Source organism: Propionibacterium sp. oral taxon 192 str. F0372 (assembly GCF_000413315.1).
Taxonomy (GTDB): Bacteria; Actinomycetota; Actinomycetes; order Propionibacteriales; family Propionibacteriaceae; genus Brooklawnia.
This window is the reverse complement of the sequence record NZ_KE340297.1, coordinates 1,314,599-1,543,173: the sequence shown is the minus strand read 5'-3', so window position 1 is coordinate 1,543,173 and position 228,575 is coordinate 1,314,599. Positions and strand designations below refer to the sequence as shown.

Annotated in this window: 220 protein-coding genes, 4 tRNA genes and 2 pseudogenes (1 of these 226 cut by a window edge); 91 read left to right on the top strand and 135 right to left on the bottom strand. The window is 62.5% G+C overall.

All coding sequences use genetic code 11. The annotated features are described in order from the left end of the window. Positions 1-628, bottom strand: partial view of a sialidase family protein gene (locus HMPREF1531_RS07245; RefSeq protein ID WP_016669282.1) — the 5' portion only. Its footprint begins 545 nt before the window's first position; only the first 628 of its 1,173 coding nucleotides appear in the window; it begins with the start codon at positions 626-628; its stop codon lies off the left edge, out of view. A gap of 156 nt (positions 629-784) precedes the next feature. Further along, a complete protein-coding gene (locus HMPREF1531_RS07240) occupies positions 785-1,585 on the bottom strand; it encodes a hypothetical protein (RefSeq protein ID WP_016669281.1) in 801 nt (266 codons plus the stop codon). 182 nt (positions 1,586-1,767) lie between these two features. Between HMPREF1531_RS07240 and HMPREF1531_RS07235 the strand changes: the two genes are divergently transcribed. The 4 genes from HMPREF1531_RS07235 to HMPREF1531_RS07220 are packed head-to-tail and all read left to right on the top strand — an operon-like array spanning position 1,768 to position 3,291. Next, complete coding sequence (locus HMPREF1531_RS07235; RefSeq protein ID WP_016669280.1) at positions 1,768-2,103, top strand: ArsR/SmtB family transcription factor; 336 nt, start codon at positions 1,768-1,770, stop codon at positions 2,101-2,103. After that, positions 2,096-2,530, top strand: coding sequence for an SRPBCC family protein (locus tag HMPREF1531_RS07230; RefSeq protein WP_016669279.1), 435 nt, complete (start codon positions 2,096-2,098; stop codon positions 2,528-2,530). The genes HMPREF1531_RS07235 and HMPREF1531_RS07230 overlap by 8 nt, the downstream gene beginning before the upstream one ends. Before the next feature lie 46 nt (positions 2,531-2,576). Then, the gene (locus tag HMPREF1531_RS07225) at positions 2,577-2,936 is read left to right on the top strand and encodes a nuclear transport factor 2 family protein (protein ID WP_016669278.1); all 360 of its coding nucleotides are present in this window, start codon (positions 2,577-2,579) and stop codon (positions 2,934-2,936) included. Positions 2,937-2,940: 4 nt separating this feature from the next. Continuing rightward, the gene (locus HMPREF1531_RS07220) at positions 2,941-3,291 is read left to right on the top strand and encodes a TfoX/Sxy family protein (protein WP_016669277.1); all 351 of its coding nucleotides are present in this window, start codon (positions 2,941-2,943) and stop codon (positions 3,289-3,291) included. A 10-nt stretch (positions 3,292-3,301) separates the two neighbouring features. Here HMPREF1531_RS07220 and HMPREF1531_RS07215 read toward each other — a convergent pair whose 3' ends face one another. Both HMPREF1531_RS07215 and HMPREF1531_RS07210 read right to left on the bottom strand, forming a co-directional pair. Continuing rightward, a complete protein-coding gene (locus HMPREF1531_RS07215; protein WP_036897469.1) occupies positions 3,302-3,679 on the bottom strand; it encodes a VOC family protein in 378 nt (125 codons plus the stop codon). 173 nt (positions 3,680-3,852) lie between these two features. Then, entirely contained in the window at positions 3,853-4,863 is a 1,011-nt protein-coding gene (locus HMPREF1531_RS07210) for a helix-turn-helix transcriptional regulator (RefSeq protein ID WP_232210233.1), read from the bottom strand. Positions 4,864-4,932: 69 nt separating this feature from the next. On the opposite strand from HMPREF1531_RS07210, the gene HMPREF1531_RS07205 reads away from it, so the two are divergent. The 4 genes from HMPREF1531_RS07205 (at position 4,933) to HMPREF1531_RS07190 (ending at position 8,018) form a co-directional block, all read left to right on the top strand. Then, positions 4,933-5,319, top strand: a complete 387-nt coding sequence (locus tag HMPREF1531_RS07205; RefSeq protein ID WP_016669274.1) for a VOC family protein — start codon at positions 4,933-4,935, stop codon at positions 5,317-5,319. 340 nt (positions 5,320-5,659) lie between these two features. Continuing rightward, on the top strand, positions 5,660-6,838 hold the full coding sequence (locus HMPREF1531_RS07200; RefSeq protein WP_016669273.1) for an alpha/beta fold hydrolase: 1,179 nt from the start codon (positions 5,660-5,662) through the stop codon (positions 6,836-6,838). A gap of 498 nt (positions 6,839-7,336) precedes the next feature. Further along, a complete protein-coding gene (locus HMPREF1531_RS07195; RefSeq protein WP_036897464.1) occupies positions 7,337-7,780 on the top strand; it encodes a MarR family winged helix-turn-helix transcriptional regulator in 444 nt (147 codons plus the stop codon). Continuing rightward, positions 7,773-8,018, top strand: coding sequence for a TfoX/Sxy family DNA transformation protein (locus tag HMPREF1531_RS07190; protein WP_016669271.1), 246 nt, complete (start codon positions 7,773-7,775; stop codon positions 8,016-8,018). Before HMPREF1531_RS07195 ends, HMPREF1531_RS07190 begins: the two co-directional genes overlap by 8 nt. A gap of 90 nt (positions 8,019-8,108) precedes the next feature. Here HMPREF1531_RS07190 and HMPREF1531_RS14415 read toward each other — a convergent pair whose 3' ends face one another. After that, positions 8,109-8,360: a hypothetical protein gene (locus HMPREF1531_RS14415; RefSeq protein ID WP_198011100.1), complete on the bottom strand. Its 252-nt coding sequence runs from the start codon at positions 8,358-8,360 to the stop codon at positions 8,109-8,111. 238 nt (positions 8,361-8,598) lie between these two features. Between HMPREF1531_RS14415 and HMPREF1531_RS07185 the strand changes: the two genes are divergently transcribed. Beyond that, positions 8,599-8,943: a hypothetical protein gene (locus tag HMPREF1531_RS07185; protein WP_051123342.1), complete on the top strand. Its 345-nt coding sequence runs from the start codon at positions 8,599-8,601 to the stop codon at positions 8,941-8,943. Positions 8,944-9,544: 601 nt separating this feature from the next. Here the strand turns inward: HMPREF1531_RS07185 and HMPREF1531_RS07175 are convergent. From HMPREF1531_RS07175 to HMPREF1531_RS07160, 4 genes are all read right to left on the bottom strand, one after another. Continuing rightward, on the bottom strand, positions 9,545-10,018 hold the full coding sequence (locus HMPREF1531_RS07175; protein WP_016669268.1) for a pyridoxamine 5'-phosphate oxidase family protein: 474 nt from the start codon (positions 10,016-10,018) through the stop codon (positions 9,545-9,547). A gap of 69 nt (positions 10,019-10,087) precedes the next feature. Next, a complete protein-coding gene (locus HMPREF1531_RS07170) occupies positions 10,088-11,002 on the bottom strand; it encodes an SDR family NAD(P)-dependent oxidoreductase (RefSeq protein WP_016669267.1) in 915 nt (304 codons plus the stop codon). A 115-nt stretch (positions 11,003-11,117) separates the two neighbouring features. Next, positions 11,118-12,329: an FAD-dependent oxidoreductase gene (locus HMPREF1531_RS07165; RefSeq protein ID WP_016669266.1), complete on the bottom strand. Its 1,212-nt coding sequence runs from the start codon at positions 12,327-12,329 to the stop codon at positions 11,118-11,120. A 272-nt stretch (positions 12,330-12,601) separates the two neighbouring features. Next, the gene (locus HMPREF1531_RS07160) at positions 12,602-13,510 is read right to left on the bottom strand and encodes an NAD(P)H-binding protein (RefSeq protein ID WP_198011006.1); all 909 of its coding nucleotides are present in this window, start codon (positions 13,508-13,510) and stop codon (positions 12,602-12,604) included. Between the two features lie 14 nt (positions 13,511-13,524). Here HMPREF1531_RS07160 and HMPREF1531_RS07155 point away from each other — a divergent pair, with 14 nt between their 5' ends. The 3 genes from HMPREF1531_RS07155 to HMPREF1531_RS12905 are packed head-to-tail and all read left to right on the top strand — an operon-like array spanning position 13,525 to position 16,178. Beyond that, positions 13,525-14,298: a CPBP family glutamic-type intramembrane protease gene (locus tag HMPREF1531_RS07155; RefSeq protein WP_156860212.1), complete on the top strand. Its 774-nt coding sequence runs from the start codon at positions 13,525-13,527 to the stop codon at positions 14,296-14,298. Positions 14,299-14,317: 19 nt separating this feature from the next. Continuing rightward, a complete protein-coding gene (locus HMPREF1531_RS07150; RefSeq protein WP_016669263.1) occupies positions 14,318-15,745 on the top strand; it encodes a cryptochrome/photolyase family protein in 1,428 nt (475 codons plus the stop codon). A 16-nt stretch (positions 15,746-15,761) separates the two neighbouring features. Continuing rightward, positions 15,762-16,178 (top strand): hypothetical protein, encoded by a 417-nt coding sequence (locus HMPREF1531_RS12905; RefSeq protein WP_051123341.1) that lies wholly within the window; start codon positions 15,762-15,764, stop codon positions 16,176-16,178. A 41-nt stretch (positions 16,179-16,219) separates the two neighbouring features. Here the strand turns inward: HMPREF1531_RS12905 and HMPREF1531_RS07140 are convergent. After that, positions 16,220-16,292 (bottom strand) — tRNA-Ala (locus HMPREF1531_RS07140). Between the two features lie 137 nt (positions 16,293-16,429). On the opposite strand from HMPREF1531_RS07140, the gene HMPREF1531_RS07135 reads away from it, so the two are divergent. Continuing rightward, positions 16,430-17,668: an alpha/beta hydrolase gene (locus HMPREF1531_RS07135; protein ID WP_016669261.1), complete on the top strand. Its 1,239-nt coding sequence runs from the start codon at positions 16,430-16,432 to the stop codon at positions 17,666-17,668. 27 nt (positions 17,669-17,695) lie between these two features. On the opposite strand, the gene HMPREF1531_RS07130 is transcribed toward HMPREF1531_RS07135, so the two are convergent. From HMPREF1531_RS07130 to HMPREF1531_RS07120, 3 genes are all read right to left on the bottom strand, one after another. Continuing rightward, positions 17,696-18,490 (bottom strand): hypothetical protein, encoded by a 795-nt coding sequence (locus HMPREF1531_RS07130; RefSeq protein ID WP_016669260.1) that lies wholly within the window; start codon positions 18,488-18,490, stop codon positions 17,696-17,698. 80 nt (positions 18,491-18,570) lie between these two features. Continuing rightward, positions 18,571-19,263, bottom strand: a complete 693-nt coding sequence (locus HMPREF1531_RS07125) for a GNAT family N-acetyltransferase (protein ID WP_442852403.1) — start codon at positions 19,261-19,263, stop codon at positions 18,571-18,573. Continuing rightward, the gene (locus tag HMPREF1531_RS07120) at positions 19,256-20,521 is read right to left on the bottom strand and encodes a molybdopterin molybdotransferase MoeA (RefSeq protein ID WP_016669258.1); all 1,266 of its coding nucleotides are present in this window, start codon (positions 20,519-20,521) and stop codon (positions 19,256-19,258) included. Before HMPREF1531_RS07120 ends, HMPREF1531_RS07125 begins: the two co-directional genes overlap by 8 nt. A 17-nt stretch (positions 20,522-20,538) precedes the next feature. Here HMPREF1531_RS07120 and HMPREF1531_RS12900 point away from each other — a divergent pair, with 17 nt between their 5' ends. The 4 genes from HMPREF1531_RS12900 (at position 20,539) to HMPREF1531_RS07100 (ending at position 22,741) form a co-directional block, all read left to right on the top strand. Further along, positions 20,539-21,153 (top strand): 5-formyltetrahydrofolate cyclo-ligase, encoded by a 615-nt coding sequence (locus HMPREF1531_RS12900; protein ID WP_016669257.1) that lies wholly within the window; start codon positions 20,539-20,541, stop codon positions 21,151-21,153. A gap of 114 nt (positions 21,154-21,267) precedes the next feature. Continuing rightward, the gene (locus tag HMPREF1531_RS13265; RefSeq protein WP_016669256.1) at positions 21,268-21,555 is read left to right on the top strand and encodes an FmdB family zinc ribbon protein; all 288 of its coding nucleotides are present in this window, start codon (positions 21,268-21,270) and stop codon (positions 21,553-21,555) included. A 61-nt stretch (positions 21,556-21,616) separates the two neighbouring features. Then, on the top strand, positions 21,617-22,222 hold the full coding sequence (locus HMPREF1531_RS07105) for an SAF domain-containing protein (RefSeq protein WP_016669255.1): 606 nt from the start codon (positions 21,617-21,619) through the stop codon (positions 22,220-22,222). A 153-nt stretch (positions 22,223-22,375) separates the two neighbouring features. Further along, on the top strand, positions 22,376-22,741 hold the full coding sequence (locus tag HMPREF1531_RS07100; protein ID WP_016669254.1) for a large conductance mechanosensitive channel protein MscL: 366 nt from the start codon (positions 22,376-22,378) through the stop codon (positions 22,739-22,741). Positions 22,742-22,801: 60 nt separating this feature from the next. On the opposite strand, the gene HMPREF1531_RS07095 is transcribed toward HMPREF1531_RS07100, so the two are convergent. The 3 genes from HMPREF1531_RS07095 to HMPREF1531_RS07085 form a co-directional block, all read right to left on the bottom strand. Further along, a complete protein-coding gene (locus tag HMPREF1531_RS07095) occupies positions 22,802-23,710 on the bottom strand; it encodes a hypothetical protein (RefSeq protein ID WP_016669253.1) in 909 nt (302 codons plus the stop codon). 3 nt (positions 23,711-23,713) lie between these two features. Further along, positions 23,714-24,064: a hypothetical protein gene (locus HMPREF1531_RS07090; RefSeq protein ID WP_016669252.1), complete on the bottom strand. Its 351-nt coding sequence runs from the start codon at positions 24,062-24,064 to the stop codon at positions 23,714-23,716. A 144-nt stretch (positions 24,065-24,208) separates the two neighbouring features. Then, positions 24,209-24,281: transfer RNA gene (locus HMPREF1531_RS07085), tRNA-Arg, on the bottom strand. 160 nt (positions 24,282-24,441) lie between these two features. On the opposite strand from HMPREF1531_RS07085, the gene HMPREF1531_RS07080 reads away from it, so the two are divergent. Continuing rightward, positions 24,442-26,151, top strand: a complete 1,710-nt coding sequence (locus tag HMPREF1531_RS07080; RefSeq protein WP_016669251.1) for a cation:proton antiporter — start codon at positions 24,442-24,444, stop codon at positions 26,149-26,151. 511 nt (positions 26,152-26,662) lie between these two features. Here HMPREF1531_RS07080 and HMPREF1531_RS07075 read toward each other — a convergent pair. The 3 genes from HMPREF1531_RS07075 to HMPREF1531_RS07065 all read right to left on the bottom strand — a co-directional run bounded on the left by HMPREF1531_RS07075 (position 26,663) and on the right by HMPREF1531_RS07065 (position 30,097). Next, positions 26,663-27,337 carry a metal-dependent transcriptional regulator gene (locus tag HMPREF1531_RS07075; protein WP_016669249.1) on the bottom strand — a complete coding sequence of 225 codons (675 nt, stop codon included), beginning with the start codon at positions 27,335-27,337 and terminating at the stop codon, positions 26,663-26,665. Positions 27,338-27,443: 106 nt separating this feature from the next. Next, on the bottom strand, positions 27,444-28,448 hold the full coding sequence (locus HMPREF1531_RS07070) for a hypothetical protein (RefSeq protein ID WP_016669248.1): 1,005 nt from the start codon (positions 28,446-28,448) through the stop codon (positions 27,444-27,446). Positions 28,449-28,555: 107 nt separating this feature from the next. Beyond that, the gene (locus tag HMPREF1531_RS07065; protein ID WP_016669247.1) at positions 28,556-30,097 is read right to left on the bottom strand and encodes an NCS2 family permease; all 1,542 of its coding nucleotides are present in this window, start codon (positions 30,095-30,097) and stop codon (positions 28,556-28,558) included. 44 nt (positions 30,098-30,141) lie between these two features. On the opposite strand from HMPREF1531_RS07065, the gene HMPREF1531_RS07060 reads away from it, so the two are divergent. Next, positions 30,142-30,432 carry a hypothetical protein gene (locus tag HMPREF1531_RS07060; RefSeq protein WP_036897454.1) on the top strand — a complete coding sequence of 97 codons (291 nt, stop codon included), beginning with the start codon at positions 30,142-30,144 and terminating at the stop codon, positions 30,430-30,432. Positions 30,433-30,504: 72 nt separating this feature from the next. Here HMPREF1531_RS07060 and HMPREF1531_RS07055 read toward each other — a convergent pair whose 3' ends face one another. Together HMPREF1531_RS07055 and HMPREF1531_RS07050 are read right to left on the bottom strand one after the other, a co-directional pair. Beyond that, on the bottom strand, positions 30,505-31,275 hold the full coding sequence (locus HMPREF1531_RS07055; RefSeq protein ID WP_016669245.1) for a DUF3027 domain-containing protein: 771 nt from the start codon (positions 31,273-31,275) through the stop codon (positions 30,505-30,507). After that, entirely contained in the window at positions 31,272-31,655 is a 384-nt protein-coding gene (locus HMPREF1531_RS07050; RefSeq protein ID WP_016669244.1) for a cold-shock protein, read from the bottom strand. Before HMPREF1531_RS07050 ends, HMPREF1531_RS07055 begins: the two co-directional genes overlap by 4 nt. Before the next feature lie 151 nt (positions 31,656-31,806). Between HMPREF1531_RS07050 and HMPREF1531_RS12895 the strand changes: the two genes are divergently transcribed. Both HMPREF1531_RS12895 and HMPREF1531_RS07030 read left to right on the top strand, forming a co-directional pair. Beyond that, complete coding sequence (locus HMPREF1531_RS12895) at positions 31,807-32,631, top strand: hypothetical protein (RefSeq protein WP_016669243.1); 825 nt, start codon at positions 31,807-31,809, stop codon at positions 32,629-32,631. Beyond that, a complete protein-coding gene (locus HMPREF1531_RS07030; RefSeq protein WP_016669242.1) occupies positions 32,628-33,575 on the top strand; it encodes a hypothetical protein in 948 nt (315 codons plus the stop codon). The genes HMPREF1531_RS12895 and HMPREF1531_RS07030 overlap by 4 nt, the downstream gene beginning before the upstream one ends. A 54-nt stretch (positions 33,576-33,629) precedes the next feature. Here HMPREF1531_RS07030 and HMPREF1531_RS07025 read toward each other — a convergent pair whose 3' ends face one another. From HMPREF1531_RS07025 to HMPREF1531_RS07005, 4 genes and pseudogenes are all read right to left on the bottom strand, one after another. Continuing rightward, positions 33,630-34,190: an NUDIX hydrolase gene (locus HMPREF1531_RS07025; RefSeq protein ID WP_016669241.1), complete on the bottom strand. Its 561-nt coding sequence runs from the start codon at positions 34,188-34,190 to the stop codon at positions 33,630-33,632. A gap of 149 nt (positions 34,191-34,339) precedes the next feature. Next, on the bottom strand, positions 34,340-36,592 hold the full coding sequence (purL, locus tag HMPREF1531_RS07020; protein ID WP_036897442.1) for a phosphoribosylformylglycinamidine synthase subunit PurL: 2,253 nt from the start codon (positions 36,590-36,592) through the stop codon (positions 34,340-34,342). Between the two features lie 74 nt (positions 36,593-36,666). Then, a complete protein-coding gene (gene purQ / locus HMPREF1531_RS07015; RefSeq protein ID WP_016669239.1) occupies positions 36,667-37,341 on the bottom strand; it encodes a phosphoribosylformylglycinamidine synthase subunit PurQ in 675 nt (224 codons plus the stop codon). Beyond that, a pseudogene (locus HMPREF1531_RS07005) lies at positions 37,338-38,461 on the bottom strand (phosphoribosylaminoimidazolesuccinocarboxamide synthase). The gene purQ and the pseudogene HMPREF1531_RS07005 overlap by 4 nt, the downstream one beginning before the upstream one ends. 136 nt (positions 38,462-38,597) lie before the next feature. On the opposite strand from HMPREF1531_RS07005, the gene HMPREF1531_RS07000 reads away from it, so the two are divergent. Beyond that, the gene (locus tag HMPREF1531_RS07000; RefSeq protein ID WP_016669236.1) at positions 38,598-39,626 is read left to right on the top strand and encodes a DUF2207 family protein; all 1,029 of its coding nucleotides are present in this window, start codon (positions 38,598-38,600) and stop codon (positions 39,624-39,626) included. A 157-nt stretch (positions 39,627-39,783) separates the two neighbouring features. Here HMPREF1531_RS07000 and purB read toward each other — a convergent pair whose 3' ends face one another. Both purB and purD read right to left on the bottom strand, forming a co-directional pair. Further along, on the bottom strand, positions 39,784-41,217 hold the full coding sequence (gene purB / locus HMPREF1531_RS06995) for an adenylosuccinate lyase (protein WP_016669235.1): 1,434 nt from the start codon (positions 41,215-41,217) through the stop codon (positions 39,784-39,786). Positions 41,218-41,265: 48 nt separating this feature from the next. After that, complete coding sequence (gene purD / locus HMPREF1531_RS06990) at positions 41,266-42,510, bottom strand: phosphoribosylamine--glycine ligase (protein ID WP_036897438.1); 1,245 nt, start codon at positions 42,508-42,510, stop codon at positions 41,266-41,268. 248 nt (positions 42,511-42,758) lie between these two features. Between purD and HMPREF1531_RS06985 the strand changes: the two genes are divergently transcribed. From HMPREF1531_RS06985 to HMPREF1531_RS06970, 4 genes are all read left to right on the top strand, one after another. Next, positions 42,759-44,972 carry an MMPL family transporter gene (locus HMPREF1531_RS06985; protein WP_016669233.1) on the top strand — a complete coding sequence of 738 codons (2,214 nt, stop codon included), beginning with the start codon at positions 42,759-42,761 and terminating at the stop codon, positions 44,970-44,972. A 102-nt stretch (positions 44,973-45,074) separates the two neighbouring features. Beyond that, entirely contained in the window at positions 45,075-45,464 is a 390-nt protein-coding gene (locus HMPREF1531_RS06980; RefSeq protein WP_016669232.1) for a GntR family transcriptional regulator, read from the top strand. Beyond that, the gene (locus tag HMPREF1531_RS06975; protein ID WP_016669231.1) at positions 45,461-46,288 is read left to right on the top strand and encodes an ABC transporter ATP-binding protein; all 828 of its coding nucleotides are present in this window, start codon (positions 45,461-45,463) and stop codon (positions 46,286-46,288) included. Before HMPREF1531_RS06980 ends, HMPREF1531_RS06975 begins: the two co-directional genes overlap by 4 nt. Beyond that, a complete protein-coding gene (locus HMPREF1531_RS06970) occupies positions 46,281-46,940 on the top strand; it encodes an ABC-2 transporter permease (RefSeq protein WP_016669230.1) in 660 nt (219 codons plus the stop codon). The genes HMPREF1531_RS06975 and HMPREF1531_RS06970 overlap by 8 nt, the downstream gene beginning before the upstream one ends. A gap of 114 nt (positions 46,941-47,054) precedes the next feature. On the opposite strand, the gene HMPREF1531_RS06965 is transcribed toward HMPREF1531_RS06970, so the two are convergent. Beyond that, positions 47,055-48,338, bottom strand: coding sequence for an adenylosuccinate synthase (locus tag HMPREF1531_RS06965; protein ID WP_016669229.1), 1,284 nt, complete (start codon positions 48,336-48,338; stop codon positions 47,055-47,057). A 306-nt stretch (positions 48,339-48,644) separates the two neighbouring features. Here HMPREF1531_RS06965 and HMPREF1531_RS06960 point away from each other — a divergent pair, with 306 nt between their 5' ends. The 4 genes from HMPREF1531_RS06960 (at position 48,645) to HMPREF1531_RS06945 (ending at position 52,509) form a co-directional block, all read left to right on the top strand. After that, the gene (locus HMPREF1531_RS06960) at positions 48,645-49,250 is read left to right on the top strand and encodes a rhomboid family intramembrane serine protease (protein ID WP_016669228.1); all 606 of its coding nucleotides are present in this window, start codon (positions 48,645-48,647) and stop codon (positions 49,248-49,250) included. Positions 49,251-49,595: 345 nt separating this feature from the next. Further along, positions 49,596-50,153, top strand: a complete 558-nt coding sequence (locus tag HMPREF1531_RS06955) for a hypothetical protein (protein ID WP_016669227.1) — start codon at positions 49,596-49,598, stop codon at positions 50,151-50,153. 7 nt (positions 50,154-50,160) lie between these two features. Beyond that, positions 50,161-51,444 (top strand): hypothetical protein, encoded by a 1,284-nt coding sequence (locus HMPREF1531_RS06950; RefSeq protein WP_016669226.1) that lies wholly within the window; start codon positions 50,161-50,163, stop codon positions 51,442-51,444. Positions 51,445-52,329: 885 nt separating this feature from the next. Further along, on the top strand, positions 52,330-52,509 hold the full coding sequence (locus tag HMPREF1531_RS06945) for a hypothetical protein (protein ID WP_156860211.1): 180 nt from the start codon (positions 52,330-52,332) through the stop codon (positions 52,507-52,509). A gap of 267 nt (positions 52,510-52,776) precedes the next feature. Here the strand turns inward: HMPREF1531_RS06945 and HMPREF1531_RS06940 are convergent, their stop codons facing one another. The 9 genes from HMPREF1531_RS06940 to HMPREF1531_RS06905 form a co-directional block, all read right to left on the bottom strand. Then, on the bottom strand, positions 52,777-53,673 hold the full coding sequence (locus tag HMPREF1531_RS06940) for a hypothetical protein (RefSeq protein ID WP_156860210.1): 897 nt from the start codon (positions 53,671-53,673) through the stop codon (positions 52,777-52,779). A 154-nt stretch (positions 53,674-53,827) separates the two neighbouring features. Next, positions 53,828-54,802 (bottom strand): hypothetical protein, encoded by a 975-nt coding sequence (locus HMPREF1531_RS06935; protein ID WP_016669223.1) that lies wholly within the window; start codon positions 54,800-54,802, stop codon positions 53,828-53,830. Next, a complete protein-coding gene (locus HMPREF1531_RS13655) occupies positions 54,802-55,962 on the bottom strand; it encodes a hypothetical protein (RefSeq protein ID WP_016669222.1) in 1,161 nt (386 codons plus the stop codon). The genes HMPREF1531_RS06935 and HMPREF1531_RS13655 overlap by 1 nt, the downstream gene beginning before the upstream one ends. Positions 55,963-56,209: 247 nt before the next feature. Continuing rightward, entirely contained in the window at positions 56,210-56,995 is a 786-nt protein-coding gene (locus HMPREF1531_RS06930; RefSeq protein WP_036897426.1) for a hypothetical protein, read from the bottom strand. A 124-nt stretch (positions 56,996-57,119) separates the two neighbouring features. After that, complete coding sequence (gene nadE / locus HMPREF1531_RS06925) at positions 57,120-57,944, bottom strand: ammonia-dependent NAD(+) synthetase (RefSeq protein WP_016669220.1); 825 nt, start codon at positions 57,942-57,944, stop codon at positions 57,120-57,122. 48 nt (positions 57,945-57,992) lie between these two features. Then, positions 57,993-58,919, bottom strand: coding sequence for a sensor histidine kinase (locus tag HMPREF1531_RS06920; protein WP_016669219.1), 927 nt, complete (start codon positions 58,917-58,919; stop codon positions 57,993-57,995). A 4-nt stretch (positions 58,920-58,923) separates the two neighbouring features. Next, positions 58,924-59,757, bottom strand: a complete 834-nt coding sequence (locus HMPREF1531_RS06915; RefSeq protein ID WP_016669218.1) for an ABC transporter permease — start codon at positions 59,755-59,757, stop codon at positions 58,924-58,926. A 1-nt stretch (position 59,758) separates the two neighbouring features. Next, positions 59,759-60,682 carry an ABC transporter ATP-binding protein gene (locus tag HMPREF1531_RS06910; protein ID WP_016669217.1) on the bottom strand — a complete coding sequence of 308 codons (924 nt, stop codon included), beginning with the start codon at positions 60,680-60,682 and terminating at the stop codon, positions 59,759-59,761. A gap of 162 nt (positions 60,683-60,844) precedes the next feature. Beyond that, the gene (locus HMPREF1531_RS06905) at positions 60,845-61,531 is read right to left on the bottom strand and encodes a response regulator transcription factor (protein WP_036897423.1); all 687 of its coding nucleotides are present in this window, start codon (positions 61,529-61,531) and stop codon (positions 60,845-60,847) included. Between the two features lie 237 nt (positions 61,532-61,768). Here HMPREF1531_RS06905 and HMPREF1531_RS06900 point away from each other — a divergent pair, with 237 nt between their 5' ends. After that, on the top strand, positions 61,769-62,527 hold the full coding sequence (locus HMPREF1531_RS06900) for a DsbA family oxidoreductase (protein ID WP_016669215.1): 759 nt from the start codon (positions 61,769-61,771) through the stop codon (positions 62,525-62,527). Between the two features lie 38 nt (positions 62,528-62,565). On the opposite strand, the gene HMPREF1531_RS06895 is transcribed toward HMPREF1531_RS06900, so the two are convergent. The 13 genes from HMPREF1531_RS06895 to HMPREF1531_RS06835 form a co-directional block, all read right to left on the bottom strand. Beyond that, positions 62,566-63,195, bottom strand: coding sequence for a queuosine precursor transporter (locus tag HMPREF1531_RS06895; protein WP_016669214.1), 630 nt, complete (start codon positions 63,193-63,195; stop codon positions 62,566-62,568). 128 nt (positions 63,196-63,323) lie between these two features. Beyond that, complete coding sequence (locus HMPREF1531_RS13260; RefSeq protein WP_198011005.1) at positions 63,324-64,154, bottom strand: FHA domain-containing protein; 831 nt, start codon at positions 64,152-64,154, stop codon at positions 63,324-63,326. After that, positions 64,151-65,461 carry a vWA domain-containing protein gene (locus HMPREF1531_RS06885; RefSeq protein ID WP_016669211.1) on the bottom strand — a complete coding sequence of 437 codons (1,311 nt, stop codon included), beginning with the start codon at positions 65,459-65,461 and terminating at the stop codon, positions 64,151-64,153. Before HMPREF1531_RS06885 ends, HMPREF1531_RS13260 begins: the two co-directional genes overlap by 4 nt. Before the next feature lie 17 nt (positions 65,462-65,478). Next, entirely contained in the window at positions 65,479-66,573 is a 1,095-nt protein-coding gene (locus tag HMPREF1531_RS06880) for a PP2C family protein-serine/threonine phosphatase (RefSeq protein ID WP_016669210.1), read from the bottom strand. Then, positions 66,570-69,032: a serine/threonine-protein kinase gene (locus tag HMPREF1531_RS06875; protein ID WP_016669209.1), complete on the bottom strand. Its 2,463-nt coding sequence runs from the start codon at positions 69,030-69,032 to the stop codon at positions 66,570-66,572. Before HMPREF1531_RS06875 ends, HMPREF1531_RS06880 begins: the two co-directional genes overlap by 4 nt. Next, positions 69,032-70,354 carry a hypothetical protein gene (locus HMPREF1531_RS06870; protein ID WP_016669208.1) on the bottom strand — a complete coding sequence of 441 codons (1,323 nt, stop codon included), beginning with the start codon at positions 70,352-70,354 and terminating at the stop codon, positions 69,032-69,034. The genes HMPREF1531_RS06875 and HMPREF1531_RS06870 overlap by 1 nt, the downstream gene beginning before the upstream one ends. Beyond that, entirely contained in the window at positions 70,351-71,613 is a 1,263-nt protein-coding gene (locus tag HMPREF1531_RS06865; protein WP_016669207.1) for a hypothetical protein, read from the bottom strand. The genes HMPREF1531_RS06870 and HMPREF1531_RS06865 overlap by 4 nt, the downstream gene beginning before the upstream one ends. Further along, positions 71,610-73,301 (bottom strand): AAA family ATPase, encoded by a 1,692-nt coding sequence (locus HMPREF1531_RS06860; RefSeq protein ID WP_016669206.1) that lies wholly within the window; start codon positions 73,299-73,301, stop codon positions 71,610-71,612. The genes HMPREF1531_RS06865 and HMPREF1531_RS06860 overlap by 4 nt, the downstream gene beginning before the upstream one ends. 127 nt (positions 73,302-73,428) lie before the next feature. Further along, positions 73,429-74,937, bottom strand: a complete 1,509-nt coding sequence (locus tag HMPREF1531_RS12890) for an ABC transporter permease (RefSeq protein ID WP_016669205.1) — start codon at positions 74,935-74,937, stop codon at positions 73,429-73,431. A 6-nt stretch (positions 74,938-74,943) separates the two neighbouring features. Then, the gene (locus tag HMPREF1531_RS06850; RefSeq protein ID WP_156860209.1) at positions 74,944-76,500 is read right to left on the bottom strand and encodes a COG1361 S-layer family protein; all 1,557 of its coding nucleotides are present in this window, start codon (positions 76,498-76,500) and stop codon (positions 74,944-74,946) included. Continuing rightward, positions 76,497-77,255, bottom strand: a complete 759-nt coding sequence (locus tag HMPREF1531_RS06845; protein ID WP_036898631.1) for an ABC transporter ATP-binding protein — start codon at positions 77,253-77,255, stop codon at positions 76,497-76,499. The genes HMPREF1531_RS06850 and HMPREF1531_RS06845 overlap by 4 nt, the downstream gene beginning before the upstream one ends. Positions 77,256-77,583: 328 nt before the next feature. Further along, positions 77,584-78,138, bottom strand: coding sequence for a hypothetical protein (locus HMPREF1531_RS06840; protein ID WP_198011004.1), 555 nt, complete (start codon positions 78,136-78,138; stop codon positions 77,584-77,586). Next, complete coding sequence (locus HMPREF1531_RS06835) at positions 78,122-79,537, bottom strand: toxic anion resistance protein (RefSeq protein WP_016669201.1); 1,416 nt, start codon at positions 79,535-79,537, stop codon at positions 78,122-78,124. Before HMPREF1531_RS06835 ends, HMPREF1531_RS06840 begins: the two co-directional genes overlap by 17 nt. A gap of 246 nt (positions 79,538-79,783) precedes the next feature. Between HMPREF1531_RS06835 and HMPREF1531_RS06830 the strand changes: the two genes are divergently transcribed. Continuing rightward, positions 79,784-80,035, top strand: a complete 252-nt coding sequence (locus tag HMPREF1531_RS06830) for a metal-sensitive transcriptional regulator (RefSeq protein ID WP_016669200.1) — start codon at positions 79,784-79,786, stop codon at positions 80,033-80,035. Positions 80,036-80,053: 18 nt separating this feature from the next. Here HMPREF1531_RS06830 and HMPREF1531_RS06825 read toward each other — a convergent pair whose 3' ends face one another. The 11 genes from HMPREF1531_RS06825 to HMPREF1531_RS06780 all read right to left on the bottom strand — a co-directional run bounded on the left by HMPREF1531_RS06825 (position 80,054) and on the right by HMPREF1531_RS06780 (position 89,765). Continuing rightward, positions 80,054-80,881, bottom strand: a complete 828-nt coding sequence (locus HMPREF1531_RS06825) for an LLM class flavin-dependent oxidoreductase (protein ID WP_016669199.1) — start codon at positions 80,879-80,881, stop codon at positions 80,054-80,056. Between the two features lie 28 nt (positions 80,882-80,909). Further along, complete coding sequence (locus HMPREF1531_RS06820) at positions 80,910-82,814, bottom strand: heavy metal translocating P-type ATPase (protein WP_003780583.1); 1,905 nt, start codon at positions 82,812-82,814, stop codon at positions 80,910-80,912. Then, positions 82,811-83,179 carry a Cd(II)/Pb(II)-sensing metalloregulatory transcriptional regulator CmtR gene (gene cmtR, locus HMPREF1531_RS06815; protein WP_003780589.1) on the bottom strand — a complete coding sequence of 123 codons (369 nt, stop codon included), beginning with the start codon at positions 83,177-83,179 and terminating at the stop codon, positions 82,811-82,813. The genes HMPREF1531_RS06820 and cmtR overlap by 4 nt, the downstream gene beginning before the upstream one ends. Before the next feature lie 88 nt (positions 83,180-83,267). Next, a complete protein-coding gene (locus HMPREF1531_RS13255; RefSeq protein WP_017195603.1) occupies positions 83,268-83,723 on the bottom strand; it encodes a hypothetical protein in 456 nt (151 codons plus the stop codon). Positions 83,724-83,760: 37 nt separating this feature from the next. Further along, complete coding sequence (locus HMPREF1531_RS13250) at positions 83,761-85,047, bottom strand: relaxase/mobilization nuclease domain-containing protein (RefSeq protein ID WP_009397940.1); 1,287 nt, start codon at positions 85,045-85,047, stop codon at positions 83,761-83,763. After that, positions 85,044-85,634, bottom strand: a complete 591-nt coding sequence (locus HMPREF1531_RS06805; RefSeq protein ID WP_016669197.1) for a hypothetical protein — start codon at positions 85,632-85,634, stop codon at positions 85,044-85,046. The genes HMPREF1531_RS13250 and HMPREF1531_RS06805 overlap by 4 nt, the downstream gene beginning before the upstream one ends. Then, positions 85,631-87,043, bottom strand: coding sequence for a Rep family protein (locus HMPREF1531_RS06800; RefSeq protein ID WP_016669196.1), 1,413 nt, complete (start codon positions 87,041-87,043; stop codon positions 85,631-85,633). The genes HMPREF1531_RS06805 and HMPREF1531_RS06800 overlap by 4 nt, the downstream gene beginning before the upstream one ends. Before the next feature lie 351 nt (positions 87,044-87,394). Continuing rightward, complete coding sequence (locus tag HMPREF1531_RS06795) at positions 87,395-87,643, bottom strand: hypothetical protein (RefSeq protein WP_003780556.1); 249 nt, start codon at positions 87,641-87,643, stop codon at positions 87,395-87,397. Next, positions 87,643-87,855: a hypothetical protein gene (locus HMPREF1531_RS13240; RefSeq protein WP_003780572.1), complete on the bottom strand. Its 213-nt coding sequence runs from the start codon at positions 87,853-87,855 to the stop codon at positions 87,643-87,645. The genes HMPREF1531_RS06795 and HMPREF1531_RS13240 overlap by 1 nt, the downstream gene beginning before the upstream one ends. Positions 87,856-88,036: 181 nt before the next feature. Then, positions 88,037-89,473, bottom strand: coding sequence for a recombinase family protein (locus HMPREF1531_RS06785; RefSeq protein ID WP_016669194.1), 1,437 nt, complete (start codon positions 89,471-89,473; stop codon positions 88,037-88,039). Positions 89,474-89,516: 43 nt separating this feature from the next. After that, complete coding sequence (locus HMPREF1531_RS06780) at positions 89,517-89,765, bottom strand: LLM class flavin-dependent oxidoreductase (RefSeq protein WP_036898624.1); 249 nt, start codon at positions 89,763-89,765, stop codon at positions 89,517-89,519. Positions 89,766-90,131: 366 nt separating this feature from the next. Here HMPREF1531_RS06780 and typA point away from each other — a divergent pair, with 366 nt between their 5' ends. Both typA and HMPREF1531_RS13650 read left to right on the top strand, forming a co-directional pair. Next, positions 90,132-92,000 (top strand): translational GTPase TypA, encoded by a 1,869-nt coding sequence (typA, locus tag HMPREF1531_RS06775; RefSeq protein ID WP_016669191.1) that lies wholly within the window; start codon positions 90,132-90,134, stop codon positions 91,998-92,000. 54 nt (positions 92,001-92,054) lie between these two features. Next, complete coding sequence (locus tag HMPREF1531_RS13650; protein ID WP_156860208.1) at positions 92,055-92,249, top strand: hypothetical protein; 195 nt, start codon at positions 92,055-92,057, stop codon at positions 92,247-92,249. Positions 92,250-92,364: 115 nt separating this feature from the next. Here the strand turns inward: HMPREF1531_RS13650 and ygfZ are convergent, their stop codons facing one another. From ygfZ to HMPREF1531_RS06755, 4 genes are all read right to left on the bottom strand, one after another. Continuing rightward, entirely contained in the window at positions 92,365-93,297 is a 933-nt protein-coding gene (gene ygfZ / locus HMPREF1531_RS06770) for a CAF17-like 4Fe-4S cluster assembly/insertion protein YgfZ (RefSeq protein ID WP_016669190.1), read from the bottom strand. Between the two features lie 4 nt (positions 93,298-93,301). Next, on the bottom strand, positions 93,302-93,796 hold the full coding sequence (locus tag HMPREF1531_RS06765; protein ID WP_016669189.1) for an FABP family protein: 495 nt from the start codon (positions 93,794-93,796) through the stop codon (positions 93,302-93,304). Between the two features lie 340 nt (positions 93,797-94,136). Then, on the bottom strand, positions 94,137-95,693 hold the full coding sequence (locus HMPREF1531_RS06760; RefSeq protein ID WP_016669188.1) for a hypothetical protein: 1,557 nt from the start codon (positions 95,691-95,693) through the stop codon (positions 94,137-94,139). 261 nt (positions 95,694-95,954) lie between these two features. Continuing rightward, the gene (locus HMPREF1531_RS06755) at positions 95,955-97,199 is read right to left on the bottom strand and encodes an ATP-binding protein (RefSeq protein ID WP_016669187.1); all 1,245 of its coding nucleotides are present in this window, start codon (positions 97,197-97,199) and stop codon (positions 95,955-95,957) included. Positions 97,200-97,387: 188 nt separating this feature from the next. Between HMPREF1531_RS06755 and HMPREF1531_RS12885 the strand changes: the two genes are divergently transcribed. From HMPREF1531_RS12885 to pstB, 9 genes are all read left to right on the top strand, one after another. Continuing rightward, on the top strand, positions 97,388-98,941 hold the full coding sequence (locus tag HMPREF1531_RS12885) for a L,D-transpeptidase family protein (RefSeq protein WP_016669186.1): 1,554 nt from the start codon (positions 97,388-97,390) through the stop codon (positions 98,939-98,941). Between the two features lie 12 nt (positions 98,942-98,953). Then, positions 98,954-99,400, top strand: a complete 447-nt coding sequence (dtd, locus tag HMPREF1531_RS06745) for a D-aminoacyl-tRNA deacylase (protein WP_016669185.1) — start codon at positions 98,954-98,956, stop codon at positions 99,398-99,400. A 235-nt stretch (positions 99,401-99,635) separates the two neighbouring features. Further along, on the top strand, positions 99,636-100,529 hold the full coding sequence (mshD, locus tag HMPREF1531_RS12880; protein WP_016669184.1) for a mycothiol synthase: 894 nt from the start codon (positions 99,636-99,638) through the stop codon (positions 100,527-100,529). Further along, positions 100,529-102,625: an RNA degradosome polyphosphate kinase gene (locus tag HMPREF1531_RS06735; protein ID WP_016669183.1), complete on the top strand. Its 2,097-nt coding sequence runs from the start codon at positions 100,529-100,531 to the stop codon at positions 102,623-102,625. Before mshD ends, HMPREF1531_RS06735 begins: the two co-directional genes overlap by 1 nt. A 12-nt stretch (positions 102,626-102,637) precedes the next feature. After that, a complete protein-coding gene (locus tag HMPREF1531_RS06730; RefSeq protein ID WP_016669182.1) occupies positions 102,638-103,525 on the top strand; it encodes an NUDIX hydrolase in 888 nt (295 codons plus the stop codon). Positions 103,526-103,821: 296 nt separating this feature from the next. Beyond that, positions 103,822-104,886 carry a phosphate ABC transporter substrate-binding protein PstS gene (locus HMPREF1531_RS06725; RefSeq protein ID WP_016669181.1) on the top strand — a complete coding sequence of 355 codons (1,065 nt, stop codon included), beginning with the start codon at positions 103,822-103,824 and terminating at the stop codon, positions 104,884-104,886. Positions 104,887-104,966: 80 nt separating this feature from the next. Then, positions 104,967-105,911, top strand: coding sequence for a phosphate ABC transporter permease subunit PstC (gene pstC / locus HMPREF1531_RS06720; protein ID WP_016669180.1), 945 nt, complete (start codon positions 104,967-104,969; stop codon positions 105,909-105,911). Continuing rightward, positions 105,908-107,011, top strand: a complete 1,104-nt coding sequence (gene pstA, locus HMPREF1531_RS06715; protein ID WP_016669179.1) for a phosphate ABC transporter permease PstA — start codon at positions 105,908-105,910, stop codon at positions 107,009-107,011. The genes pstC and pstA overlap by 4 nt, the downstream gene beginning before the upstream one ends. Before the next feature lie 27 nt (positions 107,012-107,038). Beyond that, positions 107,039-107,818 carry a phosphate ABC transporter ATP-binding protein PstB gene (pstB, locus tag HMPREF1531_RS06710; RefSeq protein WP_016669178.1) on the top strand — a complete coding sequence of 260 codons (780 nt, stop codon included), beginning with the start codon at positions 107,039-107,041 and terminating at the stop codon, positions 107,816-107,818. 129 nt (positions 107,819-107,947) lie between these two features. Here the strand turns inward: pstB and HMPREF1531_RS06705 are convergent, their stop codons facing one another. Genes HMPREF1531_RS06705 through HMPREF1531_RS06695 form a run of 3 tightly spaced genes read right to left on the bottom strand, consistent with a single transcriptional unit; the run spans position 107,948 to position 109,288 of the window. Next, positions 107,948-108,142 carry a helix-turn-helix transcriptional regulator gene (locus HMPREF1531_RS06705; RefSeq protein WP_016669177.1) on the bottom strand — a complete coding sequence of 65 codons (195 nt, stop codon included), beginning with the start codon at positions 108,140-108,142 and terminating at the stop codon, positions 107,948-107,950. Positions 108,143-108,145: 3 nt separating this feature from the next. Next, positions 108,146-108,526 carry a hypothetical protein gene (locus tag HMPREF1531_RS06700; RefSeq protein ID WP_016669176.1) on the bottom strand — a complete coding sequence of 127 codons (381 nt, stop codon included), beginning with the start codon at positions 108,524-108,526 and terminating at the stop codon, positions 108,146-108,148. Positions 108,527-108,541: 15 nt separating this feature from the next. Then, entirely contained in the window at positions 108,542-109,288 is a 747-nt protein-coding gene (locus HMPREF1531_RS06695; protein ID WP_051123338.1) for a CPBP family intramembrane glutamic endopeptidase, read from the bottom strand. 79 nt (positions 109,289-109,367) lie between these two features. Here HMPREF1531_RS06695 and HMPREF1531_RS06690 point away from each other — a divergent pair, with 79 nt between their 5' ends. The 4 genes from HMPREF1531_RS06690 to HMPREF1531_RS06675 all read left to right on the top strand — a co-directional run bounded on the left by HMPREF1531_RS06690 (position 109,368) and on the right by HMPREF1531_RS06675 (position 112,403). After that, positions 109,368-110,273: an EamA family transporter gene (locus HMPREF1531_RS06690; protein ID WP_232210231.1), complete on the top strand. Its 906-nt coding sequence runs from the start codon at positions 109,368-109,370 to the stop codon at positions 110,271-110,273. Between the two features lie 65 nt (positions 110,274-110,338). Then, positions 110,339-110,905, top strand: a complete 567-nt coding sequence (locus tag HMPREF1531_RS06685; protein ID WP_016669173.1) for a TetR/AcrR family transcriptional regulator — start codon at positions 110,339-110,341, stop codon at positions 110,903-110,905. After that, complete coding sequence (locus HMPREF1531_RS06680; protein ID WP_016669172.1) at positions 110,902-111,636, top strand: ABC transporter ATP-binding protein; 735 nt, start codon at positions 110,902-110,904, stop codon at positions 111,634-111,636. The genes HMPREF1531_RS06685 and HMPREF1531_RS06680 overlap by 4 nt, the downstream gene beginning before the upstream one ends. After that, complete coding sequence (locus tag HMPREF1531_RS06675; protein WP_016669171.1) at positions 111,633-112,403, top strand: ABC transporter permease; 771 nt, start codon at positions 111,633-111,635, stop codon at positions 112,401-112,403. Before HMPREF1531_RS06680 ends, HMPREF1531_RS06675 begins: the two co-directional genes overlap by 4 nt. Before the next feature lie 20 nt (positions 112,404-112,423). Here HMPREF1531_RS06675 and HMPREF1531_RS06670 read toward each other — a convergent pair whose 3' ends face one another. The 5 genes from HMPREF1531_RS06670 to HMPREF1531_RS13235 form a co-directional block, all read right to left on the bottom strand. Continuing rightward, positions 112,424-113,620, bottom strand: coding sequence for a glycoside hydrolase family 3 N-terminal domain-containing protein (locus HMPREF1531_RS06670; protein ID WP_156860207.1), 1,197 nt, complete (start codon positions 113,618-113,620; stop codon positions 112,424-112,426). A 120-nt stretch (positions 113,621-113,740) separates the two neighbouring features. After that, positions 113,741-115,180, bottom strand: a complete 1,440-nt coding sequence (locus HMPREF1531_RS06665) for an FAD-dependent oxidoreductase (RefSeq protein ID WP_016669169.1) — start codon at positions 115,178-115,180, stop codon at positions 113,741-113,743. 77 nt (positions 115,181-115,257) lie between these two features. Next, the gene (locus tag HMPREF1531_RS06660; RefSeq protein ID WP_016669168.1) at positions 115,258-115,911 is read right to left on the bottom strand and encodes a histidine phosphatase family protein; all 654 of its coding nucleotides are present in this window, start codon (positions 115,909-115,911) and stop codon (positions 115,258-115,260) included. A gap of 45 nt (positions 115,912-115,956) precedes the next feature. Further along, a complete protein-coding gene (locus HMPREF1531_RS06655) occupies positions 115,957-117,576 on the bottom strand; it encodes a uroporphyrinogen-III synthase (protein ID WP_016669167.1) in 1,620 nt (539 codons plus the stop codon). Between the two features lie 81 nt (positions 117,577-117,657). Beyond that, complete coding sequence (locus tag HMPREF1531_RS13235; RefSeq protein WP_084669282.1) at positions 117,658-117,759, bottom strand: 30S ribosomal protein bS22; 102 nt, start codon at positions 117,757-117,759, stop codon at positions 117,658-117,660. 302 nt (positions 117,760-118,061) lie between these two features. Here HMPREF1531_RS13235 and HMPREF1531_RS06650 point away from each other — a divergent pair, with 302 nt between their 5' ends. Genes HMPREF1531_RS06650 through HMPREF1531_RS06640 form a run of 3 tightly spaced genes read left to right on the top strand, consistent with a single transcriptional unit; the run spans position 118,062 to position 119,992 of the window. After that, entirely contained in the window at positions 118,062-119,273 is a 1,212-nt protein-coding gene (locus HMPREF1531_RS06650) for an amidase domain-containing protein (RefSeq protein ID WP_016669166.1), read from the top strand. A gap of 15 nt (positions 119,274-119,288) precedes the next feature. Beyond that, the gene (locus tag HMPREF1531_RS06645) at positions 119,289-119,594 is read left to right on the top strand and encodes a hypothetical protein (RefSeq protein WP_016669165.1); all 306 of its coding nucleotides are present in this window, start codon (positions 119,289-119,291) and stop codon (positions 119,592-119,594) included. Next, positions 119,591-119,992 carry a hypothetical protein gene (locus tag HMPREF1531_RS06640; RefSeq protein WP_016669164.1) on the top strand — a complete coding sequence of 134 codons (402 nt, stop codon included), beginning with the start codon at positions 119,591-119,593 and terminating at the stop codon, positions 119,990-119,992. Before HMPREF1531_RS06645 ends, HMPREF1531_RS06640 begins: the two co-directional genes overlap by 4 nt. Before the next feature lie 116 nt (positions 119,993-120,108). Here HMPREF1531_RS06640 and proC read toward each other — a convergent pair whose 3' ends face one another. Genes proC through HMPREF1531_RS06615 form a run of 5 tightly spaced genes read right to left on the bottom strand, consistent with a single transcriptional unit; the run spans position 120,109 to position 124,530 of the window. After that, positions 120,109-120,912, bottom strand: coding sequence for a pyrroline-5-carboxylate reductase (gene proC / locus HMPREF1531_RS06635; protein ID WP_016669163.1), 804 nt, complete (start codon positions 120,910-120,912; stop codon positions 120,109-120,111). 4 nt (positions 120,913-120,916) lie between these two features. Continuing rightward, a complete protein-coding gene (locus HMPREF1531_RS06630; protein ID WP_016669162.1) occupies positions 120,917-121,951 on the bottom strand; it encodes an aspartate-semialdehyde dehydrogenase in 1,035 nt (344 codons plus the stop codon). A gap of 52 nt (positions 121,952-122,003) precedes the next feature. Beyond that, on the bottom strand, positions 122,004-122,777 hold the full coding sequence (locus HMPREF1531_RS06625; protein WP_016669161.1) for a CPBP family intramembrane glutamic endopeptidase: 774 nt from the start codon (positions 122,775-122,777) through the stop codon (positions 122,004-122,006). Next, positions 122,774-123,694, bottom strand: coding sequence for a proline dehydrogenase family protein (locus HMPREF1531_RS06620; RefSeq protein ID WP_016669160.1), 921 nt, complete (start codon positions 123,692-123,694; stop codon positions 122,774-122,776). Before HMPREF1531_RS06620 ends, HMPREF1531_RS06625 begins: the two co-directional genes overlap by 4 nt. After that, complete coding sequence (locus tag HMPREF1531_RS06615; protein WP_232210230.1) at positions 123,694-124,530, bottom strand: sugar phosphate isomerase/epimerase family protein; 837 nt, start codon at positions 124,528-124,530, stop codon at positions 123,694-123,696. The genes HMPREF1531_RS06620 and HMPREF1531_RS06615 overlap by 1 nt, the downstream gene beginning before the upstream one ends. 119 nt (positions 124,531-124,649) lie before the next feature. On the opposite strand from HMPREF1531_RS06615, the gene HMPREF1531_RS06610 reads away from it, so the two are divergent. Further along, complete coding sequence (locus HMPREF1531_RS06610) at positions 124,650-125,288, top strand: VOC family protein (protein ID WP_016669158.1); 639 nt, start codon at positions 124,650-124,652, stop codon at positions 125,286-125,288. Positions 125,289-125,365: 77 nt separating this feature from the next. On the opposite strand, the gene HMPREF1531_RS06605 is transcribed toward HMPREF1531_RS06610, so the two are convergent. The 3 genes from HMPREF1531_RS06605 to HMPREF1531_RS06595 form a co-directional block, all read right to left on the bottom strand. Then, on the bottom strand, positions 125,366-125,938 hold the full coding sequence (locus HMPREF1531_RS06605; protein ID WP_016669157.1) for a suppressor of fused domain protein: 573 nt from the start codon (positions 125,936-125,938) through the stop codon (positions 125,366-125,368). A gap of 164 nt (positions 125,939-126,102) precedes the next feature. After that, entirely contained in the window at positions 126,103-126,342 is a 240-nt protein-coding gene (locus tag HMPREF1531_RS06600) for a hypothetical protein (protein WP_016669156.1), read from the bottom strand. A gap of 363 nt (positions 126,343-126,705) precedes the next feature. After that, positions 126,706-127,026 carry a hypothetical protein gene (locus HMPREF1531_RS06595; RefSeq protein ID WP_156860206.1) on the bottom strand — a complete coding sequence of 107 codons (321 nt, stop codon included), beginning with the start codon at positions 127,024-127,026 and terminating at the stop codon, positions 126,706-126,708. 105 nt (positions 127,027-127,131) lie between these two features. Here HMPREF1531_RS06595 and radA point away from each other — a divergent pair, with 105 nt between their 5' ends. Continuing rightward, a complete protein-coding gene (gene radA, locus HMPREF1531_RS06590; protein WP_016669154.1) occupies positions 127,132-128,532 on the top strand; it encodes a DNA repair protein RadA in 1,401 nt (466 codons plus the stop codon). A 220-nt stretch (positions 128,533-128,752) separates the two neighbouring features. After that, positions 128,753-129,808 carry a DNA integrity scanning diadenylate cyclase DisA gene (disA, locus tag HMPREF1531_RS06585; protein ID WP_036897396.1) on the top strand — a complete coding sequence of 352 codons (1,056 nt, stop codon included), beginning with the start codon at positions 128,753-128,755 and terminating at the stop codon, positions 129,806-129,808. A gap of 53 nt (positions 129,809-129,861) precedes the next feature. Here the strand turns inward: disA and HMPREF1531_RS06580 are convergent, their stop codons facing one another. The 6 genes from HMPREF1531_RS06580 to cls all read right to left on the bottom strand — a co-directional run bounded on the left by HMPREF1531_RS06580 (position 129,862) and on the right by cls (position 137,210). Next, the gene (locus tag HMPREF1531_RS06580) at positions 129,862-130,587 is read right to left on the bottom strand and encodes a hypothetical protein (RefSeq protein WP_016669151.1); all 726 of its coding nucleotides are present in this window, start codon (positions 130,585-130,587) and stop codon (positions 129,862-129,864) included. A gap of 121 nt (positions 130,588-130,708) precedes the next feature. Beyond that, positions 130,709-131,245, bottom strand: coding sequence for a hypothetical protein (locus HMPREF1531_RS06575; RefSeq protein WP_016669150.1), 537 nt, complete (start codon positions 131,243-131,245; stop codon positions 130,709-130,711). Next, positions 131,242-132,339: a helix-turn-helix domain-containing protein gene (locus tag HMPREF1531_RS06570; RefSeq protein WP_016669149.1), complete on the bottom strand. Its 1,098-nt coding sequence runs from the start codon at positions 132,337-132,339 to the stop codon at positions 131,242-131,244. The genes HMPREF1531_RS06575 and HMPREF1531_RS06570 overlap by 4 nt, the downstream gene beginning before the upstream one ends. A gap of 58 nt (positions 132,340-132,397) precedes the next feature. Beyond that, positions 132,398-134,818 (bottom strand): glycoside hydrolase family 65 protein, encoded by a 2,421-nt coding sequence (locus HMPREF1531_RS06565; RefSeq protein WP_016669148.1) that lies wholly within the window; start codon positions 134,816-134,818, stop codon positions 132,398-132,400. Continuing rightward, on the bottom strand, positions 134,815-135,525 hold the full coding sequence (locus tag HMPREF1531_RS06560) for an HAD family hydrolase (RefSeq protein ID WP_016669147.1): 711 nt from the start codon (positions 135,523-135,525) through the stop codon (positions 134,815-134,817). The genes HMPREF1531_RS06565 and HMPREF1531_RS06560 overlap by 4 nt, the downstream gene beginning before the upstream one ends. A 50-nt stretch (positions 135,526-135,575) precedes the next feature. Further along, the gene (gene cls, locus HMPREF1531_RS06555) at positions 135,576-137,210 is read right to left on the bottom strand and encodes a cardiolipin synthase (protein ID WP_156860205.1); all 1,635 of its coding nucleotides are present in this window, start codon (positions 137,208-137,210) and stop codon (positions 135,576-135,578) included. A gap of 212 nt (positions 137,211-137,422) precedes the next feature. On the opposite strand from cls, the gene HMPREF1531_RS06550 reads away from it, so the two are divergent. From HMPREF1531_RS06550 to aroD, 5 genes are read left to right on the top strand one after another with little or no spacing between them, the layout of a single operon-like run. Then, positions 137,423-138,019, top strand: a complete 597-nt coding sequence (locus HMPREF1531_RS06550; protein ID WP_016669145.1) for an ECF transporter S component — start codon at positions 137,423-137,425, stop codon at positions 138,017-138,019. Next, positions 138,020-139,507, top strand: coding sequence for an ABC transporter ATP-binding protein (locus tag HMPREF1531_RS06545; RefSeq protein ID WP_016669144.1), 1,488 nt, complete (start codon positions 138,020-138,022; stop codon positions 139,505-139,507). Then, positions 139,504-140,277: an energy-coupling factor transporter transmembrane component T family protein gene (locus HMPREF1531_RS06540; RefSeq protein ID WP_016669143.1), complete on the top strand. Its 774-nt coding sequence runs from the start codon at positions 139,504-139,506 to the stop codon at positions 140,275-140,277. The genes HMPREF1531_RS06545 and HMPREF1531_RS06540 overlap by 4 nt, the downstream gene beginning before the upstream one ends. After that, positions 140,274-140,831: a hypothetical protein gene (locus HMPREF1531_RS06535; RefSeq protein ID WP_016669142.1), complete on the top strand. Its 558-nt coding sequence runs from the start codon at positions 140,274-140,276 to the stop codon at positions 140,829-140,831. Before HMPREF1531_RS06540 ends, HMPREF1531_RS06535 begins: the two co-directional genes overlap by 4 nt. 42 nt (positions 140,832-140,873) lie before the next feature. After that, positions 140,874-141,641: a type I 3-dehydroquinate dehydratase gene (gene aroD / locus HMPREF1531_RS06530; RefSeq protein ID WP_016669141.1), complete on the top strand. Its 768-nt coding sequence runs from the start codon at positions 140,874-140,876 to the stop codon at positions 141,639-141,641. Between the two features lie 79 nt (positions 141,642-141,720). Here the strand turns inward: aroD and HMPREF1531_RS06525 are convergent, their stop codons facing one another. The 11 genes from HMPREF1531_RS06525 to dacB all read right to left on the bottom strand — a co-directional run bounded on the left by HMPREF1531_RS06525 (position 141,721) and on the right by dacB (position 155,085). Then, positions 141,721-144,468 (bottom strand): CshA/CshB family fibrillar adhesin-related protein, encoded by a 2,748-nt coding sequence (locus tag HMPREF1531_RS06525; protein ID WP_016669140.1) that lies wholly within the window; start codon positions 144,466-144,468, stop codon positions 141,721-141,723. 369 nt (positions 144,469-144,837) lie between these two features. Next, entirely contained in the window at positions 144,838-147,366 is a 2,529-nt protein-coding gene (locus HMPREF1531_RS06520) for an ATP-dependent Clp protease ATP-binding subunit (protein ID WP_016669139.1), read from the bottom strand. Between the two features lie 178 nt (positions 147,367-147,544). Next, positions 147,545-147,871: a histone-like nucleoid-structuring protein Lsr2 gene (locus tag HMPREF1531_RS06515; RefSeq protein ID WP_016669138.1), complete on the bottom strand. Its 327-nt coding sequence runs from the start codon at positions 147,869-147,871 to the stop codon at positions 147,545-147,547. A 50-nt stretch (positions 147,872-147,921) separates the two neighbouring features. Next, complete coding sequence (gene folK, locus HMPREF1531_RS06510) at positions 147,922-148,491, bottom strand: 2-amino-4-hydroxy-6-hydroxymethyldihydropteridine diphosphokinase (RefSeq protein WP_016669137.1); 570 nt, start codon at positions 148,489-148,491, stop codon at positions 147,922-147,924. Then, positions 148,484-148,849 carry a dihydroneopterin aldolase gene (gene folB / locus HMPREF1531_RS06505; protein ID WP_016669136.1) on the bottom strand — a complete coding sequence of 122 codons (366 nt, stop codon included), beginning with the start codon at positions 148,847-148,849 and terminating at the stop codon, positions 148,484-148,486. The genes folK and folB overlap by 8 nt, the downstream gene beginning before the upstream one ends. A 332-nt stretch (positions 148,850-149,181) precedes the next feature. After that, entirely contained in the window at positions 149,182-149,991 is an 810-nt protein-coding gene (folP, locus tag HMPREF1531_RS06500) for a dihydropteroate synthase (RefSeq protein WP_016669135.1), read from the bottom strand. Continuing rightward, a complete protein-coding gene (gene folE, locus HMPREF1531_RS06495; protein ID WP_016669134.1) occupies positions 149,991-150,626 on the bottom strand; it encodes a GTP cyclohydrolase I FolE in 636 nt (211 codons plus the stop codon). The genes folP and folE overlap by 1 nt, the downstream gene beginning before the upstream one ends. Before the next feature lie 45 nt (positions 150,627-150,671). Then, complete coding sequence (locus HMPREF1531_RS06490) at positions 150,672-151,271, bottom strand: hypothetical protein (RefSeq protein ID WP_016669133.1); 600 nt, start codon at positions 151,269-151,271, stop codon at positions 150,672-150,674. Continuing rightward, on the bottom strand, positions 151,271-151,822 hold the full coding sequence (gene hpt / locus HMPREF1531_RS06485) for a hypoxanthine phosphoribosyltransferase (RefSeq protein WP_016669132.1): 552 nt from the start codon (positions 151,820-151,822) through the stop codon (positions 151,271-151,273). Before hpt ends, HMPREF1531_RS06490 begins: the two co-directional genes overlap by 1 nt. Positions 151,823-152,638: 816 nt before the next feature. After that, positions 152,639-153,625 carry a tRNA lysidine(34) synthetase TilS gene (tilS, locus tag HMPREF1531_RS06475; RefSeq protein ID WP_016669130.1) on the bottom strand — a complete coding sequence of 329 codons (987 nt, stop codon included), beginning with the start codon at positions 153,623-153,625 and terminating at the stop codon, positions 152,639-152,641. Next, complete coding sequence (gene dacB, locus HMPREF1531_RS06470) at positions 153,625-155,085, bottom strand: D-alanyl-D-alanine carboxypeptidase/D-alanyl-D-alanine endopeptidase (protein ID WP_016669129.1); 1,461 nt, start codon at positions 155,083-155,085, stop codon at positions 153,625-153,627. Before dacB ends, tilS begins: the two co-directional genes overlap by 1 nt. A gap of 114 nt (positions 155,086-155,199) precedes the next feature. Here dacB and HMPREF1531_RS06465 point away from each other — a divergent pair, with 114 nt between their 5' ends. Next, positions 155,200-155,700, top strand: a complete 501-nt coding sequence (locus HMPREF1531_RS06465; RefSeq protein ID WP_051123408.1) for an inorganic diphosphatase — start codon at positions 155,200-155,202, stop codon at positions 155,698-155,700. A 255-nt stretch (positions 155,701-155,955) separates the two neighbouring features. On the opposite strand, the gene HMPREF1531_RS06460 is transcribed toward HMPREF1531_RS06465, so the two are convergent. The 3 genes from HMPREF1531_RS06460 to HMPREF1531_RS06450 are packed head-to-tail and all read right to left on the bottom strand — an operon-like array spanning position 155,956 to position 158,766. After that, on the bottom strand, positions 155,956-156,516 hold the full coding sequence (locus HMPREF1531_RS06460) for a NifU family protein (RefSeq protein WP_016669127.1): 561 nt from the start codon (positions 156,514-156,516) through the stop codon (positions 155,956-155,958). A gap of 1 nt (position 156,517) precedes the next feature. Beyond that, complete coding sequence (feoB, locus tag HMPREF1531_RS06455; protein ID WP_198011070.1) at positions 156,518-158,392, bottom strand: ferrous iron transporter B; 1,875 nt, start codon at positions 158,390-158,392, stop codon at positions 156,518-156,520. Positions 158,393-158,451: 59 nt separating this feature from the next. Continuing rightward, positions 158,452-158,766 carry a FeoA family protein gene (locus tag HMPREF1531_RS06450; RefSeq protein ID WP_016669125.1) on the bottom strand — a complete coding sequence of 105 codons (315 nt, stop codon included), beginning with the start codon at positions 158,764-158,766 and terminating at the stop codon, positions 158,452-158,454. Between the two features lie 261 nt (positions 158,767-159,027). Here HMPREF1531_RS06450 and HMPREF1531_RS06445 point away from each other — a divergent pair, with 261 nt between their 5' ends. From HMPREF1531_RS06445 to HMPREF1531_RS06400, 10 genes are all read left to right on the top strand, one after another. Then, on the top strand, positions 159,028-160,629 hold the full coding sequence (locus tag HMPREF1531_RS06445) for an FTR1 family iron permease (RefSeq protein WP_156860204.1): 1,602 nt from the start codon (positions 159,028-159,030) through the stop codon (positions 160,627-160,629). Between the two features lie 32 nt (positions 160,630-160,661). Continuing rightward, the gene (locus HMPREF1531_RS06440) at positions 160,662-161,294 is read left to right on the top strand and encodes an iron transporter (protein WP_016669123.1); all 633 of its coding nucleotides are present in this window, start codon (positions 160,662-160,664) and stop codon (positions 161,292-161,294) included. A 119-nt stretch (positions 161,295-161,413) separates the two neighbouring features. Next, on the top strand, positions 161,414-162,736 hold the full coding sequence (locus tag HMPREF1531_RS06435; RefSeq protein ID WP_016669122.1) for a Fe-S-containing protein: 1,323 nt from the start codon (positions 161,414-161,416) through the stop codon (positions 162,734-162,736). 10 nt (positions 162,737-162,746) lie between these two features. After that, positions 162,747-164,033 carry an ABC transporter permease gene (locus HMPREF1531_RS06430; RefSeq protein WP_016669121.1) on the top strand — a complete coding sequence of 429 codons (1,287 nt, stop codon included), beginning with the start codon at positions 162,747-162,749 and terminating at the stop codon, positions 164,031-164,033. 5 nt (positions 164,034-164,038) lie between these two features. Beyond that, on the top strand, positions 164,039-165,436 hold the full coding sequence (locus tag HMPREF1531_RS06425; protein WP_016669120.1) for an ABC transporter permease: 1,398 nt from the start codon (positions 164,039-164,041) through the stop codon (positions 165,434-165,436). Between the two features lie 18 nt (positions 165,437-165,454). Beyond that, on the top strand, positions 165,455-166,162 hold the full coding sequence (locus tag HMPREF1531_RS06420; protein WP_016669119.1) for an ABC transporter ATP-binding protein: 708 nt from the start codon (positions 165,455-165,457) through the stop codon (positions 166,160-166,162). Next, complete coding sequence (locus HMPREF1531_RS06415; RefSeq protein ID WP_016669118.1) at positions 166,159-166,671, top strand: FMN-binding protein; 513 nt, start codon at positions 166,159-166,161, stop codon at positions 166,669-166,671. The genes HMPREF1531_RS06420 and HMPREF1531_RS06415 overlap by 4 nt, the downstream gene beginning before the upstream one ends. Before the next feature lie 49 nt (positions 166,672-166,720). Then, entirely contained in the window at positions 166,721-167,626 is a 906-nt protein-coding gene (locus HMPREF1531_RS06410; RefSeq protein WP_016669117.1) for an FAD:protein FMN transferase, read from the top strand. Positions 167,627-167,698: 72 nt separating this feature from the next. After that, positions 167,699-168,742 (top strand): TRM11 family SAM-dependent methyltransferase, encoded by a 1,044-nt coding sequence (locus tag HMPREF1531_RS06405; protein WP_036897385.1) that lies wholly within the window; start codon positions 167,699-167,701, stop codon positions 168,740-168,742. Beyond that, positions 168,742-169,254 (top strand): SixA phosphatase family protein, encoded by a 513-nt coding sequence (locus HMPREF1531_RS06400; RefSeq protein ID WP_016669115.1) that lies wholly within the window; start codon positions 168,742-168,744, stop codon positions 169,252-169,254. Before HMPREF1531_RS06405 ends, HMPREF1531_RS06400 begins: the two co-directional genes overlap by 1 nt. A 175-nt stretch (positions 169,255-169,429) precedes the next feature. On the opposite strand, the gene HMPREF1531_RS06395 is transcribed toward HMPREF1531_RS06400, so the two are convergent. Next, positions 169,430-171,502: a hypothetical protein gene (locus tag HMPREF1531_RS06395; RefSeq protein ID WP_156860203.1), complete on the bottom strand. Its 2,073-nt coding sequence runs from the start codon at positions 171,500-171,502 to the stop codon at positions 169,430-169,432. A 128-nt stretch (positions 171,503-171,630) separates the two neighbouring features. Between HMPREF1531_RS06395 and HMPREF1531_RS06390 the strand changes: the two genes are divergently transcribed. Then, positions 171,631-172,641, top strand: coding sequence for a hypothetical protein (locus HMPREF1531_RS06390; protein ID WP_016669113.1), 1,011 nt, complete (start codon positions 171,631-171,633; stop codon positions 172,639-172,641). A 69-nt stretch (positions 172,642-172,710) separates the two neighbouring features. Here the strand turns inward: HMPREF1531_RS06390 and HMPREF1531_RS06385 are convergent, their stop codons facing one another. The 15 genes from HMPREF1531_RS06385 to HMPREF1531_RS06310 form a co-directional block, all read right to left on the bottom strand. Next, positions 172,711-174,057 carry a flavin monoamine oxidase family protein gene (locus HMPREF1531_RS06385; protein WP_051123336.1) on the bottom strand — a complete coding sequence of 449 codons (1,347 nt, stop codon included), beginning with the start codon at positions 174,055-174,057 and terminating at the stop codon, positions 172,711-172,713. A 236-nt stretch (positions 174,058-174,293) separates the two neighbouring features. Continuing rightward, positions 174,294-174,785, bottom strand: coding sequence for a Dps family protein (locus HMPREF1531_RS06380; RefSeq protein WP_016669111.1), 492 nt, complete (start codon positions 174,783-174,785; stop codon positions 174,294-174,296). Between the two features lie 1,109 nt (positions 174,786-175,894). Next, on the bottom strand, positions 175,895-176,143 hold the full coding sequence (locus tag HMPREF1531_RS06370) for a hypothetical protein (RefSeq protein WP_016669108.1): 249 nt from the start codon (positions 176,141-176,143) through the stop codon (positions 175,895-175,897). Positions 176,144-176,558: 415 nt separating this feature from the next. Further along, a tRNA-Thr gene (locus HMPREF1531_RS06365) sits at positions 176,559-176,631 on the bottom strand. Positions 176,632-176,770: 139 nt separating this feature from the next. Next, positions 176,771-178,384, bottom strand: a complete 1,614-nt coding sequence (locus HMPREF1531_RS06360) for an alpha/beta hydrolase (RefSeq protein WP_016669107.1) — start codon at positions 178,382-178,384, stop codon at positions 176,771-176,773. Beyond that, positions 178,381-179,265: a DoxX family protein gene (locus HMPREF1531_RS06355; protein WP_016669106.1), complete on the bottom strand. Its 885-nt coding sequence runs from the start codon at positions 179,263-179,265 to the stop codon at positions 178,381-178,383. The genes HMPREF1531_RS06360 and HMPREF1531_RS06355 overlap by 4 nt, the downstream gene beginning before the upstream one ends. 114 nt (positions 179,266-179,379) lie before the next feature. Next, positions 179,380-180,591, bottom strand: a complete 1,212-nt coding sequence (locus HMPREF1531_RS06350) for a DNA polymerase III subunit delta' (protein WP_016669105.1) — start codon at positions 180,589-180,591, stop codon at positions 179,380-179,382. Beyond that, positions 180,591-181,247 (bottom strand): dTMP kinase, encoded by a 657-nt coding sequence (gene tmk / locus HMPREF1531_RS06345; protein ID WP_016669104.1) that lies wholly within the window; start codon positions 181,245-181,247, stop codon positions 180,591-180,593. Before tmk ends, HMPREF1531_RS06350 begins: the two co-directional genes overlap by 1 nt. Then, complete coding sequence (locus HMPREF1531_RS06340) at positions 181,240-182,610, bottom strand: hypothetical protein (protein WP_016669103.1); 1,371 nt, start codon at positions 182,608-182,610, stop codon at positions 181,240-181,242. Before HMPREF1531_RS06340 ends, tmk begins: the two co-directional genes overlap by 8 nt. Positions 182,611-182,623: 13 nt before the next feature. Next, entirely contained in the window at positions 182,624-185,359 is a 2,736-nt protein-coding gene (gene topA, locus HMPREF1531_RS06335; protein ID WP_016669102.1) for a type I DNA topoisomerase, read from the bottom strand. A 191-nt stretch (positions 185,360-185,550) separates the two neighbouring features. Then, positions 185,551-187,686, bottom strand: coding sequence for an FtsX-like permease family protein (locus tag HMPREF1531_RS06330; protein WP_016669101.1), 2,136 nt, complete (start codon positions 187,684-187,686; stop codon positions 185,551-185,553). Next, positions 187,683-188,468, bottom strand: a complete 786-nt coding sequence (locus HMPREF1531_RS06325) for an ABC transporter ATP-binding protein (protein WP_016669100.1) — start codon at positions 188,466-188,468, stop codon at positions 187,683-187,685. The genes HMPREF1531_RS06330 and HMPREF1531_RS06325 overlap by 4 nt, the downstream gene beginning before the upstream one ends. Next, a complete protein-coding gene (locus HMPREF1531_RS06320; protein WP_036897375.1) occupies positions 188,465-188,989 on the bottom strand; it encodes a PadR family transcriptional regulator in 525 nt (174 codons plus the stop codon). The genes HMPREF1531_RS06325 and HMPREF1531_RS06320 overlap by 4 nt, the downstream gene beginning before the upstream one ends. A 167-nt stretch (positions 188,990-189,156) precedes the next feature. Beyond that, a complete protein-coding gene (locus HMPREF1531_RS06315) occupies positions 189,157-189,939 on the bottom strand; it encodes a hypothetical protein (protein WP_016669098.1) in 783 nt (260 codons plus the stop codon). Between the two features lie 94 nt (positions 189,940-190,033). Further along, entirely contained in the window at positions 190,034-191,551 is a 1,518-nt protein-coding gene (locus HMPREF1531_RS06310) for a DUF7059 domain-containing protein (protein WP_016669097.1), read from the bottom strand. 39 nt (positions 191,552-191,590) lie between these two features. Between HMPREF1531_RS06310 and HMPREF1531_RS06305 the strand changes: the two genes are divergently transcribed. Next, complete coding sequence (locus HMPREF1531_RS06305) at positions 191,591-193,870, top strand: DEAD/DEAH box helicase (RefSeq protein ID WP_016669096.1); 2,280 nt, start codon at positions 191,591-191,593, stop codon at positions 193,868-193,870. 151 nt (positions 193,871-194,021) lie between these two features. On the opposite strand, the gene HMPREF1531_RS06300 is transcribed toward HMPREF1531_RS06305, so the two are convergent. The 7 genes from HMPREF1531_RS06300 to ssd form a co-directional block, all read right to left on the bottom strand. Further along, positions 194,022-194,393: an Rv3654c family TadE-like protein gene (locus tag HMPREF1531_RS06300; protein WP_016669095.1), complete on the bottom strand. Its 372-nt coding sequence runs from the start codon at positions 194,391-194,393 to the stop codon at positions 194,022-194,024. Beyond that, positions 194,390-194,716: a TadE family type IV pilus minor pilin gene (locus tag HMPREF1531_RS06295; protein ID WP_016669094.1), complete on the bottom strand. Its 327-nt coding sequence runs from the start codon at positions 194,714-194,716 to the stop codon at positions 194,390-194,392. The genes HMPREF1531_RS06300 and HMPREF1531_RS06295 overlap by 4 nt, the downstream gene beginning before the upstream one ends. A gap of 62 nt (positions 194,717-194,778) precedes the next feature. Further along, the gene (locus tag HMPREF1531_RS14165) at positions 194,779-195,048 is read right to left on the bottom strand and encodes a DUF4244 domain-containing protein (RefSeq protein ID WP_016669093.1); all 270 of its coding nucleotides are present in this window, start codon (positions 195,046-195,048) and stop codon (positions 194,779-194,781) included. 268 nt (positions 195,049-195,316) lie between these two features. Further along, positions 195,317-196,030: a type II secretion system F family protein gene (locus HMPREF1531_RS06285; protein WP_016669091.1), complete on the bottom strand. Its 714-nt coding sequence runs from the start codon at positions 196,028-196,030 to the stop codon at positions 195,317-195,319. Beyond that, the gene (locus HMPREF1531_RS06280) at positions 196,027-196,812 is read right to left on the bottom strand and encodes a type II secretion system F family protein (RefSeq protein WP_016669090.1); all 786 of its coding nucleotides are present in this window, start codon (positions 196,810-196,812) and stop codon (positions 196,027-196,029) included. The genes HMPREF1531_RS06285 and HMPREF1531_RS06280 overlap by 4 nt, the downstream gene beginning before the upstream one ends. Then, on the bottom strand, positions 196,809-197,972 hold the full coding sequence (locus tag HMPREF1531_RS06275; RefSeq protein WP_016669089.1) for a TadA family conjugal transfer-associated ATPase: 1,164 nt from the start codon (positions 197,970-197,972) through the stop codon (positions 196,809-196,811). Before HMPREF1531_RS06275 ends, HMPREF1531_RS06280 begins: the two co-directional genes overlap by 4 nt. Beyond that, on the bottom strand, positions 197,959-198,972 hold the full coding sequence (ssd, locus tag HMPREF1531_RS06270) for a septum site-determining protein Ssd (protein WP_016669088.1): 1,014 nt from the start codon (positions 198,970-198,972) through the stop codon (positions 197,959-197,961). The genes HMPREF1531_RS06275 and ssd overlap by 14 nt, the downstream gene beginning before the upstream one ends. Before the next feature lie 100 nt (positions 198,973-199,072). Here ssd and HMPREF1531_RS06265 point away from each other — a divergent pair, with 100 nt between their 5' ends. The 3 genes from HMPREF1531_RS06265 (at position 199,073) to HMPREF1531_RS06255 (ending at position 201,235) form a co-directional block, all read left to right on the top strand. Further along, positions 199,073-199,882 carry a Cof-type HAD-IIB family hydrolase gene (locus HMPREF1531_RS06265; protein WP_016669087.1) on the top strand — a complete coding sequence of 270 codons (810 nt, stop codon included), beginning with the start codon at positions 199,073-199,075 and terminating at the stop codon, positions 199,880-199,882. An 18-nt stretch (positions 199,883-199,900) separates the two neighbouring features. Further along, positions 199,901-200,647, top strand: a complete 747-nt coding sequence (locus HMPREF1531_RS14160; protein ID WP_016669086.1) for a hypothetical protein — start codon at positions 199,901-199,903, stop codon at positions 200,645-200,647. 75 nt (positions 200,648-200,722) lie between these two features. Continuing rightward, positions 200,723-201,235 (top strand): phage holin family protein, encoded by a 513-nt coding sequence (locus HMPREF1531_RS06255; protein ID WP_016669085.1) that lies wholly within the window; start codon positions 200,723-200,725, stop codon positions 201,233-201,235. A gap of 117 nt (positions 201,236-201,352) precedes the next feature. Here the strand turns inward: HMPREF1531_RS06255 and HMPREF1531_RS06250 are convergent, their stop codons facing one another. The 4 genes from HMPREF1531_RS06250 to HMPREF1531_RS06235 form a co-directional block, all read right to left on the bottom strand. Beyond that, complete coding sequence (locus HMPREF1531_RS06250; protein ID WP_016669084.1) at positions 201,353-202,009, bottom strand: NUDIX hydrolase; 657 nt, start codon at positions 202,007-202,009, stop codon at positions 201,353-201,355. Then, a complete protein-coding gene (locus tag HMPREF1531_RS06245; RefSeq protein WP_016669083.1) occupies positions 202,009-202,464 on the bottom strand; it encodes a RidA family protein in 456 nt (151 codons plus the stop codon). Before HMPREF1531_RS06245 ends, HMPREF1531_RS06250 begins: the two co-directional genes overlap by 1 nt. Further along, complete coding sequence (locus HMPREF1531_RS06240; RefSeq protein ID WP_016669082.1) at positions 202,464-202,643, bottom strand: hypothetical protein; 180 nt, start codon at positions 202,641-202,643, stop codon at positions 202,464-202,466. The genes HMPREF1531_RS06245 and HMPREF1531_RS06240 overlap by 1 nt, the downstream gene beginning before the upstream one ends. A 251-nt stretch (positions 202,644-202,894) precedes the next feature. Continuing rightward, entirely contained in the window at positions 202,895-203,200 is a 306-nt protein-coding gene (locus tag HMPREF1531_RS06235) for a WhiB family transcriptional regulator (protein ID WP_016669081.1), read from the bottom strand. 188 nt (positions 203,201-203,388) lie between these two features. Here HMPREF1531_RS06235 and HMPREF1531_RS06230 point away from each other — a divergent pair, with 188 nt between their 5' ends. From HMPREF1531_RS06230 to HMPREF1531_RS06210, 5 genes are all read left to right on the top strand, one after another. After that, positions 203,389-205,533, top strand: a complete 2,145-nt coding sequence (locus HMPREF1531_RS06230) for a transglycosylase domain-containing protein (protein ID WP_156860200.1) — start codon at positions 203,389-203,391, stop codon at positions 205,531-205,533. 1 nt (position 205,534) lies between these two features. Beyond that, complete coding sequence (locus HMPREF1531_RS06225; protein WP_016669079.1) at positions 205,535-206,431, top strand: metallophosphoesterase; 897 nt, start codon at positions 205,535-205,537, stop codon at positions 206,429-206,431. 53 nt (positions 206,432-206,484) lie between these two features. Next, positions 206,485-206,558 (top strand) — tRNA-Pro (locus tag HMPREF1531_RS06220). A 139-nt stretch (positions 206,559-206,697) separates the two neighbouring features. Next, the gene (locus tag HMPREF1531_RS06215; RefSeq protein ID WP_156860199.1) at positions 206,698-207,144 is read left to right on the top strand and encodes a hypothetical protein; all 447 of its coding nucleotides are present in this window, start codon (positions 206,698-206,700) and stop codon (positions 207,142-207,144) included. Positions 207,145-207,650: 506 nt separating this feature from the next. Further along, positions 207,651-208,889 carry a hypothetical protein gene (locus HMPREF1531_RS06210; RefSeq protein WP_016669077.1) on the top strand — a complete coding sequence of 413 codons (1,239 nt, stop codon included), beginning with the start codon at positions 207,651-207,653 and terminating at the stop codon, positions 208,887-208,889. A 283-nt stretch (positions 208,890-209,172) separates the two neighbouring features. On the opposite strand, the gene HMPREF1531_RS06205 is transcribed toward HMPREF1531_RS06210, so the two are convergent. Next, positions 209,173-209,340 (bottom strand): hypothetical protein, encoded by a 168-nt coding sequence (locus tag HMPREF1531_RS06205; protein WP_016669076.1) that lies wholly within the window; start codon positions 209,338-209,340, stop codon positions 209,173-209,175. A gap of 29 nt (positions 209,341-209,369) precedes the next feature. On the opposite strand from HMPREF1531_RS06205, the gene HMPREF1531_RS14155 reads away from it, so the two are divergent. Together HMPREF1531_RS14155 and HMPREF1531_RS06195 are read left to right on the top strand one after the other, a co-directional pair. Further along, on the top strand, positions 209,370-209,690 hold the full coding sequence (locus tag HMPREF1531_RS14155; RefSeq protein ID WP_016669075.1) for a hypothetical protein: 321 nt from the start codon (positions 209,370-209,372) through the stop codon (positions 209,688-209,690). Between the two features lie 344 nt (positions 209,691-210,034). Next, the gene (locus tag HMPREF1531_RS06195) at positions 210,035-211,252 is read left to right on the top strand and encodes a hypothetical protein (protein WP_198011001.1); all 1,218 of its coding nucleotides are present in this window, start codon (positions 210,035-210,037) and stop codon (positions 211,250-211,252) included. A gap of 136 nt (positions 211,253-211,388) precedes the next feature. Here HMPREF1531_RS06195 and HMPREF1531_RS06190 read toward each other — a convergent pair whose 3' ends face one another. Further along, positions 211,389-211,844, bottom strand: coding sequence for a YbhB/YbcL family Raf kinase inhibitor-like protein (locus HMPREF1531_RS06190; RefSeq protein WP_016669073.1), 456 nt, complete (start codon positions 211,842-211,844; stop codon positions 211,389-211,391). A 73-nt stretch (positions 211,845-211,917) separates the two neighbouring features. Here HMPREF1531_RS06190 and HMPREF1531_RS06185 point away from each other — a divergent pair, with 73 nt between their 5' ends. Next, a complete protein-coding gene (locus tag HMPREF1531_RS06185; RefSeq protein WP_016669072.1) occupies positions 211,918-212,622 on the top strand; it encodes a DUF2625 family protein in 705 nt (234 codons plus the stop codon). 126 nt (positions 212,623-212,748) lie between these two features. Here the strand turns inward: HMPREF1531_RS06185 and HMPREF1531_RS06180 are convergent, their stop codons facing one another. Continuing rightward, entirely contained in the window at positions 212,749-213,663 is a 915-nt protein-coding gene (locus HMPREF1531_RS06180) for a PfkB family carbohydrate kinase (RefSeq protein WP_016669071.1), read from the bottom strand. Positions 213,664-213,814: 151 nt separating this feature from the next. On the opposite strand from HMPREF1531_RS06180, the gene HMPREF1531_RS06175 reads away from it, so the two are divergent. Then, a complete protein-coding gene (locus HMPREF1531_RS06175; protein WP_016669070.1) occupies positions 213,815-214,582 on the top strand; it encodes a DsbA family protein in 768 nt (255 codons plus the stop codon). Then, positions 214,583-215,395 carry a cytochrome c biogenesis CcdA family protein gene (locus HMPREF1531_RS06170; RefSeq protein ID WP_016669069.1) on the top strand — a complete coding sequence of 271 codons (813 nt, stop codon included), beginning with the start codon at positions 214,583-214,585 and terminating at the stop codon, positions 215,393-215,395. 333 nt (positions 215,396-215,728) lie between these two features. On the opposite strand, the gene HMPREF1531_RS06165 is transcribed toward HMPREF1531_RS06170, so the two are convergent. Beyond that, a complete protein-coding gene (locus HMPREF1531_RS06165; protein WP_016669068.1) occupies positions 215,729-215,989 on the bottom strand; it encodes a hypothetical protein in 261 nt (86 codons plus the stop codon). 110 nt (positions 215,990-216,099) lie between these two features. Between HMPREF1531_RS06165 and HMPREF1531_RS06160 the strand changes: the two genes are divergently transcribed. Both HMPREF1531_RS06160 and HMPREF1531_RS06155 read left to right on the top strand, forming a co-directional pair. Further along, entirely contained in the window at positions 216,100-217,227 is a 1,128-nt protein-coding gene (locus tag HMPREF1531_RS06160; RefSeq protein WP_016669067.1) for a winged helix DNA-binding domain-containing protein, read from the top strand. Between the two features lie 604 nt (positions 217,228-217,831). Continuing rightward, positions 217,832-218,860, top strand: coding sequence for a DUF4272 domain-containing protein (locus HMPREF1531_RS06155; protein WP_016669066.1), 1,029 nt, complete (start codon positions 217,832-217,834; stop codon positions 218,858-218,860). A gap of 50 nt (positions 218,861-218,910) precedes the next feature. On the opposite strand, the gene murJ is transcribed toward HMPREF1531_RS06155, so the two are convergent. Together murJ and HMPREF1531_RS06145 are read right to left on the bottom strand one after the other, a co-directional pair. Then, positions 218,911-220,878 (bottom strand): murein biosynthesis integral membrane protein MurJ, encoded by a 1,968-nt coding sequence (gene murJ / locus HMPREF1531_RS06150; RefSeq protein ID WP_016669065.1) that lies wholly within the window; start codon positions 220,876-220,878, stop codon positions 218,911-218,913. Positions 220,879-220,997: 119 nt separating this feature from the next. Beyond that, positions 220,998-222,290: an aspartate kinase gene (locus HMPREF1531_RS06145; protein ID WP_016669064.1), complete on the bottom strand. Its 1,293-nt coding sequence runs from the start codon at positions 222,288-222,290 to the stop codon at positions 220,998-221,000. A gap of 167 nt (positions 222,291-222,457) precedes the next feature. On the opposite strand from HMPREF1531_RS06145, the gene HMPREF1531_RS06140 reads away from it, so the two are divergent. From HMPREF1531_RS06140 to HMPREF1531_RS06130, 3 genes are read left to right on the top strand one after another with little or no spacing between them, the layout of a single operon-like run. Further along, on the top strand, positions 222,458-223,441 hold the full coding sequence (locus tag HMPREF1531_RS06140) for an ABC transporter substrate-binding protein (RefSeq protein ID WP_016669063.1): 984 nt from the start codon (positions 222,458-222,460) through the stop codon (positions 223,439-223,441). 1 nt (position 223,442) lies between these two features. Then, the gene (locus HMPREF1531_RS06135) at positions 223,443-224,423 is read left to right on the top strand and encodes an ABC transporter permease (RefSeq protein ID WP_016669062.1); all 981 of its coding nucleotides are present in this window, start codon (positions 223,443-223,445) and stop codon (positions 224,421-224,423) included. Further along, on the top strand, positions 224,416-225,210 hold the full coding sequence (locus tag HMPREF1531_RS06130; protein ID WP_016669061.1) for an ABC transporter ATP-binding protein: 795 nt from the start codon (positions 224,416-224,418) through the stop codon (positions 225,208-225,210). The genes HMPREF1531_RS06135 and HMPREF1531_RS06130 overlap by 8 nt, the downstream gene beginning before the upstream one ends. 9 nt (positions 225,211-225,219) lie before the next feature. Here the strand turns inward: HMPREF1531_RS06130 and HMPREF1531_RS06125 are convergent, their stop codons facing one another. Then, the gene (locus HMPREF1531_RS06125; RefSeq protein ID WP_016669060.1) at positions 225,220-226,500 is read right to left on the bottom strand and encodes a diaminopropionate ammonia-lyase; all 1,281 of its coding nucleotides are present in this window, start codon (positions 226,498-226,500) and stop codon (positions 225,220-225,222) included. A gap of 196 nt (positions 226,501-226,696) precedes the next feature. Here HMPREF1531_RS06125 and HMPREF1531_RS06120 point away from each other — a divergent pair, with 196 nt between their 5' ends. Both HMPREF1531_RS06120 and HMPREF1531_RS13890 read left to right on the top strand, forming a co-directional pair. Continuing rightward, positions 226,697-227,707: a CobW family GTP-binding protein gene (locus tag HMPREF1531_RS06120; RefSeq protein ID WP_016669059.1), complete on the top strand. Its 1,011-nt coding sequence runs from the start codon at positions 226,697-226,699 to the stop codon at positions 227,705-227,707. Positions 227,708-228,192: 485 nt separating this feature from the next. Beyond that, positions 228,193-228,575: pseudogene (locus HMPREF1531_RS13890) on the top strand (hypothetical protein); the annotation flags it as partial.

Below are 228,575 nucleotides of genomic sequence, written 5' to 3'. Positions count from 1 at the left end.
GAACGGCCAGCCCGAGTACCTTGTTCTCATCGCAGCCAGGCCCCACCGGATGGCCCACCACCCAGGTATCGCCGTGATCCGCCGAGACCGCGCACACCGCCCAGTCCTCCTCCCCGATCCGAACGACGAAGGGCTGCACTAAACGACCGTCGGCAAGCACAGTGCCGTTGCCAGAGGAGGTGAACATTCCACCGACACCGCCGGGGCGCAGGTGGCTGAGATCGCGATGGGTCCAGGTGTCACCGTTATCGTCGGAGGTGGACAGCCACAGTTCCAAGCCCGGACGATCGGCAGCGGCGCTGAAATAGGACTCACCGGTCGAACCCACATACCAGCAGCAGATACGTCCAGTGACCGGATCGGTGATGAAGGATGCGTCACCGAAGCCGTGGCCCGGGGTGTGCTGCCGCAGCGGACGAGCCTCGCTCCATGTGCGCCCCTGGTCGTCGGAGGTCCGCAGGGCGATGTCGAAATCCGCTGGGAGATCCCGCCAGTCCTGACGGACGTCGAAAGCAGCCAGGATACGCCCGGTAGTGGTGAGACCCAATGCAGGAATCCGGTACAGGGGCTTGTCGAAGGCCGATCCCGGGAATGACTGGCCTTGGTGCGCGACAGCAACAGTATACATGGCACACATGGTGCCATGTCTTGATCAGCCCCACGATGACCACACGGCATCCTCGTCGCAGGACCGTTCAATGCATATTCGCACTGCATTTCGTACCGCTGGACATCAGGCGGCTCTGGACCCGGTGGGTGGGGTTCTCGGCGCGGCAGAAGTGCCTTAGCGGCGTTTCCACACGGCAGGTGTTGTGGTGGTGATGGGTGTCAGGCCAGCACGTTCGAGAATGGGACGCGAGAACTCGGTGCAATCCGATTGCAGGTAGCAATACCCCTTAGCCTGAGCCGACTGGGCGCGTTTCGCGGTGATGCACCGGTAAAGACCTCTGCCTCGATGCCGGGTATCACACACACCGCCCCAGAGCCCCGCAAAATCCGTGGTGGCAACAAAATCGACCCGCCCGGAGCAGACGACCTCCCCTGTGGGGTCCCGGACGAGCCACACCTCGAATGTACCGGGATCACGTTCGAACCGGGTCACGAATTCGTCGGCACGGCGGGCAGAACTGGCGGGGGATTTCCCGAATACCCGGCCTGCCAGAGCTTCCGCTTCGCGGATTGCAGCCGAAGTGGTGGCCTGCTCCACCGTATATCCGGTCGGGATATCACTGGCTGCTGTCATCACGGCCTCAACAGAACCAACCATGACAGTCTCGTAATCCTCGAAGACAAACCCGTACCTGCGCAACACATCATCCAGGTGAGGCAGGTCGTCGTGGCCTCGGGTCTTCCACTCGAAGTGGTTCACACGTACGTCGGCCGTGTAGTGATTTACGGCAGCAGATACAAGGGCATCGAGATCGGCGCTTGCAGGGATGTGCCGATAAGTGATGAATCCTCGTCCGCGCCCCGGGAATGTGGCCGCAAGCAAGGGCCCGATGATGGTCAGTTCGTCAGCATCGGCCACTTCGGCTTCTGCGCGCAACTGCTGATCGTAGAGCGCAAGGAACTGATCGTTCGTCATATCCACGATCCTGCCCCACCACCGGGACAGACACCACCGCCTCCGCATCTGCGCCACTGGACACACCAGCCTCCCAGGCACCTGCGCGCGATTGAGAGCAAGAAACCCGTCGACTTATCCAATACTCCTGAGTACAAACGAATATTTGTGCTACCGTGAGGTATCCGACCAGGAGGTGGCTCATGGCAGCGGCAGAAGCAATCGACGTGGATGCTGTACTGCGCGCGTTAGCCGATGCGAATCGTCGCGCGATTCTGCGGGTAATCCGCACGGAGCCGCAGCCAGTTGGTGAAGTGGCACAGGAGGTGGGACTGTCGCAGCAGACGACTTCACACCACCTCAGGACACTTGAGCGGGCAGGTCTGGCAACGGTCACAGCCGATCGAACCCGGCATTTGTACGCGCTCAACACCAACGGGCTAGCAGCGGTGCGGTCCTATCTGGACGAGTTCTGGCCCGGCAAGCTGACAGCCCTCAAGGCTGTTGTCGAACAGCGAGAAGCAGGCCAGCATGGCTGAGTTTCGGGACTCCATCGAGATCGCAGCCCCTCCCGAGACCGTGTTCGAATACCTGACCTCAAATGAAGGTATGACAGCGTGGATGGGCCAGTACGCTGACCTTGACCCAACCCCGGGCGGCCAGTTCGCGGTAGACGTCGCGGGCTACCCCATCCGAGGCGAATACCTCATCGTCGAGCCTCCCCGTCGAGTGGTGTTCTCATGGGGCTTCCCCGGCAACGAAGAGTTACCCACAGGAGCCTCCACGGTCGAGTTTGTCCTGACCGCCACCAATACTGGAACGCATGTTGATCTGTGCCACTCCGATCTCCCGGACACCGCGGTTCGTGGCCACGCCGATGGCTGGTCACACTTCATGCCACGCCTTCGACTCGTGGGCGCAGGGCTTGATGCCGGTGCAGACTGCTGGCACCCCTCAACCGGCTGATCCACGCCAGATCGCAAGCAACAGTCCCACGAAAGGAAACCCAGACATGACATCGATGAGCCCCTACGAGACCGTGATGAGCTATCACCACGCGTGGACGACGGGCGACATCAAGACGGCTATGTCCTATGTCGCGGATGACATCACCTGCCGCGCGCCCGGGGTCGATCTGGACAGTAAACAGGCCTACCAAGCTTTCATCGCCGGGTTTGCCCCGACCTTGACCGGCATCGGAGATATCGCCAATTTCACCAACGGCGACCGGGTCGCGTTGTTCTACTACCCGCAAACCGCCGCCACCAGCATTGCCCCAGCAGCCGAGTGCTTCACCGTGCGCAATGGAAAGATCATCGACAGCATTCTGATCTTCGACCGGCTCTCCTACGGCCCACCCACCCAAGGCTGAGCCCATGGCGACGATGACACCCACACAACACACCCTCGTTCAACGCGTGCGTGCACTCGTCGTTGACGAGCCTGGCGTCCGAGAAGTGTCTATGTTTGGTGGACGCGCGGTCATGGTCAACGACAAGATGATCGTCAGTGTCGGTAAGGACGGCAGCCTGCTCGTCCGCGTCGACGCCCACGACCACGAATCCCTCTTGACCCAGCCGGGTGCGAAACAAGCCAAGATGGGTGCAGAGCGGAGTATGGGCTCCGGCTGGATCACCGTCACCCCCGACGCTCTTGCCGGAGATGACAAGCTCACTTTCTGGGTGGAAACCGCCATGACATATAACCGCAGCATCACCGGTACATGATCCAGGCAGGCTATTCGGGCACGGTGACAAGACAGAAGGGATGCCCCTCGGGATCTGCGTAGATGCGCCAGGCCTTCGGGCCAGGATCCTGCACATCGGTGAGTGGTCGGCCTCCAGCGGCTTCGACCGTGGCACATGCCTCGGGGAGGTCATCCACCAGAAGATCAAGATGAACCTGTTGCTCGCCGCATCTGCCTGGCCATCGTGGCGGCTCATAATCGGGAACGCGGTGGAAGGAGAGCCGTCCTACTGGGGGCCAAACCAACGTGAGCCACTCATCGTCACCATTGGCTGATGGTAGATCCAGAATCTCCTGCCAGAAGGCTGCTGCCCGTTGTGAGTCGCCGCACTCAAAGACGAGCTGGGTAAGGAGTCCAATTGCTGACATCTTTCTACCCTAGAAGCATGCAACGACCGATGATGGCCAGGCCATCAAGGATACAGAATGCTTGCCGCGTAGCGGGTCATAAACCGAACCCTCCCTCCTCAATCTGCAGGCACGTGTAGCTCAAGCTCAGGACGGATGGATCTAACCATCACAAGACTACTCATCGCAGCACGTCAGGATCGGTACAGCGCGGCAATCTGGTCGGCGTGATCAAGGAGCTTAGCCTTGACCTCCACCGGGGCTTCGACGCGGACATCGGAACCCAGCCGAAGCAGGATAGTGACCGCGTGGAGGTCGTCCATGAACTCCAGACGTACCGGCAACCACCCGTCACCGGGAGGATCGCCGAAAGCCTCTACTTCATTGAAGCGCATGGTCCACTCGCAGGCTTCTTCCCACCGCTTGGACCGGATCCATACATCAACAACCACGGGGGTGAATTGGTCAAGAAACCTGGCGCGGTGCTCCTGCCAGACCTCCTCCACATTTATCTCTGGCCCGGAACACGGCTCAGCCAGCAAAACCACACTTTCGATACGGACGATTTTGAAGAACCGGACCCGCTCATCCTCGCTCGCGCACAAATACCAGTCACTGCCTGCGGAGACTAGACCGTGCGGCTCTACCACCACTTCTTGCACGGAGGCGGTTCGGCGTGAATGGTACGTGAGTTGCAACCGCTGCCGGGCGAACACTGCTGCTTGCACCGTGGCGAAGCCATCACCAAGTTGCGACGCCTTAGGTCGCGGCAACCACCCATGTGGATCAATCACGATCCGCGACGCAACCTCAATACTCAAGTCACGATACGCGTCTGGGACTGCCGCGAGTAGTTTGCGTACCCCTGATGCGAACGCATCCCCTAGCCCGATCGAATCCGGACCCCACGACGAGATCGCGGCAAACAGCGCACGGCTCTCATCTTCCGACAAGCCTGTCACATCGGTTCGGTAGTCCGGCAGCAGGCGGACACCACCATGTGCGCCACGCTCGCAGTACACCGGCACCCCGGCGGTCGAAAGTGCCTCCACATCCCGCAGGACGGTACGGCGAGACACCTCCAGCCGCTGCGCCAATTCCGCCGTCGACAGCCCGCCATGGGTACGCAGCAACCAGATCATCGACAACAACCGGTCCGCCCGCATGGTCCCACCATGGCACACATATATGACAGAAGACGTCATCTTTGATCCCTAGCGTCATGGGAACCAACGAACTCAGCCCACACAGGGGCACGACGAAAGGAAACTCCCATGACTACTTTCGCTCCCACCAGCGTGATTCTCTATGTCACCGACGTCGAGGCCAGCACCACTTTCTACCGTCAGGTTCTCAACAAGGAACCGATCGAGACTTTCGACGGATTCGCTGTCTTCGCCCTCACCGACGAGGTCACCATCGGTTTGCAGGCCCGAGACCAGATCGATCCCACCGCAGCTGGCACACCAGGCAGCGTAGAGTTGTCCATGAGCTACGCCATCCACGACGACGTCGACCAGCTCTACCGCGACTGGACAGCACTCGGTTTCCCCATCGCACTCGAACCCACCACCCTTGAATTCGGCTACACCTTCGTCGCCGCCGACCCCGACGGACACCGCTTACGCGTCTGCGCCACCGACACCAGCGGGCTCGTCTGAAGACAGAGCGCCTCTCACGTCAGTATCCAAATATCCCTGAACACAGATATCTGTTCGCTTTATGTTGATCCACGAGCCACGGAGGTGCCACGTGGGCACAGCAGAGGCAATCGACGTTGATGTGGCATTGCGCGCGTTGGCGGACACAAACCGTCGCGCAACCTTGCGGGTGATCCGCTCAGGGCCGCAGCCGGTGGGCGAGGTAGCCTAATCACGAGCTACCACCGAGCCGGGACAACAGGCGACATTGAGACCGCCATGACCTACAACCGCACGATCACGAGTTCCCGGTCATGAGCGGGCTTGACTTGAACCATGGTTCAGGCCCGAAGGTTGCACCATGGATCTGAAACAGCAAGGACTGACGATCTCAGAGGTCGCAGACCTACTCGGTATACCGGCTGACACGCTCCGGTTCTTTGAACGCCGTGGCGTCCTGCCCGCGATGAAGAGAGACCCCGCAGGGCAGCGTCGTTACTCATCCGCAGATATCGAGCTGCTCAAGATTCTTGTGCACCTGCGAGATGCGGGAATGCCCTTGGCTGAGATCGCTGCTTTTACGGGCGCCTCAGAACCCGAACCTGATGTGCCGACGTCGAGGATAAAGCTGCTGGAAGCTCACCGACTGCGTCTTGAGGCACGACGCCAGGAAGTTGATCACGCACTAGAAACGATCCAGCGCAAGATTGGTGACTATATGGACTACGAGGCCTGCTCCCAACTACTGGCCCGGCCAGACTGCAACATTGTTTACGCCGTCCAAGGCAAGGGGCCATTGTTATTCCTGGTGGGTGCACCAGCTGGGCGTGGTGCCTTCACAGAGCTCGCTCACAAGCTCCAGGACCGCTTCACGGTGGTAACCCATGATCCGCGTGGAGTCGGGGCAAGCATCGGATCCCCCGACATGGCGCCACCAACACCGCAGATTCTTGCACAGGATCTCGCGGCACTCGTTGAGCACATCTCGGTCTCGACTGAGCCAGCTCTCTTCGTGGGGACCAGCGGCGGGGCCGTAACTTTGCTTGAGTACGGTTGCCGATTCCCGACTCGCGTCGCACGGATGGTGCTGCACGAACCGCCATTGTTGACGCTCCTGAACTCGCCCGAGGTGGAAAAACGGGCCAGGTCCGCGCTCAAGCTGGCCAAGCACGACCCCCAACAAGCTGTTCAAGAGTTCTTTGACCTCACGGGCGCGGCGCATCACACCCGAGCAGGCGAATTGCCACCTGCTCGCGTGATCCTTCCTCCATTGCCACCCGAAGAGTTGGATAAGAACCAGTACTTCCTTGGGCAGATGGCTGGCCCAACAGTCTTCTATCAACCCAGATTCGAAGCTCTCCGGACACTGCCGCTGGAGATCTGTGCTGGTGCTATGAGCCACAATCAGCTGGCCCGACTCGCCAGTCAACGCCTGGCAACCATCCTCGGCCTGGACCTGCGCGATCTGCCGGGAAACCATACGGCGGCCAGTACGCTTGCCCCGGAATTCGCCAAGGCAGTGGAACCTCTACTGTGCTGAATCAGACTGTGTGACGTTGCAAGGCATGAACGAAAAGCAGCAGCGAGCGATTTCTAGGGAACAGAATGCTAATTTGGTTGCTGGCTCGTGTCTGCAATGCCGCAAAATCCGGAATACGGTGGCCATGATGCTGGGATCGGGCGCGCAGTTGGTCTCTCCGAGAGCTTGCAGATGTTATTCGCATGTCGACATCAAGTTTTTCGCGATGGTTCTGTCTTGTGTTTGGCCAAACACCAATCACATGGCTGGCACGATAGCGAGTGTGGACGATTCGGTTGGCGAGATCGGGACCACGCGTCAGAGCAGTTCAAGCGATTCACTGGGGTCACCCCCACCCAGTATCGCTTCGAGCAACACAAGATGTCTGGGCAGAACACCTCTCGCCGGCCGCCGCCTTCGACCGCCACCGGCAGCCGAAGGCGGTGACCAGATCTAGTTGTGCTGGCTACTGGGTGATGGTTCCTCGACTTTGTGTGTTCGCTCACCTAGTATTGTTATGTGACACATAATGATTCGGTGGAGGTGATCCGAGCTTGGTGGCGACTAGAGCGCGCACGCGCCCGGTTCGACGCCCACCTCAAGCAAGAAACTGGCGTAACCGGTTCACAACTTGCCTTGCTGCGCATCATTGACGAACACGCCCCAGTATCGATCCGCCAACTCCGCGACGATCTGGACTGGCACCCCGCCTCCCTCGGGCAGGCGATCCAGCGCCTTGAAAACCGCGGGTTAGTCACGGTCACCAACGACCCTACAGACCGCCGTCGCCGGATCTGTCATCTCACTCAGGCAGGAGGCGAGTTGCTGACACGAACACCACTGGTCGGTCCAGTGCGGCTACGCACCCAACCGATCGACCCGGACGACCTGGCCACGATGCAGCGCGGATTCGACCTCGCCTTGACCGCCTTCGGGTTCGACGAATGGAGCCACGATGAGTGACCTCACCGACCTACCCAATATCGGACCAGCCTTAGCACGAGCGCTGAAAAACGTCGGTATCGATACCCCCACGAAGCTCATCGAGGCAGGCAGCCTCGAAGCCTGGTGGCGCATCCATCCCACCTTCGACTGCCTCCACTCGCTGCTCGCCCTCGAAGCAGCCATCCAAAACATCCCCAAAACCCACCTCGACCAGCAAACCCGTCAGCGCTTGAAGAACAAGGCACGCCATGGTTGAGCCGTTACACCTCGACGACGTCGGCGACGAAGGCTCCGCCATGCGCTCCCCGGCCAACTCATTGCTGGCGAGTGCGGAGAAGCGGATCATCTACCGCCAAGAGTCCGATAGCTCGGCCCCACTGCCACCGCCCCCGAACTGTTGTGGGAGCTGTCCGCGCTGCACCTGCATTAGCTGCACCCCTACGACCCCGAACAAAGCGGCTCCGCACCCCTGGGATGGCACCGCGACTTGGCCGATGCCCGCCACCGCCTCCGCGACTGGGTCACCACCTCCGGTACCCGCCTGGACCGGCGAAGAACCCCAACCCACCCACGACGAGACCACAGCCAGCGTCCTCACCCACACCAACATCGACGCCCCGGCCCAAATCACCGCAAAAACAAGCTTGCCCCGCAATCAGGCGGGGCAAGCTTCGATTTTCTCATCTTACGTGGACCTACGTAGAGAGTTTGGCAACCCTGGCTCGGCCGCGCGAACCGTGTGTTCTCGCTGGTCGCGAGGGATTTACCGGATATCGAAGCGGTCGCCGGAACCCTGTGTTGTGGACTCTCGGGGCCAGTCCGTCCACTCACTTGGGATGGCTCAAACTTTTCTGACCGACGCCGAAATCGACGAGCTGGTCGCTGTCTACGAGGCCGGCGCGACCCTGCGTGGGCTGGCGAAGCAGTTTCATATCCATCGCCTGACCGCGGCTGCCCATCTTGCCCATCGCAGCGTGCCCGTTCGCCGCGCGGGTCTGGACTCTGTGCAGGCCAAGGAAGCCGCCCGGCTGTACCAAGCTGGTTGGACGCTCGTGCAGCTAGGCCGTCGGTTCGAGGTGGACGCGCAGACCGTGCGTCGAACCATCGCACGTCAGGGAGTGTCGATCCGACCAGGTGGACGACCACGCCGGCGTGACACGAAGTGCAGTTCAGCAGCGTGAGTTGGTGGAGACCCGCACCCGGTCCTTCGGACACACCGCCTAGGCCATCATCTGCTCACGCATGACCGCTCGCACGAGACGGAACAGGCTGACGGGACCGTTGAGAACGAACTTGAAAGCGTTCCAGAGGCCCCACAGCACGACCAAGTGCAGCCACTCGGGCGGCCCCACGGTCGGATCAGGATCGTGCACACGTTGGCGGTGCGAGGTAGGGGACGCTGACGAGCATCGCCGGGATGCCCCACTGCAGCCCTCGCCGGGGTCCGTCTGGTCGCGGCCCACCGGTTGCTCTCCAGATCGGTTTGTGTGGCTCGGTGCGTTGGTTTTTGTTAGGGCTGACGTGGGTGCTCGGGTTCCTGCCGGGTCGGTCATACGACAACAAAGCCAATCTGGTGTGTCGGTCTGGCACCAAGCGGAGGGGTCGGGCTGTGGAACGCCATAATTCAGCGGCCCTGGCTCCACATCCCAACCACAGCATCCGGAGATGCCGGGACAAGGGAATCCCGGCTATGAGCGCTCTTACGGAGAGACGAGCCGACTGTGGCTCTCCGAAATCGGAAATGGCGATCTCGTCTTGCCTTAGGACTGGCCGGAGTAGCTGTCACAGCTTCGTAGTGCCACTTTCGCTGGCCGGCTTCTCATCGGTGAGCAGGCCCTTGAGCAGGCCAACGGCCAGAGCCGGTTTGGAGGGCGCATTCCAGTACCGGGCCGTCTCACCATGAACGACGAGCACGACTTTGGAGGTGTTCTGGGGGGTCTCGTCCTTGTCGGACCAGGCTTGGGTCCCGATGCCCCACAGTTGTTCGAGTTTTTCCCTATCGTGGAGGATTTCACCTGTGCCTGCCACGGAGGCAAAGGCCATGTCGTGGCTCAAGCCGAGGTTCACCTCGGCACGGTCGGCCTCGCGGGCCGCGTCCCCGTCGCCGGGGACGATGAAGTAGATGTCCCCCTCCTCTGTGACCTCTTGGACGGTCAGCGGACGCGAGATCATGGTGCCCTCCGCGGTGCGGGTGGTGAGCATGGCAAAGCGGGACCTTTTGACAAGGTCGATGACTGTCTGTCGATGGTCGGTCATGGCCGTCCTCTCGTCGAGTGTGGTGGCTGGTGTTTGTGATGTCATCGGGGTGGTCGGCCTGAGTTTCGGTCACACCTCGTTGTTGCGAGCGGCCGCGCGCCGGCCCCAGTGGGTGAGTCTCTGCACGACAGGTGGCACGCTAAGCTGCGATCCCTTGACTGGCACCGCATTTCCCGTCGCCCTGGGCAGAAACCTGTTGGCGATCCCCATCGCCCGGGTCGTGGTGCCCGGCATCAGGCCGCGCACCCGATACGCCATCCACGCCAGCGGAGTGACAGTCACCAAAGGCTTCCCCGCCAAGACACCATCGACCATGCGCCGAGCAGCCCGCGTGGAGTCAGCCGAGATCAGAGGCGCTGAGGCTGCCACGCTAAACCAATTGTGTTCGGCAGCGGCGTCACCAGTAAAGGCGGCCTGGTCGTGGGAACCGGTACGCATGAGTCCGGGAACGATGCTCGTCGCCGTCACGCCAGTGCCCACCAACTCAGCGGCCAGCCCGTCAGTGAAGCCCAGGGCTGCGAACTTGGCTGTGGAGTATGGCAGCAGATGGGGCGGGCTCACGACGCCACCCACGGAGGCGACCACGCCGATGCGTCCACGACGACGCTCCCGCATCGACGGAAGAACGCTCCACGCCATGTTGATGGGCCCCTTGGCCATGATGCCGAGCGCTTGATCGAAGTGCTCCAATGCTACGTCTGCGGCAGGCCCCACCTGAATGATGCCGGCCACGTGAATCGCCACCTCGATGGGGCCGTAGCCATTCGAAATCTCGTCGACCACGCGCTGCACGCCCTCGCGGTCAGTGACATCCATGACATGGATGGATACACGTTCCTTGAACTCGGACGCTGCACGCTGCAGAGCAGCCTCATCGCGAGCGCACAAAGCTACGTGATGGCCACGCCGATGAAGCTGGCGAGCAATCTCCAGTCCGAGGCCACGCGAACCGCCAGCAACAAGAGCAACGGGCACGACGGTCATCAGGGGTTCCCTCGCTGTTCTGCCATGACTTTCAGGACGGTCCTCATGTTGCCGTCATCAAGACCTAACTTGATCCATCGTCCCACACCTGTGTCCCGGGCGCGCACCTTCTGGCTCAACCTCGCCGCACGATTGCTGCGGCGGCCTTGAGGCCGGAGGCCGCTGCGCCGTCCAACGACGCATTACCGAACTGGTCCCCGCACACCAGCGCGCGCCCACGGCGCTCGATGCCGGCGGGCGACCTGTGCCGCCCGGGAGCCACGGCTGGGACGGTCTCGGCCAGATCATGGCGGGCGACCAGGCGCCAAGTGGCCGTGTCGGTCTGGTAGATGTGGGCGAGCTGCGAGCGCACGGCTCCCTCGTCGACCTCGCGAGGGTCGCTGCCGGGAGCGTCTGCCAGAGTCAGCGCGGCCACCAGATGCTGACCGGCGGGGGCATACTCGGGTGCCAGGTTGCTGACCACCGTAGTGGTGGCCACCTGGGCCTCACCTGAGCCATCCAGGTGGATGGCCGCGGTGTCACTTGGAGATTTAGTCGTAGCGAACCAGAAGGTGCACGTGGCATTCACCTCAGGGACGGGGCCTCCGGCGAGCTGAGCTGTCGCTGCGGGGCCCGCCGCCACGACCACGTGACGCCCGGCAAACTCACCTGCGCTGGTGGCGAGGGTTCCTGTCTCTAGATCGACGTGCTCGACAGTCGTACCCAATCTCACGTCAAGACCCTCGGCCATCAGCCGCGGCAGGGTGCGCATCCCACCGCTGGGGAGGCCCGGGGTCCCGACTGCGAACATCGCGAGCAGCCAGGACACGAATCGCGCCGAGGTGGACTGATCACGCTCGCACAGGACGCCTGCCAGGAAGGGGTCAATCACCTGCCGCCGCAGGGGCCCGGTGAAACCACTGGAGTCAAAGTTCTCGCCGCGTGGCCTGTCCCGGACCACCGACCGCGCCACGGCTGCCAGCAGGGCGAAGTCTCCCGGACGGACCAGCCCTGACGCCAGAGCGGCAGGCAGACGGCCGGGGCGGCGGCTTGGGTCGTTCAGTTCCACCAACCTGTCGCCGGTGCGCACCCGCACCTGTCGCGGGAAGGAACGCAGACCGAGCCGGCCCATCGGGACCACCTTGCGCAGATTGGGGTAGGCAGGGTTCAGGACCTGGAATCCACGGTCCACAACGAAGCCGTCTACGTCGTCGCTGGTGACTCGACCTCCTACCCGTTCGGCTGCCTCCAACAGCACGACATCCAGCCCGAGGCGGGCCAACTCACGGGCGCAGGACAAGCCAGCGACGCCGGCACCCACCACCACATCATGTGCGCTCTCGGGCATCAGTCCTCATCCTGTCCTGTCGCTCGTTTTCTTCGGGATAGTGGCCCTCGATGTGATCCGGCTGGGTCACTGGTTCATCGTCGGGGGTTCCTGCGCAGAAGCTCAGCGGTGAGCGCGGCCGCGAACCCGGTTCAGGCCGCATAGGGTGCCAGCACGGCTTGCGCAGGCTACGATACCACAACGAGTTGGGACGGGTAGCGATGCCACCGGCCACGGCAGTGGCGGTGACTACCGCGCCCACCACCGCGATGGTGCGAGCAAATTTCCACGAGTCAAGATCGCGGGACGCCTCGCGTACTGAGTCGTCGAAACCGGTGTGCCGCCCTTCGGGGGCTCACCAGCAGGTCCAGATCGTTCTCCTTGACCACGGTGTCGTGCAGCATCGACCCCACCAGCGGTGCGGCGAGCTTCGCCTCAATTGGCGTGATCAGACCGATCCAATGACCAGCCAGCCGCGGGGTCATGACCGGAGCTGTGGCCACCGGGCGCGGCCCAAGGCCCCTCACCCGGGCATAGCGCTGCATCATCTCGGCATAGCTGAGCCGGTCGGGGCCGCCCGCGTCGAAGGTGCGGTTCACCTCCGCCGGGAGGTCCGCAGCAGCCACGAGGTAGTGCACGACATCGGCGGCGTCGATGGGCTGGATCTGGTTGCGCAACCAGGCCGGGCCGCCAGCAGCGGGGAGCCGCTCGGTGAGCGTGCGCAGCATGTCGAAGGATGCGGAGCCGGCGCCCATCACCACGCCGGCGTGGATGGCGGCGGTCGGGACGCCGCTGCCCATCAGAACCTCGCCGACCGCCAACCGGCTAGCCAGGTGTTCGCTGAGATCCTCCTCGCCGGGGTGCAGGCCACCCAGATAAACGATCCGCTCCACACCGCTGCCCGCAGCAGCTTTGGCAAAAGCCTCCGCAATGGAACGCTCGGTTTTGGCGAAGTCCCCGTCGCCGCCCATTGAGTGCATCAGAAACCAGGCCACCTTGGCCCCCGCCATGGCGCGAGCGAGGTCCTCGTCCGACTCGGCGTCGCCCTCAACCACCTCAACGAGCTGCCGTACAGAGGCCTCCAGCTTCGACGCGTCGCGGACCAGCAACCGCATCGACCAGCCTTCGTCCAGCAGGCGCTCCAGCACCAGACCTCCGACGTATCCTGTGGCACCAGTCAGCATTCCCGTACGATTGCCCATGATGACAAGAATGCATGAACACAACACTCTGCGCCCGGGTTCGGGTGAACCGCTTACTCGATCGAGAGCAGCCGATGACCTCCCCACCCTTCGCCAACAAGATCGCCAGCGCTGGCCCCGTCGCTTCCAATGCGTTGCAGGATGCCAGCCCGCGGCGCCGGGTAGTCAGTGCCGCCACCCTCGTTGTGGGTGCGGGCGTGCTGGCCTGGTCGCTGCGGCTTCCCCCGGGCGACGCGCTGTTCTACCCTGGGACGCTGCTGCTGGCCCTCACTTGGATAGGCGGGGCGAGGCTCTCGGGGCCGTTGCCCCCGCGCCACCGCCGCACTGGCGAAAGTCGGCTACGGGTCCTGGCAGAAGCTCTGGCCGCGGGGCTGATCCTGGTGACCATCTTTCTGGTGGGCGCCGTGGTCGTCTCGCTGGTCCCGGCCCTGGCCACGCCGGTCCAGGAGTTCCTTGATCACGCCCGCAAGGGGAACCTGCTGCTGGTGGCAGCGATCACCGCGGCCAACGGGCTGGCCGAGGAACTCTTCTTCCGCGGCGCTCTGTTCGCAGCCCTCCCGCGCCGCTGGCAGCTGGCGGAGACCACGGTGGCATACACCGTCGTGACGGCTCTATCCGGAGTGCCGCTGCTCGCACTCGCAGCACTGCTGCTCGGCGTGGTAGTGGCCCTGCAGCGCCGGGCCACCAGCGGACTCCTCGCATCCGTCGCCACGCACCTGGTGTGGTCGCTCGGAATGTTGCTCCTGCTGGGACCGACCCTCAGCACCGCCAGCCGACTCATGCACTGAACCCTCTCCAGGACCATCCATGACCACACTGATCTGGCTTCGCGACGACCTCCGTCTGGCTGACCACCCGGCCCTGACGGCCGCCTGCGCGGCAGCACACGGACCCGTGGTGGCACTGTGGATCCACGAAACCCGCAGGACCGATGAAGAAAACAATCGGCACGGCCCGCGCCCGCTCGGTGCGGCCGCCCGGTGGTGGTACCACCGCAGCCTGCAACAGCTGGCGCCACGGCTTGCCAACCTGGGCATTCCACTCGTTCTCGCCCGGGGTGATGCCGCGAACGTCATGCGCCGAGTCGTGGACACCGTACAACCCACGTGCGTGCACTGGACACGACGCTACGCCCCGGCAGCCTGCCGATTGGACGCCGCCATCAAGCAAGAGTTGAATTCCTGCACCGAAGTGCACAGCCACCCCGGCAGTCTGCTCGTCGAACCCTGGCTGATGCAGACGGCCAACGGCTCCCACTACCAAGTTTTCACACCTTTCAGCCGGGCCGTAGCCGACCTGCCCCTCGGTGCCCTCCTGCCCGAGCCCTCACCGGTCGACGCACCGGACGGTGCGGCCACAGCCCTCTCCACGTTGCGGGAGGACGGTGTCCTGCAGAACTTGGAGGACCTTGGCTTGCTCGACGACGGCCCCGCCTGGTGGGACGACACCCTCGAACAGCACTGGGAGCCCGGTGAGTTGGCAGCCCGGCAGCAACTGGACGCCATCGACGGCTGGTTGCCCGGCTATGCCAAACGCCGTGACCTGCCCGGGGAGGAAAGATCCACCAGCAGAATCTCGCCGAGGCTGCGGTGCGGGGAATTATCGCCGCGCCAAGCCTTGACCGCAGCCCGTAGCAGCACGGCCGCGGGCGAGGACATCGCCGCTTGGACCAGGCAACTCTACTGGCGCGAGTTCTGCTGGCACCTGCTCCACTACCGCGGAGATCTGGAGGACACCCCCATGCGTTCAGCTTTCGCGGAATTCCCCTATCGTCCCGACGACCACCTGGCGCGGGCCTGGCGACAGGGCCGCACCGGCATCGACCTCGTCGACGGCGGAATGTGGCAACTATGGCAGGCTGGCTGGATGCACAACCGGGTGCGCATGGTCGCTGCATCGCTGTTCACCAAGAACATGCTCCAGCCATGGCAAGACGGCGAGCAGTGGTTCTGGGACACTCTCGTGGACGCAGACGAGGCCATCAATCCTGTCTCTTGGCAGTGGGTGGCCGGCAGCGGCGCGGACGCTGCGCCCTACTTCCGCGTCTTCAACCCTGAACTCCAGCGCTCCCGGTTCGACCCGCGCAGCTGCTATGTCGAGCGCTGGATCCCGGCGGGACTCGATCGGCCTATCGTGCCTGTCGTCAACCTGGCCGAGTCGCGACGCGAGGCGCTGGCCGCTTACCAGCAAGTAAGTGCGGCATCCGCAGCCGATGCCAGGCCTGAACGTGGTTGAGGTGGGTGTCCACGGAATGACACGGTTCGTGGTGGAGTTTGAATCGGCCCTGCCACCCGAAGAGCTATGGAGAAAACTGTGGGAACTGTCGCGGCACAGCACGGCAGTGCCTTTCACCAAGGTGAGCAGCGACGATGGCTCCGCCTTGCGTGCAGGAAGCCATTTCGTGGCGCGTACCGCTCTGGGCCCGCTGCGGTTCGACGATCACATGCTCGTGAACAGGTGGCAGCCACCGAACTACGTGGTCATCATCAAGACCGGACCGGTACTCACCGGCACCATCCACGCGAGCATCGAGGCAGTGGGCACCGGAAGCCGTCTTCACTGGGAACAAGACTTCAGCGTCCGCGGTGTGCCGGACGTCCTGGCAACGCTCGTGAGAATGCCGGTGGCAGTAGGCTACTCCCGGGTGCTGCGTCGTATCACGGGCTGAGTTCTGACGGCACTAAGGCCACTGGGAGCCTTGTGTGTGGGTGGAGCATAGGGGATTCGAACCCCTGACCTTCTCATTGCGAACGAGACGCGCTACCAACTGCGCCAATGCCCCAAGTGCAGGAGTCATCGTACACCACCTGTCCTTCGGCCACCAAGGCGCGAGTGGACCCGGCCCACAGCTGAGACACAGCCACCCCACATACACTGGGGCTCACACCGCAGATCCGCTGCGCGCAGCCAGGAGACGTCATGGGCCTTGACACGATCCGTCACATCGCCGGTTCCACCGCCCGCAGCCTCGTCGGCACCGCATCCCGGTGGCTTGTCGATGTCAGCTCGATCCGTCGACCTGCCACCAACGATTCCCCCGCATTCGATCTCTCTTACATCCGCACCGGCCCCCGCGGGCGCATCCCGGTGCTGGTTGTTCCCGGCGGCCCTGGCCTGGGATCAATCCTCCCCTATTTTTCCTTCCGTCACCGTGCAGCAGCCCGCGGCCTAGACGTCATCATGGTCGAGCACCGCGGTGTCGGCTCGTCCCGGACCGATCTCAACGGAGCCGATCTGCCTTTTTCGGCGATGCGCATCATTCCCACCGTCGATGACCTGGCTGCCGTCTTGGAAGCCGAGCAGATAGACCGCGCCGTCATTCTCGGCTCCTCCTACGGCAGCTACCTGGCCGCTGGGCTCGGCGTGCGCCACCCACACCTTGTCACATCCATGCTCCTCGATTCCCCGCTGCTATCCAGCAAAGATGACCTCATCTTGCGTCAGCTGATCCGTGACACCCTGTGGCACGGAAAAGTCCCCGGTATGACCCAGATCGCCACCGAGATCAGGCACCTGCACACCGAAGGCATGCCCGAGACAGCCCTGCTCATCATTGCTCGAACCGTCTACGAACTCGGCGGACCGGGCTTGCTCCGGCGACTCATTGATGCACGTCACACGCTGAGAGGCAGCGCCGTGTGGAAGGCCGCCACCGCGATCGCCGGGAGCATCACACAGTTGCCCTCGGTCCACGGTTTCCACGAATTCGATCTGGCAGGGGTTATCGCCATCCGGGAGCTCGGCTTCGCACCGCCCCCCGATGACGAGCCTTTCGACGTCGCACTGCTCCTCGCAGAGACAGCTAGACAATTCCCACCCTTCGAAGCCGAGCCCTTCAACCTCGTCGAGGAATTCCCTCTGTTCACCTGGCCCACCGTGGTACTCACCGGAACCCGGGACCTGAGCACCCCACCATCGGTGGCCCACAAGATCGCAGGGCTCATCCCTGGAGCCACCCTGGTCGAGCTCGACAACGGGCACGGTGCCCTCGATTCACATGAACTCGCGACCCTGGAGGTCATTGAGCAACTGGCCGACGCCAAAGCCTTGGATGCCGCCACAACAGCCCGGCTGAGTACTATGCGGCCCCGAGGCGCATCGGTGTCGCTGACCGGGATTCTGGAGCATCTTCTGCCCGCGCAACCGACCGGGCAGTGAACCCGTCTGGTGAGGGGAAACGATGGGTCACTGCCCGGCAGCAGGCGGAAGTTCCTGGGTATCGTCATCGGCAATTGACAAAGGAGATTGCCCGTCGAAATTGGCCGATGGCTGCTGCGCACCCACCGGAAACTGCAACTCATCAGATGCCACTGGCGCGGCCAAATCGATGGTGCGTACCGACCGTGGCAGCAGCGGCTTCGACACATAAGTCGTCGGTGCTACCGGTATCGGCTCCCACAGCGACCCGAGAGTCTCCTGCACCGGTCCGGTGATCTCGACGGACCGCTCACCGATCTCCTCGGCGATTTCCGCCGGAGTCTCACAAGTCAGCATCTCGGAGATGTTGACCGTGCTCTCCTCGGCGCCGAAACGCGCCTCGGCGCGCAGCGGTTCCAAAGCACGGTCCAAGGTGACGACTGACCACCGGGACAGCCCGACCCAGCCCACCAGCCCAAGCACCGGTACCAGCGACCACAGATGCGAGACCGGCACCAGGAAGGGCACGATGATGCCGGCTACGAGACCCAGTAGCGCAAGATTCAATCCCAGGCGGCGACGCCTGACGGCCAACCTCTGGGCCACTGCTATCCGATACCTGGCTGCGCGACGGGTCGCGGGAGTCGACACGCTGGCGCCAGAATCCTGCAAAAACTCACTTTCCCGGCTTCCACTACGGCGAACAACCTGCATATTGTCAGCGAAGGAATCAGCCACGGTCTCCTCGAAACCATGGTGGGTGTCGCGCTTGGACAGGTAGCCCGGCATGAGGTACGCGATCCATCCAATCGCGATCACACCGAAGATCAGTCCCGTCAGCACGTGCCCAAAAATACGGAATCGATCAAGTAGCCCGCTACAGGCGCGCCGAAGCAGGTCACAACTGAATCACACCGCTGTAATTAGTGAACAAGATCCACTAGTGTATTGCGTTCTAAGAAGCGGGTGAGCAGCCCTCGTGGGAACTCCTCGCAACACACCGCAAAGCACTCATGATCACGCCATTCGCCGTTGATGTGCAGGTAACGCTCCCGCAACCCCTCGGCCCTAATCCCCAGCTTGTCCACCACCCGCAAGCTTGGAGCATTCTCCGGACGGATGCAGATTTCGACCCGGTGCAACCCGACAACTTGGAACAAATAATCGATCGTCAGGGCGACGGCCGCCGGTGCGATGCCACGCCCAGCCCAGCGCTGCCCCACCCAATACCCGATTGAGGCCGACCTCGCCGAACCCATCATGATCGACGACACTGACAGCTGTCCGATGATCTGGCAGCGGGCCATCTCATGGTCATCGACACCCGGATCGTCGACCCAGCCGATCGCGAAAGACAATGCCTCCAAGTCCTTAGCCTGCCGACGGACCTGCTTAATCCACTGTGTGTAGCTGAAATGTTCCCTGGCTCCCGCGCCCGGGGGCAAGGTCGCATCCCACTGGCAGGTCCACGGCAGGTTTATCGCGCGCACCTGCTCGTAGCTGCGGGCGTCGCGTTTGTCCATGGAACGCAACACCATGTGGCCGTGGCTCATCACCATCGGCCACCGATGTTCCGCGGGCATCCTGGTTCCCGCAGGTAACGAGAACTCAGTCATTCAACCGCAGGCACCTCACCCGCTCACCGAGAGACACCGGAGCCGAACCCGGGGCACGCACGATGACGGCATCGGCGCCCACCATATCCAGCAGCCGCAAGTGACGGCCCTGGCCAAGCGGCACGACCACCTGCTCACCTTCTTGGGCACGCATCGTCGCGAAGGATACCGTGGTGACTTCGCCAGTAGCTGGCATGTCCGAACCGATCAGCGCCTTGATCTCCTCGGTGGTCACCACAGGGGCACCCATCAGCTTGCGCACCAAGGGCCGCACGAAGAACTGGTGGTCAACGTAGGATGCGACCGGATCGTCGGGGAGCATGACGAGCGGAATTTCGTCCTCACCAATCAGCCCGAAACCGATCTGCTCTCCCGGTTCGATGGCGACCAGCGCGGTGTCGGTGAGTCCCATCCCGGCAACCACCCGTGGCAGCAGAGCATCGGCGTCCAGTGAACCGGTGGCCACCACCAGGTCAGCGCGGATCAGTTGGTCGGCGATTGCGTCGCGCAGTTCCCGCTCCGATTCGACAGTGAGCGCGACCCGCCACACTTGGGCCCCGTCGGCCTTCAATGCCGCCGCAAGCAGGTGAGATTCGGCATCGGCATCGTCGGAATGAGCCAACAGCGACAATACAACGACACGCGGGCGCGGCCGAGCCATCACCCGGTCGACCCCGGCGAGAGCCAACAGCGCCGAACGACGTGCGTCGAGAGTCTGCCCAGATTGCATGATCGGCACCCCAGGGCGCACCTCGGTACCCGCCCGACGCACGTTGTCACCGGCCAGCACCACATGGTCGACGAGCAACGAATCGCCGTCGGCCAAGCCTTGGGATGCAGGAAGCACTGCGTCGGCGCCCTCGGGCATCTCTGCACCAGCACTCACCCGGGCAGCCGCACCCATCTTGGTGACCTGGCCGTCGCCGCGCAGCTTCAGGGTGGTGGTCATGCCCTCCTGCAGACCGGCAAGATCTACTGCGCGCACCGCATAGCCGGAAACCGCAGCCAGATCACTCGCGGGCACCAGCACATCGGAGACGATGTCCTCACATACCGCAGTGCCCCAAGCATCAAGCAGGTACATTCCGAATGCGGGCAGCGGTTCGACCAGCGACAGCAGGTAGTCACGCTGATCCTCCACCGAGCGGCGCCCCCGCGCATCGACGGGTGGGGGAGCCGGAAGCGTGCGCGGAACCTCCGGCGTCTCCTGGGCGGTCTCGTCTTCCGTACGAGCCGCACGCCGCTTGAACAAAGCCATGGACCTACCATAGGTGCATGGCGCAGGACTCCCACGCCCACGACACCCGAAGGGCCGAACTGCGTTCCCGGGTCAATCGACGCCGCGCCGAACGCTGCACCGCACAGCGCACCGACGACGACCGCACCCGCACCACATTGGCGCTCGATCTCATCGCATCCTTGTGCGAGCCCGGGGGCACCATCGCCTGCTATCTGTCGACGGGATGCGAGCCGAGCACCATGGGACTGATCGTGAGTCTGCTCGGTACCCATGAGCTACTCGTCCCCTACCTGCGCCGCCCACCAGGGGTTCAAGGTGTTCCCTTCCCCGACTGGGCGCGTCTTCACGATCTCGCCGAACTCACCGAGGGTCCCTTCGCCATCCCCGCACCCCCACCGCCGGGTCTGGGTGCCTCGTCGCTGAGCCGTGCCTCGGTGGTGATCGCAGCTGCACTGATGGCCGGGGCCGACGGCTCCCGGCTGGGTACCGGAGGCGGGTGGTATGACCGCGCATTAAGATTCGCCACCCCGGGAACCCCAGTGGTCGTGCTTCTCAATGACGACGAGGTGGCCTGCTGCCCGATGGCCGACCACGACATTCCCATCGAATGGATTGTTACCCCGACCAGCGTGATTCGCACCACTTCGTGAGGTTGCCATCGCCAGTTGGTGCAGGGAATGCACAACGGGCCGCCGAGGTTTACCATTGTCGACCGGGGTGCATGAGCACCCCTGCGGACAAGCACCACGTGTGGAAGAGAAACGATGCCCACCTATCAGTACCGTTGCCAGGACTGTTCGCGCGACCTGGAGGCGTTCCAGAAGTTCTCCGACGACCCGCTGACCACCTGCCCATCCTGTGGCGGTGCGCTGCGCAAAGTGTTCAACTCGGTCGGTATTGTGTTCAAAGGCTCGGGCTTCTACGCCACCGATTCCCGGTCGGTCTCTTCCACCGCATCGCAGTCGTCGCACACCAGCAGTTCCGATTCCTCGGCGTCGGGTTCATCGTCGACGACCTCGGACTCCTCCCCAGCCTCCAGTTCGGCAGCCTGAACTTTTCCACAGCCCCGCACCGATCTGAACAATTGGGGCAGCGCTCGGCCATCATCCGTGCATGAGCGATCTTCTTGCGAGACTGGCCCGGTTCGCACGCTGGCATCGCCGTACCATCGGTGCCTGCGCCGCGGTCATATGTTTCCTGGCCACCGTGTGGGTATTGTCCCCCACCTCCGAAGGCATCGGGGTAATCATAACCACCCGCGATCTTCCCCTCGGGGCTACCTTGTCCGCCGACGATTTGGCAGTCGTTAAGGTTCCCACGACGGTGGTGCCGCAAGGCGCACTCAGCGATGCCCAGTCCATCATCGGGCGCACACTCACCGGCCCGGTCACCCGAGGAACTATGCTCACCGAGGTCTCCACCACATCCCTGCGGGAGATTTCGGATAACGGGCGTGCCCTCGTCCCGTTCCGGGTGAAAGATGTCTCCTTGGTCGCATTGCTCGAAGTCGGCAGACACATCAAGGTGGTTGGCTCGGCCACCGACGGATCAGTCATCAACGTGGCCGATGATGTGGAGATAGTGAACCTTCCCCCTCAACAAGATACTGGAATTGGCTCGTCAAATGGAGCACTGATCGTAGTCGCAGCCGACAATGAGACCGCAGCACGACTTGCTGCAGCCGCGGGACAGATGGACCTCGGCGTCATCATGTCGTAACGTGGCAACTGGTAATCTGCACATTTTGTGCAAAGTTGCCAATTTGCCAGTACAGGATTCAAGAGTTACACCCTCTGTACTAATAACTTGAATCCTGTTCCAAACGTCCTGACCGGCTGGCCAGGGCAACTCACACAAGGAGACACAACACATATGCAGGGGTTCAAAGACTTCATCATGCGCGGCAACCTCATCGAGCTCGCCGTTGCCTTCATTATGGGCGCTGCATTCAAAGACGTCGTCGACGCTTTCACCAACATCGTGCTCTCGCTGCTCTCCGCCATCCTTGGCGGCACCCCGAACTTCAATTACTTCGCGCCCGGCGGCATCCCGGTAGGTGCCTTCCTCACCCAGGTGGTGTCCTTCCTGCTGATCGCCTCTGTCGTGTACTTCGGCATGGTGCTGCCTTACAACAAGCTGCGTGCTCGTTTCGACCCCCCAAAGGAAGAAGAGACTGGTCCTTCCGAGGCCGAGCTACTCACCCAGATCCGCGACGCCTTGGTCAACAAGCAGAACTGATCCCACGCGTAAAGAACGGGGTCGGTGCATTATGTGCGCCGACCCCGTTTGCATGCCCGCTCAGAGGATCAGGAACGAATCTCGGAACCGTTCTTCTCTGTCGGAGAACACGATCACCTCGATCTCCTGGCTTCCTGGTTCCTCGCAGTACAAGCCGACATATGCCACCCGCTCCCGGGGAAAACCGCTGGAATCAAGGATTCTAGACAGCTCGGAATGGAGTTTTTCTGCATCGATACCGGTGAGCGTGAACTCTCGGGCCTTGCCCACCACAGGGTCCTTATCTAGGCAGGTCACCACACGCGGATTGTGCGGCGAAGTCGCCCCGTTGAGGCCAAGACCCACATGACAATCCGTTCCGTCGGGCTGTGTCCAGGTCTTGCCGTGCATGACGACAGAAGCACCTCTAGCCGAGGCCGGCCCAGGAAGCGACACCATGAACGCCTCGGTCCCCGGGGCCAAGGCACGCAGTTCTCGCAGGAACAGGTCGAGGCCCCCGGCCGACAGGAAGTCGATCTGATCGGAGGAATTAATTCCTGGTTCTCCATCGAGGGTTGATTCCAGAACCACCGATTCATCCCCACTGCCGCACCAGGAACTCACGACGACCGTCCCCGTCATCGCCACATAGCCTCGAAGCACTGGCGAATCCTGGCAGCTGGCCATCAGTCTGTCGTATTGGGCATCAATCGCCTCAGTGTCCAGTACACCCAATGTGGTGGCCCCCGAAGGGAGAGCCTCGCTGTTCAAGAGATCACTACCACGCACCGATAATTGTCCGCGATCGCGCACCACGACGGAAACATCCCCGGGGCTCACCGCAAACCTAGTGATCATGTCCTTGCCAGAGACCACGTCATCAAGTCGCGAGGCAACAGTACCTGCATCGTTGATAGAAGAGGGAACGCAGCCCGTTAGGAGCAGCACGCCGCAGCCCAGGACAATCGCCGTGGTTAATCCGGGTCTCATGATTCATCCCACCGTTCCGTGATGTGGCGGTCGATCTGCCATCAACGCACGGTCACGCGCATCCGGTTTACCGGATCTGCGCACCCGTGCGTGGGGGCCCACACCAAGATTCTGCAACACCGCCCGGGTGGCCGCATCCAACTGAGCCGCACCGATGCCCGGACGATCGTTCGCAGGCACGAACCGAGGCCATACCTGCCCCCGGGCTAAGGCCTGATCCCGGGCATCTTGGAGCCGTTGAGTATCCCAGCCGAGATCAAGAATCCGCTGGGCGACGCCAACCGGATCGAAGCCACCGCTGACGGCAATCCGCTCACCGGTCAGCGACCACACGACGAGTTCTGCGAGAGTCATCCCACCTCCCTGTACAGGTCCGATCACCAGTGCACCGATGACACCCACAGGCCTTCTCGCGACGTACGGAAGATGCCTCGTATGTCGATCCGGTTGTCGCCATGGACACCTCCCAGCGACGCAGAAGACGCTTTTGACAAGCGGCGACCCCGGCAGGAATCGAACCTGCGACACGAGGTTTAGGAAACCTCTGCTCTATCCCCTGAGCTACGGGGCCATGACACCGATCAACCGGCGACCGCCCCAGCCTACCCTTCCCCGGACCACCCAGCCACTTGGCAATGGTCTATGGCGCTCGTGAACCCACAGTGATCGTGTATCAGTCACAATGGATGTACCCCACTGCACCGGCCCGTTGGCAACGAGGAAAGGCGACAATGCACGAAACCGAAATGTTGATCATCGCAGGCGTGCTCGTCATCGTCGCCATCTCGTGGTTCGCATCCCGGCTGGGAGTCGCCGCCCCCATCCTGCTCACCGTGGTGGGCGCAGGCATCTCTTTCGTCCCCGGCACTCCTTCGGTTGTCCTGGACCCAGACCTCATCCTCACCGTGGTGTTGCCCCCACTGCTGTTCGCGGCGGCGATCAACATGCCGGTCCGTGATTTCCGGCGCGACTTGAGTTCCATCACAATCCTGTCGGTTGTCCTGGTCATCATCTCGGCCTTCGCCGTCGGCACATTCATCTACTGGTTATTCCCCGCACTCAACTTCGCAGCCTCGGTGGCAATCGGCGCCGTCGTCGCACCGCCCGATGCCGTAGCAGCCACTGCCATCGGCAAGAGACTCGGCCTGCCCCGTCGCCTGGTCACCATCCTGGAAGGCGAGGGACTGGTCAACGACGCGACGGCCCTGGTACTGCTGCGCACCGCGGTCGCGGCCATTGCCGGGGCATTCTCCTTCACCGAGGCGGTCGGCGAGTTCGTCTTCGCGGTCATCATCGCTCTGGTCATCGGCCTGGGCGTGGGGCTGCTCGCCGTTGCGGTCCGCTCCCATCTCGATCAACCGGTGCTCAACACTTTGATCAGCTTCGTCGTACCCTTCATTGCCTTCATCCCCGCCGAGCACGTCCATGCCTCGGGCGTGCTGTCGGTGGTGATCGCTGGGCTGGTCACCGGGGCCATGGCACCAAGACGGTTCACCGCCTCCGCCCGGGTCACCGAACGCACCAACTGGCGCACCATCCAACTGCTGCTGGAAAATGGCGTTTTCCTCGTCATGGGCTACCAGGTTGAAGACCTGCTGGAGGACGTCCATTTCTCCCAAGATTCGGTGGCCACCACCATCTGGCTGGGCCTAGGAACCGTCGCGGTACTCCTCGTCGTACGCGTCCTAGTGATGATCCCCCTGATACACCACCTGTTCATTTTGCAGAAACACTCGGCGCAGAAGGCCGAGATACTCTCCGATGTGCTCGATGGTTTCCAGCTTGATGATGGCCCACTCACCGAGAATACCGCCCGGGTCACCCGGCGTCTGCAACGCAGACACGCCGACGCCACCTTCCACGCCACCCAAGGTCTGGGATGGCGCGGCGGCGCGGTGCTCGCTTGGTCGGGCATGCGCGGAGTGGTCACCCTGGCCGCAGCCCAGTCCCTGCCATGGACGATGCCACACCGCTCCCAGCTGATGCTCATCGCTCTCATCGTCGCCATCGTCACCCTCGTCATCCAAGGCGGAACCCTGCCTTTCCTCATCTCCGCGCTGGGCATCCGCGGAACCGATGAAGAGAAGGACCGACGAGAGATGCAACTGCTACGTCTCGACCTGGCCGAGGCCGCAGGGGCTCTGTTGGATTCCCCTGAGCTCAGACAGTCGAACGGACATCCCTTTGACCCGGAAGTTCTACGCCGGGCCCGTGCCGCCCGGTTAGTGCTGGCAAACAAGGTGGATCGCGAAGACCTGGAGGCACTGGCGACCCCACTCATGCAGTACCGGGAGTTGGAGCGCCGGATGCTCGAAGCCGAGCAGGCCGCACTGCTCGATATCCGCGCCTCCCGTACCTACTCCTCACGTGCCTTGGAGGCGGCCCAGCATCAGATCGACAATGCGGGAGTCCGCCTGGAAGCAGGACGCCCGGTGCATTGATCATTTGTTGCCCGTTGTTGCAGTCGATACATTCCCAAATCTTGCATTCAACAGCGGCCTGAGTAGTATCTACATCAAGAAAACGGCTGCCGCGATCGTATGTCTCCTGGGGGTGGGTAGACGGCCTTTGGCCCGATCAGCTGGCAGCCGTTTTCCCTGTCAGGACACTGAACGTGAGCCTCGCGAGGATTTGGCGATGCTCGTGTCCGCGATGGTGCTCGCCGGGTCGGCGGCCCTGACCACAGGCCAGCATCTGTCATCTTGTGTGCGACTGTGCGGCTCCACACTCACGAGCTTCATACTCCGGCTTCCTGCAGTGAGATGAATCGCATCCCTGAACCCGGCCCGGCATGCGTCTCACGCGTCATGCTCCTGGCAGCCTGGTGGATATCCCGCAGCATGATAGGCATCTGTATCCCCACTGCCTGAATGCATCCGGGGATGACAAAGGAGGGCCCCAGCGAAGCCCTCCTCCTTGTTGCCGATGTCCGCTTGGACTTTCAGATATGGCCTACTTGGCCACCCAGATACCGGTGGCCACCTGCGGATCGATCGTCACCCTGCCCTCGGGACCACGTAGCTCTGCGCCACCGCCACTGACCAAGGCCTCGATCTCGACGCCGGGACGCAGACCGATCTCCACTAGTGCAGCCAAGGTTTCGGCGTCGGCCTGAACGAACTCGGAGAGCCGTTTGATGGTGAACTTCCGGGGAGCGTCGCCCAGCCGGGAGTCCAGTGAGACAACGTCGACACGGAAATCCTCGGGTCGCAGCTCCCCATCCAAGGATGGAATCGGGCAGCCATAAGGCGACCACTCGGTCTCATTGAGAAGTACAGTGAGCCGCTTCTCCAAGGCATCACCCATCACGTGTTCCAGTTTGCAAGCCTCCTCGTGGAGGATCACGTAATCCATGCCGATAATGTCGGCCAACATCCGCTCGGCCAGCCGGTGCTTGCGCATCACCGCGCGGGCCCGGGCCCACCCCGTCTCGCTGAGCTCAATCTGGCGGTCGTTTCGTACCTTCAACAAACCATCGCGTTCGAGACGTGCGACCGTCTGGGAAACCGTCGGGCCGGACTGGTGCAGCCGCTCGACGATACGGGCCCGCAGGGGCTCGATCCCCTCCTCCTTGAGCTCAAGAATGGTGCGCAGGTACATCTCAGTCGTATCGATCAGTTCACTCATGTGATGATGTCCTTCCGCATCCCATGGTAACGCTCACCTTACCTGAACCAGATATTAGCGGTCCACGGGCCCGAAAATCCTGGGAACGCCATTTCACGGCCCACGATCACTGCCTGCGATAGGCGACCCACCCCGACACCCCAGCGACAGCAACAGCAAGCACCACTGCGACGATCGTCTTGCGCATTCCCAGCCCGGAGCCGGAATCCGTGTCCTCTCCGGGCTGCGAGGTCTGCTGCGACGCCTGCTCCTCCGGAGCGGGCTCGGATGCACCCGGCTCGGTGCTGGGCGTCGCTGATGCGCCGCCTCCCGGAGGAGCTGACGGCGCCGGAGGCAGAGCCTCCACAACAGTGGGGAGTTCGGCCTCCACCAGCTTCGTATCGCCGACCGAGCCGAGCAGTACGCCATCGCCTGCCAAAGTCATCGTCGCACTCTCGCCACGATCCTGCTGCGGTGCAGCCTGGGAGCCATTGGTGGCATAACTCAGCATGTCGAAGGACAACACCGAGTTGTAGGTGCGCAGCACTGCGGAGTTCGCGTTGACGAAGTTGCCATCAGTCACCCAGGCAGGGGCATCGGCCTCCCGCGCCAAAGGTTGGGGGCCCGGTGCAGTGGGTGCGGCTGCGTAGTAAAGCCCGCCGGGATCCCCGTTGGTGATGATCCAGATGTTGCCCTTCGAGGAAACCATCATTGCCTGGGCCCGATGGGGACCGTCGGGATAGGTAAAGGTCCATTTGCTGGTCGGCAGTGCCGACCCGTAACTGGAAGATTCGACGCGATACACCGTGACAGACGGGGATGGGGACCCGGAATCCAGGTCACCGGCATACAGTTGCCCGTTGTACACCGCAAGTGCCTCGATATCTGTGACCTCGGCATCCCAGCCCACCTGACCGACGACCTTTCCGGTCTGATCGATGGCGACGGCCTTGGGACCTCCGGGAGCCAACCAGTAGACGCCGCGTGTTTGGTCGGCAGCCAGCGCGGAGGAAGTTGCGAGGTCGGTGGGAATGGTGATGGTGTCACCGGGCGCGGCCAAGGCAGGCAGACCAGCGAGCGTGCTGCCGACCACCACCGCGGTGACCGCTGTTGCAATCACGCATCGACGCATCGTGACCTCCTGGTTGGACTTCCTGAAGTCTAGCGATCCACTCCCAGTCATCCGGACACGACAGCGCCGGGCAGCTCCGTCGAACCACCCGGCACCATACGGTTCCCTCAGCCGAGTAGAAGCTCCGCCAGCAACCCCTGGACGAAGTACAAAATGAACAGCACCGCGACCACCCACATGATCGGATGAACCTGTTTCAACTTGCCAGCGAACAATTTCATCACGACGAAGGTGATGAAACCAGCACCGATACCGACGGTAATCGAGTAGGCAAAAGGCTGGAAGATCATCGTCATGAACACCGGGAAGGCGATCTCCAGATCCCGCCAGTCGATGTCGGCGATCTGCTGCAGCATCATGAAACCGACCAGCACGAGCACCGGGGAGACGGCCTCCGAGGGGATCACGTTGATGATCGGGGTGATGAATATGGAGAGCAAGAACAACCCACCGGTCACCACCGATGCCAAACCGGTGCGGGCCCCCGAAGCGACACCCGCGGTCGATTCGATGAAGGAGGTGTTCGAGGAACTGGAACCCAGACCACCGAACATCGCGCCCAGGGAGTCGACGAGCAGAATTTCACGTAGATGTTCCGGCTCGCCGGTGTCATCAAGCAGGTGTCCCTCGCTACCGACGGCGACCATAGTACCGATGGTGTCGAAGAAGTCGGCCAGCAGCAGCGAAAAGACCAGCATGACTCCGGTCAGCACCGAGCCCACGGTGGCGTGCCCGTCGGGGGCGAAGCCACCCAGGATGTCCACCCGGCCCAGCAGTGAGAAGTCGGGCAGCGAGAAGGCATCGCTTCCCGGCAGCACCGGGATATTGAGCGCCCACCCGGTCGGGTTCTCCTTGCCAACCCCACCCAAAACGACGAAGTGCTCCAGTACGACGGCCAGCAGCGTGCCGAACAGAATCGACCACAGCATGGCCCCACGCACTTTGCGGGCGTGCAGGAAAGCGAGCAGGGCGAAGGTGGCGACGAAGACAAAAATCGGCCAGCCCATGAGGGAACCGTTGACACCCAGCTGAGTCAGCGGGGAGCCCGAGCGAATCACTCCGGCGTTGGCCAGCCCGACCAGGGCGATGAACAGGCCCAATCCCACCGAGATGGCGGTGCGCAGGGATGCGGGCACTGCGCGGAACACAGCTTCACGGAAACCGGTGAGCACCAGCAAAGTGACGACGATGCCCTCGACGACGATCAAACCCATCGCATCCGCCCAGGTCATCATCGGGGCAATGACATAGGCAAGCTGAGCATTGAGCCCCAGACCTGCGGCGATACCGATCGGGAAACGCCCGACGATACCCATCAGCAATGTCATCACGCCGGCGGCCAGGGCGGTGACCGCCGCGACCATGCCGATTGATGCACTCACTGCCGCGCCATCCACGACGGTCATGGCGGCATCAGTGAATTTCGATGCGCCCGAGATCAGATTACCGTCCCGGTCGGCGGCGGTACCAATAATGATCGGGTTGAGAGCGATGATGTAGGCCATCGCAAAGAAAGTGACCAAGCCGCCACGGACCTCGCGGGAGATGGAGGAACGGCGTTGGGAAATCTTGAACCAGCGTTCGATGAAAGAGTTCTGGGAACTCAATGCACCGGCAGCATCCGTCCCAGTAACAGAGGAGTTGGGCATGGAATCATGCTAGGCGAATTGACCATGCCCGGTAGAATTCGTCCATGACCGCTGGCCAACCACAGCATTCACCCTCGAAGACCGAGCAACGGATTGAGCGGATGAAGCTTGCCGCACCTATCGACCCGGTCGATGACGATGGGGTGCGTGTATTCGGTCTGGGCACCCTGGTCTTCGCTACCGCCACCTTGATCGTCGCGATCTTCGGCCAGGAATGGCTGCCGGGATCGCCCCTGTTCGAGATCTGCGCGGCGGGAACCCTCATCGGGCTCGCCGGGTTCTGGTGGTGCCGTCACCGCCGACAACGCGCCACCCCCAGGAGCCCACAGAACTGAACAAACGGAAGCCAAGCCTCCACAACCGGTCTGATCTTGCCGGGCTCGGGCCGAAGATTACGTCCGAATGAATCAGTCGAACAGGGATGCGTCCACCCAAGTGGTGTCAAAGACCGGATCAGGCAACCTGATACCACGTTCCTCGGCCACCACGTCGGAATGCCCGCCGCATCCGTGGTTCACCGATACAACGCGCGCATCGTAGGGCGAATATTCGTTGGTGCAGGCACCGAAAATCCTGCCCAGTCCCCCGCCGAGACGAACGAAATAGCCACAGGTCACGCAATTTGCCGGTGCCTGCTTGGCCGCCGGGGAATCCGGACCGGCATCGGATGCCAGCCAGCGTTCCGCGGCCAGTTCACGCCCGGTCACCGACAGCACTCGCTCACGGCCCAAGCCGAGTTCCGATACCACCGAGCGGGTCTGCGCCCATTCAGCTGGATCCTCCTCGGCGGCTAATTCCCCACCGGTGTAGCCAGGCTCCAACCGGGGATCGTTGTCCGGGGTGGGCAGCAGCGAGCCGGGAGTCACATCACCGGGCTGAAGCCGGTCTGCCCACGGCACCCAGCCGGGGGCCAGCAGCGCCTGGTCGCCCGGCAGCAGCACCACCTCGGAGATGGTCGGGTTCTTGGCCCGCGATGCGCGGACCATGGTCACCGCCCACTGCCACCCGAGATAACCGGGATGGGGGCAGACAAAATAGTGGGTGGCCTGGCGCACACCCTCGGCGATGACCCCCAGATAGTCACCGACGCCGAAATCCTCAGCTGCTTCCTCGGCCGCTGCCCGTGCCATGCCGACCGCGTCAACGACCGCCTTGTCCAGTTTGTCCAGTGCGTTCATAGCTCCAGCTCATCTGCCACCGCGCGGAGCATGGCCGCGACCTTCGCGGCCTGCTGGGAGTTGGGGTGACGCCCATGGCGGTAGCCGTTGCCGATTCCATCGAGGATCTTGATGAGGTCCTCGAACATGACCGCGAGTTGCTCGGGGCGCTTGCGCGAGGCCTTGGACAACGACGGGGGCGGTTCGACGAGTTGCACCGACAGAGCCTGCTCACCCCGCCTGCCCTCGACGACCCCGAACTCGACCCGCTGCCCATTCTTCAACAACGCTACTCCTGCGGGCAGAGCATCGGAGCGCACGTAGACGTCCCCGCCTCCATCCTTGCTGATGAAGCCGAATCCCTTCTCCGCGTCGTAGAAACGCACCTTCCCGCTGGGCACTGCCACCTCACTGAGTCCGGTACCGACAATGTCCACTCATGGTAGTCGACCCAGTGGATTCCGGGCCAGCGCGCGGAATCTGGCAGTACCGATGAGCTTCCCACGCAACGCACCGCCGAGTGCTGCACGATGAACCACATAGAATCGAGGCATGAGTGAGCAGGCCAAGGACGTGTTGATCGGATTCGCATCCCCCGCCACTGCACCGCTGTCCACCCTTCCCCCGCCCAGTAGCGACACCCCCGGGGCCGTGCCGATGCCCATGTTCACCGCACCGGAGCAGGCCATCCCCTTGGAACTACTGGCTCCCCAGCCCCCGCCCGCCCATGATCCGAATCAGCCCTTGGTCACTGTTGATCCGCAGATGTCCACGACCACAACCTGGACCCCGGACCAGCCCCTCGGCGACTGGATCGACCCCATCGTCGATCCTGGTCAATTGCCTCCCCCGACCGGTGCCCCGATCACCGCTCCGATGCCCGCTCTCCCGCAGGCACCCGCCGCCCATCAACAGACACGTCTTCCCCAACAGATGCCCGCCCAGCAGTGGGCTCCCCCGGGATTCCCGCCTCGCACCCAGCCGCCCCCTGCTGCGATGACCGATCCCCGGCAGGGCTGGGCACCGAATGCTCCCGGCGGCTGGGTTCCCCCGCAGCAGACACCGCGTCAGCCGAGTTCCCCACTGGGTCTGGTCATCACCGCCGGAGTGACGCTGGGAATCGGATTGGTCCTGCCCTGGATCGGAGTGATCGCCTTGGCAGGAATCGCCGTAGGAGCATTGGCGATCAAGGCCTCCGGTCGTTATGTCGCCTTGTTCTGTGCCTTCATCGCCTGTTACCTGTCCTGGCGTTTCTCTCTCGGCTACGTTGCCCCGAGCGTGTGGGAGAACTCCGTCAGGTGGTTATGCATCGTGGTGATCATTTTCATGACGCTGCTGCACCTGCAGGTGCGTCTTCAAACGAGACGCAGCCCGTGAGCGAACCGATCGCGGTGCTGCATGACCAACTCCGGGCCTCAGAGCAATCCGTGGTCCATCTACTGGCCGCGCGTCCCGATCTGACCCAGCCATTGCCCGCAGATCTGCTGGATCTGGCAGCCCGTTCGCTCTCCCCGGCCTCTACCCTGGTCGCCATCGCCACGCTGGACGACGAGTTGCTCCTGGTTGCGTCGGCCATGGCCGCCGACGCGTGTGACCTGCTCCCGCAACACCTGAGCGGACCAGAACCGGTCGACGAACTCCGTTCGCTGGGTCTGATCATCGGTGAGAAGTTGTCGCCACAGGTGCTCCGGGCCTTGGGATCTCATCCTCTAGGGCTCGCACCGCGCCGTCCCGGTGATCTGGACGAGGAAACCACCCGAGCACGGCTGGAACACCTGGATGACGATTCCCGTGAGCTGTTGGAACGCTTATCAGCCGGTAATCCAATGGGCAGCTTCCGGCACGGTATCCCAGCTTCAGGTTTTCTGCGTGACCTGGTACGCACCGGTTTGTTGGTGGTCATCGACGACAACCATCTGTTGGCTCCCCGGCCAACGGTGCTCATGGTGCGCGGCGGGTTGCTGGGGCCGCTACTACCCACTCCACCCCGCCCCGCCGTCACTACCCCACCCCAGGCGCTCGACAAACATGCCTTGGCTTCGCTTGCCGCCTGGTTGGTGGATGGCGGGGTCCATGCGAAGTACCCACCCAGGATCTCGGCACTGCTCGCGGATGCAGTCAACGCCGACCGATGGGTGCGGATGGTGCACGCCCGCGAGGATGGCAGCGTGCAGATCGACGTAGTGCGGGTGTTGCTCGTTGCCCAAGGTTCGGCACATACTGTGCGACGCGCGGGACGACGGCTCACCGTCCCGCTACCCAGGATCGTGTCACTCGAACTGCTGGAACCAGTGCTGATCAATGGTCTGGCCGTGGACTGAGCCCAGACGGCTGGTGTTCTGATTTCCCGATTCTGGGATCGAACCGAGCCTGCCTCAGCTGTGGGGTTCGAGCGGCACGGTAGATTCCTCCGGGTGCCCGAGATCGATATCGCTGCTGCCGTCGGCGACCATGAGGTCGGCGATCTCGGCTGGCCACACCACCATCCGGGTGGTCTGCCCTACGTCGGCCCAAACAAACTCGCCGAGGGTGATCTTCTCGTCGGGGGTGAACCCGGAGGTGTCGGGGATGAAGGGCGTATCCAAGTCGAGAGCGTAGAAGTCCTCGTACTGCACCAGCACCTGATCGGAGTAGCCGTGGGTCACCACACGGTGGGCGATCGGGCCCAGCAGTTCCCCTGGCGCGACGTGCAGCCCAGTCTCCTCCGCCAGTTCACGCACTGCCGCCTGGCGGCTCGTCTCCCCCGGATCCCAGCCGCCACCGGGCGTGACATACCAACGGCTCCCGGGTTTACCCGGATCACTGTCGGCAACCAGTAGCACCCGGCCACCACTTCGGACGATGATGCGTGAAGCGTTACGGCGCCGTACTGGGCGCCGGGTGGGATCGACTGGGACCATCGAGCGCTTGGCAGCTCCGCCGGGAACAAGGGCCATGCCATCAATTGTGGCTCATGACAATCCGCTGGTCCGTGACAGCACACTCGGCGGGGCGCGGAAGCACCGACGACCTTCGCGATGCCCGGCCCCGGAACTGCCCGGACGTGACAGCCCCCAAGCCCATCTGGAACACCGTTCGGTGAATGTCAAGACATAGCTGCCGGGATCGTCGCCTGCCACACGGAGCGGATCTGTTCGACCGGCAACTTGAACTGGCCTTCGACGACCAGCTCCGGTTCCTGGTTCACCTCACCCAGCCGATGACAGGGCACGTCATGTTCCGCGCACAGGGCCTCGAATTGTTCTGCCCTCTCGAAACGCACGCTGGCCACCACACGGGCTGGGGTCTCGGAGAACAGCGCCACCGTCGGGTCGCCCTCAGGTAACCGGACAGTGACCCCAAGGCCGTGACGCAGGCAGGATTCGGTGAGGGCGATCGCCAGGCCGCCCTCGGACAGGTCGTGGGCACTGCTCACCAGTTCCTGCCTGGCCGCCTGCTGCATGACAGCGGCCAGTTTTTTCTCCGCATCCAGGTTCGGCACCGGCGGGATGCCACCGAGGTGGGAGTGGATGGTTTCGGCCCAGGCGGAGCCGCCGAGCTCCTGTTTCGTCTCGCCTATCAGGTACACGACATCACCTGGGGTGCGGAATCCGGTCCGCACCCGCAACCGCACGTCGTCAATCACCCCGAGCACCCCGATCTGCGGTGTGGGCATGATGTTCATCCCGCCGGTCTGGTTGTAGAAAGAAACATTGCCGCCGGTGACCGGAATACCCAGGAAAGCACAGGCATCGACCAAACCCTTGATCACCTCGGTGAACTGCCACATCACCTCTGGATCCTCGGGGGAACCGAGATTTAGGCAGTCAGTCACCGCAACTGGCTCGGCGCCGCCCACTGCCACGTTGCGGTACGCCTCGCACAGGGCGAGCTGGGCGCCGTAATAGGGGTTAAGCAGGCAGTAGCGGCCGTTGGCGTCGGTGGACAGGGAGATGCCCAGGTTGGAAATCTCATCAATGCGCAGCATCCCGGAATCTTCGGGCTGGGCCAACACCGAATTGCCCCGCACAAAACGATCGTACTGATCAGTCACCCAGGAGCGATCGCACAGATTCGGCGAACCTACGATGGCGAGCACCTGGTCGGCCAGCTCGCCCCCCGCCCCTGCCCGCGGCAGGTTGTTGTCGTGGTCGGCGTTCAGGGCATCGATCCAGTCGGGGCGGTAGGCCGGACGGTCGTAGGTGGGCCCGTCGTGGGCCACCGAGCGCGGGTCGACGTCAACGATCCGCTGTCCCTTCCAATCGATGAGTAACCGGTCGCCCTTGATGACCTCGCCAATGACGGTTGCCTGCACCTCCCACTTGTTGCAGATCTCCATGAAACGATCGAGGTCCTCGGGGGTGCAGATCGCCATCATGCGTTCCTGTGACTCCGACATGAGGATCTCCTCGGCAGTCATCGTATTGTCGCGCAGCGGAACCAGGTCAAGGGTGACATGCATGCCACCATCGCCCGCCGACGCCAGCTCGGAAGTCGCGCAGGAGATTCCGGCCGCTCCGAGATCCTGCAAGGCGATGACCACTCCGGCGGCAAACAACTCCAAAGTGCATTCGATGAGCAGCTTCTCCATGAATGGGTCGCCGACCTGCACCGCAGGACGCTTCGATTCCTTGGTGTCGTCGAAGGTCTCGGAGGCCAGCACGGAGGCGCCACCAATACCGTCGGCACCGGTGGATGCCCCGTAGAGGACGACCTTGTTGCCCGCCCCTATCGCCTTAGCGAATTTCAGGTCCTCGTGCCGCATCACGCCTACAGACAGCGCATTGACCAGTGGATTCCCCGCGTAGCACTGATCGAAGTAGAGCTCACCACCGATATTGGGCAGCCCGAGACAATTCCCATAGAAGCCCACTCCGGAAACCACGCCGGGCAGCACCCGTGCGGTATCCGGGGCGTCGAGGGGACCGAATCTCAATCCATCCATGACCGCGATCGGGCGGGCACCCATCGCGAGGATGTCGCGCACGATCCCACCCACCCCCGTCGCCGCGCCTTGGTGGGGTTCAACGAAAGAAGGATGGTTGTGCGACTCCGATTTGAAGGTGATTGCATATCCGTGGCCGATGTCCACCGCCCCAGCGTTGTCACCGATCCCAGCAAGCAGCGGCCCGCGCGGGGTGACCTGATCCAGGGCAGCGAACCGCTTGAGGTGGATCTTGGAGGATTTATAAGAACAGTGTTCTGACCACATCACCGAGTACATGGCGAGTTCCCCGCCAGTCGGGCGACGACCCAGGAGTTGGCGAATCCGGAGGTACTCGTCTTCTTTCAGCCCTAAGGCAGCCCACGGCTGGTCCTGATCGGGAGTACGACGGGCATCTTGAACAGTGTCAACCACCCAACAAATCTAACCCACCGGTGATGATTCAAGCCGCATTGGCCGCGACTTGGCGCCTGTGCCCCCAGAGCGGTTCAGGCGGTAGCGACGAGGAAGTGCTGAACCGAGGTGAAGAAAACCAATCCATCGCGACTCTCTCCAGTCAACATCTCCACCGAGTGCTCCGGGTGGGGCATGAGCCCCACGACATTACCGCGCTCATTGGTGATTCCGGCGATGTCATTGAGCGAACCATTGGGATTGCCCACGTAGCGGAAGACCACTTGATTGTTCTCCTCCAGCTTGTGCAAGGTGTCGGGATCGGCCCGGAAATTACCCTCACCGTTTTTGAGGACGATGATGATCTCCTGACCCTCCGCGAAATCACAGGTCCATGTGGTGTCATTCGACTCGACCCGCAGCCTTTGGTGGCGGCAGATGAATTTGCGTCCCTCGTTGCGGATCATCGCCCCTTCGAGTAGATGGGATTCGCACAACACTTGGAATCCGTTACATATGCCCAGCACCGGCATCCCAGCACCCGCAGCCGTGATGACCTCGCCCATGATCGGAGCAAAACGCGCAATCGCACCGCACCGCAGGTAATCACCGTAGGAGAATCCGCCGGGAAGGATGATCGCATCAACCCCGTTGAGGGAATCCGATGCATGCCATAGGGGTACAGGATCAGCCCCGGCGAGCTTCACTGCGCGCAGCGCGTCGTGATCATCCAAGGTGCCGGGGAAGGTGACGACTCCGATGCGGCTCACTGCTTTTCCACCCGCACGTCGAAAGTCTCGATGACGGTGTTGCACAGCAACTTCTCGGCGGCCTCACGAATCTCGGCCATCCGTTCGTCGGTGAGGTCACCGTTGACGGTTATTTCGAACCGGCGGCCCTGGCGTACTTCAAGGCCTTGGTATCCCAGACGGTGCAATGAACTGGTCACGGCCTTGCCCTGAGGATCGAGGATCTCGGGTTTGGGCATCACATCAACGACGACAAGGGTCATGACCCGATCTTACCTTCCAGATCTGTTCCTGTGAGAGTCCGAAATGCCTCGGCATAACGGGCCCGGGTGACCTCGACGATCTCCGCGGGTAGGGGCGGAGGCGGGGCATCGCTACTGCGGTCCCAGCCGGAATCATTGACCAGCCAGTCGCGAAGGTACTGCTTGTCATAGGAATGCAGCCTGCCTTGTTCCCAGTCGGCTATATCCCAGAACCGTGAGGAATCCGGGGTCAAAACCTCGTCGCCCAGTATGACGGTACCGTCGGTGGGGCGTACACCGAACTCGAATTTGGTATCGGCGAGGATGATGCCACGTTCCCGGGCGATCTGTTCGGCCCTATGGTAGAGGGCTAGAGATAGGTCGCGGATGGATTCGGCGAGCCGGTCTCCGACCATCTCAACCATTTCACGGTACGTGATGTTCTCATCGTGTGCCCCAGCGACCGCCTTGCGTGCTGGGGTGAAGACCGGCTCGGGCAGTCGCGATCCGTCGTGCAGACCTTCGGGGAGAGTGATCCCGGTCACGCTTCTGGTTTGCTGGTACTCGGCCCAGCCCGAACCTGTGAGATATCCGCGAACGACGGCCTCAATGGGCACCATGTCAAGGCGCTCAACCTCCAGGGCCCTCCCGGCAACCAGGGCGGGCACTTGGGTGGATAACATGTGATTGCCGACGATGCCGCTCAACTGCTCGAACCACCATATCGATAGTTGGGTGAGCACTATGCCCTTGCCCAGGATGCGTGGTGACAAGACGACGTCGTAAGCCGAGATGTTGTCGGTGGCGACCATCAAGGCGCGGCGCTCGTCGAGTTCGTACAGTTCACGCACCTTGCCGGCATGGAGCAGGGGAAGGCCAAGTTCTGCGTACTGGGGCACGCTGGAATTCTAAGTCGTCGCACACCCCAAGGCAGTTCCGGACACGAGAACATCTCCCCGGGATCGGCAACCCGTCGGCGAACAGCCCGGAAATGTTACGTGCACCCCCTAAAATCCTTCCAATGAGGAGGTTGCCATGCGCATCGAGACAGTGACGCTGCTCGTCGGTCTCGTCGCACTCGTCACGACGTTGGTCACCGCATTCATGTCCCGGCGCACTCCACCGCCGGTACCGGAGCTCTCCCGATGGCGGGCCGGTGACGGCACACTGCCTCCCCCACCCGACCAGACCCCGGCCTCGGTGCATGCCCTCACAGTGGGCGAAGTAACAAGCCATGACATCAGGCTTTCGCTGCTTGATCTGGCGAGTCGCGGATATCTGCACATCGACATGACATCGGGGCCGAAATCCGACGGTTGGTCGCTGCGGCGCACCGATAAGCAGCTGTCCAGCGCCCTCCACGATCATGAGTGGTTCTTGCTGTCGGGTCCTTTTTCTGATGCTCTGGGAAATCCGCGCACCTGCACCTGGGCAGAGCTCCGTGATGATTCGGGGCGCCCGATTCACCAGGCCCAACGGCTGCTCACCGAGGAAATGCGACGTCGTCGTTGGATACCCGACGAGAAAGATGCCCGCCACTCTGTGTGGGCATGGACCGGTTCGGTGGTGCTGCTGTTGGGCATCGTCACCACTGGCTATATGCTCGTCGACTGGCTAGCTACAAGCCACTTCAACGGTGTTCTCGGAGGTGCAGCGCTGACCACAGCAGGGGTGGTGCTGGTTTCCCGCGGCCGCCGTCACGCCCCACTGGATGCCGACGGGTTGGCCGCCCAACAAGCCTGCCTCATCTGGCGCGACCAATTGCGCACCGAGAACCTGAACGACACCCCCATCAATAAACTCGCCGACGTCTTCGGCAGGAAACTCGTGTGGCAGCTCGCCTACGACGATCATGCCGGCCTGGTGGCCGGAGTAGACGCGGAACTGGTGCGGGCCGAGCGGTGGTCCCAGCGAGTTTCGGTGGTACCCCGCTGGCTCACCGCCACCGAGGGCACGACTCCATCCGAGCTCGTCGACCAGTTGGTGGATTTCCTGGCGGGCTCGCGACACCAGCCGCTGGGTGAGCGCAAGCGGTTCCCGCGTCCGCGCCGCAAAGGTAAGTGAACAGTAATTTTGCTGCCTAAACCGTTCCTGACATGGGAACTGGATACGCCCGGCACCATCATCCCCCGCCCGCTGCCCCGGTATTCCTAGGTGAATGCCCTGTTTGGAGAGCCCCCACGCGGTATCCGGGACGCCGCGCATTCAAAACACCATGGCCTCAGAGCACCGCGCCGGGATGGTATGCGGCCGCCTGCGGATCGGCGTCGGTGAGCACCCTGATTCGCTCGCACACCCGTTCCACCTGGCGCGCTGCAGCTCCGGTGAGCTCCAGGGGCGCGGAGATCAGCTGGTCCAGTTCCGCGCGGGATAGCCCGAGGCGGGTATCGGCGGCCAGCCGGGTGAACAGGTCATTGGTCGTGGCTCCGCAGTCCCGCATTTCCAGGGCAACCGCGACGGCATTTTCCTTGATGGCCTCGTGAGCGTCCTCTCGCCCGACGCCCTTGCGGACGGCGGCCATCAACACCTTGGTTGTGGTGAGGAAGGGCAAGTAACGGTCGAGCTCGGCAGCGATCACCTGGGGGAAGGCCCCGAAATCCTGCAGCACGGTGAGGAAGGTCTCGAAGAGTCCGTCGAGGGCAAAGAAGGCGCCGGGCAACGCCACCCGGCGCACCACCGAGCAGGAGACATCGCCCTCATTCCACTGGTCGCCGGCGAGCTCACCGACCATCGACAGATAGCCGCGGATGATGACGGCCAGCCCGTTGACCCGTTCGCAGGAGCGGGTGTTCATCTTGTGCGGCATTGCCGAAGACCCCACTTGGCCTTCTTTGAATCCCTCGGTGACCAGCTCGTTCCCGGCCATCAGCCGGATCGAAGTAGCAAGATTTGACGGAGCGGCCGCAGTCTGAGCGAGGGCCGAGAGCACATCGAAATCGAGGGAACGCGGGTAGACCTGACCGGTGGAGTCGAGCACTTTGGCGAAGCCGAGACCACTGGCGATGCGCTGCTCCAAGAGATCGAGCTTGTCGAGATCACCGCCCAGCAGGTCGAGCATGTCCTGAGAGGTGCCCATCGGGCCCTTGACTCCCCGGGCCGGGTAGCGGGCGATGAGTTCGTCGAGCCGTGAATGGGCGACGAGCAGTTCGTCGGCGACGGTGGCGAATCGCTTGCCGAGAGTGGTCACCTGGGCCGCGACATTATGTGAACGCCCGGCGATCGGCTGACCGGCGTAACGAACAGCAAGTTCCCCGAGACGGGCGAGCACGGTAACCACCCGGGAACGCACCAGGCGCATGGATTGCAGCATCTGCATGCCCTCGACGTTCTCGGTGAGGTCACGAGATGTCATGCCCTTGTGGATGTGTTCGTGGCCGGCCAAGGCGTTGAACTCCTCGATGCGTGCCTTCACGTCGTGGCGGGTGATGCGTTCCCGGTCGGCGATGGAGGCCAGATCAATGCGGTCGATGACCTTCTCGTAGTCGGCGATCACCGCATCCGGGGTGTCACCACCGAAATCGACCCCAAGATCACGCTGGGCGGCCAACACGGCCAACCACAGGCGTCGCTCGGCGGCAATCTTGTTCTCGGGCGACCAGATGCCGCGCATGGCAGGCGATGCGTAGCGGGTGGCGAGTACGTCGGGAACGGGCATGGTTCTCCTGAGCTGGGCCGTGTCGCCGAGTGGCGGCGTGTGACGTTGTCAAATCTGTTTCTGGATCGCCTTGCGGGCGATATCGGGGCGGCAGAAGCCGTCCGGGAAGTCAATCGTCTTGATGTGCGCGTAGGCGGCATCGCGGGCGGCGGTGAGATCGTCACCGGTGGCGACGACCACCAGGACCCGTCCCCCAGCGGCCACCAAATGGCCTTCAGTATCAAGGGCGGTTCCTGCGTGGATGACGTGGACCGTCTCGGTATCGGCAGGCAGGGTGATCATCCCACCCTTGCGAGGGGTGCCTGGGTAACCATCTGCGGCCAGCACCACGCAGACCCCGGATCGGTCATCGAAGTCCAGGGCCTCGAAGCGGTCGAGGACCCCAGTCGCCGCTGCGTACAGCACCTGGGCGAGCGGAGTGGTGAGCAGCGGCAGCACTGCCTCGGTTTCGGGGTCACCAAAACGCGCGTTGAATTCCACGACACGAGGGCCTTTGGAGGTGATCGCGAGCCCGACATAGAGCAGGCCAGCGAAAGGAGTGCCGAGTTCCCGCATTCGCGCCAAGGTGGGGTGGACGACCGAGGTCATGACCTCGGCGACGGTGTTCTCGGGGAGCCAGCCAAGCGGCGAATAAGCACCCATGCCGCCGGTGTTGGGGCCCTCGTCGTTCTCCCCCACCCGCTTGAAGTCCTGGGCGGGCTGCAGCGGCAGGGCGTGGATGCCATCGGTGATGACGAACAGGGAGGCCTCGGGGCCGTCGAGGAACTCCTCGACGACGACCCGGTCGCAGCCCAGACCATGAGTCATCGCTGCCTCGCGATCGTCGGTGACGACAACGCCCTTGCCAGCGGCCAGCCCGTCGTGCTTGACGACGTAGGGGGCACCGAAGCTGTCGAAGGCTGCGTCGAGGGATGCTCGGTCGGTACACACGAGTGCCCGGGCGGTGGGCACCCCGGCGTCGGTCATGACCTGCTTGGCAAAGGCCTTGGAACCTTCTAGCTGGGCGGCGGCTGCGGAGGGCCCGAAGCAGGCGATGCCGGCCTCACTCAGGGCGTCGGCGACGCCGGCGACCAGCGGGGCCTCAGGACCGACGACGACCAGGTCGGCGCTCAGATCGCGGGCCAAGGTGGTGACCGCGACTGGGTCGGCGGCATCTACCGGATGGTTGGTGGCGAAGGCCGCGGTTCCGGGGTTGCCGGGCGCGACGTGCACCGCAGCGACGACGGGGTCTGCGGCGATGGCCCGGGCCAAAGCGTGCTCGCGCCCACCAGAACCGAGAACCAGAACGGTCATTGACGAGGGAATCGTGGTGTTCATCGTCAATGAGTCTAAATGCTCACACCCCTTCGGTGCGCCTTCGAGCACTCCTTCGGTTCTCCCCAAACCGCGCCAATACACCTCAATTCAGATGAGTGCATCGCAGCAAGGTACTCATTGGCATCGGTGCCGGGCGGCGGATGTGGCGAGATCGGTTCGCCCGCTTCATTCCTGCCACGTTCATCCCGGCCCGCACCTGGTCTCTGACCTAGAATTGATCAATCATGAGCACCCCGAATTCCACAACAGAACCGGCGTCGTTGCAGCACCACCCCAGCACAGGTACACGATGGCTGCGCGTCGCTCTGCCCGCCCTGATCATCATCATCTGGCTTGTCGGAACGGGAATTGGTGGTCCTTACTTCGGCAGAGTCGAGGAAGTTTCCTCGAATAATCAAGCCGCTTACCTGCCCGAATCAGCCGACGCCACCCGCGTGCAGGAACAGCTGGGGCAATTCCGCGATTCCACATCAATACCGGCTGTGGTCGTCATCGTCGGCGAAGAGCGGCTCACGCGCGATGAGATCGAGAAAACACGTGCCGCGGCATCGACCCTGTCCGAGATCGATGGCGTCGGTGATGGTATGTCGCCGCTCATCGCATCCGAAGATGGCCGGGCACTTGAAATGTTCATCCCCATCGATGCGGATGCAGAAATCGAGGAAGTGGTTGTGAAGATCGGCGACCATCTCCGCAACGATGCCCCACAAACACTCACCATCCACGTGACCGGTCCGGCAGGGCTCAGTGCCGATCTCATCAAGGCATTCTCGGGAGTTGACGGTTTACTGCTTGCCGTGGCGCTCATCGCCGTCTTCGCCATCCTCATCATCGTCCATCGTTCTGTGTTGCTGCCCGTTGTGGTGCTCGCAACGGGTATTTTTGCGCTCACCGTCACCCTGCTGACCGTGTGGTGGCTTGCTAAGGCTGGAGTGCTGCTGCTCAGCGGGCAGACTCGGGGGATTCTGTTCATCCTCGTCATCGGCGCCGCAACTGACTACTCCTTGCTCTACGTCGCCCGCTACCGTGAAGCGCTGCGCATCAAGCCGGACACATGGCACGCCAGCAGAATTGCACTCCGCGCAGCAGTTGAACCCATCCTCGCCTCCGGCGGAACGGTCATCGCCGGGTTACTGTGCCTGCTGCTCAGTGATCTGAAGTCGAACAGCGGACTCGGCCCGGTCGCTTCCATCGGAATCATGTTTGCCATGCTTTCTGCGCTGACCCTCCTCCCCGCGGTTCTTCTTCTCTTTGGCCGAGCAGCGTTCTGGCCCAGATTCCCCCACCACGAACCAGACGTCGCAGCCGCGGAGCACGAGCTGCCCACCCCAGGGGTCTGGGGAAAAGTGAGTTCCCTCATCCGTCGGCGCCCACGCCAGGTGTGGATCACCACTGCGATCCTGCTCGGCATCGGTGCGCTTGGGGTCGCCCAGCTCCAAGCCGACGGGGTTGCCCAATCCGATCTGGTACTCACCGCATCTCAGGCACGCGATGGGCAAAAAGCCCTCAAGGAACATTTCCCCGGTGGATCGGGCAGCCCGCTTTATGTGCTCACCGAGGAGAACACCCTTCAACAAACAGCGAATACCGTGCTGAGCAACCCGGGCATTGATAGCGTCTCGGTCCTCAGCCGAGACAGCGTCTCCGGATCGCTTCCGGTGACCACAGAAGGTATTGGTACCGCAGGGCCTCCCGGAACCTCGGCACCAGCCCCCACCGTTGTTGACGGCAAGGTCATGCTCCAGGCCACACTGTCTGACGTCGCAGACTCGAAAGCAGCAGAAGAAACCGTGCGTGATCTACGAGCCACTTTCGAGCAGAGCGAGACCGGGGCCCTGATCGGTGGTGTCACTGCCACCGCGATCGACACCAAGGACGCGTCCATCCATGACCGCACTTTGATCATTCCCATCGTGCTCGGGGTGATCTTGCTGATCCTGGCTATGCTGCTGCGATCGCTTTTGGCACCGGTTCTGCTCATCGGCACCACCGTGCTGTCATTTGGAACAGCCTTGGGCGTTTCTGCTTTCGTGTTCAATAACATTCTCGATCTGCCCGGCGCAGACCCTGCCGTGCCCCTCTACGGATTCGTTTTCCTCGTTGCACTGGGTATCGACTACAACATCTTCCTCGCCACCCGGGTGCGTGAAGAGTCCTTCCTGCACGGCACGCGGGAAGGAGTACTCCGGGGGCTTGCCGTCACCGGCGGGGTCATCACATCTGCTGGACTCGTGCTCACCGCCACCTTTTCGGCGCTGGCAGTTATCCCGATCCTCTTCCTCCTCCAGCTTGCCTTCATCGTGGCTTTCGGCGTCCTGCTCGACACCTTTCTCGTCCGTGCCCTGCTCGTACCCGCACTTCTCCATGACATCGGTCCCATGATCTGGTGGCCATCACGGCTCAGGCACGACCCACGCAACGGCGCTACAGCATCATGAGGAACCCGCCGCACGGCTGAATGGCATTCCGCAACTTCGTGCACACCTGTTGCCTACACCGCACCTACTGTATATAGTGTCCATATACAGAAAGGAGGCATCGTGGTGTCCGGGATCGTCATCACCAACACCGCAGGAATCCCGATCTACGAGCAGATCAAGCAGCAGATCAAAGACGCCATCTTGTCGGGTGAGCTCGTCAATGATGAGGCCCTCCCCTCGATCCGGGCACTGGCCAAAGACCTGCGGGTGAGCGTCATCACCACCACACGCGCCTATGCAGATCTCGTCGCGGAGGGTTTCGTGGCAAACGTGCCGGGCAAGGGATATTTCGTCCTTCCCCGAGACAGCAGCTTGGTCCGCGAGCAGGTGCTGCGGGAGATAGAAGATCATCTCACCACCGCAGCCCTTCGCGCCGAGATCCTCCACCTCACCCCCGGTGAACTGCACCAGATGCTCGACATCTGCTTGGACACGCAGGAGAAATCATGAATCCCATCACCATTGATCATCTTACGAAGCGCTACGCGGGATTCACCCTTGACGACGTCAGTCTGACCATCCCCACCGGCTATATCACTGGTTTCGTCGGCGCAAATGGCGCGGGCAAGACGACCACCATCAAAGCTGCCCTGGGGATGGTCCGCCCCGATTCCGGAAGCGTCACTACATGGGACAAGGCACGGATCGGCGTCGTCTTAGACACCCCGCCGTTCAACCCGCAGTGGCGCATCGGCGACATGATCAAGGCCTTGGCCGCCTTCTACCCGGTGTGGTCTGGTGACGTGCTCGCCGAGCAATTGGACCGTGGCGGCATCCGCGCAGACCACATGGTGAAAGACCTCAGCCGTGGCATGGGCATGCGCCTGCAGATGGGCTTGGCTCTGGCCCACGCCCCAGATCTGCTCATCCTCGACGAACCAACCAGCGGCCTAGATCCGCTGGGACGCAGCGAATTGCGTGATGACCTGGCGGAGTTCATCACCGATGAGCGGCACGCAGTGTGGTTCTCGACACATATCACCAGCGATCTCGAACGGCTCGCCGACAATTTGGTGATTATCTCCCGTGGCCAGATCATCGCCGATGGCCCGCTAGACGAGGTGAGAGCGGGATTTGTCAAGGCCCAGGGCACTCCCGATCAACTGACCAGTCACCTGCGTCGCATCGCTCACGGTCTGGTGGAAACCGCAGTCGGTTGGGAGGCGCTGGTTGCCGGCAGCGATGCGACACAGCTGTCAGCTTCCATCGTTTGTTCCGAGCCAACGATCGAGGAGATCGTCGTGGCCGTCGCAAAGGAGGCACATCATGACTAACCGCAGGCCGTCACTGATCAGGGCCCAGATGGGCCTGGATCTGCTGATCTACCGGCGTAGCCTGGCCTCAACCATGATCATCGGAGTGATCGTGCCCTTGCTCCTAGCGATGGCAACGCACGAGCTGGCCGTTGCGATACCGATGGTCATCGGGGTTGGTTCCGTGTTCGCCATCACCGCATTCGGTCAAGACGAAGTCTCGAACCTCAACCGGCTGTATGAATCACTTCCGATCACTCGGCGTCAATTCATCACCGCCCGGTACGCCCTGCTGAGCTGCTGGTTGGCGGTAAGCTGTCTCTTCCTGTTGCTGCTGACCGCCCTCACCAGGCCAAGCTCACCTCAGATGTGGGCGATACCACTGCTCAGCACGGCCATCCTGACGCTGGTCAATGCCACACTGGTACCGCTCATCGTGAGATTTGGCGCCCGTCGCTCGACATGGGTGCTGTTCGGTCTTGCCGGGGTCACGGGTGCGCTCGTCTTCAGCGTGGGGAATTTTCTCATTGGCCAAGACGATCTTGCCAATCTGTTCACCAGCACGTGGCAGATGATCTGGCTGCCGACTGCTCTCCTCGCTGTCACCGCGATGATCGCTCTGGGAGTTTCTTGGCACATTACCCAACGCCTCCATGCTGCGAAGGATTTCTAATCCGCCGGTTTCACCCTGCTGGGCCCGTCAGCTCACATCTACGACGGGCCCAGCGGCATGCATGACCGGGAGACGGCACAATTTCCTTTGCCGGGCTCACCGGATTCGCCTGCGTCACACCAAGTCGTTGATCAGCACTACTTGGTCGCGTGCCGGGCCCACCCCGATACCCGAGATACGGCAGCCGATGAGCTCTTCCAAGCGTTTTACGTAGTCCCGGCAGTTGACGGGCAGATCAGCGAAACTGCGGGCCGCGGAGATATCTTCACTCCACCCGGGCAGGTATTCGTAGACCGGTGTGGCGATGGCCAGCTGTGATTGGGTCATCGGGAATACCTCGGAGCGTTCCCCGTTGATGTCGTAGCCCACGCACACCGGGATCTTCTCCCAGCCGGACAAGATGTCAAGCTTGGTGAGGAAGATGTCGGTGCAGCCGTTGACCGTGGCGGCTACCTCGACGACGGGAGCGTCGAACCATCCGCAGCGGCGTGGACGGCCGGTGGTGGCGCCGTATTCGCCCCCCTCGGTGCGCAACCGCTCCCCATCGGCGTCGAACAGCTCGGTCGGGAAGGGGCCCTCCCCCACGCGGGTGGTGTATGCCTTGGCGATGCCGATGACCCGGTCGATGCGGGTGGGCCCAACACCGGTTCCGGTGCAGGCACCACCGGCGGTCGGGTTCGAGGATGTGACATAGGGGTAGGTGCCGTGGTCGATGTCGAGATGATGGGCCTGGGCGCCCTCGAAGAGCACCACCTTGCCCTCGTCTAGGGCGTCGTTGAGCACCCGGGCCGCATCGACGACATGAGGACGAATGCGTTCGGCGTAGCCGAGCAGCTGTTCCACGATCTGCTCGGCCTCAATCTCGCGGCGGTTGTAGAGCTTCACGAGCAGTTGGTTTTTCTGTTCCAAAGATGCGGCGACCTTCTCACGCAGCAGATCGGCATCTAGCAGGTCGGCCACGCGCAAACCGATGCGGTTGATCTTGTCGGAATAGGTGGGACCGATGCCACGACCGGTGGTGCCGATGCGTTTTTTCCCTGCGAATCGCTCGGTGACCTTGTCGAGGGTTTGGTGGTAAGGGGCAATGATGTGCGCATTGGCAGAGATCAGCGGATGATCGACGACGGTGCCACGGGTGGCCAACCCGTCGAGCTCGTGGTAGAGCACCTCCAAGTCGATGACCACACCGTTGCCGATGACCGTGGTGGCGGTCTTGCTCAAGACACCGGCGGGCAGCAGATGCATGATGAACTTCTGATCGTTGACCACCACGGTGTGCCCGGCGTTGTTACCGCCGGAATAGCGGACGACGTAATCGACGGATTCACCAAGAGCATCGACGGCCTTGCCCTTGCCCTCGTCACCCCACTGAGTACCGACCACGATGATGCCTGGCATGTCTGCCCCTTCGTCACTGCCGGACCGTTTTGGCCCGGACAACGAGAAAGCCCCCGCACAGTGCAAGGGCTTCTTGCGCCCCAAGTCTATCCCGCAACGGCGCACTGTCCGTATCGTTTCGCGGGCTGACGGGCACCAGCACCATGACCAGCGCCCACCCGGGCCCACAGACGGCCCGGCAGGCCCCAGAATCCGGCCCAAGCTCTGCGGAGTGCTTTGCGAGCCGCGCACCGCTCCACCCCGAGTTGACCCGGGATACCACCGGCGAGGTTTCCGGGTGACACCCGGGCAGGCAATGCTTGGGGTATGTCTAGCACCGTTGAACAGTTCGCCAGGCCCCGGACCGCAGCCATCGTGACTGGGGTCCAGGTGGCCACCATGTGGATCCTTGAATTGATCGACATGCCGCTCCACCAGTCGCTGAACTGGTTCGGTGTGCACTCCTGGCGCTTCGAGATGCTGTGGACGCTATTCACCATGCCATTCGCCCATACGGGGTTTGACCACCTGATCGCGAATTCACTGCCACTGATCGTGCTGGGGTTCTTGGTGGCGCTGGAAGGCATGAAACGCTGGATCACGGTGACTCTCGCGGTAACTATCGGTTCTGGGCTGCTGGCCTTCTTCCTGAATGCCCCCGGAACGCTCACCATCGGTGCTTCGGGGGTCGTCTTCGGTTATTTGGGCTATCTGCTAGCCAGGGGGCTGTTCGCCAGATCGGTCAAGCATATACTGATCATGGCAGGAGTGGGCATCTTCTACGGAGGAATGCTCATGGGTATTCTGCCGACCAACACGGCTGTCTCCTGGCAAGGCCATCTAGGCGGCCTGCTGGCCGGTGGGCTGATTGCCTGGTGGTTGCACTCCGCATCTGTGGACCGGCGAGGCACGACAGGGTTCTCTGTTAAGTAAGGCCTGGTTTTCGGCGCGGCAAGCCCTTGGGCGAGCGGTTCAGCACCTACAGACACCATCCTCACCCGGCTACGATCGCAGTCATCTGATTCTTCTCCTCATCCGGCCTTCGGTGAACCCGTCGTTGACTAGAATTGACCCATGCGCAAAGGAGCGGCAATGAGGCCAACAGCAGTCCTACCGGACAGTTGCTGGTCGGCCTCGCATATTGACCGCTTTGATCGCTGCTTTTCCGGCATGGCCTTTGGTCAGGGGGGCACCCCTCTGGGAACCACGAGAAGGAATCACTGAGAGGTGACGCCTTCTTCTTGTCAGCAGATCAACGAGTGAGGCAAAGGGGTCGAGGTGACGGAGTTCGTTGACGACGAGGAACTCGTCTATGTCGGAGTGGAGGACGCGCGGGTGGTTTCGGTGGTGGTGCGCCCGAATTGGAAGAAGCACTACGATCCGATTGAGCTTGCACGTGTGTTGAATGCCCTATTGGCCAAGGCGACCCCACCCAGTCCACGATACGAACCAGTGTCCGTGCTTCCGGACGGGGAGCGGGTTCCCATGACCCACGAACGGTCGATCCGGTTCTGGGAAGAGTTTCGTACCTGCCAGGAGTTGATGGCCAAACGCCGAGAACGGCTCCTGGCCGGGGATACACAGCTTGGTGCAGTCGCTGAGGTGGAGGAGACCGATCCGCAGCATCATGTGGGGGCTGCATGGGTCAATGGACGATTCGAGTCGATGGGCTTCGATCCCGACTGGGTTGCTCGGGCTACCGCCCGGTCGATCAGCGAGACGACCGCCCACGTGCTATCACGCCATCCGCTGGTGGCCGAGCTGGTTGATGACCCCGAGTGGGATCAGCTCCAAGCTCACCGCGCTGCAATGAAAGCCCTCCGAGCAGGAAAGTGACCACATCATGGAACCCGATGCGATCGTTGAGATGATCAAAGGGGCGTGCGCCGACATGAGAAAAGAAATCGAGGTGCTGGCGACGCAGGCAGAACCGGCCATCAATCACTTGAACTCAGTCATAGGATCTCTCACCGAGTATAGGATAGAGGGCTCTAGACCGGGAGGTTACAATTCTGCGGACGAGCCATATGTCATCTACAGCGAGGCTCCACCACGGTGGTGGGAGAGACTTTTTGGCAGGATCACCTCGGTTACTGAAGTAGAGCATCATCGCAAGGCTGAGGCTTTGGAGATGGCCGAGAAGATGTTCAAGAATGCACAACTTACTGACGAGAATTTCACATTAGACATCCAGTCTATCGTGGACACTCCCGAGAAGGTTGGGAGCATGATCACGGACTGGCTCAAGATAGCTGACGAGTTTAGCAGGAATATTGTAAAAAGAATTCCTTCGGATACCACGTACATTCCCACCAAGGGCGATATGGAGGGCTGGCTGGGTTCCAGCGCGGCCGAAGCTTACCAGGCGACCGTCAGATCACAGGAAGAGGCAGCCAGTACAGCTTCAAAACTAATGCGAGATCTCATGAAGAATTGCGCACGTTTCCTGGAATCGCTGACCGACACACTGGCAAATTTTGCAGAATTAGCCAATGCGCAGAACATTTATTGGGCAGAACGAATACTCGGATTCGTTCCCACAGAGGTCTCTTTCGGACAGATCAAGGACTTCATCGAGGAGTCAGTGAAGTTGGTATATGAGGCAGCAGAATTGATGACGGCAGAGAAAAAGAATTTTGTCATCAGTCTAAACGAGACCATCTCCGCTCTGCTGGATATCGAGGAACTCAACTCTCGGATCATTGAAATGGGTGAGACCGCATCCGATGATGGTTGGCCCGGGGCGGCCACCATGACAGTCATTGAGAACGATGCGACGCCCACGGAAAGGGACCTACGCTACAACGCCCAATACTTCCATGACCACGCGGCCTTCTGGCGAGAGATTTCCGCCGATCTGGCGACACTGAAGAGTAGATCGGAAGCGGTAACTCCCATCGATCGGATGTTCCTGAGGATTCCAACATTCTCGGCTGATCAGTCGGAAGCGCTGAATAACCTCTCCTCCGACATCACCACGAAGGTTCTTGCGAAGGGGGCTACCACGACCGCAGACATCGCCACCAGGCTCGACGATACCATCGTCGCCTACCTGAACACCGAGGCCGAGAACACCGCCATCGCGCATCAGATCTACAAGGAGATCTACGGAACCGAGATGCCCTGACCATAGATATCCCCCATACACCTGGCCCGCTTCGCTTTCGCAAGAAATGGCCGAGGGCTTCACAGGTGCCTGTTCCCTGCTGGTGTGCGCCTGTTGTTGACTAGAATTGGTTCACGCGAAGAAGAATGATGACGAGGCCGGTGGCAGTCGTGGCGGTGGCTTGTCTTATGGCTGTGGCTGGTGGATGTTCCTCCCCCGAGGGATCTTCCTCCACAACGCACAGTTCCACTCCGGACGTGACTGACAAGATGACCGCGCTGCTGGGCCCAATCATCGAACACGAGGGAGGCCGATTCTCAGGCGTGGAGATCTCGCGCTCGACGGGGACCCTTTGGATGACGAATTCCGCTGGCAAGGAAACGACTCAGATCACATTCGGGCCGGATACTCAACTGGAAAATGTCTCCTCACAGCCCAGGCATTATCGTGACCGGCCATCCGTCGACCCCAAAGATTTTGATCTTGACGATTACCTGGCGAAGGTTTCCGAAACCTCGAAGAGCTGCGGCGAGGGACAATACTGGTCGGTAAGTGCAGAAGTAATCAGCTCTACTGCTTCTATAGTTACCCAAAGGTGCGGTATGACTGACCAGGGAAGTAGCTTTCTCAATAGGCAGCCCATTGCTCCGATCACCAATGTATGGTCCTTGGAAGGTCTCACCACAATATGGAATGAGATGCTCACGTTTGCACCAAAAGGATATGTGAGGGATATCGGGATCAAGAACAGCAACGTAACCATACTGTTCGCTACCGAGTATCCCCCCCACCCCCTGCGCAGTTGGCTATTACCGGAGCTGGGGAGACCAAAAGCTACCGGCAGCTCACGTCTTCGACGCCCACTGTACATACAATGCCTCGGCTGTCTCGACGAACAAGGTGAATTTGAATGCATACACCGCAGAAGAAATCTGGGCACGAGCGCAGGAACTCGCTCAGGAGAAGAACATTCACTTCGATGAAGAGACAACACTGTCTCTCTCAACAGACACTAGTGAGCATACTGTTCTTACTCTGATCGAGGCAGACAAAGGGGGCTTCATCTATCTCGACAATCCACAGTGATGTGGTTGGCTGATACCAAAGTTCTCGTACCCGCCTGTGCAGAAGATGATCGGGCAATTACGGTAGGCACGCGCTACATCACGAAGATCGTTACCGCACGAGGGCTGGAGTCGTGAACGCACGTGCGTCTCGACTCCAACCGAGCTGACCAAGCTGCTGCATGGTCAGTCGGCTTTCGCCAAGCCAAAAAGGACTATTCTGGAAAAATCGCATGTACCCGCACAATCAGGACTCTCCCCACACCAGCCATTACGCCCGGGTTCACCATTACTTGATTGGTTCCAGCACGCCATACATATGCTCACGATAATCGAGTTGATCGCCGATGTTCATCGTGCTCACCTTCCAACTCAACTTCCCATCCGGCGTACCAGTAAAAATCAACTCATCAATCGCCGACACCTGAACACCCAACGACCCCAACGACCCCAACGACCCCAACGACCCCAAAATATCAGACACCAAAGAAGGACTAAACCTACTCAAATCAAAAGGAATCGTCGGCTCATCATTCAAAAGCGGAGCATCACACGCACCAACACCCGGCATAGCATTATGTCTGCCTGAGGAGAAAATTCCCATACGGCAATCCGGGTCATCCGGAAACGGGATCGCCGTCACATAGGTAGCCTCCCTCTTCTTCACCCCAGCATTCCACTGCACCAAAGTCCCCGCACCGAAAATATCATTATAGGATTCCATCATCGAAGCAACCTGAGCAGGATCGGTGGGATCAACCTGATCATTGACCGGCTTTCCATCCACCACAAGACTTCCCTCATGATAGTCGAAACTGCTGGAGCAAGTCGTCCACGATGCCGTCTTGCCAGTGGGCATGACCCTCAACCACGCATACCTGGAATCATCACACCCAGGCCGCGGATCATCCTTGGCCGGAACACGAGCAACCAACCCATCAAAATCAATCTGATCAGGAGAAAGATTCGCTTTCGCATGCCACCTCATATCCGCATTACGCTCATCATCGTCATCCACCCGCTCCGAGATCTCCCCATCATAACCAATACTGTATTCAACCTCACGAGCAGACGAATCAACCGTATACACAGACAAAGAATAGCTACTCGACGAATACAAAAAATGATGTACCGAGAAATGCGACACCTCCACCTCTGCAACAGTCGTGATATTCTTCTCGGCCACCAAACGATCCCACATCTCATGCGGATCACTCGACCTCGGGCTACACCCACTCACCAATAACGACAGTCCAAGCCCGAGAAGAACACCACACACCACACCACGCATCACACACTCACGCCCTTCTTCCCGAACCAGACCCGTGGCACATCCACTCTCAAAACAGCGAATCCTTCATATGCTGATCATCCGCACTCACACCAGCATGCCTTTCTTGATCATCCACACCATTATCCTTATCAATCAACCCCAACCCATCAGCATAACCAGCATTCGCATGACGCTGCTCCATCGCCACAACAGCCTCCTTCAACACATCACGCACCCGACGAGCCGAACTCTGCCAATCCAAATCCTCATTCAACAACGCCAACCACACATCCGGCAAACCAACAACCGCATCCCACACAGCCACAGTCCGCATGTAGAAATCACAACCAATAGCACCCGCATCACCCGATCGAGCAACCGCCTCATCAATCTTTTTAGTTCTCACAGCAAGATCACACTTCTTTTCCCACTTAAGCTTTTCCTTCACTGCCTCGAGAGCGGCCTTGATCTTCTCCGCGATCATCGTCTGAAGAAAAGAGGTCGCCTCAATCGCCCACTGATTATGCCGAGCAAGATCCTCCATAAAAAACGCATCATTCGCCCGCTCCACAGCCTTACGCCGATACGACTCAGCAGCCTCACCCTGCCACGAATCAATCGTGATACCCTGAGCACGCACCCCAATATCATGCAACCGATCAGCATGAGCACCCCACTGCTTATGCGGACCATTCATATTCGGCCCCACAAAATACACCGTCTTCAACAACCCATCAAGCCGACTAGTACCACCAAACGGATACGGAAGATTCGTCGTATACTCCTTACCCAGCGCATCCCCCATCGCAGCACACGCACCCCGCTCCAACTCAGCAAACCTCGACTGAGTTCCCTCAGCATCATAACCATCCCAGAAAAACAAAAACCCCTTCATCTTCGACTTCGCATACTCAACCTCAGCCCGATCAAGCTCAATCGCCTGACTCAACGCCCCAGACAACCAAGACAACAACGGATCAAAATCCTCACGCGTATACGCAATCACATCACCATTACGCACCGTCGAAAACGTAACACTCATCACCGGCCCCTTTCTGCAACAGCCGCATTCACAGCCTCAACCTCTTCATAACCAGACGCCGAACCCGACAAATTCGACGACGTACCCGCATACCGCCCCGTCGTATCTGACGCCTCTTTTGTAGCCTTCGCCGACGAAGACCAAAACGCAGTCCGTGGATGATTCACCACACCAAAACCAGGAGTTTTCGTGGAATTCATCGCCGACTTCACCGCCTCCATCTCAGCCGACAAACCATCCCAATGAGCTGACGCCGTTCGCAAATCACCCGACGAACTCTGCCAGGCACCCATCCCACTCGACCGAGTCGTGCCCAGCCCCGAAGAAGAACCCGCCGACGGCACTCCACCCGCCCCAGACACCGACACACCCGACACCCCACCAGAGCCAACACCAGCCCCGGCACTGCCAGCACCAGGCGAAACCGCACCCCCACCACTCACCACAGGAGACATACCAGCACCAGCCACACCGGCCCTGGCACCAGCACCGGTGGGTCCACCACCAAACGACGACCCACCCACATGACTCCACCGACCAGTCCTAGGGTCGTACGCCATCCCGGTGGCGGGATTCACCCACAGCCCGGTCTTCGGGTCATAGCTACCGAACCGCTCACTAAACCCCGGATCCGACGGCGACCACGCCCTGCCCGTCACAGGGTTGATGCCAAACCCCGCATCCGCACCGCTGGAGCCGGCAGCAACCGTCCCCGAACCAACCCCAAAACCCGGATGACCCACACCAGCAGACCCGCCACCAACAGACGGAACCGAACCAGCAGACCCCGAGCCAAGACCCCCAGTCACTCCAGACACACCAGACCCAGCTGATGCACTAGCCCCAGGCCCACCACCAGCACCCACCACCGGCAGCCCACCCGGCGCTGTACTGGCATTCACCCCAACCCCGCCACGGGCCCCAAGCCCACCAGATACCCCAGGGCTAGCAGATGTCCCAGGCCCACCAACCATCGGCGGCATCATCCCACCACGACCACCACCATCACGCTGCTTAGCCTGCTGAGCAGGATTAATGTCCTCCTCCACCAGCTCCAAACGACCCAACTCATCATCGGTATCAGCCGAATACCCTTCAACACCAGACACCGCAGCGCGCATCACAGGCTCCACACCATCAACAGCATCCGAATAAGTCATGATCAATTCCTTAACTCGGGGGCACAACAACAACGAACAACAGCATTCGATACAAACCTGTATCGAATGTGGGGCATCACCCCACGTCACCAGGTGATTTTACACACCCCACCGGGCATCTGGAACCAAAACACCACCACTCATCGGACGAGCGTCCGCGATTCGCCATGAATGGCTAATCAACAAGGTATTTCAGGCACCATGAGGTTCCCTGCTATGCCCACACCGGCCATCCCCACAACAGCGTTCACATCTCGAAACCATTCTTCAAGCTGGCCATCATCGAATCCGTGATCCGGGCATGCTCGCGAAGCAGCAGTTCGCGTTCCCCGTACTCCACATGCGGTGGCTGATACTTGGTACGGGCACGACGATAGGCATGCAACACTGCCCGGGAGATCGCCTTCGGATACACCGAACCAGCAAGCCACTGCGGATCGAACCTCACGCTCACCGGCTGCCCGAAGATCCCCAGCCGCACCACCACCGCCCTGCTCAACGCGGTCCCCTCAGCACACGTCCCGACCCATCGACTCGGCGGCACATCACCCAGGGCCTCCAGCTTGGCATCAAGATCAGCCAACTCCCGGCGTGCCCGGCGAATCGTGTGCCAGCCCGCAGCGCCCTCATATGGGATCACAGGCAACGGCTCCGGGGCAGGGATACGATGCTCCCCGGTGTGCAACATCGCATTCATCGACATGAACGCAGCGTTAAAAGCCGTATCCAACGGCTCATCGGCCAACTTGTGCCGCCAATTCGCCGAGATCCGGACGTCTTTGAGTATCCCCTGCTCATCAGCCCATACCCGCACGATCCGCCGCCCATCCCGGAACCCCTGGGCAGGAGACCAACCCTCATCTTCTATTCCGGGGCCATCCAACGGCTCATCAACCACCTCATCTTCAGTGACCACATCGGCAGGAGAAGCAAGAACATCATCGACCTCGTCCTCGTTGGCCAGATCCTCTTCCTCACCTCCATAATTCGGAGGCGCCAGGAACTCGTCGTCTTCAACCCACGGCTCACTCATGCACTGACCATAAAGGACCAAGAACCCGCCTAGAATGCCCAGCCCCCACGATAGTCCTCACCCAACGATGAATCAGCTGGTCAGGGGCATGAGTCAGTGCCTCCAAAGCCACCTCAAAGGCTGGTCACCGCCACCAGGTATCGCGAATCTCCACCGGTAGGGCACGCTTGTGGCGGCTGCGCAGGTATTTGGTCTCGATCTTCCCGGCCACCTCGCCGGACACCTCCTGGCCCTCCAGGTAGGCATCGATCTGGTCGTAGCTGATGCCCAGCTCGTCCTCGTCGGTGCGCAGCGGTTTGCCGTCCAGCAGGTCGGCGGTCGGCACTTTTGCCCACAGCGGCTCAGGGGCCCCCAGGAATTGCAGCAGCTGTCGGCTCTGCCTCTTGTCAAGCCCGTACAGGGGAAGGATGTCGGCGCCCCCGTCGCCGAATTTGGTGAAGAAACCGGTCACCGACTCGGCTGCGTGATCGGTACCGATGACCAACAGATTGCGCTGCCCAGCGATCGCATACTGGGCGATCATCCTCATCCGCGCCTTCACATTGCCCTTGTTGAAATCGGTGATCTGTTCCCCGCCCAGGGCCCCCTCGAAGGCAGCCTCCATGCCATCGGTGGCGGCCTTGATGTTGAGAGTCATCTCCGTCTTGGCCGCAACGAAATCCATTGCTGCCTGGGCATCTGCTTCGTCGGCCTGTACCCCGTAGGGCAGCCGGACGGCAATGAAATCGGCTTCCTCGCCCCGGGTGGCGAGTTGCTCGACGGCGAGTTGAGCGAGTCTCCCAGCCAAGGTGGAATCGATGCCTCCGGAAATACCCAGCACGAAACCCGAGGTATGGGATGCGTGCAAGTAGTCGATGAGGAACTGCACTCGCCGATCCACCTCGTGGGCCGGGTCGATGGCCGGGGAGACCCCGAGCGACGCGATGATCTGGGCTTGGAGTTCACGCATGCTCCGATCCTATTCACTGCCGGGGCGCGGCAGCAGACCGATCAGGGCTCACGAATGCTGCCAGACCTCCAGCCGCACCTCGATCACGAGTTGCCCCGAATCGGCCCGGGCCTGCACCACACCACCCATCTGCGCCACCAACTCGGCGACGATGGACAACCCCAGCCCGGCATGTGGGCCAGTGCGAGCCTGATCTGCACGGTAGAAACGCTCGAAGAGCTGATCGGCCACCCCTGGTGACAGATCGGCCGGATTAGAGACTGCGAGAATCATTTGCCCACTCTCGGCGCTCAGTTCCACCACAACCTCCCCGGTGGTGTAGGCCAGCGCATTGGCGACTAGGTTGCGCACCACACGTCCCAGCGCCGTCGGCTCGGCACGCACCGCGACCGTCCGCTCCGGCAACCTCACCCGGGGAGTCACTCCCGCCTGTTGGAATGCGGCATAGAAACCGGTCAGCACCTCACCAACCACCGTCGTGGCATCAACCCTGGTCAACTCCAATGAGCGTTCCCCGGAATCCAGGACGCTCAACTCGAAGAAATCATCGACAAGCCTGCCCAGGTCATCCACCCGCCGGGCGACGACCTCCAACCGGTCACCGGCATTGGGTGCGCCGAGACCGTCGCGACGCACCAGTTGCAGAAAACCCCGCACCGCGATGAGCGGGGTCTTTAGGTCGTGGGACAGATTCGCGATCTCCCGGCGTAGTCTGGCTTCGGCAGCCCGGCTGACGGCGACAGCATTGCGTTCGGCATTGATGCAGGTATCGATCTCGGCTGCGAGGGCTTCAAGCTCGTCATCACGCACCACCACCTCCAGCGGCTGGGTGGAGCCCAAGGATCGGTGAGCGGTCAGCTGAGCCCGCACGGAGGCAATCTCCCGACGCAGTGCCGCCCAGCGCCACCCTGCCCAGGCAGCCACTACCCCGGACAGGGCTGCGATGATCCAACCCACCAATCCCACGACTCCCATGGTGTCAGGAAAGTTCCCGACTCCGCAGGTGGATGATGCTCGCAGCCATCAGCACCGGGATCGCCACGCCGCAAAACAGCAGGGCCTGACCGGTGATCTGAGTCTCGGCCCAGGCCCGCCCAATACGGTAGAGATGCCAGACCGGATCGATCGCCAGCAGCGTATTGATCACCTGGGAATCAAGCTCCCGGTTGACGGCCGTGACGATGATCGTGCCGAATGTCAGCACCACCAGCACCGCGAAACCGACCACCCGGGAACGGGTCAGCAGAACGAGCCAGCTAGCCAGCAGCATCAACACCAGCTGCACCAGATAGCTCAATCCGATGAACTTCACCCAGGCAGACCATTGCTCGCCGGTGAGCGAGAAATCCATCTGAGACAAGGTGATGAGCAAGGTCACCAGATTGTGCAGTACCCATAACACTCCGGTGACCAGCACGGCCAAGATCACCTTCGAGACGAACATCAGCGTCTGCGAATTACCTCGGGCGACGGCAAGTTTTGTGGTGCCATTCAGATCATCGGTCGAGGTGATGATCATGCCGGTGATCGAAATCGCGAACAAAGTAATGACGGTGAAACAAGTCGCTGAATACATGATCTCCCAAAAATGTGGGTGAGCTGCATCGACATAGGCGAAACCGACGAATCCGTCGATCAACGGCACCCCATCCTTGGTGTTCCCGGTCGGCCCACCGAAGGAAAACCGGCTATTGCCAGACGTGCAGAACAGGGCAAAAAGACCGATGACGACGGCAAAGACGATGACTGTGATCTGCAGGAAGCGCGACCTCACCAAGCGGTACCAGTCGCAGCGAATGATGTTGGCGAACATATCAGGCCCCTTTCACCAGGTCGGCGAAAAACTCTTCGAGACTTGCCCCGCGGGTTTCAATACCACGAACCTCCACGCCGCGGCCCACCAGGGCGGAGTTGATCCGGGATGCTTGGTCCAGATGGTCGGCCAAGATCACCTGGCCGCCCGTTGCACCGGCATCATCGGCGATGCGGAAGGTGCGGATATCCAGCTCCTCCTCCAAAACGGTCGCCGCAGCAGCGGGATCGGCAACATCGATGCGCAGGGTGTGCTGGCAGCGAGAATGCAGCTCAGCTGCGCTCATCTGCGCAAGCAGCCTTCCCCGGTGAATGAACCCATAGTGGGTAGCGAATAGATCGAGCTCGGCCAACAAATGGGAGGAGATCATGACGGTCGTCCCATCCTGCCTGGCCCGTCGCACCAATTCGGTGCGGACCGTGGCCATCCACATCGGATCCAACCCGTTGACCGGTTCATCGAGAATCAGCAGTTCCGGATCGCCCAATAACGCGATGCCCAGCCCCAGCCGTTGCCGCATGCCCAAGGAAAACTGCCGTACCTTCTTGCGCCCGGTGTCTTGGAGGCCAACCACTTCAAGGGCCTCCCTGGTGCGATGCCGGCCAGCGATGCCGCGTTGGATGCGGATCGCTTCGATGTTCTGCTCCGCGGTCAGGTCCAGGGTCAGCGCGGGGGATTCGATGAGTGCCCCAATGCGACGACGCTGCAGGTTCAGCCCCGCCCCGCTGTCTTCGAACAGGGACAGGGAACCGCCACTGGGACGGGCTAGTCCGGTCAACAACCTGATGAGGGTGGTCTTCCCTGCACCGTTTTGCCCAATCAGCCCATAGATCTGCCCGGCCTCGACGGTGATATCCACCTCGTCCAGGGCCGCTGTCCGGCCGTACCGCTTGGTCAGACCCGTGGTCTGCACCACAGTGCTCATCACACGACCTCCTTGTTCCGACGACCACTTGAACACGAGAACATCAGGAGATGGTCAAGAAACCGTCAAGAACGATGTCAAGACTTCACTAAATTCCCCCGAACTGGCGATGACAAGCCAAGATTTTCTCCGGCTGCGACGAGGAGCTGTTCTCCGGCAGTCTCACTCCTGCGGCAGCAGGGTGTAGCCAATGCCCCACACCGTGCGCACCGGATCATGTCCACCGGCCTCCCGCAGCTTGCGGCGCAGATTCGACATGTGCACATTGATGGTGCGTTCCTCGTAGCCGTATTCCTCTTCCCAGACTTCGGAGTAGAGCCGGGATTTGGAATGCACCATGCGCGGGTTGCGGGCCAACACGGCCAGCAACCCGAACTCTGTGCTGGTCAGCTGCACTGCGCACCCGGCAATCTCCACCCGGTGGGCATCCTCATCGACGAGCAATTCCCTCACCCGATGCACCGTTCGCTCCGGATTCGGGTTGCCGACTCTGCGCAGCGTTGCCTCGCACCTGGCGACCACCTCGTCAATATCGAAGGGTTTGGTGATGTAGTCGTCGGCTCCCAGGTTGAGCAGATCGATCTTCGTCCGGGTGGTCTCCCGGGCGCTCACCACAATTACCGGCACCTGGGATCGTTCCCGGATCACCCGCAACACCTCGTCACCGCTCTTCCAGGGCAGCATCAAATCGAGCAGCACGAGATCAGGGTGTTCGCTGTGGGCCAACCGCAGTCCGTCAGGACCGGTGAAAGCCTGGACCACCTTCATGCCACGCTCGGTGAGAATCTCGGCGAGCAGCTGATTCGCCTCCCGGTCGTCCTCGACGACGAGCACCGTCACCTGGTCCATGGGCAAGAGACTACGCGACTCGGTGAAGCTCTCCGCACAGCAGCAACCCATCATGATGGGAAGATCGATAAGTCCCGTACCATCGCAAATCCCCATGACACGCGGGCTATCCGAGGGCCTAGGGCTTCCCGCCACAAGACAAGAAACTGTAGGGGACCTCGTGAATGGAGGTTGTCTCCGGGTGGAGGCATTCCCCGCAATGAGACACGAGCTTGCCCGACCTGCGAGGATGGGCTCATGCGAGTCGAAGTCTGGACGGATGTCGTCTGCCCCTATTCCTGGATCGGTGTCACCGAGTTGCTGAAGGCGATCGACGCTTTCGATCATTCCGACGAGGTGGAACTCGTCCACCGTTCCTTCGAGATCGATCCCGACGCGCCGGAGACTCCGGTGTCCCTGGTCGAGGACCAAACCGCCCGCTACGAGTTGTCGCAGGCCGAGGCAACGGCCAACAACGAGACCCTGGCCGAACTGGCCGCATCCATCGGGTTGAACTTCAACTGGCGGGCCGCCCAGATGACCAATTCAATGGATGCCCACCGGGTGCTGCAACTGGCCAGAGCCGAGGGCAAGGGCGACGCGGCCCAAGCACGTTTCGCGCATGGCTTTTTCACCGACGGCGAGGACCTCTCAGACCACGAGACGATCGTGCGGCTGGCTACCGAAATCGGTCTCGATGAGACCAGGGTGCGTGAGGTTCTCGGCTCAGTCGAGTTCGCCGAGCAGGTGCACGTCGACGAGCAGGAAGCCATCGCCCGCGGTATCACTGGTGTGCCGTTTATTCTCTTCGAAGGCCAGTGGGCGGTGTCTGGAGCACAGACAGAGGAGACCTTCCTCGAAGCCCTGGAGACCGTCAAGGAGAACATGGACAACCCCTATGCCACGATGGGCGGGGGCTGCGGCTGCGGCGGAGGAGGTTGCGGCTGTGGTGGCGGCGGAGCCGGTCACGGTCATTCCGGTGGCTCTGGTGGTGGCTGCGGCTGCGGCGGTCACTGACAACGAGTTGAGGGCGGCCCGGATCGGCGTCGCAGCCCTTAGCCCTCGACGGTTCCATAGCTGGGTTCGTGGGCCTTCACCCAGCCGATGACCCGCCCGGTCACCGGCATCAGGGCAAACTGCACCAATACCTTCCACAGGAATCCAAAGAAGGTGTAGGAGGCCCACTGCCCCACTGTGGAGATCCCGATCGCAGAGGCCGCGATGGTACAGAAGATGATGGAATCGACGGCCTCCCCCACCCCGGTGGCCGAACTCAGCCGCTGATAGAGCCGTGATTCCTGATGACGCTTCTTGCCGCGCCACATGATGAACGAATTGGAGCTCTGCCCTGCGAGGTAACCACAGACCGAGGCCAGCACGACGACCCACACTGGCCCGAGCGCTACTTCCAGGGCCTGCTGCTTGGCAAGACCGTAGTCATCGCCAAAACCAGGAAGGACGATGATCACCGAATAGATGATCACCGAGAAGATCGATCCGGCGAAGCCTGCGATAATCGCTCGCCGGGCTGCCTGCGGCCCATAGATCTCGGTGATCATATCGCCCAGGATGTAGCACAGCGGGAACATGAAGAAGGCCGCGTCGGTCACCACCGGTCCAAAGACCACCCCCTTGGATGCACCGATCGCAGAAAGCACGACGATGAGCACCAGCGCAGCGAGCATCGAAGCATAATGTCCGGATCCAGCAGAGGCATAGCGCGGTGTGTTCGTCACGGCCGACAATTTTAGGGGCGCGATTCTGCTAGAGGTGATCGGTGATGACAACACCGCTCGGAGGGCATCGGCATGGCTCAGAGATTGGATTCCTGCAGCAAGGCGGGGCGCACCACGATGCGGGTCCAGGACCCCACGAGGATACGATCATGATGGCTCACCTCAACCCGTCCGGAGATCGGGGTGTCGGGGATCGAAGCATCCACCCGGGAAACATAGGTGCCGTTGGCCGAACCAAGATCCTCGACGAACCAGCGACGCCCGTCGGTGACCAGGCTCGACTGCCGACGCGACACCCCGGAATCGGTGACCAGATCAATATCCGGCTTGCCAGAGGAGGAGGAACGCCCGATCACCACCGTGTCTTTGCGAAGGCCGACGATCACAGGTTGGCCAGGCGACGGCAATTGGTCGGGTCCGCCCTGAGCGGCATGCCAATCCGGATCGATCCAGATCTCCGCCACCCATTTGGTGGCATCCGCCTTCCGCACTGGCCGCTCCGGGGAAGCCGCAGGTCTTGACTGCTGCCGGGGGTCGGGACTCCGCACCGGGCCGGGCGGAACACGCGGTGGAACTGCCGCTGGCCACATCGCAGAAGCCGCAGGCTGGCGCATAGGAGCATTGACGGGAGGCTGCGGCACCGTGGGTCTGGCAACTGGTCGCTGCGGGGCCGGTCGCTGAGTCGCCGGAGCGGCGGCTGGTGCCGGAGGAGCACCCGCAGGCCGGACCCCCGTCAGGTAGTCATAGCCGCAGGATTCGCAGAACATGGCGTCGCGGCTCGCCGGGGTCCGGCACACCGGGCAGGTCTGCAGGGTGGTGGGCCTCTGCGAAACCGTGGGCATCACCGCACCGCAGACCGAGCAGTAGTCGTCACTCGACGAGACATGACCGTTCGGGCAGTTCATCATTGCTCCAACGAGACGCCGGCGACCCCACCCTCACCGCGGGTGCGCACCGTCTTTGTCGAGGCGGTATCCAAGGCCATCTCATCGGCCTTGTCCACCTGCTTCTTCAGGCGCACCGTTCCGGTGGCCACATCGACGACGTCGACAACCTTGCGCAGCCTGGAGGTGGCCTCCGAGTTGCCGGTCTCCGCCGCCAGCTGGACGGCACGCCCGAGCCTGGAGGTGGCCGTCGACAGATCTCCGGACTGCTTGGCCGCCAGGCCCTCCTGGATAGCCCGGGCCAGCTCCGCCTGCCCGGTGTAGTGGGCGACCTCGCCATTGATCGGCGCGGTCAGCGAGTCATCCTCTGACCACACTGCCTTCACCAATCCTTGGGTACGGGGCTGTTCGTTGACGACCAGTTGCACGCGGGCCGCCAGTTGCTCTTGGCCCAGTGCCCGGGCGGGCAGGCGAACCGCAACGTGGTAGTCACGCTCCTCGTCGCCCCAAGCACCGGTGGGGATATCGACGGTCAGCGGGTTGACCGGGGTAGCAGTACGGGTGAGATCTTCGACATCGGGAGAAACCTGACGCACGAACATCAGCTGGGCGCCCTGCGGAATCCAAACCCGCAGATTGGCGCTGGAGACACCCCGCGACATCGAGGTCTGCATGATACGAGCGAACTCGTCGGCCATCTTCTCCGGGGTGGGGATAATATCCAAGGAACCCATCAGTGCCCGGGAGATCTTGCGTACCTCGGAAACCACCCAATAGGTGCCAACACCGCGGCAGTCACACTGGAACAATCCCACGCAGGAACGAATCGCGCTGTCGAGCTGATGAGGGGTCTCGTGCTCGTCGGCTCCATCGGTCAGCAGAAGGGCGTGGCATTGGCTGAGTGCCCCACCCATCGAGTTAAACAGAGCCTTGGCTAGCGAAAGCCACCGCCCAATCGCGGTGCCGCCGTTGGAAACCAGCCGGGATATGGCGTTCTTCGCAGCGCGGCGGTTCTGGTCATTCATCACCACCATACCGGGCCCAGACTGCACCAAGGGGAAGGCGAGATAGGCCTCATGGGTGCCCGAGATGACGGCGAAATAGGTGCCATTGTTGATGTTGTCCAAAGCGACCATCGCTGCCTGGCGGGCAGCCGCCATCGAACGCTGCCCCATCGAACCAGAGCAGTCGATGATGATAATTTCCCCGGCTGCGCCGTCGGTCCCCGCCTGGCCCGCCCCGGAAACCTGGATCCGAACGATGGCGTTGACGTCTGTTCCGCCATCGGGCAGGAATTCGTTCTGGTAGACGGTCGAGGTGAACTGTGCCACGTGATCTTCCTTCCGACTCAGCCGCGCAGCCGCACGGTCGCCGAGTCCAATTCGTTCTCCGCTGCCTCTTGTGTCTCGCTGCCGGGCTCGACGGTAACCCTGGCCACGGCGACGGTGACATTGTCCGCCCCACCTTGGGTATTCGCCCAGCCGACAAGACGCGATGCAAGTTCCAGCGGGGTGGGTTCGCCGAGTTCACGAACAATCGCCGCCACCAACTCGGACATCTCAGAGGGATCCGATGCGTAGTTCCACAGCCCATCGGAACAAACCAAGAACCATCCGTCACCTTCCGCGGTGGCCACTGAAACCCGGGGCCGCACATCGGGAGCGTCCCGGCCCAGCCACCGGGTGATGACGTGCCCGTACTCGCCGGTCTCGGCGGTGAGCCGGTCCATGCCCGCATCCATCTGTTGCTGGGCCATCGAATCGTCAATGGACAACTGCATCGCGGCACCCGAATCTGGCAGCCAATAGACCCTGGAATCCCCCACTGTCGCCGACAGCATGGAACGCCCGTTGAGCAGGCCGATGGCCAGCGTGCAGGAAGCCGGATTCTGCACCTGGAGATCGGAATTGTCCAAAACGGCCTGGTTCGCGGCGAGGGCCACCCCACCAAGCACCTCTCCGGTCGCGGCCTGAACCGCCTGCGGGGAAAGATCCCAGTCGAACTCAGCGGCATTCACCGCGGCGACCGCCGCATGGGCGGCCGACAACGAAGCCTCAGCGGAATCGGCTGCCATGGATACCCCGTCGCAGACGACAAGTACCGCCCTACCTTGCTCGAAAGCCGAAGCGTCAAGGGCAAGCGCATCTTCATTGCCCGGGTGGCGCACACCACGGTCGCAGACCCCGGCCACCCAGTCGCAAGAGGTCATCTCGTAGTGCATCCGCGGGTCGGCAGCCTTCTCACCACAGATAAGACAGTATCCGTCGAAATCAATTTCCCCCGAGCACTTCGCGCAGGTGATCGGCTGCGGCAAAAAGGTGCGCACCGGCTGGCTCACGCCCCCCGGAACCCCGGGCGCTTCATCGGGAACATGTGAAGCACTCAGGCGGAGCTTAGGCTTGGTATTCGCCGACGGCGGCTGACTCCAGTTGATCTCGTTCACAGCAGGCTCCACTTTCGTACGGCGTCGGCCTCGGCCAGGTATTCGCGTCGATCATCATCGCTCGGCGCCCATTTGGCAAGGTTACGGTAAGCCTGCTCCTGCAGGGTACGCAGGTTGCGGACCGTCGCGGGTTTACCACCGAATTTCTGGGTCACCGAGAACCGGGATTTCTTTGCCGCTCCAATGGCGCGATCCAGCACTTGAACCTCCAAGGTGGCGGTGGTTTGCGGGTCGAACTGGGCATCATGGATCGAATCCCAGGCAGCCGACAGATCGGCCAGATCTGTCCCCCTACCCATCAGCAGCTTGGCCCGCTCGGCCCGGGCATCCTGGTAACCGCGAGAGGTGGGCGGCACCAGGGTATAGGCGGCCAGGGCGCCCTCTTCGTCCCCGCGGGCCCGTCTGATCCTGGCCAGGGCGAAGGCCGAGGGAGTCAGATAGTTCGGGTCGGTGGCCGCACACAACGCATACAACTCCTCGGCCAGCTCGGGACGGTCGGAGTACTCACAGGCCGAGGCCAGGACGAATTTCGGTGCCAACTCGCCAGGTACCTGCGCATAGACCGTGTTGAAGGGCGCCACCGCGTCGTGCCAGCGGTTTTGTTGGACGGCCAGCACGCCCTGCATCCACACGGCCCGCCAATCCCAGGGGTCGGTGCGCAGCATGTCCTGGATGACGCTCGAAGCCAATCGGGTTTGTCCCGTCGCCAAGGCCAGTTCGATCTTCGCGAGCTGCACCTGGGCGGTGGTCCGCGGCGCCTTCCCAAGAGCCGCCATGCGTGCCTTGGCATCATCCACCCGCAACTCGGCTAGCCAGTCGGCCATTGGATCCGAAGGATCAGGTAGCAGCCGCGGTAACTGGGTCCAGTCGAAGCCCTTAGCGACGGTTATCGGTGGGGCGAACAGGGTGGATACCGGTCCGGTGGTCGCCCCGCCGGAGCGGCGACGGGCCACCGTCTCGTGCAGCACGCCCAATGCCTGAATGCGCATGTCCTCGGCCGATTGGAAACGATCGGTGGGCTCCGGGGCACAGGCCCGCTTAACCAACCGGTAGAAGGAATCGTTCGCGGCAAAGACCGGCATCTTCGACAGCGGTGGCAAGGAGGTCTGGTATTCGGTCTGGTAGCCCTTGAACTCGGTGGCCATCACCGCCAGGGCACGACCGATCGAGTAGATGTCGGATGCGATCGAAACCCCCTTCTCGACCACCTCGGGGGCTTGGTAGCCCAAGGTGCCGAAGATCGCTGAGGTCTGGTCCCCCGCCGACTGCACCGCCCCCAAGTCGATAAGTTTCACTGCATCCCCTACCTGCATCAGGTTGTCGGGCTTGAAGTCGCAGAAGATGAGTCCGGATTCGTGCAGGTACTTGAAGGCTGGCAAGATCTCAATGATGTAGGCCAGTGCCCAGTCCACCGGCAAGGGATCATGCTGGCCGGAATTGGCCGCCATCCGATCCTTCAACAACTGAGTGATCGAACGACCGGGCACGTATTCCATGATGATGTAGCGGGCATCGCGGTGCTCCACAAAGTTGTAGATCTCAACGATCAGCGGGTGCTCCACCGCTGCCAAGAACTCCTGCTCGGCCTCGGCGACCTTTACCGCTTCGGCGTCGGCTGAGTTGAGCAGGCCCTTGAGCACCACCCACCGGTTCGAGACGTTGCGGTCCCGGGCTAGATAGATCCACCCCATGCCGCCATAGGCGATCGGCCCAGCCACCTCGTACTGGTTGGCGACCAATTCTCCTGCCGAGATGGAGGGCTGGAAGTCGAAAGACGTCCCACACTTGGCGCAGACCCCGGAGACTTCACCGGGTTGGCTGCCGGTGCCCCGGCCCACCGGCGCCTCACAGTTGGCGCAGGTGCGACGGTTCTCGGGCACCACTGGATCGGCGATGACCGCCGAAGCCGGGTCGATGGCCGGGGCCGGTGGGACCGTGGTGATGCCTGCACCGATCCGTGACCTGGCGGTATAGGCATCCGATCGGCTCGGGGTGCGCCCCGAATCCTTTCCTGCCAAGGCCGAGCCCAATAGCACCGTCGCCAATTCCGCCGAGGTGGCGGTGCTGGACAAGGTCGTGCCAAGCAGTTTCGGGGAGGGCGGCTGCCCGCAATGATCGCAGTAGCCGTCAACGATCGTTCCCCCGCACCCAGGCTGGGGGCAGACGCCGCCCTGAGAACCGAGGGGGCGCTGCTGGGCTCTACTCGGCGCAGGGGCGGCAGGACCAGGGCCACGTACCGGGCCGCTGGGCTGGGCAGGCTGCTGGGTCGGCGCCAAACGGCGAGCCGGGCCCTGCTGAGCAGGCATAGAACGGCGAACCGGGGCCGATTGAGCCGGGGCCTGGGCACGCCGTGAGATGCCGGTCGGTGTTTCCTGCTGTCCGGTGGCGGCAGGCAGACCACAAACATCGCAGTAGCCATAGGAGATGGAGCCGGAGCATCCGGGTTGCTGGCATTTCATCAGGAATCCTTCCGGGTCGCAGACCAGCGGCGTACTCCGGCACGAGCCGCGACAAGCAGTGCCGACAGATCGGCATCGAGATCACCCAACAGGTCATCCACCGCCTTGATGAGCTGGTCAGCATGACCGACGGCGTCATCTGCCCCGGGAGTGGTTGGCTCATTGGCTTCGGTAGGGCCCGTTTGCTTTGTTCCGTGCTCTTCCGCGGTGCCGGATGTATCGGTTGTGCCGGATTCGGTGGCCTGCACCGAGGCTTCTGGTTCGGGCCCTGCGGAAGCATCCGGCTCGTTGCTGGGGGGTGTTACAGCGGCCGGAAGCGGCTCCGGCGCTGGGACCGGCGGGGTCTGCATTGCCGAGGAATCACCGGGGGAAATGTGACCGGTGATCTGTGACTCACGCAGTGCCTTGGCCCAGGCGCTGTCGATGTGATCCATCGCCACCGCCACCCTTTGAAGGCGCTTTTCGTACTCCGCACGGGTCTGAACATCAGTCGGCAATGGGCCGAGGGCGGTGACGTCAGGAATGGCGTAAACAGGAGGAGAAGCCACCATCGGGGCGATCTGGGCGATCATCTGCTCTAGTTGTTTGCCGCGCGCGATGAGATCGGCGCGCAGCTGGCCGAGCGGGTCTTCGGAGGCCCCGCCCGCACCGGAAGTGCGACGCATCACCCCACCGACGATCAGGTCACGCTCAAAACGTGCAGATTCGGATTCAAGCGGGCCAAGCAGCCCACCGATGTCGCCGCCACGGTTCGCTTTCTCGTTGATTTCAACGAGCCGGGCCTCCAACTCGGCCAACTTTGCTGCGGATGTGGATGCCCGGTCCGGGGGTTCGAGCGCCACTTGGTCACGTAGGCGTTCCATGGTGGCGCGCACGTCACGGAGTCGCCCGACGGCCTCGGTGCCCAGCGGGTCGAGCTGCAGCCGGGAACGTAACTGGGCGGTCAGCGCATCCGACATCCGGCAGGCCTCAGGCAGGGTCATCCCACCTGCGCCGGTTGCCCCGGCAGAACCCGGCTCGTCGAGCCGCCCCCAGATGAGGGACGACAGCTGCTCCAGCTGGGGCGCCAGCACCCGTCCCCCGTCCCACGTGGCGAGCAGCCGGTGGAAGCGGTTCTGGATTGCCTGCCACAACTGCAGGCCGAGCATCACGTCTCCGATAAGGGGCTGGGCGTTGTTCGCGCGAACTGCCTCGTCGAGGGCGTCCAGCTCGGAGCGTCGGGCGACGAGCCAGCTATCTAGGGCGCCGAGATAGCCACGCATCACATTCGCATCGACGGCTTGCCCGAGCTTTCCGGGGGCTTGGGGAGCGGTGGCGGTCATCGGTACCTCCTGACGATCCTGGAAAGCCCGACAACCGATGCAATCGCAGCCGCGGCCATGAGAATGGCCACCATGTTCGACTTCTGCTCTACCGAGGAGGCCCGCCCGCCAACCGTCGAGGCCAGATCGCCGTGGGAATTCTTGATCTGGGTGGCCGACCAATCACGCACTTCCGTGAAATCGCTGGCGGCGGGGAGACCGCCATTGAGCGTGCCATCAGCCATGTCCTTTTGCAGCGTCTCGAAGGAAGTCCCAAAAGCGTCGATATGCTCAAGGACGGTCTGGTTTGCCGGGTCGAGGGCCGCGACGGCGTCACGCACGGTGGGGAGACTCGCGGTGAACTCATTGGAGATGCCGTCCCGCGTCGCAGCGCTGCTCACCACGTAGCGCAGCTGGGCATCACGGGCAGCACCCAAGGCCGAATAGGCCGAACCCGCAGTGGCAGCACTATCAATCGACCGCGCCGAGGTCCCGTCGGACAAGGACCCAACAAGCTGCGACGACTGCCACACTCCAACTCCTGAGAAGGCCAACGCGGCGACCAGCCCGAGGTTCAGCACCCGCCGGGTGCGCTTGGCACAGTGGATGCTGGCCAGCACGATGAGCAGGCTGATACCGCCCATCCAGACGATCACCGCCCAACTGGCCGAGTTACGGGCATCCTCAATGTCCTGCTTCTCGGCCGCGATGAGGGAATCGAGGGTGGGCAGCACCGATTCGCGCAGTTGGTTGCTGGCGGTGTTCACCGCATTCGCATCGGTGCCTGCGGCCGATACAGCCGCCACGTAGGTAACCACCCCGGAGGAGACCTCTGCCAACTGAGTGAGTCGATCATCGTTCGTTCCCGCATCGCTGGCGACATCGGCAGCCGAGGTGAGCGCCTCCATGGCAGCCCCTGTCTCAGCCACCACCTTGCCATTGCCAGGAGCCAAGGCGTTCGACAAAGCCACGGAATTGGCGACCAACAAATCACCCTTCGCCTGGTTGAGGTGCAGCATCATCTGTGCTGACTGCTTAGCCTCGATCAGCGAGGAACTGGTTGAACGCAGCACTCCGGGCGCGAAAACGGCTGCCGCGACGCAGGAGACCACGAGCACGGCACGCCACCAACCAAGCACCGTCGCGGTGGGAAGCCCGGTGCGGGAATGCTGAACTGTTCCCGTTCCTGCCCGCCTGGCGGTAGCAACCGCCGTACCAGCTGGAGGGGCGCCCCACTGGGGTACGGGGCCTGTCCTGGTGACCGGTCGGGGGCCGCTCATTGCTGCTCCTCGTCGGCGGCTGGGGTGGGTGATGCGCTCCTGGAATCTGGATTGCCGTCCTCGTCGTCATCGCCCCCGCCGGTAGACGACTGGACATCACCGCGGATGAGTTCGTCCCCCGGGGATGCAACCTCGTCGCCGTAGAGATCTTCAGGCAGCAAGGTGCGCAGCAGTTCGACCGTCGGGGCCGTCTCATCGCGCAATCGCCACGCTTGGTGACCGATCGCTGCTTCCAGCACATTGCGGCAGTAGCGGCCATTGCCAAAGGTCTCGTCACGAAGCTGACGGCTCAGCATGTCGGCAAAGGCATCAAGGCAACCATCGGCCAAGTCGTAGTCGGAATTGGCCACCATCGTGGTGAAGATCTGGGTGAGTTGCTCGTCGGTATAGTTAGCGAACTGCATCGTGGTACGGAACCGTGAGGCCAGTCCGGGATTCTCGGCGATGAAGGTTTTCATCGGACCGGGGTAACCGGCGACGATGACCACCAGGTCATCGCGGTTGTCCTCCATCTCCTTGACCAACGTGTTGATCGACTCCTCGCCGTACTGGTCACCAGATAGCGAATAGGCCTCATCAATGAACAGCACCCCACCAATCGCGGAGGCCGCCACCTCCGATGTCTTCGTCGCGGTCTGGCCCAAATAACCGGCTACCAGTTCAGAGCGGTCCACCTCGACGAGCTGCCCCTTGGAGAGCAGACCCAAGGCCTTGTAGATGCCGGACACCAACCGGGCGACGGTCGTCTTGCCGGTGCCCGGATTACCGACGAAGACCAAGTGGCGGGTGATGGTAGGCACCTTCAGCCCAGCATCGGCCCGCTTGGCCTGCACCTTGAGAATCGCGGCCTGACGACGGATCTCCGACTTCACTTCGTCGAGTCCGGTGAGCTCGTCAAGTTCGGCGAGTAGCTCCTCCACCGAACGCGGCTCCTCCTCCGGTTCGGGTTGCTCGGCACCGGGTTGTTCTGGGGACTGGATGGCCTGGACGGGAGCCTGCTCCTGAACCGGGGCTGCTCCAGGGTTAGGGGCATCGCCGGTGGGCAGGGCGGGTGAGGTGGGAAAGGATGGGATGAAGGACTGGGTGCGCATCGCTTCCAGACGGGCCTGATTCTCCTGCATCTGAGCAAGTACCCCAGAGAACATCTGGTTGCCCACCTTGGAGAACTCCTCCATCGCCTTGAGCCGGTCGGCGGAGGCCTGCACCTGGGGGGGAAGCTCGAAGGGGTTGGTCCCGGGCATTGAGGTGGACCCGGGCGGGGATTGCGCAGGGACTGCCGACTGAGTGGGGGCACCCCCCGGCGTCGGGGCCGTTCCTGCCTGGGCCATCAATGCGGCGGATGCGTTCTCCGCAACCTGGGCATTGGGGGTGCCCAGCAGACAGGAGGCTTGGATCACCTTGGCAAGGGCATTGCGGTAGGAATCGGCATTGGCGCCACTGAGCGAAGCCAACGTTGGCGTGGGCACGACGCGATATCTCCTGCCCTTGGCTGCCGCCGCGAAGAAGGCGGTCGCGTCGGCGGGAATTTCTTGGGCACTGGCCCAGTCTTGGAAGGCCCCGGGGGCTGGCTCCGCGAGGGCCGCAGCCAAGTGGAGTCCCTCATTTCGCGCGGTGTCGGCATCGATATCCAGGTCCTCGGCCACCTCGGCCAACTCTGCCAGTGCTGAACGCAGCGAATCGCTCGTCATTGCCGTCCTCCGGTCCTCATCGCACTACCGGCCACGGGGGTCGTGGCCGACAGCCCATTCAACCTAGCATCCGAGGTGGACATTTCAGGATCGAGATCACCCCGAGACTGGCCTGATTCGCCCTGATTTACTCAGATCGGATCGCAGCCAGCGGGGAAAGCTTCATCGCCCGCTGGGCTGGCATAACTCCAGCGAGGGTTCCGATGAGCGTCGCGAAGATGACCGATGCCAGAGCTAACCAGACCGGGATGATCGAGATCGGTTTCGGGTCTGAACCAGCCACCGAGGTAAGCCCGGCCAGCGCTGCATTCATCACCAAGGAGATCAACCACGACAAGATCAGACCCGTGAACCCACCAAAGAATCCGATGAAGGCCGATTCGACAAGGAACATCCGCCTGATGTCACGTAACGAGGCACCCAGAACCTTCATCACGCCGATCTGCTTGGTGCGCTCGTAGACCGACATCATCATCGTGTTAGCGATACCGATGGCCGCGACCAGCAAGGAGATGAAACCGATCGCTCCAAACACGGCTTGGACGATGCCTGCGGTCTGTTGCATCTGCTTGATCAACTCAATATTGGATGTAGTGCTGTAACCCTCCTGGCGCAGCTCACTAGTCAGTTCTTCGGCCCGCTGCGGGCTCTCAGCATTCAGATACACCTGGGAGTAGACGAAATCGGTTCCGCGTGGCCTTCCGTCGGCGGTGGCGGGCTGACCCGGCAGCGCCTGAGAAGGATTAGCCTTGCGCATCGCATCAATGAGCCGGTCCAAGTCGACAAAGGTACTGAAGTCGTCGGAGGAGTAGGTATTGGGATTACCGGCCAGCACCCCGCTCACCGGTGCGACGACCTTCCTGGGCGCCGATGATGCGAACCCACCGGTGGTGCCGCCACCCGTCGTGGAACCACCGCCCCCGCTGGTGCCACCCATCGCCCCGCCGCCAGATCCGCCGGTCGTCCCACCACTAGAGCCACCTGTCGTCCCATCCGTCGTGGAACCACCGTCCCCGGTGGTGGTACCGCTGCCGCCAGCCGCCCCACCGCCGCCGGTGGGGGAATCAGAGGAGCCCTGGATGCCGAGGTCGACAAAGACCTGCTCATGCATCCAATCCATATGTCCCTGTTCTCCCTGCTGCTTCTGGGCCGCGGAGACACCGAACTCCCAGTCCACCTTGGAGCCCATCACCAGTGCAAACCCATCGCCACGCGTTGGAATCTGGCCCTGGGCGAGCTTGAACCCCTGGGATTCCATGGCATCGGCCGGGATGCCGACCACCGTCAAGGAACCCGACTTCCCGCCGGCGGTCGCCTTGAGACTCACCTGATAGACGGGAACCACGGCATTCACCCCGGCTATGCGCGACAGATTCTGAATGGTCGATTTGTTCATCACCTTGGTGACCTTGCGACCATCCTCGGAGGTGTTCTCGCCGCCGGTCACCGTTACCCTGGTAAGGCTCGCATCGTCGGCGGAATCATCGACCAGGGATTGCGACATGCCCACACCCAGCGAGACCATGACGACCACCGACATCGTTCCGATGATCACACCCAACACCGTCATCGCGGTGCGAAAGAACCGTTGACGCAGCGCGCTGAGACTCGATTGGAGCAGATCAGACCACTTCATCGCCACTCACTGGAAGTCGGGCGGGAAGATCGGGGTGGAATCCAGCTGGGCCATCGACTCTGCCAGTTCTTCGGCGCGGCGTTTCTTGCGACGCTGGTTCAACACGAACCCAGCGACGGCACCGGCCACCAAGAGCAGGAGAAGCAGGGGGAGCAACAACCCCATACCCTGGCCCGATGCCTGGTCGCTGCCCGGGTTCTTGGGTGCGGCAACCGCCTGCGTGATATCCAGATCTAGGGTCCGCTCGAAGGAAGAGGGCTTGCCGGAGGAATCCTCATAGGAGATCTCGAGAACCGCCTTGGTCTTGCCTTCCTTCTCGGCAGAAAGCATCACATCGGCAGCACCGGCCGTCCCGGGGGCGATGTTTCCGATGAAAGTACCTTCGGATTTCAGTGTTTTGTTGTCCTTGAGCTTCACCCGGGTGTTGTAGAGCACGGATTTGCCGAGATTCTGCACGGTGAAAGAGACATTGGCTTCCTCCCCAACCGACAGCGAATCCGGGGTCACCTTCAGGGTGGAGGTGTCGGCCCGCGACGGCTGCTTGACGACAACAGCGATCGTCTCCTCGGCGGTCACCGGGGAACGATCGGCACCATTTTCGTATTCCAGGCGCACGGTCAGCTGATAGGGGCGCTCCTCCAGGGTCGGCAGGGCCCGGTACTCCAAGGTGACCCCGGCCGCAGCACCCGCACCGATGGCGGCCACGTAGGCCGAGGATGCGCCGTTGACCGGCAGCAGCGAGGACTCAGCCGAGCCGACGGTAAGTTTCAGGTTCCCGATTGAGGTATCCGACGACATATTCGTCAAAGTGAGCGCCAGTTTGAAGTTGGAGCCTGCCAGCACCTCGGGCGGATCGGTGGTGAAGGAGGTGATCAGCACACGAGGTACCGAGGACCCACCGGTGGAACCGGCAGGCGCCGCACCTGTACCACCCGGGGTGTCGACCTGCGGGGCTCCTCCCCCACCACCGTAGTTGGGTACACCGCCACCTTGATTGAGACTGACCTCAAGGGATTGCGGCGGAGCTGTAGTGATGGGAGCCGGAACATTCGGAGCAGGATTGCCGGGCGCAGAAGGGTTGTCTGATGGCGGAGTTGCAACACCCTCAACACCAATGTAGACCGCCGTGTCAACGATCTCTGTCTTCCCGTCCTGCGGCTGCTTGTACAGAACCTTGAGCGGCAGCGCATAGTAGCCGCTGGCCAGGTCATCCCGCAGGGTGAAGTTGCCCAGATCGACATCCACCGTGCTGCCGGGAGCGATGGGCTGGTCAACCCGCTTCGCGTAGTACTGCTGAGTGATCTTGAAGGGGAAGGATGCCGACTTGGTCGAGATCTGCGGAACAATGACGACATCCCGCGCTTCGCCATCCCCCACGTTCGTCAGCGGGATGGTGACGTTCATCTCTCCACCGGCCCTGCCCTGAGGCACGGCACCCTGCCCGACCCGGACATTGGCTGTTTTCGGCGGCTCCACCGGGTCGTCGGCATGCGCCGTCGCCAAGGGCGTCAGCACCATGGCCGCCAGCGCGGCAATCACTGCTAGAACACGGCGAATCATCATCGGCTCCTATCGGGGCTCGTTCCCATTGGGGCGGCAGCGGGGACGGCTGCGCCATCATGATTGGGGCGCTCCACCGAGACAATACGGCCATCGCTGATCCTGATGACCATGTCTGCGAAGGATGCCAGGTGGTTGTCGTGGGTGACCATCACCCAGGTCTGGTGGTATCTGGTGCACAGCTGCCGGAACAGGTTCAAGGTGGTCTCGGCGGTGCGTGAATCGAGGTTGCCGGTGGGTTCGTCGGCGAAGACGATGCTGGGATTGACCACCAGCGCCCGTGCGATGCCGACACGCTGCTGCTGGCCACCGGACATCTGGTTCGGGCGGTGGTCGAGATGAGATTCCAAGCCCATCCGCATCAGGGCTGCCCTAGCCCTAACTAAGCGTTCTTGCTTGCCAACACCCTGGAAGGCGAGCGGCCAGGCGACATTCTCCATGGCAGTCATGGATGCGATGAGGTTGAAGGACTGGAAGACGAAACCGACATTCTCGCGCCGGAACTTCACCAGCTCATCCTCGCCGAAGCTGTGCAGCGGCTGCCCGGCCACCCACACCTCACCGGCAGTCGGCTTCTCCAGCCCGCCGAGCATATTCAGCAGGGTTGACTTCCCGGAACCGGAGGTGCCTACCACCGCGGCGAAGGTGCCACGCGGAATCTCCAGGCTGACCCGGTTCAGGGCGACGACGGGAGCACTGCCCACCTGGTACACCTTCGCGAGATCACGAGCGACGACGACCGGCGCATCGGTGTCCACCACGAAGCCCCTTCCAGATAGCTGCCTGTATTTCTGGGCCCAGCACACGCCCAATACTGAAACCGGGCACTGCCACAGCGGCCCAAGCCCGCACACACCAAATCACATCGCTCAGAGGGCAGACAACCCGGGTGGGACCGTTCAGGGAGAAGACAGGGACCGCATCTCCACACGGTTTCGTTGACCCGGCCGTAAGCCCCAATGACACGACCGCCACCGGGCATCCTCTTGCCTGTCGGCCATCGCGGAACACGACATTCCCACACGCGCCCGTCCAGGTCGCCTCAGCCTCAACCGGTGAGCGGACGAACTGGAGCATCGCCACACGTCAGTCCAGATCCAGGGGGTTGTTTTTTGCTGGAGCGCTCTCCTCCATGCGCACGACGGTGCGCACCCCACCAAGTTTCTCGTTGAGGAAGACGCCCTGAGCAGCCAGGGATGCGGCATCCTGACGGTTCGCAGCGTCGTACATGCGATCGATCGTCACCCCCAGCAGGTCGAGTTGGTCGATGAGCAGCAGCAACGACGACTTCCCATTGGCCACTTCGCGGGTGTCGGCCCAGTCGCGAGGAAGGGCTAGATAGGAGGCGAGTGATTCAGGAAGATAGTCGGTGGAGGTCGCGACGACGGTGTAGGCCTCTTGGGATTGCAGGCCGAGATTCCCCAACCGCGGGACGATCTGGCGCACCACGGTGATGATGCGCAGGGTGCGGGCCAACACGGCGGTGGGCACTTGGGCCTCCAGCACCATCTGCTCGGCCCGCTTCAATGCGGCCTCAATGTCGTCGGAGGTGGGGGGTGCGGCGACCGGGAGGTCAGCAGCTTGCTCCCGGTCGTCGCCATGTATCCAGTCGAAGAGCCCCATCTCAGGCTCGGCCGTCACCCGGCAGGGTGAAATTCCCGGCGGCGATCTGGGAATTCGCATCGGCCTGCCTGGCCCGGTCAAGGTAGGCACGCGACTTGGCCACCTCGTTCTCCAGCACCCCCACGGTCTGCGACATGGTGTTGAGCGCTTGGATCTTGAAGTTGTCGATCGAATCCATGGTCTCGTAGATATTCGCGAAAGCCTTCTGCAAAGCCTCAATCGAGACCATCGACGATGCGGCCTGCTCCTGGATCGCCACCGAATTGTTCTTCAGCAGTTCGGAGGTGGATGCGATCAGATTGGAGGTCGTCGTGTTCAACGCAGCGATCTGATCGAGCACCAGCTTCTGGTTACCCAAGGCCTGAGCGGTGATGACCGCGGTGCGCAGCGCCGAGACGGTCGTCGTCGATGCACGATCAACCCCCTTGATCAACTCGACGTTGTTCTTGATGATGATGTCCATCGCCAGGTAGCCCTGGATGGAGACCGCGAGCTGGGTCAACAGGTCCTGGTGTTTCTGACGCACGTAGAACAGAACGTCCTTGCTGAGAGCATCTGCCTTGGCCGGGTCGGTCACCTGCAATTCGGCGATGGCTGCCGACAGCTGGGTGTCGAGCTGCTCGGCTAGATAGATGTACTGGTTCAGCCGTGACATGGTGTCCCACAGAACCTGCTTTTCCATGTTGAGGGAAACGTTGTCCCTGGTCAGCTCGTCCTGCCCCTGACGCAGGGCATGCAGGATGGCGTTCAGATGCTCCTGAGAGGACTGGTACTTGCGGAAGTAGTCCTGCATCTTGGTGCCGAAGGGAATGAACCCAAGGAATTTCTTGGAGGCGCTGGCCTGGGAAGGATCGAGGGTTTCAACCGTGCGACGCAACTCGACCAAGGTGTTGGACACCTTGGACACGTCGGTCAGCCCGCCGGTTTTCATTTCCCGCAAAGGGGTGTCCAGCAGCCGGTTCGACGTCTCTGCTGCACGACGAATGTCGGCATCGCCCATCGACGTCACGGCATTGGCCTGGGCTGCAAATTCCGGGGAACCGGCCTGCTCGGACAGTAGAGCCCCCATGAAGGAGGAGACCTTGGCATCGAGGGCGGGGCGTTGCTCCTCGGTGACCGGCGGGGCCATCTCAGGCGCCTGGGTGGCCTGGACCACCGGCGGGGCAGCTGGGGCCTCCAAGGTCAGCACGGAGGACGTAGCGGGCGGAGCCAAGGGCCCCGGAGCCGCTGCGGCTGCACCTGCCTGCGCTACGGCTGCCTGCGCTGGGGCTGGTGCTGGTGCACCCATCGGCGCAGGATTCCCCACTGGTGCACCCATCGGCGCAGGGTTCCCCGCTGGTGCGGCGGGCTGGACGGGTTGGGGCGGAACAACCGGCGGCTGGAAGTTGCCAGGGGCTCCGGGATTCTGTGCGCTCATCTCATCTCCATGTCGACGGCAGTGCGGCACCCATGAGACTACCCGTCATGGGGGCACCACCTCACCGTCCAGACAACTTTGCAACCCCGAGTCGCCCTCTTTCCACCGAATCTCACCCGTCCTCATCCAGCACAAGAAGGATAAGGAAACCGAGTCGCCCTCCTGCCTCACCCAACTTGCCCGCCAAACATGGTTGAATGCCCGCGGGGAACATCGATAAGCGGGGAACATCGAGGAGGAACCATCATGGAACTGCGGCCAGAGAAGACCGAGGCCATCATCAATCGTTTGAAGCGTGCACAGGGCCAGCTCGGCGGAATCATCCGGATGATCGAGGAGGGCAGGGATTGCAAAGATGTTGCCACCCAGCTCTCTGCGGTTTCTAAGGCGGTGGGCCGGGCCGGATTCGCCGTTATCGCGACCGGACTGGAACAACGTCTCCAGGACGGCTCAACCGACATCAAGGATCTAGAGAAATTGTTCTTGTCCCTGGCCTGACCCTCAGGCCGACACATCTCAGTCGAGAGTGTAACCACTCACCGGGCCCTCGGTGCTGGGCACCCACCCCAGCGCCGGGGCGACATGCTCGGCGAAATTTTGCAGGATCGACAGATTCACCTCAACTCCCAAGACGTTGGGAATGGTGAGCATCAATGTGTCGGCCAAGGCGATGGCTGGGTCCGCCTTCAACTGCTCGATGAGTACATCAGGTTCGGCGGCATAGGAACGCCCGAATGTGGTGCGGGTGGCGCCCTCGATCGAGCCGATTTGATCGCGTGATTCGCCATGCAATCCGAATAGCTGGTGATCACGCTCAGTAACCAACGGGAAGATCGACCGCGACACCGACACCCGCGGGTTCCAGTCGTGACCCGCCTGCTTCCAGGCTTCGCGGAAGAACTGGATCTGTCGTGCCTGAATCTCACCCAGAGACGACCCATCCGCTTCGGAGACCAGGGTGGAACTCATCAGGTTCACCCCATCGCGGGCGGCCTGTTCCGCGGAGGCATTGGTACCCGAACCCCACCAGATCCGTCTGCGCAGCCCTTCGGAATGCGGGAAGACCGGCAGCGGGGTGCCCGGGTGGTAAAGGTTCGGGTACTGCTGACCGGCCGGTGCGGCCGTCGCCATCTGATGACCGTCGATCGCATGCAGGAAGCGATCCCACTTGGCGCGAGCCATGTCGGCGCCATTCGGCTCATCAGCGGTGTACCCGAAGGATTCCCAGCCCTTGTCGGCAGGCTCGGGGGAACCCCGCGAGATGCCCAGGGCAATGCGGTTGTCGGCCAGCAAATCGAGCCCCGCAGCCTCCTCTGCCAGATGCAGAGGGTTCTCGTAGCGCATGTCTGAGTTATGGCGTTGGACGGAACACCTATTGCTTGCGGGCACGCGCAGCCCGCAGTCCGTTGGCGATGACGACGACTTCGGCGACCTCGTGCACGAGGACGACCGCTGCCAGGCCGAGCACGCCGGTGATCGCCAGCGGCAGCAGCACAGTGATGATCGCCAAGGACAGCACGATGTTCTGGTTGATGATCCTGCCGCCGCGGCGGGCGTGGCGCAGAGCCTGCGGGATGAGGCCGAGGTCGTGGCCGGTGAAGGCGACGTCGGCGGACTCGATCGCGGCGTCGGAGCCGGTCGCGCCCATCGCGATGCCCACGGTCGCCCCGGCCAGGGCGGGCGCGTCGTTGATGCCGTCGCCGATCATCGCGGTCGGCGACGTCTCCGAGAACCCGGCGACGATGCGAGCCTTGTCCTCGGGACGCAGCTCGGCGTGCACGTCGCCGATCCCGGCCAGCTTCGCCAGCGCAGCAGCGGTGCGGGAGTTGTCGCCGGTGAGCATGCTCACCTCGACGCCCTGGTCGCGCAGGGTCCGCACGACCTCGGGGACCTCGGGGCGCAGCTCGTCGCGGACGCCGATCGCCCCGGCCAGGAAGCCGTCGACGGTGACGAGCACGCAGGTCTGCCCCTCGGCCTCCAGGTCCTCGACCCGGGCCTTGAGCGGACCGGCGTCGATCCAGCGCGGACTGCCCACCGCCACCCTGCGGCCGTCGACCAGGCCACCGATGCCGTGCCCGGCCTCCTCGGCCACGTCCTGCGCGGCGGGGGTTCCCCGGCCCGCGGCGGCGATGGCGGCGGCGAGTGGGTGCGTCGAGTGCTGCTCCACGGCGGCAGCCCAAGCAAGCACCTGCGCATCGTCGAACCCATGGGCGGCGACGATGGCGGTTACCTCGGGCCGGTTGCGGGTCAGAGTGCCGGTCTTGTCCACGGCCAGGTGCCGGATGCCGCCGAGGCGCTCGAAGGCGGCCCCGCTCTTGATGACGACGCCGAACTTGGTCGCCGCGCCGATCGCGGAGACCACGGTGACGGGCACCGCGATCGCCAGCGCGCAGGGGCTGGCCGCGACGAGGACGACCAGGGCGCGGGTGATCCAGGTCTCCGGGTCGCCGAGCAGGGACCCGAGCACGCCGACGAGGACGGCGAGGACCATCACGCCGGGCACCAGCGGGCGGGCGATCCGGTCAGCGATCCGGGCTCGGTCGCCCTTCTCGGCCTGGGCCTGCTCTACCAGCTCCACGATCGTGGTCAGCGAGTTGTCGGTGCCCGCGGCGGTCGCCTCGACCTCCAGCACGCCGGCGCTGTTGATCGCGCCCGCCGACACCGCTTCTCCGGGCGCGACCTCGACCGGGATCGATTCACCGGTGATCGCCGAAGTGTCCAGGCTCGACCGGCCCGAGCGGACCAGCCCATCGGTCGCGACCCGCTCGCCAGGGCGGACCAGCAGCACGTCGCCGACGGCGATCTCCCTGGCCGGGACCGAGGCGGAGGTCCCGTCGCGCAGCACGGTCGCGGTCTCCGGCACGAGCTTCAGCAGCGCGCGCAGCCCGCCGCGGGCGCGGTCCATCGCCTTGTCCTCCAGGGCCTCGGCGATCGAGTAGAGGAACGCCAGCGCGGCCGCCTCCTCGACGTAGCCGAGGATCACCGCGCCCACGGCGCTGATCGTCATCAGCAGCGCGATCCCGAGCTTGCGCTTCACAACGAGATTCCGGATCGCACCGGGCACGAACGTGTACGCGCCCAGCAGCAGGCCCGCCCAGAACGCGACCAGCGCCGCGATGTGCAGCCCCGACCACTCCAGCGCCAGGCCGGTGCCGAACGCGACGCCGGAGAGGATCGGCACGACCAGGCCGGGATCACGCCACCACGGGCGCTCTGCCTCCTCTGCCTCGTCCGCGGGGCTGGTCGTCGGCTCGTCGCAGCCGCAGGCGGCGCTCACGAGGCGTCCCCCGAACTGCTCGCGGCGCAGCAGCCCGGCACCGAGCAGGCCGGGTCGATGCACGGCGCGCTCTCGTCCACGGCGAGGGTCACATCGACCAGTGCCGTCAGCGCCGCGGCCAGGTGCGGGTCGGCGATCTCGTAGCGAGTCTGGCGGCCCTCGGGCTCGGCGACCACGATCCCGCAGTCGCGCAGGCAGGTCAGGTGGTTGGACACGTTCGAGCGGGTCAGCCCCAGCTCGCGCGAGAGCACCGCGGGGTGGCTCGGGCTGTCGAGCAGGGACATCAGGATGCGGGAGCGCGTCGGGTCGGCCATGGCCCGGCCGAGCCGGTTCATGACGTCAAGACGCGAAGCAATGGTCAGCATGCACTGAACTATACAGCAGCCGCTGACCTAATGTCCAGTTGTCGCGGCTGCCGCACGCGCTGCGCGCGCTTGCCCTCGTGAGGCGTGATCACCTCTTGCGCCAGCGGGGCCACTTCGGCATCCCGCGGCCCTTCCAGGTCTCCACGAGACCCGCAACCCAGCGGACGGACGCGAAGAGCCCGTAGCCGGCCCCGGCGAGGCCAGCGCCGACCACGAGCCACCGGCCGATGCCGAGCCACACGCTCCCGTCCACGTCCAGCGCCCACTGAACACCCGTGATGAGCCCGGCGATGCCCATCCAGAGACCGGCGACGACCACGGCCACCGGCAGGAGAACGAGGCACATCGCGGCGGCGGCGGACCAGAGCTGTCGCGCCTCCAGCTTCGCCGTCGCGGCGATGATCCGCTCCGCCCGCGCGTTCGAGGCGTCGAGGCTCGCGGTCATCGTGGCCGAAGCCTCCCCGGCGACCTGCTCGACAGCCTTCTCGACCCGTTCCTCGGTGCGCTTCTCGATCCGCTGGACCGCGCCGCCGACCTGGCTCACGAGCTTCTGGTTCGCTGTGACCTGCGCCTTCAGACCCTCAATCGCCGAGGCCGTAGCCGCGCGATTCTTCTGCGCCTCCGCGACCAAGCTCCGCGACGCGGCGTTCAAGCTCTCGCCGTTGAGACTCTGCGCGAACTCGCCGAGCGTGCTCGCGATCTCGTTCTGCCTGCTCTCGATACTCGCGATCCTCGCGGACACGTCGCTGGAGGGCGAGGAGGTCGACGCCGGGGCCGTGATCCGCTCCAGCCGCCTCGTCGTCTCCTCGTCCATGACCTTCACGAACCCCGCGAGCTTCTTCTGCTGTTCGGTCAGCGTGGCGATCCTCGTGTTCTGCGCCTCGACGGCGGCGAGGATCGAGGTCAACAGCTCCATCGTCTCCGGACTGCCGAGCTGCTGCTGCGACTGCTCGGGCTCGTTCTGCTGCTTCAGCCTGTCGAGCGCTGCGCTCATGTTCCTTCTCCTTCTGCTGCTGGTGGTAGTCGAAGAACGCCTGCGCGCCCTCCGGGGTGAAGTCCGCCGAGAGGGCGCTCGCGCGCTTGCGGCGCTCGGCGCGGCCGGACTCGCCGCGGCGATCCTCGATGTAGAGCGTCCAGGTCTCTTGCCCGGCGCGCTTGCCCTTCTTGCTGACGGGGCTGTGCAACCGCATCCGCGGCACCCGCTCCCCGTCATCGCCGAGCCGCTGGTTCTGCTCCTCGATCACCGAGACCAGACCGGCCTTGTCCACCGCCCGGGGATCGGCCAGCGCCGCGCTCATCCGGTCGCCCATCTCGCGGTCGAGCGATCCCTCGGCGAAGTCCTCGCGGCGCAGCTCCCAGTCCTTCGGTGCGTGCTCCAGCCGCTTCACGACCGAGAGCCCGTGTTCTCGCATCAGCTGGTCGTTCGCCGACTGGACGCCCCGCTGATTCCCGGCCTTGCGGTCGTGGAACGTGCGATAGTCCGAGAGCGCCTTCCCCGTCCGGTTGTTGTGGTTGATGACCAAGATGTGGTTGTGCGGCTTCTTGCCCCGCCCATCCACATGACTGACTACGAGGCAGTCGGAATCCGGGTGCATCTTCTTCGCGAGCTGATAACCGAGATCGTTCACCCGCTGCACGTCCTCCGGACTCTTCGGGTCGAACTCCTCGTCGCTGAACGACTGGCGGTAATGCACCGCCTCGACCTCGCGCGTCGTGTTCTGCGTGAGCGACCGAGCGCGCGCCGAGAACGCGCCGGGGCCTCCCGGCACATCGCACGTGATCGCGATGCCCCGCTCGTCCTCCTTGCCACGGATATAGCGCTCCGTGTCGGCGGCGCTGGCGCTCGGGCTGTAGTGCGTGGTGCTCATGAGGCCGCCCGATCCCCGAGCAGGGCGCGGACCTCGCGCAGCAACTCGATCAGCTCGGGCACCTCCGCCGACAGCGCCACTGACTCACCAGCCCGCGCCCGGCGGTCGAGGTCGTTGACGTTGATCGCCAGCGGGCGAATCTGCGCGGCCAGCTCGCGAGCATCCGCCGACGCCTGCACCCGCGCCTCGACCCCGAGCAGGTGCGCGGCCACGGCGGCGTCCAACTCCTCGCTCCGAGAGGCGTGGAGGGCATCCCGGACGACGGTCCGCACCCACGTGCTCGGAGCCAGCCCGAGCCGCTTCGCACGAGTGCGAAGCGCCGCGAGCGTCTCCTCTCCGAAGTCGGTATCGAGCTTCGCGCGGCCCCCACGACGACGCTTCGCGCCGCCGTGACTCTGACGCACAGCCTCCGCATCAGCCCGACCGGTGTTCACCTGGGAGTCGGTCTGCTGCTCCACCTGTACGCCAGAGTGGCAAGCAGTAGCCGTGTCGGACATTTCGCTGGCGCTCATGTCCTCCCCGGCTGCTTGCGAGGGGCCTCCGGCCCCCTCGACCCCCTGGAGGAGCGCATCGCGTTCGGTGCTCATGCGGCACCTCCGATCAGCGCCAGCGGCACGTCAGGGCTCCGCACCGCGAGCCCGCCCAGCAGCTCAGCAACCGCGCCCTCAGCGTCATGTTCCGCCGAGGTCTCCGGACCGTAGGTCAGCTCCCGCGACCCGACGTTCTGGTGATACGCGTTGCCGTACATGCCGGGCGTGTGTGCGGCGGTCGGGATGCTGCACTGGTGCCACTCGTAGGGCTCGATCTTCCCAATGTGCTGCACGAGGTAACGATTGATGTCGTCGGCACGATAGACCTTCACGACCGAGGCCAAGCGGCGGATGAACTGGTCCAACGCCTCGTCCACGTTGCCCTTCTGGCGGGCGTAGTAGAAGAACTCGACAGGCTCGATCGTCGCCGTGATGACGATAAGGCGCGGGGCCACCTCGCCCTTGTTCTTGTACCGAGCCTTCGCAGGCGAGGCGTTGTACGGATCAAGCAGCAGCAGCCAGTCGTTCGCATCCATCGCCGAGGCCCGCAGATCGTCCAGCAGCAGCACCTCCTCGCCTCGCCAGTCATCAAGCGGGTTCCCCGTCGCGGCCCGGTAGACCTGCCACCGCTCGCCGTGCGCGTTCGCCGCGTTGATCGCCTCGGTGATGAAGTCCGTGGCGAACCGGGTCTTGCCGATCCCGGCATCCCCATGGACGAACACCACGTGCGTCGAGAACTCACCGGCGCGGAGCTTCGCCGCCGCCCGGTATGCGCGGCGCTGGCCGTAGGCCGACAGCGCGTCGTCGATCTCCCGCTGATGCCGCGAGTAGATGTCGAACAGCTCGTCCGTGAGCATGATCTGATCCCGCGTGAACTCGCCCTGGAGCACGCGCTCGCGCATGTCCTCGAAGTTCTCGGCGACGACCTTCTTCTTCACGTGCGCGCGCCCCTTGAGCCAGGTCTCCCGACGCTGGGCGTCGATCCCGAGGTAGTCAGGCCCACGCACCGTAGCGACCTCCGAAGGCGCGTATTGGTGCTTGTCCGCGTACTTCACGTGCGTCAGATACGACAGCATGTTGTCGTAGGCGTACCGCCCGCGGCCCGGCTTCTCGACGTACTGGGGCTCGACGCCGATGCCGAACGCGAGCCGATCCAGCGGTGCGCTCTTCGCACGGCTGGCGAACTTGATGACCGCGTGCAGGTGATCGGGCTTCGGCTTGATCACCAGAGCCTTCTCCGTGTCGCTCCAGACCTCGCGCTCGTCCTTGTCATGCACGATGCCGTAGGCCTCGACGACCTCGCAGCCGGTGGCCTCGAGCCGCTGCACCACGTAGGCGAGGATCGCCTCGGCTCCCTGCTGGAGCAGCGCGGCCCCGTTCGGGTCCTCGGCAGCCCAGGTCCAGTACGACGGATCGAGGTACTGCGTGAGCCCGATGCTCGTCGGGTTGTTCTCCTGCTTAGCCACGGCGACCACCCCCGCCGCGGACAGCGCGGAGGGCCTCAGAGAGAGTGCGGCGCCTAAATGACCCCCTATTGACCCCCAAATGAGACCCAAAATGATCCCACGAGGCCACGCGACGGAGCGCGGGCGGAACCGACCGCTGACCAGGCACGTTGTTGCAGGACGCGGCAATCGACAAGCCCTTGCCGCGCCCGTAGGAACGAATGAGGCTCCCGAAACTCTTAGAGTGCGAAGCACGGCTGCGGACCGTCATCACGACGACGGGCAGCCCGCCTTCGGCGGGTGCCAGGCCAGGCCCTCCGGGCGGGGTCAGGTCGGCGGGAGCGGTGCTGAGGTTGCGTGCGTCGGCGCGCATCAGCGACCACCGCCCCGGCCGTAGCGCTTGATGACAGCCTGGTGCGTGACGCCGAGGGCGTCGCCGATCTTCGCCCAGGTCACCCCATCGGCGCGGGCGTCGGCGACGGCGATCTCGACGGACTCCTCCAGCACGGAGCGGAGCACGCCGAGGTCGTAGAGACGTGCCTCGGACTCGGCGAGGGAGGGGTCGCCCTGTCGCCAGCGGAAGCCGTTCACGTGGTCGAAGGCGGCGGAGTTGGCGCTCATCAGTGACCACCGCCCATCACGGCGGCGACCGCGGCGCGCTGTCGCGGGGTCAGGGGCGTGCGAGCCAGGCGTTCACCGGCCAGACGACCAGCAGCACGAGCGGCGGCGATGACGGGATCGAGGCCGTCTGCCTGCGGAGAAGGAGTGGAGCCCTGATCGAGGCCAGGGCGGTCGAGCGCGGATGCGCGGGGAACGTCGATAACGACAGACATCGGAAGTCCTCAGACATGAGTATCTTCCGGTTCCCCGCCACGGTAATTGGGCTGTTTGACCGGCTACTCATCCGGGAGCAGAACCCCGCGCTTCTAAGTCGCGGCCCCGGTGGGATCTTCTTGTCTGCAACCAGTCTCCCACGAGTCGACTCACCATTGCAATGACGAGTCGACTCATGACTCAGTCGCGACGCGGCTCTATCCGAATCAGGTCGGGGTCGAATTTCACGTGACCGGGCGTGATGGGCTCGATGGTCACCGTCACCAGCTCGTCCACGAGCATCCGGCGGCGGTCCACGTCCAACACCTTCCACTTCGCCTCGACCACCTCGCGGCGCTCCGCGGTGCCGACCGGCTCCTCGACGTCCGCGAGCAGCTTCGCCGCCGCCGACACCGAACGGTCGAGCAGCTCCGCGTCGATCTCGTCGATGCGGGCCTTCACGTCGTTGATCGCTGCCGTTATCTCCAGGACCGGCTGATGGATGTCGCGCAGCAGCGGGCTCAGCTCCTTCACCCGATCGACCAGGGCGTTCCGCTCCGTCAGCAGCTCCTCGCGATCCGGCCCATCGTCCTCCTGTGGCATCACGAGGTCGTGCACGTCCACCGAGGACAGACGCGTGAGCACCGCCTCGGTGACCATCGCATCGACGGGCTCGCGCTGGCGGGTGAGATGGAACTGCTCGCCGCAGCGGTACGTCGGCTGCTTGCGGTTGTTCGTCCCCGAGACGAGCGTCGCGCCGCACTTCCCGCACAGCCCGATCGTGGACAGGAGATACTTCGGCTGGTTCCCCTGCCTCGCCGACCTCCGCACGTTGTCCTCCAGCTTCGCCACCGCGGCCCGCCACGTCTGCTCGCCGACGATGGGCGGGAACGCCTCGCCCTGAACCGGGTACAGCTCGCCCGACGCGTAGTGCTTGATGTAGCCACAGTAAAGCGGGTTCGCGAGCAGGTAGCGCACAGCATCGACGGAGAACTCCGACCCACGCGCGGTGAAGTGACCGGCGCTGTTCAGGTCCTCGCGGATTCGCCGGATCGACAGGGACGGCTCGCCGAGGAACGCATCGAAGGCCCGCCGTACGGCGGCGGCCTCCTCCTCGATCAACTCGCCGTCCCTCGTCCAGCCGAACGCCTTCCAGGCGGACGTGGGGATGCCCTCGGCGCGTCGGCGCTCGTTCGACCTGATTTGTCGCTCGGCCTTGCGTCGTGCCTCGAACCGGGCGAGAGCGGCGAGCATCGTCGCCCGGAACTCCCCGTCCGCCGTCGAGAGGTCGATCTCGCCGTCAACGGTGACGACACGCAGGCCGAGATCGATCAGTGTGTTCAGGTCCTTCGTGCTACGCAGGAGCCGGTCCATGTCCACGGCGACCACCATCGAGAACTTGCCCGCACGGGCGTCCTCCAGCATCTCGGCCCACCGAGTGCCAGCACGGCGCTTCTTCGTCGCGGACACCGCGTTGTCGTCGTAGACCTCGACGACCTTCCAGTCCTTGGCCTCGGCCAGCGCCCTGATCTTTCTCAGCTGGGTCTCGACGGTCCATCGGTCGCCCTTGCGGTCCATCGAGGCGCGGACGTACGCCGCAACCTCGTTCGTCTTCCTCAGCGATACCAGTTCGACCATGCAACCAAGCTTACGTGAACGGGTGTTGCAACCGCTACATGCGCTAACGCATGTCGATCACCCCGGTGCCGACTTCGATGTACTTGGTCGACGCGGCGATCGCAGCGAGCAAAGGCATCGCAGCCGCACCCTGCGGGGCGAAGTGATGCACCCGGAAGTAGGCGCCGTTGACGCCAAGCTCGTCCGCAGCCTGGGCCAGTTCAAGTTCAATGCGCAACATTTCACCCGCGTCGGGCCCGAGCTGACCCGCGACCGCGTGATGACCAAAACTGAGGAATCCGAAAGCTTTCACGGCACCATGCTGCACGGAATAAGTTGATATTTCAACCAGTTGTTGCCGAGGCTCGCTTCAGGCAGAATGGATGACATCGAGAGTTGGGAGTGCCATGTGCAAGCCAGTCACGTGTGAGGTGTGCGGCAAGACGACCTGGGACGGATGCGGTCGACATATCGAGGAAGTCAAGGCCACGGTGCCCGTCGACCAGTGGTGCGACGGTAACCACGACGCCGAACCCGCTCCCCTCCCACCGGCCGCTTGATTTCCCGGGCGCAATCCGGCGGCAACACCGCGACTGCGGCAAGCAGGTCTGTGGCCGAAGCGGCCTAGAATCGGCGAAGTTCATCACTATCTTCTGCAACCAACCCTCGACGGAGTCCCATGTCTGAACGTTCCGGCCTGCGCAACGTAGCGATCATCGCCCACGTCGATCATGGGAAGACCACCCTCGTGGATGCGATGCTGTGGCAGTCCGGTGCCTTCCGCGAGGGAGCCGACGTCGACAGCCGGGTGATGGATTCGATGGACTTGGAGCGAGAGAAGGGCATCACCATCCTCGCCAAGAACACCGCGGTGCACCACACCATGGCCGATGGCCAGGATTTGCTCATCAATATCATTGATACACCTGGTCACGCCGATTTCGGTGGCGAGGTGGAGCGCGGCTTGGAGATGGTTGACGGGGTGGTGTTGCTGGTCGATGCATCGGAGGGACCGCTACCTCAGACCCGTTTCGTGCTGCGCAAGGCCCTGACCAAGAAGTTGCCAATCATCCTGGTGATCAACAAGGTGGATCGCGCAGATGCTCGCATCGGGGAGGTCGTCGACGAGAGCTACGAACTGTTCTTGGACCTCATCGACGACGAAGACGCTGACGCCTTGGAATTCCCGGTGATCTACGCGTCGGCCAAGGCCGGGCGCGCATCGGTGAACCAGCCCGAGGACGGCAAATTGCCCGATCATGACGACCTTGAGCCGCTGTTCGAGACCATCCGCGACTATATCCCGGCCCCCACCTATACGCAGGGTGCACCGCTGCAAGCCCACGTCACAAACCTCGACTCCTCCCCCTATCTGGGACGCCTGGCGCTGTGCCGGATCGTCGAGGGCAACATCAAGCGTGGTCAGCAGGTGGCTTGGTGCCGTCGTGACGGATCGGTGACCACTGTGAAGCTCTCCGAGCTGCTGATGACCCGCGCTCTGGAGCGCGAGCAGGTGGAGACCGCCGGGCCCGGTGACATCATCGCCGTCGCCGGCATTCCGGAGATCACCATCGGCGAGACCCTCTGCGATCCGGCGGATCCGAAGCCGCTACCACTCATCCACGTCGACGAGCCGTCGATCTCAATGACCATCGGCATCAACACCTCCCCGCTGGCCGGGCGCAGCGGCAAGAATCTCACCGCACGCCTGGTGAAGAACCGGTTGGACCAGGAACTGATCGGCAACGTGTCGATCAAGGTGCTGCCCACCGACCGCCCGGACACCTGGGAGGTACAAGGCCGTGGCGAACTGCAACTGGCGGTTCTGGTGGAGATGATGCGTCGGGAATCCTTCGAGTTGACCATCGGCAAGCCCGAGGTGGTCACCAGGCAAATCGATGGAAAGACCTGCGAACCCACCGAATACCTCACCATCGACGTGCCCGAGGAACACCTGGGTACCGTCACCGAACTGATGGGTGCCCGCAAGGGCATGATGCAGCAGATGAGCAACCACGGCACCGGCTGGGTGCGGATGGAGTATGTGATCCCCTCACGTGGGCTGATCGGCTTCCGCACCGAGTTCCTCACCGCTACCAGAGGAACCGGCATCATGAACCACGTCTTCGAGGGATACACCCCGTGGGTCGGCGAGATGCGCAACCGCACCACCGGCTCGATGGTCGCCGACCGCCAAGGAACCGTCTCCTCCTACGCCCTGTTCAACTTGCAGGAGCGCGGAGTGTTATTCGTCTCCCCCGGCGACGACACCTACGAGGGCATGGTCGTCGGCGAGAACTCCCGGCCCGACGACATGGACGTCAACCCCACCAAGGAAAAGCACCTCACCAATGTGCGATCCTCCACCGCCGATGAACTGGAGCGGCTCATTCCACCACGTCGCATGAGCCTGGAGCAATCCTTGGAATACTGCGCGGCCGACGAGTGCCTGGAAATCACCCCGGACGTGGTGCGGGTGCGCAAGGTGGCCCTGGCCGCAACCGACCGGGCGAAGGCCCGCAACCGCGCGAAGACCGCGAAAAAGTAGCCGCCGCAGTGCGGGCACTTCTTAAGAGAAGCCATAGACTGCAAAGCTAGGTGCATGACTAATTTCCTGGTACGCAACCCATGTCAAGGAAAGTGCGACTGGCGGGCCACCGAGCAGTGGCGAGACCAGAACCGGCTGTTTCGCTGCGAGGGCTGCGGCTCCGAGTGGCTGCGGACCCAACCATGGACACCGGCGAATGCCGACGGACAGATCGCCGAAGCTGTCCTGGTAGAGAAAGCCAGACCCTGATTCCCCGGGGCCAGAGGCCTTTCTCTGCTTACCGTGGCCTAATCGCCATAGTCAACGTGACACCCCACCACACGCAGTCGGGCACCCGTCGGTCACATTGCCAGCGGATCAGGATTCACAGCTGGGGACGGAAATGTTCACCAATTCCGGGGTCAACGATCGCTTCCTGGGCGGCTGCAATGCCCGAAACCACCAAGGTGGCGTCCACCGGGACCGAGCGCTTGACCAGGCTGAGCCCCACCGGCCCGAGTTCATAGTGCTGCACCGGGGAAGTGAGCACCCCCACCTGTTTGTCACCATGCATGATGGCGGCACCCGCTGCGGGCAGGTCGCCGTCGAACAGCAGGCGCACCAGCCGACGTGGGGGGCGGCCGAGATTGTGCACTCGGGCAACCGTCTCCTGACCGCGATAACATCCCTTGTCAAGAGCTGTTCCATGGAGTCCGATCTCGTTGGGGAGAGTGCGGGCGTCGGTGTCGGCCCCGATTCTCGGTACCCCAGCCACCACCCGCAGCGCCTCATGGGCCCATTGCCCCACGAGGCGACCGCTCACCGGCACGTCACCCGGCAGCACCATGAGCCGACCGTCACCGATCGGGGTCTGCGCGATGGCGACTGCCTCGGGGGCCTGCTCCCGGTTCCCGATCCACCACACCGTCAGATCGTCTCGGGGCTCGCAGCGGACATCGGTCCAGAACTTCATCGACTCCAGGAAACCGAGAAGGCCCTCTCGCGCTCCGGGCTCGGTCCAGCACCAGCAGCGCTCCCCGTCGTCGACCACGACGAACCCGTGCTCCACATGGCCGTTGGGCGACAGCACCAGCGCGTCCACGCCCATCCCGGGCCGCAGCCCGGCAAGATCCTGGGAACTCAGGGAGTGCAGCCAGGTCAGCCGGTCGGGACCGGTAACGGTGAACACCTCGCGGGATCCCAGATGCAGCACCCCATTGCCGGTGCTCATGGCCCGCTGCTCGCCGAAAGGGTCCCCAGTATGCAGGATCATCCCTGCATCCGGGCCCTCCGACACCCGGACAACGTCGGCGGACATCGGCTCAGACACGCTTGAGCCGCCCCCACAGATAAGGTTGCATCTCGACGTCGGCACTCGCCCTGTCGAAGGCCCACATCAGGTCGGATTCAACATTGCCGTAGAGCCGGTGACCGCCGGTGTACTCCAGCTCTGCGGTGGTGGTGCGCGCGACGACATCGGTGGTCAGCTCAATCTTTCCGCCAGATGCCTCACCGGCCCAGATCTCGGCCCAGCCCCCGGGATTTGCGATAACCAGCTCGACGCCACTACCGGTGCCACGCCAATAGCCGGTCTCGGTGAACAACGGAGCCTGCGGATTGCCCTCGTCATCCAAGGTGAAGGTCTGCAGGATGTAGTGCAGATAGGGGCCGGTGTTGTTGTGGAAGTCCATCTGCTGGCCGAATTCGAAATCATCAGCCCCGGGCCACGATCCGTGCCCGCGGCCCTCCCAGTGGCCAATGAGCCAAGCGAGGGGCATGAGCGAGGGATCGAGGTTCGCGGGGATCTCGAATGCCATGGATACTCCTATGTGGAATCAGCGGATGTTCAAGGTCAGCGGTCGGAGCGAAGGATGCGCACCAGTTCCCATGCCGCGAATCCTCCGATGGCAATGGATCCTACGACTAAGGCGATGACGATGAACTGGGCCACGCACCGATTCTAGATGGTGGCGGCCCACCTCACCGACAGGCCGGGCGTCGTCTCGTTCATCTCGTGAACCGAGCAGGTCTTCTCCAAGAAGATGACGAGACGGTTCAACGCCACTGTGGCGACCCTCCCGGGCAGGAGGACCGCCACAGCGAAACAAAATTCACGACAACCGTCGGGTGTCACCGAAGCGACCGGCGTCGCAAGGATCAGCGCGAACTGGAGGAGGTCGCCGACGGCGTCTTGGCCGACGACGAAGCAGACGACGAGCTCTCGGCACCAGGGCTCATTGACGAACTCGCCGAGCTGCTCGGCGTAGGCGAAGCAGACGACGGTTTCGGGCTGGCCGAAGAGGATGAGCCGCCAGCCTTCTTGCCCGACCTGGGTCTGTCCCACTTCGTCGCTACCCGCAGCTTGGACCTCTCGATGATGCCGAAATGCCGCACATCGAACTGACCCAAGTCCGACGCTGGCTGAGCGGTGATATCCTCGCCGGTTGCCGCGTCGATCAACATGAGGTTGTCATCCAGGAAATCCGCATAGAGGACACCTCCGAAAACATCGGCGCCGTACAGCTTCTTCTTGCCCGCACCCTTATCCCACTGCAGGACAGGCGTCACAGGATCGTTCTTCTCGAATACGAGGAAATATCCGTTCGCAGTGAACATCGCGTAGTTTCCGGAGACTTTAGTGATCTCTCCTTCAAAACCCCCAGCACTTTCAATGGAGATATCCAGCGGAGTTGAGGTGCCGGTCTTCAGATCAACAAGGTTCATCGCTTTTGCACTGGATGCCCCCGAAGAACCATTTTTCTCGAGCTCAGCAACGTACACCTGGTCTCCGAAACCGCAAATGGGCTCTTGCTTGGAGGACTCGAAAACCTTCTTGGTACCACCCACGAGAGAGAGCAACTGATTCTCTACCTTGGGAAAATTTCCGTCGCGCATGTCAATCTCGACGCTCTGAAATACCCAATCACCGACATATTTCTCGCCGGTCGAGACGAACTCGGAAACTTTTTCAAAATCCTTGGTGAACGCGGTGTACCGATAGAATTTTCCGGGGTCACTCGATCTGGAGAAGTATGGCCAATCATCCGGCTTGGAAGTCGACGATTTTGCGATGATATGCTCACCGTCGAACGGGATGATTAATTCGCTGGGGACGTCCGGCGTCTTCTGACTGCTCGAGTCATAGGTGAACAGCATCTTGCGGGCAGCAATGCTCCCATCGGAGAGTTTGATCTTAACCGCTTCGACCCGCAGTTCCCCCCGAGAGGAGCCTTGGTTTCCAGTAGCGTAATGGAACACGGCATAGCCGTATTCATCATCGACGACCATCGACGTGGCCGAGCAGCCCTCCCCCTTCGCGACATTGAGGACGGGGACATCAAATTCCGCTCCCGCGGTGGTACGTAATCCCTGATCCAACAGATGGGTACTAAATTCGCCGGAAGCAAGATCAAGAGTGAGCACCCGCGCCTCATTGGCCAGCACACTGCAATATGCTGGAATCATTGGTGTATCGTCTGTAAAATCGAAGTAACCTGCAACCATCGTGTCATTAAAATTACTGACACTCATAGAGGTGAAGTACTCCCCGAATTCCACCGGGATCATTGTCACATCGTCGAAGCCCTCGGCATTGGCAGGCTTCTCACCCGGGTCGCCACGTCCCTGCGAGCCCGATGGGCCACAAGCACTCAGAACAGGGGTAGCAGCTGCTGCAGCACCCAGGGTGGCCAGCAAGAATGAACGACGTCTCATGGGGATCCTTTCGGTTCTGGCTGGGGTCTCCAGCGAAACGTTGATCTGCCCACGAGGCTAGGCCATAGAAGGGTCACTACCACCGCAGTCGCACGCCCACGCCCACGCCCTGCCCAGGCTCGTCGGATACCCGCTCATCACCCTTGAGGAGTCGAGTCCGTGTGCGCCGCGTTGGTCTGTATCTCTTGAACCAAGGTTCGGGCCATTCTTGGAGGTACAGCTTCGCATCCCCAACGCTGTTGGCACCTTCCGTCTGTAGGACTACGACCAGGGCCAGGAGGAAGTGAGGTAGGCCTCAATGGCGCGGTGGTGGAAACGGTAGGGCTTGCCCCGGTGGATGAGACCACGGGTGAGCTGCAGGCGCTGCGCCGTCGGTCCTGCATCTGTTGCCTGGTCGTAGCCCATGCGCCGGGCGATCATCGTCAGCGTGCGCTCCCCGGGCGCCAGCTCGGCCATCGTCTCCAAGAACTGGTGCTCCCGGGGTGGGAGCCGGTCGAGAATCCGCTGGACATGTGCCTCCGCCTCCGGGGCGGCCTCCCGCCACCCGGCCTGCACCTGCTCGGCAGTGATGAGCTGTCCCCCTCCCGCATACCAGGCCCGCTCCCCGGCCAGCTGAAAGAGGAAAGGCTCACCACAGGCGCGTTCAACAATTGCCTGCTGCGCTGCGGGCTCCATGAATACCCTCCCCACCTCGGCTGGGCCCGCACCGGTCGCACCGAGCACCGGCCAGCCCTCGGTGACGAAGGGCTGAAGCGCGGCCCGCAGGGAGTCATCGTCAAGGGGTCCGAGGGTCGTCGTCTGAAAGCGGCGTGCGAAGGTGGCACCGGTGCGAGCCCCGGCCATGACGGCGAATTCCGGCAGCCCCGTGAGGTAGACGGCGATCGGTAGAGCCCGCTCCACCCTCAGCCCACCCGGTGCCTCGACACCCTCCTCATGAACCAGCGCATCCCCCAGCGCAATGAGCAGCTGCGACCGTGCGTCTTCGTCCCCAATGTTCTGCACCTCGTCGAGGTGAATGATCACAACGATGTCGCCCCGCCGGATCGCCGCACGACCGATCTCCGTCAATAGCTCGGTAAGAGCGGTGTAGGGCTCGGGCCCGCTCCCAGGGCGCAGCGACAGGGAGACCCCGGATGCGGCCACACTTTCCACCCGACGCAGCAACTCACCGATGCGCCGCTCCCGGGCCGTAGCCAGACCCGCCTGCTGCGCCACCTCCAGTAGAGCAGCAGCAACCCGCTTGACGGGGTCAGTACCAGAAGGGATCCGCAACTGCGGTGTCACCCAGTCACCGGCCTGCGAAGCCTCCCGGGTGATCCGCCGCACCAGTGAGGACTTGCCTGAACCAGCCTCCCCGAGAACAATGCGACCGCGCTCATAGAGCCCGGCTGAGCGCCGCGGACGCAGGACATCCCGCCAGTCGCTCAGTTGGGAGGTGCGCCCGGCCCATACTTGGGGCACGGTATCCGAACCCGGACTGAAGGGCGAGTCCAACGGCGACCTCATGATGATAAGTTTATCAACAGCACAAAGACTTGATAAGTTTATCTCAGCCCTCCGCTCAACACCCGCCGACCTCGTTCACCACTGCTCGATCGAGCCCCACGGCCCTTCAGACCCGAGCCATCGCTCGCCTATAGTTCAGACCGTTCACCGCAAGCCACCTCGGTGGCCGCATCGTCAGGGGAAGAACGATGAAACGCACACCTGCCGTCCTGCTGTTGTCGACGCTGATCACCGGATCACTTCTCGGCACCGGTCTTGCCGCATCGGCCGATGAACCCACCCCGTCGGCCCCGTCCATCACCTCGAACCCGACGGCACCGCAGCCGTCGGCGTCTGCCGACCATCACGATCCGGACCAAAGTGATCCATCTGGCACCCGTGACACCCAGCCGGATTCGACAACTGACAACACCCCCGAGCAAAAAGCAACCCCGATCGACGAATACGTGGTCGCTCACCCGGAGGTCGGTGCGCCCAGCGGCCCGGAAACCGTCGACGCCAACGGAGTACGCACCAGAACCTTCACTAACGGGATTGTCGTGTGGAGTTCGCAGACCGGTGCCCACTTCGTCCACGGGGCCATCGGCCATGCCTGGATCGTTTCCGGGGCCCAGAACGGCGAACTGGGGCTGCCGACCAACGACGAATGGACCCCATCCGGGGGTGGGGCGGCTCAGGAATTCCAGAACGCAGTCATTTACTGGACCGCCGATACTGGTGCCCAGATCGTCAAGGGAGCCATCCGCAGTGAATGGGAGCGCATGGGCGGTAGCGGATCAAGCTATGGCTTCCCCACTACCTCGGAGATCGGCAGCGCCAACGGCGGTGTATACCAGATCTTCCAGGGCGGGGTCATGTACTGGTCACCGGCCACCGGACTGGCACCGATCGGCGGCGGCATCGGCTGGACCTGGATGCAGTTCGGGGCAGCCAACGGCAAACTCGGCGCCCCCACCAGCGGGGAGTTCGGCATCCCCGGCGGGGCCCAGCGGAATTTCGAGAACGGGGCGATCCTGTGGTCCCCTGGCTCCGGCTCCCACGCCCTCACTGGGGCCATCTTGAGCAAATGGAACGAGAAGGGCGCGGTCGGCGGGCTCGGATACCCCATGACCGAAGAGACCCCCATCCGCGATGGCGGGGTCTACCAGATCTTCCAAAACGGCACCGTTTACTGGACTTGGGGCACCGGCGCCCACGCGACCGGCGGAGCAATCCGCGACTACTACGCGGGCAACAACTGGGAGAACGGGCGTTTCGGCTACCCGGTCAGCGACGAAATCTGCAACAACGCTGGGTGCTACCAAAATTACGAGCACGGGGCGATCACTTGGGGCCCGACGACCGGCGCCCACGACCTGCACAAGCTGGATTCCCGCTGCACCTGGGGCCGGGCGGCCTGCGCGGACAAAACCACCAACAAGATCTACTGGGTGGTCAACGGGCAGATCCAAGCCACCTTCGACGCACGTTTCGGTGCGCCCGGCTATGAAACCGACGATGGCGAAATGCGAATCAACCGCAAGGTGGCCAACGACTGGTCGATCCCATTCAACGCGCCCATGCCCTACTCGCAGTACTTCACCTACGACGGCAAGGCCATCCACTACTCCTCAGATTTCGAGCGCCGTGGATTCCCGAGTTGGGGATCCCACGGCTGCATCAATCTGAACGCCATGTGGCAGGCCGAATGGTTGTTCAACCAGACGGCCATCGGCGATCGGGTCGTCGTCTACCGCTCTTGAGAAAGACCCGGCATGAGAGTCCTGCTGCAACGCGCCGCCCACGCTAAGGTCACCGTCGCTGGTGAGGTGACCGGGGAGATCACCCGCCCCGGTCTGGTGGTGTTCGTCGGTATCACCCACGACGACGAGACGGAGATCGCCGAGAAGATGGCCCGCAAGACCTGGGAACTGCGGATCATGGACTGCGAGAAATCGGCCAGCGACCTGGCGGCCCCCATCCTGGCGATCTCCCAGTTCACCCTCCACGCCAGCACCCGCAAGGGAAGACGCCCGTCGTGGAATGCTGCCGCCCCAGGTCCGGTCTCCGAACCGCTGTTCGACGCCTACGTCGCTGCGCTGCGAAAACTAGGCGCCGAGGTGGCGACCGGGGTATTCGGTGAGCACATGATCGTCGAACTCGCCAACGACGGACCCATGACGATCCTCATGGATTCGGCCGAATGGGGCGCAGCATCCTGACGGCTAGAAACAACCGATCGCGAGAGGTAAGCCCGATGGCCGGGATCACCTTCATCACCCCGGCGGGTACCGTCACCCCGGTTCCCCGACCCGAAAAACTCGTTCTACTCCCCACAGTGTGCGACAGGTCGTCGCACACTGTGGGGAGTCGGTGGTGTGGGCTACCGGTTCGCTAACACCTACTGAGACCACACCACGCCTGTTGCCTGTGACCACGACCCCGTAGGCTCTGCGTGTGAGTCTTGTGCTTTCTGAACTGAGCCCCGAGCAGATCCGCGACGTCGAATGGCTGGTACAGCGTTGCGCCGATGCTGACGATGTGAGCCCGCTGAACGAATCGGCGAAGCTCGGCCTCGAGGCAGCGGGCAGCCACCGGATCACCCACTACCTGCTTCCCGAATCAACCAATCTGGTGGGTTATGCGAGCTACGACCACAACGATGGCAGTCTCCAGTTGTGCATCGACCCTGAGCACCGCAATTTCGGGCTGGGAACGGGACTCATCTCCACCGTCGCCGAGCAGCAGCAGATGCGCAGTTGCTGGGCTTTCGGCAGCCTTCCGGCAGCCCGGGCGGTAGCCGCCCGCATGGGCATGGTGGCCTCGCGTCAGTTGCTGAAAATGACCTGTCCCCTACCCGAGGCCATCGAACCCAGCCTGGCTCCCGGAACCATCGCAGGCTCCTTCTTCGAGAACGAGCTCGATGACCTGCTGGAGGTCAACGCCCGCGCCTTCGCCGATCATCCGGAACAGGGCTCAATGACCCGCGAGGATTTCGAAGCCCGCCTCGGACCCAAGCAGAACCTGTATCACATCATCTCCGCCCGGGCATGGCCTCCCGGCGCGGAATGGGGCGACTGGACATTCATTGGCTTTCACTGGATGAAGGTAGAAGACACCTTGGGTGAGGTCTACGTGCTGGCCGTCGACCCGAGCTGGGAAGGCAAGGGCGTCGGCCGCTCCCTGCTGCAACTCGGGTTGGAACAGATGCGGACCCACGGGGTCAGATGGGTGCTGCTCTACGTTGAGGCAGCGAACCAGAAGGCGGTCAATCTATACACCAGCATGGGTTTCGAGATAGCCCGCACCGACACCTCCTACACCTTCCTCAGTCCCGGGCAGGAGGCCTGATGCCGGATACCTTCGAACACATCGAGAATCTCCCCCTGCCCGAGGACCGCTACTCGGACCGGGAACTGAGTTGGCTGTCCTTCAACAACCGGGTGCTCGACCAGGCGAAGGATGCCACGCGGGTGCCGCTGTTGGAGCGCGCCAAATTCCTGGCGATCTTCTCCTCCAACCTCGACGAATTCTTCATGGTGCGGGTGGCCGGCCTGAAACGCCGCATTGATGCTGGGGTGGCGGTCTCTTCGAACGGCGGCATGCTGCCCGGCGACCTATACGAGGCGATCCTGGAACGCACCCATGAGCTCGTCGCAGAGCAGGCCCGGGTCTTCGTCGAGGAGGTCCGCCCGGCTCTGACCACCCACGGGGTGCACCTACTCGGTTGGAATGAACTCACCGAAGAGGAACAGACTCAGATGCACGAGCTGTTCACCGAACGAATTTTCCCGATTCTCACCCCGCTCGCGGTCGACCCATCACACCCCTTCCCCTATATCTCGGGGCTGTCGCTGAACCTTGGAGTGCTGCTCACCAACCCGGCAACCGGGAACCAGCAGTTCGCCAGGGTGAAGGTCCCCAGCATTTTGTCACGTTTCGTGAAGGTGACCCGCAACCGCTACCTGCCGCTGGAGGAGATCATCGTCCAACACATGGATGAGGTCTTCTCCGGCATGGAGGTGATGTCCCATGTCACCTTCCGCGTCACCCGCAACGAGGATGTGGAGGTCGAGGAGGACGACGCCGAGAACATCCTTTTCGCCATCGAGAAGGAACTGCTCTCCCGCAAGGTGGGACGTCCCCCGGTGCGGTTGGAGGTCGAGGATTCGATCGACGACGAACTGTTGTCGATGCTCACTCGGGAACTGGACATCTCGGAGGACGAGGTCTTCCGGTTGCCTGCCCCACTCGATCTGACCGGCCTGTTCGCCCTCGACGGGGCCGGTTCGGAAGAGCTGCGGTATAAGAACTTCCTGCCCAAGACCCATCCCGATCTGGCCCAGGGCCTAGACACCTCGCGCCCGGCCGATATCTTCACTGCCCTGCGCAAGAAAGACGTGCTGGTCCATCATCCCTACGATTCCTTCGCCACCTCGGTGCAACGGCTCATTGAACAGGCCGCATCCGATCCGAAGGTGCTGGCCATCAAGCAGACCCTGTACCGCACTTCCGGCGACTCCCCGATCGTCGATGCCCTCATCGACGCGGCTCGGGCCGGAAAGCAGGTGCTTGCCCTGGTCGAGCTGAAGGCCCGCTTCGACGAGCAGGCAAACATTCGGTGGGCCCGGAAGCTAGAACGCAACGGGGTGCACGTCGTCTACGGCATGGTCGGGTTGAAAACCCACTGCAAGCTGATGCTGGTGGTGCGCGACGAACCCGACGGGCTGCGCCGTTACGCCCACATCGGTACCGGCAACTACAACCCGAAAACCGCCCGCCAATACGAGGATATGGGTTTGCTCACCTGCAACCCGATCATCACCGACGATGTCGCCCGGCTGTTCAACCACCTGTCAGGCATGACTCAAGACGTGAACTACCGGCGGCTGATGGTGGCCCCCGACGGCATCCGCAGTGGCCTGCTCGCCCATATCGAGAACGAGATCATCAACCACCGCGAGGGCAAACCCGCCCGTATCCGGATGAAGGTGAACTCAATCGTCGATGAGGCGATCATCGACGCCCTATACCGGGCCTCCATGGCCGGGGTCCCGGTCGATCTGTGGGTGCGCGGCATCTGCGGGCTGCGCCCCGGGGTGCCAGGGATGTCGGAAAATCTTCGGGTGCGCTCCATCCTGGGGCGCTTCCTGGAGCATTCCCGCATCTACTGGTTCGAGAACAGCGGGCAGCCGATGGTGGGCATTGGTTCAGCAGACATGATGCACCGCAACCTGGACCGCCGGGTGGAGGCGATCGTCTCGATCTCGAATCGGGCACACATAGCCCAGATCGGAGAGATCCTCGACTTGGCCTTCGATGATTCGACGGTGTCTTGGCATCTCGACGACCGAACCTGGACGCCGGTCACCACCGATGCCGAGGGCAATCCCCTCAACGACATCCAGTCTTTCCTCATCAACCGGGTCTCCTCCGGGCGACACTGAGCCGGATCCATCATGTCCCGAGAACTGATCACCGCCGCCGGTGCCGTTGTGTTGCGCGAACACAAGCACGGTTCCCGGGTGCTGGTGGTTCACCGTCCCCGTTACGACGACTGGTCGCTGCCCAAGGGCAAGGTCAAACCGGACGAGTACCTGGCGGTGACCGCTGTGCGTGAAATCGCCGAGGAAAGCGGTTACCAAATCAGGGTCACCCAACCTCTGATCACGACCGGCTACCGAGTCAACGGCCACCCCAAGCAGGTGCACTGGTGGTACGGCCAGTTGATCGATCCGACCGCAGAGCCTGCAGCATTCCACGGCGACGAGGTGGATACCGCCGAATGGTGGCCCGCCGAGCGTGCATTACGCGACTTGACCTGCGTCGATGACGTACTGGTGCTGCGCTCGGCCCTGCGCACTACCCCCGCAATCCCCGTGGTGGTGGTGCGTCACGCGAAAGCCATGGCCCGCAAACAATGGCACGGCCCGGATCGGGACCGGCGGCTCACCGAACGGGGGCGCCGACAGGCGAAAGCGCTTTCCGGATTATTGTCTGCCCTAGGAGTGAGCAAGCTGGCGAGTTCATCGTCGACCCGCTGTATGGATACCCTGCTGCCCTATTCGAAGCGATCCGGGATCGATATCGCATCAATGGCCGCCCTCAGTGAGGAATCGGCGCAGGCCGAGCCGAAAGGGGTGGGCAAGGCGATGAGCAAAATACTGGATCCCGCGAAAACCGTCCGCCCGGTGGCGGTCTGTGGACACCGGCCGGTGCTACCCGCGATGTTTGACCACCTCGGAGTGTGCCCCAGCCACGTACTGAAACCAGGAGAGGCGACACTGGTCTACCCCGACGGCACCTTAGACGACGGCCGACTGGTACACATCGCCCCGCGGCTGTGAAATGACAGCCCAAGCCGATGGCCGGGCAACGAATCATCGCCGGGCGCTCGCGACGACCACACCAACCGGGGTGATCGCCCCAGCGGTTGATCGATTCCACCCCACGTGATGGACCCCATTACAGAACACGTCCGGCCCGCGATGGCTGCCAGCCATTGAATAGAGCCGGATTCTGCATTCACCAGCAGCGATGGCCACCATGATTCGTTCACCTTTTGTTAACCCGGATTCCCTGATCTCGTCACCGACGTCTCTTAACGTGGCATCGTCGCCACGACCACCGGGAGGCCATAGCCGTGAAATATCCACGCACCAGTGCCGCGCTGGGCTGTCTCATCGCCCTGATGGTCACAGCGTGCGGTAATAAAACACCCACCGATGGACTGTCTGGGGTCGTTCAAGGCACCGGAGCATCTTCAATGAAATCCGCTCAGGAGGTGTGGGTGGCCCAGTTCCAGACCGCACACCCCGGGGTCACCGTGAACTATTCCCCCGACGGCTCGGGGGCCGGGCGGACCGCTTTCGCTGACGGCGCAGCCGCCTTCGCCGGATCGGACCGGGCGTTGGAGGACGCGGAGATGGCAGCCCCCAGCCGCCAGTGCGCCGCGGACACCACACCGATCAACCTGCCCGTGCAGATCTCCACCATCCACATTATCTTCAACATCGGCGGTGTCGGCGAACTCACCCTCTCCGCCGAAGTGCTTGCCAAGATCTTCACCGGCCAGATCACCAACTGGGCCGATCCGCAGATCGCCGATGTTAACCCCGGCATCGCACTGCCCGATCTGCCCATCACTCCGGTGCACCGCTCGGATGACTCGGGAACCACCGAGAGTTTCACCGGAGCCCTCGCCCAGATCGCCCCCGCCACGTGGACCGAAGGCCCGGTCAACAGATGGCCCACACGATATGGCGGAGAAGCCGCCCAGGGCACCTCCGGAGTGGTTGCAGCGGTGCAGCAAGGAAACGGAACCATCGGTTATGCCGACGCATCCGGGGTCACCGATGCCATGGCTTCAGCACGCTATTCCCCCGATGGAATCGCCACCCCGGTGGGCCCCACCGCCGAGGCTGCGTCGGCCGTCGTCGCGGCATCGCCGAGGTTGGAAGGGCGAGGGATCAACGACTGGACCCTGGAATTGGACCGGACCGCTTCCGGATACCCATTCATCTTGGTCTCCTATGCCATCGCCTGTTCCCGGTATGCGGATTCCCACACCGGAGAGATCGTCGGGGCCTATCTCAGCCAGGTGATCTCTGAGGAAGGACAAAACGGCGCGGTACCGCAGGCTGGCAACGTGCCGTTGAGCGGGGAACTCGCGGCATCCATCCGGGAAGCAGCAGCGACAATACGATGAACCGCTCATCCGCCTACTCGAACACATCTGCCCTGCACCACGGCTACCGCACCGCACCCGCCCATACATCGGAGGCATGAATGTCTGACGATATCCGCAGCATCGAAACCGTTGACGAGTCGCTGATGGCCGATCACGGCAACGTCGGCGACGCCGCCTTCCGGGGAATCTCCACCGGATCGGGAGGAATCATCATGGTGATCCTCGCGGCGGTTGCCGTCTTCCTGATCGCGCAGGCCGCACCGGCAATCACCACCGGCGATCCCAGGTACGGGAATCTCTGGGGCTACGTGGCCCCCTACCTGTTCGGCACCATATGGATCTCTTTCCTGGCCCTGCTCATCGCGGTTCCGGTCTCAGTGGGAATCGCGCTGTACATCTCCCACTACGCACCCAAGAAGCTGGCCACCCCGGTCGCCTTCGTCGTCGACCTGCTCGCCGCCGTTCCCTCAATCGTCTTCGGGTTGTGGGGCATCACCACCTTGGCCCCCATGCTCGTCCCCGCGCACCAATGGCTAACCGAGTATCTCGGCTTCATCCCGCTATTCTCAGGCACTGCCTCAGGCACGGGCCGCACCATGCTCACCGCATCGCTAGTACTGGCAATCATGGTGCTGCCGATCATCACCTCGCTGACCAGAGAGGTCTTCCTGCGCACCCCGAAACTCCAGGAGGAAGCCTCGCTGGCTCTGGGCGCGACGAAATGGGAGATGATCCGCCAGGTAGTGCTGCCCTTCGGACGTTCGGGCATCGTCGCCGCATCAATGCTGGGGTTGGGACGAGCCCTGGGCGAGACGATGGCCGTCGCTATGGTGCTGTCGGGAGGCCGGATGATCAGCCCCAGGCTGTTGACCTCGGAGAACCCCAACACGATTGCCGCGAATATCGCCCTAGGCTTCGCCGAAGCCGATTCCGGCGGTGTCCACCGACTCATCGCCACCGGTCTGGTGTTATTCGCCATCACCATCGTGGTGAACATGGCCGGACGGTTGATCACCGGCGGACCCCGCAAGGAGTCCCGGTGAGCACCCCGGCCAACGATCCGCGGGCCGCCGCCCAGCACGAGGCGGAGATCCATCTCACCGCCGGGCAATTGCCCGGGTATATCGGCCCCGCCGTCTTCGTCGTCGCCCTGGTGGTGTCAGCCACGGTGCTGGGGTTGCTCGGCGCCTTCGGCTGGATCGCCACGGTGTTGTTGGCGGTCATCGGTTTCTTGGTGGCAATGTTCGCCCTGTCCACCGCCGTCGAGGGACGACGCCGGGCCGTCGACCGGATCGCTCGGTATCTCATCCTCGGCACCTTCTTGTTGGCCCTGGCACCGCTGCTCTCTTTGCTGTTCAAGGTGGCCAGTGAGGGAATCATCCGCTTTGATGTGACCTATTTCACCTCCACGAAACGCAATGTCATCGGTGCGGGTGGGGGTGCGGCCCATGCAATCATCGGCACTCTGATCACCACCGGGATGGCTACGGTTTTCTCGGTGCCGGTGGGGCTGCTCACCGCCATCTATCTCGTCGAATACGGCAAGGGATGGATGAAGCGGGTCATCACCTTCCTGGTTGACGTGATGACCGGCATCCCCTCCATCGTCGCCGGGTTGTTCGCCTATTCGCTGATCTCACTCATGGTGGGGCATGGCTCGAAATCGGGGCTGGCCGGCGCGCTAGCACTGTCGGTGTTGATGATTCCCTATGTGGTGCGCAATTCGGAGGAGATCATCCGGTTGGTGCCCGACAAATTGAGGGAAGCCTCCTACGGGCTGGGGGTGAGCAAATGGCGCACCATCGTGAAAGTGGTGCTGCCCACTTCGGTTTCCGGCATCGTCTCGGGGGTGGTGCTGGCTATCGCACGCATCATCGGCGAGACGGCCCCGCTCCTGATCACCATGGGGTTCACTGCCTCGATGACCACCAATCCGCTGCCGACGGGTGGCTCCAACATGGTGAACCCGATGACCTCACTTCCGGTCTTCGTCTTCTACGAGTACACCCGCCCCGGGCGTCCCCAGGAGGCCTTCTTGGACAGGGCCTGGACCGGCGCGCTGGTGCTGGTGCTCATCGTCATGGTCCTCAATCTCATCGGCCGCTGGGTGGCGAGGAAGTACGCCCCCAAGATCAATCGGTGACCCCGTCGTCGCACCCAGGAGGAGCACATGGCCAAACGAATGGAATTGAAAAACCTGAACATTTTTTACGGGGACTTCAAAGCCGTCGAAAATGTCAGCATGGTGATTGAGCCCCGCTCGGTGACCGCCTTCATCGGTCCATCGGGGTGCGGCAAATCAACAGTGCTGCGTTCGCTAGACCGGATGCTTGAGCTAACCTCGGGGGCTCGCGTCGAGGGCCAGGTGCTGCTCGACGAGCAGGATATCTACGCACCCAGGGTGGATCCGGTGCGGGTACGCCAGCAGATCGGCATGGTCTTCCAACAACCGAACCCGTTCCCGACGATGTCAATCCGCGACAACGTGCTGGCAGGCATCCAACTAAACTCCCGCAGGATGCCGAAAGCCCGCAAGGATGAAATCGTGGAGCGCTCCTTGAAGGGAGCGAATCTGTGGAACGAGGTGAAGGACCGGCTGAATGCCCCGGGCAATGGCCTGTCGGGTGGCCAGCAGCAGCGGCTGTGCATCGCCCGGGCAATTGCCATCCAGCCAGAGGTGCTGCTGATGGACGAGCCCTGCTCAGCCCTGGACCCAGTCTCCACCCTGGCCGTCGAGGACCTGATCCACGAACTGAAGGAAAACTACACGGTGGTCATCGTGACCCATAACATGCAGCAGGCATCACGAGTCTCCGACAAGACCGGATTCTTCAACATCAAGGGCACCGGCACACCCGGTCGACTCATCGAATTCGACGCCACCGAAAAGATCTTTACCAACCCCTCCGAACAAGACACCGAACGCTACATCACCGGCCAATTCGGGTGAGGCCAAGGTGCCGGTGGAGACACGACCTGCCTGGCGCCCGTCCCCGACAGGGGTCGGGGAACCTGCTGCCAAGACCGGATCGTCCGAACAACACCGAGCAGGTATCCGGTGCTCACCAGCGGTCGGATCTCATTCGTCGGGGGTGAAGATCTCCTCAATGGTCAGGCCGAACACTGCGGCAATCCGGAAGGCCAGCGGCAGGCTCGGGGCGTAGCGCCCCTTTTCTATCGAGATGACGGTCTGGCGGCTCACATCGAGTAATCGAGCAAGGTCTGCCTGGGTCATGCTGCGTTTCTCCCGCAGGGCAGCCACCTGGTTGCGCATGTCTCAGTACCGCCGGCTCACCACGATGGTCGCCAGCCCCCAGCAGGCCATGTACACCGGCATCGCCCAGATAATAGGCAGTGACGGCGCTCCGACGGTTTCTAGCAGCCCCCAGCTGAAGGTCAGAACCGACCCCCCGGCGAAGGCGATGGCCAAGGATTCGACGAGCTTGCGTGACTGCAGTTCGTCGGCCTCGACGACGAGCAGCCGCACCGCGCGAATGACCAGCACCACCGATGGGGCAACCAGCAGGTAGGCAACGAATCGCCATGGATTGTTAGAGCCTGCCAGCGTGCCCAGCCAGATGGCCAAGGGCAGGCCCACCAAGTACAGTCCCATGGCCACACCGAAGCGGATCAGGTAACGCTTGGCGGATGGCGTCATGACAGTTGGCCTCACTCAACTCAGGGCGGTCACCAGGGTGGGGATTCCCAACCCGAGGAGGTCGAGCACCGCGTGGCCGACCACCAGGGGCATCAGGCGCTTGCGCCACCAGTACAGTACACCGAACAGCACGCCGACTAGCGTGGTGGCGATCACCTTGGATACCATGGCGGCAGGTGAGCCCAGGGCGAAGCCGATGTGTTGCACACCGAAGGCCAGGGCCACCAGCAGCATGCCGGGCCAGTGCCCCAGACGTGCCTCGAAATGGGGTTGCAACCAACCGCGGTAGAGCAGTTCCTCAGCGACCGCGATGGTCAGCGGAGCGATCATCGCCACCAATCCGACAACCAGCGGAACCCGGATGATTTCCTCAGGGATCGGAGGTGGGCCCCGGTAGACGATCAGATTGCCGATAAAGGTGCATACGAAAAAGCCAGCAAGCAGGATCAGCGCAACGAGCAGCCCCCATCCGATGTCGGCGGGCCGGAAGTTGAGGAGATCACCGATGCGCCGGGACTGGCGAGCCAGGAGCATGGCAATGACACCGATGGTGATCACGTCGACCAGGATCACCGTGGCGTTCTCGTATGTGGCGGCCTCCTGCCAACTGGCGTTGGGGTTCGCGAGCCGCACCACCAGTGGAGTGAGGATTCCGAGGGCCAGGATCAGCAGGGGGCGCATCACCAGTGAACCGATGAGCACCAGCGGAGTGGGGCGGATGGTCGAGGTCTGCGTCGGGTAAGGGTTCAGGATTTCAGGCATAGTCCTCAAGGTAAAGCTTCCTTCACTTTTGGTCAAGGAAACTTGACACCACAATTTCGGGCACACGTACCGCGCGGCGGTGGACAATGACTGGGTGCGCATCTCGGCCGATAGCAGTTTCGTCACCACCACCGCATTTGCATTGGCGCTAGGGGCGATCATCTCGGTTCAGTTCGGCGGAGCGCTGGCTGCGACACTCATTCCACTCATCGGGGCACCCGCTACGGTGACCTTCCGGTTGCTACTGAGCTCGGTGCTCATGATGGTGCTGGTGCGGCCTTCGATCAAAGGACATGATCCAACAGCGTGGCGGATGGTGCTCGGCTTGGGCCTCACCCTAGGCGCCATGAACTTCTGCTTCTACCAAGCCCTCGCCCGGTTGCCGATCGGCGTCGCGGTCACCATCGAGTTCCTGGGGCCACTGCTGTTGGGAGCAGCCATGTCGCGCCGGGTGCGCGACGGGATCGCCGTCGCCGCTGCATTGTGCGGAGTGGTACTCATCTCACAAGCTCTGCGTGCGGGCTGGAACGAATTGGACCATCTGGGCATCGCGTGCGCAGCCACAGCCGGGGCCTGCTGGGCTGCCTATATTCTCTTCCAGCGTGAGGTCGGCAAGCATTTCAAGGGCATCGACGGGATCACTTGGGCTCTGTTGCTTGCCGCTATTGTGGTGACCCCGCTGGGAATCATTTATGCCCACGGCCCATTGACCTCACCCAAGGTGGTGGGCGCTGGGGCAGGAGTGGCCCTGCTCAGTTCGGCACTGCCCTATTCCATGGAGATGATGGCGCTGCGCACCATCCCGCCCAGGGTCTTCTCGGTGCTGCTAGCTCTGGAACCCGCAGTGGCAGCCCTTGCCGGGATGCTGGTGCTGCACCAATTCCTCACCGCTTGGCAGATGCTCGGTGCGGGACTAGTCGTCACGGCGTCGATCATCATCACCTGGCGTGGCGGACGCCCCGGAGCCCATGACACCACCGGCTGACGCCCGTGTGCAGGAAACCTGCAAGATAACCCCCAAGCCCTGATGTTAGTTGCTAACATTAGCTCATGAAGAACACCACCACGCGAGAACGTCTCCGGTCAACGGCGCTGCGTCTTTTTACGGAACACGGTTTCGAGCAGGTGACCGTGAACCAGATCGCCCAGACCGTCGGCGTCTCACACATGACGTACTTCCGCTATTTCCCGACGAAGGAATCCGTTATCGTCGAGGATTTCTTCGATCCCGTCATCGCCCGTGCCGTGGCAGCACAGGACCCAGGGCTCCCACCGCTGCACCGCGCCGTGCGTGGGCTCCTGGCAGCACTGACCGATGAGACAGCGCAAGAAGAACTCTCTTCCGAGGAGTTCGCCCTCAGGATCAAGCTCGTGGCCATCACCCCCAGCCTGCGCGGGGCCGCCATGACATCTTCACGAGCCACGCAGGAGGCTATCGCTGAATCCTTGGAAACCCCTGGCGTTGATCGATTTCTCGCCAGGAGCGCAGCCGCTGCGGTCATCGCAGCAGCGACGCAGACGCTCCTCGACTGGGCAGGAGAACATCACCCCACTCCCCCCTGCTCAGCGGCACAAGCCCTGGTGAAGGGGTTGTCCATCCTGATGGACCAGCCATGAACGAATCAGCGCTTCGCCTGGATGGCATCCGCGCCGAAGCATCCGGCAAACGGATTCTCGACGGCCTAGATCTGGCCATCGGAGCAGGCCAGGTGCGGGCACTCATCGGGCTCAACGGTGCGGGCAAGACGACGGTCCTCCGGGTCGCCCTCGGCATGATCCGCCCGGCAAGCGGAACGGTCCATGTTCTGGGTCATGACCTCAGCCATGCTGATCGCAGCGTGTGGCACCGAGTGGGCCACATGGTGGAATCCGCGTTCTGCTACCCGGAGCTGACTCCACGCCAGAACATCGAGAATTCGGCACGGCTACACGAAGCAGCCCTGGCCCCGGCCCGTCACGAGGCTCTACGACTCGCTGAGATCCTCGGTCTCATGCCATGGTTCGATACCCCGGCCCGACGGCTATCCCTGGGCTCCCGACAGAAGGTGGGCTTGATCGCAGCCATGGTCCACACTCCCGACCTGCTCCTACTGGACGAACCGACCAACGGGCTGGATCCACTGGCTGTGCTCGGTTTCCGCACTGAGATCGATGCCATCGCTCGTCGAGGAGGATCGGTACTGGTGACGAGCCACCACTTCGACGAATTGGCTCGTATCTCCCACACCGTCGACGTCCTCCACACCGGGCGGATCATCGCAGAGATCGATCCCCGGTCGGCCGATCTCGAGCGCACCTTCTTCACCATTATCCTCACCCATGACCAGACCGAGGGAGCCTCGGCATGACACACCTGCAAGAGCTCCGGACAGCCAGTCGCTGCGAGTACGGCAAGCTAGTGCGCTCACCAGTCAGCCGGGTAGCCACGGCCACAGTGGTGTTCCTGAGCACCGTGGTGGCAGTGGGGGGAAGCGCTGCGGCTCTCTATCTCGGGGACACCCCCACCGGTCGCAAAGTTACGTCCATGATGACTGGCCCGGGATGGTCAGGCTTCACCTCCATAGCTGCGATGGCGATAAGCATAACGATGATGCTCACCACCGGCATCGTCATGGCGTGGTCAGCCGGTCGCGAGTTCACCGAAGGAACGATCCATGGATTCTTCGCCATCCCGCCCCGCATCACGACAATCATTGCTGCAAAAGTGCTGGTGATCTGGGCTTGGGCAGCCACGGTCTGCTTCACCACCACCGTCATCGTGGTCACCGGGGGAATCCTGCTGGGCTTTCCCGTCGGCGAAGCACCAGCTCATGGGCTGGCCCTCTTCGTGGTCGGTACGCTGACGGCGACAGGCACGACCCCCAGCATGTGGGCGGCTTCACGATGGCGCAGCCCGCTAGCCGGCATCGCGATAACCCTAGCGCTGATGGTGGTGAGCAACATCTGCGCTGGTTTTGGGTTGGGCACCATGATTCCTTGGGCGATCCCGGTGCTCTGGGCGACTCCCGGCTCCGGGGTCGGAAGAACATCACTCGTCTTGCCAGCACTGGTCTCCGTCGTGTCGGTGTTCACCGTGCACCACCGGTGGAACCGGCTGGAGCTGGGTACCGCTTGAATGCCACCGCTTCGAACGGCTCACCCGCAGCTGAGCATCCCTCGCGACTGCTTGAGCTCCAGTACCCGCGCCACCTTGGGGGCCAGGGAATCAGCGAAGGTCTTGTCCGCCCGGGCCTTGGCGAGAGTGCCGTCGATCATCTGCTGGGTGGCTGCCGGATCGGCGACGATCACCAGATCACCACCTGCCTCCAGGAACAGATTCCCGCGCTGGTCGATCGGGTATTCGGCGACCGCTGCCGCCACCCCGAGGTCGTCGGAGACCACCAGGCCCTCGAAGCCCATGCGTTCCCGCAGGATTCCGGTGACGACCGTCTGGGAGAAGACCGCGGGATTCGCCGCATCGACATTGTCGTAGATCGCCGAGGAGACCATCACCGAGGAGGCGCCAGCGTCGACCGCAGCCTGGAAGGGCGCCAGTTCCTCGGGCGACAGGGTGCTCACCGCATCATGGGCGACGGCCAGGTCGGTGTTCTGCCTCACCTGGCCCAGTCCCGGGAAGTGCTTCACCGAGGATGCAACCTTGGCGTCGGCGAGCCCGTTGACCACAGCCGACACCTGGGAGCTGACATGGTCAGGATCGGACCCGTAACCACGACCAAGTTGAGCCACCGGTTCGTTGGCGGATTCGTTTGCAGCCGGGACAACATCGGCCACCGGGGCAAGATCCCAGTCGACCCCAGCTTGGGTCAGCTGGGCACCCCAACCAGCCCAAGCAGTGCGTAGCGCTGCGGCATCCATCGTCGTTTGAGCACTGGCCGCCGGGATCTTCTCGAATCCGGTGCCTTGCAGACGCTGCACTAGCCCGCCCTCCTGATCGACGCCGATGAGCAGCGGTTGATCCGAACCGGCGCGCAGTTGCTCGGTGTATGCGTTGACCTCGGCAATCGGCAGGGTCCAATTGCCCAGCAAGATCACCGCTCCGGGGCGGGATTCCTTCACCGATGCGACGGCTGTGTCGACGGGGGTACCGGTCTGCACGGCCATCATGTACAGCTGGCCGACCTGGTCGTCGAGACTCATCGCAGAGGCCTTCACCAGGCACGCCCCACCCGAGTCGGCGGACGTGGGTTCCATAGCCGCTGTAGGGGTCGGTGTCGGGGACAGCGCCGGGGTGGGGCTCGGCGAGCTTGATGATGGGGTATCCCCGCTGGTGGGGCTCGCCGAGCAGCCGACCGCGAACAGCGCTGCCGTCGCTGCAATCCGTGCCTTGTTCACCCGGTCATTCTCACCCGAGTGGCTCCGGGGAGCCAACACCGGCAGCCAGCCACACCAGATACCGGAAGAACAACGGGCGCGAATGACCGCACCCACACACGGACCCAGCAGGTATCGCGTTCAGCCCCGGGCGGCCCGGCGCACCCCGATCAGGGCATTCTCCACAACCTCGGTGAGCGCCGGATGGATCCAGTATTGACCCGAGATCATCGTGGAAATCGCCATCTGCTGGGTCATCGCGAATTGCAGTACTTGAATGAGGGTGGTGGCCTGCGGGCCGACGATGTGTGCACCCAGCAGTTTCTCACCAGTCTCGTCGGCGATGAGTTTCACGAAATGACCGGTATCGTTGAGCGCCCATCCGTAGGCCGTCCACCCGTACTCGTGGATGTATTCGACGTGTGGAATCCCGGCTCGGTCGAGATCGGCGCTGGTGGCTCCCACCGAGGCGATCTCGGGGTGACCGAAGACGCCCAGGGGCACGTATTCCTCCCGGGTGGCGACCAGCGGCTGACCGTCGCGTTCGGCGAGCAGATTGTGCTTTACCACGCGCGCCTGCTGGTTGGCGAGGTGTTTCAGCATCTTCGGGGCACACACGTCGCCCAGGGCCCAGATGTGCGGAACCGGGGTCCGCATATGCTCGTCGACGGGGACGAAACCACCGTTGGTCAGGGTGATTCCGGCGTTCTCCACCATCAGTTGGTCGCCGTTGGGTATCCTCCCCATCGCCAGGAGTACAACATCGGACTCGTAGGAATACTCAATACCGGTGGCATCCACCGTGGACACGACGACTCCACCGTCGACCTCGGGTTCCAGCCCGGTGACCTGCTGGTTGAGGCGCACTGCGACACGCCCGGCAAGGGCCTCAGTTGCTGCCTCAGCAATCAAGGAATCCAACTTGCGCAGCAGGGGGGCGGAGCGGGAGATCACTGTGACATGCACTCCCAGGGCGGCGTAGATGTGCCCAAATTCAACAGCTTCGACACCGCCACCCAGGATCACCATGCGACGGGGCAGTTCGGCAAGCCGCATGATCGTTTCGGAAGTGTAGATGAAGGCCTGCAGATAGGGATCGTCGAAGCCGGGCAGATCAAGGCCACGCGGCCGAGAACCGGCCGCGACGACGATCCGGTCGGCGCTCACGATGCGTTGGCCCACCTTGATGGTATGGGCATCGACAAAGGTTGCCGCGCCGAAGATCACCTCGACGTTGGGGCGGGCAGTTAGCCCGGACAGCCCGGCGGAGGAAATACCATCGGTGCGTCCGAAGATGCGCATCTTCAGAGCCGGATAGTCGATCCCGGAGAAGCTGACCTCGGTGTCAACCGCGGCTGCCTCCGCGGGAGCCATGGCGTAGTGGGCGGGAACTGCGAACATCTTGGTGGGTATGCATCCGGCATTGAGACAGGTGCCTCCGAAGCGTTCCAGCACCCCAAGGCCGTCGTCGATGACGACGATCTTCCAGTCGCCGAGATCGTCATTGACCAGACTCAGCCCGGATCCAGAACCGATGATGCACAGGTCGACATGATCATTGGACACCTGTTGTTCAGCCATGGCCCCATTGTGTCATCTGGATCCACACCGCGGTCTGCGCGGCGCCCCGGAACTACCTGGCGCGGTGGGCTGAGGGCTTAATGCCCCGAGGAGAAGGCCCGATTGCCGTTCTCTCGTAGCAGGTCACGCGCGGGTTCGGCGTAGGTGAGCCCGCAGAAGGTGTCATCGCGGTAACGCAGAGTGGTCACCGATGCGAGAATGCATTGACGTCGCCGCGGATCGTGAACGAAGGAGTGCTCCTCCAAAGCCAACCGGGTGGTCCAGATCGGCAGCTGGTGGGAGACCAGCACCGCCTGCCCCCCGGTAGGAAGCCCAGCCACCACCTCATCAATGGCCGACAGCATCCGGGCTGCCAGCTGTGGGTAGGGCTCACCCCACGAAGGAGTGAACGGATCGCGTAACAACCACCAGTTGCGTGGGTCGAGCAGTGGCTTGTTGTACTTGCCGAAAACCTTTCCGGCGAAGGCATTGTCCGCCTCAATGAGCCGGGCATCGGTTACGACGCAGATCTCACGGCCCTCAGCGATCGGCGCCATCGTCTCCTGAGCACGTTCCAGCGGGGAACAGCGCAGGTGATCAACCGGGGTGTTAGCAAACCATTCCCCCAGCCGTTCGGCCATCGCTTGCCCGGTGGCGGACAGGTGGTAGCCGGGCAGGCGTCCGTAGAGCACGCCGGTGGGATTGTTGACCTCACCGTGGCGCACCAGGTGCACCTGTTTCACTTCACTCACGCATTTCTCCTGTGTCGGGCTGCGGGGTAGTTGTTGTTTTGTGAATCAGGATCCCTTGGCTGTGCTGCGGCGACGCCTGGCCCTGCGCTGTGAGGGGCGCTTGTAGGGTTTGCCCTCGGCGATCATCGCCTGGCGCCGACGGACGGCGAAATCAGCCAAGGCATCGGCGAGTTCCACCGCCCCCGGGATCTCGGGGGTGACGTCGACCCGCATACCGTGTTCAGCGCAGGAAGCGACAGTGGCCGGGCCGATGGCCGCGATGATCGTGTCGGCATGCGGTTTCCCGGCGATGCCGACCATATTGCGGGCCGTCGAAGCCGAGGTGAACACCGCGGCGTCGTAACGGCCAGTCTTGATGGATTCGCGAACCTCTGCGGGAGGCGGTGCGGCTCGCACCGTGCGGAAGGCGACCACATCCTCGACTTCCCAGCCAAGTTCACCCAAACCGTTGACCAGCGAATCGACGGCAACCTCGGCACGCGGCACCAGGACCCGTTTGATCGGGTCGAGCAGGTCGTCGTACATCGGGAAAACCTCGGCGAGGGCCTCGGATACCTGGTCGCCGTCGGGCACCAACTCAGGGGTGATTCCCCCGGCCTGAAGTTCGGCGACGGTGTCGGCGCCCACGGCAGCGATGCGCAGCCCGGAATAGGCACGAGCGTCGAGACCCAGGGCACCCAGACGCTGCGCGATGGCCCGCACCGCATTGGGTGAGTTGAAGACGATCCACTGGAAGCGTCCATCGACCAGGCCCTGCACCGCCCTTTCTAGAGGTTGCAGGTTGCGCGGAGGTTCGACGGACAAGGTGAGCACCTTGACCGGGATAGCCCCATGATGTTCGAGGCGTCGTTCCAGGGCACCGGTGCGTCCCTTGGTGTGCGGAACGAGGATCCGCCAGCCGAACAGGGGTTTCGATTCGAACCAGTTGAGCCTGGGGTCGCGTTCGCTGCGTTTACCGGCGAACACCGCAGCGGGCAAGCCAGGCTCCAGCGATGCTGTGGCCTTAGCCAGTTTGGCGACGGTTGTACCCACCGAGGTCTGCGCCCGGGTGCCGTGGTCCACCGAGACCAGCACCGGGGTGGTGGATTCAGCCCCCGCTTTGAGCAGTTGTTCGGAAAAGGTATCCAATTTGTCGGTAGTGGTCATCACCATGAGCGAGCGTTCGCCAACCGGGGTCGCCGATGACCAGATCCATGCCCCGCGGGGTGCGTGGATGCCTGCGGTGGTATGAGCCAAAGATTTTTCCGACAGCCCTGGGACAACGTCGAACAGAACACCTGCCTCAATAAGTCCGGCACAGATGCCCCCAATGTCGCCGTCCAGCAGCGGGTCGCCGGGCACTAGCCACACGACGTGAGCGCCTGCCCGGGACAAGGCGATGATCTTGTCCAGCGGTGGCGATGCACCTGCCTCGACCACCAGCAGGTCAGGGTGGCGGTCGATCTCGGGCTCCTCCAGGAGCTCCGGGGCCACGCTCGGGGCGAGAACCGCGACCTGGGCCTCAGCAATCGCCTTGACTGCAGACAAGGTCAACTGCATGACCTCGCCCGACCCGGTTCCCACGAACACGACATAGCCGGGATTCACATCACTGAAGCCCTTGTGTGTTAGCCACTCCTGTGGATCTAACTCCTCAAGGCCGATCACGGCCGACGGATCGCTCACCAAACGCCCCCTAGACTCCGTGTCCCGCCCCAGAGCAGGACACGCGAAGCATCCGGCCACCAAGCCGATGCCCCGATGCGCTCAGCGACCGGCGCGACGACGCTGAATACGCGTCTTCTTGAGAAGCTTGCGGTGCTTCTTCTTCGCCATACGCTTACGACGCTTCTTGATGACGGATCCCACTGTCAGCCTTTCGGTAGGGACCTGCCCGCGGCCTGCGGACAGGCTGCCGCATGCAGCGGCAACACAACTCGATTAGACTACTCGGAACCACCCCGCATCGCGAAAAACTACGGCCTGTTCCAAGGAGCGGACCGATGCCCGGCTGAGCGGAACCGCAAACCCCGATGCCGTGGATTCCGCACGAAGTCCACACCCGAAAGGTAGTGTCGAAGGGGGTAGGGGGTGGTGCCGTGCTGACGATCTCCCAGGTGAACGATGTGCGTCCATGAGTGTTCGGTGAACTCGAGGAATCCTGGGCGCACATGGCGACGGACATGGACGAAGCCGCTGCTGGTCTCTTCGACAGCGGGGGCAAGGCGCTTCCGGAGGCTTGGAGGGACACCACCGGGGCGCTGGCCGCCGGTGAGATCGGCCGGTTGGTCTACAGCTACTCGATCGTGGGTGTGCGGTCCCGGGCGGTGTGCTCGGTGCTGTCGGGGCTAGATCTCGCGTTCACCGGGGCAAAGTCGAGGATCGCGGCCTGGCTGGCGGAGTGCGCCACCCGTGGCTTCCGGGTGTCCGACACCGGGACGGTGATGCTCGGTGCCGATGCGAAGACATCCGGATCGCTCGCCGACCAGCTGAACCGTGCCTCGATGATCACCACGGAGCTGACCGCCGCACTGGAGGACGCCACTGTCGCGGACCAGAGGGCCGCACAGGCGTTGACCGGCATCGGGCTCACCGAACTGAACATCAATGGCGAGGGTGACATCAATGCCGATGATCTCGAGTTGCACAGGGATAGGATCCTACCGGAAGGCGTTGATACCGGGTTGGAGATCATCAGGAAGACGATGCCCCTGGATGATTCACCCACCGTCCAGTCGACCTGGTGGGATGGGCTCTCCGGCACGCAGCGGGACATGTACCTGAAGACCGTGCCGCTGGAGATCGCTGGGATGGCGGGCATCTCCGTCGCGGTGAGACGTCATCTGTCTGAGCCCGAACGCGGCTATGACCGGTTAAAACTGCTGGAGTTCGCCCGGGACCACTGGGACGACACCTCCATCGACTGGACGCACACAGACAGCAACTGCACGAATTTCGTGTCGCAGGCCTTCGAGCACGCAGGCCTGGAGCAAAAGGGAAAGCCGGGTTTCCTATGGCGATGGGATGAGGACGAGTGGGGGCACGCAAGGAAGAAGTTCCTGTTTTTCGATTTTGGTGATGACTATTCCAATTCATGGGGCGGGGCGCAACAGCAGCACGATTTCTTCGTCTCCCAACGAGCCCAGATAATTGACCCAGTGAATGCCCGGCCCGGTGATATCTTGTATGTCACTAACGAGGGAACCACCGGCGAGATACACCACACCGCGCTGGTCACCGGGGTACTGCCCAACGGGGACATCCTCTACACCCAGCATTCTGATTCGGCTCAGAACCTTTCCTGGAACGGCAGGCTCCCTTACACGCACGTACAAGGCGGTACCCAAGGTGTCCAGATCGTCCGGGTCACCGAGACATGGTGAGGATGGAGGAAAAAGATGAGCATTGACATGAACTGGGCCGAGGTCAGCTCGGTTGCATCCAACATCAGAGAACAGACCCAGGCCGTAATCTCCAGACTCAATGCCGGGCTTGAGGATGTGGGCTCAACCGCTGCCGAGACCACCGGCCTACACACCTCAGCCGCATTGATGAGCTGCCAGGACGCCTGGGCGCGGGAGCTGGGCGATCTAGTTCGGCGCACCATGATTGCCGCCGACAAGCTCGACGATTCGGCAATGAGCACCGAGCAGGCCGAGACCGAGAACACACTTGCCGCCCAGGCCCTGCAGGGGCTGCTGTGAAGCGCCTGCTCACTTCACTGCTGGTGGCCAGCGTGACCTTGACCGGCTGCGCCCCTCACGTGGACATACCACCCGACGACGCCACACCAGATGCCGTGGCCACCGCCTTCCTCGAATCCGTCAGGGTCGGCGACCAACAAGCCGCACAACATCTCTCCGGCGACTGCTGGAACACCACACAAGCCTGGTTCAACACAAACAAGAAAAAAATCACCACATTCACCGTCGAGAGCGTTGGTAAATGGGAAATTACTCCCACAACAGTCAACTTACTGATAGGATTTAAATATGAACTGAAGTCGGGAGAAAATACCAGCATTGGCTGGAACTTGGATGTGACACGTTCAGCAGACGGCCAACCATGGCGGGTATGCAACATCCGAAAGACATCACCATGAAAACCAGCCTCCTTGTAGAACAGCAATACGAGAGCCGAACAGCGCGACTCCTTTCCGCAACGCTTCTTCTAGTCAACGAACAGCGGAGAATGCGCTCACCCCTTCGGCAGCACCTGCTAAGCCGGGCTCACCCCCGATGAGCCCGCGCTGATGTCGCGGGCAGCATGCATGGCGGCAGCCACGCCTGCCCGCACCGCGTGGGCATCAAGTTCGGCGAGGGCTGCTGCGGTGGTTCCCCCTGGTGAGGTGACCCTCTCACGCAGGATCGATGGGTGCTCACCTCGCGCCAGCAGATGAGCCGAGCCCAACAGGGTCTGCCTGGTCAGGGTATCGGCGACATCACGCGGCAACCCCAGCTGTACCCCGGCCTCGATCATGGCTTCGGCAACATAGAACAGATAGGCGGGTCCGGAGCCGGAGACCGCAGTCACCGCATCCTGCAGATTCTCCGGCACGACGACGCTGGCCCCCACCGCATCGGTGATTGAGCAAGCCAGGGCAAGCTGGGCGTCGTCGACATGTTCATTGGGCGACAGTGCCGCCATCCCATAGCCGATGCGAGCCGGGGTATTCGGCATGATGCGCACCACGCTCGCAGCCTCGGGAAGATGAGTGGCCAAGCTCGCCAGCTTCACCCCGGCAGCCATCGACAATACGACGGCACCATCCGGCAGCAGCGGGGCCAGCTGCTCACAGGCTGCGACGACATCCTTGGGTTTCACCAGCAGAACGACCACCCGCGCACCGGGGATCGTCGCAGCAAGATGGCCGGTGACGTGAAGGGCCTCGATGGTCGCGAGTTCGTCACGCCGCGCCGGGTTGGCTTCGACCACGTGGATATCGTCCCAGCCCGCGCACACCAGTCCGGTGGCGATGGCCTCCCCCATCGCCCCGCCTCCGATGATGACAACCTTCGTCATGGGTTCAACTCCTGTGGGCGGCCAAGATCTCGGCTATCTGGATGGCATTGAGGGCGGCCCCCTTGCGCAGGTTGTCGCTCGCGATGAACATCACCAGACCACGTCCACCAGGCACCGACTGGTCGGTGCGTATCCGTCCAACCAGCGAAGGATCGATACCAGCCGCCTTGCGCGGGGTGGGCACCTCATCGAGTCGTACCCCAGGGGCAGTGGTCAGGAGTGCGGTCGCCTGCTTTGGGGAGATCGGCTCGGCGAACTCGGCGTGTACCACCAGGGCATGACCGGTGAACACCGGGATGCGCACGCATGACCCGGCAACGGCCAGGTCGGGAATGTGCAGGATCTTGCGCGACTCATTGCGCAGCTTTTGTTCCTCGTCGGTCTCCAGGCTTCCGTCGCCGACCAAGCTCCCAGCGAGCGGTACCGCGTTGAAGGCGATGGGTTCGACATAGGGGCCCAGCTCGGCGGGCGCCAGCACCCCGCCGTCGAAAGTTAGCTGGTCAAAAGGCTGGGTGGCAGCGGCGACCACTTGATCGTGCAGGGTACGCACCCCGGCGAGCCCGGAGCCAGAAGTCGCCTGATAGGTAGCGACCACCAAACGCTGCAGCCGAGCCGCGTCGTGCAGCGGCTTGAGTACCGGCATAGCCGCCATGGTGGTGCAATTCGGGTTGGCGATGATGCCCTTGGGGGTATTTAGAGCATCGCCGGGGTTCACCTCGGAAACCACCAACGGCACCTCGGGATCGAGACGCCAGGCAGAGGAATTGTCGACGACAATCGCCCCGGTGGCAGCGACCTTTGGTGCGTACTGCTTGGATGTGCCGCCACCTGCGGAGAAGATCGCGATGTCGAGCCCGGAGAAATCGGCATTCGCCATGTCCTCGACGGTGACCGGGGTGCCCCTCCAGTCGAGCTGCTTGCCAGCGGAACGTTCCGAGGCGAAGAAACGAATCGTATCGACGGGATAGTCCCGCTCGTCGAGCAGTCGGCGCATGACATTGCCGACCTGACCGGTTGCACCAAAGACTCCAACACGCATGCTCGAAGAATAGCGTTCGGCTGTTGCCGGATGCCCTGTGTCCGCTCCCGGTTCAGAGCCAGTCGACCAGCGGGGACACCAGCGAATAGCCGACGAAGGCGATAACGTCGATCATCGCGTGACCAATCACCAGCACCCACAGCCTGCGTTGACGCAGATAGAGCCACCCCAGCAACAGGCCGAAGACGAGATTCGAGGCAAACCCGCCGAAGCCCTGGTAGAGGTGGTAGCTGCCACGCACCAACGCCGAGGTGACCACAATCACCCACCGGTCCCATCCGGCACGGCTCCACCTGGAGAACAGGTAGCCGATCATGAGCACCTCCTCCAGGAAACCATTCATGAAAGCAGCCAGCACATACATGGGGATGGCCCACCACACATCGGCCAGCGCCCCCATCACCAAATGGGTAGACCACCCAAGACGCCTAGCCAGCAGGTACCAGCCCAAGGCAGGGCCGACCACGCAAACGGCCACCGCAAGGCCTTGCAGCAGATCACGACCCACCCGGGTGGCGTCGAGGCCGATAGAACGAAAGGGCGCGCCGGGATCGGGACGCACCCGCCACAGCAGATATAGGGCCACGGCGGGCCAGAAGAAAGGAAACAGGTTGTCGGAGAGTTCGTAGATGAAGTCCAGCCACGGGCGGTCCGGGGTGGTGGAAGCGTTCATCGTCGTGGTCTGCTCGGACAACGGCGGGCCTGCGGTGAGCCGGTTGACGATGTTGAGCAGCGAGTACCAGCCGGATTTTCCCAAGGTGCACCCCAAAACGATGACGGTCTCCCAGACCAGCACCGATGTGGCTCTCGGGTAGGCGGTATTCACTTCTTGCGGACCACCGAGCGAGCAAACAGAGCCGCGTTCGCGGGCCGTTCGGCGAGTCGGCGCAGGTAGTACTCGTACCAACCGGGGCCGTAGGGCACGTAGCAGCGGGCCAGGTAACCGATGTCGGCTAGGCGCCGCAATTCTAGAGGACGAACGCCCTGCAGCATCTGGAACTCAAGTTTCTGTTTGGCACGCCCGTTCCGGGAGACCAAGGCCTCGGTGATCTCGATCATCCGCGGGTCGTGAGTGGCGACGATCAAGGTGGCCTCGGATTGCATCAGCACTCGTAGCGAGCGCACGAAAGCCAGGTCGATCTCGTGCTGGCTACGGAAGGCCACCTGCCGCGATTCGAGGTGGGAGCCCTTGCACAGCCGCACACGTGCCCCGGGCAAGGCAACCTGCTCAATGTCGCGCCGGGTGCGATGCAGGTTTGCCTGCATAGTGATGCCGAACTCCGGAAAGTCCTGTCTGATCCCGGACCACACCGCGAGAGTATGGGGCACTTCGCAGGCCCCGGACATGTCGAGAATCGGAAACAGGCCGGCATTCACCGCAGCGCGCACGATACGCAGGGTGGATTCCGCCACCGCGTCAACGTTGGATTTTCCCGGATCCAGCCCCAGCCCATTCAGTCTGATCGACAGTTCCGCGCCAACATGACCACTGGCGGCCAGACGGTCGACCAGTTCCAGATAGTGCGCCAGGGTGCGGACCGCGTCGGCGGGCCCACCCCGGGCACCCAGGTATTCGACGCTCACGGCCAGTCCTTTGGCCTCCAGATCCGACAGCACCGGGGAGAGATCGCCCCAGCGCTCCCCCGCAACGTAGTCAGAAACCAGTTCACGGGCGGCCGGGATGGTGAGTGCGGCCTGTTTCACCTCGTCACGGGATGCCCAGGCGAGAATCGGGTTACGCATCACATGCCCTCCCTGCGAGCAGCACCGATGGCTAGGTGTTCGCGAGTGACAGCGAGGCAATCGGCCAGCCGCTGCTCGCGTTCCGTATGGGTGGCGCATGCCCGGGTGGAGATCTCGTGGATGATGTGGCCCGCGAAGCCGCGCTCGGCCAGGGATTCCACCAGACCCCAGGCGTCCTGATCACCCTCCCCCGGGAAGAGATGGTCGTCCTTGAAGGAGCCTTTGCCGTCGGTAAGGTGCACGTGTCGCAGCCGCTCACCCCAGGCGTCGGCCAAGTCAATGGCCTTCAACTGGGCGGTGGAGGCATGGGAGAGATCCAGCACCAGATGATCGTAGTCATATCCGGTGGGATTCCAGTGCGGCAGGTAGCCCTGCACCGTGGAGTGCCAGGCCCGCCACGGATACATGTTCTCCACTGCGACAACGACTCCGGTCTCGTCGATCATCCGGCGCACCCCGTTGATGAAATCTCGCGCGTACTCACGCTGCCAGGTGAATGGCGGGTGGACGACAACCACATCGGCCCCCAACCGGGTGGCTGTCCGGCATGAAGTGCGCAGCTTCTCCCATGGGTCACGACCCCACACATGCGGGGTGATCACCAGGCACGGGGAATGGATCGACATCACCCGCACTTGGTGATAGTCCTGCAAGGAGGCTACGAAGTCGATGTCGGTGGAAGCAGAATCAACCCCCACCATCAACTCGACCCCATCGTAGCCGAGGCGTTTGGCGGTTTCGAAGGCAGCCGCCGTGGTCTCCGGATGGACGGTCGAGGTGCCGAGCCCGATCAGATTCGGGGCGCGGCCTACAGGGGCACTCATGGGTGAGGACACGTCACCAAAGGTACCGTTCCAGACGGCAGCAGCCCATGCCAGATGCCACCGGTTGGCCCCTGGTTCACTGCCACCCACCCGGTTTTCACGATCGGATGCGTGCCTGAGACAATGACGTCATGCATGTAGACCATCTGACTTTCGTCGCCGGGCCCCAGGGGCTCGACGCCACCGTCGCCGAACTCAGCGAAGCGTTCGGTCCGCGGTTCAAGGATGGCGGCTTCCATCCCCGTTTTGGCACCCGCAACAACATTCTTCCCCTCCTCGAAGGTCGCTACATAGAGGTCGTGGATGTCCTCGACCATCCCGCAGCCGACAAGGCTGTCTACGGGCAGGCAGTGCGTGCCCGCCAGGAACTGGGCGGAGGCTGGCTCGGCTGGGTCGTGTCCGTCCCCTCCATCGCCGGCTACGAGAAACGCCTGGCCCGGGAAGCGGTTTCCGGGTCCCGGCAGTTTCCCGACGGCCGCCGCCTGGAGTGGAAGCAGATCGGCATCAAAGGCTTGGTGACTGATCCGCAGGTGCCCTATTTCATCGAGTGGGCGTCCCCGGCCGACGTCCTGCCCTCCGCGCTCCCGGCCGATGTCAAACTCGTCGCCATCGAGATCGCCGGTTCACGTGATCGCGTCGAGGACTGGATCGGTGAGCGGTTCACCGAGACCTTCGACGGCGTGGAACTGCACTTCACCTCCCCGCACGGGGCACCCGGAGTGCTGGCAGTCACCTTCGACGTGCCAGGCAAGGGACTCGTACGCATCTGAACCACGCCGTCATCACGACAGCGTGATGGACCGGTACCCGAAAAAGGTGCCAGCCCTCACAGTTTGCGGTGGAACCATCAAACGAGCGAGGAACGGTTAAGGTTCCAGTACTCCATGTCCTTCTCGATGAAGAGACCATTCAGTTCCTCGAAGCCGTTCTCGTAGAGGAACTCGGTCTCCGCGATGGAGATGGGCAACGCCTGCAGCGCATGGACGTTACCCTCCGGAGTCTCGATACGGGCCAGCCCCTGATGATCCATCGGGGGCACGAAGAACATGTTCGGCAGATTCGGCGCCAGCCCCGGGTACATCCGCAGCACATCTTCGTGCACCACTCCCGGGGCGATCAGCCAGTGATCCTTGATCATGTTGAAGGCGCACGTGCTGAGCGCATTGGCCATGTCCGTGTTCTCGCCCGCGATCACCACGAAGATCTCGACCGGGATTTCCCTGCCGTCCATCACATTGCGCGATTCATTGAGGTTGACCGTTGCGTAGGTCATCAACCCCTCAGATGGAACATCAACAGCGCGGGCGATATCGACCCTGGCCGTCTCTGTCTCGTTGTAGTGCCGATGCACCGGCGGCTTGCTCCCGAATGCCTCAATCTCAGCACGGAAAACAGCCCTAGTCCGAATACTCAGTGCCATGTTTCATGTCCTTCCATTATTCGGTAAGTTGCAATCCAGCATGGCATGCTCCTTCCTTGTGCTTCACATGGAGCAGGATTCCCCACAGATTTTTCAAGTGAGGCACATCCGGCCATGCAAGTTTGTTCAGACTCCGCAGTCGTGCGCTGCGCTCGCCTACTGGCTCACATCTGCCCTTCCCGCAGCGGGCGTCCCTCAAGAACCGCGGCCACGCTGGCGAGCCAGTCATCCCACACCGCAGGATCAGTCGGCCGCCCATCGCTATCGACGAAGGTGTCCCCGACCAAAGTGTAGAAATCATCGCAATGCTTGGCATACTGCCACAAGAACTCGGACATTGCTCGAAAAGCAAGTTCCTCATTCAAAAGACCTTGCGGCATGCGATCTCGGACATCATCATTCATAATCCATCCTCTCAAGAGATTCCTCACAATAAAACTTTTGACATCCTTTCCGACCTTTTTGGCGGCTTATCAGCCTCCCGAAAATTAGTTAATCGCTTAATTAATTCCAATATTGATCAACGCTTCAACGCCCTGCTTCGTGCGAAAAAATACCCAGCCGATAAATTACCTGAGATGATCGCTGCTGCAAGCGATACCTCATCCAGGATACTTTGTCCGATCACATAGGAGCGTAATCCCGTGACCAGTATAGAAGCTGCCCGATAATCCTTCGGACCCAGCTTCACAGAATATCCTCAGCAAGGGAGGTTCTGTTCGGCATGTCACCCATCACAGCTCCCTTGCCTCGGCCAGACACGTCACTCAGGCGTCTTGAAGTTGCTCACGCGTCTGGGAAATGGCGAGGGAGAGCTCCTTCATATCAGGATTGATTGATTGCACAGCTTCAAGTTGCGCCTGACTCCACTCCAACAACGCCTCATTGATGGTTGCAGTTATCAGATCGGCAGCCTCGTCAGACGTCGCTACTTCGAACCAATAATCTTGAAGCATCAAAGAACGAACCTTGGCATCTGCCACAGTCACCTGGACCTCACCCCGATTCGAAAGCGCGGTCACGACCAGAGGTTCTACCGGCCGCTCCTGATGCTGCGGAAACGAAGCAGCCTTGCCAATAGTTGTCACGATGACCCCGAACGCATCCCGTAATGCCGATTCACTGGTTCATGGCACAACGATCACGTGTCCATGGACTCCAGAACTGTCGGCCCACGCTCATAGGCTTGCCACATGGCGACGAAACAGGACTCCTACCAGTGCACCGAGTGCGGCTGGACGACCGCACGCTGGGTTGGCCGCTGCGGCGAATGCCAGGCGTGGGGGTCGGTCGCCGAACGCGGGGCACCCAAGGTCAAGCAGATCGATGCCGTCGCCCCGACGACCGCCGCAGTACCGATCGGCCAGGTTGATCTCGCCACCGCCGATCGCCAGCTGACCGGCATCGGGGAACTCGACCGGGTGCTCGGTGGAGGTCTAGTGCCCGGGGCCGTGGTACTGCTAGCCGGTGAGCCCGGCGTCGGCAAGTCCACCCTGCTGCTCGACGTCGCCGCCAAGTGGGCCCGCAACCCTTCGGGAAAGAACTCCTCATCCACAACGCTGTATGTCTCCGGGGAGGAATCCGCGGCCCAGGTGAGACTGCGCGCCGAACGCACCGGCTGCGTCGCCGACGATCTACTGCTGGCTGCCGAGACCGACCTGGAGACCATCCTCGGCCACATCGAGGCGGCGAATCCCTCGCTGCTGGTGGTCGATTCCGTGCAGACCATCGGCACCGCCACCGCCGATGGTTCCCTGGGTGGGGTCTCTCAGGTGCGGGAGGTCACCGGGGCCCTGGTGCGGGTGGCTAAGCGACGCGGGATGGCGGTGGTCATCGTCGGGCATGTCACCAAGGAGGGCTCCATCGCCGGGCCCCGGCTGCTGGAACACCTGGTCGATGTGGTGCTCAGCTTCGAGGGTGATCGTCACTCCGGGTTCCGCATGGTGCGGGCCACCAAGAATCGTTTCGGCCCAGCCGATGAGGTGGGCTGTTTCGAGATGGCCGAATCCGGCATCGTAGAAGTACCCGATCCATCAGGCATCTTCACCTCCCAGCACGCAGAACCCGTACCAGGAACCTGCGTCACGGTCACCATGGAGGGTTCGCGGCCAATGGTTTCCGAGATGCAGGCCCTGGTCGTCCCCGTCGATCCGGAATCCCCGACCCGCAGAGTTACCCACGGAGTCGAGTCGGGGCGGGTGGCGATGGTGCAGGCCGTGCTCCAACGCCGGGCAAGATTTCCCTTGTCGCACCGCGATCTCTATGTATCGACGGTGGGCGGTGCCCGGGTATCAGATCCGGCTGCCGATCTCGCCTTGGCTATAGCCATCGCCTCGGCCGCGGTCGATCAGAACTTCCCGCGCAAGGTAGTCGCCCTGGGAGAGGTCGGCCTGGCGGGCGATCTGCGCCGGGTGCCGGGGCTGGAACGCCGCGTGGGCGAGGCGGCCAGGCTGGGTTTTGATCTCGCCGTGGTGCCTTCCGGCAACCGTGACCAGCACACGAAGCTGCCCCGGATGCATGGACTGAAGGTTGTGGAGGCCGCCACCGTCGCAGAAGCCCTCAACGCGCTGGGGCTCAGCCGCACACGACAATGATTAACGGGTGGCTCCCCGGCCTTTTTGGTGTGGGAAACCGAAGAGAGCTCACCCTCACCTTGTTGGCGAACCCTTGGGGTGAGGTGCTGACTGCCGAAGGCAGCACCACATTGACTACTAAGAATCTGCTGCACGAATGCGCACTGTATTCCTCGCAGGATCATCACCTTTTGACCAGAACCCCAGTGCTCTTGCGCACGCTACCTCGTAGACTGAGCGGATGAGCAAGATGCTTGGCCACGACGAGGCAAGATACCGCCGCTACCGGGCGCTGCTGGCGCCAGGGACCCCCTTGCGTGATGGACTCGAACGAATCCGGGCTGGACGAACCGGGGCGCTAGTTGTGCTGGGCAACAATGCCATCATCGAGCAGATCTCCTCCGGAGGATTCACCGTCGACCACGAGTTCACTCCCACCGCGCTGCGGGAACTGGCGAAGATGGATGGCGGGCTAGTTGTCTCCGAAGATCTTTCACGCATCCTGCATGCCGGGGTGCACTTCACCCCATCCCATGATCTGCCCACCATTGAGACCGGGACCAGGCACCGCACCGCCGATCGCATCGCTTTGCAAACCGATCTGCCGGTGGTGACGGTCTCCGCTTCGATGTCGACCATCACCTTGTTTATGGCCGGACTGCGCTACCCGATCGAAAGTTCCGAACAGATCCTGGTGCGCGCCGAACAAACCTTGGCCACCGTCTCCCGTTACCGGGAACGCCTCACCTCCAGCACCCGCGAATTGTCCTCCCTGGAGATGGACGACCTGGTCACAGTCAACGATCTGGTGCGGGTAGTGCAGCCGCTGGCCATGGTCCGCAGGCTGACCCAAGAACTTGAGGGCCATGTCGAAGCCCTCGGCATTGACGGACGGCTCCTGCAACTACAGCTCTACGAGGTAACCCACGGGGTGGATCAGCTCGCCAATCTGCTCGAACTCGACTATCACCATCCCGACGATGAGCGGTTCACTCTTGCCCGGCTATCCGATCTGCCCACCGGCGACGTCCTAGACCCGATGATGGTGGCCATCGCCATCGGCTTTGCCTCCGGTGATCTTGACGAGCACCTGCACACCCGTGGTTTCCGAGTAGTTACCCAGACCGCCCGGCTCACCCCTCCGCTGGCCGAACGCCTGCTTGAGGAGATCGGTTCGCTGCAGGCCGTGTTCGGCGCCACCCCGCAGCAACTCGCCAATATCCCAGGGATCGGGAAACAACGAGCCCGGGTAATCCGCGACGGACTCACCTTACTCGCGGAGAACTCAACCCACTGAGCAACGAAACTTGTGAATCGGAACAGTCCGAACACCCACCCGGCCGGTGGAGTTCAGTTGGTCAGACGCATGACGAATTTCCCGGAATCTCCGACAGTGGCGGTCGCCACGTAGGTTCCGGGAAGCAGCGTCGATTCGTCCAATTCGCAGTCGTGACCACGACGGGTGGGCCAGGCGACGTCGAAAGTGACCGGCTGTCCTGCGGTCAGATCCCAGGAACCCTGGGGAGCCCAGGCAGAACAGCTGGCGGTTGACCAGATGGCATCTTGACCCGAGGTGACGTCAACCTTCGCCCCGATCGTAGCCAGATCGAGATGACAGGTTTCCTTGTCCGTAACGACGGTGATGGTGAAGGTCTGCGGATCGGTGATCCTCAGATCGGTGCTGCCCTTGATGGTGGTGGTCAGGTTTGCGGAGATGCAAGCCAGTGGAGCGGGAGGTGCCGTGGCGGTATCCACCGGGATGGTCCCGGATCCGGATGCCGTGGGTTCTGCCGACTCCACCGAAGCGGAGGCTTGCCCGGAGGTTGCCTGCTCGGAGGTTTGGGCCTGCGGGGTGCTCGATTCACTGGGGCTCTGCTCAGCGGAGGCATCAGTCGTGCCCGGGGTAACCCGCGATGGAGTGCTGGAGGCGACACCGATAGTCTCCCCGCTGCCCCCCGAGCTGACCAGCCGTCCGATCAGGACGATGACGAGCAGCAGCGCGCCGATCACCACGCCCCGGCGGATCCAGTACACGCGAGGGCCGAGAGGTCCCTGCGGTTCGAGCCAACCCTGCATGGCCCAATGCTAAGTTCCTGTTCCAGCTGCGCCGGGATGCCACGCGCCGAGATGTGTATCGGTTGGGACAAGGAGATAACGGTGACGCCATTTCCCAACAGGCCATATACCACGGCAGAGTTCACAGAAGATCTGTTGGAGAATCCGGTATGACTAACCAGCGGTCCTGCGAAGCCATCTCCTGCATGAGAGCGAATGCACTCTGAGCCTCGAGGCCACCTTCGGCTACGATGTGACGTACGACGTCAATCGTGCGGTAAGCTCCAACACCCAAGTGAACAGCATGTTCATAAGCTTCCCTATCATCGGTGATCCACCACGCCCCGGAGAACTCGGCCACTTCCGACATCAAATAGCAGGTCTGCGCTTCACCAAGGTGCTTGCGCGGTTCGGTCGGCAAGCCGCCGAATACGATCCGCCGTTTTCGTTCCACCGCTTCGATGGCACTCGGCTCAGTAATCTTGATCGGTTCCCCCAGCCACCCCTCCTTTTCGATCGAATGAAGCGACGGTAGACGTGTGGCCGAGCGCCGCGCCTCCGACGACACCGCATCTGTCCACCGCCCGCGACCGCGCAGCCAGTCACGCAGCAGACCCAACCGGTCAACAGCCGCGAAGTTGCACAACACCGTGTTGTCGGGGAAGACGAATTGGCTCACCGCATCAGCGCCACTTCATTGTCGGCCAGTTCTTCCCGAAGCAACCGCGGATCGGCATCGAGCAACTGGGCATATGGACGAAGAGTGATGAGCCCTTCCTCGAAAGCCGCAAAGGTATCGCGCAACAGGGACTGCGGAGCCTTCGGGACCATCGCACTCTCCATCCGCCGTGCGAACAGATCAGAGCATTCGACCTTGCGAGCAGCCTCTCTACTGCTGAGCTGACGGAGCTGATCCTTGGCCTGCGCATCGATGAGCTCAAGATTCCACAGTCGATACGCCAAGGCCGACGGAGAAACGATGAGGTCCGTCGCCAAGCGGCACAGCGCGTCCATCTCCGAACCATGTTCGAACAACCACTCCTGCAACTCGAACTCGGGCATCAAGAAGGCGGCTGCGAAGGCATTGGCACGCACTTCGCTCTCACTGTATCGGTTCTCATCGGCATGGATGTCTCTGTCCTGATGAATCTCCTGATCATCATGGGCAAGCAGATGGCCCAGTTCGTGCGCCATCGTGAAACGCTGCCGTGACGCATTCGTGGAGGTGGCCACCAGGATCAACCGAACCGTGGAAGTTGACACAGCCAGGCCGTCGAAGTTCTCCCCCAGATCCTGCACGGCCACATCGACGCCGAACACATCCTCGATCACCGACGCCAGATTGCGCGATACCGACCGGCCACCGGCCCTGACCACCTTCAGCGCCTGATCTGCCAGGTCAGCGCCCTGGTCGACCCACCTCCCACGCAACGTGTCGACATCAGGCAGGCGCCACTGCTGCTCGTAGCCGAGTCCCACGAGATCGGAACGCATCGTCGCATACTGGAGAGCCTTATTGACGGCCTTCTCCGCTGAGCTCCCGACCGATGCCCGAGCAGCCATCGCGGTCTCGGTGTCGATCCCCAACAGCCAATCGACAGTGACTCCACCAGCCTCGGCAAGCATCGCAAGATCAAGGGAGGAGAACTTGCGCGTCCCCTTGAGCGACTTGGACAACTTGCTCTTCTCGATTCCCACCAACTCGGCAAATGCCGTCTGCGTCATGCCAGTCGAAGAGATGAGCTGCCTGACCCGCTCAACCGTCGTGTCCATGCACCAAGGGTCGCACGCAATTGCGAAAATCGCAACACGCGGAGACGTGGTTCCACCCTCACACCATGGGTTCACCATGCACAAAGGGTCGGCTGCCGACCAGCAGGGGAAGCAGGGGTCCCTGGCCGTCGAGCGGCACCTCGACTGGGGTGTCACCGATCTTCACCTCAACTCCCCGCACATCGACCGTGATCGGGTCGCCCACCTCCAGGGTGAAGCGGATAGCCTCAGCGCTCAGGTGCACTCGTACTCGCGAACCCCGGTATGACAAGGGGAATTCTAGATGAGTCCACTCCGTCGGTAGTCGCGGGTCGAAGCTGAGCTCGCCGTCATCCCGCAACCCTGCGAAACCGCTCACCAAGCACCTCCAGATACCTGCCGTCGATGCAATATGTGCCCCATCGCCGGCATTCATGTGGGTGTCGGCGAGGTCGGTGTAAAGCCCGGAACGGAAGTAGCCGAGGGCCATATCCTGATGCCCCACCTCGGCAGCCATGATCGCCTGCATCACCGCAGACAACGAGGAATCACCGGTGGTGATCGGATCATAATACTCAAAATCGGCACGTTTCGTGGCGGGATCGAATTCCCCCGGCCTCAGGAACTCGGCAAGCACGACATCGGCCTGCTTGAGCACCTGGAAACGGTAGATGACCAGCGGATGGTAGTTGAGCAGCAGAGGAAAACGATCACCAGGGGTGGCGTCGAGATCCCACAATTCCTTATTGAGGAAGTCGTCATCCTGCGGATGGATGCCCAACTCGGCGTCGAAAGGAATCTCCATCCCCTCGGCACACTGCTCCCATTCGTCCACCTCCCCCATATCCAGCCCGACCCGCCGGACCAGCAACCCCAGGTCCTCGGGATACTCAGCAGCCATGCGACGTAACCACATAGCGGCCAGCCGCAGATTCCATCGGGCCATCACATTGGTGTAGGTGTTGTTGTTTACCACGGTGGTGTACTCGTCTGGGCCGGTCACCCCGTGGATCTCGAAGACCTTTTCCCCGTTGAACCGCCAGAATCCGAGATCGGCCCACATACGGGCGGTCTCCACCAGCATCTCGGCTCCCTCATGAACCATGAACTCCACGTCCCTGGTCATCGCTCCGTAGTGACCGATGGCATAGGCAATGTCCGCGTCGATGTGGTACTGGGCGGTACCTGCCGCATAGTAGGCTGACGCCTCCTGCCCATTAATTGTGCGCCACGGGAACAGCGCACCCCGCACCGCCATCTCCCGGGCCCGGGCACGAGCCAGATCCAGATGGGTGTACCGGTACCGCAGCGCATTGCGGGCCAGCGTCGGATCGGTGAGAGTCAGGAAGGGAATGAGATACACCTCGGTATCCCAGAAGTAGTGACCCTCGTAACCGTCACCGGTCAGCCCCTTGGCCGGAATACCCATCCCATCGGCCCTGGCTGAGGCCTGGATCAACTGGAACAAGCACCAGCGGATCGCCTGCTGGTCGCGAACCGACGAGCCGATCTCCACATCGCTGCGCGTCCAGAAAGCATCCATCCACTCGCGCTGGGCGACGAAACACTGCTCAACACCTTGGTCACGGACCCGGTCCAGGGTACGGCGCACCCGATCCGACAACTCGCGCACCGGAATCCCACGGGAAGTGTGGTAGGCGACCGCCTTGGTGATAGTAATCGGAACACCCTCCTCGGCCTGGACACGGTAGATCTTGCGGCCTTGGTCAGCGCTGGTGTCGTCGAGTTCCTCGAACTGGTTGACGGTGTCCATCACATGGTCCGCGCCCACCGCCAAGGTCATTCCGGAGTTCGCCGTCCGGTATCCGAGGACCATCCTGCGCGGTGAGCACCAGTTCATCTCACCGATTAACACTCGATGATCAAAATTGCGGTTGCGACGCGGATCACCGGCCGCACCCACCCCGGCGATCTCGTCGAAATCCTGCTTATTCACGATCTGTGAGGAGATCACCACCGGAGCCGAGCCCTCCAGCAAGGTGACCTCGAAGGTCATCACCGACAGGTGACGGTCAGTGAATGACACCATCCTGCGCGACCGCACTCGCACACGCTTGCCCGCCGGGGTGCGCCAGATCAGATCACGGTGTAACACCCCATCGCGGAAGTCGAGGCTGCGTTCGTAGGACACCAGGTCGGCGACCGACACCAGCAAGGGCTCGTCATCGACATACAGCTTGATGAGGGTCGACGATGGCACGTTGACCATCGTCTGGCCCACCCGCGCAAATCCGAAGGCATTCTCGGCGTGCTTGATCTCCCAGGTCTCGTGGAAACCGTTGACAAAGGTGCCCACCAAATGGGAATCCCGTCCCTCCTCGGGGGTGCCCCGCATGCCCAAATAGCCATTGCCGACGGCAAATAGCGTTTCGGTCACCCCGAGATCATCGAAGGCCGGGGAAGTTTCCACCAAGCGCCATTCATCGATGGGAAAGCGGAACCCGTCGAGGGGGTCGCCGTTAATGCGATCACGGTTCACAGCAGTTCTCCGCAGTCCTCAACGACAAGGTCCGCCCCCGCAGCCAGCAATTCATCGGCGCCCGCCCCACGATCGATGCCGACGACCATGCCGAACCCACCGGCGGCACCTGCCTCCACCCCACTGAGCGCATCCTCGACGACGACCGCATCGGCCGGGTCGATGCCCAGTACCTCAGCGGCATACAGGAAGCAGGCCGGATCGGGTTTCCCGGCCAGGTTTTCCCGCTCCGCAACCACCCCGTCGACCACCATCTCGAACCAGTCGGTGAGTCCGGCTTCGGCCAGTACTGGAGCGGCATTGCGCGAGGAAGAGACAACAGCCATCGGGATGCCAAGGTCGGCCAACTTCTCGACGAGCGAGATCGCCCCCGGATAAGCGTCGATACCCTCGCTATCCAACGCCTTGATGAAGAAATCATTTTTGCGGTTGCCCAGCCCGGCGATGGTCTCTGCTCCTGGCTCGTCGGAGGGATCGCCCTCCGGCAACTCAATACCCCGCGACGCGAGGAAGGTGGCCACGCCCTCGTAGCGCGGGCGCCCGTCGATGCAGGCGTAGTAGTCCGCGTCGGTGAAGGGTTCCTCGATACCCCGAGAGGCTAGGAAATCATTGAACATCGCTGACCAGGCCGCCATGTGGATGTCAGCGGTCGGAGTCAGGACCCCGTCGAGGTCGAACAGGGCTGCTTCATGATCGGTCCATTTCACGGGTACACCCTATGTGCTCAACCCTCGGATACCGAACGATGAGGCGGAACTCACAGCATGACGGAGAAAGTTCTCAGGATCGTGGTACCGAAACGCCTGACCCACGGCACCGAACGCACCTCAGCCAAGGTGATACGCCGGGAGACCGCCACGGCCTTCTCGAAATCTGCCGTCATGTCGGCGATGGCCGGGGTCTGGTACATCCACACCGCATTCTCCTGATGCAGGAAGAAGGAGCGGAAGTCGAAGTTGATCGTACCGATGATCGCAGTCTCCCCGTCGACGACCATCTGTTTGGCGTGCAGGAAGCCGGGAGTGTACTCGTAGATCTCCACCCCGGCCTCTACAAGCGGCCGGTAGTTCGACCTAGTGACAGCATAGACGGAGGGCTTGTCGGGGACCCCCGGGGTCATCAGCCTCACCCGCACCCCAGAGGACGCGGCCGCCCGGAACACCGAGATCATCTCCCCGGTCGGGATGAAATAGGGGGTCATCACATCGATCGAGGTGGTGGCCCGGCTCATCAGCCCCCGGTAGGCATCCCATCCCAAGGAGATGTCATCAAAGGGGTCGTCGTCGTAACACATCACCAATCCGGAACCCGGTTGTGCTGCCGCGGCCACCGCCCCGAGGCTGGGACGCAGCCCGGCGATCTCCACGTGATCCCCAGAGGTCTGTTCCCACAAGGTGAAGAACAGCGCAGCCATACCCCAGGCACCCGGCCCGCACAGCTTGATCGATGTGTCTTTCCAGTGACCGAAACGGGTAACCGCATTGATGTATTCATCAGCAATGTTGATACCCCCAGTGAAGGCGGTCACCCCGTCGACGACCAGCATCTTGCGATGGTCCCGGTTGTTGTAGCGCAGGGTGAGGCCCAAGCCCAGCTTGTTCATGGCGTGCACCTTGATACCCGCGGCCCGCATCTGGCCGGGCAACTCGGCCGGCATACGCAACGCCGAACCCCAATCGTCATACATGAACCAAATCTTCACCCCTTGCTTCACCTTGTTGAAAAGGATTTCAGCAATTTGGTCAAGCATGGTTCCGTCGGCCACGATGAAATACTCCAGCGCAATCCAATGCTCGGCGCCTTCCAAGGCCTCCAGCATGTCCGCGAAGGCATCTTCCCCCACCGGGTAGTAGGTGGTGGCGGTGTCGCGGTAGGCGATGAACGGCCCGGCGTCGGCCAGCATAGTCGCCTGTCGTGCAGGATTGGCCGGTAAACAAACCTGCCCCACCGGCTCCATCTCCTTCGATGACAGATGGGACCCTATCTGACGCAGGTCTGGTGCCGGGTGGACACCGACGGCCCCGGGGGCACTCAACTGGTCGAGGGCGAAGGTGTCCTGAATGATCCGGTAACGCTCCATCGAACGACGCGAACCACCCCGGGAACCGAAAAGCACGTAGAAGATGCCGCCGAACAGCGGCATCAACAAGATGACGATGGACCAGGCTAATTTGTATTCGATGGCCATCCGGGAATTGAGCACGTGAGCAACAACGAGCACCGACACGCCCACCGAAACCGCCGTGACCCATGACGCAGATTCTTGGAACCACAGCAACAGAACCACGAAGAGCGTCAATTGGGCGATCAGCGCGACAGCTGTCACCCCCACCCGCGTCCATATCTTCACCGCGCGCCAAGCCTTGCTTGATCTCACCCAGGACTCGTCCACACATCAATTATCGGCGAACAACGGTTCCCCAGGGCACAACTTGTCAGGTAATATTTGCCGTGACACGGGAGCTCGTGCACGGGCTGAGAGGAAGGTTGGGTCCAAGGTGGGCCGAGGCCTTCGACCGTCAAACCTGATCTGGGCAATGCCAGCGCAGGGAGACCTCTTGGGGAATCGCCCCACCCGTGCCCTGTACCAAGAAAGGGCACATCATGACCAACACCACCCCTCTGACCAATTCGCGTTCCTGGCGGGTGGTCGACATCGTCGTCGCCGCAGTTCTCGGCGTAGCCTGCGGGCTCATCTTCTTCGTCTGGAATACCGTCGGTTACGCGTGGTTCAAGGCGATGGATGCACTCACCCCCGGCCTGGGCGGGCTAGCCACCGGCATCTGGTTACTGGGCGGAATACTTGGCATGATGGTGATCCGGCGCCCCGGCGCGGCAGTCTTCGTCGAATTGCTCGGGGCGATCACCTCCGCTTTACTCGGCAACATCTGGGGAGTGGAGACTATCTATTCCGGCATTGCCCAAGGCCTCGGCGCAGAACTCGTCTTCCTGGTCACGCGTTACCGCTCCTTCCGGCTTCCCACGGCCGCCATGGCTGGGGCCATGGCTGGGGCCGGGGCTTGGTGCCTGGAATTGTTTACCTCAGGCAACCTGCAAATGGGCGCAGCCTTCCTGGTGATCTACCTGGTATGTCTGATGATCTCCGGGGCGGTACTGGCCGGCGGGGTCGGCTGGGGGCTAACCCGCGCCTTGGCCCGCACCGGGGTGCTGTCCCGTTTCGCATCAGGCCGGGATATCTGAATGATCTCGGCCCGTGACTGGTCGTGGACCTGGGCCGGGCGATCCACCCCGGCCGTCGCCCACCTCGATCTGGAGATCGCCACCGGCGAGAGAGTCCTGCTGCTGGGTGGCAGCGGGGTCGGCAAGTCGACGGTGCTGGCCGGACTGACCGGGGTGCTGGGCGGTTCCGATGAGGGCACCGAGACCGGCAATCTGCTGGTCGGTGGTTCCCATCCCACCCGGATGCGCGGCCGGGTGGGCCTGGTGATGCAGGACCCGGATTCCCAGGTGGTGCTGGCCAGGGTGGGCGATGACATCGCCTTCGGTGCCGAGAATATGGGGATGGATCCCGCACGGATCTGGCCGCGCGTGCATGAATGCCTCAAGGCGGTGGGGCTCGATGTGGAGGTAGACCGCCCCACATCCCGGCTGTCGGGCGGGCAGAAGCAGCGGATGGCGATCGCCGCGGCCCTTGTTATGCAGGACGCAGGTGGGCCGCAGGTGTTGTGTCTGGATGAGCCGACCGCGAACCTCGACCCAGCTGGTATCGCCGAGGTGCGCGACGCCATCGTCTCAATGCTCTCGACCCGCCCGGATACCACCCTTATCGTCGTCGAGCACCAGGTCGAGGTGTGGGCCGATCTGATGGACCGGGTCATCGTCTTGGGTCCCGACGGGGTTATCGCCGACGGTCCGGTCACCGATGTACTCACTCAGATGCGTGATGAACTTCTGGAGGCCGGCGTGTGGGTTCCCGGCGTTGAGCCCCCGGCGAAGCACCGCATGCACCCCGCCCCTGGAGAACCGGTGCTGTGGGCCGAACACTTGGAAACCGGTTACCAGGCCGGGGCTCCGGTGAGTCACGATCTTGACATTGCAATTCCCCGGGCTGTCTCCACCGTCATCACAGGCCCCAATGCAGTGGGCAAATCCACCCTGGCACTCACCCTGGCCGGGTTACTCAAGCCGCTGGCCGGGTCGGTCATCGTGGCCGATGGCCTCCGCCCCGACGGCAACTACCGGGAATGGCTTCCCCGCCGCATGCGCCGCGGCTTCACCGCAGCCAACCCGCATACCTGGGCATCCCGGGACCTGCTGACCCGCATCGGAACCGTTTTCCAGCACCCCGGTCATCAGTTCGTCGAACGCCGTGTCCGGGATGAACTCGCGGTCGGCTTGGTCGCCCTGGGTTGGCGCCGGGCGCAGATCGACACCCGGGTCGGCGAACTGCTGGAAACACTGCACCTCAGTGCCCTAGCAGAAGCCAACCCGTTCACCCTGTCCGGGGGCGAACAACGCCGTCTGTCGGTGGGCACGGTGCTGGCGACCTCACCATCGGTGATCTTCCTCGACGAACCGACCTTTGGTCAAGACCGCAACACCTGGGCAGATCTCGTCGCCCTGATCAGCGAGATCCTCGACGAGGGCCGGACCATCGTGTCAGTCACCCACGACGCTGCCTTCTGCGAGGTCCTAGGCGACAACACACTCTGCCTGGAGCCCCGATGAATCCACTCGGCCCCTCTGCCCTAGACCGGCTGAACCCGGTGACCCGCCTCGGCATCGCGGTATTCATCTCGATCCCAGTGATGATCACACTTGACTGGGTGTCGGCCCTCACACTGTTCGTCGCCCAGATGCTCATCTACCTGGCCTGCGGGGTCCCAGCGCGCCGACTGCTTGCCCGGCTCGCACCGCTTGGAGTCATCGCTCCGATCGGGGCGATCTCCATGGCTCTGTACGGCCGCCCCGAGGGCCGGGTGTGGTTCCACTACTTCCTGATTACCGTCACCGACAACTCTCTGCACCTGGCCATCGCCGTGCTGGCGCGGATCTTCACCCTGGGCACCGCAGCCATCGTGCTGATCGGCGGAACCGACCTTACCCGGATGGCCGACGGTCTGGCCCAGATCATCCACCTCCCCGACCGCTTCGTGCTGGGTACTTTGGCCGGGGTACGGATGATCGGACTGTTCGTCGACGACTGGCGGACCATGGGACTGGCCCGTCGAGCGCGCGGAATCGCCGACACCGGAAGGCTGCGCACTTTCGCGACGATGGCCTTCGCCCTGCTGGTCTTCGCCATCCGTCGTGGCATGGTGCTGGCCACTGCGATGGAGGCCCGAGGCTTCGGGTCCGGCATCCAGCGCACTTGGGCACGCCCCTCCCGGCTGGGGCGGGCCGATATCGTCGGCTGGGTGGTCACGGTGATGGTCTGTATCGGATCGGTGTGGGCGGCCGTGGCCGCCGACACCTTCTTGTTCATCGGGGCGCGATGAGGCTCCACATCCCTGAGGGCTGGGACCAACTCGTGGACCGGATCGTCGACGATGCGGGGAACCGTGCGGTGGTACTGCTCGACGGCGGGTCGGGAGCCGGGAAATCCACCCTGGCTGCTCAGCTTGCCATCACACTGATGCCCCGGCTCGGTAAAATGCAGCTGATCACGATGGACGAACTGTATGCCGGGTGGGAGGGCCTGGCCGTCGGTTCGCGGATACTCGCCGACGATGTACTGGACCCCGATGCCCCAGGATACTACCGGTGGAACTGGGAACTCGGACGTCGCGATAACAGGGTGCACCTCGACCCGAAACGCCCATTGCTGGTGGAGGGCTGCGGGGCCCTCACCACAGTAACGGCCCGGAAAGCCACCACCAGCCTGTGGCTGGAACTGGATGCGGTCTCCCGGCGACGGAGAGCCCTGGACCGAGATGGTGAGCTGTTCCACCCCTGGTGGGAGCGGTGGGCTGCCCAGGAACAGGAGCACTGGCGGGTAAATGCCCCACAGCAGCTAGCCGACCTGGTGCTCACCGGCCAGACGACCGACTGACCGGAACTTGCATCGCGCCCTCGCCTGGCATAGGAGAAGATCATGGCTCCACAGCATGTGCGCACGGTGACCCTCCAAGACGTGGTCGTCGGTGATGGCGTCCCGAAGGTCATCGTCCCGCTCACCGATCCCGACCTCGATTCCCTGCTGACCACCACCAAGAATCTACTCGCCAGCCCGGCAGACATCATCGAGTGGCGGGCCGACACCTTCGCCGATAAGAGCCCTGAGGCCCTGCGCGAGGTGACGACGCTGCTGCGGCGCACCGCCGCCTACCGGCCATTCATCTTCACCGTGCGCACCGCCGACCAGGGCGGGGCCTGGGATATCGGCGACGACACCTATGTGGAACTCATCGCCGCGGTATGCGCCGACGCCACGATGGACGCCATCGACGTACAGGCCAGTCACCCCGGAGCCGCCGAACTCATCGCCACCGCCGAACGCCACCGGATGCCGGTGATCGGCTCGCACCACGACTTCACCGGAACCGGATCGGTGAGCCGGATGGTGGCCCGCCTGGAGACCATCACGCGCATGGGAGTGCAGATCGCCAAACTGGCGGTGATGCCCACCTGCCCGGCCGACGTCGCATCCCTGCTGGCGGCAACCGCCCACTGCGCTGCCTATTTGCCGATTCCGCTCATCACCATGGCCATGGGCGAACTGGGCAAGGTATCGCGCATCAGTGGGGAGATATTCGGTTCGTCGGCAACCTTCGCCACCCACGGCCCGGCATCGGCACCCGGCCAGCTGCCACTGGCCGATGTGCTGACCGGGCAGCGGCTGCTGGAGCTACCCACCGCGTGAACGAATGTTCACGTGCGCAAAGAGCACATGTGACAGGGGCTACCTGCCGCAGGAGGATGGTGACCGGTCACCGAGCTGATCAGTCACTGCGACGCCTGCGGATCGCCTCAATGAGACCGGCTAGGCCCAGGACACCAGCTCCGATCAGACAGAAGATGTCAGCTGGGGCACCGCCGGTCAATGGCAGGCCCGGCACCGTGGTTTTCTGGTTGACGAAGGGATCAGTGAAGTCCCTGGCCAACGCGTCACTGGTGATCGCGAACTGATGGACGGTATCGTCGAGCTCGTAGCCAACCGGAGCCCGAGTCTCGATCAACTGGTACATGCCGACGTCATCCCAGGCCAGCCCAGTCACCCGGAAATGACCGGGGCGCGCATCGGTATCCCGGGTCATTGCGGTGGGACAGTCGTTGTCCGAGGCCTCCGTACAGTCGGCCACCTCGATACCGCCACCCAGCCCTGGTCCCGTGAGCTTCCACCGGGAGCCAGTGAGCCGGTTCCCGTTCTCGTCGGTCTTGCCCCATGTGACAGTGCCAGTCAACCGGTTGTTGATCACACCATCCGGATGGGCAACGAGACGCGATGAGAGGTTTGTCGCGGTGATCGGGGCGAACTGCAGGAGACCGGTCATCGGCTCGTACCCGGTGGGTGCTGCGGCCTCGGTGATTAGGTAAGTGCCCCATACGAGGCCGGTCACCTTGAACTCACCGGCCCTCGGGTCCTGATCCTTGCCAGCACCGGTGATGCAAGGCGCTGAAATGCAATCGGTGACCACGGTTCCCGCCGGTATTCCCGGACCGCTCAGCGTCCAGGAAGAGCCACCCAGCCGGGTGGAACCGTCCTGGTCGAGCTTGGTCCAGGTCACCTCGCCTGATTTCGCGGTGTTGGTATAGGTACACAGCATCCAGTCCTGCCCCCGCATCGTCACCGTCTGGGTGTCGGCGTCAAGGGTGGACGTTGATGCGGCCTCGGTCGAATTGGGGTGCGGGACACAGACCAGGGACGTGCGTTCATAGGCCGTAGCCAGCAGGTTGGATGACATCTCTGAGAGATTCACCGCCCCCGGGGCGACTAATGTCCCTGCGAAGCCTGCCGTGCCGGAGGCAACGACCGTTCCCTGCTGGGTTGCCGAGATCGTCCAGTCGTCAGGAGTCAGTCTGGTGGCATCAGCGAAGGAATTGTCCACCTGCTTGACCGTCGTCAGCATCGGGACACGTACCTCCACACGGTGGTCCTCCACCTCACCGGTCCCGGTGACACCGGTCGGCCCGGGAACCACTGGGTCCCCATTGGCCCAGTCGGCGGTCGTGCGCAGCCGCATAAAAGTCGCATCTGAATCCGGCTCGCCCAAGACCGAACGCCTCACATCAGCCGGGACGTTCCATTCCAGGGTCGCAGTCCCCGACCCGGGGCAGTCCGCCGGGACAGAACCCTCTGCTGGATCGAAGACTCCGTTGCGGTTCCAATCGACCCAGCCGATGACCTTTCCACCACCGGCGCAGGTCACCTGCTGCCGCCAGACCGAACCGGGAGCAGTCCGGATCACCCCGTCCCAGGTACCCAAGCCATCCTCGTCATCAGGAGGACTGCCCGTGATGTCGTCCCCATCGGCTTGTCCGGAATGGTATTGAGTGGTATCTGCATCAGTCGTGGCACCGAGCCGCACTCGCGGCGCAGCCATAGATGCGATCTTGCCCGCCTGCTCGGCTGCGGTCAGGTTGTACCACTCACCAGGGCCGGAACCGCTGAACCCTGCCGAAGATGGGATATCGGTGCCCAGTTCTCCACCGGTCCACTCGGGTTGGAATACCGAAGCTGCCTCACCATAGGTAGCAGGCGCATCCCCATAATCCATGGCGGTCACCACACCAAAGGCGATCGCGCTCACGCCACCGCCGGCGATCTCAACGTAACCGCCATTGGCATTGGCGGCGAGCATGACCCCGGTCGGCCCGGACAGGCATGCCCGTCCATCCACGGTCAGGCTGTGGCCAAGCTTTGCACCAGTCGGATAGGGGAAGCTGCGAGTGGCGGCCCACTGGTTCACCGTGCAGCCCGCAGCCCGATGAGTTTCCAACAGCCTCATCGACACGTCCTGGCTGGTCATACCCGGAACTGGGAGCGGCGCCAGAGTCACCGATTCCTTCTCGGCACCAACATGATTCGTGCTCTCGGCATCCGCATAGACCAGCCCTGCCACGGGTATCTCGGTCAGCGGTAAATCCGGAATCTGCTCTTTGGCTGGTTGGGTTGAGGAGGACACCAAATAGGCCCTGCATTGGATCTTGAAATAGGCATTCGCCAACTTGCCGCCCACGCCCGTCACACCATTGGCGACACCGATGTCCAGATTCGATCTATAGTTGTTGCCCTTCGGCACACCGTCGGTATAGTTCTGACCGTCGTTGTAAAGACGTGCGAGCCCATCACGCGAGTACTGCCCGACATTGTAGCCCACCGCGATGCCGACGTCGTAGGTGTAGAGTTTACCGCGAATGACAACCTCGTAATGGGTCTCCACTTCACTAATCGTGCACTGGTGTGAACGCCAAATCCCTTCAGCAACCTTGGACGGGGTAGACCACACCACCGAGGTCTGATCGTCCCGGATAAGACGTCGCGCACCGCTGGCCACGGTGTTCGTCGCCCCGGACCAGTCGATCCAGTCGATGGTCGAGACAAATCGCCCAGCACTCCCACCGGTATTGGCGAGAATGGCATCGGCCCGGGGAACCATCGTGGTACCCAGGACCGAGGAAACGACAAGCACCAGCCCGAGCAACGCGGCCAAACCGCTCCGACGCTGCTTCCCCAGTACACCCAGCATGGGCCCCGTCCCCCTCGCTCTGCTGAAATGTTCCCCTGTACACTTCCGCACCCGCGCCCCGTGCGAGCGACAGAATTGACAGCACCTTACGGGCATTTGTCACAAGTGCACAACCCGATGGCAGAACCTTGGACCAATACATGACAAGCGTTTCAGCGGCGCACGCCAGGGCGAAAACGAATACATGTGCGTATTCAATCCGGGTGTGGTTCTACACTCGTTTTGAGCGCATTGCTGTGCTCCCCCTGGCTAACCACGCTGGCGGAGCGCAGAATGCCGCCCCTCGCGGTTCGGCAGCAGATGAGAACAATGCGACCGTTGGGTGCCAGGAAGAGCACCCAACGGTCGCATTGCCCACAAAAAGAGTCCTCAGCTCTCCGGATCGCCGCCCATCGCCACTGCGGCGGTCTCCGGAGCGCTCACCTTAGGAGTACCTACGAAGGTGAAGGCCTCGGTGGAAACCTCGTCAGCACCCGGCACGGCATCCACGACGACGATCGTTCCGGCACCCAGCTCACCGAACAGGATCTGCTCGGCGATCTGGTCCTCAATGTCGCGCTGGATAGCCCGGCGCAGCGGACGAGCGCCCAGCACCGGATCGAAGCCGCGCTTGGCGATGAGTTCGCGAGCAGCCGGGGTGAGCTCAATACCCATATCGCGATCACTCAGGCGGGCCTCGATCTCGGCGACCATCAGGTCGACAATCCGCTGGATGTCGGCCTCGGTGAGGGTATGGAAGACGATAGTCTCGTCGACGCGATTCAGGAATTCCGGGCGGAAATGCTGCTTGAGTTCCTCGTTCACCTTCGCCTTCATCGACTCGTAGCTGCTCTGCGAGTCACCGGCACGGGAGAAGCCGAGTCCCACACCCTTCGAAATGTCGCGCGAACCGAGGTTCGTGGTCATCACGATAACGGTGTTCTTGAAATCGACCACACGCCCTTGGGCATCGGTGAGACGGCCCTCGTCGAGGATCTGCAACAGCGAGTTGAAGATGTCCGGGTGGGCTTTCTCGATCTCGTCGAAAAGAATCACCGAGAACGGTTTGCGACGCACTTTCTCGGTAAGCTGCCCGCCCTCCTCGTAACCAACATAGCCAGGAGGCGAACCAAACATCCGGGACGCGGTGTGCTTTTCGGAGTACTCGGACATGTCCAAGGTGATCAAGGCATCCTCGTCGCCGAACAGGAACTCGGCAAGAGCCTTGGTGAGTTCGGTCTTGCCGACGCCCGAAGGCCCGGCAAAAATGAACGAGCCCGAGGGGCGCTTGGGATCCTTCAGCCCAGCACGAGTACGACGGATAGAGCGGGCCAAAGCCTTAACCGCGTCGACCTGGCCGACGTAACGCTTGGCGATCTCCTCCTCCATACGCAGCAGCCGCGAGGACTCCTCCTCGGTGAGCTGGGTAACCGGAACACCGGTGGATGCGGCCAGAACCTCGGCGATCTGCTGTTCACCGATCATCGCCGGGGAATCCTCGTCACCCTCCTTCCAGGAACGCTCACGATCGGCTCGCTGGGTCATCAGTTGCTTCTCGGTGTCGCGCAGTGATGCGGCCCGCTCGAAGTCCTGTGCGTCGATCGCGGCCTCCTTCTCAGTGCGCACCGAGGCGATTTTCTCATCGAATTCCCGGAGATCCGGCGGAGCAGTCATCCGCTGGATACGCATCCGGGCACCCGCCTCATCGATCAGATCAATTGCCTTATCAGGAAGGAAACGATCTTGAATGTAACGAGCAGCCATGTTCGCCGCCGCGGACAGCGCCTCGTCGGTGATGGTCACCCGGTGATGTGCCTCGTAACGATCACGCAGCCCCTTGAGAATATCGATGGCCATCGCGATCGATGGCTCAGCCACCTGGATCGGCTGGAAGCGACGCTCCAGCGCAGCATCCTTCTCAATGTACTTGCGATATTCGTCGAGAGTGGTTGCACCGATGGTCTGCAACTCGCCCCGGGCGAGCATCGGCTTGAGGATTGAGGCCGCGTCGATGGCCCCCTCGGCGGCACCCGCACCGACCAAGGTATGAATCTCGTCAATGAATAACATGACGTCGCCACGAGTCTTGATCTCCTTGAGTACCTTCTTCAGGCGCTCCTCGAAATCGCCGCGATACCGGGAACCGGCCACCAAAGAACCCAGGTCAAGGGTGTAAATCTGCTTGTCGCGGAGGGTCTCGGGGACATCGCCACGGACGATCTGCTGGGCCAGGCCCTCGACGATGGCGGTCTTGCCAACGCCAGGCTCACCGATCAGCACCGGGTTGTTCTTAGTACGGCGCGACAGCACCGTCATCACTCGCTCGATCTCCTTGACCCGGCCGATAACGGGATCAAGCTTCTTCTCACGGGCGGCCTGGGTGAGATTGCGACCAAACTGGTCGAGCACGGTCTGGTTGCCGCGACCCGAGGACTCTTGCTGCTCGGGGGCACCGGAAGTGACCGGCTGGCCTTCCCCGCCCTGGTAGCCACTGAGCAGTTGAAGGACGGTATTACGCACCCGGTTGAGGTCGGCACCAAGCTTGATCAGCACATCGGCTGCCACGCCCTCCCCCTCACGGATGAGCCCAAGCAGGATGTGCTCGGTGCCTATGTAGGAGTGGTTCATCTGGAGAGCTTCACGCAGCGACAGCTCCAGGACCTTCTTGGCCCGTGGGGTGAAGGGGATGTGGCCAGTGGGCTGGTTCTGGCCGTGGCCAATGACCTCTTCGACCTGGGATCGCACGGCCTCCAAGGAGATACCCATCTGCTCCAGGGCCTTCGCCGCGACACCCTCCCCCTCATGGATGAGCCCAAGCAGCAGGTGCTCGGTGCCTATGTAGTTGTGGTTGAGCATCTTGGCTTCGTCCTGGGCCAGGACGACCACCCGACGCGCACGATCAGTGAAACGCTCGAACATTCGACTCCTAAGACTGGTCGTTACCGACCCGGGGTGACGCACCTCGTCGAGGGCGCCGTTCATAGTCTACAAACCTCACACGAAACGACGTTGTTCCCGGTTTCGCCGAGAGCAACAGGGGTCCGGCCGACGAGATGTCGGCCGGACCCCTACCCTCAACAGTTACCGGTTGACCAGATCAGGCATTGGCTTTCGCATAAGCCTCGCGGACCTTCGCTGAAACCCGCCCGCGGCTGCTCACCTCATAGCCGTTGGCCTGGGCCCAGTTGCGAATCTCGGTGGCGCTGGGACCGGCAACCCCACTGCGACGCATCCGGCGACGGGCCGAACCGGCAAGGCGACGAGCAACACCGATGTAGGGGGCCAGGGCCTCACGAAGTTCCACGGCATTCGCCTCGGACAGGTCGATTTCATAGGAAACTCCGTCGAGACTGAATTGCACCTTCTCCGATGCATCCGATCCGTCAAGGTCATCGACATAGGTTACGACCACACGCTCCGCCATTGTTCCTCCACACATAGAGACGACTTCTTTGGCCTAATTCTGGACATGATTCAGCCAATGTTCAAGTCGGTTCCTAAAATTGACACATCTTCGAGCTGTTCCACCGTTGTCGTGTCAAGCGAGGTCACCAGTTCGGCAACCGGACCTTGGGGAAGAACTGCTCGTGGCTCCAGGTCCAGCCACGGAACCAGCACGAAAGCACGAAGATGTGCTCGCGGATGCGGCAACCGTAATTCCTCGGTGTCACTGGTGCGGGAACCAACGACAATCAGGTCGATGTCCAAGGTTCGCGGACCATAGGGGTTCTGGGGGTCTCGTTCCCGGCCATAGGCTTCCTCGATGGCCGCACAACGATCAAGTAACGTCAATGGTTCCAGAGTTGACTCGGCGATGACCACAATGTTCAGGAAATCAGGCTGTTCTACCCCACCCCAAGGGGTGGTCCGGTAGACCGGGGAGATGCCGACGAGGATGAGATTGGGGGTCTCGGCAAGGTTGTCAACGGCCGCCTGCAAGATCTCAAGACTGTCACCCAAGTTGGATCCCAGCGAGAAAACGACCCGGTTCAAGGGCCGCAGATTGCCCAAGGTGTCTGCGTCAACGGAGAATAACTCACTCACGAGAGGCTCCCTCCACACTCACTGAGACGTCGGAGAATTGGACGCCGATCGGTGCTTCGGGTTTGTGCACGGTCACCTCCACGCGCCGAATGCGAGGATAGGTCGCGAGCCGGTCCGCAATGGTCATCGCCAAGGTTTCGATGAGATTGACTGGTTGACCAGCCACGATCCCTGCGACGATGCCTGCCACCGCGGAATAGTCCACAGTTTGGGATATGTCATCGCTGGACGGAACCAAGATCTCGAGCAGCACGTCCACGACGAAGGTCTGCCCATCGCGACGCTCGAAATCGAGGATCCCGTGGTGACCGTACACGCTCAGACCACGGAGCCGAATTGTTCCGATACGTTCGTCCATGGGGGAAGATTACGTGTACCCGGCGCTGAACGAACCGGGGTCAGAAACCAGAACTCCCCACCCCAACCCTGAAAAACCCCTGACCAATGCCTCGGGCTTCTCCGAAAACCCGGCACCCACTACCTTGCCAATGGCTCCATTGATACGGAATCCCGGTTACCGGGCCCTACGTGACCTACCATCCCTGCCGTATGAATGAACCGGGAGTGAAGTCAACAGGAATAGGCAGTGCCGGATGGCTGCAGACCAGAGCACTCCAGTTGACTGATCCATCCCCGTCCATGAATGTTCCCGGGTTACGGAAACCGAAGGTCACCGGGATTGGTTGCGATTCAGACAGGCAGCGCCATCGGATCATCAACGGCCATCGCCACGGCCAATGCATCGCGTTGAGCTAGCACATCGTGGGCACGCACCGCCCACACCCCCTGCCGGGCGCACAGCACCGACACTGCGGCGGTGGCGACGTCGCGTCCATCGGGGGCACGTCCGCCGAGCACGGCCCCCAGGAAACGTTTCCGGGAAGCGCCGACGAGCACCCGGTGCCCGGTAGCAACGAACCGGTGGAGGCTACCGACCAAAGTCCAGTCGTGCACGGCTTTTTTGGCGAATCCCAGCCCTGGGTCAATGATGATCCGCTCAGGTGCTATGCCTGCTGCGACGGCGGCTTCCACCCGGCCCATGGTCTCGGTGAGCACTTCGGTAACCACATCAGCGTAGGACGCGAAATTGTCCATCACCGCACCATGTCCGCGCCAGTGCTGGCAGACGTAGTCCACGCCTGCGTCGGCGACCATCCGCAGCATTCCGGAATCGCCCAGCCCCCCGGAGACGTCATTGATGATCTGCGCTCCGGCGGCGATCGTCGCCCCAGCGATTTCGGCCCGCATGGTATCCACCGAGACAACGACCTCAGCAGAAAGCGCTTCGACAACGGGAAGCACTCTGGCAAGTTCCTCCTTGGCGTCGGGCCTAACAGCACCCGGGCGCGTCGATTCCCCGCCGATATCAATGATGTCAGCGCCCTGAGCCACCAACTCCAGGCCATGGGCGATCGCTTGTTCGGTGCTGGCCCAGCGTCCCCCGTCTGAGAAGGAGTCAGGGGTGACGTTGAGTACCCCCATCACCAATGGGCGCTCCATCAGCCTCTCCCCTCAATGAGACTCATCGCCTCAGCTCTGGTGGCCGGGTCGCGCAACATGCCGCGCACTGCGGATGTGATGGTCCGGGACCCAGGTTTGCGGACCCCGCGGATGGTCATGCACATGTGCTCGCAGCCAACGACCACCAGCACCCCGCGCACTCCGAGGTGGTTGACTAGAGCATCGGCCACCTGGGTGGTGAGTCGTTCCTGCACCTGGGGGCGCCGAGCATGCAGGTCGACGAGCCGGGCGATCTTCGACAACCCGGGCACCCGGCCGTTGGCCGGTGGGATATAGGCCACATGGGCCACCCCGTGAAAGGGCAGCAGGTGATGCTCGCAGACCGAGTGGATCTCAATGCCGGAGACGATAACCATCTCGTCGTGAGAGACGTCGAAGGTAGTGGACAACAGTTCTGCCGAATCCTTGCCGATACCGCTGAATAGTTCCGCGCAGGCCCGCGCCACCCTAGCGGGGGTTTCCAGCAGCCCGTCACGATCCGGGTCCTCACCGATGCCGATGAGGATCTCCCGCACCGCTGCCTCAATGCGTGCCGGGTCGTAGCCCACCGGGGCCTCCTCCAGTACCCGGGAGCATCGCGGCATCGATAGCTCGTCTCGTGGGGTGTCACTCATCGGTTACCTCCATGAGTTCATCGGATTCGACAGGAGAATCAAGGTTCAAGGGGCAACCAAGCATTGCGCCATCGCCTGGTCAGCGACCTGTTCAGGCACGATCACGGCGACATCAGTGCTCCGGCAAGCCTCGGCAGACTGCCCGGGGATGATCTCGTCGACACGCACCACCGCGGCCGGATCCGAGCATCCCACATGCCGGTAGCCGGTGACCGGGTCGTGGGCGTAGCAACTGGCGGCAGACAGCAACGGCACCAGGCAGGCCACCGCACCATTGCGGCCGAAAGCCCTGACCACATAGCCGATCGCGTCGGCCGGGCATTGGTCCACAGAAGTCGGCATGGCAGTCACCACCATCCGGTCGGCATTGCTCCGGCAGTTAACCAGATAATGGTCGGCGGCAATCCATTGCCCGGTGTTGCCCGATGCCCCGGAATCCGCCACCAACTGCACGCACTCGCCCACCTGCAATGAACCGACCGAGCCGAGATCAGAGCGCACGACTTGGGAGACACTCACCACCACGGCCAGCATCCCAGCACCCCACAGCCACCCCCACCGACGAGATCGAGGCCGTGGTTGCGATGATGTGGCAGCTAGATCGCTTCCTGCGAAGTGGGCGCCGCTCAGGTGGCCGTCGTCCATCAGCTGTACACATGGGGGGCCAAGGTGGCCACATCACGCAGGTTGCGGTAGCGCCCGGAATAATCCAAGCCGTAGCCGACGACGAATTCATTGGGGATGTCGAAGCCGACGTATTTCAGGTTGACCGGGCAGGTCATGGCGTCGGGTTTACGGAACATCGTCATCACTTCCAAAGATGCGGGCTCCCGGTTGCGTAGATTCTTCACCAGGTAGGACAGGGTGAGCCCGGTGTCCACGATGTCCTCGGCGATGAGCACATGACGACCGGAGATATCGGTGGTGAGATCCTTCAGGATGCGCACTACACCGGAACTACGAGTACCCGATCCATAGGAGGAAACGGCCATCCAGTCCACCTCGCAGTGACTGGTCATCGCCCGCGTGAGGTCGGAAACGGTCATCATCGCGCCGTTCAGCACTCCGACGATCAGCGGCTCACGGCCCTCATAGTCGGCATCAATCTGCGCCGCCACCTCCGCGATGCGCGTCAGCACCTGTTGTTCGGTGTGAAGAACGCGGTCGAGATCCGATGCAATGTCAACTGCAATCACGATGCAAGTCTAGCTCCGGTCTTTCACCATGAGTATTGTGGTGGTCATGGTGTTGATGTGAAAAATGTTCCTGACCCAGGGAAATGGTTCTTGTCAGCTGCTGGCCGCATCGACATCGCTAAGACTGCTCTCATCCAACTCCCCAAAGCGACGCAACGCTCCACCCACCACGATGCAAGCAGACTGACACAAGATAGAGCCGTTCACAGCCGAGACGCCTCTCAGTAGAACCCTTGGTCAGTCGCTATTTGATGGTGACTATGAACGGTCCTCCAGAGACCCACCGCTACCACCACGCATCGCGACAGTTGCCATACCTCGATGCAAAAATCGACACCACAGTTCCACCAAACCCCATCAAGACCACCTCGGAAGACTCAAGGCTGAATGTAGTTGCGACGATCTCGTGATGCTTCGAAAAATCTCGGCCGAGATTGGTGTTCTAGATACGGCGTGGAGCACTGGGGCGAAGGCTGCCGCCTGGGTAATTTTCTTCCTGCTGAGCGTTTCTGCTGTGCCAGGAGACTGTTCCGATTTGGCGACGTCCTGGTTCTCTTGTCGCATGCCGACGAGTGCGTCAAGGACGAGGAGTAGATCGGTGTCAGGGGATGCGAGGAAGACCAGGCCAATGCCGGGTTGGATGGCTTTGCGGGAGCATGCTGGAGCCACCAGGTATCAATGCCTTGGCGAACTGTTTGGAGTGGATGAGACCATCATGTTCATGCCCGCGGCGGTCGAAGACGCTGAACTCCTCGGAGAGCGAAAATCCTCGACGCAAGACGAGCCCCACCAAGACCACCCATCGAAAGGGAGAGGCTAGAACCTTCCCTGGTCACCACTGCTTCGAGCAGACCGTTCGAGGACAAGTGTGCCACCGCGTCGCACCACGCACAGTCCACCAGGCAGATCGATCCCCTTCTGTCCATGCCAGTCGTCGATCAGGCTGCGCACCGCCCTCAGATGAGTGAATCCCGGCTCGACGACCCCGCCCTGTCGTAGCCAGCCGAGTAGCACCCGTCCGGACAGCGCATCGGGGGCCTTGGCCAGCACTTCGACGTCCACCCCAGCCTCGCCCACCGCCTGCCCGGCAAGTTCACGGGCCAGATGATCAAGCAGGTCCGCATCGGCCCTGGCCAAGGTGGCGGTGCGGGCCAGAGCCTCCGGTATGCCGGGCCCGAGGTACTCGTCGAGCAGGGGAAGCACGCTGCGCCGCACCCGCACCCGGGTGAAATCCTCCACCAGATTCTGCGGATCGGCCCACGTCTCGATTCCCCAGCCCACGCAGGCATGCACCGTGGTTGCCCGGTGCAGACCGAGCAATGGGCGACGCAGTTCCACCCCATCGCGGACGCTGATTGGGGCCATTCCGGCCAAGGAGCGCACCCCCGATCCCCTGGCCAGCCCGAGCAGGACGGTTTCTGCCTGGTCGTCCAGGGTGTGTCCTAGCAAAACCGGGTCACCTTGCGCGAGTTGCGCCAGCCCCCGGTGCCTGGCCTGGCGAGCCGCGGCCTCCAACGACGGGCCCTCACCCACCTCAACCCGAAGCACTTGGCAGCTGAGCCCCCGCCCGCTCAGTCGGGCAGCAGCTTGGGCCGCAACGACATCAGAGCCATCCTGCAACCCGTGGTCGATGATCCCGGCCCGGATCCGGACCCCAGCCCGCTCGGCGACGTAGGCAGCGGCCAAGGCCAAGGCGGTGGAATCCGGACCGCCGGAACAGGCAACGAGTACCTGCCGGTCGACGAAGGCTCGGACGGCCTGGACGACAGCCAGCTGGGCAGGAGTCAGCTCACGACGAGCCATCAGGCGCTACACCTGCACTCGGCAAGCTTCGCCGCGACGTGGTCGAACCAGCCACGCACGTCCACATCGGATGGCAGTTCGTTGCCCATCAGGGCAAAGGCCACCAAGGATCCATCGGAAGTCGGGGTATAACCGGCGAGAGCGGACACCGAGTTCAAGGTGCCGGTTTTTGCCCTCACCTGCCCGCAGGCCGGGCGAGCGACGTCGGCGGCGAAGCGGTCAGCCAAGGTCCCGGTGGCGCAGCCTACCGGCAACCCGACCAGCAGCGATGACAGCCTGGGTTCCCTGGCCCCCTTCTGCAGGGCAGAAACCAACGAGGACGGGGTGAGCCGGTTGTTCATCGACAGACCCGACCCGTCAACAATGGCCATCCCTGACTGCCACAAGCCCATCTTCTCCAGTTCAGCGGTGAGGGCTGCCGCCCCGCCACTGAAGGAGGCCTGCTGACCGGATGCGATGGCGAGCTGGCGCAGCAGCATCTCGGCGATGAAATTATCGGAGTGGGTGAGGCATTCACGCACCATGGCAGCAACCGGAGCCGAAGAGGTCTCGGCGACTACTTCCCCACCGGAGGAAATGACCGGACCCTGCTCGGCGACGATGAATCCCTGGCTGCGCAACCGCTCGGCGAAGATCCGGGCTGTTTCGGCGCTCGGGGAGGAGGTATCGCGGGTGGTAGCGGCCCCATCGACGACCAGGGCGGAGACTGGCGCAGCATAGGTGCGGTCCTCGGTTGCCCAATCGGGATGCCACACCGCCCCGGCGAATAGGGAGTCATCGAAGCCGAGGCGAATCTCCCCGCCCTGTTCGGCAGCTACCCGCATCGTCGGTTCGGCCAGAGCCTCAAGGGTGGCAGTGGTGACATCCTTCGCATAGGGATGCGAGGTGGTGGTGGAGCCGAGCAGCGGGTCGCCACCACCAACCAATACGAAACTACCGTCGGGATTGCGCACCACCTTGGTGGTGAATCTGTGGCTGGGGCCCAGGGCATTGAGCACGGCCACCGAGGTCATCACCTTCAGCGAGGATGCGGGGATCATCGGGGTCCTGCCCCCCATGTCAATGCTCACACCGTCACCATCGAGGGAGGCCAGAGCCGCGGCGTATGTGCCTGGAGCCTGCCCCTGTGCGGATGCGACGGCTGCCTGCACCGCCGCGCCATCAACTGGTAAAGGAGTCCGTTCTGCCGGTGCGCCCACAGGCCCGCTGCCATGGCCTGTTCCCGGCTGAAGCTGTTGCACCGCGCCTGACGTAGGGGTGGGACTGCCGCCGCTGACCCGCCAGCCAAGTGCACTGGCTCCCGGACCGGCAAGCACTGCGATAAGGGCAGTCAACGCTCCGAGCACTCCACAAAACACCGTCCAGCCAACCACTCCCGACCGCTTCGGTTCCCGCTCGGAACCAGTATTCGGGGTCGGCGAATCACCCTGTTGGATCGAGTTAATCTGCTCCCGACTCACATCTCCCCCGCATCAACGGTTAACCTGTACCCAAGACACATCTTAAGGACGGTTCAGGTGATCGAAGATTTTCGCAAGGTCAACGTCGACCCGCGGGTTGGCATCACGTTCGACATGACGGTGGAGATCCCTAGGGGTACGAAGAACAAGTACGAGATGGACCACGACACGGGTCGCATCCGGTTGGACCGCACCCTGTTCACCTCCACCCAGTACCCCTACGACTACGGTTTCATCGAGGGCACCCTCGGTGAGGACGGTGACCCACTGGACGCCATGGTCATCGTCTCCGAGCCCACCTTCCCCGGTTGCCTCATTGAGTGCCGGGCGGTGGCGATGTTCCAGATGCAAGACGAGATGGGCGGTGACGACAAGGTACTGTGCATCCCCACCGCGGATAATCGCCGCAACTACATGGACGATCTTGATTCCCTGCCGCAGTACATGCTGCTGGAGATTGAACACTTCTTTACAGTCTACAAGGACCTGGAGCCCGGCAAATCGGTCGAGGGCGCGACCTGGGTGGGCCGGGAGGCAGCCGAGTCCGAGATCCGTGCCTCCCTGGAGCGCGCGAAGGGCACCTCTTACGAGCACCACATGGTAAATCTGGCCTGATCACCAGGTATCCGCCCACACACCGACATGATGATGCCCGGACTGCCGTAGTCCGGGCATCATCATGCTCAGGTGACGGTAGGAGTCAGCCACGGCAGCGGCTGCCCAGCAGCTTGGCGAGGACATCCCTACAAAATCGCACTCGCCATCAGCTCCCTGATCGGTGGGTGCCCTGGGAGCAGGACACCCACAGGCGCCACGAGGTCTCCCGATACCGGGAACCAGGCCGAGCGTCCCGAGTCACACCACGAGCACTCAGACAGTGGTAGCCCTCCCCCGCAGCCGGAACCTGTTCCAGATGGATTCGTGTTCCTCGTCACTGGCCACATGGATGTGCTCCCCCAGCCGGGAGCGCAGCTCCGATTGAATTCTTCCGTGCATGGTCAGCGTCGCCGCGGCACAGTGCTTGCAGGCCCCACCCATATCGAGGCGCACATGGTCCCCGTCGGTATCCAAGATCCTGATGTCTCCCCCGTGGGAGGCAATGTAGGAGGCCAACGAGGAGTTGAGCACATCATCGGTGACCCTCTCCAGCAAATGGGCATCGGCGGTGAAACCAATCTCACCGACATGATGCTGGACCTCGACGAGCATCTCATGCACCTGCCCGCCGACCTCGGCCCACTCGTCACAGGCGAGGCTCACCCAGACGCTGTGCAGTTCCGCGGTGATGGCTGTGATCCGGCCGCTGGCCAGCCACTCACCCAATGCACCCGGGCATGAGGTAACAGTGCCGACACCGCCCAGTTCCACCCCGACCCACCGGACGGTCAGCGGATCACCGGTGCGCCGGGGATGAATCCGTTCTCCACCCACCTCAGCCGACCAGGGCTCCGACGACGAGCTTCCCGATGAAGGCGGCAATCCACGCCATGGCCGTCATATAGACGAAGGCGATCGCTGGCCACTTCCATGAACCCGATTCGCGTTTCAGCGCGGCGACCGTGGAGGTGCACTGCAAGGCGAAGGCGAAGTAGAGCAACAACCCGGCGATCACCCCAGGGGTGAACAACAGTTCTCCCTCATGAGGTCCGGACAACCATGTCATCTCGGTGAGTTCGGCCTGTGGATCCTCCTCGTCCTCGGCGGCCGTCACCTGGGCCATCGTCGCGACGAAAACCTCACGGGCACCCATCGCTGCGACCAGGCCGACGGTGATCCGCCAGTCGAAGCCCAAAGGCTCGAAGACCGGCTGGATCGCCTTGCCAACACCAGCGGCGATGGAGTTGTCCAACTGGTACTGGGCAACGGCGACCTCGTCGTCGATGTCGACCCCGGCCGCGGTCATCCGGTCTTCAGAGGCCACCGGAAGAGACAGCAGAATCCACAACGCGATCGATAGCGCGAGGATGATGCCACCGACCCGACGCAGGAAGATCCAGCAAGCATCCCACACGCTGCGTCCGACCTCACGCCACGACGGTAGCCGGTAGCTGGGCATCTCCATGTAGAAGGGCAGAGCAGGGCCTTTACCGCGCAGCAGGAATTTGAACACCCACGCTGCGGCCATCGCACCGACAGCACCCAACAAATACATCGCGAACATCACCACGCCTTGGGTGCCGAAGATCCAGATCCTGGATTCGGATGGGATGAGCATCGCGACGAGCAGGGTGTACACCGGAAGCCGTGCCGAGCAGGTCATCAGCGGGGCGGTCATCATCGTGGCGAGCCGATCGCGGGCCGAGGGTAGGGTGCGGGTGGCCATGATGCCAGGCACTGCGCAGGCCAGCGAGGAGAGCATGGCAATGAAGGCGCGGCCCTCCAGTCCGGCCTTCCCCATGAGCCGGTCCATCAAGTAGGCGACCCTCGCCATGTAGCCGGTGGATTCGAATAGACCCAGCAGCAAGAACAACAGGGCAATCTGCGGAATGAACTCAAGCACCCCGCCAACGCCACCGATGATGCCACCGGCCAGCAGTCCAGCAAGCCAGTCGATACCGACATGCTCCGAGACGAGTTCACCGAGCGCCCCGAAACCATCACCAATGAGATCCTGGATGGGGGCCGCGACGGTGAAGATGGTCTGGAAGAACAGGAACATGGCCACCAGGAAAATGATGAAGCCCAGCACCGGGTGCAACAGCACGGCGTCGATCCGCCGGGTACGATCGTCGACGACAGCTGGCTTGTGCTTGGCAGCCTCCAGCACCGAGGCGATCCAACCATTGATCGCCGACGGGGTGATGGGCGGTGTGACCACCGGGCGCGACCAGGAGGCCGGATCGAGCAGTTCCCGTTTCAGGTCCATCACCTGCGCGCCGTGCCCGGCGGTGACCATGAGTACCGGGATGCCGAGAGCCTCAGACAAGGCCGCCGGGTCGATGGAGCCCTGGCGACGAGCGAGTTCGTCGGCAAAGGTGAGCACCGCATAGGTCGGCAGGCCCAGTTGCAGGGCATGGGACAGCAGGCCCAAGGAACGCTGCAGGCTCGTGGCATCAAGGACAACGACTACCCCGTCGGGACGCTCACCGGAATCGAGATCGAGGGTTTCTGCGACGACCTGTTCGTCGGGAGAGATCGGATCGAGGGAATAGGTGCCGGGCAAATCTTCAATGACGACTTCCCGACCGTCGACCTTGGCGGTGCCCACGTATCGGGCAACAGTGACCCCAGGATAGTTGCCGACCTTGGCGTTGAGGCCGGTCAGCGCATTGAACAAAGTGGACTTGCCTGCGTTCGGATTGCCAATGAGCCCGATCCGCACAGCTCCTTCGATGGTGGCGACGGGCGCTTGGTTGTGACAGCAGCTCATGCGACACTCACCATGATCCGCTGGGCTTCGGTGGAACGCAGCAGCAGTTCGGCACCGGAGACGCGGTAGGTGATCGGTCCACCGATCGGGGCCTTGCGTACCATCTCAATGTCGGTGCCGACCCGGAAACCGAGGTCAAACAGCCGACGGCACACCGTCATGTCCTCCTCATTCTGGAAGCCCATGAGCCGGGCGGTCTGCCCACATTTCAGATCTGTCAAAGGGATGATGGTGCAGTTGTCGCAGTCGACGACCTCCACCTGCCGACCGCACAGCCCTGTGACGACCGAGCGCTGATCCATCGCATTCATGGTGGGAAGGTTAGCATTCGCTAACAGTTGCTCGACAGCTTGCCTGACGCGAGGAGAACACCGCCAGGACAAGCCAACCTAACGAACCGATCACGTCAACTCCGCCGACTGGCTTGTAGTCCCCTAGTGCGGCAAGCGATTTTGATCCGTTCTCAGGAAGTAGGAGACCTTGACCACATAGACCAAGTTAAGCCTAAGCTAAACCAGTAAGCTATTTGGTTGGACCACGAGTCCTGACGCAGAGAGATGCCCGTAATGGCGATGCCTCATTCACCGGTCGCTGCCCGCACCTTCGAGGGCACCGGATGGCCACAACGGCTATTGGCCGCGTTGGCCGTCGTCGTTGCCTTGGTGGTCATCCTTCCTACAACCAGTGCGCAGGCTCAGGGGAAGTGGACCGATACGGCCACCGAGCTGATTTCCCAGCTGGGTACTGCCCGGTCTACCTATTCCGATGGTGATGCCGAGGGAGCCGCTCAACAGGTCCGGGAGGTCCGGGCCCGGTACACCTCCTCCGGACTCCAGGCAGCATTGTCAGCAAAATCTGGGTCGGCGGCCAGTGACATCGACCTCGACTTCGCCATGCTCATCAAATCAATCAAAGAATCCGACGACGAGGCGGTGAACAGCAAGATCGACGAGTTGGGCAAACTCCTCGAAAACGCGGGCCACGAACTGGACGGAGGCGCCACCTCGTTGTCCGACCTGCAGGTCTCCCCCGGCAAATGGGGCCAGATCGCTTCGACGATGAACGACCTACTCACTAAGGCAATGGATGCCTACAAGTCGGGAGATGCCGAAGGCGGCAAGAAACTGGTCAATTCCGCCTACTACGACCACTACGAGACCACCGGCTTCGAGAAGGTAACGATGTCACGGGTCTCCGGTGGGCGGGTGGCCACCGTCGAGTTGCAATTCTCCCTGGTGAAACAGGCGATGACCGAAGGCAACGATGACAGGGTCACCTCACTGACCGAAGAACTCCAGGTGATGCTCATCCAGGATGCCAACAACCTGGATGGTTTCGATCCCAGCACCGGCGAGACCTCCGAGGAGACCGGCAGCGTCGCCCTGTTCTTGTCATCTCTGCTGGTGATCCTGCGTGAAGGACTCGAAGCAATCCTCGTTGTGTCCGCGGTCATTGCCTTCCTGGTGAAGGCCGGGCACGGCGCCAGGACCCGGGTGGTATGGCTGGGCGTCAGCTTGGCGCTGCTGTTGTCAGTGGCGCTGGCCCTCGTCTTCCGGTTGGTAGCCGATGCCGCTGGGGCGAACCAGGAACTGTTAGAAGGCATCACTGCCCTGATCGCGGTGGCAATGCTGGTCTGGGTGTCGAACTGGATGCTCGGCAAGTCATCCCAGGCGGCCTGGGACAAATACCTCAAGGACAAGACTGCGGATTCCCTGTCCCGCGGTTCACTGGTTTCGCTGGCCTTCGTTTCCTTCCTGGCCGTGCTGCGCGAGGGGGCCGAGACAATCCTGTTCTACCAACCGATCCTGGCCATGGCGGACAACCGGACCGGGATGGTCTGGGCCGGACTGGTCGTAGGCGCGGTGATCTTGATCGGGGTCTACATCGGAATTCGTTTCTTCGCCCTACGCATCCCGTTGCGTCCCTTCTTCATTGTCACCTCCCTGCTGCTGGCCGCTATGGCGGTCATGTTCACCGGTTCCGGTATCAAGGAATTGCAGGAGGCTGACGTAGTGTCTTCGACCCCGATCGCGGGTCTGCCCACCATCGATCTGCTAAGCATTTATCCGCGGGTCGAGAACCTGATTGCACAAGGCGTGGTGCTGCTCGTCATCTGCGCCCTGTTCTGGCTAGGCCACCGTCGCATGGTGGCCACCACCGATGACGAGCAGTGAACCAGAATGGAAAACCGACAAGGGAGGATTTGATGTCCATTTCACTGAAAAAGTTCGGTCTGACCCTCGCAGCTCTGGCGCTGCTGGGCGGCATGACCGCATGTGGTGGGTCCACCACCAACGAGAAGACCTCTGCGTCACCTGCCGCTAGCAGCGCATTGTCCTCCACCGAGCCCACCGGCGGCAATGACGCAGGGTTCCGGGAGGGTGACCTGGGCGATGAGGTCTTCGTCGGCCCGCTGGTCGTCGCAGGTAAGTTCTTCCAACCGGTCCCGATGACCGGTGGCGGGCTTGATGTCGCCAATTCGTCAATGCACGTTGAGGCCGATATCGCGGCCATTGAGAACAACGGCTACGGCTGGGGGGCCGGCGATTTCGTGCCAGGCCTGACCGTCGACTACAAGTTCACCGGCGAGGACGGCTCCGTCGCAGCCGAGGGTCAGCTGATGCCGATGAATGCCTCCGATGGTCCCCACTACGGCCTCAACGTCCCCAAGCTCCCGGCAGGTGTCTACAAGGTCGAATTCACCATCCACGCACCCGAGGGCTGGATGCTGCACACCGATCCCGAGACCGGCGTCGAGAAGCACGAATTCTGGACCGAACCATTGGTCGCCACCTTCGAGGGATTCCAGTGGGATCCGGAGACCACCCCTTGGTGGTGATCCGACCTTGACAAGGTGACCGTCGTCAGCCTGGGCTGGCGGCGGTCACCGGCCCGTCAGGGCGCTTCCATGGTCCAGCGGGCGCACATGACTGGCGATGATCCGAACGAGGAGAGAAGATGCTGTCACAGATGGTCGAGGTGATCAGCGCTGTGCTATTGGCCGGATTGGCCGCAGGCGCACTGTCGCCGGCGATCCGGCTGGCCGCGGGCGGTGATCCGGCGAGACCCGGGCCACGTCCGGTGGTATGGGGTGTCATCACAGGTTCGCTACTGGGTGGTGCCCACATCGTGCTGCACCAATACTCGATCCTACGAGTCAACCGGCAGCGGATGACGCTGACCACCTTGGAACCCACCGTGGCACTGTTCATCGTCACCTTGGCGATCTGCTGGATATTCGGCCGACGCACCCTGGCCGAGTTGCACAGAAACCAGCATCTGGGTCTGTCCAGCGCTGGGATCGCCTCACCGATCCCCACGGTGTGGTCACGAATCGCAACAGTGCTGGGCTTCGCGTGGTGCACCATGGTCTTCTTCCGCGCGAGTCAACCCGTCTGGTTGACCATCTGGTCATGGGTCCCATCTAATTCCTCGATCTTTTCCACCGATACCTTCCTCGCCGTTCTCGGATGGATGACCGGTATCCTGGTATGCCTCGTGGCCGGGATTGCAGTGCGTGCCATGTGCCAGCGCCGACCGGGCTTGTCCCCGGCGTTGTTCACCATCATGGGCACCCTGCTCACCGCGACTCACCTGTTCCTTATGCTGCGCCTGCTGGTCTCGATGAGCGCGGTCCGGGTCACCACTGACACGGCAAAAGCGATGAGTTGGGTGACCAACCACGCGGAATTGTTCCCGATCCTCGCTTCGGGCGTCGCGATGGGCGTGGCTGGGCTCATGTTCGTCCACGCCCGGCAACTCGACGTGACGGACACCAATGCTGCGAACCATCGGCTCAAGCAGGCTTCGGTGATCTCAATGACACGCAGATCAATGCTCACTCTCGCGGCCTCAACGGTTGCCATGGCGACATTGACCGCCGGAAAGCATTTCGCCAGCACGGAGATCCAGTTATCCGAACCCGAGCCCTACGACATGGATGGGGACAACGTTTCAATCGCCCTCGAACAGATCTCTGACGGGCATCTGCATCGTTTCGAATACTCGACTTCACAGGGCGTCAAGGTGCGATTCATCGTCATCCAGAAGGCCGGCACCTCTTTCGGAGTCGGTCTTGATGCCTGTGAGATCTGCGGGCCCTCTGGCTACTATGAAGAGGATGGCAAGGTGATCTGCAAGCTGTGCGGGGTAGCAATGAACATCGCCACCATCGGTTTCAAGGGCGGCTGTAACCCAATCCCCATCGATTTCAAGGTAGCCAACAATCATCTCACCGTCCCCGTCCCTGCGTTGGAATCCTCCGCCAAAGTGTTTGCCTGATCGGAGCCGCATGTTTTGGAGAATGTTGCGCAGCGCGCTGCTGCGACAGACCTCACGCCGGATGATGATCATCTGTACCGTCGCCTTGGGAGCCTGCGTCGCTACCTCAATGCTGTCGGTGATGTTCGATGTCGGCGACAAGGTGAACCAGGAGTTGAAGGCCTATGGGGCGAACATCATCGTGCGCCCCCAGGGCGCAGCCGTGGTGCAAGACATCTACGACTTCGAAGAAGATCCGGCCCAACAGGTGCACCTCGACGAAGCCGACCTTCCTGCAATCAAGACCATCTTCTGGACCTACAACATCATCGATTTCAATCCGGAGTTGACCGCCCAGGCGGAGGTCAACACAGGTAATGTCTCAACTCGCAGCAAGATCCTGGGTACTTGGTTCAACAAGCACCTCGCTCTGCCGGACGGTTCCGAGGTGACCACCGGGTTGGTGAACCTTCGCGGCTGGTGGACCATCGAGGGTACCTGGCCCGACGACAATGATCCGTCGCAGGCGGTGGTGGGAGCCGCCTTCGCCCGCGATAATCACCTGTCAATCGGTGATCAGCTCACCATCTCCGCGAATGGGAAAAGCCTCCCGCTGACCGTGACTGGGATCGTCACCAGCGGAGGTGAGGAGGATTCCCAGGTCTTGGCCCAGATCGATTCGGTGCAGGAACTGATCGGACACCCCGACGCGGTGGGCGAGGTAGAGGTCTCCGCCCTCACCACCCCGGATAACGATCTGGCTCGGAAGGCTGCGAAGAATCCAAAGTCCTTGACTATCCAGGAAAAGGAGACTTGGTACTGCACCGCCTATGTCTCCTCCATCGCCTACCAGATCGAGGAGGTGATCCCCGGTTCAACCGCCCGCGCCGTGCGGCAGGTCTCGGAATCAGCGGGTACCATCCTGGAGAAGACCCAGTTGCTGATGGTGCTGGTCACAATCTTGTCGATGGCTGGGGCAGCTTTGGCTATCGCCAATCTGGTCACGGCAAATGTCATGGAACGGGCCCAGCAGATCGGTCTGATGAAGGCCGTCGGCGCCCGTGATGGTGCGGTAGCCGGCCTGCTGCTCACTGAGATCGGAGTGATCGGCTCGCTGGGTGGGGTAATCGGTTGGGTGGCCGGTTTAGGACTCGCTCAGGTGATCGGCCAGATCGTCTTCTCCTCGTTCATCGCGATCAACCCGGCGGTGACCGGCATCGTCGCAGCCCTGGTGCTGCTGGTGGTACTCGCTGGATCGATTCCCGCATTACGCTTCCTGTTACGGTTGCGCCCGGCTGAAGTGCTGCACGGAAGGTGACCAGAATGCGACGCAAACTGTTCTGGCGGATGGTGATAAGTTCCATCCTGCGTCGTCGTTCCCGGGTGCTGGTGGCGATGCTGGCGGTGGCGATCGGTGCCACCACGCTGTCGGGCTTGGCAACAATCACCATCGATGTCCCCCGGCAGATGGCCCGGGAGATGCGAGCCTCCGGAGCAAACATGGTGCTGCTGCCCACCGGAACCAACACCTCCTTCTCCCCCACCGTCATTGATGAGGTAACCGCCGATATTCCCCGCGACCAACTCATCGGAGTGCTTGGCATCGACTACGAGGCCGTCATCATCAACGAGATGCCCTATGTGGCAGCAGGTACTGACCTGAATGCCGCCAAGGCGACGAATCCCTACTGGTACGTGGACGGCGAATGGCCATCGGATGCTGGGCAGGTGTTGCTTGGACGCGACATCGCCACAACTATCGACGCGAAGGCCGGGGACCAAGTGACTTTGGCCGTCCTGGCCGATCAGTCGCAGGGGGCCGCTTCGTCACGTTCCTCAGCACAGCCCTCAACACCCGATGATCACGGTGGCAGTTCCGATCACAGTGACCACGGCAGTTCCGATCACAGTGACCACGGCAGCTCCGATCACAGTGACCACGGCAGCTCCGATCACAGTGACCACGGGTCTGCTGACTCCGGTCAACCCAACCCGGAGCAGGAAAACACCGGCCCAGCGAAGAACGACGATGGCAAGGTCATCTCCGACCAGCCGGTAGGCAACGCAGCTCCCAACGCAGGCACCCAGGTAACCCTGACCGTGTCCGGCATCCTGGAGACCGGCTCCAGCGAGGACGGCTTCGTCTATCTGTGGACGAAGGACATGACCTCACTGACCGGCACGAACCCGGTGGTCACCGTCGCCGAGTTGTCGGTATCCGCAGAAAGCAACCAACTTCAAGAACTCGCTGACCAAATCAACGCAGGGCATCCGGAGATCCACGCCCAACCGGTTGCCAGGCTGGCGCACTCGGATGCAAACATCCTTAACATGCTGCGCTCTCTGATGGTCATCATCACGGTCATCGTGCTGGCCCTCATCATGATTGGGGTTTCCACGACGATGATGGCGGTAGTCACCGAGAGACGTACCGAGATCGGGTTACGTAAGGCGCTGGGCGCTGACAACCGGTCCATCGTCACCGAGTTCTTAGGAGAAGCGGTGGTGCTCGGCATGGTCGGCGGCATAGGCGGCGCGGGGGCCGGTTACGGGCTGGCCCAGCTCATCTCCCTCAACGTCTTCCACCGCACCGTCATGCTGCACGTAGAGATCTTGTTGGTCACCGTGGCCGCATCGGTGATCGTGTCCACTCTTGCCTCCTTCATCCCGGTCCACCGGGCGGTCGAGGTCGATCCGGCGCTGGTACTGCGCGGAGAATAAGGAGAATAAGGAGTCACCATGAATGACGCACTGCTTGAACTGTCGAAGGTGTCCAAGATCTACGGCGACCTGCACGCTCTCGACGAGGTCGATCTCACCGTTGGCCGCGGTGAATGGGTGTCTATCGTCGGGCCCTCGGGATCCGGCAAGACGACGATGATGAACATCATCGGCTGCATGGACCACCCCACCTCGGGGACCGTGGTGCTGGACAACCGGGATATCTCGGAGTTCTCCTCCTTCGACCTCACACAGGTCAGGCGAGAGACGATTGGGCTGATCTTCCAGCAGTTCCATCTGATCCCTCATCTGACGGCAATCGAGAACGTGATGGTCTCGCAGTATTACCACTCGATGCCCGACGAACAGGAGGCCCGTAATGCCTTAGAAAGAGTCGGGCTCGGCGACCGGGCGACCCACCTGCCCAGACAGCTGTCGGGCGGCGAACAGCAGCGGGTGTGTGTGGCCCGCGCCCTGATCAATTCGCCGAAGATCGTGCTCGCCGATGAGCCGACCGGGAATCTGGACGCGAACAACGAGCACATCGTGCTGGATATCTTCGGCGAACTGCACGATGAGGGCACCACCTTGATCGTGGTGACCCACGACGCCACCGTCGCGGCCAAGGCCCAACGCGAGATCCGTCTGGACCATGGCAAGGTCGTCGAAGAAATCATCCATAACGATGCACCACAGGTGTCTAGTGTGCTCAAGGAGGAGAAATGAGAAGGAAGGCGTTCGCAGCCACCGGGCTAGGTGCGGTGGGTGCACTGCTGCTGGCAGCCTGCTCCTCTCAAGCCTTGGTGGATATGTCGACCCCGCTGTCGGACGGCACCTTCACCGGTTCTTCGAATCCCGACGAGCAGGGTGCCGTCGGTACGGTAAAGATCACCGTGGCGGGCGGGCGGATCGTCGACACCTCCTACCAGACCCTCACAGCCACTGGCGCAGTCAAAGACGAGAGCTATGGGATGGGCACTTCCGGGGCGGGCACCAATTCCGACTACTACGAACGGGCCCAGGCCGCGGTGCGTTCCTACCCGCAATACTCGGCGAAACTGACCGAGGTGCAGGATCCGACCAAGGTAGATGTCATCTCCGGGGCGACCGTAGCCCATTCCCAATTCCTGCAGGCCGCACTGCGCGCTGTCTATGCGGCTCAGGGAGTTCCCGACGACGGGCGCGCCGATTCGGTGAACATGCCCTCGCTGAACCTGGACGACGAAAATTTCTGAGCCCCAGCTACGCGCCCTCCCCGGGAGCGAACGTTTCATTCTGCCCACAATGGGCACCATCGCCGAGGTGATCGTCCTGGGTGGGCACCGTCGTGAACTATTGGCGGCCTGCGCCCGGGAACTGGGCATCTGCGAGAGTTTGTTGTCACGTTTCGACCCGGACTCCGATATCTCTCGGCTCAACGCGGCCCGGGGCATGTGGGTGGAGGTCGATGAGCTGACCGACGAGGTGCTGCAGACCGCATCACGGCTGGCCACGGCATCCTGCGGTGCCTTTACTCCGCTCATCGGGGCCCTCGTGGAGTCGTGGGATGTGAAGGGTTGGCTGGCGGCCATTGCCGCGGGGGCACGATGGCATCCCCCGGATCCTGCGGTTGTCCAGCAGGCACGTCGACGCACCGACCCGGGCCTATTGGAGGGGGCCGGTGGTAGGTGGCGGCTGGGTGACGGCGCACAGCTCGACCTGGGTGGGATAGCCAAAGGGTGGGTAGCCGACCGACTGCGGGATCTCTGTATCGCCTTGGGGGCCACCTCGGCGCTGGTGTCGATCGGTACGTCCTCGGTGGCGACCTCGGGTGATGCCGGGGACAAGCCATGGCGGGTCGGGATACAGTCCCTCGACGATGGGATCATCGGCTCGATCGCCCTGCGTGGGCAGTCCCTGGCTACCTCGGGTGACCACCTGCAACGTCTCCCCGAGTTGGTGACCAGCACTGTGGTGCATCATGTCATCGACCCGCGCAGCGGATACCCGAGCGCTTCCGGGGTACGGCAGGCGAGCGTTGTGTGCCCCAACGGGGCACATGCCGAGGTGGCTGCGACGACTCTCATGGTCACCGGCGGGTTACCACCAGCTCTGGCAACCGAAAGCGAGTGGGTGTGTCTGTCCGATCATATTGAAGTAAGTCCGGGGCTGGACATCGCATTGACGGCGGCGAGGTCTGAGCCGCGCTGACGGGCAGGACACCACAGGTTCGCAGGTGACGGCTCGCTGGGAGCCGAGGCTACGTCGTGGGAGAATCGAGAGGTGCCGGATTACCTGATGATGCTCAATCCCTCGGTGAACCACGTCTACCGTTCGCAGGCCGCTGAGCTGGCCGCCGCCGAACTTGCGGTGACCGCTGACTTCGCCAGCGATATCGCACCCGAAGCACTAGGGGCCGGGGTGGGATTGCGATTCAGCGCCGAAGAGATCGACGAGTTGGTACTCGCCCAGCAGTCGTCGCACATGGTCACCTTCGAGCGGGCTGGGGAATTGCTACGTCCCTTGGATATCAGATCGGCCAACGTCATGGACGACGATCTGTTGACCATCCCCAAGTACCAGGGCAAGACCAACGAGGCCTTCACCCGGATGCTGCTGCACCTGACTCTGTCTTGGGTTGATCGTCCTGGTCCGCTGGATGTGCTGGATCCGATGACCGGGCGCGGCACCACCTTGCTGGCTGCCTGGACCGCGGGCCACAACGGCTACGGGGTGGAGGTCAATGGCAAAGCCTTCGATGCGATGACCTCGTATCTGAAAACCTATCTGCGCACCAAGCGGTTGAAGCACTCAGCGGAGGTGACCCCAGTACGCAGGGAAGGGCGCTCGGTGGGACGTCGCTTCGACGCGGAGGTCCGGCTCGCCGAGGCCACCAGCAGGACCCCGGCTCGCCCGGGCATGCCCACTCTGGCGATGACTGTCTTCACCGGTGATACCAGGGATTCCGCGGCGTTGTTCGGCAAGAAGCGGTTTGATGCGATCGTTACCGACGCCCCCTATGGGGTGGTGCACGGGGCCGCTACTGATCGCAGCCAACGTGGGGCGCGGCGATGCGCAGCACCGAGTAGGGAACGCCGTCCCGGTGACTTGCTGGCCGAGGCGATTCCGGTGTGGCGAAGGCAACTTAAACCCGGAGGAGCGCTGGGCATCGCTTGGAACACACTCACCCTGCCACGGGCGGAACTTGTCAGCATGATCACCGATGCAGGGCTCACCGTCGTCGAGGGAGAACAGTGGCAGTTCGCCCACCGGGTCGATTCCTCGATCCGGCGTGACCTGCTCGTGGCAATTAGCAAGGTGAACTGATGCGCACCCTATACCTGATGCGTCATGCCAAGGCTACTGACGGTGGGGTGCCCGACAAGCGGCGTCCTTTGGCCCCACAGGGAATCACCACCGCCCAGCAGGTCGGCTCCGAATTGCAGGGAGCAGGCATCCAGCACGTATTGTGTTCCACCTCCGAGCGCACCCGGCAGACCCTGACCCATTTGGGGCTCCGCACTCCAGATGGCGCGCACCCAGTCACCGAGTACATGGATGCCCTCTACTTGGGACCGGCGTCGGTAATCCGGCAGCGGATCGGGGAGATCGACGACGAGGTGACGGTTTTACTTGTGGTGGCCCATTCACCCGGGATTCCGCAACTCGCCTCCGAACTGGCCTGGCAGACCTCCACCACGATCGCGGACCGGATCGCCTGCTGGTATCCGACGGCCTCGGTCTCCCGGTTCACTATCGAGGGGAACTGGGCCGATCTAGCCGATGGCACCGCACAGGTGTACCTGGACGACGTAGCCCGGCCAACCAGTCAATGGTGAACCGGTCCAAAGCCCAATCGCGGGAATATGTCCCCGGTGAACCGCGGGATTCGGCGATTGGCCAACCACCGATCAGGATTCGCCTACCTGGATGTCCTGGAAATCGATGATCTCATGCAACAGACTCCCGGAACTCGCCGGTTCATGGCCGGACCCGCTCAAATGGCCGCCGCTCTTAGGGAGCTGCAATGTAGATGATTACCCCGGATACCCCGTCGAGGCCCTCGCAGGTGATGCCTTCACCCGGAGTGCACTGCAAGCGGTAGTTGCGATTGGTTGTCGAGGAGAAGGCAGAGATCTCCACCGGCTTGGTGATGGAATGATCAACCTGTTGCGCTGCTGCCGCGGCCAGGTTACACGAGGTGTTCGGACCCGACCAGACACCATCGGCACACTGCTTGGTGCCCGGGACCATTGCCTTGGGCGTTTTGCGCGCCGAGGGGCTGGAAGACGAGGAGGGTGATGCGCTCCGTCCGGTCGTGGATTTCTCGGTGGCGGTCGGTTGTTCATGGGTCTGCTCGGCACTGGTCTGCGGATCTGGCGGGATCTCGGCAGCTGAAGTGGAGGTGGCCGAAGCATGATGCTTGCGTTCGGAGGAGAACAGGTTCAGCGTGGACAGGAAGATCACCAGCACAACGAAAACGATGCATCCGCATAACCAGTAGAAGGCCTTACGGCGACGCGGATCGTATTCCTTGGCGATGGTTTCCTCCGAAGAGGGCTCATAGACCCCAACCTCGTTCCAGAAGTTGAAGCTCTCGCTGGTTTCTTCGCCATCCTCTACGGCGGGCGCGTTGAGCGCGGCTGCCTTGGCACCCAGTTCACTGACGTGCATCTTCACGCTGCCCCACCAGCCAGGACCCTTGGCCGCTCCCGCAGATGCGCCCACCTCGGCAGAGGGCTCGGCGGCCGCCTGTGACGGCGCGGGGATTGCCGGAGACCGCGGGGCTTGGGACTGCGGAGCCTGGTCACCTGAAGCGGGCTGGGAGGCCTGAGGAGCCACCGGAGTAACAGGCCTCTGCTGGTCCACAGGCGTGTTCGGCGCACCGGAAAGCTGTTCGGCTTTAGGTTTCCCGGGCTTCACCGCTGCATCCTGGAATGCCGGAACCTGTGGCACAGGCTGCGAGGGTGCAGGTTGTGGCGCTGTTGCGGGCTTGGGTGGGACCGGACCGGGCTGGGCTGGGCCGGACGGAGTCACGGACTGCGGAGTCGCAGATGGCGGGACGGCGGGTGCCTGTGGTGCGGGCACCCGCTGGGAAATTGAGGCTGCCCCGGGAATCGCAGGTGCCCCGGGAGCCGGTTGAGCCCCAGGCACCGGCACGACCGGGCCGACCTGAGTGACCGGCTTGGCCTGCTTCTGGTTGCTTTTGTCGCCGGATCTGTCCGAACTCTGACTCTGTTGTCGTTGTCCGGCAGGAACTGGAGCAATCTTGGTGGGCTCCGCTTCCTGCTGTCCGGCTTTGGAATCCTGGCCCCGGGGTTCGGCCTCTGGCTCCTTGGTCTCGGCGGGCTTCCCAACAGGAAGCCTCGGCTCGTCCGGTCCACTGGCTACCACGACGGTCGGCTCGTCGGCACCGTCATCGTGGGGCTCGTCTTTGGCCTGCTTCGCGGGCTTACCGTCTTGCTGAGAGTCGGCCTCGGTTTTCGCGGTGATTTCCACAGCGGAATCCCGCTGCTTCGAATCACTCTTCTGCTCCGGCTCGTGTACTTCCACTTCGCCCGGGAGCTCAGAGGCTTCCTGGGGAGCCTTCTCCTCGGATTCCCCGACAGCAGATCCCTCAGTCGCAGCCTGTTCCTGGGAGATATCCTGGCTTTTGGCCCCAGCTTGCTCACCGACGGGTTCCGGCTTCTCCGCAACGCCTTCGGTCTTGACCTCGCCAGCTGGCTCTTCCTTGCCAGCCTCTTGCGTGGCCACAGCACTGTCCTGATCGTCGGCGGTGACGGTCTTCCCGGCAGATTCGCTCTCAGCAGATTCGGCTTTCATCCTGGCGATCGTGGCGGTTTCCTCGGGAGTGAGAAAACGCGGCACGGACGCAGGAGGCTGCTGGGCCACAGGGACTTGCTCACCTGGGGATGCCTCGTCGGGATGAGCCGCCGCATCCTGAGTCTGGGGTGTGTCCTGATTCCCGGAGACCGCGTCCTCGCCGCAGGAAAGATCGACCTCGGGCCGGTCACCCGGGGATGCATAACGTCGCGGATCGGTCATCCGCACCGAACCTGGTGCCGTCAGGTCGGCTCCACAGGCCATGCAGGCACGGTCATGCGCCCCCACGAGGGACCAACACTTGGCGCAGAACATTGCCCACCTCTCCTGACCACACCGCTATACCCACCATACTGGTGGATATCACATCGTCACACAGACAGGGAGGAACAGTGCCATTCGCTGACTCCCGCCCGGCGCACTCCCCACAGGATAAAGGACACAACGGTCAGCAACCGATTCCTATGCGTCTCGGTTGGTGGTGGAAGGCGCCCCGAGGCATATTGCTGGTTGTCGTGACGGTGGTTCTCACATCCATCGCGGCCTTCGGCGCCACCAGACCCAATACTGGCAATCCCCCGGCGCCGACTTCAGCAACGCCATCGCCCAGCGGGAGGCTACCCACCCCGGTCACAGCCCCAAACACAGCTTCACCGCCTGATTTGTCGGACCTGGCAACAACGATCGCTCGCATCGCCGGTGAACATGGGGTTGAGGTCGGAGTCCAGCTGGCCACTCTTGCCGCCTCTGACAAGCAGGTGGAGCAATCCTGGCGCACCGGCACGGTCTATTCCTCCCCCGCCCTGGGAACCATTGACCTGGCGATGGGCATGGCGCTAGTCGACGATCCGAAACCACCCAGCAGTCTGGACCATCTGCTGAATCGTTCCCTGGCAGACAATTCTGCCTCGGCGAGTGAGGCGATCTGGACCTATCTAGGTGGAGGCGAGGATGCCGCAGCCCGCACACAGACCGCCCTACGCTTTTACCAGAACTGGGGCGTATCGGTGGCAACCTCCTCGACGACCTCACCGAGCACTCCTTTCCGGGACACGAATTGGCCGCTATCGGCCCAGGCCGAGTTCATGGCGCACATGGGATGCGACCGGATCCACGCATTCCCGGTTCTGTCCAAGTTGAACGACCCCGCCGACAACCCATGGGGGCTGCAGGGGATGCCCATGGCCAGGGCCCGGGCGGACACCGGATTCCTGCCCAATGGTTCAGCGGTCGCCCGCCAGGCCGGGCTGGTACGCACCAGAGATGGGGTCACCCTGGGGGTCGCCATGGTCGCGATCGATCCCACCGGCGACATCGACCAGACACGCGGGGCGCTGACCCGCATCGCCGGTCGGCTGCGCCCTGATGCCGTTGGGTTTGTCGCGGGGGGCTGCAGCGCCTAAGACCAGCGCCTTGTTTTCCGAGACGGAATTCTTTCCTGCCCAGACTCTCGTCACCGACGATTCCTTGTCTCAGGCCAGAGAACGAATGATCGCCTGAGCCTGTTCAATGCCAGAACGATAGGCACCTTCGAGGTAGCCGTTGTTGCGGTCAGGGTATTCGGCTCCCGCGAACCGCACAGCCCCAAGAGGTTCACCCAGTTGGGGCCCTTGGACCCGCCAGGCTCCCGGCGCGAAGTGCGGGGAATGCGCACCGGCGGTGAACTCGTCGGCGTACCAATCGTGTTCGAGGTAACCGGAGTGCCCGGTTGCGCGTGGGCCCAGCACGCCCACCAAGCAGTCAACGAAGATATTCTCACGTTCCTGCGGGGTCAGCGCCGAACTGGCGACGGCCTCATCATCATCGAAGGAACCGGTGATAACTCCGGGACCATTCGGATCGGAGATGTCGAAAGTGAACCGCACGGCCCCGTCGTCGGCGCTCATCTGGCCACTGGCCCCATGCTCGCGCCACCATGGCGTGTCGTAAACGAGCACCGCCTTGATGGATGCGCCGACAGTTTGTGCGGCAAGCATCTCGGTGCGCCAAGCGGGCAGCGGCGGGTTGAAGTCAAGGTTAAGCGCCAGCCACGGGGGCATTGCCAGCAACACTCGGTTGGCTTCGAAACGTTGTCCGTCGTCGCATATGGCCGTCGCGGACTGTGGGTCGTATTCGATGCCGGTGACCCTGGTGCTGAGGCGGATATTCTCCCAGCAGCGGTCAGCGAGATGTTCGGCAATCTGCCCCATGCCTCCGATAGGGCGACGCAGTCGCAACCCACCGCTAACCGTGTAGAGATCTTCCAGATCGTTGGAGGATGCGATGATGTCGAGTGCCTGGCGCAGGCTCAGCGCATCCGGGTCACCACCCAGCCGTCCCAGCAGCACGGAAAAATTGCGTTGCACGCCAGGAGTGCGCAGGTTGGTGCGGATCCACCGGCCCAGGGGCTGGGAGAGCCATACCTCATTGGCACTCGCCCAGGTCGGATCGGTGTGCACCCGTTCGGCCAAGCGACGCAGGCGCACCACGCCTTGGCCGAAGTCGGCGGTCTCGAAGGGGCTCAGCGCCGCACCTTGGTCGCTGAATCCCAAGGAACGCACGACGCCGTCGGTGCGAACGAGCACGCTTCCCTCACTCGGGCCGATGAGTTGGACCCCAGCCTGTTCGGCGAGGTAGAACATTGATTCGTTTCCGGGGGAGAGCCACTGTGCTCCCAGATCGATACCGATCCCGCCATGGTCGCGAGTCAGAATTCGCCCACCGACACGGTCCCTGGCTTCGAGCACGACGACGCTTCTTCCTTGGTCGAGGAACTCGCCGGCAGCGGCGAGTCCTGCGATCCCAGCCCCGATGATCACCACGTCTGTCACACCGTTCACCGTAACCCAGCACCTTGGCCGGGAATCAGGCAGGGGGTGCATTTTGCACCCTTTTCCCAGCGGCCCCGAGCAGGCTCACACAGCGGGGAAACCCGTGAACAGCCGCTTGATCACGGGAAGGAGAAGTCCGGGGTGCCGTCTATCACAACAGCCGCTTTCCCGTGCGGATGCAAATCGCGCAGCACCCCACACGTGATGAAGTGCTGCGCGACGCGAATAGCTGCTGGATTGACGTGTCAGACGGTGTAGTTCTGGGCGGAGAGGAACCAGCCCTGCTGCTCCAGCTGCTGGGTGTAATCTTCAAGGATACCCGCGGAAACGGCATCCTCGTCGTCAACCTCGTCATGAACGGCACGCATGGTCTTCACGACGGCATCAATGGCGGCCACGATGTAATCGACAGCTTCGTTGGTGATGACCTGGGCAACGGGAGCTTCGGGCACAGTGGTCTTGTCTGCGACGGTCCCCGGGCGGCCATCGGGAACCACGTTGATGGCACGCATGCGCTCGGCAAGTGCGTCGGACCCAGCGCGGGCAATGTCGACAACCTCATCAAGGTTGAGGTGCAGGTCACGGAAATTGGGGCCCACGACGTTCCAGTGGATCTGCTTGGCAACCAGGCTCAGCGCAGTGATGTCGACGAGTGACGCCTGCAGATGCGCACTCAGGCGATCAGATGCGGTGAAGGATGGCAGGACAGGGGCAGATTTGACAGTCTTCTTGCTCATGACAACGACAGTACCTGTGATCTGGTCAAAAACAAGGGTCACGCCCGAGTAGGGAGGGCCTTTTGTGCGCCCACCCAGGGATTCCGGCGACCGAGTTCAATCAGCCAGCAGTATTCACCAACTGTGCCGGGCCTGTGATACAGGCACCCAGTTGCGAAGCCCCTTGACTGGGTTCGCGAGCCTGGAAATCCCGGCAGACGAGTCAACCTCTTGATATAACAATGAGGACCACATGGCCACATTCGTCAGCTCACCCAAGATCATCGAGCTTTCCATACAAGCAGTTGCAGAAACTGCCCAGGTTCGGGTTTCTTGAATCGGAGAAATCCCACAGGAAGCGCATCCTTCCCAGTCGAGACTGATCCTCAACTCCGCCATTTCTTCACGATTGCATTCCGTGGCAACAAATTTTTCCCGTACTCCATCCGGATTTGTCGAGCAAAATATAGGTTGGAATTTGGAAAAATCATTCGCAGAATCAGTCGTAGGAGTAAACTCTTTGAGATCAGAGCAGCCAATGATTGACCTATTTCCGTCACAATCCCCCATCAAAGGTGATTTTGTAGTTACGCAGCTGCCCGTCGGAGTGCTTCATAACCTGCGAGGTGAACACAAGTCGATGAGACCAGAACCCTGGTTGACTGGGTAGTGATATTTATATTCCGCGACAAGGGCACCTTCTGGCGGCATCTCCTCCGCGAGATCGAAGAAATCCTTATAGTGGTTGGAACCGGAAGTAAAGTCGAGCTGCCGCTCGCCATATATTATGTCGGTGGTCTTCTTGGTCAACTCGGGCTTCAGTTCCGAGGATCAATAGTTCGGCCAGATGAAGTACTTGTCGTCCGGAGCCGGTTGAAGCAGTGTCATGGGTTCCGGGGAGTAACTGCTCCAGCACTCCATCCGCGCGACCGGATCTTCATGGAGAGCAACGAATGTGCCGATGCTCAAGTTTTTCCTCGGCACCAGGAAGGTCGACATCCGGGCGTTCTCTACGGCGCTATCCCGCATGAATTCATCAACCTCCTTGCGTTTCCAGCAAAGGTCGCTTTGTAGATTTTTGCATGCTCCAAGTATTGGATTTCTACCGCATCGCACCGGCAGATGGAGTCTCATTGACCCTGATCCCGGTAAATCGAAGCATTCGGATGATTTGCAACGAACTTCTCCAGCCCCTCACGGACCCCAGTCTTCTCGGCCTTCCTCTTGTACTCGCGATATGCGTAACCGATCCAGTCGTTGACTCCAGTCACCTCAAAAACCGCGGCGACAAGAATCAGTGCCAGGAACAAGATGCCAATCGTCTTCAGTACCCGGTGCTTGCGACGCGGCCTCCCCGCAGGCCGACTCGGTGCACTCATGACCCGTCGAGTGGGCCCGGAGGCCTGAGAGCTGGATCGGGATCCCGGCGCTCCCCATCCTGGTTGTGGCATCGGCTGTGGTGCGAGCCACTGGTCCGGACGCCAGAATTGTCCTTGAGGGTACTGCTGCTCACTCACCTGAGGAGCCTGTCCATCTTCTCGCCCTTCAAAGCATTGCAATTGTAAGGTGCGGGCATCGTCACCGGAGCCAGCTTCCATGAATAGTCGTTCGCCCACTTGGGAAGACGCAAAACATTCTCGGAATGTATCTATTCAGCGGAATCCCAGTGCCGCCTTTCCCGAAGAGCAGTAGAAAACGCTTTTGACAAGCTCTTCGAGGAGTTGCTTGTTGTAGCATGAGCCGAGTCGACGATGGGTGAGGCCTGGAGCGTTCCCGCTGGTTCGGCCCCTGCGGAGCCACTTACCAGGATCGAACTGGTGACCTACGCTTTACGAGAGCGTCGCTCTACCGACTGAGCTAAAGTGGCGCGTCGCCCGCGTCACGAGGACGCGTCAACTCCGCAAAGTATACCGAAGCAGCCCTGCTGCGGCGAAACCAGAACCGCGCACCACAGTCGTGGCCTGTCGACGACGGGAGAATATCTAGGGCTCACCGCACCACCATCTTCAGCCGTCGGTGCAGCGCGTCCCCTCGGCGGGCACGTCGCCGTTGACCAAGTAGTCGACGACAATCTGGTCAATGCACGAACTGCCATCACCGAAAGCTCCATGACCAGCCGACTCACGGACCACCAAGGTTGCTGTCTCCAGCTTGGCGGCCATCACCTCGGCATTGTGGAAGGGAGTTGCCGAATCGCCGGTGTTCTGAACAACCAGCAACGGTGGAGCTTCCTTCGCCGAGAAATCGGGAACCGGGTCGGGAACTGCGGTCCACAGTGGACAGACTAGATCGACCCCACTCAGTCGGCCGAAGACCGGGGCCCGAGTCTGGTTCTTCTCCCATTCTTGCCATGCCGCGGTGATCCCCTCATCGGCCTCATCGGCACAGCGGATCGCTGGGAAGGCATACATGAGGGTGTCGTAGCTGCCATCGGCGTCCCGGTCGTTCATCAGATCAGCGGCCTGCAGCAAGAAGTCTGGGTGGCCATTTACTGCGGCCAACAGCACATTGGCCAGCTGTGGGTAGGCCTCAGAATTGAAATAGAGGAAGACCAGGATCCCAGACACCGCTAGTGACTGAGTGAGCATCCGTCCTTCGCCCGCAGGCACCGGTGAGGCATCAAGAGAGTCGACGTACCCCACGATGGCGTCAACGACCTGCCCGGGGGAAGAACCCAGGGAACAATTATCTTGCTGGGAGCACCAGTCAGCAAAAGCCCACAGGGCGAGATCGAAGCCCTCGGCTTGGATCGTCTCGTCCTCCGGGTCCAGCATCACTGCCGAATCCAGCACCGCAGCCTCCAGGCGTCCCGGATACAACTCGGCCATCAACGATCCCAGATAGGTACCGTAGGAGACCCCGTGGAAGGAGAACTTCTCCCGACCCATCAGCCGCCTTGCTAGATCGTGGTCATGTACTGCCTGCACCGAGGAGATGTGATCCAGCAGCACCCCGGAATGCTCCCGGCACAGCCGGTTGAACCCGGCCTGGGCATCCTGGAAAACCGAACGCTCGGCCTCGTCGTCGGGGGTGGCATCGGAGAGCAGGAAGGCATCGGTTTGGGGCCCATCGCCGCACACCACCGGCGTAGATTCACCCGACCCCCGGGGATCCAGCCCGACGATGTCGAAGGCCTCCAAACCCTCGCGGGGAAATCGTTGTGCGTAATCCTGAGCTGAGCCACCTGGCCCGCCTGGATTCACGAATAAAATCCTGCCCTCACCAGTGGTGTGCGGGAAACGCGACATAGCGACGGTGATCGCCCACTGCCCGTCCGGATCAGCCCAATCGAGAGGAGCCAGGAATGCGGCACATTCCATGCCTGCCTGAGCAGCATTCTCATCGGCGCATTGGCCCCAGGTCAAGGACTGGTTGAAATAGCGCTGGTATCCAGACCCCCGGGGTGCTGGAACCATGCCGTCAGGCACGGCATCCGAGGTGACATGGCGTGTGCGGTCCGGGGAACTTCCGCCATCGACGGTGTGGGTGATCGTCGGCAGCACGAAACCCGGTGGAGTGCTGGTACCAGGACCCGGTGCAGAAAACTGACAACCCGCCAGCAGAGTGACGACCGCCGTCGCGGTTGCCATACCCCGGGCGGGGGTTCGGCGGGTGATCATTCTTCCTCGTCGGTGTCACGACGCTTGCGCATCACGGCGTCGATGGACAACCCACCGGCCCCGATGAGCACAAATGCCACTGCGATGATCGCTGCGAAGACCTCCCGGTCACCGTAGAAACCGAAATGACCCTCGATGAACGGGGAGAACGCCCCGAACCTGAAGAAAACCAAATAGACCACCAGCACCACGGCAAGGATCGCCGAGAACACCCGAGTGGCAGCGCCAAACAGCAGGAGAACTGCGACGACGATCAATCCGATCCCGCCCAGCACGCCCAAGAAGGATAGGGAAGATGGGATGCCAATCTTCGACAACATACCGCTGATCGCGTCTTTATCGGCCAGTGCCTGCCAGCCGACGGCACCCACCCACACGGCCAGCACGGCGCGCAACAGGAACAGGGCGAGAGAACCGGAGAAACCGTCGGTGGTGCGTTTGGTGACCAGGATGGTCTCAGGCTCGTCGGTTTCGGCCACCGGGAGTACGGTGCCCAAGCTAGATTCCCGGGCAGCTCGCTGCTCGGCCAGTGCCGCGGCCGCGGAGGCCTCTATCTCGTCCTGCTCCATGCGCACCTGCAAGGCTGCGGCCTTCGCCTTGGCCTTGGCCTCCTCACGGGCAGTCTCTAATTCCTGCTTGGAACGGTCGGCGGCGGCCTGGGCGGCAGCTGCGGCAGCCTGGGCCTCTTCAAGTGCCCGCCTCATCTCCTCGGCCTTCTCCAAAGCGGCACGCGCATCGTGTTCGGCCTGCTCAGCAGCGAGAAGACGAGGATCGCGAGGTACGGCGGGGCTGGCGCCCGACAAACCGGAGACGGCGGGAGAGGCTCCCAATCCATCATCCAGGCTGTTGCCGACCACCGCATCGGTGTATTCGTCTGTCACGATTCCCTCACTTCGTGATGGCCCAACACTTCAACTTCCATGATCGGCCACGGGTTCTCCGGCCCACGGAACAGACACGCGCAAGCAGCCACCTTTGCAGCGCGAATCCCCGGCTCAGCATACGACGGCGAATCCACCGAGGCGGATCAGCAGGGCCTCCATCGCCAGCAGTGGGGCAACCGAGTGTTCTAGGGCGGTCCTGGCCTCCAGCAAGGCATCCACCTTGGCGATGGTCTGTTCCGGGGTCGAGCACTCGGCGGCTTGTCGGATCCGCTCCCGCATTCCGGCATTGATCAGCCCGATGGCGGCTATCGTGTCGTCATCGACGGCATCCACCACCCCCAGCTGGATCGACAACACGTCGCGGTACCAAGTGGTCAGTTCGGTGAGTACTCTGTCCAAGGCGTCGCGTTGTAATCTTTTCACCCTCGCTTTCTGCTTATCCTCCAGGTCCTTAAGGGCGGCCTGAGCCTGCTTGGGACGGGTTCCCTTGGTACCGAAACCCAAGGCCTCCTTGAGTTCGGCGAGTTCCCGGGCATCGAGTTCTCCGGTGCGCCGCTCGGCGTCGGCAGTGGCCATCGCCACCAGCGCTTCGGCGGTGCGCAGACAGGCACCGACGGATGTGAGCAAACCGGGCACCTGCATGATGCGGCGGCGTTCCTCACGGGCCTCCTCGCTACGGGCCAGCCCGCGGGCCCGGCCGATGTGACCTTGGGCAGCCCGGGCAGCATGGGCAGCCATGGTCTCGTCGATGCCATCGCGCCGCACCAGCAGAGCGGCTACGTCACGGTCCATAGGGGTACGCAGGGCAACTTTGCGGGTCCGGGAGCGGATGGTGACGATCACATCGTCGGGAGTGGGTGCGCACAGTATCCACACGGTGCTCGGCGGTGGTTCCTCAAGGGACTTCAACAAGGCATCTGCACCCTGGTCGGTGATCCGGTCCGCGTCCTCGACGACGATGATCTGCCAAGCCCCGGTGGTGGGTGACATGGATGCCTTGGTGATGACCTCACGCATCTGGTCGACGCCGATCGACAACATCTCGGTGGCCACCACTGTCACATCCGGATGAGCGCCCGACAAGGTGGTCCGGCAGTCCAAGCATTCACCGCAGCCACCCTCGGCGCACATCAGTGCCGCAGCGAAGGCCCGGGCCGCGTTGGAACGCCCGGAACCGGGAGGCCCGGTGATCAACCAAGCATGAGTCATCGCCGAGCGGGCAGCACCATCAAGTCGGTGAGCAGCATCCGCGGCTGCAGCAAGAACCTTCACCGCCGAGCTCTGACCCACCAGTTCGCCCCACACTGCGGCCTCGATGCCCATCACCACTCCCCGGCAAGATCGGATACATCTGGTACCACCAGTTCGTGACCGATGAGCTTTCCGACGGTCTCACGAATAACGCGCGCCGTCGCATCAAGATCGGCCAATCCCGGGTACACCAAATAGCGGGCGGGATCCTGGGTTGCAAGCGCCCGGAATGCCTCGGCGACCCTGGCGTGGAAATCCGCCCCGGCCAGTTCCAGGCGATCCTTGTCATCGGCCTGTTGCACCGCGGCGCCGGGATCGGCATCAAGCAGGATAGTCAGATCGGGGGTGAGTCCCCCGGTAGCCCAGCCCAAGATCTCCCGCAACTCGGAGACCTCAAACCCCCGCCCGGCCCCTTGGTAGGCGAGCAGCGAATCGACGTAGCGGTCACAGACCACCACATTCCCCTCCCGCAGCGCCGGAAGCACTACTTCATGCACGTGTTGCGCCTTGTCGGCTGCGTACAACAGGACCTCACAGCGGTCGTCAAGAACGTGTACCGGATCGAGCAGCAGCTCCCGCAACCGGGCCCCGACCGAGGTTGCCCCCGGTTCGTGGGTGAGCAAATGCGGGACCTCGCAGGCCGCCAGGGCCCGGGCCAAGGCACGCGCCTGGGTGGATTTCCCGACCCGGTCGCCGCCCTCGAAGACGATGAATGTCCCCTCACTCATCGCAGCTCTCCAAGGCGACGACAGATTCCAGCGGCGCGATCCACTGTTCTTTCAGTTTGCGCCGCAGCCTCGGCAGTTCCCCCAGCAGTCGCTCGCGTGGGGCGCTCACCGAATCAAGTTGTGCCTGATAGGAGCGGCCCAGTTCGTAGGCGGCCAACGGGTCGAGGGCAGCAATCTGCCCGGGTTGCGGGCACGGGATCTCGCCGAGGGTGGGCTGCAGGATCTCGCCCAGCTTGGTGAGGCGACGCTCCACCGAGGTGGTTCGTCCGATACGACCCTCGGCCAGTTCGAGGACTGAGCCGACTGCATCGACAGCCGCCCGCGCATCTGACCACGTGGCATCGTCGGTTATATCCAGGGCATCGAGACGGGCCAGCAGATCAGAGAACCGCACGGAAGCCTCGGTGGTGAGGATGGCGGTGACCGGCCCGCTCTCCTGCACGCGAGGTGCCCGCGCCCCGGAAGAGAGCATGTCAAGCACCTCGAAATGGGGATCGTTTTCCCCCTCTGCCAACCTGTCGATGGCACGACCAGCCTTCCAGCGCAGTTCGTCGGCCCACACCGGCTCCAGCAAAGGCCGCATGCCGTCGATCACTCGTTGCAGTTCCCGCAACTCGGCAATGAGCGCATCGCCGGTATCGGAAAGTCCGGAACGCCGGGTGAGATCGGCACGCAACACGCTGCGCAGGCAGCGAGTCAACCGGCAGCCGACGAAACGTTCGGTGGTCAACTCCTCGGTTTTGCCGGGTTCGCCGATGTCACAGATTCCCAGGACCTCGGTGAGCTGATCGATCGGATCGCCGAAGGTCTGGGCGCACCTGCCGCCGGTGTCCATAAGCCGGTTGGACACCACCGCCTGCTGCAGAGAGGTCATCTCGTCGGTGGGCTCGACGGTCACCTGTCGGCGGCGGGAGACCGCCAGACCGGCCCGGCGCACGGTCACTCGGTCGTCAAGCACACAACCGAGTCCGGCGCCGTCGATATCGAGCAATTCGTAGCGGGCCCGCTCGGTGGTGACCGACGCGATGGTGACAAGCGGCGCGCTACGGCGGAACGGGGCAAGAATCGGCCCGAGAGAGTCGGGTACCTCGTCACCAGACTGATCCTGCCACGTGGTGGTTTCGATCCATTCACGCCATTCCCCCGGACGCACAATCCACTCGGCCTGCTCGCCCTGCTGGTGGTGCAACAGCAGCACCCCGGCACACAGCAGTCTCTCGTCGGTGGTGTCCAACAGCCGAATCACCGTCTCCGGGTCCCGGGAGCATAGCCTCACCCGGTCGATGCCACTAGCCTCATCGGTGAGCACGGGGGCATCGACCTGGTAGGGCATCTCGAACCTGAGCTGGGAGAGTTTGGCCATGTCAACCCCTGAGTCACTTGCTGGCGGTGGATTCCTTGGCGGTGCCGGTCTTCTTGGCGGCAGCCGACTTCGTGGTCTTCTTCGCGGCGGTAGTCTTTGTAGACTTCTTGGCCGTGCTACGGGTGGCACGTTTCTTCGGCGCCGGGCCCTTCGCCCGCTTCGCCGCGATCAACTCGGCGGCCTGCTCCAAGGTGACTGCCGCCACCTCGGTTCCGCGCGGAATGGTCACGTTGTACTCACCGTCGGTAATGTAGGGGCCGAACCGACCGTCCTTGATCACCAGCGGTTTCCCAGTCGCCGGGTCTTCTCCCAGTTCGGCCAGCGGAGCGGCTGCGGCACGGGCCCCGCCGCGGGTACGCGGCGCGGCGAGCAAGGCCTTCGCCTCGTCGAGAGTGACGGTAAACAGCGACTCCTCGCTGGGCAGAGTGCGCGAATCGGAACCCCGCTTGATGTAGGGGCCATAGCGTCCGTTGAGGGCAGTGATCTCCATCCCCTCATCGTCGACGCCGATCACCCTGGGTAGGCTCAACAGCTTGAGGGCTTCGTCGAGAGTGATGGTGTCCAAGGTCATCGTGCGAAACAGCGAACCAGTACGCGGCTTGGGCTGTTTCGACTTGGGTAACGACTCGTCGACTGCCAGCACCTCGGTCACGTAGGGTCCGTAACGCCCATTGCGTGCGATGATCGGATGACCACTGACCGGATCGGTACCCAGTTCGCGTTCCTCGCTGGTGGGGTGAGCGAGCAGTTCGCGGGCGGTGGCCACGGTGAGCTCGTCGGGGGCCATCGCGTCAGGCACATTGGCCCGATTGCCGTCGGCATCCTCCAGATAGGTGCCGTAACGCCCGACCCGCACGTTGATGCCCTCGCCCGCATCGCCGACCGGGAATGTGGACAGCCCGCGCGCATCAATCTCACCTAGATTGGCGACCATTCCGTGTAGGCCCTCGCGCTCATGGCCGACCTCACCGAAGAAGAAATTCTTCAGCACATCAAGGCGTTTAGCATCGCCATTGGCGATGTGGTCGAGCTTGTCCTCAAGTTCTGCGGTGAACCGGTAGTCAACCAGGTGCGGGAAGTGGGTGGTCATCAACCGGGTGACGGCGAAGGCCAACCACGTAGGCACCAAGGCAGTGCCCTTCTTCCAGACGTAGTCACGGGCGGTGATGGTGCGGATGATCGAGGCATATGTCGACGGGCGGCCGATCTCGAGTTCCTCTAGCTTGGCGATTAGCGTGGGCTCGGTGTAGCGGGCCGGCGGCTTGGTGCTGTGGGATTCGGGACGGGCATCGGCCAGTTCCAGCTTCTGGCCCTGCTGCAAGACGGGCAGTTTCGGCTGCTCGTCCTCGGAATCGTTGTCGGCATAGGCCCGCAGGTAGCCCGGGAATGTGATGGTGCGCCCGGAGGATGCGAAACTGGCCCGGCGCACCTTGATGGTAGCCATCTCGGCGCCAAGACCGAGACGCTGAGCCAGCGTGGCATCCACTTTGACGGTCAGTGTTTGGCCCTTGGCATCGGCCATCTGTGATGCGACGGTGCGCTGCCAGATCAGTTCGTAAAGCTTCGCCTGGTCACCGGACAGTTTCACCTGCTTCGGGGTGCGGAAGTGATCACCTGCCGGGCGAATGGCCTCGTGGGCTTCCTGGGCATTCTTCACCTTCGAGGAGTAGACGCGCGGCTTGTCAGGCACGTGATCGGCACTGTATAACTCGGTGGCTTGGGCACGAGCGGCCTTGATCGCCTGCTCGGACAACGAAACCGAGTCGGTACGCATGTAGGTGATGAAACCGGATTCGTAGAGTTCCTGGGCCACCCGCATGGTGCGGTCGGTGGTGAATCCGAGTTTGCGTCCTGCTTCCTGCTGCAAGGTGGTGGTGCGGAACGGTGCTGCTGGACGACGCGAGTAGGGCTTCGACTCGACCGCGGAGACCTTGATCGAGGCATTCTCCAAGGCGCGGGCCAACCCACGGGCTCCGGATTCGTCGAGCACCAGGGCGTCGGTGGTGAGCGAGCCGGTGGCGTCGAAATCGGTGCCACGGGCGATGCGCACGTCATCGACGTGGGTCAACCGGGCGTCGAAAAGCCGCGGGGTGGCGGATGCCCCGGCATCAAGGCCTGCGGTGAGATCCCAATAATCGGCGGCGGTGAAGGCGATCCGCTCGCGTTCCCGGTCGACGACTAACCGAGTGGCCACCGATTGCACGCGCCCGGCGGACAGCTTCGGCATGACCTTCTTCCACAGCACCGGGGAGACTTCGTAGCCGTAGAGCCGGTCTAGGATGCGACGGGTCTCCTGGGCGTCAACCAAGTTGTTGTCCAAGGATCGGGGATTGGTGACGGCGGCCTGGATGGCTTCGGGGGTGATCTCGTGGAAGACCATGCGCTGCACCGGCACCCTGGGCTTCAGCTGTTGCAGCAGGTGCCAGGCGATGGCCTCCCCCTCGCGGTCCTCATCAGTTGCCAGGAAGAGTTCGTCGGCGTCGGCGAGCAGAGCCTTGAGCTTCTTGATGGTGGCCTTCTTGTCAGCTGGGACGACGTAGAGCGGCGCGAAGTCATCGTCGACATTCACCCCAGTGCGGGCCCATGCCTGACCCTTGTACTTGGCGGGCACCTCGGATGCACCGGTGGGCAGGTCGCAGATATGGCCACGGCTGGACTCCACGACGTAGCCATCACCGAGGAATCGCGACAACATGGTCGCCTTGGTCGGCGACTCGACGATCACCAGCCGACGAGTTTTCGTGGCCACGTGCGCTCCCTTCCAGTTGGCCGGGATCGTCCCGGCTCATGCGCCACCTCCGGCTGCTAGGCGGGGTGACAAGTCGCAGGTTACCCGTGGCCACCGGCAACAATCCAACGGTTCCCGTGGGATTCACCCGGAAAGTTAGGCTGGTTCAGGACCCGGGGTGGCGCAAGATCCAGCCCCACTCAACCATGTGCTCATTCAAATCTGGTAGTGGTACCGATCACTCTTCCACCAGCCTTGGCGGTGGCCAGGATGCTGAGCAGGATCATCACCGCGCAGCCTGCGAAAACCGACAGGTAGAGCGGAGAAGGCCAGTCGATGTGGCGGGAAGACACCCCGCTCACGAGTGCCCATGCCGTGAACGTGCCCGATCCGATGCTGAGCGCAACGACGGTCACGAAGGGGGTCAGGGTCTGCTGAGCGATCATGCGTCGCAGCGTCGCCACGGGCATTCCGATGAGGCCCAGCAAGCTGTAAACCCGTCGCCCAGCAAGCACACCGGCTATTCCCGATACCGCCATCGACACAGCAGAGATGCATCCTGCGACGATGATTCCGACGATCGTCATGCCCGCAAATTGGTTCTCCAACGCCATGGAATCCATCCGGGTGAGATCGGGGAGGGTAAACACCGGCATGGTGGCCATCGGGGCCAAGATCGTTCTGACCCGCTCGATCGAATGCTGGTCACCATCGGTGGCCACGAGCACCAGGGTCTCCGGAGTCGTGGGCGCCTCAGCAGGTTGAGGGTCGGCCTGCTTGGAAGTCAACCAGCCCACAGAGACGGACACGTGGTCGGCTCCCTCGGGCAACTGCGACATGCCCATGGCCTCGGCATCTGGGCGGGAGAGCACGACCCTTTTGCCCTCTTCTTGTGCGGGGAAAGAGCCAGTCACCGTCGTGGTGACCCCGGCAGTGGCGGTGAGACGCTGCATCGCCTGCGCAGGATCGTCGGCGGTCCTGGCCACCACGATACTCACCGGCAAGTAGCCGGTACCTTGCTTGATCTTCCGGGCCCCCGCGGTCCCGGTCATCGCCACGGCGAAGACGGTGATGACGAACATCGCGATGACCAGCCCGGCCACTGTGCGAAATGAATTACGAGGATGACGCATGACCCGTCCCAGGCCCATGACTGCGGCGGCGCTGCGAACGCGGGTGGCGCTGATCCGTGCGACCCACCAGGTGAACAGCGGGCCGACGAGCAGAATGCCAGTCATGGTAAGCAGGAAGCCACCAATCAGCAGCGGGAAGCGCGGAACGAGATCGTCTTGCGTCCCCACCAACGGGCCCACACCCAATGTGATCAGCCCCACCGCCAGCGGAATCAGCGACAAAGCACTGGGCGGGTTCTCGATGCGCTCCCGGGAAACACCCAGCGGGCCGAGACCAGCACGACGAGTCCGCCACCACGCCACCGCCGTCGCGCTCACCATCGTCACCACGACACAACAGGCGATGACGAACGGGCTCGACACCAGGTCGCTGGGATAGAAGCTGCTGGTTCCCGCCCGAAGGCGGGCCGCCAATGGGATACAGGCGAAGTAGAGCCCGACGCCGAGAAGCGAACCGATACCGCTGACGATCCCTGTTTCCAGGGCAGCGAGCCGGGCCACCCCACCCGGAGTCGCACCAATCAGCCTGAGAGTCGCAAAGCGTTCGGCGCGCTGGGCTGCTCCCAGGTCGGTGACGATGCCGATGAGCAGCAGAACCGGAATGAGCACGGCAAATGCTCCGACGACGGCAACGATGCGGTAGGAGATTGAGGCGTATTCATAGCCGATGAATTCGGTGCGCACCTGGGCCCCTCCCGTGGAACTGGTGGCCACAACCTCCGAGAGCGACGTCCCTACGACGATCACCTTGGATTCTGGGCCTTCGACAACACCGGGATCGAGGGTGCCGATCGAGGTACCGTAACGGTCGCCCAGTTCGTCGGCCGGAGTCGCTGCGATACGCTCGGCCAGCGCCGGTGATGCGATGTACTCACCGGCGGCGGGAATCCGCGGGGCACCGGGGATATGCACCGTGCTGTCGGGGGTGGCGGCCACCTTGAGCACCTGGATCACTTGGTCGCCGTGGAAGTCATTGGTGGTGGCGGTGGCAACGTGACCGGAGTCAAGGACGACGTCGGGGCTCAGCGGCGTGGTGTCACCGGCAATGGTCAGCACCCAGGTGGAGCGCAGACTCCGGGCACCGAATGCCTGGTAGGCGCTGACCAGCATGAGCACCAGCGCCACACCGAGCATCATGCCCGCGGCAATACCCACCAGCCGCCGTCGCGACTCCCGGTCACCGGCAAGGACGAGACGCACCAATGCGGGACTCATAGCGCACTTCCCGGATGGTCAAGGTCCTCTGCCGGGTCGTCGACCAAGAGTCCGGTGCCCGAGCTGATCCTCCCATCACGCACCATGACCTCCCGGTCGGCATGGGCCGCAGTCCTCGGGTCATGAGTGATGATCACCACCGCAGCCCCGGCTGCCTTTGCCGCGCTGGTGAGAGCCTCCATGGTTCGTTCGGCCGCCAGCGAGTCGAGAGCACCGGTGGGCTCATCGGCGAACAGGATACGAGGCGAGGTAACCAGGGCCCGGGCAACGGCAACACGTTGCGCCTGGCCACCAGACATCTGGGCAGGCAATTTGTCGAATTGATCGCCTAGGCCGAGGCCATCGAGGATCTCACGGGCCTGCACGATGGCCTGTTTACGGGAGACCCCGGACATGAGCAGCGGCAATGTCACGTTGTCCACTGCCGATAGATCGGGCAGCAGCTGCCCGAACTGGAAGACAAAACCGAACTCGCGCAGCCGCAAGGTGGAACGGGCAGCCTCACCGAGACGGGTGATATCACGGCCATCGAAATGAACACTTCCGGCCGACGGCACCAAGACCCCGGCAAGCACATGGAGCAGAGTGGACTTCCCCGAACCGGACGGACCCATCACGGCCAGCATCTCGTCGCGCCGGATGTCGAGATCAATCCCGCGCAGGGCGTGGGTGCTGCCGAACCAGAACTCCAGCCCTCGTGCCGACATGATGACCCCAGGGCGAATGTCCGCGTCGACGATTCCAGTTGCGCAGACCGAATGAGTGGCCTGTTGCTTGGTCATGCGACCACCTGCTCCCTGAGTTCACCCAGTCGGGATGCGGTGAGGTCAATCCAGCGCAAATCGGCCTCGATGTGGAACAGCGAATGATCTGCGAGCAGCACACCGGCTAGGTCGGCTTGCTTCTTGGCGCGGGTGAGCTCGCGCATCCTGGCAAGGTGCTCGGCGCGCTGCAAGTCAAGCAAACGTTCGGCATCATCGTGGAGCAGCAAGGCGATCACCGTTTTGGCGAATAACTCGGCCTTAATCGAATCAGCCGGGACCTCGGGGGTGAAGATCCATTTGGTCACCACGTCATGACCCGCAGGAGTGATCGCGTATTGCTTACGGTCAGGACCCGCGCCTGCCGACGAACCGCGGGCCTCTATGAGGCCGTCACGCAGCAGCCTGGCGAGGGTCGAGTAGATCTGCCCGTAGGCCAGTGGTTTGGTATCACCAAACCATCTGTCCCAACTGTTCTTCAGGTCATATCCGTAGCCAGAACCTGCATCGAGGAGGCCCAGCAGAGTGGTTCGCGTGTCCATGAATACAACTATACACTGCGTATATACGCGTGAGGTATAGTCAATAAGAGCAATGTGCCCGACCGATCTCGTCGTTAGGCAGCCAACGGGCACGGCGCAGGCCAGTGCAGCACGATTCCCACGCAAGTGATGCCGACCCGGCGAGGGTGACATCTACCCAGCGGCCCTCACCCCTCGGAAAGCACCTTGTCGAGGATTTCGGTGCTCCGATACAGCGTGGAGAAGTGGTCTTCGCCGGGGAGCACGATCATGCTGGTGTGCACCACACCCCGTTCCCGGAACCACTGTTCACCCTGTGCAGCGGCATAGTAGCCACTAAATTCGTCGATGGAATCTCCGAGGTCCTCGTCACCAGCCACCCAGACCATCTCATAGTGCGCCTTGAGTTCATCGGATAGCGACGGGGCAAACCCGGCTTCTTGGTAAAAATCGCCTCCAGCCACCATGAATGCCCCTCCCCCGGTAAACAAGTTTGTATGCATGGTCATGAAATAGTTGGTGATTGCCTCGGCGCCTCCCGAGTAACCCACAAGCCACACATCAGACAGGTCGATGGAGCGTTCCTTCTGGGCACCCGCCACCAGTTCCGCCAGCCACCGGGATGAATCCGGATCGACCCACCACGTGCCGGTCATATCGTCCGGGGTGACCGCGGCGAGCATCAGCAGGTGGTGGCGGCGAGCGACCTCGGCATAGTCGTCGAGAACGGTACTGTCCGGGTCGAATTCGCCGTGGCCATCGCCGTGCAGATAGATCATGAGCCCGGTGGTCTCAGCCGGGTCAAGATGCGCCGACCAGACACCGTATTCGCTGGCGAGTCCGGTGGAGTCGATGAACTCAAGGCCTGTTTCATCGCCCCGGGGAACCATAACCTTTCCGGTCGAAGACCTCATCCCACATCCACACAGCACCACCAGGCACATGGCGAGTACGAGCAGCCGCCTTCCCATGTTCTCACCTCCTGGGGTACTGCGCGATCAATGACCGATGCCGAAACTACTTCACCACACGGTCACCCTCCTCACCTACCGCGATAACCCGCGATCACACCAGCCGCAGGAAATCGTCTACGATCGCGGCCCGCACTCCGGGGAGCAGTTGAGCACGCAGCGATGCGACGTCGGCCTCCATCAGCTGTGCCACGGCGTCGATGATCACCCCCAGTGGTAGATCCCCATCGCAGGCGCCAAGAACTGCGGTCAGTTCAGTGGTCAGCTGGGTGGCGCGTTTGAGCCCCTGTCCTTGTCGCATGACCAGGTACTGCGGATCGGGCGCCCCGAGACTTCCCATGGTCTCGCTGACGACACCGGGGGCGATTCTCCATCGAGCCCCGAGCAATTCACCGTCGTCCATAGACGCCGCGCTGACCTGTCGGCACCGGGCACCCAGTGCCACACCGACAGGTTGAACCACCTCATGGGGCCAGGATTCGACGTGCACGTCCGGTATTTCACGTCCGGAATTGACGACGGTGATCCAGCCCATGCCGATCCCGGTGATGTGCAGCGCATCGAAATAATCGAGCCACTCCCGGTAACGGGCCTCCCAGGTCGCATCCCCGGCCAGCCCTGCGTCGGTGAGCCACATCTCGATGTAGGCGAAGGGATCAAGCCGTTCACGCTCAATGATCCACAAGTCAGCGCCCCCGTTTGCCCAGGCTGCGACACGTTCCGTCCACGGCTGGTCGTCGGTGATTGCCCAATTGGCCAGCACCTGGGCGACCCCTCCGGGGTTTAGGTGGGCGGGTGCCCCGGTGACCACCTGCCGCACGAGGTCGTCGGATTGCAGCCCAGCCTCCCGGTAGACCAGGCATCCGTCGGTGCGCGGCGGGGACATGACATAAGGTGGGTTGGTGACGATGAGATCGAAACTCTCGGGAACCGGGTCGTAGAGGGAGCCGTCGCGCAGATCAACGTCGATGTTGTTGAGTGCGGCGGTGAGTCGTGCGAAGTGCAGGCAGCGCGGGTTGATGTCAGTGGCGACGATCCGGTCGGCGTGAGTGGACAGGTGCAGGGATTGCACCCCGCAGCCGGTGCCGAGATCGAGGGCGGCGCCGACATGGCCAGGGATCGTCATCCCGGCCAGAGTCGTGGAAGCCGGGGAGACACCAAGAACGTAGTCCGGGCGTGTTGGGCGACGGTCATTGTCAAGGCCGGGAGTGGGGTCGGAGACAACCCAGCCATCGAAAGTCGCAGGGGCCCCAGCGACCGGTTCGGTATCGGGGATCTCGAACCCATAGGGACGGATATCGACCTCGGCACGGACGCTGTCCCCGGTGACGGTGACCAGCCCGGTTCCTTCGAGTCTGGCCAGGGGCAGCGCCCTGGCTGCATCACGACGTGGTACCTCGCGCCCCAAGACGAACATCTTGATGAGGGTGGCCTGCGGGTCATCGGCATCCCCGAGGGCTGTAGCCGCCGGGATTGTCGAGTTGCGGCCCAGCCCAGCCTGCCCGGCCTCGGTGATGCGATCCAGCACGGGATCAACTCGGTAGTCGGCGGCGATCAGATGATCACGAAGGTGCTTCATCGTCCCACTGTCGCACAATACTTCGCTCCACATTGCGACGAGCCGCCCATCCAGCCATGGCAGGGTTGTGCCATGGCTATTCCCGACTGGTTGATCTCCGACGAGCGGGTCGTCGGAATCCGCCATCACGAGGCCATCGCAGGGGTGAGCGCCGAATGGCCCGAGTGGTTGCCCGGCGAGATCCGCGATTCACTGACCGCCGCGGGTATCCACCACCCGTGGCAGCACCAGGTGACCGCAGCCCAGCATCTGTGGTCGGGACGACACGTGGCATTGAGCACCCCGACGGCCTCGGGCAAGTCGCTGGCCTATCTGATGCCGATCATGGCAGCGACGGCCGTAGACCCAGCCCGGGCGCGGCTCGGTGTGAGTTGCGATGATCTACGTTCCCGGCTGGGTGTTGCCCGGCACACGGCCCTTCATCTGGCTCCAACGAAAGCCCTTGCCCATGATCAATTGACCTCGGCACGCAGGCTCGGCCCAAAGGGCTGGCTTGTCGGAGCGCTGGACGGAGATTCCTCTCCCGCCGAGCGTCAATTCGCCCGGGATCACGCCGGTTTCCTGTTTTCCAACCCGGACATGATCCATTTCTCGGTGCTGCCCAACCACACCCGCTGGGCACGATTCCTGTCGTCGCTGCGTTATGTGGTGATCGACGAGGCCCATTACTGCCGCGGGGTGTTCGGGTCCCAGGTGGGACAGGTGATCCGGCGACTACGGCGGCTCTGCGCTGTCCACGGGGCAGAGCCCACCTTCATCCTCACCTCGGCGACCATGGCGCAGGCGGGAAGATCTGGAGCAGAACTCATCGGGGAGCCCAACCCACTCATCGAGGTCGCCGAAGATTCCTCCCCGCATTCCGGGCGCGACGTGGTGTGCTGGGCTCCCGCATCCGATGCCCCGCACGATGCCGCGGAGTTGATGGCTGGGCTCGTCGATGCCGGGATGCGGGTGCTGACCTTCGTTCGTTCCCGCGCCCAGGCCGAGTTGGTGGCGTTGTGGGCCGCGAAGCATTCCACCTCGGGGCGTGCGATCGCCTCCTACCGTGCCGGGTATCTGGCCGAGGACCGCCGGGCGCTGGAGAAGCAGTTGCGCAGCGGTGAACTGGGCGGGGTCGCATCGACGAGCGCCCTGGAGCTCGGGATCGATATCGCCGGGCTGGATGCGGTGGTGATAACGGGTTTCCCCGGTTCACTGGCGGCATTCTGGCAGCAGGCTGGGCGGGCCGGGCGTGGCGCCGATGACGCCCTAGTGGTGCTCGTCGCCAAGGATGACCCGTTGGACGCCCACCTGATGGCCCATCCCGAGTTGATCTTTGATCATCCGGTCGAACGGACGGTGCTGCACCCCTCAAACAAATACGTTCTAGCTCCCCACCTCGCTGCCGCAGCCCAGGAGCAGCCGCTCACGCCGGATGACGAGAGATGGTTCGGGCCAACGATGACCGGCATCGCCAACCAATTGAGCGTCTCGGGACTACTGCGGCGCCGGCCCACTGGATGGTACTGGACCCAACCACAGCGGGCAGTAGATTCAATCGATCTGCGAGGGGGAACCACCAAGCCGGTGGAAATAGTCGAAGAAGCCTCGGGACGGGTGATCGGCTCGGTGGATCGTGGAGTGGTGGAGCGCACCGTGCACACTGGTGCGGTCTATCTACACCAGTCGGAGCAGTGGCTGGTGCGCGAACTGAATCTCGACGACCGGGTGGCTCTGGTGAAACGCAGCGAGTTGCCTTACTACACCCAGGCACGGGTGGAGGAGGAAATTCACATTCTCGCAGAGACCGATCGTCGCGATCTGGGCCGCGGTGTGGTGTGCCGGGGCGAGATCGAGATGGCCTCGCAGGTGACCAGTTTCCTGCGACGCGACGAGCAGACCGGTGAGGTGTGGGACGAGACCCCACTGGAACTGCCAATGCACCGGATGCGGACCCGGGCGATGTGGTGGCTGGTACCCGATGAGGTGGTGGCCGAGCTGCAGATAAGCACAGTGCAGCTGGGCGGGGGAATCCATGCCGCCGAGCACACCGCGATCGGGCTTCTCCCGGCCTTCGCTCCCTGCGACCGCTGGGATATCGGCGGATTATCGGCGATCCTGCATCCCGATACCGGCACAACGACAATCTTCGTCCACGACGGGGCTGACGGCGGGGCGGGATTCGCCGAATACGGTTACGAGATCGCCGAGAAATGGTGGGCCGCCACCCGAGAGCGACTACGGAGTTGCTCCTGCGATGCGGGCTGCCCCAGTTGCTGTATATCGCCCAAATGCGGCAATGCCAACCAAATGCTCGACAAACACAGCGCCGCGGATCTGCTGGAGATACTGCTGGGCAGTGAGCCCGGTTGACCAGGATCATTGCGGTGGCTTCCGGGTACCTGCTCCCCGGCACCCAGCCGTTACGCCCATGAGAACCCACCACCATGAACTGCATAACTGCTTGGTAAACAAGACACCCACCAAGACGATTCGTGCTGGAACGATATCGAGAACAACTGCTTCATCCCCCAGAGACGTCGGAGACGATGCCCGCTCGAGCACTAGCCCGTGCGGTGCGCGGGGCATCCGGGATGGCTGGGAGCACCTCGACCTCAACAGTGATGTCAATGACGAATTCCCCATAGCCACTGGTAAGCTCACATTCAACCAGCCTCGCTCGGTTCTGCTCGGCAGCTCGTCCGCCCTGGGCGCAGCCGTCGGCACCATCGGCATGAGCCTGGGCCGCGGCTAGGGCAACGATGTCGGCGGCCGAACGAGCGCGCTGCCCGGAGGCCAGCCAACCTCCATGGATGGCCGCGACGAGCCCGGCCATGGCGAGAACCATGATGATCGCGATGACCAGCCCGGAACCAGCACCGCGCTGGAGGTTCATCGTCCCTGCCTCGGGGAGATGCCCGAGCCGGTGACGGTGAGTGGGCCGAGCACCCCGAAACGGGCATCGACAGTGACACGGACCATGACTTCCTCGGGTTTCTCATCGGTGATGATGGCGGCCCCCGCAGGAGCCAGCGATTCGAGCTTGGCTGCCGCCGCAGTGTCTCCGCGCCCGAGCTGACGAGCGATCTGGCCTGCCACATCGGTGCAGCGGGATTGCAGCATGAGCAACGAGATGCCCCAGCCGATCACTGTGGCCACCACTGCCGCGGACAAGATACCGACGGCCAGCTCGAAGGTGACCATTCCACGTTGTTGCATCGCGATTCTCCTTCGTCAGTGGTGGGGCCGGGCGCAACTCGGCCCCACCGACGTGTGACTGGTCAGCCGAGCATTCCGGACATCTTTGCGATGAGATCGACAACGAATTTCAGCATCTGGCTGAAGAATTCGCTGTGCTTGAAGATGTTCAGCAGCACCAAGGCCAGGGCGACCGCTGCCAAGATGCCAACCGCATATTCCGCGGTCGCCATGCCCCGCTGGAGTGTCCGCCGCACCACACCGGTGTGGGCCGTCACGGGAGCAGGGACGAGATATTCGCCCACAACCGAGCAGGCGGTGGTGTCGAGGGTATTGGGAGTGTTGTCAGCCATCTTCGGCTCCTTCCTTCGGGCCCGTCGGGCCAGGTGCCCCGGGAATCGGGCTCACCGGGATGATCGGCGAGTCAACCCGGAACGCCCATCTGGACAACACACTGTGGAAAACTCGCATCTCGAGATTCGCTTTCACCCAGGTGCTGCCCGCACGCGGGCTTGTGAACCGGATTGCTTGGATGTCGGTTTCCTTGTACCGGGTGCTGCCCGCACCCGGAGTTTCTTTCCTCACCCTGCGAATCTGCAGGTCCCTTGGTCAACGTGCGATTCACCAGTTGAGCTCAGCGAGGGTCGATGCGATGATCGGCACCACCCCGACCAGCACGAAAGCGGGCAGGAAGCAGGTGACCAGCGGTAGCACGCTGCGCACTCCGACGGCCCTGGCACGCCGGGTACGGGTAGCGCCCAGTTCTGCCCTGGCTTGTTGAGCGGTGACCATGAGCAGCCGGGACATCGCAGCTCCTGAGGCTGCACTGCGGGCCAGATCACGAGCCAGATCTCCCCATACCGGATGGTCACCCAGTTGTGCCCAGGCGCGATCGTCTGACCGCCCGACCTCGACATTGCCCAGCACGTCCCCCAGTAGTGACGCCGTGGGCTCCGGGACGAGTGCAGTCACCCGCGCGGTCACCGTCCGCAATGGCAGCCCCGCGTCCAATCCGGCCCGCATCAGGTCCAAGGTCTCGGGTAATTGCTCGGCCAGTTGCCGATTGACCCGGGCCGGACCGCGGGCGTCGAGCAGGGCGATAGCCTTGAGCACTAGCGGAATCGCGACGACACCGGCAACCGCCCCAGCCACACCGCCAATGCCCAGCCAGATGACCAACCCGGTCAACCCGGCGAGTGCCCAAGTCGTCGGATTACCCTGCGATGATCCGCCGGGCGGGTGGATCATCCGATGCAGCCGGTGTCCGTCGTCGGGCAGCACGCACCACAAGAACACCCACGCGGATGCTCCCGCCGCGCACAGCGCCCAAGTCATGCTGCCCCCTTCGACGCTTTGTCGCCCACCGACATCGTCCACACCAGACCCAGGCACACCAGCATCACCGCAGCTCCCAGACACAGCTGACCCACCAGGGTGGTGCCGAGAAAACGCAACGGATTGCCACCAGTGGTGAATCCCATGAATACTCCGGCAAGCGGCAACGCAGCCATCAGCTGCCCCGATGCCTTGGCTGAGGCCAGTTCAGCATCTACGGTGCGTTCCACCCCGCGTTGTTCCCGCACACCGTCGGCAACGGTCTGGACGGCCGAAGCGAGCGGGGCACCAGTAGCCTGGCTCAGTGCCCACGCCCGACCCATCGAAGCAAACCCCTCGCAGCCGGGACGGGTACCCAATTCACGCAAGGCATCGGGCACCGATCCCCCGATCTGGGAAGTGGCTACGACCTCATCAAGCATCCGGTGATCGGCTGCCACCCGTCGCAACGCAACCTCGGCGATGTCACCGACCTGGAGCTGGGCCGACAACGCGGTGCAGATCCGTGCGGTTTCGGCTCGTGCCCGGGTAATCCGACGGGTGGCGTGCACCTGCCGGGTGATCCATCTCATGGTCAGCATGGCTACCCCGGCTGGGACCACACCGACGAGAACTCGCGGGTTAAGCACCACGACACACACCCCGAGTGTCACCAACGGCACCAGCCAACCTGGGATCGACAAAGATTTACCGGGTTTGGCGTCGGTGAGCATCCAGGTGGCCGAGGGCGTTGGCAGCACGCACCTCAAGGCAATCAGACAGGCGATAGCGACGACAATCATGGCGCGCCTGCCTCCGGCAACCCGACCCGGGCAGCGAAGCGGGACCATCCGGGCCCCGCCACCACACGGTGGCCGTCGGGGCTGGTGACCGCCTCGACGATGACGACCCGGCCCGCATCATCAGTGCCGACCATCCCGATCTGGGTGACCGCTCGTCGTCCGGCAGCCAGCCGGGACACCTGGACGACGACGTCAAGAGCGGCAGCCACCTGGCAGTGGCAGGCCTCCCGTCCCAGGCCCCCCAGTGCGGCCAAGGCTTCCAGGCGTGCGGGCAGATCGGCTACCGAGTTCGCGTGAATCGTCCCGCATCCTCCCTCGTGGCCGGTGTTCATCGCGGTGAGCAGATCGCACAATTCCCCACCCCGCACCTCACCGACCACCAGCCGGTCAGGGCGCATCCTGAGTGCCTGCCTGACAAGGTCTGTCATGGTGACCGCTCCGATGCCTTCTGAGTTCGGGGGGCGGCATTCCAACCGCACGCAATGGGGATGACCAGGGGCCAGCTCGCGGGAATCCTCCACCACCAGCAACCGATGCTCCGCGGGTACCAATCCGAGCAAAGCCGACAGCAGGGTCGTCTTGCCGGACCCGGTTCCCCCGCTCACCAGGAACCCAACCCTGGAGGTCACGACTACTCCCAGCAATGCAGCCATCCGTTCACTGATCGAACCATTGGCCACCCAGTCGGTGATCGACATGTGCCCACCGGAGTGCAGACGCAGCGAGATGCACGTACCCGGGTCGGCTAGGGTGCCCAACACCGCGTGCAGGCGAGTGCCATCGGGTAGCCGGGCATCAACCCACGGGCTGGCGTCGTCAAGACGACGCCCCACCCTGGCCGCTAACCGGGTGGCCAGGCAACGAACCTGGGTGTCGTCGTCGAAGTGCACTGACACTCGCTCCAACCCCCTGCCCCGGTCAACGAAGACCTGGTCGGGGCCATTGACCAGGATGTCGGTCACTCCATCAAGATGTCCCAATTCGTCGAGCGGGCCCCACCCGGTGCTTGCCCGGTGCAAGGCCTCCACCGTCGTCAGGACCATGGCGTCGGAGACTGCCCAGCCGAGATCGCGCAGCACAGTGGCCACATCGTGCGGGGTCCAAGAACCACCCGTGCGGGCAAGCCGGGCGCGGACCTCCTCCAGATCAGGCCTGGTCATCGCTCACCGCCATCGCGTCGAGCAACCGGTCGCACACTTTGTTCACTCGCCGGCTAGCTCTCGGCGGCACCCCTGAGGCTGCGTCAGTTGCCAGCCGACGGTCATCACCCACCACCCCATTTACCTCAAGCCCCAGGGCCTCCCCCACCAACTCCGGAGATAACGAGGCCCCGGGGCGACGCCGCACCACCAGGTGAGCGTCGCTCAATCCCAGGATTTCCATCCGGGAGCGAGTAGCCAGAACCTGCTTCACCCCAGATGCGACGAGCAGGACATCATGGTCGACGTGGCTGGTCGCTTCCCACCGGGCACCCGAGTCAAGAATGACGAGTTGGTGCGATCTGCGCAGCGACGCCAACACGGAGTTGATGGCGGCGTTCGATGGTGTTGTGTTGCTGGTGGCCCGCATGGCGAGCAGGTCGACACCGAGCACCGTCGGCAGGTGAGCAGTGATGTCGCCCAGGTGACCGGAGGCCGCGGTGAGGTCGGGCCAGCGCCACCCCGGTGTCTTTTCCGCCCCCATCACCAAGTCGATTCCCCCACCCCATTCATCGAGTTCTACCAGCGCAGCGCTCATTGAGCGATGCGCACCGCGAAGCGCCAGGGCCGCAGCGAAGGTGGTGGCACCGACTCCCCCACTGCCGCCGATGACTCGCACCACCACCGCGGAGCGCCCAGCATCCTGGTCTCCGCTGATCACCGCCGACAGGAACCCGGTGTGCTGGGGCAGCACCAGCACCGGCGCTCCCAGGGGCATAGACCATGCCAAGGCGCTGTCGGCGTCCGTGGTGCACAGGTGCACCCCTGGACGGTGTGGCAAGGCCATGCCGAGCACCGTCGCTGCGAGATCGGAGCCGATGAGCACGACTGGAGCGCCACGCCAAGCAGCACGGATTCGGTCGACATCACGGGCCAGGTCAAGATGCACCTGGGCGGCCGCAGCAACGGATTCGACGATCTCGGACAGCGCCCGGTCGCGGGAGATCAGCAGCGGGTTCATGCACTGATGATGTCCGGACGCCGTGGCTTCGTTCAGATTGACCGAAGCCCTGTGCACAACTCACACCAGCACCGGCATCCCCACGTCATAGGATCGGTGGGTGACCATTCGCATGATTCTCACCGACCTCGATGGGACGCTGCTGCGCAGCGACAAGACGATCTCCGAGCGAGCCCTGGCGGCCATCGATACTGCTCTCGACGCCGGGATCATGGTCGTCCCCGCAACCGGACGGTCGGTGGTCGAGATCGGCCGTCTGCTGCCGTCTGGGCTGAGATCGCGGGTCATTTGTTCCAACGGGGCCGTCGTCTACGACGCAGCCAACGAACGGGTACTGATCCATCGACCGGTATCCCCCACGGTGCTATCCGCCTTCGTGACAGAACTGACCGACCTGGACGCCAACGCACGATTCGCGGTTCTCACCGAAGCCGGATGGGGTTTCATCGCTGAACCGGAGTACCTCGGTCTGATGCATCCCGGCGATCACGGGCGTCGTCTCGAAACGATCCAAACCGCCCCATTGGAGGAATTGATCACCCACGAGGCGACAAAGATCGTCGTCCGCTCGTCCGCCACGCCCCTGCCTGAGCTGATAGCCGCCTGTGAACAAGCTGCCCATGTCGGGGTGGTGGTGACCACCTCGGGGGTGCCCTTCGTCGAGATCTCGGCCGCCGGGGTCACCAAAGCCACCGCCGCTGCATGGATCGCCCGGCAAGCGGGCATCTCCCCGCAGGAGGTGATCGCCTTCGGTGACTCTCCCAATGATCTGGACATGCTGCAGTGGGCCGGACGAAGCGTGGCAATGGCCAACGCGGAACCGGCGGTGATCGATATCGCCGACCACATCGCGGGCGACAACGACCAAGAGGGATGGGCCGTCGTGGTGGAGGAGTTGCTGGGCATCTGATTCCCATAGAATTGGACTATGGCTTCCCATTCCAAACTCCCGGAAGCCGCACTCACCTGGCTGATCGGTGCCGAGCCAGTGCGTGTGGTGGCCTTGGCTTGCCCGCGCAGCATCATCCACGAATTGGTCGCCAAGGGGCATGGGGTGGCTGCTGTTGAGGAGGAGTGGATCCGGGCGCACAAACTCGCCGCCCTCTACCCCCACTCCGAGCAGGTCGTCGCCATGGTCGGTGAACCACAGAACCTGCCACTGACTCCCTGCAGTGCCCACGTGGTGCTCGTCGGCCAAGGGTGCGACACCTCCCCTACGCAGATCCAGTCACAGATCAGCCGCTCCCTTCAACCCGGAGGCTGGGCGGCCGGGTGGCAGATCGTGCGCGATGACTCAGTGCCCTGGGTACAGCGGTTGATCGAGGTGATGCGTTCTGTGGATGCCGACGCGATGCAATCGACCGACCTGGAGACCGGGTCATTGGTCGATTCAAAATATTTCCCGCGAGTCGAGACCCGGGATTTCCGCTTGTGGCTGCCAATCACTCGCGCCCAGGTGAGAGCCATGGTGGAGTCCGCCCCGGCCGTCGCGGCCCTGCCTGATGTCGAACGCACCAAGGTGATGGCCCGAGCCGACGCGGTCTTCGACGGGGTGGGACGCACCTCGGAGATGCAGCTCCCTTACCAGCTGCACTGCTGGCGGGCGCACGTCGACCACGAGGAACTGACGGTGCCAATCACCCTGGGTGATGGTGCCCTTCACATCATCATCTGACACCTTGTGTCCCTGAGCATGGCTGGGACCGTTAGGCTTAGATCGCCATTCGTAGTGAGGATGAGAGGACCGATCATGACGCAGCGAACGAACGTGGGTGAGTACATCCGGGTTCTGAGGACCTCCGTTCCCGAGATGTTCGCGCAGATCAAGGAACTGGCTGCCGCAGAGATCAAGCCGATGGTCAAGCACGGTGGTTTCGGGGCAGGCGGCATCATCGCGGCGTTGATCTTCGCCGTCGTACTATTCGAGGTGGCTCTGCTGGCGGCCGGTTTCGGGCTGTCCATCATCTTCGCCGAAGTACTAGACCGCCACCCGATCACCGCACTGGCTCTCGGTTTCACCGTGCTGGCCGTGATTTTCCTGATCCTCACACTGATCATTGCTCTCATCGGATGGCGTCAACTGAAGAAGGTTCGCACCCCGCAAGCGACGATCGCCGAGACCAAGGCATCAATCAGCGCCATCACCATGGCCATCGAATCAGGAATTGACAACGTCGAAAACCATCGCACTCCCGCCGATGGCCTGGAGGTCGCGAGCCTGGGGACGCTATCCACCGACCGCGACGCAGGCTGGACTCACTGAATTTTCCACCTAATGCGACCGCGCGGCACCCAAGCGTGGGACGTCAACACGCACGTCGCTGATCACACGTGATCAACGGGTACCTGCATTCCTCATTACTTGCCTTCACCGCACAGCTCACCCACGCACTTGGTCCCCCGAATGCGTCGAATCCCTGGCGAATCTCTCGGGAACCGGAAGGGTGCGGCTGCGGTCCCAGGGCTGCGACCAACCACCCAAGTCGAGTAGGGCGTTGGTGAGGAAGGCAGTGAAACCCCACAGGAAGAGATCGCCGAAGACCCAGGCGGGGCCGGTCCGCCCGGATCTGTGCAGGGCAGTCACCCGGTTGACCGGGTCGGCGAGTTCGGACACCCGCCAGCGATGCACGGCTGCAACCTCGCCGGAACTCACCGGGGCCAGCTCTCCCGTACCCTCCCAGGTACCGACGACGGGGACAACATCGAAGGCAGTCACCGGCAGCCGGGTGGTGGGCATGGTGCCGAGCACAGTGACCTCCTGGGTCTCCAGGCCGATCTCCTCACGAGTCTCACGCAGCGCGGTGGCGATCTCATCGGCGTCTCCCGGATCCCGCCGCCCACCCGGAAAGGAGAGTTGCCCCGCGTGTTTTCGCAGCCCGGAGGCGCGCTCGGTGAATACCAGGTCCGGGTCATCACCACGCGACAGTAGGGCGAGGACCGCGGCGCTGGCGGCTCCCACAGGGCGGCGTCGATCGGCTATTCCCCAACTCCTGACCAAGTTGTCGTCGCCGAGTGCGGCCAGCAGCTGGTCGAACATCAAACGGAAACGGTCAGTTCAACCTCGACGGCCGCATTGCGCGGCAGCACGGCCACGCCAACCGCGGAACGCACGTGCCTTCCCTGGTCACCGAAGATCTGGGCCAGCAGATCCGAGGCCCCGTTGGCGACGGCCGCCTGGTCGGTGAATACCGGATCGGAGTTGACAAAGACGGTCACCTTGACCACCCGGGAGATGACGTCGATGCCGCCGGCAACCGAGGCAGCCGCTGCGACGGCGTTGAGCGCTGCCTGGCGTGCAGCCTGTTGACCAGCCAAGACATCCAGATCAGCGCCTAGCCGACCGGCGACCAGGTTGCCCACAGCATCAATCGGCAACTGACCAGAGGTGAGCACGTGCTGCCCGTCGCGCAAGGCGGGAAGGTAGGAGCCGAGCGGGGTGGCCACCGTCGGCAACTCGATACCGAGATCGGCGAGGTTCTGACTGACTGTCATCATGCCTCCTGGAGTGGGCGTTTGAAATATCCGACGAGAGTGTCCGGGTTGGGCCCGGGAGCCAGCTGCACGAGCTCCCATCCCTCGGAGCCGAAATTGTTGAGAATCTGCTGGGCGACGTGGCTCAGCACGGGGGCGACGAAGTACTCCCACTTGATGGGCGCTGGTGCATCTCTCATGACCCAAGCCTATTGCCTCGCACGGCACCGGCCAGACTCGGAAAGATCAGCTGGACCCAGGACACGGCCCGACCGGGTAGCGAGAGGCACACCACCCGGATGCTTTCACCCCACATCGACGAGGATCGGGCGGGGTGGCACCCGTAACAACGAGGAGCACTCGTCAATGACCGGCGGACCTCAAGCACATTATTTGGCGGGGTCCCGCACGGACACCACCGTGAGTGCGGGACCCACAAGGGGAGGGAAAATCAGGAACTGACACCGGCAGTGACGTGGGGGCGCGTCGTTGTCGGCTGTTGATGGAGAACCTCGAACCAAGACTCCACATCGGGGCGCAGACGCAGCAATTGACGTCGTTCGCGCTCCGTCATTCCGCCCCACACGCCCCATTCGATGTGATTGTCCAGTGCCTCGGCTAGACACTGGGGGCGGACAGGACAGCCGCCGCAGATCGCCTTGGCTCGTTTCTGATCCTTGCCCTCGGGAAACAGGGCATCATTCATCCCGCGGCACTTGGCCAGCAAGGGCCAGTCTTCGGGGTCAGGCATGGCCATCGACACACGCTCCTTCCTTGGTGCGAGTGGCCGTCACCCTCGTTGGTGCGGTGCCACCCAAACTACACCCGGGGTTGAGTTCTGGAAAACTCGCCCCCTGCCTATTGAGGAGCTATTTGATCAACCCTGGGCTGATCTGGGGGTTCAACAGGGGTGCCGTGGACTGGGCTTCACGTATCCTTGGTGACGTGAACCTGAAGTTCTTGATGAGCAAGCCAAAGTCCTTGGCGCTGATGGCTGCCATCAGCGTGCTCGCCGGCGTCCTGACCGCGGGGTTGGTCCTGCCGTTCGTCGCGCTGGGCACCGGAGCGATCCGCGCAAGCACCACGGCAATCGGCTCCGTACCCACCAGCTTGTCGGTGCCCCAGCAAAACGAGGCATCGACCCTGCTGATGGGCGACGGTTCGGAGTTGGCGAAGTTCTACGACCAAAACCGCAGCTACGTTCCGCTCGACCAGATCTCCAAGGAGATGCAGAACGCGCAGATCTCGATTGAGGATCACCGTTTCTACGAGCACGGCGCAATCGACGCTCAGTCGGTGCTGCGTGCCCTGGTGGGTAACGTGGCCGGCGGCTCAATCAGCGGTGGCGGCTCCACTTTGACCCAGCAGTACGTCAAGCAGGTTCGCATCCAGCTGTGCTACGGCGACGCCACGTGCGAAGCCGAGGCACAAGCGGCCACCATGGAGCGCAAGATTCTCGAGATGCGTTACGCGATCGCCTTGGAGAAGGAGATCCCCAAGGACGTCATCTTAGAGCGCTACCTGAACATCGCCTACTACGGCGACGGCGCCTACGGAGTGCAGGCGGCTGCGAAGCACTACTTCAATGTCAACGCATCCCAGCTTGATCTGGCCCAGTCGGCAATGCTCGCCGGGCTGGTGCAAAACCCCTCGCAAACCGATCCGGTGAATTACCCGGAGGCTGCGATAGCCCGTCGCGCGGCGGTGCTTGACTCCCAGATACGTTACCAAGGTCTATCCCAAGAGCAGGCGGAAGCCGCCAAGGCCGTCCCATTCGACACATCACAAGTTCAGGAATTCACCAACGGGTGTTCCGATTCGCGTTACCCATTCGTGTGCGACTACGCGTTGAAGACCTTGGAATCGGATCAGATGACCTCCTTGGGTGCGACCCCGCGAGACCGTCGTAACACCTTGAACCGTGGTGGTCTGACGATCACCGTGACCGTCGATCCAGGCACCCAGGACAATGCCCAGCGGGTGATCTCTTCGGTGATCGGCGCACCTGACCCGGTGATCGCGGTAGCCGACACGGTCGAGGTCTCGACCGGCCGCATCGTCTCCATGGTGCAATCGCGCCCGCAGTGGGGTGATGGCGACGGCAAGACGAACTACAACTACTCGGTCACCAATGCCATGGGCGGGGCCGAGGGCTTCATGTTCGGTTCGACATTCAAGATCTGGACCGCCGCGGCGGGTATCCAGCAGGGTAACTACCCCGATTCGACGTCGATCCGGGTGGCGAAATCCCAGAACTGGCGTGGCAAGACTTTCCGTGGCTGCGGCGACAACACGTTTACCCTCTACGAGAATTACACCACCACCAATGCGGTGGGCGGCCAAGACAAGGGATCATTCAACATGGTGACCGGCATGATGTGGTCGGTCAACAACTACTGGATCGCCCTTGAGCAGCGGGTCGGACCTTGTCAAGCTGCTGACATGGCTCAGCGCGCCGGGGTACAGCTGGCCAAGCCCGAGGCAGATGCCGCCGGTTTCGGCGACGAGTTGAGCGACTGGGGCGAAGTCCCATCCTTCACCTTGGGCGCCCCCTATGTGACCCCGCTGTCGATGGCCGCCAGCTATGCGACCTTCGGCAACCGTGGAGTGCGGTGCAATCCGATCATCCTGTCATCGATCACCAACCGCGATGGGGTGGACGTGCCAGTACCCAGCGCCGACTGCCAGCAGACCATTGATCCAACCGTCGCCGACGGGGTGAATTACGTGATGAAAGCCACCCAGGAGCGTGGGCTTTCGGCGCAGACCTGGATCAACAACGGCATCGACCAGGGTTCCAAGACCGGTACCTCGGATAACTCGGCTTCTTCCTCGGCCTTCGTCGGCTACACCCCCTACATGTCGACGGCGATCGTGGTGGCCGGCGATACTTCCTCTCCCGGTTGGCAGGCGACCAACCCCGCATCCCGCAACGTGCTGACCATGCCATTGTCACCGCTGGGCGGCGGGAGCTTAGGCGGTTACAACGGGATCGGTGCCGGTGCGTTCTGGAAACCAATCATGCAACCGCTGCTGGCCGGACGAGAACCTGCCAAGTTCAACCCCTGGCAAGCTCCTTCGGGACGCTGACATGGGGTGGTTCGGACGACTTCTCGGCGTGGGTGCCTCGCTGGGCGTAGGTATTGCTGCTGGGGCATGGGTGGAAGCGCGTGCCTTCGTGGTACGTGAAGCCCACCTGCCGGTCCTGCCCGCGGGCCAGGATGAATTGCGAGTGCTGCACTTTTCCGACATCCATCTGATGGGCTACCAGCAACGCAAACAGGGCTTCGTCGCAGGCCTGGTCGATCTGCACCCCGACCTGGTGATCGGCACTGGCGACTACATCTCATCGGCTGGCTCGGTTGACCTAGTGGCAGATTTGCTGTCCGGTTTGCGGGGAATTCCCGGCGGGTTCGTCTTCGGGTCGAATGACTTCTCCAAGCCGGTGCCGCGCAATCCGTTCAGCTATCTGGCGGGGAATTCCACCCCACAGAAGCATCCCAGGCCTCTACCATGGCAACGTCTCCAAGAACGCCTCAGCGAGGGCGGCTGGCTTTTCCTGGACAACCGGTCGGGTCGTGTAGAAGCCGATGGGCGGATCGTCGAGTTGCGTGGCACTGCCGACGCCCACACCGGTCTTGACGAGTATCACCTGGTTGCTGGGCCCCGGGCTGCCGACGCGGATCTGTCGATCGGGGTCACCCATGCCCCCTACCGTCGGGTGCTGGATGCGATGGCCGATGACGGGCTGGATCTAGTGTTGGCCGGGCATACCCACGGCGGGCAGGTGTGCCTGCCGGTGAACCGGGCCCTGGTGAACAATTCGGATATCCCACTGGAGTACACCTCGGGGTTGAACACGTGGCATCACGGAGAGCATTCGGTACCGCTGCACGTGTCGGCAGGAATCGGCACGTCGCCATTCGTTCCGTTGCGTCTGTTCTGCCGCCCGGAGGTCACGCTGCTGCATCTGACGGCACGGGCCTGAATTGGCAGCGCGACCCCACCTGGGCTAACCTGTACGAGGCCCCGATGGGCCGCCGGGGTGTGGCGCAGCTTGGTAGCGCGCTTCGTTCGGGACGAAGAGGTCGCAGGTTCAAATCCTGTCACCCCGACCGTAGGCCGAGTGCAGTGGGCGCTCGGCCCTGTGTGTCTACGCGCAACGCTCATATGTTCACCCGTTGATGACCGCAAGCTTGCTCGCAGGGCAGCAGGACGAGTGAACATCTGATCCGCTGCAGCAGACCACCCGACGTGAACCCGGTCACCGGTAGAATCTCTTCGCAACCTGCCACTGCTCGTTCAAAGAAGAAAGGAGTGCGCGGTCCTTGGCTGCGCTCACACAGCATGCACAATCAACTAACAAGGTCTGCTGCCACACTCATCGCGGTAGGACTGGGCATCTCGCTGACAGGATGCTTCGGCAAGTCTATCGAAGGCACATATCTCGGTTCTGCCGGGAACACAGTATTGCTCCTGAAATCCGGCGGAAAATGCGGGTATAGCGAAGACTACAAGGAAGAAGAGGGCGTACAGATCGAAGTCCAAGAGGGCTGCCAGTGGTCATCGTCCGACAAAAATTTCACGCTCGTGAGGTCGAGCGAATCCCGGGCATTGACCGGTTCCATCAATGATGACGGAACCATTTCTATCCCGGATCAAACCAAATGGCATGGCGAAATCTACACGAAAAAGAAGTGAGCAGATCGGGTCTACCGTGAGGGAAAACAAGTAAACGATGTCGCCCCGAGAACACCGCGCTGGGGGCTTGCCTACACATGACAAACAAGCCCCCAGCAACGGACTAAAATCAGCCACGGAATCATCAGGTTCCTATCGGCACTATGAACAACAACCTCGCCACCCGCAAAAGTGAAGCAATCACCGGCAACCCAATCACATAACCGAGGTCGAACGTGGGGGAACCACCACGCTCCCTGATGGTCTTTCGTGTCTAGAGATGCCGACGAGTACGCCATGAGCCGAGCGCCCACGCGCCGTACCAGACCATGTGGCCCGGTACTGGGTTCATCGACACCTGCGGCTCACTAGGTGCACAACTCAGTGCGGAGGCCACCGTAGAGTGACCCTTCCACCCGATACACTTAAAGTGCAAGAATTTGTCCAGTAGACTAGTCAAACAAACCAGGAACTCTGATATTCAGCCACGTAGGACCAGCTTTTCACAAAAGAAAGATGGAGCACCCATGAAACTGAAACGTGCAGCAATCACCCTGACCCTGACCGCGCTTGCCCTCAGCACGGCAGCATGTGGTGGCGGTTCGGATAACCCCCAGCCAAGCGAGTCCGCCGCCAATTCGGCAGCGAGCAACTCAGCATCACCTAGCGCCTCATCGAGTTCAACACCGAGCAGCTTCGAGGTAGGCGACAACTTTGGCCCCGCAAAGTGGACTCTCACTCGGGATCCAAGTCATGACGAAGACGTCATCGTACGCCCTGAACAAGTAGTCCTGGCGACCCGGTCAAGTGAGATGATCACAGCACTGGCCGTGTATTCTTCTAGCGGCGAACCATTGTGGGATCTCCAGCTCGAGCAGGGAGTCGATGTTCAAGTCCTCGAAAAGACGGTTGTCATGGTCGACTCAAAGAATGTCAAGAGCTCGACCCTCGACAAAGACACCCGCATGAGCAAGATCACCCTCTTGTCCTTGAAGGACGGTTCCACGCAAAAGGAGATCGAAGTTCCTTCAGATAAAGTATTTACAAACGATGAAACCATCGTTTTTGAGAGTGACAACACCGTCAATGCAATCGCTTGGGACGGCAGTGTCGTGAATGTGGACAAAGCAAAACTTGACCGCGCAAGCCCAGGAAAAGTTTCCGTTGTCGGAACCACGCTCTTCTGGCCAAAAGACAACTCGGCAGACGCCCTCGTCTCAGCCAACTGGACATTGCAAGATTTCCCGAACTTACCCGAAAAAGAAGTCTCCGCGATTGACCCCCTGGCCATTGACAACAAACTTGGCCTACTCATTGTCCAGGCGATGCATGGAGCCGCGCCAAAACCATCCTACTTCGCCGTCAAGGCAGAAACAGGCGAGATCGCCTACGAATTGTCCTGCCCGGGCTATTCTCATTCCGATGCCTCGACGAATATTGCCCGAAATAGCCCGAACGGGAAATACGGTGTCATGGAATCAATCTGGATCTCTGCCGACAAGGGGCGCTGCATCGGCGGCGGGGAGCAGAAAGAAGTCGAGTTGCTGGCAGTGGACGATTCCGGAACAGCCTATGGCACCTGGGCAGAAGAAAAAATGGATGATGACCAGTTCGTCACCGTTCCGGCCAATGGCGAAGCGAAAGTTTCCACGGGATACTACCCCGTAGGGATCATGACCGGAGGGCTCGGTGTCCACGTCCTCGGTTTCCGGCAAGAAGGAACAATCTTCAGAGCAAAATCGATCACCGGAAACCCACCCAAGTGATCAACCATCTGGTTGGGGAACCCCGAGCCAAACAGACGTGGGCTCCCCAACCAGACCCCCACCTCAAGACTTGTTCACGATCCTCCCGATCCTTGATACCAACCACGCATTGACAGCAAGAAACGGACTCCCGGGCAAGCTCACCAGGTTTGGGGAAATATCGGCGAAAAGTCCGTGGTGATTCTGCTTGGGCCGTTCGGGCGTCCGGCCTAAGCAGAATCACTCCAAAACACGACGATGGGCCGGGAGCAGATCTCCCGGCCCACGTCCAACGCCGATTTGCTCAGTGCTCGTCGTAGTGGTCGCCATGAGCGGCGTGGCGGTGCCCGTCGTGCACGTAGTCGACGTGATCGCCGTGCTGTACCGTCTCGTGGCCGCAGCCCTCGCCGTGAGCATGCTCGGCGACGGTATGCTCTGCCTCGGTGTGCCCGGCCTGGGTATTCTCGCTCATTATTGGAACCTTTCCCTCGATTCGGATGAATGGACGAGCGCATCGGCAACGATGTGAATCACATAAGTGCCGCTCCCCCGATGGGCGATGGAGCGACCCCACCGTTCACCGTCGACCAACCCCGCGTCACGCAGCCCACGCAGGCGCTGACTGGTCAGTGGCTGGGTCATGCCCAGTTCCGCAAGAGATCGTTCCGGCAACTGCCGATCCGTTCCGAGGAACTGCACAATGGCCAACCGATACTCGTTCCGATCGCCTTGAACAGATCCGCCGTAGTGGCGAGCCTCATCCTGTCGTCCGAGCAACGATCAAACCAGGTGTATGCCGATATTGCAACAAATCGATACTGAAAATCGCTCTCATATCTTTGTACACTCCGGACGCCACCCGAAGGCCCCCACCATCACACAGTTGCACCAGAACTCTTTCACCGGCACATCCACAGCAACATCCCACCTTGCCAAACAGGATTTATCGACAGCACCACGGGAGATTTAGGTGAACCTAATTGTGTTCATGGCCAGCACGGACCACACGAATGGTTCAATTCACCTCCGCACGATCTGTTCCCGCACCCGCTATGCTCCTCACAACAGGGCTAAGATCGACCACCCACAAATCAAGCCGGACGAGCACATCAAAAGTGAAGATGCCCACAAGGTTTCGTCCCCGCAAGAGCAACGGTATTGGAGCGATGATGACATTGAAGCATGTTGCAATCATCATGACATTGAGCACGCTCACCCTTGCCATGATGGCTTGTGGAGGTGACCCACAAAGAGAAGACACCTCCCCTTCGCACAGTGGTACTGCATCGTCAGTTCCCCGAGTCAGCGACGTCTTTGGTGCTGCAGAGTGGAGCATCGAGACCACTGAGAACCATTCAGTCCTGGACGTACAGCCCAACCGGCTGTTCACACGAGAAGCCAAGACATTGAGCGCCTATTCCTCCACCGGCGAGAAGGTGTGGCAGTACGAGCTTCCCACCTCACACATCAGCATCGAGACAAAAAACGGAATCGTGGTCATCATCTGGAAAACGACTGCTGAGGACACGACCCAAAACAAAAAGAAGTCAATACTGAAGATGACAATCTTATCCCAGGAAGATGGAACAGTCAAAGAAGAAAGAGAACTCAAAGAACTCACCGACACCGACAAGGATTTAACGGGGGCCACTAGATTCGGCAACACCACCTTCCAACTCGATCAAACACTCAACACGATTGATTCAGATGGGAACATCGCAACCATCAACATGAAGGAATACAAGATTCCAGAATACCAGAACATTCATGTCATCGGACGAACACCCTTTTGGACACCCGCAGCATCGCAAGACTCACTAACATCACCAAACTGGGCACTGAAAGAATTTCCGGGAGCAACGGAGAATGAGATCTTCAGCATCCGCCCAATGGCCATCGACCGGGAGTTCGACCTGATCATCGTGCAAGTCGACAAGAAAGAAGGACCGAACTTGTATTTCGCGGTGAAAGCAACAACCGGAGAAATCGCATACCAGATCACCTGCCCGTCAGAGCCACCCGCCAGTCCTAGCCAAACACGCGTCAACGGCGGCCCAGAAGCAGTAGCCAAACACAGTCCAAACGGGAAGTACAGCGTCTGGGGAGCCATGCGACTGACTTCCACCGAAGGCCGGTGCGTCGGCGGAGGAGATCAAGGTTCTGTATGGTTCACCGCAGTAGACGACAACGGAACCGCCTACGGGGATGCCGAACCAACCCGCCAAACTCCCGAAGAGATCGTCATCGCCCCCGCCAACGGACAACCCCGAGTCACGGAAGCGTCAGTTCCCATCGGCATCATGAACAACAACCTCGCCATCCATGCCACCGCCCACAACGGCGAAACAAAAGGCGAAACAATCACCGGCAACCCAATCACATAACCGAGATCGTGGACCTCCGGGGCAGCCAACGCAGCATCCGGCGACGGATCGGCAAGCGCACATCGGCCAGCATGCCTCCGGCCAGGAGCCAGAAGTCGCCGGACTCAACGTACGCATACGCCCATTCGCGGCACCTTCAGGATAGGTTGTCCTCCGCAGAGAACAGGCCGGTCACCACAGCCCGGTCGATGACATGGGGCTCGATGAGTTTTTCCAGCTCCGGCGCAGTGGTCGACGTCGGCGCATCGATCATCGAATCCAAGGCGAAGAGCTGGAAATTGTATCGGTGGGTTCCCGATGGGGGCAGCGGACCGCCGTAGCCGGTCTCCTTCCAATCGGTCATGCCCTCCACGGCGCCGGTAGGCAGCGACTCTCCGGGAATGTCTGTCGTCGTGGGGGGCAGGTTCCACACCGTCCAATGATAGAAACCGCCATCCATCGGAGCATCGGGGTCGTGGCAGATGATCGCTAGGCTCACCGCAGCGGCAGGCACACCGCTGATGCCGAACCAGGGACGGCGATCATCGCCGGTGCGCGCGTAGGCAACCGGAATCTTACCGTTCTCGGGGAAATCGGGGCTCGTGATCTTCATGCCAAAAGCTTAGATGCCACACACCCCGCCCAACAGACCCCACCCGGAATCCACGGCCTGTCACACTGGTGGCATGCAGATCCGCACACTGGATGAACTGGTTATCGAGAATTCCACGACCTGGGACGAGTTCAGTTCCCTGCTCACGAAGAACTCAGCGAATCAAGTCCTCGAACCGGAGCCCAGCCAAGCCTTCGACACCCTGCTGCGGCTGCAGGTCACCACCCGCTCAATGCTGGGTGCCATCGCGCTCAACACCGGCGCCATCCTCGCCGACCACGGCTGGTTCCGCCTGCTGGGCTCTGGTTACGCACCCGACCTGCCGAGCATCGCCGATGCCAATGCCATGGGCGCACCCACTCCCGAATCCACCCCGCCGGGGCATCTGGTGATCGGCTTCGACGTGCTGGGCGGGCAGTTCGCCATCGACGGCGGCGCCCTAGGCATCAACCCCGGCGACGTCTGCTATTTCGCCCCCGACTCCTTGGAATGGGAAGGCTTGGGCGGTGGGTACTTGGCCTTCGTCCAAGCGGCCGTCAGCGGCGGCCTGAACGAGGCTTTCCAAGTGCTGCGCTGGGAAGGATGGCAAGCCGACATCGTCGATCTCCCATTGGGCATGTCTCTGGCGTCCTATCCGCCGCCCTTCGCCGCAGAGGGCCGAGATCTCTCGCAGACCGCCAAGAACCCGGTGCCCACCACCGAACTGCTCGACTTCTACGCAAGCGCAGCCGCTCAGCTCAACCAGCCTGCGCAACCCAGCAAACCAATCGAGCGCTGACCGACCGACTCATCTGCTCCTTTCCCCAGATGCGCTCCTTTCCGGGAAATGACTCGCACCTGGGCTGCGTAGCTCCTTCAAGCACCAGCCGTCGGTCGGGGGCAAGGCGTACGAGGGCCATGCGCATCACCCCCGGCGTGGCGCGGTGGCTGGGCCACGCCGGGTTACCGAATCGGCAGCCGCAGCATTGGCCTCACCCAAGGCCTCCTCGACGTCGGCGCCTTGGACCATGCGGGCCAGGAAAACCCCACAGTGAGTGTCTCCGGCACCAACGGTGTCGACTGCCCGTACCTGGGGTGCCGCCACAGACACGATGCGCTTGCCCAGCTCTCCCCCGGTGGCGACGCAGCCACGCGGTCCCTCACGCACGATGACCATGGCATCGGGGTTCATCTCAACCTCGGCGCGCACCCGGGCCACCAGATTGGCACCGGTATCGTCGCATCCGCAGAGCAGTTGAGCTTCGCGTTGGTTGCAGCTGAGCACCTCGATCCGGTCAAGGACCGTCCGCATGCGTTCTGCGGGGATGTCGGCGACCACCGGGCCGGGATCAAGAAACAGACGCCCCGCGGGATCGCCCTGCAACCACTGGTGGATCGACTCCCCGCTCACCGGGAAGTTAAGATCGTAACCAGAGATCGAAACCCAGTCCTCGTCGACGATCGGCAGGGCAGTGAGTTGGTCGAGGCGCCGTTGTGATTCAACACCGGCCACCGGGATGAAAGTCCGCTCCCCATCGGGATCGACGATGATCAAACAGACCCCGCCGTCGCCTCGTTCATCTGGTGCCAGCACGACCTCGATCCCCTCTGCAGCCATTGCGCGCAAGGCGAGTTCGGAGTTGCGCCCCACCCCGTAGGTACCGCCGTAATTGCAGGCCGCCCCCTGGCGGGCTACCGCGGAGGCCAGATTGAATCCCCCGCCCACCTCGTAGCGGCAGGTGGTGGCGAGAACCGCGCTGCCCCTGCCCGGGTAATGGGGAACCTCGATCGTCTGATCGATCATCACGCTGGCCAACGACCAGATCCTCGGCTCGTTCATCACACGAACTCCTCACCGATGTCCTCCGGGAATCCCCGGTCTACAACCAATCATCGCCCATCGCCGGGCTCCGCCACGCGCCGACACCGGAACGACGAACCAACGCCCAGCTCCTGCAATAATGGCCGGGCATGGGCACGGAGGGAGGACGATGACCGAACCCAGCATGAAGTCGGTTCGCAACAAGGCATTTGCGACCGGAGTCGCGTTCGGCGCGGGTGCAACGCTGCTCATCGGTTTGGCGGCGCAGCAGACCGTCGACATGAACCGACCCGCCCCCGCCACGCAAGAGGCCACTACCCACCAATCCCAACAGCCCTCCACCACGCCCACCAGGGAGAATCCCACTGCGCCGGCGGGCCTGGCTCGTCGTGACCCCAATGACGTGATGGCTCTGGGCAGGGTGGATGCACCGGTGGTCATCGTCGAGTTCGCCGACTACCGCTGCCCCTTCTGCTCTCATTTCGAGCAAACGATCCTGCCGCAGATCCGTTCCGAGTACATCGACAAAGGCTTGGTGCGCCTGGAATACCGCGACATGCCGGTCTTTGGGCAGCAGTCCGCAGCCACTGCCATGGCCGGGCGAGCCGCAGGTGCCCAGGGCAAGTTCTGGGAATACATGGACGTCGTCGCGGCCAATGGTGTCGTCGAAGGTGGGCACCCCGATCTAACCACCGACCGGCTCATCGCCTTCGCCGGACAAGCAGGGGTTCCCGACATCGACACTTTCACCGCAGCGCTGAGCGACCAGGCAACACTCGAATTGATCAAGGCTGATTTCACCCTGGCCCAGCAGATGGGGTTCAGCGGGGTACCAGCCTTTTGGGTGAACGACACCGCGGTAATCGGGGCCCAACCCTTCGAGAATTTCTCGAAGGTCATCGATCTGGAACTCAAGCAAGCCGGTGTTCCGCGCTAGATGATCGACATCGGTTTCGCTGGTTCTCTGCTCGGGGGCATGTTGTCCCTGTTCTCCCCATGCTCGGTGATGCTGCTTCCGGCCTTTTTCGCTCACGCATTCGGAACCGTCCGCGAGATTTTGGGGCGCACCCTGTGGTTCTACCTCGGCCTGCTGGTCACCTTGGTGCCGATGGGGATGCTTGCGGGCACGCTGGGGTCGCTGATAGCCAACCGGGCTGCGCTGATCGGAGTCGTCGCGTGGTTGATCGTCGCCACCGGGGCGCTCATGGTGAGTGGCATTGAACTGCCCGGCATCGGTGCCCGCATCACGCAAGGCAGTTCACGGCTGTCCGTCTTCTTGTTGGGTACCGTCTACGTGGTGGCCGGGGTGTGCGCCGGACCAATCCTCGGATCGGTGCTGCTTGTTGCCTCTCTCGGTTCCCCTGCTTACGGGGTGGTGCTCATGGGGCTGTATGCCGCAGGCATGTGCATCCCGCTGGTGGTATTGGCCATCATCTGGGGCAGGCTCGGGCGACGGGGCATTGCTTGGTTGGCGCCGCGCACCGTCGAGGTCCGCCTGGGCCATTTCACCTGGCGCAATTCCTGGATGTCGCTCATCTCAGGATTCCTGACCCTCGGGTTGGGCATATTCCTACTTGTCAACCGCGAAGCAGCAAGCCTGGGCGGTTGGCTGGCCACTGGCACCCAGTTCGAGGTGGAGGCCCGTACCCTGGAAGTCAGTTCGCGTATCCCGGACCTCGTCGTGGCAATCGGCGTGGTGGTCTGCGCCGGTGTCGGCATCTGGTGCGCCAACCGGGCAACCGACGACTGATATGTGGCCCCTGTTGGTCAAGGAGCGTGCTTGGTGGGTGAGGTGTGGCATCCAGCCGGTGAGTGGGCTTTTCCGTAAATCGTGGGTACGTTCCGCTTACGCAGCTTGATCCTTGATTGAGTGTTCGATTGTTTTGTGGTGGCATTCCCTAGTGGTGCAGGCACGATGACTGATGTTTCCCCAATAACAGCCAGCACATGCAAGGTCGGCATGTTCATTCTTCCATCTACGCGGCGAAGTGTACCCATCGGCATCAGCCCAGAAAATCAAGAGTTGGGCATTCACGCCCAGATCACCGCCTGACCCTCAGCGGGCAGCTAACGGCATAGGCAGCTATTGTGGGAGTAAACTGCCGCGAGCCAACTCGTTGACGCGCACCTCATCTAGCTCCACGATCAAGTTCATCAATTCACGGAAGGTAAGCCGGTGGCGATCGCGGTAGTGCGCGAAGACGTCCGCCAAACCGCTCGCACATAAGGCCCTAACGACCTCGGGGGCAAGGGCTCCGTCGGAGTCGGCTAGCTCAGCCTGCTGACGGGCCTTCTCCATTAGTTCCCGCGCATCGGTCTCGATTATTTGCCTCCAAGTTTTCACGTTAATCTCTCGTTGAAAGATCACCCAGCTACAAGATAGAGTGTGAGAAAATTCGCTTGAGCGCCACTTGAGCGGCGGTTATCACTGTCCATAGCCGAATTGGAGTTTCTATGGCTTCTGGTATCGACAATCAGACTCTCAACCGCACTCTGCTCATGCGTCAGGGACTGGTGGCACGCTCCGGAAACAGCCCTGCAGACGTACTTTCGTCCCTCGTGGGGCTCCAAGCGCAAGAGTCGGCGCCTCCATACGTGGCGTTGTGGAATCGGATCTCCAGCTTCACACCTGATCAACTGGAGGACCTTCTCGTGGAACGGCACGCAGTCCGAGCCATGATGATGCGCGGTACACAGCACATCGTGACCTCCGCCGACTATTTGCGTTTTCAGCCCCTCTTTGTACCCATACTTGAGCAGCAACAGCGGTCGTTCGTTCGACGCCTCGCCGGGGCTGACCCGCTGGAGATCCGGGACTACGCCGCGCAGTTATTGAGCGACGGCTCCCTATGGACAAGACCCCGGTTGTCCCGAGCATTGCGAGAGCGATGGCCGGACGCCGACGGGACCATGTTGGCGCGAACTGCGCAGCATCTCCTAGCAGTTGTACACCCACCGCCAGATGGACTGTGGGGCGCCAACGTGCTGACGCCGATCATGCTGGCTCGCGATTGGGTCGGTACCCCCATCGCAGTTGAGGGCGCCAAAGAGCAACTCGTGCTCCGCTACCTCCACGCTTTTGGCCCCGCCACGCCAGCCGATATCCGGACTTGGAGCGGCATCGCTGGCGTTCGCGAGGTATTACGAGCGCTGGGGCCTTCCTTGACTCATCGCAGGGATCACCATGGGCGAGATCTAGTGGACGTACAGGATGGAGTGATCGCGGATCCCGATACCGTCATTCGACCACTTCTGATGGCACGCTTCGACAATGCACTGCAGGGTTACGCCGACCGCAGCAGGATCGTCTCGGCGGATTACCGCAAACTCGCATCATCCGAATCTATGGTTCTGATTGACGGGATGGTGGCTGGGCGATGGACATACGCACGCCCGTCCGGTCACAAGCGACCCTCTCGGCTTTCGATCGAACTCTTCACCGCTTGTCCCACCAGTCAGATGGAGCTTCTGGAGGCCGAGGCGCGGGCGCTTCTCGCCTTCCTCGCCCCCGAAGAGAACAGCCGACTCGAGATATCGAACAGCAAGAGCGAGCGAAGGCACTCCTCGACGAAAGATCGGTAAAGACCTCGCACAGTTCAGATGTGCGAGATCCGAGCCTAGACAGAAATGACGGCCATAGCCGAACGTGACATGTCGAGTGATATTGGAACGTTCCGGATTGAAGAGGTCATGATTCGTGGCTGCGGTCGATGGGTAGACGCCAGCGCCCTTGAAGATCCGGTGACCACGGATACACGCAGGTTCTGCAGCTACCTGAGTCATGACGATATGCCGTCGCGAGAGGTCTCTCCAAAAAGCACACGAGATGCGAGTTAACTGTGATGACATAAACAGCAGGGAAGTGTTCTCCAGCGTTCATCTCGGAGTCGGCTAATCGGATGGGAAACTGGTTATCACCCGTGGGATTGATTGTGCACAAAATATCACGGCATATATTGGAATGGCAGACTAAGGCTGAATGCCCCGTGCCAGTCGGGAGCGTGAGTGCATGGCTACCGCGCTGACATCGCCGTTGGGCGAGACACTGAAATCGCTGACAGCTGGCTCCCGATCCGGTCGACCGTCGCCACCTTCGTCGCCTATGCGGTACACGGCGCCCGAGTGCCAGTCGAAGGTGCTAGCGCTTGAGACCCTCCACGATCCGGACAAGCGCTAAGGTGGGCCCATGCTGATCAGCGCCTACTCGACCGTGCGGGCTCGTGTCTCGCATGATTTCCCCGTGGTGAATGAGCGCTCCCGCTGGGAGGTCGGCGCCACGGATGCCGAACTCGACGCCCATCTGAGTGCCCTGGAACGCTGGGCCATGTCGAACTCCCGCGCCAGTGACCCCTCACGTCGCCTGCTGATTAATCACATCAACGACACCAGACGCCTCTACCAGTTCGAGCTCGATGCCCACGACCCGAAGCACCTCGACAACCTGCGACGCTTCTCGGAGGCTTCCAATTCGATCCTGCTGGTGGATGGCGCCCTGCTTGACGGGGACGGACGACCGCTGCTGTCCGGCCCACACGGTACCCCCACCGGTTGGGTGCCGATCACCTCACGAGCCCGCAGCCGACGCGACGAGGTGCGTTCCTGGCTGGAGTCCAATGTGCAGCTCCAGGTGCCCAATTTCCTGCCTCCGATCCGTTCGGCCGATGAATTGGAGTTCCGATCGGCGATCGACGTCGCCTTGGGCATTATCTCCTTAGTGATGGCCTCCGACTACGCTGCCTCGGTGATCGCTGGATCACCGATCAACCAGAAGGCGATGGAGGCTACCTTCCCACGTGCCTTCGCATCCCTGGCCCCCTCGCACCGGGAACTCTTCGAGACCAACGACTCTGCACTCGCCCGCACCGTGCAGCCAGTCATTGAGGCCGCCCAGGAACTGCTGTGGACGGTGTCGCGCTCCATGCCCGGCTGGCCCGCCCAGGCAGCCGATGCTGCCGAAGTGATGCGTTTGGCGCTGGCCGAAGGCGAACAGGTGGGCGTGGATACTGCGCGGCTACGTCCGGCCGATGAAATCCTCGACGAGTACGAGTGTATCCAGGATCTGGCCCTGGCCCAGAACGGTCAGCTGTGCGATCTGGCCATCACCCGGCAGCGGCTGATCGGGCTCACCTGGGCCACTCACGCCCATCTCGACTGGGACCAGGCAACGGCCCGCGTCGACGCGCTGATCTCTGGGGACGACGGCCAAGCCACCTGAGCGGCGACACCCAACCGTGTCTCCGGATCAACCGGTGAACCGCGGACCGGTCAGCGGCGACGCAGCCTGCGGGTGATGGGCGTCAACAATCCGCCCATCTCGGTGATATGCAGCACCTTCACCAGGATGAATAGCACGACGAGGAACACCACCCCGCCGGCAACCCCACCGCCCACCTGCCATGCCCAGCCAGTGGTCGCGGTCACCAGGGTGCCCTGGGAACTGACCCACCGGGCGGCGCCCCAGGCGGCAGCCCCGGCGATGGCCGAGGCCAGACCGAGACGCACGTAGAGCCGAATCACCTCACCCAACCCGTAGTCGCCGATCTGGCGACGGGCATAGAGCAAGAAGACCAGCGCCAACCCCCAGTTACCGACGAACATGCCCGCCACAACGACGGTCATGCCATGCTCCAGGGGAACCAGGTAGGCGCCGAAGGCAAATAGCACCTGGATGCCGGTGACCAGGCACTGCATCCACAAATTCGTTCCGCCCTGCTCGGTGGCGAAGCAGTACTGCTGTTGCAAGGTGACGATGGTGTAACCCATCATTGATGCGCACATGACGAACAACAGCCGACCGGTCTGATGGCCCTGTTCGGGTGAGATCGATGGGTAAACGACCCGCACCGCGGGGGTGGACAGGGCCATGAACATCGCCGACAGCGGGATGATACCCAGGGCTGGGAGGGTGAGACCACGACGCAACAGATCGCGCATGTCTTGCAACCCGACCTCGGCGTCGTCGCGGCGCTGCCAGGCTCGCGCCAGCTGCGGGAACAGGGCAGTCAGCAGGGAGACTGCCACCAAGGAATAGGGCATCTGAAACAGCGACAGGGCATTCTGATACGACAGATAGGTGGCTATCTCCGGGCCGTCGGGCGGGGCGATCTCGCGCAGATGAGTGGCCACTTTGAGGGTGTACAGGCCGCCCGCCTGAGCAATGACTAGTGCGGTGAAGGTGAGTGCTGCGTAGCGGCCCAGGGCCCCAAAGCCGTGCCCGCGCAGCCCCCAGCGGGGACGGTAGCGGAACCCAGTCCGGTACAGCGCGGGGATGAGGATGAGTGCCTGGACGACGATGCCCAAGGTGGCCGAACCGGCCAGCACCCAGACCATCTGCGGAGTCCATGCCTCCACCTGCTCCTGCTGGCCCCACAACACCAAGAAGGTGACCTCGCCGGCGATTGCCACGACGTTATTCATCACCGGCGCCCAGCCGTAGGCCGCGAAGGAGCCCCGGGCCTGCAAGATATTCCCGAGCACGGCGAAGATGCCATAGAAAAGCACCTGTGGTAAGCAAAGATAGGCGAAGGCTATGGCCAACTCCAGACCGGGGCCGCGAAGCGAGGTGAAAGCCGACATCAACCAGCCACCGCCGGCAGTGGCCAGCACTGCGACTCCGAGAATCAGAACCAAGGTGGCGGTAACCAGCCGGTTGACGAAGTCCTGTCCCCCATCGGGGCGCTTCATCGCCTTGGTGATCTGCGGGATGAGCACCGCGTTGAGAATGCCGCCGGACAACAGCACCAGGATGAAGTTCGGGAAGGTATTCGCCGCCTTGAAGGCGTCCCCGACCACCAAGGTACCTAGCACCGCGGTCTGCAGGGAACCATTCACCATGCCCAGCACCCGCGACACCAAGGTACCCGCAGCCATGAGCGCCGAATTCCGGCCGAGGTTGCGTCGGTCAGCCTCGTCGATCTCGTCGACCTCGTCGGTGACCGCGGCTTGGGAGGTGGTGAGCGCTGGGGCGGTGATCAGTTGCGGGGTGCCATCCGGGTTGATCCGCCACGGCGGAATGTACTGCCCATCGGGGGTAGTGAGGCCGAACAGCGGAGCTTCGTATCCGGTCAGCGGCACATCCCAGATGGCTGCCATCATGCGGGTGGCGTTGAAGTCCTCGGAACCCAGGTCGTCGTCGGTGGGGACCGCTCTGCGAGGCTGTTGGGCGCGAGGACTTTCCTGGGAGGGAGGCGTTGCGGGGGTGTCAGGGGCGGCATACCGGACGGGGGGCTGCACCTGCGGCGGACCAGGGCTCGCCGGGGGAACCGTCTCCCCAGACGGCTGCGCCCGCCGTGGTCGCTGCTCCTCAGCGGGGTTTGGCCGACTCCAGCCGGGAGTCGGATCCGGGCCTCGGCTCAACGACCGGTCCCTGCGTAGACCACCGCTTCTTCCTGTGCATCTAGGCCGAAGGCCGTGTGCGCGGAACGCAGGGCGGTATCGACGTCGTCGGCGGAGACCACCACCGAGATACGGATCTCGGAAGTGGAGATCATCTGAATATTGACCCCGGCCTCAGCGAGGGCGCAGAAGAACTTAGCGGCCACCCCGGGATGAGTACGCATGCCGACCCCGACAACCGAAACCTTGCCGATCTGGTCGTCGTAGCGCAGATCGGCGAAACCGATCTCGGGCTGTGCGGCATTCAACGCGTCGACGGCCTTCTTGCCGTCGGACATCGGCACGGTGAAGGTGATGTCGGTGTCACCGGTATCGGCCTCGGAAACATTCTGGACGATCATGTCGATGTTGATCTCGGCACCGGCGATTACCTCGAACAGCCGGGCGGCCTCACCCACCTTGTCGGGCACGCCGACGACGGTGATCTTGGCCTCCGAGCGGTCGTGGGCCAGACCCGAGATAATGGCTTCTTCCATAGCATTGCCCTTCTGGTGGTCGGCGAGTCCGGTCACCACGGTGCCGGGTTTGGTGGAGAACGAGGATCGCACATGAACGGTGACATCCTCCCTGCGTGCGTACTCGACGCACCGCAGGTGGAGCACTTTCGCACCACAGGAAGCCAATTCGAGCATCTCGTCGTAACTGATCTGGGGAATCTGCCGGGCCCCTGGCACCACCCGGGGATCCGCGGTGAACACCCCGTCAACATCGGAGTAGATCTCACAGACCGGTGCCCCCAAGGCAGCGGCCAAAGCGACGGCGGTGGTGTCAGAAGCACCCCGGCCCAAGGTGGTGACGTCCTTGGTTGTCTGGGAAACCCCCTGGAAACCAGCGACAATGACCACTGCCCCCTTGTCAAGGGATTTCTCAATGCGGCCAGGGGTAATGTCGATGATTCGGGCATTGCCGTGAGTGGCGGTGGTGATCACCCCGGCCTGCGAACCGGTATAGCTGAGCGCCTCCAGCCCGAGATCATTGAGAGCCATGGCCAGCAGGGCAGCAGATTGGCGTTCCCCAGTGGTGAGCAGCATGTCGAGTTCGCGCGGGCGGGGCTGCGGGGAGACCTGGAGGGCGAGATCCATCAGGTCGTCAGTGGTATCGCCCATTGCGGAGATGACCACCACGACGTCCGACCCCGAACGCCTGGCCTCGGCGATACGACGTGCGACGCGTTTGATGGATTCGGCATCCGCCACCGAGGAACCGCCGAATTTCTGGACGATCCTCGGCCTGGCCTGTTGCTCGCTCATCTGTGCCTTTCTGTGGTCATTCCTATCCGATTCTAGTGCGTCTGCGCACTTCGGCCCTGCGCCAATTGAGACATACCGGGGTGTGTCTTACCCGGGCAGTAATCTGAATCCATGCCCGACGCGATGCTGGGCACGAATTCACTTCAGAACAGACCCGAGGACACATCGTGAACAAGCTGCGCATCTTGGCCGTCCTGGTGGCCACCGGCACCCTTGCCCTCACCGCATGCGGAGGTTCGGGCTCCGGATCCAGCGCCTCCGGAAACAAAGGGAAATATTCGATCGGGATCACCCAGATCGTCTCCCACTCCTCCCTAGACGCATCAGTCACCGGGTTCAAAGCCGCCCTCGACGAAGCTGGCATCAAGGCTGATTACGACGAACAAAACGCCCAGGGTGATCAGGCCACCGCATCCTCAATCGCATCGAAATTCGCTTCCTCGGATCTCGACCTGGTCTTCGCCGTCGCCACCCCCGCGGCCCAGGCAGCCGCCCAGGCAATCAGCACCACCCCGATCCTGTTCACCGCGGTCACCGATCCAACTGCCGCCGGCTTGGTCGATTCCATGGAAAACCCGGGCGGCAACATCAGCGGCACCACCGACATGAATCCCGTAGCCGAGCAAATCGCCTTGGTGAAGGAGCTCAGCCCTAGTGCCAAGAAGATCGGTGTGCTGTACTCCTCCGGCGAGGTGAACTCCGAAGTACAGGTGAAGCTCGCCGAACAAGCCGCTACCGCCGAAGGATTGGAAGTGGTAACTAAGACGGTCACCGCCACCTCCGAAGTACTGCAGGCAGCCCAGACACTGGAAAACGTTGACGCCATCTACGTGCCCACCGACAACACCGTCGTTTCCGCCCTCGATTCGGTCATCCGAGTCGCCGAGTCCAATCACATTCCGCTCGTCGCGGGTGAAACCGATTCGGTGACCAAGGGTGCTCTGATCACCTACGGTCTCGATTACGAGGAACTGGGCCGCCAGACCGGCAGAATGGCCGTGGATATCCTGCGCAACGGCGCCGATCCAGCCACCATGGCTGTCCAAACCCAGCAGGATCCGAAACTCGTGATCAACCTCACCACGGCGAAGGCCTTGGGCATCGAGGTCCCGCAGGATTTGCTGAACCAGGCCGACGAAATCATCGAGTGACGTGGCCGCGCTCGACTTGGGGCTGATCTTCGCCCTGATGGCATTGGGGGTTTACCTGACCTTCCGGGTGCTCGACCTCGCTGACCTGACCATCGACGGCTCATTCACCACCGGGGCGGCCGTCTGTGCGGTGCTGATCATTAACGGGGGCAATCCATGGCTGGCGACACTGAGTGGTGGGTTGGCTGGCCTCGTCGCCGGGCTGGTCACTGGCTTGTTGACTACCTGGGGCAAGATCCACCCGCTGCTGGCAGGCATTTTGACCCAGATCGCGCTGTACTCGGTCAACCTGCGCATCATGGGCAAAGCAAATCTATCGATGCTGCGTGCGGTCACAGTGTTCACCCCGCTAAAGGAATCCCGGCAGATCGGTACCCCGGTCTCGGTGGGTGTGCTTGCCCTGGGGGTCGGGCTGGTCGTCGCGGCACTCGTCTGGTTCCTGTCCACCGATCTCGGGTTGGCGATGCGCGCCACCGGCGACAACGAGGGCATGGCCCGGGCCCAGGGCATCAACACCGATGCGCAGAAGATCCTCGGGCTGGCCCTGTCCAACGGGCTGGTCGGCTTGTCGGGTGCGCTGTTCGCCCAATACCAGGGCTCCTCCGACATCGGTATGGGCATCGGCTTGATCGTTGCAGGGCTGGCCTCGGTGATCATCGGCACAGCGCTCATCCCCAATGGTCGCGTGCTGGTGACTGCCATCGCCGTGGTCACCGGGTCGATCATCTACCGGTCGGTCATCCAGGCTGCCCTGACGATTGAGGGCTTCGACACCAACGACATGAAATTGCTCAGCGCACTGATCGTGATCGCCGCTTTGCTACTGCCCAGGTGGGCTGTCTTCAAGCAGATACGCAATCGCCGCTCGAAGCAGTTCACCACCTACACCTGGGATGTGCCCACCGAGGAGACCGTCGACGCAGGTGTCGCGAACCGGCCTTCGCAAGGGGTCACGCGCAGGATGAGGAGTAAGAATGCTTGAGATCCGCGATGTGTCTAAGGCCTTCTTCCCACACACCGTCAACGAGAAAGTGGCCCTGCGCGACGTCTCCTTGTCGCTGGAAGACGGCGATTTTGTCACCATCATCGGCTCCAACGGCGCAGGGAAATCCACCCTGCTCAATGTCGTCGCCGGGCGCTACCGCCCCGATCTGGGGTCCATCTGGATCAACGGGCACGACGTGACTCGGCTGTCCGATCATGCGGTCTCCCGCTATGTCGGACGGGTGTTTCAGGACCCGATGGCCGGCACCGCACCCCACCTGACCATCGAGGAGAACATGGCGATCGCTTTGTCTCGGACCAAGTGGCGTGGCCTGTCCCTGGGGGTCTCGAAGACGCGCCGGGAGATATTCCGTGAAGAACTGCAAGCCTTGGAACTGGGCCTGGAGAACCGGCTGACTGCCAAGGCGGGATTACTCTCAGGCGGCCAACGTCAAGCATTGTCGCTGGTCATGGCCACTTTCACCGCACCCAGCATTCTGCTGCTCGACGAGCACACTGCCGCCCTCGATCCGCAGCGGGCAGCCCTGATCACCCGGCTTACCAAGGAAACAGTGGCCCGCCACCAGCTGACCGCGCTGATGGTGACCCACAACATGGACCAGGCGCTGCAACTGGGCAACCGGCTGATCATGATGCATGAAGGCCGAATCCTGATGGAGTTGGCTGGTGAGGACAAGAAAAAGGCCACGGTGAATGATCTGATGGCCGAGTTCGGCAGGATCACCGACGGCACCGGGCTGTCCGACAAGACATTGTTGAGTTGAACCGCTCCCTCACCTGGGTGCCGAAGGTTTGGGATAGGCCCCGTCGTTGACCACCGCATCGTATCCGGCGCGGTCGGTGTCGCCCTCGGTGGAGATGAAGAAGAGCACCGAGTCTGCATCAATGCCCAGTTGCTGCTTGACCCCAGCCAGGGCAGGGTCGGTGAGTACCTCATGGGCAAAACCGAATGCGGCTGCCCCAGACTCCCCTGAGATGATCCGCCGATCCGCCGAGCGACCGCCATTGCCATCGGCAACCGGTTCGGTGGGGCTGAGCCGACGTGGGTTGGACAAAACCCGCATTCCCTGGGCACTCACGTAGTCGGGAATAGACGCGACGAAGTCGACGTAATGAGCCAACAAGTCGATGCCGATGGTGATCGGTTCCCCACAAGCCAAGCCGGCCATGATCGTCTCCAGGCCACCAACCGCCGGGTGTATTTTCCCGTCGGTGGCGCGCAGAGTTTCGAAAATGCAGGCAGCATTGTTCGGTTCCACGACGACGATCACCGGCCCGCCCTCATCAGAAGTGCCGTAGGCGTTGACGATGCAGCCGACGACCGCGGTGGGCATGGCGCCAACCCCGGACTGGACGAAGACATGGGTGGGGGTGAGGTTCTCATCACGCATCTGTTCGATGGCCTCACCGAGCATTGTCATGTAACCCTGAATGATTTTCTCTGGGATGTCCTCGTAACCGGGCCAAGAGGTGTCTTGCACCAGGACCCACCCGTTCTCCTCAGCCTCCCGTGCAGACAACCGGACGGTATCGTCATAGACCAGCTCGGTGATGTCGGCCCGGGCGCCAAGGGCCTGGATATTGCGCAACCGCTCGGGCGTGGTGCCTCTGGGCATGTGAACGACGCAGTTCTGCCTCAGTTTGTTGGCCGTCCAGGCAACGCCGCGCCCATGGTTGCCATCGGTGGTGGTGATGAAGGTGATCTCCCCGAGCCGGGAGCGGATCTCGTCGGAGATCAAGCGCTGGTAGGGCAGCTCGTCGAGGCCGACGCCCAGGCGTTGGGCCAGGTGACTGGCGATGGCGTAGCTGCCGCCGAGGGCCTTGAATGCGTTGAGGCCGAAGCGGTGGCTCTCGTCCTTGACCAGCAGACCGCGCACCCCGAGCCCGGCGGCCAGGTGTGGCAGCGAGACGAGCGGGGTGGGCTGGTAGCCATCAATCGAGCGGTGAAAGGTCATGACGGATTCGGCCCGCTCGGAAGTCAGCTTGGCCAGCATCGGGGCTGCCGCGTCACTGCGGGTTCCACGATTGGGGTTCGCCACCACTGCGATGGTCATTGATCGTGCTCCTTTCCAGGACAGAACACCGGCGTACTCGGTGGCGCGCCGGTGGCTGGCCTCCATGCTTCCACGTCCGGTGACGCCCCGCATAGGGCCCGGGCAGATTCCGGACGACACGACACCGGGTACTTTGACGAGCCGCACCACGCACGCTAATTTTGAGAATTGTTCTCAAAAAATGGGAGGGGTGCGAGTGAACAGGACGGTCCCTGTCGTCATCCTCACCGGACATCTGGGGGCGGGGAAGACCACAGTGCTCAACCACCTGCTGCGGCATCCCGGGGTGCGGGCCGGGGTGATCATCAACGACTTCGGCGCGATCAACGTGGACGCCGCTCTAGTGCAGGGGCAGATCGACGAGGTGGCCTCGGTATCCGGGGGATGCCTGTGCTGTCTTGACGATGCCTCCCAGCTTGATGAGGCACTCGACGCGCTGAGCCATCCGAAACTTGCTTTGGATGCCATCATCATCGAGGCGAGCGGGCTTGCCGAGCCTGGGACCTTGGCGCGTCTGGTGTGGTTGAGCCCAGTCACACACATCCGCCTGTCGAGCGTGGTCGACATCGTTGACGCCAAACGACACTTCGACACCGTGGACCTGGGCGGGGTTCCCCCGCGTCGCTACGGGGTGGCGAGTCTGGTGGTGATCAACCGCATCGACGAGCTAACCGCCCAGGAGCGCGTCGGACAAGTGGTGCGAATCGAGGCCCGGATCAGACAGCGCAACCCGAGGGCGACCATCATCCACACGCGTCATGGCCGCATTGACCCCTACCTATTGCTGGACACCGCCCCCAGCACGCGGCCACAACAGGAGACGCTGCCCCTGGAAGCACCCGGCAGCCATCATGCACACCACCATGCCCGCTCGGTGAGCGTCACCACCGATCATCACGTTCATCCCGGGCGGATCGCCGATCTGCTGGAATCACTGCCTTCCGGGACCTACCGGCTCAAGGGAACGTTCACCACCAGGCATCCCTCGGGGCGACGTGACTACGTCGTCCATTCGGTAGGTGGGGGCATCAGCGTCGAGAGGCATCCGCGGAGCGCAATCGGCGGCGAACTGGTCGCCATCGGTGCCGGCATGGACGAAGAGGAGACCCGTCGACGCATGACCGAGGCACTAGTTCCCTGTGACAAGGCCAGGGTCACTGACTGGGAGCGGCTACAGACCTACATCCGCACTCGCCGTGACCGATAGGCGCCCATCATTCACGTTGGCGCCGAGAGCATTCCGGATACACCGGGGTACCGCAGCCCCGGACCAAGGAGTACCGTGTGATCCGAGCGTGAGTCGGAGAAGTCCAGTGAGAATCTGGCGCTGTCCCGCAACCGTGAGGCCCTCCGGGCCGAGCCGGATCGCCGAAGCCCGCTCGGCTGAAGAAATCCGTCGTGGACTGCGGATGGCCGATTCCCGGTCTTCACGCCGTCCGGAAAGGACCAACCGTGAACCGGTCTTGTTCCCGGGATCATCCCTGCGCCGAACCATCACAGACCCCGCCCGCCGGGCACCGAAAGCCCCACTGATACCGACATCGACGGCGATACCGGTATCGGCCATGCATGCCACACCAGTTCCCCCATGCAGGCACCGCCCGCCCATTGACTCGGCGCAGGTTTCACCCGGCCTGCGCCGACCTGCATCTTCCCTGTGTCCCCGTACTCGGGTTTCCAGAAAGGAATTCCATGTCCCACACACCTTTTCGCATCTCCCGGCGAGGCCTTGTTGCAGGCGCTGCCGGGCTCACTACCTTGGGCGCCCTTGGAGGCCTGGCGGGGTGCTCGTCATCCAAGAATGAATCCAACGGGGGATCTGGTGCATCGGTGGCGCTGCCGGAGCGCCTGAGCTCCCGCCGGGAGGTCATCATCTCCATGGACCCGTCGACGGTGAAGGCCCCCTTCGATCCGGTTCTCGGATTCGGTGAGACCGGGGTGCTGCCGTTCCATTCGGCGCTGATGAAGGCCGACGAAAATAACCAGATCGTCAACGACCTAGCCACCGGATACACAATCAGCGACGACAAACTCACCTGGACCTTCACCATCCGCGACGACGTGACATTCACCAA

Excerpts from the sequence above, each read along its gene's own strand:
- HMPREF1531_RS07240 (WP_016669281.1), bottom strand. The coding sequence starts at position 1,585 with ATGACGAACGATCAGTTCCTTGCGCTCTACGATCAGCAGTTGCGCGCA.
- HMPREF1531_RS07235 (WP_016669280.1), top strand. The coding sequence starts at position 1,768 with ATGGCAGCGGCAGAAGCAATCGACGTGGATGCTGTACTGCGCGCGTTA.
- HMPREF1531_RS07230 (WP_016669279.1), top strand. The coding sequence starts at position 2,096 with ATGGCTGAGTTTCGGGACTCCATCGAGATCGCAGCCCCTCCCGAGACC.
- HMPREF1531_RS07225 (WP_016669278.1), top strand. The coding sequence starts at position 2,577 with ATGACATCGATGAGCCCCTACGAGACCGTGATGAGCTATCACCACGCG.
- HMPREF1531_RS07220 (WP_016669277.1), top strand. The coding sequence starts at position 2,941 with ATGGCGACGATGACACCCACACAACACACCCTCGTTCAACGCGTGCGT.
- HMPREF1531_RS07215 (WP_036897469.1), bottom strand. The coding sequence starts at position 3,679 with ATGTCAGCAATTGGACTCCTTACCCAGCTCGTCTTTGAGTGCGGCGAC.
- HMPREF1531_RS07210 (WP_232210233.1), bottom strand. The coding sequence starts at position 4,863 with ATGACGTCTTCTGTCATATATGTGTGCCATGGTGGGACCATGCGGGCG.
- HMPREF1531_RS07205 (WP_016669274.1), top strand. The coding sequence starts at position 4,933 with ATGACTACTTTCGCTCCCACCAGCGTGATTCTCTATGTCACCGACGTC.
- HMPREF1531_RS07200 (WP_016669273.1), top strand. The coding sequence starts at position 5,660 with ATGGATCTGAAACAGCAAGGACTGACGATCTCAGAGGTCGCAGACCTA.
- HMPREF1531_RS07190 (WP_016669271.1), top strand. The coding sequence starts at position 7,773 with ATGAGTGACCTCACCGACCTACCCAATATCGGACCAGCCTTAGCACGA.
- HMPREF1531_RS07185 (WP_051123342.1), top strand. The coding sequence starts at position 8,599 with ATGGCTCAAACTTTTCTGACCGACGCCGAAATCGACGAGCTGGTCGCT.
- HMPREF1531_RS07175 (WP_016669268.1), bottom strand. The coding sequence starts at position 10,018 with ATGACCGACCATCGACAGACAGTCATCGACCTTGTCAAAAGGTCCCGC.
- HMPREF1531_RS07170 (WP_016669267.1), bottom strand. The coding sequence starts at position 11,002 with ATGACCGTCGTGCCCGTTGCTCTTGTTGCTGGCGGTTCGCGTGGCCTC.
- HMPREF1531_RS07165 (WP_016669266.1), bottom strand. The coding sequence starts at position 12,329 with ATGCCCGAGAGCGCACATGATGTGGTGGTGGGTGCCGGCGTCGCTGGC.
- HMPREF1531_RS07160 (WP_198011006.1), bottom strand. The coding sequence starts at position 13,510 with ATGGGCAATCGTACGGGAATGCTGACTGGTGCCACAGGATACGTCGGA.
- HMPREF1531_RS07155 (WP_156860212.1), top strand. The coding sequence starts at position 13,525 with ATGAACACAACACTCTGCGCCCGGGTTCGGGTGAACCGCTTACTCGAT.
- HMPREF1531_RS07150 (WP_016669263.1), top strand. The coding sequence starts at position 14,318 with ATGACCACACTGATCTGGCTTCGCGACGACCTCCGTCTGGCTGACCAC.
- HMPREF1531_RS12905 (WP_051123341.1), top strand. The coding sequence starts at position 15,762 with ATGACACGGTTCGTGGTGGAGTTTGAATCGGCCCTGCCACCCGAAGAG.
- HMPREF1531_RS07135 (WP_016669261.1), top strand. The coding sequence starts at position 16,430 with ATGGGCCTTGACACGATCCGTCACATCGCCGGTTCCACCGCCCGCAGC.
- HMPREF1531_RS07125 (WP_442852403.1), bottom strand. The coding sequence starts at position 19,263 with ATGACTGAGTTCTCGTTACCTGCGGGAACCAGGATGCCCGCGGAACAT.
- HMPREF1531_RS07120 (WP_016669258.1), bottom strand. The coding sequence starts at position 20,521 with ATGGCTTTGTTCAAGCGGCGTGCGGCTCGTACGGAAGACGAGACCGCC.
- HMPREF1531_RS12900 (WP_016669257.1), top strand. The coding sequence starts at position 20,539 with ATGGCGCAGGACTCCCACGCCCACGACACCCGAAGGGCCGAACTGCGT.
- HMPREF1531_RS13265 (WP_016669256.1), top strand. The coding sequence starts at position 21,268 with ATGCCCACCTATCAGTACCGTTGCCAGGACTGTTCGCGCGACCTGGAG.
- HMPREF1531_RS07105 (WP_016669255.1), top strand. The coding sequence starts at position 21,617 with ATGAGCGATCTTCTTGCGAGACTGGCCCGGTTCGCACGCTGGCATCGC.
- HMPREF1531_RS07100 (WP_016669254.1), top strand. The coding sequence starts at position 22,376 with ATGCAGGGGTTCAAAGACTTCATCATGCGCGGCAACCTCATCGAGCTC.
- HMPREF1531_RS07095 (WP_016669253.1), bottom strand. The coding sequence starts at position 23,710 with ATGAGACCCGGATTAACCACGGCGATTGTCCTGGGCTGCGGCGTGCTG.
- HMPREF1531_RS07090 (WP_016669252.1), bottom strand. The coding sequence starts at position 24,064 with ATGACTCTCGCAGAACTCGTCGTGTGGTCGCTGACCGGTGAGCGGATT.
- HMPREF1531_RS07080 (WP_016669251.1), top strand. The coding sequence starts at position 24,442 with ATGCACGAAACCGAAATGTTGATCATCGCAGGCGTGCTCGTCATCGTC.
- HMPREF1531_RS07075 (WP_016669249.1), bottom strand. The coding sequence starts at position 27,337 with ATGAGTGAACTGATCGATACGACTGAGATGTACCTGCGCACCATTCTT.
- HMPREF1531_RS07070 (WP_016669248.1), bottom strand. The coding sequence starts at position 28,448 with ATGCGTCGATGCGTGATTGCAACAGCGGTCACCGCGGTGGTGGTCGGC.
- HMPREF1531_RS07065 (WP_016669247.1), bottom strand. The coding sequence starts at position 30,097 with ATGCCCAACTCCTCTGTTACTGGGACGGATGCTGCCGGTGCATTGAGT.
- HMPREF1531_RS07060 (WP_036897454.1), top strand. The coding sequence starts at position 30,142 with ATGACCGCTGGCCAACCACAGCATTCACCCTCGAAGACCGAGCAACGG.
- HMPREF1531_RS07055 (WP_016669245.1), bottom strand. The coding sequence starts at position 31,275 with ATGAACGCACTGGACAAACTGGACAAGGCGGTCGTTGACGCGGTCGGC.
- HMPREF1531_RS12895 (WP_016669243.1), top strand. The coding sequence starts at position 31,807 with ATGAGTGAGCAGGCCAAGGACGTGTTGATCGGATTCGCATCCCCCGCC.
- HMPREF1531_RS07025 (WP_016669241.1), bottom strand. The coding sequence starts at position 34,190 with ATGGCCCTTGTTCCCGGCGGAGCTGCCAAGCGCTCGATGGTCCCAGTC.
- HMPREF1531_RS07000 (WP_016669236.1), top strand. The coding sequence starts at position 38,598 with ATGCGCATCGAGACAGTGACGCTGCTCGTCGGTCTCGTCGCACTCGTC.
- purB (WP_016669235.1), bottom strand. The coding sequence starts at position 41,217 with ATGCCCGTTCCCGACGTACTCGCCACCCGCTACGCATCGCCTGCCATG.
- purD (WP_036897438.1), bottom strand. The coding sequence starts at position 42,510 with ATGACCGTTCTGGTTCTCGGTTCTGGTGGGCGCGAGCACGCTTTGGCC.
- HMPREF1531_RS06985 (WP_016669233.1), top strand. The coding sequence starts at position 42,759 with ATGAGCACCCCGAATTCCACAACAGAACCGGCGTCGTTGCAGCACCAC.
- HMPREF1531_RS06975 (WP_016669231.1), top strand. The coding sequence starts at position 45,461 with ATGAATCCCATCACCATTGATCATCTTACGAAGCGCTACGCGGGATTC.
- HMPREF1531_RS06970 (WP_016669230.1), top strand. The coding sequence starts at position 46,281 with ATGACTAACCGCAGGCCGTCACTGATCAGGGCCCAGATGGGCCTGGAT.
- HMPREF1531_RS06965 (WP_016669229.1), bottom strand. The coding sequence starts at position 48,338 with ATGCCAGGCATCATCGTGGTCGGTACTCAGTGGGGTGACGAGGGCAAG.
- HMPREF1531_RS06960 (WP_016669228.1), top strand. The coding sequence starts at position 48,645 with ATGTCTAGCACCGTTGAACAGTTCGCCAGGCCCCGGACCGCAGCCATC.
- HMPREF1531_RS06950 (WP_016669226.1), top strand. The coding sequence starts at position 50,161 with ATGGAACCCGATGCGATCGTTGAGATGATCAAAGGGGCGTGCGCCGAC.
- HMPREF1531_RS06935 (WP_016669223.1), bottom strand. The coding sequence starts at position 54,802 with ATGAGTGTTACGTTTTCGACGGTGCGTAATGGTGATGTGATTGCGTAT.
- HMPREF1531_RS13655 (WP_016669222.1), bottom strand. The coding sequence starts at position 55,962 with ATGACTTATTCGGATGCTGTTGATGGTGTGGAGCCTGTGATGCGCGCT.
- HMPREF1531_RS06930 (WP_036897426.1), bottom strand. The coding sequence starts at position 56,995 with ATGAGTGAGCCGTGGGTTGAAGACGACGAGTTCCTGGCGCCTCCGAAT.
- nadE (WP_016669220.1), bottom strand. The coding sequence starts at position 57,944 with ATGCGTGAACTCCAAGCCCAGATCATCGCGTCGCTCGGGGTCTCCCCG.
- HMPREF1531_RS06920 (WP_016669219.1), bottom strand. The coding sequence starts at position 58,919 with ATGGGAGTCGTGGGATTGGTGGGTTGGATCATCGCAGCCCTGTCCGGG.
- HMPREF1531_RS06915 (WP_016669218.1), bottom strand. The coding sequence starts at position 59,757 with ATGTTCGCCAACATCATTCGCTGCGACTGGTACCGCTTGGTGAGGTCG.
- HMPREF1531_RS06910 (WP_016669217.1), bottom strand. The coding sequence starts at position 60,682 with ATGAGCACTGTGGTGCAGACCACGGGTCTGACCAAGCGGTACGGCCGG.
- HMPREF1531_RS06905 (WP_036897423.1), bottom strand. The coding sequence starts at position 61,531 with ATGGACCAGGTGACGGTGCTCGTCGTCGAGGACGACCGGGAGGCGAAT.
- HMPREF1531_RS06900 (WP_016669215.1), top strand. The coding sequence starts at position 61,769 with ATGCGAGTCGAAGTCTGGACGGATGTCGTCTGCCCCTATTCCTGGATC.
- HMPREF1531_RS06895 (WP_016669214.1), bottom strand. The coding sequence starts at position 63,195 with ATGCTCGCTGCGCTGGTGCTCATCGTCGTGCTTTCTGCGATCGGTGCA.
- HMPREF1531_RS13260 (WP_198011005.1), bottom strand. The coding sequence starts at position 64,154 with ATGATGAACTGCCCGAACGGTCATGTCTCGTCGAGTGACGACTACTGC.
- HMPREF1531_RS06875 (WP_016669209.1), bottom strand. The coding sequence starts at position 69,032 with ATGAAATGCCAGCAACCCGGATGCTCCGGCTCCATCTCCTATGGCTAC.
- HMPREF1531_RS06870 (WP_016669208.1), bottom strand. The coding sequence starts at position 70,354 with ATGACCGCCACCGCTCCCCAAGCCCCCGGAAAGCTCGGGCAAGCCGTC.
- HMPREF1531_RS06865 (WP_016669207.1), bottom strand. The coding sequence starts at position 71,613 with ATGAGCGGCCCCCGACCGGTCACCAGGACAGGCCCCGTACCCCAGTGG.
- HMPREF1531_RS06860 (WP_016669206.1), bottom strand. The coding sequence starts at position 73,301 with ATGACGAGCGATTCGCTGCGTTCAGCACTGGCAGAGTTGGCCGAGGTG.
- HMPREF1531_RS12890 (WP_016669205.1), bottom strand. The coding sequence starts at position 74,937 with ATGAAGTGGTCTGATCTGCTCCAATCGAGTCTCAGCGCGCTGCGTCAA.
- HMPREF1531_RS06850 (WP_156860209.1), bottom strand. The coding sequence starts at position 76,500 with ATGATGATTCGCCGTGTTCTAGCAGTGATTGCCGCGCTGGCGGCCATG.
- HMPREF1531_RS06835 (WP_016669201.1), bottom strand. The coding sequence starts at position 79,537 with ATGAGCGCACAGAATCCCGGAGCCCCTGGCAACTTCCAGCCGCCGGTT.
- HMPREF1531_RS06830 (WP_016669200.1), top strand. The coding sequence starts at position 79,784 with ATGGAACTGCGGCCAGAGAAGACCGAGGCCATCATCAATCGTTTGAAG.
- HMPREF1531_RS06825 (WP_016669199.1), bottom strand. The coding sequence starts at position 80,881 with ATGCGCTACGAGAACCCTCTGCATCTGGCAGAGGAGGCTGCGGGGCTC.
- cmtR (WP_003780589.1), bottom strand. The coding sequence starts at position 83,179 with ATGCTGACCATTGCTTCGCGTCTTGACGTCATGAACCGGCTCGGCCGG.
- HMPREF1531_RS13250 (WP_009397940.1), bottom strand. The coding sequence starts at position 85,047 with ATGAGCACCACGCACTACAGCCCGAGCGCCAGCGCCGCCGACACGGAG.
- HMPREF1531_RS06805 (WP_016669197.1), bottom strand. The coding sequence starts at position 85,634 with ATGAGCACCGAACGCGATGCGCTCCTCCAGGGGGTCGAGGGGGCCGGA.
- HMPREF1531_RS06795 (WP_003780556.1), bottom strand. The coding sequence starts at position 87,643 with ATGAGCGCCAACTCCGCCGCCTTCGACCACGTGAACGGCTTCCGCTGG.
- HMPREF1531_RS13240 (WP_003780572.1), bottom strand. The coding sequence starts at position 87,855 with ATGTCTGTCGTTATCGACGTTCCCCGCGCATCCGCGCTCGACCGCCCT.
- HMPREF1531_RS06785 (WP_016669194.1), bottom strand. The coding sequence starts at position 89,473 with ATGGTCGAACTGGTATCGCTGAGGAAGACGAACGAGGTTGCGGCGTAC.
- typA (WP_016669191.1), top strand. The coding sequence starts at position 90,132 with ATGTCTGAACGTTCCGGCCTGCGCAACGTAGCGATCATCGCCCACGTC.
- HMPREF1531_RS13650 (WP_156860208.1), top strand. The coding sequence starts at position 92,055 with ATGACTAATTTCCTGGTACGCAACCCATGTCAAGGAAAGTGCGACTGG.
- ygfZ (WP_016669190.1), bottom strand. The coding sequence starts at position 93,297 with ATGTCCGCCGACGTTGTCCGGGTGTCGGAGGGCCCGGATGCAGGGATG.
- HMPREF1531_RS06765 (WP_016669189.1), bottom strand. The coding sequence starts at position 93,796 with ATGGCATTCGAGATCCCCGCGAACCTCGATCCCTCGCTCATGCCCCTC.
- HMPREF1531_RS06760 (WP_016669188.1), bottom strand. The coding sequence starts at position 95,693 with ATGAGACGTCGTTCATTCTTGCTGGCCACCCTGGGTGCTGCAGCAGCT.
- HMPREF1531_RS06755 (WP_016669187.1), bottom strand. The coding sequence starts at position 97,199 with ATGAGGTCGCCGTTGGACTCGCCCTTCAGTCCGGGTTCGGATACCGTG.
- HMPREF1531_RS12885 (WP_016669186.1), top strand. The coding sequence starts at position 97,388 with ATGAAACGCACACCTGCCGTCCTGCTGTTGTCGACGCTGATCACCGGA.
- dtd (WP_016669185.1), top strand. The coding sequence starts at position 98,954 with ATGAGAGTCCTGCTGCAACGCGCCGCCCACGCTAAGGTCACCGTCGCT.
- HMPREF1531_RS06735 (WP_016669183.1), top strand. The coding sequence starts at position 100,529 with ATGCCGGATACCTTCGAACACATCGAGAATCTCCCCCTGCCCGAGGAC.
- HMPREF1531_RS06730 (WP_016669182.1), top strand. The coding sequence starts at position 102,638 with ATGTCCCGAGAACTGATCACCGCCGCCGGTGCCGTTGTGTTGCGCGAA.
- pstC (WP_016669180.1), top strand. The coding sequence starts at position 104,967 with ATGTCTGACGATATCCGCAGCATCGAAACCGTTGACGAGTCGCTGATG.
- pstB (WP_016669178.1), top strand. The coding sequence starts at position 107,039 with ATGGCCAAACGAATGGAATTGAAAAACCTGAACATTTTTTACGGGGAC.
- HMPREF1531_RS06705 (WP_016669177.1), bottom strand. The coding sequence starts at position 108,142 with ATGCGCAACCAGGTGGCTGCCCTGCGGGAGAAACGCAGCATGACCCAG.
- HMPREF1531_RS06700 (WP_016669176.1), bottom strand. The coding sequence starts at position 108,526 with ATGACGCCATCCGCCAAGCGTTACCTGATCCGCTTCGGTGTGGCCATG.
- HMPREF1531_RS06695 (WP_051123338.1), bottom strand. The coding sequence starts at position 109,288 with ATGCCTGAAATCCTGAACCCTTACCCGACGCAGACCTCGACCATCCGC.
- HMPREF1531_RS06685 (WP_016669173.1), top strand. The coding sequence starts at position 110,339 with ATGAAGAACACCACCACGCGAGAACGTCTCCGGTCAACGGCGCTGCGT.
- HMPREF1531_RS06680 (WP_016669172.1), top strand. The coding sequence starts at position 110,902 with ATGAACGAATCAGCGCTTCGCCTGGATGGCATCCGCGCCGAAGCATCC.
- HMPREF1531_RS06675 (WP_016669171.1), top strand. The coding sequence starts at position 111,633 with ATGACACACCTGCAAGAGCTCCGGACAGCCAGTCGCTGCGAGTACGGC.
- HMPREF1531_RS06665 (WP_016669169.1), bottom strand. The coding sequence starts at position 115,180 with ATGGCTGAACAACAGGTGTCCAATGATCATGTCGACCTGTGCATCATC.
- HMPREF1531_RS06650 (WP_016669166.1), top strand. The coding sequence starts at position 118,062 with ATGGCGACGGACATGGACGAAGCCGCTGCTGGTCTCTTCGACAGCGGG.
- HMPREF1531_RS06645 (WP_016669165.1), top strand. The coding sequence starts at position 119,289 with ATGAGCATTGACATGAACTGGGCCGAGGTCAGCTCGGTTGCATCCAAC.
- proC (WP_016669163.1), bottom strand. The coding sequence starts at position 120,912 with ATGACGAAGGTTGTCATCATCGGAGGCGGGGCGATGGGGGAGGCCATC.
- HMPREF1531_RS06630 (WP_016669162.1), bottom strand. The coding sequence starts at position 121,951 with ATGCGTGTTGGAGTCTTTGGTGCAACCGGTCAGGTCGGCAATGTCATG.
- HMPREF1531_RS06620 (WP_016669160.1), bottom strand. The coding sequence starts at position 123,694 with ATGCGTAACCCGATTCTCGCCTGGGCATCCCGTGACGAGGTGAAACAG.
- HMPREF1531_RS06610 (WP_016669158.1), top strand. The coding sequence starts at position 124,650 with ATGCATGTAGACCATCTGACTTTCGTCGCCGGGCCCCAGGGGCTCGAC.
- HMPREF1531_RS06605 (WP_016669157.1), bottom strand. The coding sequence starts at position 125,938 with ATGGCACTGAGTATTCGGACTAGGGCTGTTTTCCGTGCTGAGATTGAG.
- HMPREF1531_RS06600 (WP_016669156.1), bottom strand. The coding sequence starts at position 126,342 with ATGAATGATGATGTCCGAGATCGCATGCCGCAAGGTCTTTTGAATGAG.
- radA (WP_016669154.1), top strand. The coding sequence starts at position 127,132 with ATGGCGACGAAACAGGACTCCTACCAGTGCACCGAGTGCGGCTGGACG.
- disA (WP_036897396.1), top strand. The coding sequence starts at position 128,753 with ATGAGCAAGATGCTTGGCCACGACGAGGCAAGATACCGCCGCTACCGG.
- HMPREF1531_RS06580 (WP_016669151.1), bottom strand. The coding sequence starts at position 130,587 with ATGCAGGGTTGGCTCGAACCGCAGGGACCTCTCGGCCCTCGCGTGTAC.
- HMPREF1531_RS06570 (WP_016669149.1), bottom strand. The coding sequence starts at position 132,339 with ATGGACACGACGGTTGAGCGGGTCAGGCAGCTCATCTCTTCGACTGGC.
- HMPREF1531_RS06550 (WP_016669145.1), top strand. The coding sequence starts at position 137,423 with ATGACCAACACCACCCCTCTGACCAATTCGCGTTCCTGGCGGGTGGTC.
- HMPREF1531_RS06545 (WP_016669144.1), top strand. The coding sequence starts at position 138,020 with ATGATCTCGGCCCGTGACTGGTCGTGGACCTGGGCCGGGCGATCCACC.
- HMPREF1531_RS06540 (WP_016669143.1), top strand. The coding sequence starts at position 139,504 with ATGAATCCACTCGGCCCCTCTGCCCTAGACCGGCTGAACCCGGTGACC.
- HMPREF1531_RS06535 (WP_016669142.1), top strand. The coding sequence starts at position 140,274 with ATGAGGCTCCACATCCCTGAGGGCTGGGACCAACTCGTGGACCGGATC.
- aroD (WP_016669141.1), top strand. The coding sequence starts at position 140,874 with ATGGCTCCACAGCATGTGCGCACGGTGACCCTCCAAGACGTGGTCGTC.
- HMPREF1531_RS06525 (WP_016669140.1), bottom strand. The coding sequence starts at position 144,468 with ATGCTGGGTGTACTGGGGAAGCAGCGTCGGAGCGGTTTGGCCGCGTTG.
- HMPREF1531_RS06520 (WP_016669139.1), bottom strand. The coding sequence starts at position 147,366 with ATGTTCGAGCGTTTCACTGATCGTGCGCGTCGGGTGGTCGTCCTGGCC.
- HMPREF1531_RS06515 (WP_016669138.1), bottom strand. The coding sequence starts at position 147,871 with ATGGCGGAGCGTGTGGTCGTAACCTATGTCGATGACCTTGACGGATCG.
- folB (WP_016669136.1), bottom strand. The coding sequence starts at position 148,849 with ATGGACGAACGTATCGGAACAATTCGGCTCCGTGGTCTGAGCGTGTAC.
- folP (WP_016669135.1), bottom strand. The coding sequence starts at position 149,991 with ATGGAGCGCCCATTGGTGATGGGGGTACTCAACGTCACCCCTGACTCC.
- folE (WP_016669134.1), bottom strand. The coding sequence starts at position 150,626 with ATGAGTGACACCCCACGAGACGAGCTATCGATGCCGCGATGCTCCCGG.
- HMPREF1531_RS06490 (WP_016669133.1), bottom strand. The coding sequence starts at position 151,271 with ATGGACGACGGCCACCTGAGCGGCGCCCACTTCGCAGGAAGCGATCTA.
- tilS (WP_016669130.1), bottom strand. The coding sequence starts at position 153,625 with ATGGCTCGTCGTGAGCTGACTCCTGCCCAGCTGGCTGTCGTCCAGGCC.
- HMPREF1531_RS06465 (WP_051123408.1), top strand. The coding sequence starts at position 155,200 with ATGACGGTGGAGATCCCTAGGGGTACGAAGAACAAGTACGAGATGGAC.
- HMPREF1531_RS06450 (WP_016669125.1), bottom strand. The coding sequence starts at position 158,766 with ATGAATGCGATGGATCAGCGCTCGGTCGTCACAGGGCTGTGCGGTCGG.
- HMPREF1531_RS06445 (WP_156860204.1), top strand. The coding sequence starts at position 159,028 with ATGCCTCATTCACCGGTCGCTGCCCGCACCTTCGAGGGCACCGGATGG.
- HMPREF1531_RS06440 (WP_016669123.1), top strand. The coding sequence starts at position 160,662 with ATGTCCATTTCACTGAAAAAGTTCGGTCTGACCCTCGCAGCTCTGGCG.
- HMPREF1531_RS06435 (WP_016669122.1), top strand. The coding sequence starts at position 161,414 with ATGCTGTCACAGATGGTCGAGGTGATCAGCGCTGTGCTATTGGCCGGA.
- HMPREF1531_RS06430 (WP_016669121.1), top strand. The coding sequence starts at position 162,747 with ATGTTTTGGAGAATGTTGCGCAGCGCGCTGCTGCGACAGACCTCACGC.
- HMPREF1531_RS06425 (WP_016669120.1), top strand. The coding sequence starts at position 164,039 with ATGCGACGCAAACTGTTCTGGCGGATGGTGATAAGTTCCATCCTGCGT.
- HMPREF1531_RS06420 (WP_016669119.1), top strand. The coding sequence starts at position 165,455 with ATGAATGACGCACTGCTTGAACTGTCGAAGGTGTCCAAGATCTACGGC.
- HMPREF1531_RS06415 (WP_016669118.1), top strand. The coding sequence starts at position 166,159 with ATGAGAAGGAAGGCGTTCGCAGCCACCGGGCTAGGTGCGGTGGGTGCA.
- HMPREF1531_RS06410 (WP_016669117.1), top strand. The coding sequence starts at position 166,721 with ATGGGCACCATCGCCGAGGTGATCGTCCTGGGTGGGCACCGTCGTGAA.
- HMPREF1531_RS06400 (WP_016669115.1), top strand. The coding sequence starts at position 168,742 with ATGCGCACCCTATACCTGATGCGTCATGCCAAGGCTACTGACGGTGGG.
- HMPREF1531_RS06395 (WP_156860203.1), bottom strand. The coding sequence starts at position 171,502 with ATGGCCTGTGGAGCCGACCTGACGGCACCAGGTTCGGTGCGGATGACC.
- HMPREF1531_RS06380 (WP_016669111.1), bottom strand. The coding sequence starts at position 174,785 with ATGAGCAAGAAGACTGTCAAATCTGCCCCTGTCCTGCCATCCTTCACC.
- HMPREF1531_RS06370 (WP_016669108.1), bottom strand. The coding sequence starts at position 176,143 with ATGAGTGCACCGAGTCGGCCTGCGGGGAGGCCGCGTCGCAAGCACCGG.
- HMPREF1531_RS06360 (WP_016669107.1), bottom strand. The coding sequence starts at position 178,384 with ATGATCACCCGCCGAACCCCCGCCCGGGGTATGGCAACCGCGACGGCG.
- HMPREF1531_RS06350 (WP_016669105.1), bottom strand. The coding sequence starts at position 180,591 with ATGGGCATCGAGGCCGCAGTGTGGGGCGAACTGGTGGGTCAGAGCTCG.
- tmk (WP_016669104.1), bottom strand. The coding sequence starts at position 181,247 with ATGAGTGAGGGGACATTCATCGTCTTCGAGGGCGGCGACCGGGTCGGG.
- HMPREF1531_RS06340 (WP_016669103.1), bottom strand. The coding sequence starts at position 182,610 with ATGGCCAAACTCTCCCAGCTCAGGTTCGAGATGCCCTACCAGGTCGAT.
- HMPREF1531_RS06330 (WP_016669101.1), bottom strand. The coding sequence starts at position 187,686 with ATGAGTCCCGCATTGGTGCGTCTCGTCCTTGCCGGTGACCGGGAGTCG.
- HMPREF1531_RS06325 (WP_016669100.1), bottom strand. The coding sequence starts at position 188,468 with ATGACCAAGCAACAGGCCACTCATTCGGTCTGCGCAACTGGAATCGTC.
- HMPREF1531_RS06320 (WP_036897375.1), bottom strand. The coding sequence starts at position 188,989 with ATGGACACGCGAACCACTCTGCTGGGCCTCCTCGATGCAGGTTCTGGC.
- HMPREF1531_RS06315 (WP_016669098.1), bottom strand. The coding sequence starts at position 189,939 with ATGGGAAGGCGGCTGCTCGTACTCGCCATGTGCCTGGTGGTGCTGTGT.
- HMPREF1531_RS06310 (WP_016669097.1), bottom strand. The coding sequence starts at position 191,551 with ATGTGGAGCGAAGTATTGTGCGACAGTGGGACGATGAAGCACCTTCGT.
- HMPREF1531_RS06305 (WP_016669096.1), top strand. The coding sequence starts at position 191,591 with ATGGCTATTCCCGACTGGTTGATCTCCGACGAGCGGGTCGTCGGAATC.
- HMPREF1531_RS06300 (WP_016669095.1), bottom strand. The coding sequence starts at position 194,393 with ATGAACCTCCAGCGCGGTGCTGGTTCCGGGCTGGTCATCGCGATCATC.
- HMPREF1531_RS06295 (WP_016669094.1), bottom strand. The coding sequence starts at position 194,716 with ATGCAACAACGTGGAATGGTCACCTTCGAGCTGGCCGTCGGTATCTTG.
- HMPREF1531_RS14165 (WP_016669093.1), bottom strand. The coding sequence starts at position 195,048 with ATGGCTGACAACACTCCCAATACCCTCGACACCACCGCCTGCTCGGTT.
- HMPREF1531_RS06285 (WP_016669091.1), bottom strand. The coding sequence starts at position 196,030 with ATGACTTGGGCGCTGTGCGCGGCGGGAGCATCCGCGTGGGTGTTCTTG.
- HMPREF1531_RS06280 (WP_016669090.1), bottom strand. The coding sequence starts at position 196,812 with ATGATTGTCGTCGCTATCGCCTGTCTGATTGCCTTGAGGTGCGTGCTG.
- HMPREF1531_RS06275 (WP_016669089.1), bottom strand. The coding sequence starts at position 197,972 with ATGACCAGGCCTGATCTGGAGGAGGTCCGCGCCCGGCTTGCCCGCACG.
- ssd (WP_016669088.1), bottom strand. The coding sequence starts at position 198,972 with ATGAACCCGCTGCTGATCTCCCGCGACCGGGCGCTGTCCGAGATCGTC.
- HMPREF1531_RS14160 (WP_016669086.1), top strand. The coding sequence starts at position 199,901 with ATGGCTTCCCATTCCAAACTCCCGGAAGCCGCACTCACCTGGCTGATC.
- HMPREF1531_RS06255 (WP_016669085.1), top strand. The coding sequence starts at position 200,723 with ATGACGCAGCGAACGAACGTGGGTGAGTACATCCGGGTTCTGAGGACC.
- HMPREF1531_RS06250 (WP_016669084.1), bottom strand. The coding sequence starts at position 202,009 with ATGTTCGACCAGCTGCTGGCCGCACTCGGCGACGACAACTTGGTCAGG.
- HMPREF1531_RS06245 (WP_016669083.1), bottom strand. The coding sequence starts at position 202,464 with ATGACAGTCAGTCAGAACCTCGCCGATCTCGGTATCGAGTTGCCGACG.
- HMPREF1531_RS06240 (WP_016669082.1), bottom strand. The coding sequence starts at position 202,643 with ATGAGAGATGCACCAGCGCCCATCAAGTGGGAGTACTTCGTCGCCCCC.
- HMPREF1531_RS06235 (WP_016669081.1), bottom strand. The coding sequence starts at position 203,200 with ATGGCCATGCCTGACCCCGAAGACTGGCCCTTGCTGGCCAAGTGCCGC.
- HMPREF1531_RS06225 (WP_016669079.1), top strand. The coding sequence starts at position 205,535 with ATGGGGTGGTTCGGACGACTTCTCGGCGTGGGTGCCTCGCTGGGCGTA.
- HMPREF1531_RS06210 (WP_016669077.1), top strand. The coding sequence starts at position 207,651 with ATGAAACTGAAACGTGCAGCAATCACCCTGACCCTGACCGCGCTTGCC.
- HMPREF1531_RS06205 (WP_016669076.1), bottom strand. The coding sequence starts at position 209,340 with ATGAGCGAGAATACCCAGGCCGGGCACACCGAGGCAGAGCATACCGTC.
- HMPREF1531_RS14155 (WP_016669075.1), top strand. The coding sequence starts at position 209,370 with ATGGACGAGCGCATCGGCAACGATGTGAATCACATAAGTGCCGCTCCC.
- HMPREF1531_RS06195 (WP_198011001.1), top strand. The coding sequence starts at position 210,035 with ATGATGACATTGAAGCATGTTGCAATCATCATGACATTGAGCACGCTC.
- HMPREF1531_RS06190 (WP_016669073.1), bottom strand. The coding sequence starts at position 211,844 with ATGAAGATCACGAGCCCCGATTTCCCCGAGAACGGTAAGATTCCGGTT.
- HMPREF1531_RS06185 (WP_016669072.1), top strand. The coding sequence starts at position 211,918 with ATGCAGATCCGCACACTGGATGAACTGGTTATCGAGAATTCCACGACC.
- HMPREF1531_RS06180 (WP_016669071.1), bottom strand. The coding sequence starts at position 213,663 with ATGAACGAGCCGAGGATCTGGTCGTTGGCCAGCGTGATGATCGATCAG.
- HMPREF1531_RS06175 (WP_016669070.1), top strand. The coding sequence starts at position 213,815 with ATGACCGAACCCAGCATGAAGTCGGTTCGCAACAAGGCATTTGCGACC.
- HMPREF1531_RS06170 (WP_016669069.1), top strand. The coding sequence starts at position 214,583 with ATGATCGACATCGGTTTCGCTGGTTCTCTGCTCGGGGGCATGTTGTCC.
- HMPREF1531_RS06160 (WP_016669067.1), top strand. The coding sequence starts at position 216,100 with ATGGCTTCTGGTATCGACAATCAGACTCTCAACCGCACTCTGCTCATG.
- HMPREF1531_RS06155 (WP_016669066.1), top strand. The coding sequence starts at position 217,832 with ATGCTGATCAGCGCCTACTCGACCGTGCGGGCTCGTGTCTCGCATGAT.
- HMPREF1531_RS06145 (WP_016669064.1), bottom strand. The coding sequence starts at position 222,290 with ATGAGCGAGCAACAGGCCAGGCCGAGGATCGTCCAGAAATTCGGCGGT.
- HMPREF1531_RS06130 (WP_016669061.1), top strand. The coding sequence starts at position 224,416 with ATGCTTGAGATCCGCGATGTGTCTAAGGCCTTCTTCCCACACACCGTC.
- HMPREF1531_RS06125 (WP_016669060.1), bottom strand. The coding sequence starts at position 226,500 with ATGACCATCGCAGTGGTGGCGAACCCCAATCGTGGAACCCGCAGTGAC.